At 71.3% G+C, this 230686-nt stretch carries 198 protein-coding genes, 5 tRNA genes, 2 pseudogenes and 1 riboswitch (1 of these 206 cut by a window edge); of the genes and pseudogenes, 144 read left to right on the top strand and 61 right to left on the bottom strand.

Annotated features, from left to right (window positions below; genetic code table 11):
* The first annotated feature begins 138 nt into the window (after positions 1-138).
* Positions 139-324 (top strand): hypothetical protein, encoded by a 186-nt coding sequence (locus ACFYY2_RS25185; RefSeq protein ID WP_388746624.1) that lies wholly within the window; start codon positions 139-141, stop codon positions 322-324.
* Positions 325-374: 50 nt separating this feature from the next.
* Positions 375-3428 (top strand): AAA family ATPase, encoded by a 3054-nt coding sequence (locus ACFYY2_RS25190; RefSeq protein WP_388746627.1) that lies wholly within the window; start codon positions 375-377, stop codon positions 3426-3428.
* A 52-nt stretch (positions 3429-3480) separates the two neighbouring features.
* Here ACFYY2_RS25190 and ACFYY2_RS25195 read toward each other — a convergent pair whose 3' ends face one another.
* Together ACFYY2_RS25195 and ACFYY2_RS25200 are read right to left on the bottom strand one after the other, a co-directional pair.
* Positions 3481-4665, bottom strand: a complete 1185-nt coding sequence (locus tag ACFYY2_RS25195; protein ID WP_388746630.1) for a PQQ-dependent sugar dehydrogenase — start codon at positions 4663-4665, stop codon at positions 3481-3483.
* Positions 4666-4784: 119 nt separating this feature from the next.
* Positions 4785-5741, bottom strand: coding sequence for an aldo/keto reductase (locus tag ACFYY2_RS25200; RefSeq protein ID WP_388747097.1), 957 nt, complete (start codon positions 5739-5741; stop codon positions 4785-4787).
* 130 nt (positions 5742-5871) lie between these two features.
* Here ACFYY2_RS25200 and ACFYY2_RS25205 point away from each other — a divergent pair, with 130 nt between their 5' ends.
* The 6 genes from ACFYY2_RS25205 (at position 5872) to serA (ending at position 15557) form a co-directional block, all read left to right on the top strand.
* The gene (locus ACFYY2_RS25205; protein WP_388746633.1) at positions 5872-6822 is read left to right on the top strand and encodes a 2-hydroxyacid dehydrogenase; all 951 of its coding nucleotides are present in this window, start codon (positions 5872-5874) and stop codon (positions 6820-6822) included.
* A gap of 264 nt (positions 6823-7086) precedes the next feature.
* Positions 7087-9918 (top strand): putative bifunctional diguanylate cyclase/phosphodiesterase, encoded by a 2832-nt coding sequence (locus tag ACFYY2_RS25210; protein ID WP_388746636.1) that lies wholly within the window; start codon positions 7087-7089, stop codon positions 9916-9918.
* Positions 9919-10133: 215 nt separating this feature from the next.
* Complete coding sequence (locus tag ACFYY2_RS25215; RefSeq protein ID WP_388746639.1) at positions 10134-12005, top strand: acetolactate synthase large subunit; 1872 nt, start codon at positions 10134-10136, stop codon at positions 12003-12005.
* A 22-nt stretch (positions 12006-12027) separates the two neighbouring features.
* Positions 12028-12555, top strand: a complete 528-nt coding sequence (gene ilvN / locus ACFYY2_RS25220) for an acetolactate synthase small subunit (protein ID WP_388746642.1) — start codon at positions 12028-12030, stop codon at positions 12553-12555.
* 105 nt (positions 12556-12660) lie between these two features.
* Positions 12661-13662, top strand: coding sequence for a ketol-acid reductoisomerase (gene ilvC / locus ACFYY2_RS25225; protein ID WP_388746645.1), 1002 nt, complete (start codon positions 12661-12663; stop codon positions 13660-13662).
* 302 nt (positions 13663-13964) lie between these two features.
* Entirely contained in the window at positions 13965-15557 is a 1593-nt protein-coding gene (gene serA / locus ACFYY2_RS25230) for a phosphoglycerate dehydrogenase (RefSeq protein WP_388746648.1), read from the top strand.
* Positions 15558-15768: 211 nt separating this feature from the next.
* Here serA and ACFYY2_RS25235 read toward each other — a convergent pair whose 3' ends face one another.
* Complete coding sequence (locus ACFYY2_RS25235) at positions 15769-16908, bottom strand: PucR family transcriptional regulator (protein ID WP_388746651.1); 1140 nt, start codon at positions 16906-16908, stop codon at positions 15769-15771.
* Between the two features lie 177 nt (positions 16909-17085).
* Between ACFYY2_RS25235 and ACFYY2_RS25240 the strand changes: the two genes are divergently transcribed.
* Positions 17086-18012 carry a proline dehydrogenase family protein gene (locus tag ACFYY2_RS25240; RefSeq protein WP_388746654.1) on the top strand — a complete coding sequence of 309 codons (927 nt, stop codon included), beginning with the start codon at positions 17086-17088 and terminating at the stop codon, positions 18010-18012.
* A 91-nt stretch (positions 18013-18103) separates the two neighbouring features.
* The gene (gene pruA, locus ACFYY2_RS25245) at positions 18104-19735 is read left to right on the top strand and encodes an L-glutamate gamma-semialdehyde dehydrogenase (protein ID WP_388746657.1); all 1632 of its coding nucleotides are present in this window, start codon (positions 18104-18106) and stop codon (positions 19733-19735) included.
* A 106-nt stretch (positions 19736-19841) separates the two neighbouring features.
* Here pruA and ACFYY2_RS25250 read toward each other — a convergent pair whose 3' ends face one another.
* Positions 19842-22166 (bottom strand): glycoside hydrolase family 3 N-terminal domain-containing protein, encoded by a 2325-nt coding sequence (locus ACFYY2_RS25250; protein ID WP_388747100.1) that lies wholly within the window; start codon positions 22164-22166, stop codon positions 19842-19844.
* A 135-nt stretch (positions 22167-22301) separates the two neighbouring features.
* Between ACFYY2_RS25250 and ACFYY2_RS25255 the strand changes: the two genes are divergently transcribed.
* From ACFYY2_RS25255 to cimA, 9 genes are all read left to right on the top strand, one after another.
* Positions 22302-22901, top strand: coding sequence for a TetR/AcrR family transcriptional regulator (locus ACFYY2_RS25255; protein ID WP_388746660.1), 600 nt, complete (start codon positions 22302-22304; stop codon positions 22899-22901).
* Between the two features lie 278 nt (positions 22902-23179).
* Entirely contained in the window at positions 23180-23308 is a 129-nt protein-coding gene (locus ACFYY2_RS25260; protein WP_388746663.1) for a hypothetical protein, read from the top strand.
* A 105-nt stretch (positions 23309-23413) separates the two neighbouring features.
* Positions 23414-24457, top strand: a complete 1044-nt coding sequence (locus ACFYY2_RS25265; RefSeq protein ID WP_388746666.1) for a 3-isopropylmalate dehydrogenase — start codon at positions 23414-23416, stop codon at positions 24455-24457.
* Between the two features lie 294 nt (positions 24458-24751).
* A complete protein-coding gene (locus ACFYY2_RS25270; RefSeq protein ID WP_388746669.1) occupies positions 24752-25855 on the top strand; it encodes a branched-chain amino acid aminotransferase in 1104 nt (367 codons plus the stop codon).
* A gap of 136 nt (positions 25856-25991) precedes the next feature.
* Positions 25992-26687 (top strand): urease subunit gamma, encoded by a 696-nt coding sequence (gene ureA / locus ACFYY2_RS25275; protein ID WP_388746671.1) that lies wholly within the window; start codon positions 25992-25994, stop codon positions 26685-26687.
* Positions 26687-28369, top strand: coding sequence for an urease subunit alpha (locus ACFYY2_RS25280; protein ID WP_388746674.1), 1683 nt, complete (start codon positions 26687-26689; stop codon positions 28367-28369). Before ureA ends, ACFYY2_RS25280 begins: the two co-directional genes overlap by 1 nt.
* Positions 28370-28378: 9 nt before the next feature.
* Positions 28379-29395, top strand: coding sequence for an agmatine/peptidylarginine deiminase (locus ACFYY2_RS25285; RefSeq protein WP_388746677.1), 1017 nt, complete (start codon positions 28379-28381; stop codon positions 29393-29395).
* A gap of 3 nt (positions 29396-29398) precedes the next feature.
* Positions 29399-30043 (top strand): TetR/AcrR family transcriptional regulator, encoded by a 645-nt coding sequence (locus tag ACFYY2_RS25290; protein ID WP_388746680.1) that lies wholly within the window; start codon positions 29399-29401, stop codon positions 30041-30043.
* 278 nt (positions 30044-30321) lie between these two features.
* On the top strand, positions 30322-31929 hold the full coding sequence (gene cimA, locus ACFYY2_RS25295; protein ID WP_388746683.1) for a citramalate synthase: 1608 nt from the start codon (positions 30322-30324) through the stop codon (positions 31927-31929).
* Positions 31930-31938: 9 nt separating this feature from the next.
* Here cimA and ACFYY2_RS25300 read toward each other — a convergent pair whose 3' ends face one another.
* A complete protein-coding gene (locus ACFYY2_RS25300) occupies positions 31939-33810 on the bottom strand; it encodes a ricin-type beta-trefoil lectin domain protein (protein ID WP_388746686.1) in 1872 nt (623 codons plus the stop codon).
* Positions 33811-34099: 289 nt separating this feature from the next.
* Here ACFYY2_RS25300 and ACFYY2_RS25305 point away from each other — a divergent pair, with 289 nt between their 5' ends.
* The 9 genes from ACFYY2_RS25305 (at position 34100) to ACFYY2_RS25345 (ending at position 47081) form a co-directional block, all read left to right on the top strand.
* Positions 34100-35074, top strand: a complete 975-nt coding sequence (locus ACFYY2_RS25305) for a LacI family DNA-binding transcriptional regulator (protein WP_388746689.1) — start codon at positions 34100-34102, stop codon at positions 35072-35074.
* 133 nt (positions 35075-35207) lie between these two features.
* Positions 35208-36887 (top strand): ABC transporter substrate-binding protein, encoded by a 1680-nt coding sequence (locus ACFYY2_RS25310; protein ID WP_388746692.1) that lies wholly within the window; start codon positions 35208-35210, stop codon positions 36885-36887.
* 17 nt (positions 36888-36904) lie between these two features.
* The gene (locus ACFYY2_RS25315; protein WP_388746695.1) at positions 36905-37960 is read left to right on the top strand and encodes an ABC transporter ATP-binding protein; all 1056 of its coding nucleotides are present in this window, start codon (positions 36905-36907) and stop codon (positions 37958-37960) included.
* Entirely contained in the window at positions 37957-38937 is a 981-nt protein-coding gene (locus ACFYY2_RS25320) for an ABC transporter permease (protein WP_388746697.1), read from the top strand. The genes ACFYY2_RS25315 and ACFYY2_RS25320 overlap by 4 nt, the downstream gene beginning before the upstream one ends.
* Before the next feature lie 5 nt (positions 38938-38942).
* Positions 38943-40049, top strand: a complete 1107-nt coding sequence (locus tag ACFYY2_RS25325) for an ABC transporter permease (RefSeq protein ID WP_388747103.1) — start codon at positions 38943-38945, stop codon at positions 40047-40049.
* On the top strand, positions 40046-41032 hold the full coding sequence (locus ACFYY2_RS25330; protein WP_388746700.1) for an ABC transporter ATP-binding protein: 987 nt from the start codon (positions 40046-40048) through the stop codon (positions 41030-41032). The genes ACFYY2_RS25325 and ACFYY2_RS25330 overlap by 4 nt, the downstream gene beginning before the upstream one ends.
* Positions 41033-41086: 54 nt before the next feature.
* Positions 41087-42499 (top strand): GH1 family beta-glucosidase, encoded by a 1413-nt coding sequence (locus ACFYY2_RS25335; protein WP_388746703.1) that lies wholly within the window; start codon positions 41087-41089, stop codon positions 42497-42499.
* A 42-nt stretch (positions 42500-42541) separates the two neighbouring features.
* Positions 42542-45628, top strand: a complete 3087-nt coding sequence (locus ACFYY2_RS25340; RefSeq protein ID WP_388746706.1) for a glycoside hydrolase family 3 N-terminal domain-containing protein — start codon at positions 42542-42544, stop codon at positions 45626-45628.
* A gap of 61 nt (positions 45629-45689) precedes the next feature.
* The gene (locus tag ACFYY2_RS25345; RefSeq protein ID WP_388746709.1) at positions 45690-47081 is read left to right on the top strand and encodes a hypothetical protein; all 1392 of its coding nucleotides are present in this window, start codon (positions 45690-45692) and stop codon (positions 47079-47081) included.
* Positions 47082-47142: 61 nt separating this feature from the next.
* On the opposite strand, the gene ACFYY2_RS25350 is transcribed toward ACFYY2_RS25345, so the two are convergent.
* Positions 47143-47742 carry an MSMEG_1061 family FMN-dependent PPOX-type flavoprotein gene (locus ACFYY2_RS25350; protein WP_388746712.1) on the bottom strand — a complete coding sequence of 200 codons (600 nt, stop codon included), beginning with the start codon at positions 47740-47742 and terminating at the stop codon, positions 47143-47145.
* A gap of 187 nt (positions 47743-47929) precedes the next feature.
* Here ACFYY2_RS25350 and ppk2 point away from each other — a divergent pair, with 187 nt between their 5' ends.
* The gene (gene ppk2, locus ACFYY2_RS25355) at positions 47930-48865 is read left to right on the top strand and encodes a polyphosphate kinase 2 (protein WP_388747106.1); all 936 of its coding nucleotides are present in this window, start codon (positions 47930-47932) and stop codon (positions 48863-48865) included.
* A gap of 43 nt (positions 48866-48908) precedes the next feature.
* Here the strand turns inward: ppk2 and ACFYY2_RS25360 are convergent, their stop codons facing one another.
* Positions 48909-49634 carry a TetR/AcrR family transcriptional regulator gene (locus tag ACFYY2_RS25360; protein ID WP_388746715.1) on the bottom strand — a complete coding sequence of 242 codons (726 nt, stop codon included), beginning with the start codon at positions 49632-49634 and terminating at the stop codon, positions 48909-48911.
* Positions 49635-49751: 117 nt separating this feature from the next.
* On the opposite strand from ACFYY2_RS25360, the gene ACFYY2_RS25365 reads away from it, so the two are divergent.
* Positions 49752-50870 carry an FAD-dependent oxidoreductase gene (locus ACFYY2_RS25365; protein ID WP_388746718.1) on the top strand — a complete coding sequence of 373 codons (1119 nt, stop codon included), beginning with the start codon at positions 49752-49754 and terminating at the stop codon, positions 50868-50870.
* A 24-nt stretch (positions 50871-50894) separates the two neighbouring features.
* Here the strand turns inward: ACFYY2_RS25365 and ACFYY2_RS25370 are convergent, their stop codons facing one another.
* Positions 50895-51158, bottom strand: a complete 264-nt coding sequence (locus ACFYY2_RS25370; RefSeq protein ID WP_388746721.1) for a DUF397 domain-containing protein — start codon at positions 51156-51158, stop codon at positions 50895-50897.
* Positions 51155-51976, bottom strand: coding sequence for a helix-turn-helix domain-containing protein (locus tag ACFYY2_RS25375; RefSeq protein ID WP_388746724.1), 822 nt, complete (start codon positions 51974-51976; stop codon positions 51155-51157). The genes ACFYY2_RS25370 and ACFYY2_RS25375 overlap by 4 nt, the downstream gene beginning before the upstream one ends.
* A 112-nt stretch (positions 51977-52088) precedes the next feature.
* Between ACFYY2_RS25375 and ACFYY2_RS25380 the strand changes: the two genes are divergently transcribed.
* Genes ACFYY2_RS25380 through ACFYY2_RS25390 form a run of 3 tightly spaced genes read left to right on the top strand, consistent with a single transcriptional unit; the run spans position 52089 to position 54220 of the window.
* Entirely contained in the window at positions 52089-52535 is a 447-nt protein-coding gene (locus ACFYY2_RS25380) for an ATP-binding protein (protein ID WP_388746726.1), read from the top strand.
* A gap of 15 nt (positions 52536-52550) precedes the next feature.
* A complete protein-coding gene (locus tag ACFYY2_RS25385) occupies positions 52551-53591 on the top strand; it encodes an NAD(P)/FAD-dependent oxidoreductase (protein WP_388746729.1) in 1041 nt (346 codons plus the stop codon).
* The gene (locus ACFYY2_RS25390) at positions 53588-54220 is read left to right on the top strand and encodes an SAM-dependent methyltransferase (RefSeq protein ID WP_388746731.1); all 633 of its coding nucleotides are present in this window, start codon (positions 53588-53590) and stop codon (positions 54218-54220) included. Before ACFYY2_RS25385 ends, ACFYY2_RS25390 begins: the two co-directional genes overlap by 4 nt.
* Positions 54221-54335: 115 nt before the next feature.
* Here ACFYY2_RS25390 and ACFYY2_RS25395 read toward each other — a convergent pair whose 3' ends face one another.
* Complete coding sequence (locus ACFYY2_RS25395) at positions 54336-54950, bottom strand: YceI family protein (RefSeq protein ID WP_388746734.1); 615 nt, start codon at positions 54948-54950, stop codon at positions 54336-54338.
* Between the two features lie 238 nt (positions 54951-55188).
* Between ACFYY2_RS25395 and ACFYY2_RS25400 the strand changes: the two genes are divergently transcribed.
* Entirely contained in the window at positions 55189-55713 is a 525-nt protein-coding gene (locus tag ACFYY2_RS25400) for a hypothetical protein (protein ID WP_388746737.1), read from the top strand.
* A gap of 147 nt (positions 55714-55860) precedes the next feature.
* Here ACFYY2_RS25400 and ACFYY2_RS25405 read toward each other — a convergent pair whose 3' ends face one another.
* Positions 55861-57087, bottom strand: coding sequence for a glycoside hydrolase family 64 protein (locus ACFYY2_RS25405; RefSeq protein ID WP_388746739.1), 1227 nt, complete (start codon positions 57085-57087; stop codon positions 55861-55863).
* 650 nt (positions 57088-57737) lie between these two features.
* Here ACFYY2_RS25405 and ACFYY2_RS25410 point away from each other — a divergent pair.
* The gene (locus tag ACFYY2_RS25410) at positions 57738-59321 is read left to right on the top strand and encodes an acyl-CoA carboxylase subunit beta (RefSeq protein ID WP_388746742.1); all 1584 of its coding nucleotides are present in this window, start codon (positions 57738-57740) and stop codon (positions 59319-59321) included.
* A 65-nt stretch (positions 59322-59386) separates the two neighbouring features.
* On the top strand, positions 59387-59590 hold the full coding sequence (locus ACFYY2_RS25415) for an acyl-CoA carboxylase subunit epsilon (RefSeq protein WP_388746745.1): 204 nt from the start codon (positions 59387-59389) through the stop codon (positions 59588-59590).
* Positions 59591-59691: 101 nt separating this feature from the next.
* Here ACFYY2_RS25415 and ACFYY2_RS25420 read toward each other — a convergent pair whose 3' ends face one another.
* From ACFYY2_RS25420 to ACFYY2_RS25455, 8 genes are all read right to left on the bottom strand, one after another.
* Entirely contained in the window at positions 59692-60273 is a 582-nt protein-coding gene (locus tag ACFYY2_RS25420; RefSeq protein WP_014048542.1) for an ATP/GTP-binding protein, read from the bottom strand.
* Complete coding sequence (locus ACFYY2_RS25425) at positions 60254-60940, bottom strand: DUF742 domain-containing protein (protein ID WP_388746747.1); 687 nt, start codon at positions 60938-60940, stop codon at positions 60254-60256. Before ACFYY2_RS25425 ends, ACFYY2_RS25420 begins: the two co-directional genes overlap by 20 nt.
* An 89-nt stretch (positions 60941-61029) precedes the next feature.
* On the bottom strand, positions 61030-61443 hold the full coding sequence (locus ACFYY2_RS25430; RefSeq protein ID WP_327114137.1) for a roadblock/LC7 domain-containing protein: 414 nt from the start codon (positions 61441-61443) through the stop codon (positions 61030-61032).
* A 10-nt stretch (positions 61444-61453) separates the two neighbouring features.
* Positions 61454-64678 carry a nitrate- and nitrite sensing domain-containing protein gene (locus tag ACFYY2_RS25435; RefSeq protein ID WP_388746750.1) on the bottom strand — a complete coding sequence of 1075 codons (3225 nt, stop codon included), beginning with the start codon at positions 64676-64678 and terminating at the stop codon, positions 61454-61456.
* A 349-nt stretch (positions 64679-65027) separates the two neighbouring features.
* Positions 65028-65609: an ATP/GTP-binding protein gene (locus tag ACFYY2_RS25440; protein ID WP_015611636.1), complete on the bottom strand. Its 582-nt coding sequence runs from the start codon at positions 65607-65609 to the stop codon at positions 65028-65030.
* Complete coding sequence (locus tag ACFYY2_RS25445; RefSeq protein WP_003966010.1) at positions 65590-65997, bottom strand: DUF742 domain-containing protein; 408 nt, start codon at positions 65995-65997, stop codon at positions 65590-65592. Before ACFYY2_RS25445 ends, ACFYY2_RS25440 begins: the two co-directional genes overlap by 20 nt.
* Positions 65998-66131: 134 nt before the next feature.
* Positions 66132-66545 (bottom strand): roadblock/LC7 domain-containing protein, encoded by a 414-nt coding sequence (locus ACFYY2_RS25450; protein ID WP_006127850.1) that lies wholly within the window; start codon positions 66543-66545, stop codon positions 66132-66134.
* A gap of 9 nt (positions 66546-66554) precedes the next feature.
* On the bottom strand, positions 66555-70238 hold the full coding sequence (locus tag ACFYY2_RS25455) for a nitrate- and nitrite sensing domain-containing protein (protein ID WP_388746754.1): 3684 nt from the start codon (positions 70236-70238) through the stop codon (positions 66555-66557).
* A 581-nt stretch (positions 70239-70819) separates the two neighbouring features.
* Here ACFYY2_RS25455 and ACFYY2_RS25460 point away from each other — a divergent pair.
* From ACFYY2_RS25460 to ACFYY2_RS25500, 9 genes are all read left to right on the top strand, one after another.
* Entirely contained in the window at positions 70820-71002 is a 183-nt protein-coding gene (locus tag ACFYY2_RS25460) for a hypothetical protein (RefSeq protein ID WP_388746757.1), read from the top strand.
* Positions 71003-71203: 201 nt separating this feature from the next.
* Positions 71204-71980 carry a fumarylacetoacetate hydrolase family protein gene (locus ACFYY2_RS25465; RefSeq protein ID WP_388746760.1) on the top strand — a complete coding sequence of 259 codons (777 nt, stop codon included), beginning with the start codon at positions 71204-71206 and terminating at the stop codon, positions 71978-71980.
* Complete coding sequence (gene gltX, locus ACFYY2_RS25470) at positions 71973-73484, top strand: glutamate--tRNA ligase (RefSeq protein ID WP_388746763.1); 1512 nt, start codon at positions 71973-71975, stop codon at positions 73482-73484. Before ACFYY2_RS25465 ends, gltX begins: the two co-directional genes overlap by 8 nt.
* Before the next feature lie 140 nt (positions 73485-73624).
* Positions 73625-74335, top strand: coding sequence for an HAD family hydrolase (locus ACFYY2_RS25475; protein ID WP_388746766.1), 711 nt, complete (start codon positions 73625-73627; stop codon positions 74333-74335).
* An 85-nt stretch (positions 74336-74420) separates the two neighbouring features.
* Positions 74421-74492, top strand: a tRNA-Gln gene (locus ACFYY2_RS25480).
* An 18-nt stretch (positions 74493-74510) separates the two neighbouring features.
* Positions 74511-74583 (top strand) — tRNA-Glu (locus tag ACFYY2_RS25485).
* 60 nt (positions 74584-74643) lie between these two features.
* A tRNA-Glu gene (locus ACFYY2_RS25490) sits at positions 74644-74716 on the top strand.
* Positions 74717-74728: 12 nt separating this feature from the next.
* Positions 74729-74800: transfer RNA gene (locus ACFYY2_RS25495), tRNA-Gln, on the top strand.
* A 20-nt stretch (positions 74801-74820) separates the two neighbouring features.
* A tRNA-Glu gene (locus ACFYY2_RS25500) sits at positions 74821-74893 on the top strand.
* A 390-nt stretch (positions 74894-75283) separates the two neighbouring features.
* On the opposite strand, the gene ndgR is transcribed toward ACFYY2_RS25500, so the two are convergent.
* Positions 75284-76000, bottom strand: coding sequence for an IclR family transcriptional regulator NdgR (gene ndgR / locus ACFYY2_RS25505; RefSeq protein WP_003966003.1), 717 nt, complete (start codon positions 75998-76000; stop codon positions 75284-75286).
* A gap of 173 nt (positions 76001-76173) precedes the next feature.
* On the opposite strand from ndgR, the gene leuC reads away from it, so the two are divergent.
* The 4 genes from leuC (at position 76174) to ACFYY2_RS25525 (ending at position 79334) form a co-directional block, all read left to right on the top strand.
* Positions 76174-77598, top strand: coding sequence for a 3-isopropylmalate dehydratase large subunit (gene leuC, locus ACFYY2_RS25510; protein WP_388746770.1), 1425 nt, complete (start codon positions 76174-76176; stop codon positions 77596-77598).
* Positions 77599-77603: 5 nt separating this feature from the next.
* Positions 77604-78197, top strand: a complete 594-nt coding sequence (gene leuD / locus ACFYY2_RS25515) for a 3-isopropylmalate dehydratase small subunit (RefSeq protein WP_327114120.1) — start codon at positions 77604-77606, stop codon at positions 78195-78197.
* Positions 78198-78301: 104 nt separating this feature from the next.
* Positions 78302-78529, top strand: coding sequence for a hypothetical protein (locus ACFYY2_RS25520; RefSeq protein WP_384058622.1), 228 nt, complete (start codon positions 78302-78304; stop codon positions 78527-78529).
* Positions 78530-78671: 142 nt separating this feature from the next.
* The gene (locus ACFYY2_RS25525; protein ID WP_329040873.1) at positions 78672-79334 is read left to right on the top strand and encodes an HU family DNA-binding protein; all 663 of its coding nucleotides are present in this window, start codon (positions 78672-78674) and stop codon (positions 79332-79334) included.
* Positions 79335-79415: 81 nt separating this feature from the next.
* Here ACFYY2_RS25525 and ACFYY2_RS25530 read toward each other — a convergent pair whose 3' ends face one another.
* Positions 79416-79619, bottom strand: coding sequence for a hypothetical protein (locus ACFYY2_RS25530; RefSeq protein ID WP_329040874.1), 204 nt, complete (start codon positions 79617-79619; stop codon positions 79416-79418).
* A gap of 10 nt (positions 79620-79629) precedes the next feature.
* Positions 79630-80319 carry a 2-phospho-L-lactate guanylyltransferase gene (cofC, locus tag ACFYY2_RS25535; protein WP_388746777.1) on the bottom strand — a complete coding sequence of 230 codons (690 nt, stop codon included), beginning with the start codon at positions 80317-80319 and terminating at the stop codon, positions 79630-79632.
* A gap of 141 nt (positions 80320-80460) precedes the next feature.
* On the opposite strand from cofC, the gene ACFYY2_RS25540 reads away from it, so the two are divergent.
* The 3 genes from ACFYY2_RS25540 to ACFYY2_RS25550 are packed head-to-tail and all read left to right on the top strand — an operon-like array spanning position 80461 to position 83439.
* Positions 80461-81213 (top strand): lysophospholipid acyltransferase family protein, encoded by a 753-nt coding sequence (locus ACFYY2_RS25540; protein WP_388746780.1) that lies wholly within the window; start codon positions 80461-80463, stop codon positions 81211-81213.
* On the top strand, positions 81210-82220 hold the full coding sequence (locus tag ACFYY2_RS25545; protein ID WP_388746782.1) for an NAD(P)H-dependent glycerol-3-phosphate dehydrogenase: 1011 nt from the start codon (positions 81210-81212) through the stop codon (positions 82218-82220). Before ACFYY2_RS25540 ends, ACFYY2_RS25545 begins: the two co-directional genes overlap by 4 nt.
* A gap of 34 nt (positions 82221-82254) precedes the next feature.
* On the top strand, positions 82255-83439 hold the full coding sequence (locus ACFYY2_RS25550) for a D-alanine--D-alanine ligase family protein (RefSeq protein ID WP_388746785.1): 1185 nt from the start codon (positions 82255-82257) through the stop codon (positions 83437-83439).
* Positions 83440-83486: 47 nt separating this feature from the next.
* On the opposite strand, the gene ACFYY2_RS25555 is transcribed toward ACFYY2_RS25550, so the two are convergent.
* Positions 83487-83975 (bottom strand): DUF3515 domain-containing protein, encoded by a 489-nt coding sequence (locus ACFYY2_RS25555; RefSeq protein WP_388746788.1) that lies wholly within the window; start codon positions 83973-83975, stop codon positions 83487-83489.
* A gap of 20 nt (positions 83976-83995) precedes the next feature.
* Positions 83996-84229 carry an Lrp/AsnC family transcriptional regulator gene (locus tag ACFYY2_RS25560; RefSeq protein ID WP_056791028.1) on the bottom strand — a complete coding sequence of 78 codons (234 nt, stop codon included), beginning with the start codon at positions 84227-84229 and terminating at the stop codon, positions 83996-83998.
* 320 nt (positions 84230-84549) lie between these two features.
* Here ACFYY2_RS25560 and ACFYY2_RS25565 point away from each other — a divergent pair, with 320 nt between their 5' ends.
* A complete protein-coding gene (locus ACFYY2_RS25565; protein ID WP_362931441.1) occupies positions 84550-85521 on the top strand; it encodes a thiamine-phosphate kinase in 972 nt (323 codons plus the stop codon).
* Between the two features lie 10 nt (positions 85522-85531).
* Positions 85532-86341: a bifunctional hydroxymethylpyrimidine kinase/phosphomethylpyrimidine kinase gene (thiD, locus tag ACFYY2_RS25570; RefSeq protein WP_388746793.1), complete on the top strand. Its 810-nt coding sequence runs from the start codon at positions 85532-85534 to the stop codon at positions 86339-86341.
* A 104-nt stretch (positions 86342-86445) separates the two neighbouring features.
* On the opposite strand, the gene rpmB is transcribed toward thiD, so the two are convergent.
* Complete coding sequence (gene rpmB, locus ACFYY2_RS25575) at positions 86446-86631, bottom strand: 50S ribosomal protein L28 (protein WP_003965989.1); 186 nt, start codon at positions 86629-86631, stop codon at positions 86446-86448.
* A 256-nt stretch (positions 86632-86887) separates the two neighbouring features.
* Between rpmB and ACFYY2_RS25580 the strand changes: the two genes are divergently transcribed.
* The 9 genes from ACFYY2_RS25580 (at position 86888) to mutM (ending at position 95954) form a co-directional block, all read left to right on the top strand.
* The gene (locus ACFYY2_RS25580; RefSeq protein WP_388746796.1) at positions 86888-88510 is read left to right on the top strand and encodes a DAK2 domain-containing protein; all 1623 of its coding nucleotides are present in this window, start codon (positions 86888-86890) and stop codon (positions 88508-88510) included.
* A 51-nt stretch (positions 88511-88561) separates the two neighbouring features.
* Entirely contained in the window at positions 88562-90781 is a 2220-nt protein-coding gene (gene recG / locus ACFYY2_RS25585) for an ATP-dependent DNA helicase RecG (protein WP_388746799.1), read from the top strand.
* Between the two features lie 98 nt (positions 90782-90879).
* Positions 90880-91464, top strand: a complete 585-nt coding sequence (gene rsmD / locus ACFYY2_RS25590) for a 16S rRNA (guanine(966)-N(2))-methyltransferase RsmD (protein ID WP_388746802.1) — start codon at positions 90880-90882, stop codon at positions 91462-91464.
* Positions 91465-91490: 26 nt separating this feature from the next.
* Positions 91491-91970 (top strand): pantetheine-phosphate adenylyltransferase, encoded by a 480-nt coding sequence (gene coaD, locus ACFYY2_RS25595; protein WP_327122219.1) that lies wholly within the window; start codon positions 91491-91493, stop codon positions 91968-91970.
* Positions 91971-92067: 97 nt separating this feature from the next.
* Complete coding sequence (locus ACFYY2_RS25600) at positions 92068-93204, top strand: cell division initiation protein (RefSeq protein WP_388746805.1); 1137 nt, start codon at positions 92068-92070, stop codon at positions 93202-93204.
* 137 nt (positions 93205-93341) lie between these two features.
* Positions 93342-94007, top strand: coding sequence for a YceD family protein (locus tag ACFYY2_RS25605; RefSeq protein WP_388746808.1), 666 nt, complete (start codon positions 93342-93344; stop codon positions 94005-94007).
* Positions 94008-94009: 2 nt separating this feature from the next.
* Complete coding sequence (gene rpmF, locus ACFYY2_RS25610; protein WP_003965982.1) at positions 94010-94183, top strand: 50S ribosomal protein L32; 174 nt, start codon at positions 94010-94012, stop codon at positions 94181-94183.
* A 19-nt stretch (positions 94184-94202) separates the two neighbouring features.
* Positions 94203-95024, top strand: a complete 822-nt coding sequence (rnc, locus tag ACFYY2_RS25615; protein ID WP_388746811.1) for a ribonuclease III — start codon at positions 94203-94205, stop codon at positions 95022-95024.
* 75 nt (positions 95025-95099) lie between these two features.
* Entirely contained in the window at positions 95100-95954 is an 855-nt protein-coding gene (mutM, locus tag ACFYY2_RS25620) for a bifunctional DNA-formamidopyrimidine glycosylase/DNA-(apurinic or apyrimidinic site) lyase (protein ID WP_388746814.1), read from the top strand.
* Positions 95955-95973: 19 nt separating this feature from the next.
* Here the strand turns inward: mutM and ACFYY2_RS25625 are convergent, their stop codons facing one another.
* Together ACFYY2_RS25625 and ACFYY2_RS25630 are read right to left on the bottom strand one after the other, a co-directional pair.
* Positions 95974-96375 carry a winged helix-turn-helix transcriptional regulator gene (locus ACFYY2_RS25625; protein ID WP_388746817.1) on the bottom strand — a complete coding sequence of 134 codons (402 nt, stop codon included), beginning with the start codon at positions 96373-96375 and terminating at the stop codon, positions 95974-95976.
* A gap of 140 nt (positions 96376-96515) precedes the next feature.
* On the bottom strand, positions 96516-97442 hold the full coding sequence (locus ACFYY2_RS25630) for a CAP domain-containing protein (protein ID WP_388746820.1): 927 nt from the start codon (positions 97440-97442) through the stop codon (positions 96516-96518).
* 154 nt (positions 97443-97596) lie between these two features.
* Here ACFYY2_RS25630 and ACFYY2_RS25635 point away from each other — a divergent pair, with 154 nt between their 5' ends.
* From ACFYY2_RS25635 to ACFYY2_RS25650, 4 genes are all read left to right on the top strand, one after another.
* Complete coding sequence (locus ACFYY2_RS25635; protein WP_329040901.1) at positions 97597-97878, top strand: acylphosphatase; 282 nt, start codon at positions 97597-97599, stop codon at positions 97876-97878.
* A 433-nt stretch (positions 97879-98311) separates the two neighbouring features.
* The gene (locus ACFYY2_RS25640) at positions 98312-98524 is read left to right on the top strand and encodes a hypothetical protein (RefSeq protein WP_203182693.1); all 213 of its coding nucleotides are present in this window, start codon (positions 98312-98314) and stop codon (positions 98522-98524) included.
* Between the two features lie 314 nt (positions 98525-98838).
* Entirely contained in the window at positions 98839-102552 is a 3714-nt protein-coding gene (locus ACFYY2_RS25645) for an AAA family ATPase (RefSeq protein WP_388746824.1), read from the top strand.
* A 232-nt stretch (positions 102553-102784) separates the two neighbouring features.
* Entirely contained in the window at positions 102785-104203 is a 1419-nt protein-coding gene (locus ACFYY2_RS25650; RefSeq protein WP_388746827.1) for a sugar porter family MFS transporter, read from the top strand.
* A 99-nt stretch (positions 104204-104302) separates the two neighbouring features.
* Here the strand turns inward: ACFYY2_RS25650 and ACFYY2_RS25655 are convergent, their stop codons facing one another.
* Positions 104303-105694: a purine-cytosine permease family protein gene (locus ACFYY2_RS25655; protein ID WP_388746830.1), complete on the bottom strand. Its 1392-nt coding sequence runs from the start codon at positions 105692-105694 to the stop codon at positions 104303-104305.
* 110 nt (positions 105695-105804) lie between these two features.
* Between ACFYY2_RS25655 and ftsY the strand changes: the two genes are divergently transcribed.
* A complete protein-coding gene (gene ftsY / locus ACFYY2_RS25660; RefSeq protein WP_388746833.1) occupies positions 105805-107010 on the top strand; it encodes a signal recognition particle-docking protein FtsY in 1206 nt (401 codons plus the stop codon).
* A gap of 60 nt (positions 107011-107070) precedes the next feature.
* Here the strand turns inward: ftsY and ACFYY2_RS25665 are convergent, their stop codons facing one another.
* Entirely contained in the window at positions 107071-107721 is a 651-nt protein-coding gene (locus ACFYY2_RS25665; RefSeq protein ID WP_388746836.1) for a bifunctional DNA primase/polymerase, read from the bottom strand.
* Between the two features lie 424 nt (positions 107722-108145).
* Here ACFYY2_RS25665 and ACFYY2_RS25670 point away from each other — a divergent pair, with 424 nt between their 5' ends.
* From ACFYY2_RS25670 to ffh, 5 genes are all read left to right on the top strand, one after another.
* A complete protein-coding gene (locus ACFYY2_RS25670; RefSeq protein ID WP_388746839.1) occupies positions 108146-109621 on the top strand; it encodes a hypothetical protein in 1476 nt (491 codons plus the stop codon).
* Between the two features lie 339 nt (positions 109622-109960).
* Positions 109961-111313 carry an ammonium transporter gene (locus ACFYY2_RS25675; RefSeq protein ID WP_388746842.1) on the top strand — a complete coding sequence of 451 codons (1353 nt, stop codon included), beginning with the start codon at positions 109961-109963 and terminating at the stop codon, positions 111311-111313.
* Positions 111310-111648 (top strand): P-II family nitrogen regulator, encoded by a 339-nt coding sequence (locus ACFYY2_RS25680; RefSeq protein WP_033304048.1) that lies wholly within the window; start codon positions 111310-111312, stop codon positions 111646-111648. The genes ACFYY2_RS25675 and ACFYY2_RS25680 overlap by 4 nt, the downstream gene beginning before the upstream one ends.
* Before the next feature lie 32 nt (positions 111649-111680).
* Positions 111681-114134, top strand: coding sequence for a [protein-PII] uridylyltransferase (locus ACFYY2_RS25685; protein ID WP_388746845.1), 2454 nt, complete (start codon positions 111681-111683; stop codon positions 114132-114134).
* Between the two features lie 121 nt (positions 114135-114255).
* On the top strand, positions 114256-115803 hold the full coding sequence (gene ffh / locus ACFYY2_RS25690) for a signal recognition particle protein (RefSeq protein ID WP_388746848.1): 1548 nt from the start codon (positions 114256-114258) through the stop codon (positions 115801-115803).
* Between the two features lie 57 nt (positions 115804-115860).
* Here ffh and ACFYY2_RS25695 read toward each other — a convergent pair whose 3' ends face one another.
* Positions 115861-116721 carry an SAM-dependent methyltransferase gene (locus ACFYY2_RS25695; RefSeq protein ID WP_388746851.1) on the bottom strand — a complete coding sequence of 287 codons (861 nt, stop codon included), beginning with the start codon at positions 116719-116721 and terminating at the stop codon, positions 115861-115863.
* A 521-nt stretch (positions 116722-117242) separates the two neighbouring features.
* On the opposite strand from ACFYY2_RS25695, the gene ACFYY2_RS25700 reads away from it, so the two are divergent.
* From ACFYY2_RS25700 to ACFYY2_RS25780, 17 genes are all read left to right on the top strand, one after another.
* Positions 117243-117836 (top strand): hypothetical protein, encoded by a 594-nt coding sequence (locus tag ACFYY2_RS25700; RefSeq protein ID WP_003965961.1) that lies wholly within the window; start codon positions 117243-117245, stop codon positions 117834-117836.
* 155 nt (positions 117837-117991) lie between these two features.
* Positions 117992-118432 carry a 30S ribosomal protein S16 gene (gene rpsP / locus ACFYY2_RS25705; RefSeq protein ID WP_277331709.1) on the top strand — a complete coding sequence of 147 codons (441 nt, stop codon included), beginning with the start codon at positions 117992-117994 and terminating at the stop codon, positions 118430-118432.
* Between the two features lie 2 nt (positions 118433-118434).
* Positions 118435-118674 (top strand): RNA-binding protein, encoded by a 240-nt coding sequence (locus ACFYY2_RS25710; RefSeq protein ID WP_014153811.1) that lies wholly within the window; start codon positions 118435-118437, stop codon positions 118672-118674.
* A 105-nt stretch (positions 118675-118779) separates the two neighbouring features.
* The gene (rimM, locus tag ACFYY2_RS25715) at positions 118780-119370 is read left to right on the top strand and encodes a ribosome maturation factor RimM (RefSeq protein WP_388746856.1); all 591 of its coding nucleotides are present in this window, start codon (positions 118780-118782) and stop codon (positions 119368-119370) included.
* On the top strand, positions 119370-120191 hold the full coding sequence (trmD, locus tag ACFYY2_RS25720) for a tRNA (guanosine(37)-N1)-methyltransferase TrmD (RefSeq protein WP_388746859.1): 822 nt from the start codon (positions 119370-119372) through the stop codon (positions 120189-120191). Before rimM ends, trmD begins: the two co-directional genes overlap by 1 nt.
* A 124-nt stretch (positions 120192-120315) precedes the next feature.
* The gene (rplS, locus tag ACFYY2_RS25725; RefSeq protein WP_031100562.1) at positions 120316-120666 is read left to right on the top strand and encodes a 50S ribosomal protein L19; all 351 of its coding nucleotides are present in this window, start codon (positions 120316-120318) and stop codon (positions 120664-120666) included.
* A gap of 45 nt (positions 120667-120711) precedes the next feature.
* Positions 120712-121485: a signal peptidase I gene (gene lepB / locus ACFYY2_RS25730; RefSeq protein ID WP_388746862.1), complete on the top strand. Its 774-nt coding sequence runs from the start codon at positions 120712-120714 to the stop codon at positions 121483-121485.
* The gene (lepB, locus tag ACFYY2_RS25735; RefSeq protein ID WP_388746865.1) at positions 121478-122536 is read left to right on the top strand and encodes a signal peptidase I; all 1059 of its coding nucleotides are present in this window, start codon (positions 121478-121480) and stop codon (positions 122534-122536) included. Before lepB (ACFYY2_RS25730) ends, lepB (ACFYY2_RS25735) begins: the two co-directional genes overlap by 8 nt.
* A 31-nt stretch (positions 122537-122567) precedes the next feature.
* Positions 122568-123335 (top strand): signal peptidase I, encoded by a 768-nt coding sequence (gene lepB / locus ACFYY2_RS25740; RefSeq protein ID WP_388747111.1) that lies wholly within the window; start codon positions 122568-122570, stop codon positions 123333-123335.
* A 50-nt stretch (positions 123336-123385) separates the two neighbouring features.
* On the top strand, positions 123386-124162 hold the full coding sequence (gene lepB, locus ACFYY2_RS25745; RefSeq protein ID WP_388746868.1) for a signal peptidase I: 777 nt from the start codon (positions 123386-123388) through the stop codon (positions 124160-124162).
* Positions 124152-124640 (top strand): NUDIX hydrolase, encoded by a 489-nt coding sequence (locus ACFYY2_RS25750; RefSeq protein WP_388746871.1) that lies wholly within the window; start codon positions 124152-124154, stop codon positions 124638-124640. Before lepB (ACFYY2_RS25745) ends, ACFYY2_RS25750 begins: the two co-directional genes overlap by 11 nt.
* A 63-nt stretch (positions 124641-124703) precedes the next feature.
* Complete coding sequence (locus tag ACFYY2_RS25755) at positions 124704-125012, top strand: DUF2469 domain-containing protein (RefSeq protein WP_003965949.1); 309 nt, start codon at positions 124704-124706, stop codon at positions 125010-125012.
* A 131-nt stretch (positions 125013-125143) separates the two neighbouring features.
* Positions 125144-125503, top strand: a complete 360-nt coding sequence (locus ACFYY2_RS25760; protein WP_388746874.1) for a YraN family protein — start codon at positions 125144-125146, stop codon at positions 125501-125503.
* Positions 125503-127125 carry a YifB family Mg chelatase-like AAA ATPase gene (locus ACFYY2_RS25765; protein WP_388746877.1) on the top strand — a complete coding sequence of 541 codons (1623 nt, stop codon included), beginning with the start codon at positions 125503-125505 and terminating at the stop codon, positions 127123-127125. Before ACFYY2_RS25760 ends, ACFYY2_RS25765 begins: the two co-directional genes overlap by 1 nt.
* Complete coding sequence (gene dprA / locus ACFYY2_RS25770; RefSeq protein WP_388746881.1) at positions 127122-128309, top strand: DNA-processing protein DprA; 1188 nt, start codon at positions 127122-127124, stop codon at positions 128307-128309. The genes ACFYY2_RS25765 and dprA overlap by 4 nt, the downstream gene beginning before the upstream one ends.
* Positions 128310-128960: 651 nt before the next feature.
* A complete protein-coding gene (whiG, locus tag ACFYY2_RS25775; protein ID WP_388746884.1) occupies positions 128961-129797 on the top strand; it encodes an RNA polymerase sigma factor WhiG in 837 nt (278 codons plus the stop codon).
* A gap of 95 nt (positions 129798-129892) precedes the next feature.
* Positions 129893-130450 (top strand): TetR/AcrR family transcriptional regulator, encoded by a 558-nt coding sequence (locus ACFYY2_RS25780; protein ID WP_388747114.1) that lies wholly within the window; start codon positions 129893-129895, stop codon positions 130448-130450.
* A 153-nt stretch (positions 130451-130603) separates the two neighbouring features.
* Here ACFYY2_RS25780 and ACFYY2_RS25785 read toward each other — a convergent pair whose 3' ends face one another.
* Positions 130604-131248, bottom strand: a complete 645-nt coding sequence (locus ACFYY2_RS25785) for a murein hydrolase activator EnvC family protein (protein ID WP_388747117.1) — start codon at positions 131246-131248, stop codon at positions 130604-130606.
* Between the two features lie 364 nt (positions 131249-131612).
* Between ACFYY2_RS25785 and rpsB the strand changes: the two genes are divergently transcribed.
* From rpsB to ACFYY2_RS25810, 5 genes are all read left to right on the top strand, one after another.
* Complete coding sequence (gene rpsB, locus ACFYY2_RS25790) at positions 131613-132533, top strand: 30S ribosomal protein S2 (RefSeq protein WP_014153797.1); 921 nt, start codon at positions 131613-131615, stop codon at positions 132531-132533.
* A gap of 101 nt (positions 132534-132634) precedes the next feature.
* Positions 132635-133471, top strand: coding sequence for a translation elongation factor Ts (tsf, locus tag ACFYY2_RS25795; RefSeq protein ID WP_388746888.1), 837 nt, complete (start codon positions 132635-132637; stop codon positions 133469-133471).
* Between the two features lie 157 nt (positions 133472-133628).
* Complete coding sequence (gene pyrH, locus ACFYY2_RS25800) at positions 133629-134405, top strand: UMP kinase (RefSeq protein WP_327114023.1); 777 nt, start codon at positions 133629-133631, stop codon at positions 134403-134405.
* A gap of 115 nt (positions 134406-134520) precedes the next feature.
* Complete coding sequence (gene frr / locus ACFYY2_RS25805) at positions 134521-135078, top strand: ribosome recycling factor (protein ID WP_031100531.1); 558 nt, start codon at positions 134521-134523, stop codon at positions 135076-135078.
* Entirely contained in the window at positions 135078-136154 is a 1077-nt protein-coding gene (locus tag ACFYY2_RS25810; RefSeq protein WP_388746891.1) for a phosphatidate cytidylyltransferase, read from the top strand. The genes frr and ACFYY2_RS25810 overlap by 1 nt, the downstream gene beginning before the upstream one ends.
* An 86-nt stretch (positions 136155-136240) precedes the next feature.
* Here ACFYY2_RS25810 and ACFYY2_RS25815 read toward each other — a convergent pair whose 3' ends face one another.
* Complete coding sequence (locus ACFYY2_RS25815) at positions 136241-136582, bottom strand: DUF6233 domain-containing protein (RefSeq protein ID WP_388746894.1); 342 nt, start codon at positions 136580-136582, stop codon at positions 136241-136243.
* Between the two features lie 183 nt (positions 136583-136765).
* On the opposite strand from ACFYY2_RS25815, the gene rlmN reads away from it, so the two are divergent.
* From rlmN to ACFYY2_RS25835, 4 genes are all read left to right on the top strand, one after another.
* Positions 136766-137872 (top strand): 23S rRNA (adenine(2503)-C(2))-methyltransferase RlmN, encoded by a 1107-nt coding sequence (gene rlmN, locus ACFYY2_RS25820; protein WP_388746897.1) that lies wholly within the window; start codon positions 136766-136768, stop codon positions 137870-137872.
* A gap of 119 nt (positions 137873-137991) precedes the next feature.
* Positions 137992-138108: riboswitch (TPP riboswitch) on the top strand.
* A 71-nt stretch (positions 138109-138179) separates the two neighbouring features.
* The gene (locus ACFYY2_RS25825; protein WP_388746900.1) at positions 138180-139274 is read left to right on the top strand and encodes a thiamine ABC transporter substrate binding subunit; all 1095 of its coding nucleotides are present in this window, start codon (positions 138180-138182) and stop codon (positions 139272-139274) included.
* Positions 139275-139318: 44 nt separating this feature from the next.
* Entirely contained in the window at positions 139319-140935 is a 1617-nt protein-coding gene (locus ACFYY2_RS25830; RefSeq protein WP_388746903.1) for an ABC transporter permease, read from the top strand.
* 2 nt (positions 140936-140937) lie between these two features.
* Entirely contained in the window at positions 140938-141960 is a 1023-nt protein-coding gene (locus tag ACFYY2_RS25835) for an ABC transporter ATP-binding protein (RefSeq protein WP_388746906.1), read from the top strand.
* A 124-nt stretch (positions 141961-142084) separates the two neighbouring features.
* On the opposite strand, the gene ACFYY2_RS25840 is transcribed toward ACFYY2_RS25835, so the two are convergent.
* The 5 genes from ACFYY2_RS25840 to ACFYY2_RS25860 form a co-directional block, all read right to left on the bottom strand.
* Positions 142085-143218, bottom strand: a complete 1134-nt coding sequence (locus ACFYY2_RS25840) for an LOG family protein (RefSeq protein WP_388746909.1) — start codon at positions 143216-143218, stop codon at positions 142085-142087.
* Positions 143219-143252: 34 nt separating this feature from the next.
* A complete protein-coding gene (locus ACFYY2_RS25845; RefSeq protein WP_388746912.1) occupies positions 143253-144416 on the bottom strand; it encodes a hypothetical protein in 1164 nt (387 codons plus the stop codon).
* Positions 144398-145135, bottom strand: coding sequence for an ABC transporter ATP-binding protein (locus tag ACFYY2_RS25850; RefSeq protein WP_388746915.1), 738 nt, complete (start codon positions 145133-145135; stop codon positions 144398-144400). Before ACFYY2_RS25850 ends, ACFYY2_RS25845 begins: the two co-directional genes overlap by 19 nt.
* A 311-nt stretch (positions 145136-145446) precedes the next feature.
* The gene (locus tag ACFYY2_RS25855; protein ID WP_388746918.1) at positions 145447-146826 is read right to left on the bottom strand and encodes an aspartate aminotransferase family protein; all 1380 of its coding nucleotides are present in this window, start codon (positions 146824-146826) and stop codon (positions 145447-145449) included.
* On the bottom strand, positions 146811-147317 hold the full coding sequence (locus tag ACFYY2_RS25860; protein WP_329040946.1) for an Lrp/AsnC family transcriptional regulator: 507 nt from the start codon (positions 147315-147317) through the stop codon (positions 146811-146813). The genes ACFYY2_RS25855 and ACFYY2_RS25860 overlap by 16 nt, the downstream gene beginning before the upstream one ends.
* Before the next feature lie 162 nt (positions 147318-147479).
* Here ACFYY2_RS25860 and ACFYY2_RS25865 point away from each other — a divergent pair, with 162 nt between their 5' ends.
* Both ACFYY2_RS25865 and ACFYY2_RS25870 read left to right on the top strand, forming a co-directional pair.
* Complete coding sequence (locus ACFYY2_RS25865) at positions 147480-148919, top strand: gamma-aminobutyraldehyde dehydrogenase (protein WP_388746921.1); 1440 nt, start codon at positions 147480-147482, stop codon at positions 148917-148919.
* A gap of 280 nt (positions 148920-149199) precedes the next feature.
* Positions 149200-149703, top strand: coding sequence for a hypothetical protein (locus tag ACFYY2_RS25870; protein WP_388746924.1), 504 nt, complete (start codon positions 149200-149202; stop codon positions 149701-149703).
* Between the two features lies 1 nt (position 149704).
* Here ACFYY2_RS25870 and ACFYY2_RS25875 read toward each other — a convergent pair whose 3' ends face one another.
* The 6 genes and pseudogenes from ACFYY2_RS25875 to ACFYY2_RS25900 all read right to left on the bottom strand — a co-directional run bounded on the left by ACFYY2_RS25875 (position 149705) and on the right by ACFYY2_RS25900 (position 155586).
* Positions 149705-150955, bottom strand: a complete 1251-nt coding sequence (locus tag ACFYY2_RS25875) for a serine hydrolase domain-containing protein (protein ID WP_388747119.1) — start codon at positions 150953-150955, stop codon at positions 149705-149707.
* A 117-nt stretch (positions 150956-151072) separates the two neighbouring features.
* A pseudogene (locus ACFYY2_RS25880) lies at positions 151073-151791 on the bottom strand (response regulator); the annotation flags it as partial.
* Positions 151788-152966 (bottom strand): sensor histidine kinase, encoded by a 1179-nt coding sequence (locus tag ACFYY2_RS25885; RefSeq protein ID WP_388746926.1) that lies wholly within the window; start codon positions 152964-152966, stop codon positions 151788-151790. The gene ACFYY2_RS25885 and the pseudogene ACFYY2_RS25880, both read right to left, overlap by 4 nt.
* Positions 152966-153811, bottom strand: a complete 846-nt coding sequence (locus ACFYY2_RS25890; RefSeq protein ID WP_388746929.1) for an SAM-dependent methyltransferase — start codon at positions 153809-153811, stop codon at positions 152966-152968. The genes ACFYY2_RS25885 and ACFYY2_RS25890 overlap by 1 nt, the downstream gene beginning before the upstream one ends.
* Positions 153812-153824: 13 nt before the next feature.
* Positions 153825-154529: a glycerophosphodiester phosphodiesterase gene (locus ACFYY2_RS25895; RefSeq protein ID WP_388746931.1), complete on the bottom strand. Its 705-nt coding sequence runs from the start codon at positions 154527-154529 to the stop codon at positions 153825-153827.
* Positions 154530-154551: 22 nt separating this feature from the next.
* Positions 154552-155586 (bottom strand): adenosine deaminase, encoded by a 1035-nt coding sequence (locus ACFYY2_RS25900; RefSeq protein ID WP_388746934.1) that lies wholly within the window; start codon positions 155584-155586, stop codon positions 154552-154554.
* Positions 155587-155704: 118 nt separating this feature from the next.
* Between ACFYY2_RS25900 and ACFYY2_RS25905 the strand changes: the two genes are divergently transcribed.
* Positions 155705-156382 (top strand): DUF4190 domain-containing protein, encoded by a 678-nt coding sequence (locus ACFYY2_RS25905; protein ID WP_388746937.1) that lies wholly within the window; start codon positions 155705-155707, stop codon positions 156380-156382.
* Positions 156383-156515: 133 nt separating this feature from the next.
* On the opposite strand, the gene ACFYY2_RS25910 is transcribed toward ACFYY2_RS25905, so the two are convergent.
* A complete protein-coding gene (locus ACFYY2_RS25910) occupies positions 156516-157055 on the bottom strand; it encodes an NADAR family protein (protein WP_388747122.1) in 540 nt (179 codons plus the stop codon).
* Positions 157056-157273: 218 nt separating this feature from the next.
* Between ACFYY2_RS25910 and ACFYY2_RS25915 the strand changes: the two genes are divergently transcribed.
* The 8 genes from ACFYY2_RS25915 (at position 157274) to ACFYY2_RS25950 (ending at position 166956) form a co-directional block, all read left to right on the top strand.
* Positions 157274-158788 carry a gamma-aminobutyraldehyde dehydrogenase gene (locus tag ACFYY2_RS25915; RefSeq protein ID WP_388746940.1) on the top strand — a complete coding sequence of 505 codons (1515 nt, stop codon included), beginning with the start codon at positions 157274-157276 and terminating at the stop codon, positions 158786-158788.
* Between the two features lie 48 nt (positions 158789-158836).
* On the top strand, positions 158837-160084 hold the full coding sequence (locus tag ACFYY2_RS25920) for a spermidine/putrescine ABC transporter substrate-binding protein (RefSeq protein ID WP_388746943.1): 1248 nt from the start codon (positions 158837-158839) through the stop codon (positions 160082-160084).
* Between the two features lie 48 nt (positions 160085-160132).
* Positions 160133-161284 (top strand): ABC transporter ATP-binding protein, encoded by a 1152-nt coding sequence (locus ACFYY2_RS25925; protein ID WP_388746946.1) that lies wholly within the window; start codon positions 160133-160135, stop codon positions 161282-161284.
* On the top strand, positions 161281-162204 hold the full coding sequence (locus ACFYY2_RS25930; RefSeq protein WP_388746949.1) for an ABC transporter permease: 924 nt from the start codon (positions 161281-161283) through the stop codon (positions 162202-162204). Before ACFYY2_RS25925 ends, ACFYY2_RS25930 begins: the two co-directional genes overlap by 4 nt.
* Entirely contained in the window at positions 162204-163010 is an 807-nt protein-coding gene (locus tag ACFYY2_RS25935) for an ABC transporter permease (RefSeq protein ID WP_388746952.1), read from the top strand. The genes ACFYY2_RS25930 and ACFYY2_RS25935 overlap by 1 nt, the downstream gene beginning before the upstream one ends.
* 21 nt (positions 163011-163031) lie before the next feature.
* Positions 163032-164447 carry an NAD(P)/FAD-dependent oxidoreductase gene (locus ACFYY2_RS25940; RefSeq protein WP_388746955.1) on the top strand — a complete coding sequence of 472 codons (1416 nt, stop codon included), beginning with the start codon at positions 163032-163034 and terminating at the stop codon, positions 164445-164447.
* A 126-nt stretch (positions 164448-164573) separates the two neighbouring features.
* The gene (locus ACFYY2_RS25945; RefSeq protein ID WP_388746958.1) at positions 164574-165032 is read left to right on the top strand and encodes a hypothetical protein; all 459 of its coding nucleotides are present in this window, start codon (positions 164574-164576) and stop codon (positions 165030-165032) included.
* Between the two features lie 85 nt (positions 165033-165117).
* Positions 165118-166956: a chitinase gene (locus tag ACFYY2_RS25950; RefSeq protein ID WP_388746961.1), complete on the top strand. Its 1839-nt coding sequence runs from the start codon at positions 165118-165120 to the stop codon at positions 166954-166956.
* Here the strand turns inward: ACFYY2_RS25950 and ACFYY2_RS25955 are convergent.
* Entirely contained in the window at positions 166941-167738 is a 798-nt protein-coding gene (locus ACFYY2_RS25955) for a phosphatase PAP2 family protein (protein WP_388746964.1), read from the bottom strand. The two genes, ACFYY2_RS25950 and ACFYY2_RS25955, sit on opposite strands and share 16 nt — an antisense overlap.
* 149 nt (positions 167739-167887) lie before the next feature.
* Entirely contained in the window at positions 167888-169228 is a 1341-nt protein-coding gene (gene gabT, locus ACFYY2_RS25960) for a 4-aminobutyrate--2-oxoglutarate transaminase (RefSeq protein ID WP_388746967.1), read from the bottom strand.
* A gap of 245 nt (positions 169229-169473) precedes the next feature.
* On the opposite strand from gabT, the gene ACFYY2_RS25965 reads away from it, so the two are divergent.
* The 13 genes and pseudogenes from ACFYY2_RS25965 to ACFYY2_RS26025 all read left to right on the top strand — a co-directional run bounded on the left by ACFYY2_RS25965 (position 169474) and on the right by ACFYY2_RS26025 (position 186386).
* The gene (locus ACFYY2_RS25965) at positions 169474-171840 is read left to right on the top strand and encodes an ATP/GTP-binding protein (protein ID WP_388746970.1); all 2367 of its coding nucleotides are present in this window, start codon (positions 169474-169476) and stop codon (positions 171838-171840) included.
* Between the two features lie 146 nt (positions 171841-171986).
* Complete coding sequence (locus ACFYY2_RS25970; RefSeq protein WP_388746973.1) at positions 171987-173564, top strand: PucR family transcriptional regulator; 1578 nt, start codon at positions 171987-171989, stop codon at positions 173562-173564.
* 209 nt (positions 173565-173773) lie between these two features.
* The gene (locus tag ACFYY2_RS25975; RefSeq protein WP_388746976.1) at positions 173774-175219 is read left to right on the top strand and encodes an aldehyde dehydrogenase family protein; all 1446 of its coding nucleotides are present in this window, start codon (positions 173774-173776) and stop codon (positions 175217-175219) included.
* Positions 175220-175403: 184 nt separating this feature from the next.
* Positions 175404-177350 (top strand): acyl-CoA dehydrogenase family protein, encoded by a 1947-nt coding sequence (locus ACFYY2_RS25980; protein ID WP_388746979.1) that lies wholly within the window; start codon positions 175404-175406, stop codon positions 177348-177350.
* Between the two features lie 76 nt (positions 177351-177426).
* Positions 177427-177663, top strand: a pseudogene (locus ACFYY2_RS25985) (3-phosphoshikimate 1-carboxyvinyltransferase); the annotation flags it as partial.
* Positions 177664-177701: 38 nt separating this feature from the next.
* Entirely contained in the window at positions 177702-178196 is a 495-nt protein-coding gene (locus ACFYY2_RS25990; protein WP_388747125.1) for a nucleotidyltransferase domain-containing protein, read from the top strand.
* Between the two features lie 152 nt (positions 178197-178348).
* Positions 178349-179050, top strand: a complete 702-nt coding sequence (locus ACFYY2_RS25995) for a hypothetical protein (RefSeq protein ID WP_388746982.1) — start codon at positions 178349-178351, stop codon at positions 179048-179050.
* Between the two features lie 61 nt (positions 179051-179111).
* A complete protein-coding gene (dxr, locus tag ACFYY2_RS26000) occupies positions 179112-180365 on the top strand; it encodes a 1-deoxy-D-xylulose-5-phosphate reductoisomerase (protein WP_388746985.1) in 1254 nt (417 codons plus the stop codon).
* The gene (locus ACFYY2_RS26005) at positions 180362-181672 is read left to right on the top strand and encodes a M50 family metallopeptidase (protein ID WP_388746988.1); all 1311 of its coding nucleotides are present in this window, start codon (positions 180362-180364) and stop codon (positions 181670-181672) included. The genes dxr and ACFYY2_RS26005 overlap by 4 nt, the downstream gene beginning before the upstream one ends.
* Positions 181673-181853: 181 nt before the next feature.
* The gene (gene ispG, locus ACFYY2_RS26010; RefSeq protein ID WP_129265737.1) at positions 181854-183011 is read left to right on the top strand and encodes a flavodoxin-dependent (E)-4-hydroxy-3-methylbut-2-enyl-diphosphate synthase; all 1158 of its coding nucleotides are present in this window, start codon (positions 181854-181856) and stop codon (positions 183009-183011) included.
* Between the two features lie 148 nt (positions 183012-183159).
* Positions 183160-184005: a GNAT family N-acetyltransferase gene (locus ACFYY2_RS26015; RefSeq protein ID WP_388746992.1), complete on the top strand. Its 846-nt coding sequence runs from the start codon at positions 183160-183162 to the stop codon at positions 184003-184005.
* A gap of 29 nt (positions 184006-184034) precedes the next feature.
* Positions 184035-184610: a GNAT family N-acetyltransferase gene (locus ACFYY2_RS26020; protein WP_388746995.1), complete on the top strand. Its 576-nt coding sequence runs from the start codon at positions 184035-184037 to the stop codon at positions 184608-184610.
* A 72-nt stretch (positions 184611-184682) separates the two neighbouring features.
* Positions 184683-186386: a proline--tRNA ligase gene (locus ACFYY2_RS26025; protein WP_388746998.1), complete on the top strand. Its 1704-nt coding sequence runs from the start codon at positions 184683-184685 to the stop codon at positions 186384-186386.
* Positions 186387-186447: 61 nt separating this feature from the next.
* Here ACFYY2_RS26025 and ACFYY2_RS26030 read toward each other — a convergent pair whose 3' ends face one another.
* The 3 genes from ACFYY2_RS26030 to ACFYY2_RS26040 are packed head-to-tail and all read right to left on the bottom strand — an operon-like array spanning position 186448 to position 188403.
* Positions 186448-187368, bottom strand: coding sequence for an aminoglycoside phosphotransferase family protein (locus ACFYY2_RS26030; protein ID WP_388747001.1), 921 nt, complete (start codon positions 187366-187368; stop codon positions 186448-186450).
* A 28-nt stretch (positions 187369-187396) separates the two neighbouring features.
* Positions 187397-187891 carry a ferritin-like domain-containing protein gene (locus ACFYY2_RS26035; protein WP_388747004.1) on the bottom strand — a complete coding sequence of 165 codons (495 nt, stop codon included), beginning with the start codon at positions 187889-187891 and terminating at the stop codon, positions 187397-187399.
* Entirely contained in the window at positions 187888-188403 is a 516-nt protein-coding gene (locus ACFYY2_RS26040) for a hypothetical protein (protein WP_388747007.1), read from the bottom strand. Before ACFYY2_RS26040 ends, ACFYY2_RS26035 begins: the two co-directional genes overlap by 4 nt.
* Positions 188404-188574: 171 nt before the next feature.
* Here ACFYY2_RS26040 and rimP point away from each other — a divergent pair, with 171 nt between their 5' ends.
* The 9 genes from rimP (at position 188575) to ACFYY2_RS26085 (ending at position 200506) form a co-directional block, all read left to right on the top strand.
* Positions 188575-189072: a ribosome maturation factor RimP gene (gene rimP / locus ACFYY2_RS26045; RefSeq protein WP_388747009.1), complete on the top strand. Its 498-nt coding sequence runs from the start codon at positions 188575-188577 to the stop codon at positions 189070-189072.
* Positions 189073-189074: 2 nt separating this feature from the next.
* On the top strand, positions 189075-190115 hold the full coding sequence (nusA, locus tag ACFYY2_RS26050) for a transcription termination factor NusA (protein WP_388747012.1): 1041 nt from the start codon (positions 189075-189077) through the stop codon (positions 190113-190115).
* 148 nt (positions 190116-190263) lie between these two features.
* Complete coding sequence (locus ACFYY2_RS26055; protein WP_388747015.1) at positions 190264-190542, top strand: YlxR family protein; 279 nt, start codon at positions 190264-190266, stop codon at positions 190540-190542.
* Between the two features lie 148 nt (positions 190543-190690).
* Complete coding sequence (infB, locus tag ACFYY2_RS26060; RefSeq protein WP_388747018.1) at positions 190691-193819, top strand: translation initiation factor IF-2; 3129 nt, start codon at positions 190691-190693, stop codon at positions 193817-193819.
* A gap of 168 nt (positions 193820-193987) precedes the next feature.
* On the top strand, positions 193988-194284 hold the full coding sequence (locus ACFYY2_RS26065) for a DUF503 domain-containing protein (protein WP_053929043.1): 297 nt from the start codon (positions 193988-193990) through the stop codon (positions 194282-194284).
* Positions 194285-194310: 26 nt separating this feature from the next.
* A complete protein-coding gene (gene rbfA / locus ACFYY2_RS26070; protein WP_388747023.1) occupies positions 194311-194772 on the top strand; it encodes a 30S ribosome-binding factor RbfA in 462 nt (153 codons plus the stop codon).
* Positions 194769-195674, top strand: a complete 906-nt coding sequence (gene truB / locus ACFYY2_RS26075; protein ID WP_388747026.1) for a tRNA pseudouridine(55) synthase TruB — start codon at positions 194769-194771, stop codon at positions 195672-195674. Before rbfA ends, truB begins: the two co-directional genes overlap by 4 nt.
* A gap of 260 nt (positions 195675-195934) precedes the next feature.
* A complete protein-coding gene (locus ACFYY2_RS26080) occupies positions 195935-199510 on the top strand; it encodes a trypsin-like peptidase domain-containing protein (protein WP_388747029.1) in 3576 nt (1191 codons plus the stop codon).
* A gap of 42 nt (positions 199511-199552) precedes the next feature.
* Positions 199553-200506: a bifunctional riboflavin kinase/FAD synthetase gene (locus tag ACFYY2_RS26085; protein WP_388747032.1), complete on the top strand. Its 954-nt coding sequence runs from the start codon at positions 199553-199555 to the stop codon at positions 200504-200506.
* A gap of 113 nt (positions 200507-200619) precedes the next feature.
* On the opposite strand, the gene ACFYY2_RS26090 is transcribed toward ACFYY2_RS26085, so the two are convergent.
* The 8 genes from ACFYY2_RS26090 to eccE all read right to left on the bottom strand — a co-directional run bounded on the left by ACFYY2_RS26090 (position 200620) and on the right by eccE (position 212264).
* The gene (locus ACFYY2_RS26090) at positions 200620-201630 is read right to left on the bottom strand and encodes an oligopeptide/dipeptide ABC transporter ATP-binding protein (protein WP_388747035.1); all 1011 of its coding nucleotides are present in this window, start codon (positions 201628-201630) and stop codon (positions 200620-200622) included.
* Entirely contained in the window at positions 201627-202688 is a 1062-nt protein-coding gene (locus ACFYY2_RS26095; protein WP_388747038.1) for an ABC transporter ATP-binding protein, read from the bottom strand. The genes ACFYY2_RS26090 and ACFYY2_RS26095 overlap by 4 nt, the downstream gene beginning before the upstream one ends.
* Positions 202685-203605, bottom strand: coding sequence for an ABC transporter permease (locus tag ACFYY2_RS26100; RefSeq protein WP_388747041.1), 921 nt, complete (start codon positions 203603-203605; stop codon positions 202685-202687). Before ACFYY2_RS26100 ends, ACFYY2_RS26095 begins: the two co-directional genes overlap by 4 nt.
* Positions 203602-204693 carry an ABC transporter permease gene (locus ACFYY2_RS26105; RefSeq protein ID WP_388747044.1) on the bottom strand — a complete coding sequence of 364 codons (1092 nt, stop codon included), beginning with the start codon at positions 204691-204693 and terminating at the stop codon, positions 203602-203604. The genes ACFYY2_RS26100 and ACFYY2_RS26105 overlap by 4 nt, the downstream gene beginning before the upstream one ends.
* A 3-nt stretch (positions 204694-204696) precedes the next feature.
* On the bottom strand, positions 204697-206571 hold the full coding sequence (locus ACFYY2_RS26110; RefSeq protein WP_388747047.1) for an ABC transporter substrate-binding protein: 1875 nt from the start codon (positions 206569-206571) through the stop codon (positions 204697-204699).
* Between the two features lie 198 nt (positions 206572-206769).
* Positions 206770-209850: an SCO5717 family growth-regulating ATPase gene (locus ACFYY2_RS26115; protein ID WP_388747050.1), complete on the bottom strand. Its 3081-nt coding sequence runs from the start codon at positions 209848-209850 to the stop codon at positions 206770-206772.
* 342 nt (positions 209851-210192) lie between these two features.
* A complete protein-coding gene (locus ACFYY2_RS26120; RefSeq protein WP_388747053.1) occupies positions 210193-210915 on the bottom strand; it encodes a hypothetical protein in 723 nt (240 codons plus the stop codon).
* The gene (gene eccE / locus ACFYY2_RS26125) at positions 210915-212264 is read right to left on the bottom strand and encodes a type VII secretion protein EccE (RefSeq protein WP_388747128.1); all 1350 of its coding nucleotides are present in this window, start codon (positions 212262-212264) and stop codon (positions 210915-210917) included. Before eccE ends, ACFYY2_RS26120 begins: the two co-directional genes overlap by 1 nt.
* A 227-nt stretch (positions 212265-212491) precedes the next feature.
* Here eccE and eccB point away from each other — a divergent pair, with 227 nt between their 5' ends.
* From eccB to ACFYY2_RS26145, 4 genes are all read left to right on the top strand, one after another.
* Positions 212492-214033 carry a type VII secretion protein EccB gene (eccB, locus tag ACFYY2_RS26130; RefSeq protein WP_388747056.1) on the top strand — a complete coding sequence of 514 codons (1542 nt, stop codon included), beginning with the start codon at positions 212492-212494 and terminating at the stop codon, positions 214031-214033.
* Positions 214034-214074: 41 nt separating this feature from the next.
* Positions 214075-215328, top strand: coding sequence for a type VII secretion-associated serine protease mycosin (mycP, locus tag ACFYY2_RS26135; protein WP_388747059.1), 1254 nt, complete (start codon positions 214075-214077; stop codon positions 215326-215328).
* A gap of 211 nt (positions 215329-215539) precedes the next feature.
* The gene (locus tag ACFYY2_RS26140; RefSeq protein ID WP_327113892.1) at positions 215540-215893 is read left to right on the top strand and encodes a hypothetical protein; all 354 of its coding nucleotides are present in this window, start codon (positions 215540-215542) and stop codon (positions 215891-215893) included.
* 57 nt (positions 215894-215950) lie between these two features.
* Entirely contained in the window at positions 215951-216256 is a 306-nt protein-coding gene (locus ACFYY2_RS26145) for a WXG100 family type VII secretion target (RefSeq protein ID WP_329041035.1), read from the top strand.
* An 86-nt stretch (positions 216257-216342) separates the two neighbouring features.
* Here ACFYY2_RS26145 and ACFYY2_RS26150 read toward each other — a convergent pair whose 3' ends face one another.
* Together ACFYY2_RS26150 and eccCa are read right to left on the bottom strand one after the other, a co-directional pair.
* Positions 216343-216576, bottom strand: coding sequence for a DUF397 domain-containing protein (locus ACFYY2_RS26150; protein WP_014048676.1), 234 nt, complete (start codon positions 216574-216576; stop codon positions 216343-216345).
* A 250-nt stretch (positions 216577-216826) separates the two neighbouring features.
* Positions 216827-220783, bottom strand: coding sequence for a type VII secretion protein EccCa (eccCa, locus tag ACFYY2_RS26155; protein WP_388747064.1), 3957 nt, complete (start codon positions 220781-220783; stop codon positions 216827-216829).
* A 184-nt stretch (positions 220784-220967) separates the two neighbouring features.
* Between eccCa and eccD the strand changes: the two genes are divergently transcribed.
* The 6 genes from eccD (at position 220968) to ACFYY2_RS26185 (ending at position 228020) form a co-directional block, all read left to right on the top strand.
* Complete coding sequence (gene eccD / locus ACFYY2_RS26160) at positions 220968-222449, top strand: type VII secretion integral membrane protein EccD (RefSeq protein WP_388747067.1); 1482 nt, start codon at positions 220968-220970, stop codon at positions 222447-222449.
* A 176-nt stretch (positions 222450-222625) separates the two neighbouring features.
* Entirely contained in the window at positions 222626-222916 is a 291-nt protein-coding gene (gene rpsO / locus ACFYY2_RS26165; RefSeq protein ID WP_003965855.1) for a 30S ribosomal protein S15, read from the top strand.
* A gap of 272 nt (positions 222917-223188) precedes the next feature.
* On the top strand, positions 223189-225402 hold the full coding sequence (locus tag ACFYY2_RS26170) for a polyribonucleotide nucleotidyltransferase (protein WP_388747070.1): 2214 nt from the start codon (positions 223189-223191) through the stop codon (positions 225400-225402).
* Positions 225399-226778: a M16 family metallopeptidase gene (locus ACFYY2_RS26175; protein WP_388747073.1), complete on the top strand. Its 1380-nt coding sequence runs from the start codon at positions 225399-225401 to the stop codon at positions 226776-226778. The genes ACFYY2_RS26170 and ACFYY2_RS26175 overlap by 4 nt, the downstream gene beginning before the upstream one ends.
* A gap of 22 nt (positions 226779-226800) precedes the next feature.
* Positions 226801-227553, top strand: a complete 753-nt coding sequence (dapB, locus tag ACFYY2_RS26180; protein ID WP_388747076.1) for a 4-hydroxy-tetrahydrodipicolinate reductase — start codon at positions 226801-226803, stop codon at positions 227551-227553.
* A gap of 14 nt (positions 227554-227567) precedes the next feature.
* Entirely contained in the window at positions 227568-228020 is a 453-nt protein-coding gene (locus ACFYY2_RS26185; RefSeq protein ID WP_388747079.1) for a hypothetical protein, read from the top strand.
* A 41-nt stretch (positions 228021-228061) separates the two neighbouring features.
* On the opposite strand, the gene ACFYY2_RS26190 is transcribed toward ACFYY2_RS26185, so the two are convergent.
* Together ACFYY2_RS26190 and ACFYY2_RS26195 are read right to left on the bottom strand one after the other, a co-directional pair.
* Positions 228062-228613 (bottom strand): hypothetical protein, encoded by a 552-nt coding sequence (locus tag ACFYY2_RS26190; RefSeq protein WP_388747082.1) that lies wholly within the window; start codon positions 228611-228613, stop codon positions 228062-228064.
* Between the two features lie 93 nt (positions 228614-228706).
* The gene (locus ACFYY2_RS26195; protein ID WP_388747085.1) at positions 228707-228946 is read right to left on the bottom strand and encodes a hypothetical protein; all 240 of its coding nucleotides are present in this window, start codon (positions 228944-228946) and stop codon (positions 228707-228709) included.
* A 175-nt stretch (positions 228947-229121) separates the two neighbouring features.
* Between ACFYY2_RS26195 and thyX the strand changes: the two genes are divergently transcribed.
* Positions 229122-229859 (top strand): FAD-dependent thymidylate synthase, encoded by a 738-nt coding sequence (thyX, locus tag ACFYY2_RS26200; protein ID WP_388747088.1) that lies wholly within the window; start codon positions 229122-229124, stop codon positions 229857-229859.
* Positions 229860-230011: 152 nt separating this feature from the next.
* A protein-coding gene (dapA, locus tag ACFYY2_RS26205) for a 4-hydroxy-tetrahydrodipicolinate synthase (RefSeq protein ID WP_388747091.1) crosses the window boundary here: on the top strand, positions 230012-230686 show its 5' portion. It continues 225 nt past the right edge of the window; 675 of the gene's 900 nt are visible here — the first part of the coding sequence; its start codon is at positions 230012-230014; its stop codon lies off the right edge, out of view.

Genomic DNA, 230686 nt, shown 5'->3' on the forward strand with positions numbered 1-230686 from the left:
CGCCCCGCGCCCCCCCCCCCCCCCCCCGGCCCCCACTCCCCCCCCGCCCCCCCCGCCCCCCCCCCCCCCGCCGGGGGGGGGGCCGGCCCCCCCCCCCCCCCCCCCCCACCACTCTCGTTCCACGTCAGGGAGACGATCATGTACCACTACGAACTCCACCAGCTCGCCGTCGGGGAACTGCTCCACCGGGCCGAGGAGCAGCGCACCGTCCGCCAGGCCGTCCTCGCCCGCCGCGCCGCCCGGCGCTCGGCCCGTCGCACAGGACGGGACGAAGCCGAAGGGCGGGTGGGAGACGAACGGGGCCGGTTCGGCCGCGCCGCGTAGCGGTGTATGCCCAGCGGAAAACTCCTCTCGCGAAGTCACACGCGTATGCGATGCTCGGCGACGTGGAGACCAACACCGTCAGCCCCGTCTTCGTCGGCCGGACCGGTGAACTCGCCGCGCTCACCAGCACGTTGACCCGAGCCGCCGCCGGTGAGCCGCAGGCGCTCCTCGTCGGCGGCGAGGCCGGGGTCGGCAAGACCCGGCTGGTCGAGGAGTTCCTCGCGGCGGCCCGCCGCCGCGAGGCCGTCGTGGCGGTCGGCGGATGTGTGGAGATCGGTGCCGACGGTCTGCCGTACGCACCGGTCTCCACGGCCCTGCGCGCCCTGCGCCGGGCGTTGCCCGACGAGCTGACCGAGGCACTGGCGGGACAGGAGGGTGAACTCGCCCGGCTGCTGCCCGAACTGGGCGAGGCCGACCGGGCGCCCGACGACGAGCACGGCACCGCCCGGCTCTTCGAACTCGCGGCCCGGCTGCTGGAGCGTCTCTCCGCGGAGTGCACGGTCGTGCTCGTCCTGGAGGACCTGCACTGGGCGGACGCCTCCACACGCCATCTGCTCGCCTATCTCTTCCGCACCCTGCGCAGCGGCAGGCTGGTCGTGGTCGGGACCTACCGTGCCGACGACGTCCACCGGCGCCACCCCCTCCGGCCGCTGCTCGCCGAACTCGACAGGCTCCGCACGGTCCGGCGCATCGAACTCGACCGGTTCAGCCGTGCCGAGGTGAGGCGGCAGCTCACCGGGATCCTCGCGACCGTGCCGGACGCCGAACTCGTCGACGACATCTTCGAACGCTCCGACGGCAACGCCTTCTTCGTCGAGGAGCTCGCCCGCAGCATCGAATGCTGCGGTGACAGCTCCGGGCTCTCCGACTCGCTCCGGGACCTTCTCCTCGTGCGCGTGGAGGCGCTGCCCGAGAACGCGCAGCGGATCGCCCGGATCGTCGCCGAAGGCGGCTCCACGGTGGAACACCCCCTCCTCGCCGCCGTCGCACAGCTCACCGAGGACGACTTGGACGAGGCCCTGCGGTCCGCCGTGGGCGCCAATCTCCTGCTGCCCGCACCCGACAGCGACGGCTACCGCTTCCGGCACTCCCTCGTGCGCGAGGCCGTCAGCGACGACCTGCTGCCCGGCGAACGCACCCGCCTCAACCGCCGCTACGCCGAAGCACTGGAGGCGGACCCGTCGCTCGTGCGGGCCGAGGAGCGCGCCGCCCGCCTCGCCAGCTACTGGCACGCCGCTCACGACGCGGTCAAGGCCCTGCCCGCCGTGCTGCGGGCGGCCGTCGCGGCCAGACGACGCTTCGCCTACTCCGAACAACTGCGCCTGCTGGAACGGGCCATGGAGCTGTGGGACGACGTCCCGGACACGGTGCGGGCGACCCTGCGGCCCCTGGACTACGCCGAGGTCTACCCCGGCTGCGGCTGCGAGCCGGGGACGAACCCGCTGCGCTACCTCGACCTGATGGCGGAGGCCACCGTCGCCGCCCGCATCAGCGGCGACCGCGAACGCTCCCTGGCCATCGCGAAGAAGGCGCTGCGCGTCCTGGACGGCGAGAACGATCCCCTGCGGGCCGCGTGGTTCTGGGTGCAGCGCTCCCTGCTGATGCAGACGCTCTCCAGGGGCGACGGATGGCAGGAACTCGCCACCGCCCAGGACCTGGTGCGAGGGCTGCAGCCGTCCGCCGTGCACGCGGACGTCCTGGCCGCCGTCGCCAGCTGGGGCGCCCTGCACCGGCCCGGTGCCGAGACGCTGGTGGCCGCGGACCGTGCCGTGGAGTACGCCCGACTGGTGGGCGAGGAGTACATCGAACTCCACGCCCGGCTCACCCGCGGCTGGCTCACCATCGACGCGGGTGCCGTCGAGGAGGGCATCGCCGAGATGTACGCCGTCCGGGCACGGGCCGAGGAACTGCGCCTGGTGGGCGTGATGAGCCGCACCAGCATCAACCTGCCCTCCTCCCTCGAATCCACCGGCCGCTCCCTCGAATCCGTGGAGGCGGCCGAGCACGGCATCGACATCTGTCATCGGCACGGGCTCCCCGAGTCCGAGGCCTGGGCGAGGGCGAACCAGGCACAGTCGTACTTCTCGCTGGGGCGCTGGGAGGAATGCCGCAGGGCCCTCGACGCGGCGGCCCCGCTCGCCCGGTCCCGCAAGTCCAACGGCCTGGTCGCGTCGCACCGCACCGATCTGGCCCTGGCCCGCGGCGACTTCGAGGAGGCCGCGGAGCACCTGGCGGCCAACCGGCGGCACATCGGGCTGCACGACCCCCAGCCGCAACACCTGATCGGCCCGGTCCGGCAGGCCATGACCCTCGCGGCACAGCGGGGCCGGCTCCCCGAGGCGCGCGCCGCCTTCGAGGCGCAGTCGGAGGCCGGGCTCCCCCCGGGCACCCAGCGCTACTCCCTCCCGCTGCTGTACGCCGCCGCGACCATGGAGGCGGACGCACGGGGGCTGCCGGCCACCGACTCGGGACGGCCGGCCGTCCTGGCGCGGATCCGTGGCCATCTGAAGCAGCTCCCCATGCTCGTCCCCGTGTGGGCGGGCTACGGCGTGCTGATCGAAGCGGAACTGGCCAGAGCGGAGGGGGCGGACACCCCGGACCACTGGTGCCGGGCCGCCACGGCTTTCGCCCCGCTCCAGCGCCCCTACGAGACCGCCCAGATCCGTCACCGCTGGGCGGAGGCGATTCTCACCGCATCCGGCGACAGGGAACCGGCGGCCCGCCTCCTGCGCGAGGCCCACGCGGTGGCCGTGGCCCTCGACGCGCGACCGCTCGTGGAGAACGTCGAACTGCTGGCCGGCCGGGCCCGGATCGCGCTCGCCGCGCCGCCCGGAGCCGACGAGCCGCGAGCAGTGGACGTACGCGCGGAGGAAGCGGCTCCGGCGGTCGACGCGGTCGAGTCGTTCGGGCTCACCTCGCGGGAGCGGGAGGTGCACCGGCTGGTCGCGGCCGGCTACACCAACCGCAGGATCGCGGAGGAGCTGTACATCTCGCCGAAGACCGCGAGCGTGCACGTCTCCAACATCCTGGCCAAGCTGAGCGTCTCAAGCCGCGGGGAAGCGGCCGCGCTGGCCCACCGCTTCCGGCTGTACACGGTCGGCTGACCACCGGCAGTCGCCCGGCGACAACGCCTGGCGACACCGCCCGGCCGGGCGGCTACCGCACCTTGAGGAGCAGGATCCGGTCGTCACCGGGCTTCGGTGTCCCGCGGCCGTCCGTGTTGCTCGTGACCAGCCAGAGGGTGTCACCCCCCGCCGCGAGGACCGTGCGCAGCCGGCCGTACTTCCCGTCGAGGAACGCCTGGGGTGCCGCCAGAGGCTCTTCGCCGGGCTTGCCGGAGAGGGGGATCCGCCAGAGCCGCTCGCCGCGCAGCCCCGCCATCCAGATGGACCCCTCGGCATACGCGATGCCACTGGGGGAGGCCTCGGACGTCTTCCACTGGGCCACCGGGTCCACGAACCCCGCCTCGCCCTTCTTGCCCTCCACCTCCGGCCATCCGTAGTTCCGGCCCGGCTCGATCCGGTTCAGCTCGTCCCAGGTGTTCTGGCCGAACTCCGCCGCCCAGAGCTGCTTTCGGCCGTCCCAGGCGAGCCCCTGCACATTGCGGTGGCCGTAGGAGTACACCAGCGAATCGCCCTCCGGGTTGCCGTGCACCGGCTCGCCGTCCGGGGTCATCCGCAGGATCTTCCCGGCGAGCGAGGACTTGTCCTGGGCGAGACCCGTGTCGCCCGTCTCGCCGGTGCCCGCGTACAGCATGCGGTCCGGGCCGAACGCGATCCGCCCGCCGTTGTGGATGGAGCCCTTCGGGATGCCCCGCACGATGGTGTCCGGCGCCCCCAGCTGTTGGCCGGGGGGCTTCTTCTCGTCGTACTGCATGCGGGCGATGCGGTTGTCCGACTCGGTGGTGAAGTAGGCGTAGATCAGGTGGTCCGCGCCGAAGGTGGGGGCGACGGCGAGGCCCAGGAGGCCGCCCTCACCCGACGGGGCGACCCCGGGCACCGAACCCAGCAGGGTCTTCCGCCCGCTGTCCCCGTCGATCCGCGTGATGGTCGCGTCGTCGCGCGACGCCACCAGCAGGTCTCCGCCCGGCAGGGTGGCCAGGCCCCAGGGGGACGCGAGGCCGGTGGTGAACGTCTTCACCACCTCGACCGAGCCCTTGGCGGGCGGCAGATCGGGTGAAGGACTGTCCGAGGCGGAGGGAGCGGTCGCGGTGCCCGTCGCGGACGCGGTGGGAGCACCCTCACCGGCCGCCGGGCCGCCGGAGGACGAGCAGGCGGACAGCAACAGGGAGGCCGAGGCGAGCAGGGCCACCACCCCTTTGCGCAGCACGGGACTCAGCACAGCACCGATCCTTTCGACGGTCGCACGACTACTGTTCTTACACCGCTCCGTCCGCGGAGGTTCCCGATCTCCGCCGATTGTCCCGCCGGCGGACCGGACCCACGAGCGGGACCCACGACTCAGTCCCACGACCCGCGGGCCCGCGGCAGCCCGGCGATCTCCTGGAGGTCGCGGTCCGTGAGCGCGAGTCCGGCCGCCGCGGCGTTCTCCACCACCCACTCCTCACGCTTCGCTCCCGGCACGGGCACCACGTGGCGGCCCTGCCGCAGGACCCAGGCCAGCGCCACCTGCGCGGGAGTGGCGCCGTGCCGTTCCGCGACCCGGCGCAGCCCCGCCACGACCGGCTGGTTGGCCGCCATCATCTCCGAGGTGAACCGGGGGTGTCTGGCCCGCGGGTCGTCCGGTTCGAACCCCTGGCCCGGCTTGAGCGTTCCCGTCAGATAGCCGCTGCCCAGCGGCATCGCGGCCAGCACGCCCACGCCCCGCGCCGCACACCACGGCAGCAGGTCGTCCAGCGCCTGGGGCGACCAGACGGAGACCTCGGCCTGGACGGCGCTGACGGGAAAGACCTGCTGCACCCGCTCCAGCTGCCGGATCGTTCCGTCGTGCGTCCGCGCACCGGGCCTCCGGCCGGCCCGGGCACCCACCGCGCAGAGCCCGAGCGCCCGCACCTTGCCCGCGGTGACCAGATCCGCCATCGCGCCCCAGGTCTCCTCCACCGGGACCTCGGGATCCGCCCTGTGCAGCTGGTAGAGGTCGATCACATCGGTCTGCAGCCTCCTGAGGGAGGCGTCACAGGCCCGGCGCACGTATCCCGGGCGGCCGTTGGCCACGACGTGCTGGTCCCCCACGAGCAGCCCGCACTTGGTCGAGAGGAACGCCTCGGACCTGCGGCCCTTGAGCGCCCTCCCGAGCAGCAGTTCATTGGTGAACGGGCCGTACATGTCGGCGGTGTCGAGCAGTTGGACGCCCGCGTCCAGTGCGGCGAGCACCGTCCGCACCGAGCGGTCGCCACGCTGCTGCGACGTGCTGTAGGCCCAGCTCATCGGCATACAGCCCAGCCCGACCGCACCCACGGACAAGGCCGCCGCACCGATAGTCCTGCGCTCCAACTCCCCGAACCCTCCCTAGGCTGCGCGATCATGGGACCACCAGCACCCCAAAGTAACCTCTGCCGCCGCGACGTCTTCGCATAGCCTCCTGACCATGACCTCCGCAACCGCCAATGACATATGGCTGCCCTTCGCCGCCCATGAGATCGACGGACTCCCCGAGGGCCTCGACTACCGCTTCTGGGACGGTGGTCCGGACTATCCGGCGGACCCCGCCGACTGTGCCTTCTACGTCGTCCCCTACATGAAGGGACCGGAGGTCGCGATCCGCCCGCTCGGGGCGATGGACCGGGTCAGGGTCGTCCAGACCCTCTCGGCGGGCATCGACCACGTCGAGCCCGGGCTCGGGCTGCTGCGCTCGGGGGTGCGGCTGTGCAACGCCAGGGGGGTGCACGAGGCTTCGACCGCCGAGCTGGCACTGGCGCTGGTCCTCGCCTCGCTCCGCGGGTTCCCCGGCTTCGTGCGCGGCCAGGACGCGGAGGAGTGGCGGTCGGGCTTCTACCCGGCGCTCGCCGACAAGTCCGTCCTCGTGGTGGGGTACGGATCGATCGGCGCCGCCATCGAGGACCGGCTCGAACCCTTCGAGTGTGCGCGGGTGGTGCGCGTCGCGCGCTCGGCACGGACCACCGGGCGCGGTCCCGTACACGCGATCGAGGACCTTCCCGCGCTGCTGCCCGAGGCCGACGTCGTCATTCTGTCCACCCCGCTGAACCCTTCCACGCGAGGGCTGGTGGGACCCGAGTTCCTCGCCTCGATGCGTGACGGCGCGCTGCTCGTGAACGTCGCCAGGGGAGGTGTCGTCGACACCGCAGCCCTGCTGTCCGAACTCGAGTCCGGACGCCTGCGTGCCGCGCTCGACGTCACCGACCCCGAACCCCTGCCCGCCGGCCATCCCCTCTGGCATGCTCCCCACACGTTGCTCACTCCCCATGTGGGCGGCAGCACCTCGGCGTTCCTGCCCCGTGCCAAGCGGCTGCTGGCCGGACAGCTCACCCGGTACGCGGCGGGGGAGCCGCTCGCCAACCTGGTGCTCACGACCGGCTGACCACGCGACGGGAGGGGCTCGACCGCACCGAGTTGCCACAACACCCCTGGTGGTCACGGAGAGTAGAGAAGGTATGTCCCTGAGTGACGACTCTGGTGTATCGTCCACAACAGGGCTGCGTCGTGGAAGGGACGGCGCCGGGGGTGAGCCGAACGCGAGGGGGCGACGGGCGATGTGCGGCCAGTGGAGAGACGATCCGACGCTGAGGGGCCGACGGGAGCGGCCGGTACCGAGGGTGCCCGGGCCCGCCCGCGGAGTTCCCCGGTGAGCGCCCTCGGCGCCCTGCTCTCCCGGCAGCCCGCCGCCGACCGCACCGCGGGACTGCGCGCCCAGCTCGCCCTCGCCGCCCTCTGCGCCGGTTACGGGGTGGGGGCCGCCGTCGGCTGGGGATCGCCCCGGCTCGCACTGTTCATGGGCGACTTCGGACTGAGCGCGGCGGCCCTGGTCGCCGCCGTCTCCTGCTTCCTCTACGCCCGCGCCGCCGACATCCGGTTCCGGCCGGCCTGGCTCCTCTTCTCCCTCTCCTCCGCGATGGCGGCGGGCGGCAACGCGGTCTGGGGGTGGTACGAGGTGGTGCTGGGGCGCACGGTGCCCTCGCCCTCGCTCGCCGACCTCTTCTTCCTCTGTTTCGCGCCGCCCGCGATCGTCGGACTGCTCGTCCTCGCCAAGCGGCCGGTCACCAGGGCGGGCTGGGTCTGCCTGGTGCTGGACGCCTGGCTGATCGGCGGGTCCCTGCTGACGCTCTCCTGGAGCCTCGCGCTCGCCCACACGGCACACGTCGTGAACGCGGCGGGTGAGAGCGTCGCGAGGGCGGCACTCTCCCTCGCCTATCCCCTGCTCGACATCGTGCTGGTCTCCATGGTCCTCGCACTGCACTTCCGGCGGGTCAACGTGAACCGCTCCGCGGTGAACACGGCCATCGCGGGCCTCGCCCTGACCGTGGTGTGCGACGCGCTGTTCACCGCCCCGCTGCTGCGCTCGGCGTACCACTCCGGACAGCTCCTGGACGCCGGGTGGTTCGCCGGCTCCCTGCTCCTCGCCTACGCGCCCTGGGGGGCCCGTCGCCACGGGGAGGACAACGCTGTCGGCCCCGCCCCGGAACCGCGGGCCGTGAGCCGTCCCATCGCGGGTTCGCTGGCGGCGCTGACTCCGTACCTCGCCGCGGCGGTGTGCACCCTCGGCATCCTGTACAACGTGGTCGAGGGCCGCCGGGTCGACCGTGTCGTGGTCCTCACCGGCTGCACCGTGGTGCTGGCCCTGGTGCTGCGGCAGGCCATCATGCTCCTCGACAACATCGCCCTCACCCACGAACTGGCCCAGAAGGAGAACTACTTCCGTTCCCTGGTCCAGGGCTCCAGCGACGTCATCATGATCGCCGAGCCGAGCGGGGTGCTGCGCTACGTCAGCCCCGCGGCGGCCGGGGTGTACGGACGTGATGCCGAGGACCTCGTCGGCGCGGAGCTGGCGTCGATCATCCACCCCGACGACCTCGGGGGAGTGGTCCACGAGCTGCGGCGCTTCCTCGCCGCCCCGTCGCGCGACGCGCGCACCACCCGCATCGAGTGCCGCTTCCGTTCGGGTGCGGGGGACTGGCTGCACGTCGAGTCGACGGTCAACCGGCACGAGGGCGGCCTGCTCCTCAACAGCCGGGACGTCACCGAGCGGGTCAGGCTCCAGGCGCAGTTGCAGCACAACGCCGAGCACGACCCTCTCACCGACCTGCCCAACCGGTCCCTCTTCACCGCCCGGGTCGGCCGGGCGCTCGGCGGCCGGAGAACCGGCGATCCCGGCACGGCGGTGCTCTTCATCGACCTGGACGGCTTCAAGGCCGTCAACGACTCCATCGGGCACCAGGCGGGCGACGAGCTGCTGATCCAGGCGGCCCGCAGGCTCCAGGAGTCCGTGCGCACCTCCGACACGGCGGCGCGCCTGGGCGGCGACGAGTTCGCCGCCCTCATCGTCGGTGACGGCACCCGCGACCAGGCCGCGAGGGAATGCCAGGTCCACGAGATCGCCGAGCGGCTGCGCCTGAGGCTCTCCCAGCCGTACCGGATCGGCACCGGGGACGTCAGGGTCGCCGCCTCCATCGGCGTCGCCTTCGCCGAGCCCTCCATCACGCCCAAGGACCTCATGCGCAACGCCGACCTCGCCATGTACCGGGCGAAGGCGGGCGGCAAGGACCGGGTCGAGCTGTACGCCCCCCAGATGCAGGCCGACGTGGTGCGCCGGTCGGAGCTGGCCGCGAGGACCCGCACCGCCCTGCGCGACGGCGAGTTCGCCCTGCTGCACCAGCCCGTCGTCCACCTGGCCACCGGGACGGTCGCGGCCGTCGCCGCCCAGGCGCGGTGGCGGTCCTCCCAGGGCATCCTCTTCACCCCCGCGGAGTTCCTCAGGGCGCCCGAGGACGGCGAGCGCGCCGCCGAGCTGAGCGCCTGGCTCCTGGAGGAGGCCGTCGAGCAGGCCGCCGACCGGGCCGGTGCCGGGCACGCCGTCTCCGTCTGCGTGCGGGTCCCGGCCGCCAGGCTGCTGGACCGGACCCTCCCCCCGGGATCGGTCGAGGCGCTCCTGACGCGGTACGGGCTCCCCTCCGGCGCCCTGATGATCGAGGTGGCCGACAGCGACCCCCGGATCTCCTTCGACGAGCTGGAGCAGCGGCTGGTGTCCCTGCGCCGCCTCGGCGTGCGGATCGCGCTCGACGGCTTCGGCAGCGGGTACGCCGCCGTCAACGCCCTGCGCCGCCTCCCCGTCGACGTGCTGAAGCTGGACCGCTGCCTGGTGGAGGGCGTGGTCGAGTCGGCGAGACTCCACAAGATCACCAGCGGGCTGCTGCGGATCGCCGGCGACCTCGGCATGCAGTCCGTGGCCGACGGGGTGGACGTGCCCGAGCAGGTGCGGGCCCTGCGCGCCATGGGGTGCACACACGGCCAGGGCATGGCCTTCGCCGGACCACTGGACGAATACCGCCTGCGGCGGACGCTGGTCCGCGGGAAGTACCCCGTCCCGGGCCTCGGCCAGGCCGCTCGGCCGGTGCTCGCGGGCGGCGCGATTCCGCTCCAGACCCGCTCACATAATGAGACGGCCGTCCCACCCACTTGACACCGCACGCGTGCCGGAGAGAGGGTCAATGCCATGCGCACCCGAATTCTCGTACTTGGAAAGCGCGTCGGCTGAAGCGGGTCACTCATGGAAACCCTGCAGACCGCACCGGCGCGCTCCCCTCGCTTGCCTCACGGCACGAGGGGTTTTTTGTTGCACCGGGACCTCTCAAAACCCCACAAACACACCGCATAAACCCTCAGCTTCGAGAAGAGATGCCGATGACCGAGCAGGCCACCGGGGCCCAGCACCCGCAGCCGCGGGCCCGTAACGGCGGACCGTCCTCCGCCTCCGTTGAGCACCTCACGGGCGCGCAGTCCCTCATCCGTTCTCTCGAGGAGGTCGGGGCCGACACCGTGTTCGGGCTCCCCGGCGGCTGCATCCTCCCGGCGTACGACCCGCTGATGGACTCCACCCGCGTCCGGCACATCCTGGTCCGCCACGAGCAGGGTGCGGGCCACGCGGCCACCGGCTACGCGCAGGCCACCGGCAAGGTCGGGGTCTGCATGGTCACCTCGGGTCCCGGCGCCACGAACCTGGTCACCCCGATCGCCGACGCCGCGATGGACTCGGTGCCGATGGTCGCGATCACCGGCCAGGTGGCCTCCGCCGCCATCGGTACGGACGCCTTCCAGGAAGCCGACATCTGCGGCATCACCATGCCGATCACGAAGCACAACTTCCTGGTCACCCGCGCCGAGGACATCGCGCACACCATCGCCGAGGCCTTCCACATCGCCTCGACCGGCCGCCCGGGCCCCGTCCTCGTCGACATCGCCAAGGACGCCCTGCAGGCGAAGACGACCTTCAGCTGGCCGCCCACGATGGACCTGCCCGGCTACCGTCCGGTCACCAAGCCGCACGCCAAGCAGATCCGCGAGGCCGCCAGGCTGATCACACAGGCCCAGCGCCCGGTGCTGTACGTCGGCGGCGGCGTCCTCAAGGCCGGCGCCACCGCCGAGCTGAAGGTCCTGGCGGAGCTCACCGGAGCCCCCGTCACCACCACCCTGATGGCGCTCGGCGCCTTCCCCGACAGCCACCCGCTGCACGTGGGAATGCCCGGCATGCACGGTTCGGTCACCGCCGTCACCGCCCTGCAGAAGGCCGACCTGATCGTCGCGCTTGGCGCCAGGTTCGACGACCGGGTCACCGGCAAGCTCGACAGCTTCGCGCCGTACGCCAAGATCGTCCACGCCGACATCGACCCCGCCGAGATCGGCAAGAACCGCGCCGCCGACGTCCCGATCGTCGGGGACGCCCGGGAGGTCATCGCCGACCTCGTCCAGGCGGTCCAGGCGGAGCACACCACCGGCACACCCGGCATCTCCGCCCAGGAGCGGTACGCGGCCTGGTGGAAGGATCTCGACCGCTGGCGCGAGACCTATCCCGTCGGCTACGACCTGCCCGAGGACGGCAGCCTCTCGCCGCAGCAGGTCATCCAGCGCATCGGTGAACTCGCCCCCGACGGCACGATCTTCGCCGCGGGCGTCGGCCAGCACCAGATGTGGGCCTCGCACTTCATCCAGTACGAGCAGCCGGCGACCTGGCTCAACTCCGGCGGCGCCGGGACCATGGGCTACGCCGTCCCGGCGGCGATGGGCGCCAAGGCCGGCATGCCGGAGCGCGCCGTCTGGGCGATCGACGGCGACGGCTGCTTCCAGATGACCAACCAGGAACTCACCACCTGCGCCCTCAACAACATCCCGATCAAGGTCGCCATCATCAACAACGGCGCGCTCGGGATGGTCCGCCAGTGGCAGACCCTCTTCTACAACCAGCGCTACTCCAACACCGTGCTGCACACCGGCGCGGACCCGGACGGCGTCCCCGCCAAGGGCACCCGCGTCCCGGACTTCGTCAAGCTGTCCGAGGCCATGGGCTGCCACGCGATCCGCTGCGAGGACCCGGCCGACCTGGACAAGGTCATCGCCGAGGCCAACGCGATCAACGACCGTCCGGTCGTCATCGACTTCATCGTCCACGAGGACGCGATGGTGTGGCCGATGGTCGCCGCCGGAACCTCCAACGACGAGGTCATGGCGGCGCGCGGTGTCCGTCCCGACTTCGGCGACAACGAAGACGACTGAGAGACAGAGAGAGACCGACTCCATGTCCACCAAGCACACGCTCTCCGTCCTGGTCGAGAACAAGCCGGGTGTCCTCGCCCGGATCACGGCCCTGTTCTCCCGGCGCGGCTTCAACATCGACTCGCTCGCGGTCGGTACCACCGAACACCCCGACATCTCACGCATCACCATCGTCGTGAACGTCGAGGGCCTGCCCCTGGAGCAGGTGACCAAGCAGCTCAACAAGCTGGTCAACGTGCTGAAGATCGTCGAACTCGAGCCCGCCGCGGCGATCCAGCGCGAGCTCGTCCTGGTGAAGGTCCGCGCCGACAACGAGACCCGCTCCCAGATCGTCGAGATCGTCCAGCTGTTCCGCGCCAAGACCGTCGACGTCTCGCCCGAGGCCGTCACGATCGAGGCGACCGGGGGCGCCGACAAGCTGGAGGCGATGCTCAAGATGCTGGAGCAGTTCGGCATCAAGGAGCTCGTCCAGTCCGGCACCATCGCCATAGGGCGCGGCGCGCGCTCGATCACCGACCGTTCTCTGCGCGCACTCGACCGCACGGCGTAACCCTTCACGGGTCGGCTCGCCGCTCGCATGGCGAGACCCCGCAACGTATCCACGCACCCCGCCGTACGGTGGGACGCAACACCTGCACACCAAGGAGAAGACCCAGTGGCCGAGCTGTTCTACGACGACGATGCCGACCTGTCCATCATCCAGGGCCGCAAGGTCGCGGTCCTCGGCTACGGCAGCCAGGGCCACGCCCACGCGCTGTCGCTGCGTGACTCGGGTGTCGACGTCCGTGTCGGTCTGCACGAGGGTTCGAAGTCCAAGGCCAAGGCCGAGGAGCAGGGCCTGCGCGTGGTCACCCCGGCCGAGGCCGCGGCCGAGGCCGACGTCATCATGATCCTCGTCCCGGACCCGATCCAGGCCCAGGTCTACGAGGAGTCCGTCAAGGACAACCTCAAGGACGGCGACGCGCTGTTCTTCGGCCACGGTCTGAACATCCGCTTCGACTTCATCAAGCCGCCGGCCAACGTCGACGTCTGCATGGTCGCCCCGAAGGGCCCTGGCCACCTGGTCCGCCGTCAGTACGAGGAAGGCCGCGGCGTCCCGTGCATCGTGGCCGTCGAGCAGGACGCCTCGGGCAAGGGCCTGGAGCTCGCCCTGTCCTACGCGAAGGGGATCGGCGGCACCCGCGCCGGCGTCATCAAGACGACCTTCACCGAGGAGACCGAGACCGACCTGTTCGGTGAGCAGGCCGTTCTCTGCGGTGGCACCGCCGCTCTGGTCAAGGCCGGGTTCGAGACCCTGACCGAGGCCGGTTACCAGCCGGAGATCGCCTACTTCGAGTGCCTGCACGAGCTGAAGCTCATCGTGGACCTCATGTACGAGGGCGGCCTGGAGAAGATGCGCTGGTCCATCTCCGAGACCGCCGAGTGGGGCGACTACGTCACCGGCCCCCGCATCATCACGGACGCCACCAAGGCCGAGATGAAGAAGGTCCTCGCCGAGATCCAGGACGGCACCTTCGCCAAGGCGTGGATGGCCGAATACCACAACGGTCTGCCCAAGTACAACGAGTACAAGAAGGCCGACAGCGACCACCTGCTGGAGACCACCGGCAGGGAGCTCCGCAAGCTCATGAGCTGGGTCGACAACGAGGAAGCCTGAGTTCCCGGCCGGGGGCGGGCCCGCGAGGGTCCGCCCCCGGCCGCGCACGGCCCTTCTCACCCCGTGTCACCGCGGGGGAGGGACGGGTGGCGGGAACGCGCCGTACGTCTGTGCAGACCGTCCAACCCCGTGCGGGTGACCTTTCCATCAGGGCGCTGCCGACGCCCGGCCGCATGACTACACTTCCCCTCAACACATACACGCGTCAGGGCCCACAGCGTCGTGCGTCTTCCACGCGGCTAGCCCCTCCACCGCCTGCGGCCGTCGGGACGGCCGTCCGCACTGGACTTGTGAGGACACACGTGAGCTCGAAACCTGTCGTACTCATCGCCGAAGAGCTGTCGCCCGCCACGGTCGACGCACTGGGTCCGGATTTCGAGATCCGGCACTGCAACGGCGCGGACCGCGCCGAGCTCCTCCCCGCCATCGCCGACGTCGACGCGATTCTGGTGCGCTCCGCCACCAAGGTCGACGCCGAGGCCATCGCCGCCGCGAAGCAGCTCAAGGTCGTCGCCCGCGCGGGTGTCGGTCTGGACAACGTCGACGTCTCCTCGGCCACCAAGGCCGGCGTGATGGTCGTCAACGCCCCGACCTCCAACATCGTCACCGCCGCCGAGCTGGCCTGCGGCCTGCTCGTGGCGACCGCGCGGAACATCCCGCAGGCCAACACCGCGCTGAAGAACGGCGAGTGGAAGCGGTCCAAGTACACGGGCGTGGAGCTCAGCGAGAAGACGCTCGGCGTCGTCGGCCTCGGCCGCATCGGCGTGCTGGTCGCCCAACGGATGTCCGCCTTCGGTATGAAGATCGTCGCCTACGACCCCTACGTGCAGCCCGCGCGCGCCGCGCAGATGGGCGTCAAGCTCCTCACGCTGGACGAGCTGCTCGAGGTCTCCGACTTCATCACCGTGCACCTGCCGAAGACCCCCGAGACGCTCGGTCTCATCGGCGACGAGGCGCTGCACAAGGTGAAGCCCTCGGTGCGCATCGTCAACGCCGCCCGCGGCGGGATCGTCGACGAGGAGGCGCTCGCCTCCGCACTCAAGGAGGGCCGCGTCGCCGGCGCCGGTCTGGACGTGTACACCAAGGAGCCCTGCACGGACTCCCCGCTGTTCCAGTTCGACCAGGTCGTCTGCACGCCGCACCTCGGCGCCTCGACCGACGAGGCGCAGGAGAAGGCCGGCATCGCCGTCGCGAAGTCCGTCCGTCTGGCGCTCGCCGGTGAACTCGTCCCCGACGCGGTCAACGTCCAGGGCGGCGTCATCGCCGAGGACGTGCGTCCCGGACTGCCGCTCGCCGAGAAGCTCGGCCGGATCTTCACCGCGCTCGCGGGCGAGGTCGCGGCCCGTCTCGACGTCGAGGTCTACGGCGAGATCACCCAGCACGACGTGAAGGTGCTCGAACTCTCCGCGCTCAAGGGCGTCTTCGAGGACGTCGTCGACGAGACCGTCAGCTACGTCAACGCCCCGCTGTTCGCGCAGGAGCGCGGTGTCGAGGTCCGCCTCACCACCAGCTCCGAGTCGCCGGACCACCGCAACGTGGTCACCGTCCGCGGCACGCTGTCGAGCGGCGAGGAGGTCGCGGTCTCCGGCACGCTGGCCGGCCCCAAGCACCTCCAGAAGATCGTGGCGATCGGTGAGCACGACGTCGACCTGGCGCTCGCCGACCACATGGTCGTCCTGCGCTACGAGGACCGTCCCGGCGTCGTCGGCGCGGTCGGCAAGATCCTCGGCGAGGCCGGGCTCAACATCGCGGGCATGCAGGTCTCGCGCAAGGACGCGGGCGGCGAGGCGCTGGTCGTCCTCACCGTCGACGACACCATCCCGCCGGCGGTCCTGACCGAGATCGCCGACGAGATCGGCGCGGCCTCGGCCCGCTCGGTGAACCTCACCGACTGACCGGCCCCCGCACGACGACCCCGCACGACGACCGCGCCCGGCGGACAGACCTCGCTCTGTCCGCCGGGCGCGGTCGTACGTTCCGGTGGCTCGGCCGCGACGCCGGACGGCATTGCCCACGGGGCCGGTCGACCGCCCGGAGCCAGTCCGCCGCCAGGGCCGTCGTGCTCAGCCGCCGCCGGGACGTACTCGACGGCCTGAGCCGGCGTGCTCACAGCCGGGCCTGTTTCAGCGCCATGTGCAGCAGCAGCCGGTCCTCCCCGTCGTTGAGGTCCAGGCCGGTGAGCTGCTGGACCCGGGCGAGGCGGTAGTAGAGCGTCTGGCGGTGGACGCCCAGTGCGGTGGCGGTCCGGCTCGCCTGGCCTGCGAGGTCGAGGAACGCCTCTGCGGTGCGGGCCAGTTCGGCGTGCGGCGGGGTCAGCAGGGTGCGGACGGTGGGGTCGGGCCCGGTGTCCCCGGTGCGGGGGAGGGAGGCCAGGAGGCGGTACGGGCCGATGGCCGACCAGTCGGCGACCGGACCGTAGCGGGACTCGGCGGCGGCGGCCCGGGCCGCGGACAGTGCCTCGCGCCAGGAGTCGGCCAGTTCCGCGAGCCCGCGGCGCGGGGCCGCGAGGCCGCCGGTCGCGGCCTGGCCCGCGGCGGCGCGCAGCCGGTCCGCCGCCTTCGCCGCCGGATCGAGGGCGTCGGGGGAGCGCAGCCGCACCAGGGCCGCGAGGGCCTGGGTGCCGGCGCCGGGCACCGAGGCGAGGGCCGCGGCCGACGGCACCGTACGGACGGAGGGCGTCTCGCCGGTCCACGGTGTCACGCACACCACCGTGTGCAGACCGTCCGCGTCCGTCCCCAGCGCGTCGCGCAGCGCCGCGACCGCCATGTCGCGCTGCCAGCCGTGTCCCGCGACGAGCACCGCGCCGAGCTCCCGCGACAGGTCCGCTCCCGCCCGCTCCTCGTCGGCGAGCAGGGCGCCGATCCGCGCCGCCACGTCCATCGCCGCCGCGAGCCGCCCGTCGGACGGCCCCGGATCGGCGTCGAGCAGCCAGACGTAGCCGAGGACGACACCCCGATGGCGTACCGGCAGGCAGATCCGGTCCCGGAAGACCCCGGCCTCGGGGGCGGCCGGAATGCGCACCGGGCCCGTCGCCCGGGTGATGCCGAAGCCCTCGAACCAGGCGCGCACCGCCGGGGTGGACCGGCGCGTCAGGATCGAGCGCGTACGGACGGGGTCCATGGCCGTGTCGTCGTCGCTGTCGTGGGCGCCGAAGGCGACCAGGCCGAAGTCGCGGTTCTCCAGGGTCGCCGGTGCCCCGAGCAGTGCGGAGATCTCGTCGACCAGTTCCTGGTAATCGCCCTTCACCCGGCCATTCTCGCACCTCTTCAGACATATGTCTGAGATCCAGTACACGGATGCGTGACAGGTGTCGATGGCAGGGGCCCGTGGCGGTCCCTAGATTTCACCTTGGTTCTCCGTGCCGTCCCGGTCCGTACACATCGTCGCCGGTTCGGCCTCTTTCGTACTCCGTGGAGGTGCCCCGTGCTGGGTCCCGTGATTCTCGCCGCGTCCCGCAGCGGCAAGATGCGCCGTTTCATCTCAGCCGCACCCGGCACCAAGCAGGTCGTCGACCGGTTCATCGCGGGCGAGACCGTCGACCAGGTCATCGCGGTCGTCCGGGACGCCGCCGGCAAGGGCCTGGAGGTCACGCTCGACGTCGTGGGTGAGGACATCACCACCCCGGAGCAGGCCGCCGCCGCGCGTGACGCCTACCTGGAGCTGATCGGCCGCCTGGAGGAGCTCGGGCTCGGCGTCCGGGCCGAGATGTCCGTCAAGCTGTCGATGTTCGGCCAGTCGCTGGAGGGCGGCCACGAGCTCGCCCTCGCGAACGTCCGCCCCGTCGTCGAGGCCGCCGCCGCGATCGGCACCACGGTCACGCTGGACGCCGAGGACCACACCACGCTCGACTCGATGTTCGCCATTCACACCGAACTGCGCAAGGACTTCCCGCAGACCGGCTGTGTCATCCAGTCGTACCTGTTCCGCACCGAGGCCGACGCCCGCCGTCTGGCGGCCGAGGGCAGCCGGGTCCGACTGGTGAAGGGCGCCTACAAGGAGCCCGCCTCCGTCGCGTACCAGAACAAGCCGGAGATCGACAAGGCGTACGTCCGCATCCTGAGGACACTGATGCTGGGCGACGGCTACCCGATGATCGGCTCGCACGATCCCCGTCTCATCGCCATCGGCCAGGAGCTCGCACGCCAGGCCGGGCGCAAACTGGACGAGTACGAGTTCCAGATGCTGTACGGCATCCGCAGCGACGAGCACGTCCGGCTCGCGGCCGAGGGCCACCGGATGCGCGTCTACACGGCGTACGGCACCGACTGGTACGGATATTTCATGCGCCGCCTCGCGGAGAAGCCGGCCAACCTGCTCTTCTTCGGCCGCTCCGTCCTCACCAAGGGCTGAGCCGGCGACCGGAGCCTGCGGGCCGGACCAACCGAAACCCGGGCTGACCGCCCGGCCGGCCACCCACCTCAACCAAGGAGACAAGGCACTCATGGACGCTGTCACCCAGGTCCCCGCGCCGGTCAACGAGCCGGTCCACTCCTACGCCCCGGGCACCCCGGAGCGCGCCCGTCTGGAGGCGAAGCTCAAGGAGCTCAGCGAGAACCCCATCGACCTGCCGATGACCATCGGCGGTGAGAGGCGCATGGGCGGCGGCGAGCGCGTGGACGTCGTGCAGCCGCACAACCACAAGGCCGTCATCGGCACCTTCGCCGGCGCCACCGAGCAGGACGCCCAGGACGCCGTCGACGCGGCCCTCGCCGCCGCTCCGGCCTGGCGCGCGATGTCCTTCGACGACCGCGCGGCGATCATCCTGCGCGCCGCCGAGCTGCTCTCCGGCCCCTGGCGCGAGACGCTGGCCGCCTCCACGATGCTCGGCCAGGGCAAGACCGCGCAGCAGGCCGAGATCGACTGCCCCTGCGAGCTCGTCGACTTCTGGCGCTTCAACGTGCACTACGCGCGCCAGATCCTCGCCGAGCAGCCCCCGGCGAACTCCCCGGGCGTGTGGAACCGCATGGACCACCGCCCGCTGGAGGGCTTCGTCTACGCGATCACGCCCTTCAACTTCTCGGCCATCGCCGGCAACCTGCCCACCGCCCCCGCGCTCATGGGCAACGTGGTGGTCTGGAAGCCGTCCCCGACGCAGACCCACGCCGCCGTGCTGCTGATGCAGCTCCTGGAGGAGGCCGGGCTGCCCAAGGGCGTCATCAACCTGGTCACGGGCGACGGCATCGCCGTCTCCGACGTGGTGCTGAACCACCGCGACCTGGCGGGCATCCACTTCACCGGCTCGACGCCCACCTTCCAGCACCTGTGGAAGACGGTCGGCAACAACATCGCGAACTACCGCACCTACCCGCGGCTCGTCGGCGAGACCGGCGGCAAGGACTTCGTCGTCGCGCACCCGAGCGCCGACCACGCCGTCCTGAAGACCGCGCTGACCCGTGGCTCGTTCGAGTACCAGGGCCAGAAGTGCTCGGCGTCCTCCCGCGCGTACGTCCCGGCCTCCATCTGGAACTCCGGTTTCAAGGAGGCGTTCACGGCCGAGGTCGACGGCATCACGATGGGTGACGTCACCGACCTGTCGAACTTCATGGGCGCCGTCATCGACGAGCGTGCCTTCGCGAAGAACAAGGCCGCGATCGACCGCGCCGCGGCCGACCCGTCCTGCACGATCGTCGCGGGCGGCACCTACGACGACAGCGTCGGCTACTTCGTGCGGCCGACCGTCATCGTGTGCGACGACCCGGCCAACGAGGTCTTCACCACCGAGTACTTCGGCCCGATCCTCGCCGTGCACGTCTACGAGGACGAGAAGTACGACGCCATGCTGGAGCAGATGGAGTCGGTCTCGGACTACGCGCTGACCGGCGCGGTCATTTCCAACGACCGTGCGGCGGCCGCGTACACGATGGACAAGCTCCGCTACGCGGCGGGCAACTTCTACATCAACGACAAGTCGACCGGTGCCGTCGTCGGCCAGCAGCCCTTCGGCGGCGGCCGGGTCTCGGGCACCAACGACAAGGCGGGCGCCCCGCAGAACCTGCAGCGCTGGACGCTGACCCGCGCCATCAAGGAGACGCTGGTCCCGCCGACCGACTACACCTACCCGCACCAGGGCTGACGGCCCCGGGGGCGCCCACGCGGGCGCCCTCGCACAGAACTCCGCCCCCCGACCGGTTCCCCCGCCGGCCGGGGGGCGGTTTCCATGTCAGGACCCCCGCCGGGCCTCAGCCCTTCACGGTGAAACCGGCCCGCAGGAGGCGCTCGTCGGCAGAGGACGGGCCGACCAGCAGCTCGAAGGCGCCGGGCTCGACGACCCGCCGGCCCGCCGCGTCCACGAGGGTGCACTCGGAGACCGGCAGTTCGAGCACCACCTCGCGGGACTCGCCGGGCGCGAGAGTCACCTGCCGGTAGGTCTTGAGCTCCTTCTCCGCCCAGGTCACGGACGTCACGGTGTCGCTGACGTACACCTGCACCGTCTCCAGGGCCGGTCGCCCGCCGGTGTTGCGGACGGTGACGCGCGCCCGCAGGGTGTCGTTCTCCCCGACACTCGTGGTGAGCATCTCCAGGCCGGAGTACTCCACGTCCGTGTAGCTCAGGCCCTCGCCGAAGACGAACGCCGGACGCTGGGTCAGGTCGGCGTAGCGGGAGCCGTGCTGGCCCCGGATCTGGTTGTAGTACGTCGGCTGCTGGCCCGCGTGCCGGGCGAAGGACAGGGGCAGGCGGCCCGTCGGCTCGACGAGGCCCAGCAGGACCTCGGCCACCGCCCGGCCGCCCTGCATGCCCGGGTTGAAGGCGTGCAGGACCGCGGCCGCACCGAGGGCGGACGGCGGGAGCACCAGCGGCTTGGAGCTGATGACCACGACCACGAGCGGCTTGCCGGTCGCGGCGAGTGCGTCGAGCAGCGCGACCTGGTCGCCGACGAGCTCCAGGGTGGCGGTGGACTTGCCCTCGCCGATCAGCTCGATGCGGTCGCCGACCACGGCGACGACGTAGTCGGCGGCCTCGGCGGCCGCGACCGCCTCACCGATCAGTGCGGCGTCGGGTGCGGCGGGAAGGACGACGTCCGGGCGCGGCTGTCCGTCGGGGAAGAACTGCCCCTCGGGGTCCGCGCCGACATGCAGGATCCTGGCGCCCCGCGCGTACGAGACCGTCCAGTCCGCGGGCACGTGCTCGCGGAAGCCGTCGAGGACGGTACGGATCATGGCGCGCGGCTGGCCGTCGGGAAGCCAGTCCACCTGGCCCGACGAGCCCGCCCAGTCGCCCAGCTGGGTCTGCGCGTCGTCCGCGTTCGGACCGATCACCGCGACCGTGCGGGGGCCGTGGGCCCCGGCGGCGGCCCGTCCGTCGTCACCGGCGGTGAGACCGCCGGCCAGCGGCAGCGTGCCGTCGTTGGTCAGCAGCACCAGCGAGCGCCGGGCCGCCTCCAGATTCAGCGCGGCGTGCGCGGCGCTGCCGATGACCCCGGCCTGGCGGGCGGCGTCGGGGCGGCGCGGGTTCTCGAACAGGCCGAGCTCGAACTTGAGCGTCAGGATGCGGCGTACCGCCGCGTCGATCTCGGCCTCTCCCAGCGTGCCGTTCCCGACCGCCTCCAGGGCGCCCTCGAAGAACCCCTCGGTCGCCATCACCATGTCGTTGCCGGCCCGGACCGCCGCCGCGGCGGCCTGCGCGTAGTCGGCGTACACCTTCTGCTCCCACACCATGCGGCCGACGTTGTCCCAGTCGGTCACCAGCGTCCCGGTGTAGCCCCACTCCTCGCGCAGCACGTCGTTGAGCAGCCAGTCGTTCACCGTGATCGGGACGCCGTCCATGGACTGGTAGCCGAGCATGAACGTCCGGCAGCCCTCCTTGGCGACCCGCTCGAACGGCGGCAGGAACCAGGACCGCAGCTTGCGCCGCGAGATGTCCGCCTCGCTGGCGTCCCGGCCGCCCTGCGTCTCGGAATACCCCGCGAAGTGCTTCGCCGAGGCCAGGACCGCGGTCGGGTCGGCCAGCCCGTCACCCTGGTACCCGCGCACCATCGCCGACGCCAGCTCCCCGATCAGATGGGGGTCCTCGCCGAAGGTCTCGCTGACCCGGCCCCAGCGCAGGTCCCGGGTGATGCAGAGGACCGGTGAGAACGTCCAGTGCACGCCGGTCGCCGCGACCTCCACCGCCGTGGCCCGGGCGATCCGCTCCACCAGCTCCGCGTCCCAGGTGGCCGCCATGCCGAGCTGGACGGGGTAGATCGTGGCGCCCTCCCAGAAGGAGTGCCCGTGGATGCAGTCCTCCGCGACCAGCAGCGGGATGCGCAGCCGGGACCGGTCGGTCAGTTCGGCCGCCTCCAGCACCCGCTCGGGCGAGGTGTGCAGGATCGACCCCACGTGCAGGTCCTCGACGAAGTGCCGCACCCCTTCCTTGGCGTTCAGCTGGAGCATCTGGCCGACCTTCTCGGGCAGCGTCATGCGCCCCAGGAGGTCGGCGACCCGCTCCGCCACGGGGAGTGCGGGATCGAGGTAGGGCAGGGAGGGGGACACGGGGGGTCCTTTCGCGACACGGTTCGCCTTCACCATAGAGTCAATACCGACCACCTGGTAAGTATCTCCGGGAATCGAATCTCCCGGGACCGAATCCCCCGGGGGGTTGAATGGGTATCCGATGCACGCAGTGCCGGGCTGACCGATGCCGGCGGACCGGGAGAGTGGCGAGTGACCGCCGAGACGAGGCGCGGCTACGCGAAGGGCCGTGCGAAGCGGCGCGAGATCCTCGACCAGGCCATGTCCCTGTTCGGGGAGGCCGGTTACCGAGGCGCCTCGCTGCGGGTGATCGCCGCCCGGTGCGGCATCTCGCACACCGGACTGCTGCACCACTTCCCGACCAAGGAGGCACTGCTGCTCGCGGTGCTCGAACGCCGGGACGACGTGGACGACGAGTGGCTCTCGGTCGGCGGCACCACGGGGGTGGACCGGCTGCGCCGGTTCGCCGAGCTGGCCGCGCTGAACGCCAAGCGGCGCGGGATCGTCGAGCTGTTCACGGTGGTCTCGGCCGAGGCGACGGCCGCCGACCATCCCGCGCACACCTACTTCGTGCGCCGCTACGAGAACTCGGTCGCGGGCGCCCGGCTCGCCTACGAACAGGCGGGCCGGGACGGGGCGCTGCGGGAGGGGATCGCCCCCGCCGACGCGGGCCGGCAGCTGATCGCCCTGATGGACGGCCTCCAGGTCCAGTGGCTGCTCAGCGACTTGGGCACGGACATGGCCGGCGTCCTGCGCGCGCACATCCAGGCGCAGCTCACCGTGGATCTCTGAGGGCCCGGGGCGGCTCGCGTAGCACGTCCGGCTCGTGTCGCCGTCTCAGATAGTAGGAAGTCCGAGTATCTGTAGAGACAGACGGCCCCGGGTGTCCTAGCGTTGTGGAAGCCGAACGAATCGCTGATCCAGCGAGGGCGGTCGTGAGCGTGCCCCGAAGCAGGCAACCCCTGCGGCATCCGCTCCCCGCCCCTTCCGGCGCCTCGAAATCCAGATCTCGATATCCCCTCTGAAGTCCTGATCTCGAAATCCACGCGATCTCAAGGAGTCGATCCCCCATGGCCGAGACCACCGCCCGCCGCGTCCGCCACACCCCCCGTCCCGCCGACTCGGACCGCAAGAACGCCGCCGCGGCCCTGCAGCGGGCCCTCGACCGCCGTGACAACGGCGGGTCGACCGGTCACTGAGCACGGCGCGGTCCCGCCCCGTGGTGTCCGCCGCGCGCGGAGTTCCACTGTCCGCATCGTGGACAGCGGATGTCATGGGGTGGGACGGACGGTTATGGTGCCACCATGTCTCGCAGCATCGATCTCGCAGTGATCCCCGGCGACGGTATCGGCCAGGAGGTCGTCACCCAGGGCCTCAAGGTCCTCAACGCCGTTCTCCCGCAGGACGTGAAGCTGGAGACCAAGGAGTACGACCTCGGCGCACAGCGCTGGCACCGCACCGGTGAGACCCTCCCGGACGCGGAGCTGGAGTCCCTCAAGGGCCACGACGCCATCCTGCTCGGCGCCATCGGGGACCCGTCCGTGCCGTCGGGCGTGCTGGAGCGCGGGCTGCTGCTGAAGCTGCGCTTCGCCTTCGACCACTTCATCAACCTGAGGCCGTCGAAGCTCTTCCCGAACACCGCCACGCCGCTGGCCGGCCGGCCGGAGATCGACTTCATCGTCGTCCGTGAGGGCACCGAGGGCCCGTACACGGGCAACGGCGGTTCGCTGCGGACCGGCACGGAGCACGAGATCGCCACCGAGGTCAGCGTCAACACGGCCCACGGCGTCGAGCGTGTCGTGCGGGACGCCTTCGCGCGCGCCGCCGCCCGCCCGCGCAGGAAGCTGACGCTCGTCCACAAGAACAACGTCCTCGTGTACGCCGGCCACCTGTGGAAGAACACCTTCGACAAGGTCGCGGCCGAGTATCCCGAGGTCACCACCGACTACCTGCACGTCGACGCGGCGACGATCTTCTTCGTCACCCAGCCGGAGCGCTTCGACGTCATCGTCACCGACAACCTCTTCGGTGACATCCTCACCGACCTGGCCGCGGCCGTGACCGGCGGCATCGGCCTGGCCGCGTCCGGCAACATCAACCCGACGGGTGCCTTCCCGTCCATGTTCGAGCCGGTCCACGGCACCGCGCCGGACATCGCGGGCCAGGGCAAGGCCGACCCCACCGCCACGGTCCTCTCCGTCGCCCTCCTGCTGCGCCACCTCGGTTACGAGGCCGAGGCCGTGCGCATCGAGGAGGCCGTCTCCGCCGACCTCGCGGAGCGTGACGGACGGAGCGCCCGCACCACCGACGAGATCGGTGACGCGCTCGCGGTACGAGTAGCGAGCTGACCCGACGACTCCACTTCGAAGCCGCCGGGTCGCAACCGCACCCGGCGGCTTCACCTCGCGGTCTCCGGGTGCCACCATCGACCCCTGGACCGCGTTTTCCGCGTGCCCGCACACGCCGTACCGAGCCCCGTACCGAACGCGTCATTTCGTGCAGAGCCGCCCCCGGGAGATAATCGAACGCGGGACCGCGGCTCGCGGTGGAGCTCGGACGTCCTGTGAACCTCCCGGCAGTGGCCGGGAGGGCGGGCGTGGGCGCGGTCCATCACACACAAGACCGGTGAAGGACACGCACTCATGACGACGCCCACGATCGAGCTCAAGCCCTCCTCGAATCCGCTGTCCGACGCGGAGCGCGAGGCGATCCTGGTCAGCCCCGGTTTCGGCCGCTACTTCACCGATCACATGGTGACGATCAGCTGGACCGAGGGCCGCGGCTGGCACGACGCCCAGCTCGTGCCGTACGGACCGCTCTCGATCGACCCGGCCAACATGACCCTGCACTACGCGCAGGAGATCTTCGAGGGGCTCAAGGCCTACCGGCAGCCCGACGGCTCGGTCGCCACCTTCCGCCCGGAGTCCAACGCCGCGCGCTTCCAGCGCTCCGCAGCCCGGCTGGCGATGCCCGAGCTGCCCGTCGAGACGTTCATCGAGGCCTGCGACGCCCTGGTGAAGCAGGACGAGGCGTGGGTGCCCGGGCACGGCGGTGAGGAGTCCCTCTACCTGCGCCCGTTCATGATCGCCTCCGAGGTCGGCCTGGGCGTGCGGCCCGCCAACCAGTACCTCTTCCTCGTCATCGCCTCTCCCGCCGGCGCGTACTTCCCCGGTGGTGTGAAGCCGGTCTCCATCTGGCTCTCCCAGGACCGGGTGCGCGCCGTCCCCGGCGGCATGGGCGACGCCAAGACCGGCGGCAACTACGCCGCCTCCCTCCTCGCGCAGGCCGAGGCCGCGGCGCAGGGCTGCGACCAGGTCGCCTACCTCGACGCCGTCGAGCACAAGTGGGTGGAGGAGCTGGGCGGCATGAACCTCTACTTCGTGTACGAGCAGGCGGACGGCGGCAAGCGGATCGTCACCCCCTCCCTGACCGGCTCGCTGCTCGCGGGCGTCACCCGTGACTCCCTCCTCACCGTCGCCGAGGACCTCGGCTACACCTCCGAGGAGGGCCGCGTGTCCATCGACCAGTGGCGCGACGACACCGCCGACGGCACCCTCACCGAGGTCTTCGCCTGCGGCACCGCCGCCGTCATCACCCCCGTCGGCACCGTGAAGTCGGCCGACGGCGAGTGGACGCAGGGCGACGGCACGCCCGGCGAGGTCACCGTCAAGCTGCGTGAGCGCCTGCTGGACATCCAGCGCGGCATCGCCGAGGACACCCACGGCTGGATGCACCGCCTCGGCTGATCCCCGAGTCCCGCCGCACGAAGGCCGCGCCCCACCGGGGCGCGGCCTTCGCCGTATCCGTGCTCGGAACGGCGCGAGTTTTGAGTGCCGCTCAAAACCTGGTTAGAGTGGCGCTCCAACCAGGAGGTGCGGTGACGTGCGACTGAACCCGACCGAACGCGACCGGCTGCTGCTCTTCGGCGCCGCCGAGCTTGCCCGGGCCCGGCGTGCCCGCGGCCTCAGGCTCAACGTCCCCGAGGCGACCGCCCTGATCGCCGACACCGTCTGCGAGGCGGCCCGGGACGGGCGCAGGCTGGCCGAGGCCGTGGAGGCGGGCCGGACCGTGCTGGGGCCCGGTGACGTGCTGCCCGGCGTGGCCGAGATCGTCACCGAGGTCCAGGTGGAGGCCGTATTCGACGACGGCTCCCGGCTCGCCGTCGTCAGCCTGCCGCTCGGTGACGGCACGCTCGGTGCCGACGCCCCCGGAGCGCTCGTCCCCGGCCCCGCGGCGCCCGAGCGCGAGCCGGCCGTGCGGCTGGCCGTCCGCAACACCGCGACCGTGCCGGTCAGCGTGACGTCGCACTTCCACTTCTTCGAGGTCAACCCCCGGCTGCGCTTCGACCGGGCCGCGGCGTACGGGATGCGGCTGTGCGTGCCGGCCGGCTCCTCCGTCCGCTTCGGTCCGGGGCAGTCCGTGCGGGTGGGCCTCGTGCCCATCGGCGGGGACCGGGTCGCCATCGGGTTCGCCGGTCTCGTGGACGGACCGCTGGACGCGCCGGGCGCGAAGGAGGAGGCGCTGCGCAGGGCGGCGGCCTGCGGGTACCTCGGGGCGGGGGAGGGGGAGGGGGAGTGATGGATCCGTACGAGTACGCCTCCGTGCACGGGCCGCGCGCCGGGGACCGGGTCGCGCTCGGCGACTCGGGCCTGACCGTCCGCGTCGGGTCCGACTCCCAGAAACCGGGGGACGAGTTCCTCGCAGGTTTCGGGAAGACCGCCCGTGACGGCCTGCACCTCAGGGCCGCGGCCGTGCGGGACACCTGCGACGTCGTCATCAGCAACGTCCTTGTCATCGACGCGGTCCTCGGCATCAGGAAGGTGTCCGTCGGCATCCGGGAGGGCCGCGTCTCCGCGGTCGGACGGGCCGGGAACCCGGACACCCTCGACGGTGTCGACGTGGTCGTCGGCACGGGCACCACCATCGTGTCCGGCGAGGGCCTCATCGCGACGGCGGGCGCCGTGGACCCGCACGTCCACCTGCTCTCCCCGCGCATCATGGAGGCCTCGCTCGCCTCCGGGGTCACCACGATCATCGGCCAGGAGTTCGGCCCGGTCTGGGGCGTCGGCGTCAACTCCCCCTGGGCGCTGCGCCACGCCTTCAACGCCTTCGACGCCTGGCCGGTCAACATAGGCTTCCTCGCCCGCGGTTCCTCGTCCCACGAGGCGCCGCTGACCGAGGCGCTGGCCGAGGGCGGTGCCTGCGGGTTCAAGGTCCACGAGGACATGGGCGCCCACACCCGGGCCCTGGACACCGCGCTGCGGGTCGCCGAGGACCACGACGTCCAGGTCGCGCTGCACAGCGACGGGCTGAACGAATGCCTGTCCGTGGAGGACACCCTCGCCGTGCTGGAGGGCCGCACGATCCACGCCTTCCACATCGAGGGCTGCGGCGGCGGCCACGTGCCCAACGTCCTGAAGATGGCCGGCGTCCCCCACGTCATCGGATCGTCCACCAACCCGACGCTCCCCTTCGGCCGCGACGCGGTCGCCGAGCACTACGGGATGATCGTCTCCGTCCACGACCTCAAGACCGACCTCCCCGGGGACGCCGCCATGGCCCGCGACCGCATCCGGGCCGGGACGATGGGCGCCGAGGACGTGCTGCACGACCTGGGGGCCATCGGGATCACCTCCTCCGACGCGCAGGGCATGGGACGGGCCGGTGAGACGGTGCGCCGCACCTTCGCCATGGCCGCGAAGATGAAGGCCGAGCTCGGCCCGATGGAGGGCGACGGGCCCGGCGACGACAACGCGCGGGTGCTGCGCTACATCGCCAAGCTCACGATCAACCCCGCCATCGCGCACGGCATCGCGCACGAGGTCGGCTCCATCGAGCCGGGCAAGCTCGCCGACATCGTCCTGTGGCGCCCGGAGTTCTTCGGCGCGAAGCCGCAGCTGGTCCTGAAGTCCGGCTTCCCCGCGTACGGGGTCACCGGCGACCCCAACGCGGCCACCGACACCTGCGAACCCCTGGTCCTGGGGCCGCAGTTCGGGGCGTACGGGGCGACGGCCGCCGATCTCTCCGTCGCCTTCGTCGCCGGGGCCGCCACCCAGCTCGGTGCCGACCGGATGCCCACCCGGCGCCGCAGGGTCGCTGTGCGGGGCACGCGCGGCATCGGGCCCGCGGACCTGCTCCTCAACTCCCGTACCGGCACCGTCGACGTGGACGGCGACAGCGGACTCGTCACCCTCGACGGGGACCCGCTGCACTCGCCCGCCGCCGAGTCGGTCCCCCTCAACCGCCTCTACTTCCTCTGAGGACCCGCCATGACCTACCGCATGCCGCCCGAGTGGGCCCCGCACGAGCGCACCTGGATGGCCTGGCCCGGCCCCAACCCGACCTTCGCCACCGGTGCCGAACTCGGCCGGGCGCGCGCCGCATGGGCCGCCGTCGCCCGCACCGTACGCCGCTTCGAGCCCGTCACCGTCGTCGTCGGACCCGGACAGGAGGAGGGCGCGCGCGAACTCCTCGGCCCGGACGTCGAGATCACCGTCCGGCCCCTCGACGACGCCTGGATGCGGGACATCGGGCCGACCTTCGTCACCGACGGCAGCCGGCTGGCCGCGGTGGACTGGACGTTCAACGGCTGGGGCGCCCAGGGCTGGGCCAGATGGGAGCACGACCGGCACATCGCGCGCGGCGTCGCGGAACTGGCCGGCGTGCCCGTGCACGACTCGCCGCTCGTCAACGAGGGCGGCGCGATCCACGTCGACGGCGAGGGCACGGTGCTGCTCACGGAAACCGTCCAGCTGGGGAAGGAGCGCAACCCCGGCTGGTCCCGGCAGGCCGTCGAGGACGAGGTCCACGCCCGCCTCGGCACCGAGAAGGCCATCTGGCTGCCGCGCGGTCTGACCGGCGACTACGGCACCTACGGCACGCTCGGCCACGTCGACATCGTCGCCGCCTTCGCCCGCCCCGGCGTCGTCGTCGCCCACGTCCAGCCCGATCCCTCCCACCCGGACCACGAGGTCACCCGGGAGACGACCGCGATCCTGCGTGCCGCCACCGACGCGCGCGGCCGCTCCCTCGACGTGGTCGAGATCGCCGCGCCCACGGCGTTGCGCGACGAGGACGGCGGGTGGGCCGACTACTCCTACATCAACCACTACCTCTGCAACGGGGCGGTGATCCTCTGCTCCTTCGACGACCCGAGGGACGAGGCGGCGGCCGCCGCTTTCCGCGACCTGTTCCCGGACCGTGCGGTGACACCCGTCGACGCCCGTACGATCTTCGCGAGCGGTGGAGGCATCCACTGCATCACCCAGCAACAGCCCAGGATCTGACACGTGACCCCTGCATCCCGCCGCCGCAACATCGCCCCGCCGAGGGAGGACGTGCTCGCCGCCGTCATGGCCACCGTCGCCCAGCGGGGGCTCGACGGGCTCACGATGGCCGGGCTCGGCCGCGAGGTCGGGATGAGCAGCGGCCACCTCCTCTACTACTTCCGCACCAAGGACGAGCTGCTGCTCCGCACCCTGGAGTGGAGCGAGGCCCGGCTCGGCGCCGAACGCCGGACCCTGCTCGCCGGCCCGGGCACCGCCCGCGAGCGGCTCGACGCCTACATCGCGCTGTACGTCCCCGACGGGCACCGCGACCCGCACTGGGCGCTGTGGCTGGAGGTCTGGAACCGCTCGCAGGACGCCGACGACGACGCCCGCGCCCGGCAGGCCGCCATCGAGGACGCCTGGCACCGCGATCTGGTGGAGCTGCTGGCCGAGGGCATCGGCCGCGGCGAGTTCCGGGCCGTGGACACCGGCGGCGCCGCGACGCGCCTGAGGGCCCTGATGGACGGTTTCAGCGTCCATGTCACGGTCGGCATCCCCGGCACGGGGCGGGAGCAGGTGCTGAGCCAGATGCGCGGCTATGTGGACGAGACCCTTCTGCTCCGGGGCGGGACCCCGCCCGCGACGGACGTCACGCCCGCATCCTGAGACGGCCCGGGACCGCGGGGCCGCGCTGTGCCAGACTGCGTGCGTGTCCTCGTTCGCCATGATTATCGGCAGCAGGCGCGCCGGTCCGCAGTGACCGTCCCGTACCACCACGTACGGAACGGACATCGTGCCCCAGACCCGCGCGCAGACCTCTCGCACCCGCGAGGGGTTTTTTCGTTTTCCGGCCCACACCACGGCCGGAACGAGGCACGCGAGAGGATGGGGGCAAGTGGAGCCGATTCGTCCGGATCCGCCCACCCGACAGGAGTCAGACCAGCATGACCACCAAGGCAACGGCCCCCGATGACACGTTCCACGTCTTCGACACCACGCTGCGCGACGGTGCGCAGCGTGAAGGCATCAACCTGACGGTCGCCGACAAGCTGACCATCGCGCGGCACCTGGACGACTTCGGTGTGGGCTTCATCGAGGGCGGCTGGCCCGGCGCCAACCCGCGGGACACGGAGTTCTTCGCCCGCGCCCGGCAGGAGATCGACTTCAAGAACGCCGAGCTCGTCGCGTTCGGCGCCACCCGCAGGGCGGGGGGAAACGCGGCCGAGGACCCGCAGGTCCGGGCGCTCCTGGAATCGGGCGCCCCGGTGATCACGCTCGTCGCCAAGTCGCACGACCGGCATGTGGAACTGGCCCTGCGCACCACGCTCGACGAGAACCTGGAGATGGTCCGCGACACCGTCGCCCACCTGCGCGAGCAGGGCCGCCGCGTCTTCGTCGACTGCGAGCACTTCTTCGACGGCTACCGTGCGAACCCCGAGTACGCCAAGGCGGTCGTGCGCACCGCCTCGGAGGCGGGCGCCGACGTGGTCATCCTCTGCGACACCAACGGCGGCATGCTCCCCGCCCAGGTCCAGGCCGTCGTCTCCACCGTCCTCGCGGACACCGGCGCCCGGATCGGCATCCACGCCCAGGACGACACCGGCTGCGCCGTCGCCAACACGCTGGCCGCCGTGGACGCGGGCGCCACCCACGTGCAGTGCACCGCGAACGGATACGGCGAGCGCGTCGGCAACGCGAACCTCTTCCCCGTCGTCGCCGCGCTGGAGCTCAAGTACGGCAAGACCGTCCTGCCCGAGGGCGCGCTCGCCGACATGACCCGCGTCTCCCACGCCATCGCCGAGGTCGTGAACCTGACGCCGTCCACCCACCAGCCGTACGTGGGAGTCTCCGCCTTCGCCCACAAGGCCGGACTCCACGCCTCCGCGATCAAGGTCGACCCGGACCTCTACCAGCACATCGACCCCGAGCGCGTCGGCAACACCATGCGCATGCTGGTCTCCGACATGGCGGGCCGCGCCTCCGTCGAGCTCAAGGGCAAGGAACTCGGCATCGACCTGGGGGACGACCGCGAGCTCGTCGGCCGCGTCGTCGCCCGGGTCAAGGAGCGCGAGCTGAAGGGCTACACCTACGAGGCGGCCGACGCCTCCTTCGAACTCCTGCTGCGCGCCGAGGTGGACGGCAGGCCCCGCCGCTACTTCCGCGTCGAGTCCTGGCGGGCGATCGTCGAGGACCGCCCCGACGGCACCCACGCCAACGAGGCGACCGTGAAGCTCTGGGCCAAGGGCGAGCGGATCGTCGCCACCGCCGAGGGCAACGGTCCGGTCAACGCCCTGGACCGGGCACTGCGCGTCGGCCTGGAGCGGATCTACCCGCAGCTGGCCAAGCTGGAGCTCGTCGACTACAAGGTCCGCATCCTGGAAGGCCGCACAGGCACCGAATCCACCACCCGGGTGCTGATCACCACGGGTGACGGAACCGGTGACTGGGCGACGGTCGGCGTGGCCGAGAACGTCATCGCCGCGTCGTGGCAGGCCCTGGAGGACGCGTACACCTACGGCCTGCTGCGCGCCGGCATCGAGCCCACCGACTGACGGGTCCTCCTACTGGAGCCGCCACTTCTGGTTGGCGGCTCCGGTGCAGGTCCAGATCTGGACGCGCGCGCCGTTCGCCGACGACCGGTCCACGACGTCCAGGCACTTGCCCGAGGCCGTGTTGACCACGTCCCCGGTCGAGGCGTCGTACGCCCACTGCTGCGCACCCGAGCCGTTGCACGTGTACAGCTGGACCTTCGCCCCGTCGGCCGTGGAGCCCGAGGTGACGTCCAGGCAGGCGCCGAGCACCTTCACGGAGCGGTCGCCGGAGACCGTCCACCGCTGGTTGGCGGCGCCGGTGCAGTCCCAGATCTGGACCGGGGTGCCGTCCGCGCCGCTGTTGCCGGTGGCGTCGAGGCACTTGCCGGCGATGCCCGTGAGCGCACCGCCCCCGCCGCCCGGGGTGCCCGACTGGGTGCCCGACCAGGTGAAGGTCGCCGACGTGCGGCCCGGCAGCGCGTAGGTGAACTTCTGCCCACCCCAGTTGACGGTGACCTGCTGCGCCGACGCCGAGCCGTTGTACGCGATCAGGGCCTTGGAACCGTCCGGGTTGCGCCACGCCACGTTGGGCACCGCCGAACTGCCCGTCGACGCGATCCGGGCGGCGCCGGGCCGTACGTACTTCGTCAGGTGCCCCATCGTGTAGTACTCGATCGTGTAATCCACCTGGCCGTGCCTGCCGTCGCCGTTGTGCACGGTGACCAGCCCGTCGCAGGTGCCGCAGCCGCCGTTGTGCGGGCCGCGGTTCTGGTCGACGGCGAGCGACCACTTGGTGACCGACTTCGCCCAGTTCCGGGTGTAGTCGATGATGTTGAGCATGTCCTCGCGCTGCTGGTCGGCGATCCACGTGCCGCCCGAGTGCTCGGTCTGGAAGGCGTCCAGCTGCGGGTACTGGTTGTGGACGGCCGTCTGCTTGGCGATGTCGCCGCCGTAGCCGTGCCAGGCCACCCCGCCGAAGTTCGGGTGGTCGCGCACGGCCGCGTCGTCGACGGTGGGGGCGGCGTACGCGTCGTAGCTGTCCCAGTTCCAGTCGTGCGCCAGCACCTTGGTGGCCAGACCCGCCGACCGGAGCTTCGGCAGCAGCTCGTTCTTGGTGAAGTAGGCGAGACCCGAGCCGTTCCAGCTCATCGACGGGTAGCCGGAGCAGCAGGTCGGCTCGTTCTGCGCGGTGACGTAGTCGACCGGGACGCCCTGGTCCTTCCACGCCTGGAGGTACTTCACGAAGTAGTCCGCGTAGGTGCCGTAGTTCTCGGACTTCAGCCAGCCGCCGTTGAGCTGCCCGTTGTCCTTCATCCAGGCGGGGGCCGTCCACGGCGAGGCGACTGTCGTGAGAGCCGGGTTCAGCTGCTCGGCCTGCTTTGTGAGCGGCAGGACGTCCTGCAGATCGTGTGCGATCGAGAACCTGGTGAGACCGGGGTCGGTCTGCCCGGCCGGCACGTCGTCGTAGGTGTAACCGAAACGCGCGAGGTCCGATCCGCCCATCGGGTTGCGTACGAAGGACAGTCCGATGCCCTCCGTCGGCGAGAAGAGCTTCTTCATCGTCGCGTCGCGGGTCGCCTGGCTCAGCGCCCCGCTGCCCTTCATCAGCCAGGCCGCGGTGTCCGTGAACGAGGCGCCGCCGCCGGTGAACGTCTGATAGCGGGTGTTCTCGTCGACGGTGATGTTCGTGCCCTGGCCGCCGTTGCCGTCGCCGAACGTCACCGGGGTCTGCTGCTGGAGGCCGCGCGTGACGTGGCGGCCGCCGGAGTCGTCCGTCGTGGTCAGCACGATGTTCACGGTCTCGCCTGCGGCCTGGGCGGTGCCGGAGGAGAGCCCGGTGAGGCCCGCGGTCGCGAGCGCCGTCGCGACGAGGACTCTCGCCGCTCTGCTTGTCCGAATCATGGCTGCTGCCTTTCTCGGCAGGGGCGTGGGGGAAATGCCGTCGAACGAGCCGTGAGTGAACTGCTCTTGCGTGTCCGCGTCAAGAGGTTCGTTCGTTCAACAAGTGAACAAGTGCTCTGCCGGAACTGCTTCGATCATCGGTACGGACCAATCTCGGTGTGAAGTATTGACGCCTCTGTTTGGGCGGGGTTAACTCCAGCCGCAACGCCGGTACCGGTTCCGGGACCGGTTGCGGAACCGGTACCGAAATCCGCCCGCCCCCTGTCCTGCCTTGTCCCTGGAGGCTCCGTTGCGCGTCACCATCGCCGATGTCGCCCGCGAGGCCGGCGTCAGCAAGACGACCGTGTCGCGGGTCATCAACTTCAAGGGCGAAGTGGACGGTTCGACGGCCGCCCGTGTTCGTGAAGTGATCGCGGACCTCGGCTACGTACCCAGCTCCGGCGCCGTCGGGCTGGCGCGCGGCCGCAGCCGCACGGTCGGGCTCCTGGTTCCCTCGTTCACCTGGCCGTGGATGGGTGAGGTGCTCCAGGGGATCGTCGACACGGTCGAGGCCGCCGACTACGGGCTGCTGCTCTTCACGTGCACCCGGGGAGCGGAGTCCGTCAAGCGCTTCACCACCCAGGTGTCGGCGCGCGCCTTCGACGGACTCGTCGTCGTCGAACCGGAGAACACGCTCGACCAGCTCACCGAACTCCACCGCTCCGGCCTGCCGATCGTCCTGATCGACGACCGGGGCCACCACCCCGAATTCCCCTCCGTCGTGACCACCAACCACGAGGGGGGCGCGTCCGCCGCCCGTCATCTGCGGGCCGCCGGCCGCACCAGACCCCTGGTGGTCACCGGCCCTAGGCACTTCGGCTGCGTGAACGACCGGCTCGCGGGCTTCCGTTCGGTCCTGCCCGCCGAACTGGTCGTCGACGGCGACTTCACCGAGCGGCGCGGCCGTCTCGCGGTGGAGGAACTCCTCGCCTCCGGTGCGGACTTCGACTCGGTCTTCGCCCTGAACGACATCAGCGCGGCGGGCGTCCTGCGGGCTCTGCGCGCCGCCGGCCGCCGCGTGCCCGAGGACGTCGCGGTGGTCGGCTTCGACGACATCCCGATGGCCGAGCACACCGAACCGCCGCTGACCACCGTGCGCCAGCCCACCCGGCGGATGGGCGAGGCCGCGGCCCGTCTGCTGCTCTCCCACCTCGGCGGCACCGCCGTACCGGACGGACCGGTCGTGCTGCCCACCGAACTGGTCGTGCGCCACTCGGCGCCGTAGAGGTCCCGGCGCCGCCGGTCACCCGCCCGCATCCCCGATCCCGCCGCACCGGCACCCGCACCACCCGCATCCGGCGCGTCGCGCGCTGACCACCTCGCAGGGCCCCCGGTCCCGCAGTCCCTCTGGAGTAGCCATGTCCGTACGCCGTCGTCACACTCTGAGAGCGCTCTCAGTCGCCACCGCCGTGGTCGCGCTCGCCGCGGGCTGCTCGTCCGCCAACTCGGGCGCCGACAAGGGGGGCGGCGCCGGCGCCTCCGGCGTGCTGAACATCGGGAAGCCCGACGGGCCGCAGACGAACAACAGCAACCCGTTCCTCGCCACCTCCGCGAGCGCCACGCTCGGCTACCGGTACATGATCTACGAGCCGCTGGCGATGACCAACATGATCCGCCCCACCGACAAGGCGGACCCCTGGCTCGCGACCGCGTGGGACTGGGAGTCGAACTTCACCAAGCTCACCTTCACGCTCGACAAGCGCGCGAAGTGGGCCGACGGCAAGCCGCTCACCGCGGCCGACGTCGCCTTCACCTTCGAACTGCTCAAGAAGCACCCGGCGCTCAACGGCAACGGCATCCCCTACGACGGTGTCGCGGTCGAGGGCGAGAAGGTCGTCCTGACCTTCAAGGACTCGCAGTTCGTCAACCAGAACAAGATCATATCGACCTATGTCGTGCCCAAGCACATCTGGGAGAAGGTCGAGAACCCGGAGACCTGGCCCAACCGCACCCCGGTCGGCTCCGGCCCGTACAAGCTGAAGACCTTCACCCCGCAGACCACCACCCTGACCGCCACGCCCGCCTACTGGAAGGGCACGACCAAGGTCAGGGAGTTGCGCTACAGCACCTACAACGACAACAGCGCCGCCACCACGGCCCTGGCCAACGGCAAGCTCGAGTGGTCGTTCGTCTTCATGCCGAACTACAAGCAGCTCTACGTCGCCAAGGACCAGAAGAACCACAAGCTCTGGTTCCCCTCGGGACTCGGCATCCACGGCCTGTGGTTCAACACCGCCCGCAAGCCCTTCGACAACCCGGCGCTGCGCAAGGCGATGGCCATGGTCGTCGACCGCAACGCGATCCACGTGCAGGCGCAGGCGACCCTCTACCCGGAGATCACCAACCCGACCGGCATCCCCCTGCCCGCCGGGGACCCGTTCCTCGCACCGGAGTACAAGAACGCCACCACGAAGCCCGACGTGGACGGCGCCAAGGCGCTGCTCATGGACGCGGGCTTCAAGCTCAGCGGCGGCGTCCTGAAGGACCCGAGCGGCAAGCCCGTGAAGCTGACCTTCACCGACCCGGCCGGCTGGAACGACTACATCACCGGGCTCTCCATCATCAAGGACAGCATCAAGCAGCTGGGCATCGAGGCCAAGGTCAAGACCCAGACCGCCGAGGCCTGGACGAACGACGTCGCCGTCGGCAACTTCGACGCCACCCTGCACTGGACCAACAGCGGCGCCACCCCGTACGACATGTACCAGAACATCATGGACGGGGCGATCCTCCAGCCCATCGGCAAGGCCTCCCAGCTCGGCAACTTCGGCCGCTTCAAGAGCCCCGAGGGCACCGCCGCGCTGAAGGAGTACGCCAACGCCACGGACGACGCCACGCGCACCAAGGCCATGAACTCCCTCCAGAAGATCATGGTCGAGCAGGCGCCCGTCATCCCGACGGCCGCGGCCCCCATCGGTGCCGAGTACTCCACGAAGAACTGGACGGGCTGGCCGGCCGAGGAGAACCCCTACGCAGCCCCGCAGCACACCCAGCAGGACGCGCTGGAAGTCGTGCTGAACCTGAAGCCCGCCAAGTAACACGGGAAGAACCGGCCATGACCACCGAACAGTCCGAACACGTGCGCACCGCGGCCGACGTGGTGCTCGAAGCACGCGGAGTCACCAAGCACTTCCCCGTACGGCGCACCGGCAAGGACCTCCTCGCCCGCAGCCGCCGTACCGTCCACGCCGTCGACGACGTCTCGCTGAAGCTCCGGCGCGGCACCGTCACGGCTCTGGTGGGGGAGTCCGGCTCGGGCAAATCCACCGTTGCGCGGCTGCTCGCCCAGCTGTACCCGCTCACCGCGGGCGAGATCGAGCTGGGCGGCACGGCGGTGAAGGCCGGACGTGGCCGGTCCTTCCGCAGATACGTCAAGCAGGTCCAGCTGATCTTCCAGGACCCCTTCGCCTCGCTCAACCCGGTGCACACCGTGCGCTACCACCTGACCCGCGCCCTGAGGATCCACGGCCGGGCGGGGGAGGGGGAGGCGGAACTGGAGACCGGCCTGGCGGCTCTGCTGGAACGCGTCCAGCTGACTCCTCCTCATCAGTACCTGGACAAGTTCCCGCACGAGCTGTCGGGAGGGCAGCGCCAGCGCGTCGCGATCGCGCGCGCGCTCGGCGCCGACCCCCAGGTCCTTCTCGCGGACGAGCCGGTGTCGATGCTGGACGTGTCGATCCGGCTCGGGGTCCTCAACCTGCTCCGCGACCTCAAGGAGCGCCTGCACCTGGCGATCCTCTACATCACCCACGACATCGCGTCCGCCCGCTACTTCGCGGACACGACCCTCGTGATGTACGCCGGCCGGATCGTCGAGGGCGGTGACAGCGAGACCGTCACCCAGCACCCCGCACACCCCTACACCCAGCTGCTCATCGCCTCCGCGCCGGACCCCGACCGGGTGGCGGACGCCGAGGCGCAGGAAGAGGCCGGGAGCGGCGAGCCGCCCTCCCTGATCGCCCCGCCGGCCGGCTGCCGATTCCACCCCCGGTGCCCGAAGGCCATGGAGCGCTGCCGCACCGAGCTGCCGCCGCGCTTCGACCTGGCGGACGGCCAGTGGGCCGCCTGCTGGCTGTACGACGACACCACCGCCGAGGGAGCGGCCAAGTGAAATACGTACTCCAGCGGTTCGCCTTCTACGCGGTCACGGCCTGGGCCGCGATCACCATCAACTTCCTGATCCCGCGCATGATGCCGGGCGGCCCCGTCGACGCCCTGATGAGCCGCTACCAGGGGCAGCTCGACACCAGCGCCATCGCCTCGCTGAAGGCGCTGTTCGGACTCGACGAGAACCAGTCCCTCTGGTCGCAGTACACCGACTACTGGTCACACCTCCTCGACGGCGACCTCGGGCTCTCCTTCACCTTCTTCCCGACCCCGGTCGGCGAGGTGATCTCCCAGTCGCTGCCCTGGACGCTCGCCCTGGTGGGCATCACCACCCTGATCAGCTTCCTGCTCGGCACCGGCATCGGCGTCTACAGCGGCTGGCGGCGCGGCTCCTGGCTGGACGGGCTGCTGCCCGTGACCACCTTCATCTCGGCCATCCCGTACTTCTGGCTCGGTCTCATCGCCATCGCGGTGTTCGCGGTGAAGTGGCAGATCTTCCCGGCCGCCGGCGGGTACGACAACTCCCTGGTTCCGGCCTTCGACTGGCCGTTCGTCTCCAGCGCGCTCTACCACGGGGTGCTTCCCGGCGTGACGATCGTCCTGAGCGCCGTCGCCGGGTGGATCCTCGGCATGCGCAACATGATGGTGACGGTCTCCTCGGAGGACTACGTCATGGTCGCGCAGGCCAAGGGGCTCTCCGAGCGGCGGGTGATGTTCTCCTACGCCGCGCGCAACGCCGTACTGCCCAACATCTCGGGCTTCGCCCTCTCGCTGGGCTTCATCGTCGGCGGCACCCTGCTGGTCGAGATGGTCTTCTCCTACCCCGGCATCGGCTACCAGCTCTTCCAGGCCGTCGGGGCCAAGGACTACCCGCTCATGCAGGGCGTCTTCCTGATCATCACGCTCTCGGTGCTCGCCGCGAACCTGCTGGCCGACATGGCCTACGCCCTCCTCGATCCCCGCACTCGTAAGGAGGCATGACGACCGTGTCCGTCACCGCCACCGACGTCGCCGTACTGGACGACCCGCCCGCCCCCGCCGCCGCGGGCCGGGTGAGGTTCCGCTTCCTGCGCGGCGGGAAGACCCGCACCGGCCTGCTGATCCTCGCGTTCTTCGTGGTCCTCGCCGTGGCGGGCCCCTGGCTCGCCCCGTACGACCCGGACGCGATGAGCGACCAGCTGCTGCGACCGCCGTCCGCCGACCACTGGTTCGGGACGACCCAGACCGGACAGGACGTCCTCTCCCAGATCCTGGTCGGCACCCGCGGCGTGCTGCTCGTCGGATTCCTCGCCGGCATCCTGGCGACCGTGCTGTCCGTGCTCATCGGGGTCAGCGCGGGTTTCCTCGGCGGAGCCGCCGACGAGATCCTCTCGATGCTCTCCAACATCTTCCTCGTCATCCCGGGCCTGCCGCTGATCATCATCATCGCGAGCTTCGTCGAGGACACCGGGGACCTGCTGATAGCCGCCGTCATCGCCCTCACCTCATGGGCCTGGGGGGCGCGGGTGCTGCGCGCCCAGACCCTGTCGCTCCGGCGCCGCGACTACGTGGAGGCGGCCCGCGCCACCGGTGAGTCGACCTGGCGGATCATCCTGTTCGAGGTCATGCCGAACCTCACCGCCGTCATCGCGTCCGGCTTCGTCGGCACCGTCATCTTCGCGGTCCTCTCGGAGATCACCCTCGCCTTCATCGGCGTGGCCGACATCTCCCACTGGAACTGGGGGACGGTGCTCTTCTGGGCGCAGTCCAACCAGGCCCTGGCCCAGGGCGCGTGGTGGTGGTTCGTCCCGGCCGGCCTGTGCATCGCCCTGCTGGGCACCGCGCTCTCCCTCATCAACTTCGGCATCGACGAGTTCGTCAACCCGCGCCTGCGCACCGCGACCGCCTCCTCCCGGAAGGTCCGTATGCGGGTCGGCTTCACCCCCGTGGTCCGCACCGCCGGGCCCCGGCCGCCCGGTGCGTCCGAGCCGCCCGAGTTCACCCCGGTGCTCCGCGACGGCGTGACGCCCTCGCCCGCGCCGGCACCGCCCGGCGCCGCGGCGTCCGACGCCCCCGATTCGCCGGGCACGCCCAGCAAGGAGCACAGCGCATGACCGCCGAGCCGATCCTCACCATCAGCGGCCTGAACGTCGACTACGGCACCGGCGCGACCGGCGTCCACGCGCTGCGGGACATCGACCTCACCCTGCACCGCGGGGAGGTCCTCGGCCTGGCGGGCGAGTCGGGCTCGGGCAAGTCCACGCTGGCGTACGCCGTCACCCGGCTGCTCTCCCCTCCCGGGGTGATCACCGGGGGCGACGTGCACTACCACCGGCCGGGCGGCGACGCCGTCGACATCCTCGCCCTGAGCCCGGACGAGCTGCGGGCCTTCCGCTGGCAGGAGCTGTCGATCGTGTTCCAGGGGGCGATGAACTCGCTGAACCCGGTGCACACCGTCCACAGCCAGCTCACCGACGTGCTCACCGCGCACCGCCCCGGCATGCGGGCCGCCGAGCGGACCGCGCGGGCGCAGGAGCTGCTGCACCTCGTCGGTATCTCCGCCGACCGGCTCGCCGCCTACCCGCACCAGCTCTCCGGCGGCATGCGCCAGCGCGTCATGATCGCGATGGCGCTCGCCCTGGAACCCGAGATCGTCATCATGGACGAGCCCACCACCGCACTCGACGTCGTCATGCAGCGGCAGATCCTGCGCAAGCTGGTGGAGCTGCGCGAACGCCTCTCGTTCTCCGTCGTGTTCATCACCCACGACATCTCGCTGCTCATCGAGTTCTCCGACCGGATCGCCATCATGTACGGCGGCCGGATCGTGGAGCAGGCGGGAGCCGCCGAGATCTACCGGGACCCCCACCACCCCTACAGCGACGGCCTGCTGCACTCCTTCCCCGCACTGCACGGCCCCCGCCGCGAACTCACGGGCATCCCCGGCTCGCCCCCGCACCTGTCCGCGATGCCCGCCGGCTGCGCCTTCCACCCCCGCTGCGGCAAGGCCTTCGAGCCGTGTGCCGAGCGGGTGCCGGTCCTGGCCCCGCCGGACGCGGCCCGGGACCGCGAGGTCGCCTGCTGGCTGCACCACTGACCCGACCCGCCCCTCATCCACCGCCCCTGCGGCACACCGGAGTTACGGAGACCCATGAACCTCGCCACGCCCCGCAGCAGCCTGCAGCCCGTCGCCGTCCAGGGACTCCCCGCCGGCTTCCGCTGGGGCGTCGCCACCTCCGCGTACCAGATCGAGGGCGCCGCCTCCGGGGACGGCCGGACCCCGTCGATCTGGGACACCTTCTGCCGGGTGCCCGGTGCCGTGCACCACGCGGAGCACGGCGACGTGGCGTGCGACCACTACCACCGGATGCCCGAGGACGTGGAGCTGATCGCCGGCCTCGGCGTCGACACCTACCGCTTCTCGCTCGCCTGGCCGCGCATCCAGCCGGGCGGCCGGGGCCCCGCCAACGCCAAGGGCCTGGACTTCTACAAGCGGCTCGCCGACGAACTCCGGGGCCGCGGCATCACCCCCTGGGTCACGCTCTACCACTGGGACCTGCCGCAGGAACTGGAGGACGCGGGCGGCTGGCCGGCCCGCGACACCGCCCTGCGCTTCGCCGAGTACGCCATGCTCGCCCACGAGGCGCTGGGGGACCGCGTCGAGCACTGGACGACCCTCAACGAGCCGTGGTGCTCGGCGATGCTCGGATACGCCTACGGGGTGCACGCCCCCGGCCGGAGCGACATGGGCGACGCCATGTCGGCCGTGCACCACCTGCTCCTGGGCCACGGCCTCGCCGCCCGGCAGATGCGCGAGGCCGCGGGGAGCCGCCCGCTGGAGCTCGGCATCACGCTCAACCTCGGCACCGCCACCCCGGAGACCGGCAGCGAGGCCGACCGGGAGGCCTGCCGCCGGGCCGACGGCATGGGCACCCGCCTCTACCTCGACCCGATCGTCCACGGCCGCTACCCCGCGGACGTCGTGGACGACCTCGCGGCCCAGGGCGTCGAACTGCCCGTGAGGGACGGCGACCTGGAGGCCATCGCCACCCCGCTCGACGTCCTCGGCGTCAACTTCTACCGCGGCGCCCTGTTCTCCGGAGTGACCGAGGACGGATCGCCGACGGACACCGACGGCCTCCCCGTCGTGCGCGGCGTGGAACGCGACCTGCCCCGCACCGCCATGGACTGGGAGATCACCCCCACCGAGCTCACCGACCTGCTGCTGCGGCTCCAGCGCGACTACGCGCTGCCGACCGTCATCACCGAGAACGGGGCCGCCTTCGACGACACCGTCGCCGCCGACGGCTCCGTCCCCGACGCCGACCGCACCGCCTATCTCGCCGACCACATCGCGGCGGTGTCCGAAGCCCGTGCGCAGGGCGCCGACGTCCGGGGCTACTTCGCCTGGTCGCTGATGGACAACTTCGAGTGGGCCTACGGCTACGACAAGCGGTTCGGCATCGTCCGCGTCGACTACGACACGCAGCTGCGGACCCTCAAGGACAGCGCCAAGTGGTACCGCGACACGATCCGGCTCACCCGGAACGCCCGCACCGCCTGACGTCCCCGTCCGACCTGTCACCGGAGCAGAGAAGAGCCGCACATGCCCAGCACGCCGCACCGCCGCCCACGTCACCGCGCGAGACCGGTCACGGCCGCGCTCGCCGCCGCCACCGTGCTCGCCTCACTGCTCGCCGGGGCCGTCCCCAGCGCGGCGGCCGACGCCGACGAGCCCGCACCGGTCCTCGTCGACCGCTTCGAGGGCGAGGTCCCCCTCGGCAACCCGCCCGCCGACTCCCTGTTCACCTGGGGCGGCGACGCGGACGACCACCCCGCCCTGACGTTCGAGGAGCGCGCCGACGCCCCCGAGGGCGACAAGGTCCTCCAGGGCACCTACGACATCAGCGCCTGGGGCGGACTCAGCCACGAGTTCGCTGTCGACGAGCCCCCGAAGGACTGGACCGCGCACAAGGGCATCCGCTTCTGGTGGTACGGGCAGAACACCGCGCCCCTGCCGCCCGGTTCGGGCAAGCGGATCAACTTCGAGATCAAGGACGGCGGGGCCAACGGCGGCGCCTCGGAGCTGTGGACCACGTCCTTCACCGACGACTGGGAGGGCTGGCACCAGGTCGAGATCCCCTTCGCGGACTTCGTCTACCGGGCCGACTACCAGCCCGTCGGCGGCATCGACCAGGTCCTCGGCCTGAACGAGATGTGGGGTTACGCCGTCACCCTCCCGACCGGCGCCCCCGGCTCCTTCGCCATGGACGCGGTCGAGCTCTACGGCAAGGCCGACCCGGCCCTGAAGTCGAGCGTCGTGGTCGACTCCGCCGTCCACCCCGTCACGGAGGGCGGCAGGGCGGACATCAGGATCTCCGTCGCCACCACCGGTTCTCTGCCCACCGAGGAGCCCGTCACCGTCGCCTGGACCACCGGGGGCGGCAGCGCGGAACCCGGCAAGGACTACACGCCGGTCACCGGCACGCACACCTTCCCCGCGGGCACCGCCTCCGGCACCGCGCACACCGTCTCCGTGGCCACCGCCAAGGACCGGGGGGCCGAGCCGGCGGAGACGATCCCGCTGGAGCTCACCGTCACCGGCGCCAAGGCGCCGAAGGAGAACCCGCAGGTCGTCATCGACGCCCACGGGCTGCCGTACCAGGACGCGAAGCTCTCCGTGAAGAAGCGCGTGGCGGACCTGCTGTCCCGCATGTCCCCGGCCGAGAAGGCCGGCCAGATGACCCAGGCCGAGCGCAACGCGCTCCGTTCGCCGGGCGACATCGCCACGTACGACCTCGGCTCGCTGCTCTCGGGCGGAGGCTCCGTGCCGACCCCGAACACCGCCGCTGCCTGGGCGAAGATGGTCGACGCCTACCAGCTGCGCGCGCAGGCGACCCGCTTCCAGATCCCGCTGATCTACGGCGTGGACGCGGTGCACGGCCACAACAACGTGATCGGCTCGACGATCATGCCGCACAACATCGGCATCGGCGCGGGCCGCGACCCGGAGCTCGCGGGCAGGACCGGAGCCGTCACCGCCAACGAGGTGCGCGCGACCGGCATCCCGTGGGACTTCGCCCCCTGCGTCTGCGTCACCCGCGACGAGCGCTGGGGCCGTTCCTACGAGGCGTACGGCGAGGACCCCGCCCTGGTCGAGGCCATGGAGACGGTCATCACCGGCATGCAGGGCAGCCCGTCGGGCCGGGACCTCGCCCGCAACGACAAGGTCCTGGCCAGTGCCAAGCACTTCGTCGGCGACGGCGGCACGGAGTTCGGCTCGTCCACCACCGGCTCGTACACCATCGACCAGGGGGTCACCGAGGTCACCCGTCAGGAACTCGAAGCCGTGCACCTCGCGCCCTTCGCCGAGTCCGTGAAGCGGGGCGTCGGCACGGTCATGCCGTCCTACTCCTCGCTGGACGTCATCGGCGACGACGCCGGCCCGGTGAAGATGCACGCCAACGCCGAGATGATCAACGGCGTGCTCAAGGACCGGATGGGATTCGAGGGCTTCGTCATCAGCGACTGGCAGGCCATCGACCAGATCCCCGGTGACTATGCGAGCGACGTCCGCACCTCCGTGAACGCCGGCCTCGACATGATCATGGTCCCGACCGCCTACCAGGACTTCACGAAGACCCTCCAGGACGAGGTCACCGCCGGCCGGATCGGCCGGGCCCGGATCGACGACGCGGTCTCCCGGATCCTCACCCAGAAGTTCCGTCTCGGCCTCTTCGAGAAGCCGTACGCCGACACGTCGAACCTGGACGACGTCGGCTCCGCCGCGCACCGCGCCGTCGCCCGGGAGGCGGCGGCCAAGTCCCAGGTGCTCCTGAAGAACGACGGCGCGGTGCTCCCGCTCAAGGCCTCGCAGAAGGTGTACGTCGCCGGCTCGAACGCCGACGACCTCGGCAACCAGGCGGGCGGCTGGACCATCAGCTGGCAGGGCGCCTCCGGTGCCACCACCACGGGCACGACGATCCTGAAGGGCATCGAGAAGAACACCTCCTCGGCCACCTTCTCGAAGGACGCCTCCGCCCCGACCGAGGGGTATGACGCCGGGGTCGTCGTCGTCGGCGAGAAGCCCTACGCCGAGGGCATCGGTGACGTCGGCAACGGTCACGACCTGGAGCTCACGGACGCCGACAAGAAGGCCGTCGACACGGTCTGCGCCGCGATGAAGTGCGCCGTCCTCGTCGTCTCCGGTCGCCCCCAGCTCATCGGGGACCGGCTCGGCGGCATCGACGCCCTGGTGGCGTCCTGGCTGCCCGGCACCGAGGGCGACGGCGTCGCCGACGTCCTCTACGGCAAGCGCGCCTTCACCGGGCAGCTGCCCGTGACCTGGCCGAAGTCCGAGTCGCAGCTGCCGGTCAACGTCGGCGACGCGACGTACGACCCGCAGTTCCCCTACGGCTGGGGACTGACCACCCTGAAGAAGGTTCCGTCCGGCGGCGAGGCCACGCTCACCGCACTCGCCGTGGCCGCGCAGCTCGCCGAGCGGGCGGGCCTCGGGAGGACCGCGGCGGGCAAGGCGATCGTGGACCGGGCGAGGCTGCTGGTCCAGCAGAGGACCGGCGGAAAGCTGACAGCGGCGGTGTCCAAGCCGTTCGCCGAGGCCGACCACCTGCTGCTCACCGGTGACCTGACCGGTGCCGTGGCGAAGCTCCGCACGGCCTACCGCGCTGCGTAACAGCACGCGGGTGACCCGGGCGGGTGACGCATTCGTCGCCCGTTCGGGTTACTTTCGGAGTATGCGGAAGAGGCTGTTCGCCCCCTTGTGGGCCGTCCTGCTGCTGATGCTCTCAGCGGCCGTGCTGGCCCTGTCCCCGGCCGCCCAGGCCGCCACCTCCACCATCGACGACGCCGGCCGCGCACTGCGCCAGGGCCCGGTCTACGTGGACCCGGCCGCCCGCGGGAACCTCTCCGTCTCGCAGGAGGCGGCCCTGGAGAAGAAGATCAAGGACGCCGACAAGCCGGTCTTCGTGGCCGTGCTGCCCGCGACGTCCCAGTACCCGCCCGAGAACCTCCTGCGGAACCTGCGCAGCGACACCGGGATCACCGGCGTCTACGCGGTCCGCCTCGGCGACGGGTTCAGCGCGGGCGCGGATCCCCAGGTGATGCCGACCCGGGCCGTGGAGAACCTCACCACGGCGGTGAAGGCCCCCGGTACGGACACCGACGCCGCGACCCAGCTCAACGCCTTCGTCGACAGTGCGATCGACCAGGCGCGGGGCAACGCCCCGGCCTCCTGGTCCGGCGGCACCGGGGACGGCTCGGCGAGCGGCGCGCCTGCGGCCGGTCTGATCGTCCTCGGCGGTGTCGTCGTGGCCGGCGGCGCGATCGCGTTCACGGTCGTCCGGCGCAACAGGAAGCGCAAGGAGGAAGAGGAGCGGGTCGCTCTCGAAAGGCTCCGGGTGGTCGTGGACGAGGACATCACCGCGTACGGCGAGACGCTCGACCGGCTGGACTTCAAGCCGGGGGAGCCCGGCGCCGACGACGCGATGCGCGCCGACTACGAACGCGCGCTGGACTCCTACGAGGACGCCAAGTCCCGCATGGGCAACGCCCGCCACCCCTCCGACGTGCGCGGGGTCACCAAGGCCCTGGAGGACGGGCGGTTCTCCCTCGCCGTCCTGGACGCCCGGCGCAAGCACCGTCAACTGCCGGCCCGCCGGCCGCCCTGCTTCTTCGACCCGCGTCACGGCCCCTCGGTCGCCGACGTCATGTGGACACCGGCGGGCGGAGCGGCCCGCGAGGTGCCGGTCTGCGGCGCGGACCAGATGCGGCTGCGGGACGGCGAGGACCCCATGAGCCGCACGGTCGACGTCGGCGACGGCCGCCGCCGTCCGTACTGGGAGGCCGGTCCGGCCTACGGCCCCTGGGCCGGCGGCTACTTCGGCGGCGGCCTGCTGCCCGGCCTCCTGATCGGCACGGTGCTGGGCTCGGCACTCTCCACCCCGGCCTACGCGGCCGAATACGGCGGAGGCGACTTCGGCGGCGGCGACTGGAGCGGCGGTGACGTGTCCGGGTCCGACTTCGACTCCTCCGGCTTCGGCGGGTTCGGTGACGGCGGCGGCTTCGGTGACGGCGGAGGTTTCGGCGGAGGCGGAGGCGGCGGCTTCGACGGGGGCGGCGGGTTCTGAGGGCCTGCCCCGCGCCCGGGCCGCCCCTGGTAACGCCCCGCCTCGGCGCCAGGAGCTCAGCTCACTGGGCGGGACGGCCCTTCCCCGCGGGCCGCTCCTCCCACGTCTCCGGCGCCCACACGCCCGAACGCTTCAGCGACGCCGGGCAGTGCAGGTATATCTCGTCGATGTCCACGACCAGGGCGAGGTCGGGCCGGCGGCCCTTGACCCTCATCTCGTCGAATACCGGAGCGTCCGTGAGGATCCGGGCCCGGCCGTTGATCCGCAGCACCGTCATGGCGCCCGGTATCAGGTACAGCAGGCCCACGTGCGGGTTGGCCAGGATGTTGTGGAAGCTGTCCCCGCGCCGGTTGCCCGGCAGGTCGGGCATCACGAGCGTCCGGGAGTCCAGGACCCGGGTGAAGCCCGCCTCGCCTCCGCGCGGGGACGTGTCGCAGTTCCCGTCGGCGTCCGAGGTGGACACGGCGCAGAACGGCGAGCGGGCCAGCAGGTCGACATCCGCTTCGGTCAGCTCGTCGTGGACCTTCTCGATCACGATGGGCCACGGTTCGCCCATGATCTCGCGCAGCTGCTCGGCCGATTCGAGGGGCACGGCTCCGGCCAAGGGGTTCGCGGTGTCGACGGGAGCGGCCGGGGCCACCGCGGGCGCGGCGTTCGACAAGGGGTTCTCCGAACCTCGTGGGGGCGGGCAGCAGGGCGCTGACCTGGCGCTGTTAGGTTTACCTTACTTGCGTGGCCGGGTGTATCCGGTCCCGAGGGCCATGCGCGCGCCCGTCACGGCCCCCCACGTCATCTGGTGGCGCGGCGGGCGAACGGGTGACAGGCTTGGTCCGGTGGAACCTGACCAGGTGGAGAAGCAGCTGCTGGACGGCCTGACCGTCGACACCAGCAGGCCGGAACAGCCCGTCCTGCTCGACGACGCGGGCAGGCCCATAAAGACCTGGCGCGAGAACTACCCGTACGACCGCAGGATCCGTCGCAAGGAGTACGAGCGGACCAAGCGCATCCTGCAGATCGAGCTGCTGAAACTCCAGCGGTGGACCAAGGACACCGGCGCTCGCGTCGTGGTGGTGTGCGAGGGGCGCGACGCGGCGGGCAAGGGCGGCACCATCCAGCGGTTCACCGAGCGCCTCAACCCGCGTGGCGCGCGCATCGTGGCCCTGGACAAGCCCACGGACCGCGAGCGGGGGCAGTGGTACTTCCAGCGCTACGTGGCCCACCTGCCCGGGCCCGGCGAGCTCGTGTTCTTCGACCGCTCCTGGTACAACCGGGCGGGCGTCGAACGCGTCATGGGATTCTGCACCCCGCCCGAGTACGAACTCTTCCTGAAGCAGTGCCCGGCGTTCGAGAAGATGCTCGTCGACGACGGCGTCATCATGGTCAAGTTCTGGTTCTCCGTCTCCCGTGCCGAGCAGCGCACGCGCTTCGCCATCCGGCAGGTCGACCCGGTGCGTCAGTGGAAGCTGTCGCCCACGGACATCGACTCGCTCGACCGGTGGGACGACTACACGACGGCGAAGATCGACATGTTCCGCGCGACCGACACCGCGCACGCCCCGTGGACCGTCGTCAAGAGCAACGACAAGCGCCGGGCCCGCCTCGAAGCCATGCGGAGCCTCCTCGCCCGTGTCGACTACGCGGCGAAGGACCCTGATGCGGTCGGCAAGCCGGACCCCCTCGTCGTGGGCGCCGCCGCCACCCTGCTGGAGCCGGGCGAGGAGGACACCGCTCTCTCGCCCACCCGCCTCGCCCCCCACACCGACGGCCCGGGGCAGCACCCGTAGGAGGGCCCGGCGGGCACGGCGTCGTGGAACGGCCCGGTGACCGCTATCCGGTGGTGAGGCCCGCGAGGACGAGGTCGATGCCGGACAGGAACTGCTCGTGGTCGTCGTGGTCGCGCAGCCGGCCCGCGACGGCCCGGGTGAACGGGTAGTCCTCGGGGTCGAGTTCCTCCCACGCCCTCGCCACGCTGTCGAGGAACTCGGGCCGGTCCACGCCCGGCGCGAGGGCGCGGCCGCTCTCGGCGTTCGCCGCGTTCTGGCCGGCGGCGCCGAGGATGTAGTGCACCAGCACCGAAGTCGCCGTGAACCACCTCTCTTCGGGTACGCCCAGCGCGCGAACGTGCCGGCCGATGCTCTCGAAGATCCGCGGCGCCACCGACCCCCAGGGGCTCCGGGAGAGCTGGGTGGCGAGCTGGGTGGCGAGCCACGGGTGCTTCTCGATCGCGTCGAACAGGCCGAGCCCGACGGCGCGGATCCCGTCCTGCGGCGACTCCGCGGACGCGCGGGAGCCGGAGGAGGCGGCAGCCGTCTCGGAGGAGGCGAGGGTCAGGGCGGCGGCGAGGACCCCCTCGGTCGCGGCGGCCAGGAGTTCCTCCTTGTTCGCCACGTGCCAGTAGATCGCCCCGGGTCCGGTGGCCAGGCGCTCGGTCAGTGCCCTGAAGGTGAGCCCGCCCTCGCCGACCGTGTCCAGGAGTTCGACGGCGGCGTCGACGATCCGCTCCCGGGAGAGGGCCTCCGTGCGCCGTGCTGACCGGCGGGTGCTCGTTGCCATGCGGCCATTTTGACATATCTGGAGCGCCGTTCCAACATGGGTGGAACGGCATTCCAGATCGAGCCCGGTTCAGTCCGGGCCGGCCCACCGGGCGGTCTCCGCCACGAAGGAGCGACCATGCGCACTTCCGTCACGATCGTCGGAGCCGGACTCGGCGGCCTCACGCTCGCCCGCGTCCTGCACGTCCACGGCATCCCCGCGACGGTCTACGAGGCCGAGCCCTCGGCAGAGGCCCGCACGCAGGGCGGCCAGCTCGACATCCACGAGAACAACGGGCAGATCGCGCTCGAAGCGGCCGGTCTCACCGAGGCGTTCCGCGCGATCATCCACGAGGGCGGCGAAGCCCTTCGCGTGCTCGACCGGGACGGCGCCGTCCTGTTCGAGGAGCCCGACGACGGCGCCGGCGGGCGCCCGGAGGTACTTCGCGGGGACCTGCGCCGCGTCCTGCTCGACTCACTCCCGGACGGCACCGTCCGGTGGGGCCACAAGGTCACCGGCGTCCGGTCCCTCGGCGACGGCCGCCACGAGGTCTCCTTCGCCGACAGGCCTTCCGTGACCACCGGTCTGCTCGTCGGTGCCGACGGTGCGTGGTCGAGGGTCAGGCGGCTGCTCTCCGGCGCCCGGCCCGTGTACGCCGGCACTTCCTATGTCGAGACCTACCTGTTCGACGGCGACACCCGGCACCCGGCCAGTGCGAAGGCGGTGGGCAGCGGGTCCCTGTTCGCGCTCACGCGGGGAAAGGGGATCCAGGCGCACCGCGAGAACGGCGGGACCCTCCACACCTACGTCGCGCTCTCCAAGCCGCAGGACTGGTTCGCGGACATCGACTTCACCGACTCCGCCGCCGCCACCGCACGCATCGCCGAGGAGTTCGCCGGCTGGGCGCCGGAGCTCGTCGCGCTGATCACGGACGGCGAGACCGCGCCGGTGCTGCGTCAGCTCCACACCCTGCCGGACGACCACCGGTGGGACCGGGTGCCGGGGGTGACCCTGCTGGGCGACGCCGCCCACCTCATGATCCCGTCCGGCGAGGGCGCCAACCTGGCCATGTACGACGGCGCGGAACTGGGCCGGGCCATCGCGGCGCGCCCCGACGACGTCGAGGCCGCGCTCACGGCCTACGAGGAGGCCATGTTCCGTCGCAGCTCCGAGGAGGCCGGCGAGGCCGTCCTCCTGCACGAGCGCATGTTCGGCGCCGACGCACCCCACGGCCTGATCGGCATGTTCACCGGGTGAGCGGGAGGGGTGCGGGGGTGCCGGTTACGCCGGGAAGCGGCCGGCGATGCTCAGGAACGCGGCCCAGGCGGCCGGAGGCACGGTGAGCTCGGGGCCGTCGGAAACCTTGGAGTCGCGGATGTGCACGGCGGCGGGGTGGGCGGAGACCTCGACGCAGTCGCCGCCTTCACTGCCGCTGTAGCTGGACTTGTGCCAGTCGTAGGCGACTTCGAGGCAGTTGCCGCCCTGGTCGCTGCTGTGGCTGGACTTGAACCACGAGAGATGTGTGCCGTGTGCCACGCGAGTCATGACGCTCCAAGCAGGTCGTCCAGTAGGCGCGCACTGTTCTCGACGGAAAGCGCCTGCGAACGCAGCATCCCATATTTCTGGTGGAGGACACTTACGGTGTCCGGATCGTCATGGAGGACGCTGGTCAACTGCGCTTCCACATAGGCCAGATGATCGTGATCCGGTGTCTCCAGCAGGACCACCGGCCCGGCCAGACCGGCGTGTTTGGGGAGCTTCATGGGCATGATCTGCAGTCCCAGGAAGGGCAGTTCCATGCTCTCGCGCAGGCGTCGGATCTGGTCCTGCCGCATGGCGGGGGGTCCGATCTCGCTGCGCAGGACGCTCTCCTCCAGGATGAAGTGGAGCATGGGGCGCGGCCTGCGTTCGAGGAGTCGCTGCCGGTCGATCCGGGCGACGACCCACTCCTCGCGCTGTTCCTCTTCGAGTGGCGGATAGAGGCAGGAGAACAAGAAGCGCGCGTACTCCTCCGTCTGCAGCTGCCCCGGAACCACTTGATTCTCGTACGACAGCAGCGTCACCGCCTCCTGCTCGTACTCCACGAAGTCCTGCACGAACGCCGGGAACCGCTCCTTCTGCGGCACCTTCGACACGGCGACCCGCAACACGCCCTTGGTGTCCAGCAGTTCGTCCAGCTGCGCCGCGAAGTCCGCCTGGAGCGCCCGTCGCCCCTGCTCGATCGAGGCGATCGTGTCCTCGCCGACACAGAACCGGTCGGCCAGCGACGTCTGCGTGTGCCCGGCCGCCCGGCGGAAGGCGGCGAGCTGCGCGCCGATGAGGTGCCAGGACGTGACCCGCTTGTTCTTCTTCGCCGAGTGCATGAAGTGCCTCTCCCCGTACGCGAACCCCGCCGGACCCGTCAGCGCCCGTACAGAAGCGGTGTACGACCTGACGCGGTGACCCACAGTAGTGACGTTCTGTGACAGTCGTCCCGTGAATCAATCAACGCAACCCGTCCCCTTCCGCGAGGCGTTCTACCGCCGTGAGCGCAGGTCCGTCCCCCTCGCGCGCCAGTTCGTCCGTGAAGCCCTGGCCGACTGGGCGTGCGGGGTGGATGCCGACGACGTGCTGCTCTGCGTGAGCGAACTCGCCACCAACGCGCTGGTCCACGGTGTCCCGCCCGGGAGGGGGTTCCGCGTGCAGCTGACCTGGAAGGACGCGCTCCGGATCGAGGTCCACGACAGCGGGGGCGGCGAGGTCCGCGAGGAGCCCGGCCCCGGCCCCTACGCGGAGTACGGACGTGGCCTGCTGCTCGTCGGAGCGCTCGCCGACGCCTGGGGGGTGGGGGAGCGGAGTCCGGGCAAGACGGTCTGGTGCGAGTTTGCCGGATCGGCAAGCAAGTTTGTCGTATCGGAACACCGGGCGCACCATCTCCCGTAACAGGAGGTGATTCGCATGAGCGAGACGAAACAGCGGTACGACGTCGTGGTCGTCGGCGGCGGGGCCGCCGGGCTGAGTGGGGCCCTGGCCCTGGCCCGGGCCCGGCGCTCCGTGCTCGTGATCGACTCGGGCAGCCCGCGCAACGCGCCCGCGTCCCACGTGCACAACTACCTTGGCCGGGAGGGCACCCCGCCCTCGGAGCTGCTGGCCATCGGCCGGGCCGAGGCGGCGGAGTACGGCGCCGGGATCGTCCGGGGCGAGGTCGTCTCGGCCGAGAGGCTGCCGGGCGGCGGATTCCGTGTCGTGCGGGCGGACGGGGAAGCCGTCGAGGCCCGTCGTCTGCTGGTGACCACGGGGATCGTCGACGAGCTGCCGCCGGTGGAGGGCCTCGCCGAGCGCTGGGGCGACGAGGTGCTGCACTGCCCGTACTGCCACGGCTGGGAGGTGCGGGACCGGCCGGTCGGCGTGCTGGCGCTCAGCCCCATGGCCGTCCACCAGGCCCTGCTCTGGCGGCAGTGGACCGACGACGTGGTGCTGTTCCGCCACGAGCGGCCCGACTTCACCGACGAGGAGTACGAGCAGCTCGCCGCCCGGGGTGTTGCGGTGGTGGAGGGCGCGGTGGCCGGTCTTGAGGTGACCGACGGCCGGCTCACCGGTGTGCGGCTGGCCGGAGGCGCGGTGATCCCCCGGGAGGCGGTCGTCGTCCAGCCCCGGTTCACCGCGCGGTCGGCGGTCCTGGAGAGCCTCGGGCTGGTGCCCACCGACATGCTGATGGGCGACCACGTCGTCGGCAGCTACATCGCGGCCGACCCCTCCGGAGCCACCGATGTGCCCGGGGTATGGGTGGCCGGTAACGTCGCCAACCTCATGGAACAGGTCGTCGGCGCGGCCGCCGCCGGGCTCAAGGCCGCATCGATGATCAACATGGACCTCGTCACCGACGACACCGCCCGCGCGGTCGAGGCACGCCGCACCCCCTTCTCGGCCGAGGCCGAGCGCCAGGTCACCGAGCGTGTGCTCGGGGACCGCCGTCACGGACTGCAGGAGACGCGATGACCACCGACAGCACCAGGACCGACGCCGAGATGTGGGACGACCGGTACCGCGAGAGCGACCGGATCTGGAGCGGGAAGCCCAACACCGTCCTGGTCCGTGAGGTCGAGGACCTGAAGCCGGGACGCGCCCTCGACCTCGGCTGCGGTGAGGGGGCCGACGCGGTCTGGCTCGCGCGGGGCGGCTGGCAGGTCACCGCGACCGACATCTCACGCGTCGCGCTGGAGCGGGCGGCGGTGCACGCGGCCGACGCCGGCGTCGCGGACCGGGTGGACTGGCAGTGGCACGACCTGGGGGCCACGTTCCCGGCGGGGGAGTACGACCTGGTCTCCGCACAGTTCCTGCACTCCATGGGCGACCTGCCGCGCGAACGGATCCTGCGGCGGGCCGCCGAGGCCGTCGCGCCCGGTGGTGTGCTCCTGATCGTCGGACACGCGGGCTTCCCCTCCTGGGACCACGGCCACGCGGACATGGAGCTGCCGACGACGGACGAGGTGCTCGCCTCCCTCGAACTCCCGGACGGGCAGTGGGAGGTGCTGCTCAGCGGGGAGCACGAGCGGGTCCAGAACGACCCCGACGGGAACCCCACCACCCGCACGGACAACGCGCTGAAGGTCCGCCGCGCGGCGTGAGCCGCCCGTCACCGGCGAGGGCGCCCGATCCGGCCGTCGCTCCGTGAACGCCGAGCGCCCGCCGTCCTCCCCCGGAGGGGAGGGCCGGCGGGCGGGCGCACTCGCTCGGGGCGGGTCAGGCCTGCGGGGCGGCCTTGATGGCGGAGATGTCGAAGGTCAGCTTGACCTTGTCGCTGACCATGACGCCGCCGGTCTCCAGTGCGGCGTTCCAGGTCAGGCCCCAGTCGGACCGCAGGATGTCGGCACTGCCCTCGAAGCCGACGCGCTCGTTGCCGTAGGGGTCGGTCGCGGAGCCGTTGAACTCCAGGTCGATGGAGAGCGGACGGGTGACGTCCTTGATCGTCAGGTCGCCGGTCACGCGGTAGGAGTCGCCGCCGAGCTGTTCCGCGTGCGTGGAGCGGAAGGTCATCAGGGGGAACTTCTCGGCGTCGAAGAAGTCGCCGCTGACGAGGTGGCCGTCGCGGTCGGCGATGCCGGTGTCCACGCTGGAGATCTGGACGTCGATGGAGGCGGAGGAGGCGGCCGGGTTGGCACCGTCCAGGGTGAGCGTGCCCTCGTGCTCACCGAAGGAGCCGCGAACGTTCGTGACCATGGCGTGACGCACGGTGAAACCGATGCTGCTGTGGCTGGGGTCGATCGTGTAGGTGCCGGTCAGCGCAGCCAGCGCCGGGTCCACGGCGAGGGTGGCGGTCGTGGACGGGGCGGCGTTCTTGCGATTGAACAGAGCCATGGCTTCTCCTCGGGCGGTGTCCGGCGTGATCTGTACGACAAGCCGTCGACGTTTTGGTTTAACCTTCAACGAGATTGACTGTAGCGGGTTTTTGTTCAACGTTCAACATCAAGGGTCCAGGCCGGTCCGAAAATCGCGGTCGGCGCCGCGGGGCCGCTGCTGCCCCCTGGCGGACGCGCGTAGAGCTCGGGCACTATCTCCCTGCCCCGAAAATTGTCATGAGCAGGAGGATTTCCCCATGCTGACCCGTATCGGACTCCGCTCGGCCCTGACCGCTCTGGCCCTCGTCCTCGGCGCGCTCTTCGCGCCCGGCGTCGGCGTGCTCGGCGGCGGTGCGACCGAGGCGCACGCGGCCACCAAGCTCACCCACTCCCAGGCGACGTCCCGCTTCAGCTCCTCCGGCATCACCTGGTCGTCGTCGGGCGGCTGCTCCAACCGCAACGTCTCCACCTGTACGTCCTTCGACCAGCTCAACCTCGCCACCGCCCAGGGCGCCCAGACGCTGAAGAGCGCCACGGGCTGCGCGCTCAACATCACCGGGGGCACCGAGACCGGCCACGCCAGTGGCACGTACTCGCACTGGAACGGCTACAAGCTCGACTTCGGCAAGACCACCTGCCTGACGAACTACGTGAAGGGCGTGTTCAGCTACATCGGCCTGCGCGGCGACGGGGCACCCCAGTACAAGTCCGGATCGGGCAACATCTACGCGGACGAGGGCAACCACTGGGACGTGACCTACTACAACTGCGGCGGCTGCTGACGCACCGGACCCCGCGCGAGGTGCCCCCGGTCCGGTCGGAGCCGGGGGCACCGTCGCGCCCGCACCCCGTCGCACGGGTGCCGGACACGACGCCGGGCCGGACACCGTGGATCAGCAGCGGCGTCCGGCCCGGCGTCGTGCGGTCGGTCAGGAGCCGACGCTCACCGTGAAGCGGCGGGGGTTCCCGTCGTGCGCGGCGCCCGAGACGTCCGGTTCGCCGTCGGGGCGCACGTCGTCGTAGGGGAACGCGTATCCGATGGGGGAGTTCGCGTGGACGACGCGTGACCAGTGGTTCGTCACGGCCCCCTTGTAGTAGTCCGCGACCGTGGTCCCGTTGGGCTGCTGCGGATGACTGAGCATGATCGACCGGTTGAAGCCCGCCGCGATCCTGGCGAGCAGCGCCTTCTTGTCGTCGGAGTCACCCGGGTTGTTCGTGAAGGGCCCGTGGTTGCAGGTGAAGATGTCCTTCGACGTCGGTTTCACGAAGGTGTGCCCGCCCTCGAAGGTCAGCGTGTCACCGCTGACCCGGCCCGCCAGGGTGCCCCGGCCGCCCTGCAGGTCGATCCGCAGGTCTGTGGAGCGGTACTTCTCCCACACCTGGTCGATCTGGGCGGTGAACAGGTCGCGGAACGGCATCTGGTCGGGCCGGTCGAAGAAGGGCGCCATCAGGTTCTGCGGCGAGACGACCCGCAGCACCTTTCCGTCCTGGCCCCGGGTGACCAGCTTGTCCCAGGGCTGCCCGTCGGCCGCCGCCTGGGCCGTCAGGTCGTCCGCGATGCGCTGGACCGCGCCGTCCGGAAGAGGCGCCACGGTGTGCGTCGCGTCGCCCTCCAGGGTCAGGCCGATCGGCAGCGCCGTCACGAGGTCGACGTAGCTGATGTTGGCGTAGAGCTGCTGGGGATTGAAGGTGAACTCGCAGAACGACCAGGTGCGGCCGTAGTTGGGGTCCGTCGCCGTCGCGAAGGCGGGCTCGACCAGGGACGGACCCGGGTTCAGATAGAAGTCCAGCTTGTCGTCGCGCACGAAGTAGACCCGCGCTCCGTACATCTGCGGCAGCGTCAGGACGACCGGGCCGGCGCCCGCGGCCTTGAGCGGGATGGCGCAGTCCACCGGCAGGGGTGTCTGCGGGGCGCCGGGGGAGTCGGGGCGGTAGACGCCGCCGTCCGGGCGGAGCAGGACCCAGCGGTCGGTGCCCTGTTCGTGGCCGGTGACGTATGCGCGCACGGTGCCGGGCAACGAGCGGTTCTCCAGAGCCAGTTCACAGGTCGCCGGGGCGGCCGACGTGCGCGGGCTGAGGGCGCTGCCCCAGACCGGGTAGGTGAGCGCGGTCGCGGAGGCGGCGGCGCCCGTCAGGAACGTTCTGCGCGAAATCACGAGGGAACTCCCGGGGTGTGGGGGGTCGCAGGCAGGGGTGTGGGGGGTGGAGCGGGGAGGGGCGGCCGTGAGGCCGTCTGCGATGCGCACTACTCTCGCCACGCCTCCCGCGACCGTCAAGAGTTATGACTGAGAGCGCTCTCAAGAACGTCTCTTTCTTTACAACTCGACGCCTCCGGGCGGGATTTCACGACAGCGGGGCCGGGTTCGGACGCGTATCGTGAACAGGCTCTGAAGGTGCCGGCGGATCGGTGTGCGCGGACGGGTGTCGCGGACGGTCGGGCGACGTGCGCGACCGACGTGTGCCGGTCGCGCGCGGTGCGGCGCCGCCCGGGGCCGGAGCGGTGCGATGCGCGGTGCGGGCGTCACCCGTTCGAGCGGTGGCGCGCCGGGGCCGGCTCCGGGCCCGGCCTCTGCCATTGTGGTGTCACCGGTCGGCCGCCCCGGTGGATCCGCGGCGTGGCGCGCGGGCCCCGATGTGTCCGGGGCCACAACGGAGCGTTTGTCGGAGCTCTACAAAGCGCAAGCCCGCCGGGCTGGCGGATGGGCTGCATGGTGCGTGGCTTCTGTCAGGTGTTACCAGGAAACCGGGCACGAGACTGTGTGGAGTGGACGGCGGTTTTGTGCTGCCGGCTTCGTAGGGTCGATGCATGACCGTTGTGGACGAAATCCCGGGCGAGCCCAGCGACACCCGTGGCCGCGTGGCCGAACTGCTGGCGCTGCGCGAGCAGGCCCGTCGTGGACCGAGCGAGCGGGCGACCGAGGCGCAGCACGCCAAGGGCAAGCTGACGGCCCGGGAGCGCATCGCGCTGCTGCTGGACGAGGGATCGTTCAAGGAGGTCGAGCAGCTGCGCCGGCACCGGGCGACCGGATTCGGCCTGGAGACCAAGAAGCCCTACACCGACGGTGTCATCACCGGCTGGGGCACGGTCGACGGCCGCACGGTGTTCGTCTACGCCCATGACTTCCGCATCTTCGGCGGCGCGCTGGGCGAGGCCCACGCCACGAAGATCCACAAGATCATGGACATGGCCATCTCGGCCGGTGCCCCCCTGGTCTCGCTGAACGACGGCGCGGGCGCCCGTATCCAGGAGGGCGTGTCCGCGCTCGCCGGATACGGCGGGATCTTCCAGCGCAACACCCGGGCCTCCGGTGTCATCCCGCAGATCTCGGTGATGCTCGGCCCGTGCGCGGGCGGCGCCGCCTACAGCCCCGCGCTCACCGACTTCGTCTTCATGGTCCGTGAGACCTCGCAGATGTTCATCACCGGTCCGGACGTCGTCAAGGCGGTCACCGGCGAGGAGATCACCCAGAACGGCCTCGGCGGCGCCGACGTGCACGCCGAGACCTCGGGCGTCGCGCACTTCGCGTACGACGACGAGGAGACCTGCATCGCCGAGGTCCGCTACCTCATCGGGATGCTGCCCTCCAACAACCGGGAGAACCCGCCGGTCCACCCGAGCGACGACCCGGCCGACCGGCGCGGTGACGTCCTGCTGGACCTGGTCCCGGCCGACGGCAACCGCCCGTACGACATGCACAAGGTCATCGAGGAGCTCGTCGACGACGGCGACTTCCTGGAGGTCCACGAGCGCTGGGCCCGCAACATCGTCTGCGCCCTGGCGCGGCTCGACGGCCAGGTCGTCGGCATCGTGGCCAACCAGCCGCAGGCCCTCGCGGGTGTGCTGGACATCGAGGCGTCCGAGAAGGCCGCGCGTTTCGTCCAGATGTGCGACGCGTTCAACATCCCGATCGTCACTCTGCTGGACGTACCCGGCTTCCTGCCCGGCGTCGATCAGGAGCACGGTGGGATCATCCGCCACGGTGCGAAGCTCCTGTACGCGTACTGCAACGCGACCGTGCCGAGGATCTCGCTGATCCTGCGCAAGGCCTACGGAGGCGCGTACATCGTCATGGACAGCCAGTCCATCGGTGCGGACCTCACCTACGCGTGGCCGACCAACGAGATCGCGGTGATGGGCGCGGAAGGTGCCGCCAACGTCATCTTCCGCCGCCAGATCGCGGACGCCGAGGACCCCGAAGCCATGCGTGCCCGCATGGTCAAGGAGTACAAGGCCGAACTGATGCACCCCTACTACGCGGCCGAGCGCGGCCTGGTCGACGACGTCATCGACCCCGCCGAGACGCGCGAGGTGCTGATCGCCTCGCTCGCGATGCTCCGCAACAAGCACGCCGACCTGCCGTCCCGCAAGCACGGCAACCCGCCGCAGTAGTCGCAGCCGCAGCGGTCATCCCGCCCACGCCCGCGACCACCTGCCCAGAAGACGGAGACACCACCATGAGCGCCACCCCCGCCGATTCGGTCCTGCGCGTCGAGAAGGGCGAGGCCGGCCCCGAGGAACTCGCCGCCATCACCGCGGTCCTGCTCGCCCGGGCGGCCGGCCGCACCGAGGCACCCGTCCGCCGCGGCCGTGACACGGCCGGATGGCGCCGGCTGGAGCGCACCCCCGGTTTCCGTGCTCCGCACAGCTGGCAGGGCTGAGAACGGCCGCTGAGGCCGTTCCAGGGCCCTGACGGCCCACCGGACGCACGAAGGCCCCGTACTCCTCAAGGAGTACGGGGCCTTCGCCGTGCGGCGAGGGATCAGCGCAGGCGCGCCATGAGGGCGTGCTCGACCAGGGTGATCAGAGCGCTCTTGGCGTCCGCGCGGTGGCGGGCGTCCGTCGTCAGGATGGGAGTGTCCGGGCCGATCTGGAGTGCTTCGCGTACCTCGTCGGGGGTGTAGGGCTGGTGTCCGTCGAAGCCGTTGAGGGCGATGACGAAGGGGAGGCCGCTGTTCTCGAAGTAGTCGACTGCGGGGAAGCAGTCGGCGAGGCGGCGGGTGTCGACGAGGACGACGGCGCCGATGGCGCCGCGGACCAGGTCGTCCCACATGAACCAGAAGCGGTCCTGTCCGGGGGTGCCGAACAGGTAGAGGATGAGGTCCTGGTCCAGGGTGATGCGTCCGAAGTCCATGGCCACCGTGGTGGTGGTCTTGTCTCCGGTGTGGGTCAGGTCGTCGATGCCCGCTGATGCGGACGTCATCACGGCTTCGGTGCGCAGCGGGTTGATCTCCGAGACGGCACCGACAAACGTGGTCTTACCCACGCCGAAGCCCCCTGCCACCACGATCTTCGCCGAGGTAGTGGAGCGGGCTGCTCCGCCGCTAGAGCTTGCGAAGTCCACTGAGCACCCTTTCGAGCAGTGTCACGGCTGGTTGGCCGCCGGCGGCCTCGTCGCCGCCGGGCTGATGAATAGCGACGAGTCCGGCCTCTGCCAGGTCGGCGACGAGGATCCGGGCTACGCCGAGGGGGATCGAGAGCAGGGCCGAGATCTCGGCCACCGACTTGATCTCGATGCAGAGCCGGCAGATCCGCTGGTGCTCGGGCAACTGCCCTTGCAGCCTGGCCGGATCGGCCGTGGTGCTGACCAGCGCCTCGATGGCGAGCTGGTAACGCGGCCGGGTCCGGCCGCCGGTCATGGCGTACGGACGGACCAGCGGGTTGTGCGCGGCGGGCTTCGCAGGCTCGGGCGCCTGCCGCTGGACGGGCTGGATGCGGGACGGCGGTGCCTCGAACCGCTGCGGCGGCCCCTGTTCGTGCTGCGGCTGCTGCTGGTACGGAGGCTGCTGCTGCGACCACCCGGGGTCGGGCTGCTGCTGCCAGTCGCCGCCCTGCTGGGCCTGCTGCCAGTCGCCGTCCTGCTGGGCCTGCTGGTAGGGCTGATACGGCTGGTAAGGGTCTTGCGGACCCTGTCTGCCGGGCATGGAGGGGGCGCTGAAACGGTTGTCACCCTGCTCACCCGGGACCCGCTGACCGCCCTCGTACGGGTGTCCGCCTGTGGGTGTTGCCACGTTTCCTCCTCCGACTGCCGGTCGCCATCCCAGTGGTGCCGCGCCACCGCACCTTATGGCGCGGTGACGAGAAACGCACTGTCTGTCTATTAGTTAAGAAGACTTCCCTGCAGCTCGGCGCGGAGATCGGGCGTGAGGACACTTCCTGCACGGTCTACGAGAAGTGCCATTTCGTATCCAACCAGGCCGATATCGGCATCCGGGTGGGCGAGGACGGCGAGTGAGGATCCGTCGGAGATGGACATGAGGAAGAGAAATCCTCGCTCCATCTCCACAACGGTCTGATTTACGGCACCGCCTTCGAAGATCCTGGAAGCACCCGCCGTCAGCGACGTCAGGCCGGAGGCGACGGCCGCCAGCTGATCGGCGCGGTCACGAGGGAAACCTTCGGACATCGCCAGCAGGAGTCCGTCGGCGGAGACCACCACCGTGTGGGACACCCCGGGGGTGCTGTCCACGAAGTTGGTGATCAACCAGTTGAGATTCTGCGCCGCCTGGCTCATCGGGCTCACACTAACGCTCCTGGTTGTAGGTATTACTTGTGTCCGACCCCGCGGTACGTCCCCGCTGGACCCCGCGGCGCAGGTTGCTCAACCTGCCCCGCACGTCCTCCGGAGCGCGGGAGACCTGTGGGCCGCCCTGCTGGGTCTGCTCCGCAGTGCCCTCGACCAAGTTGGCCTTGGGCACGCGCCGGGGGAGTCCGGACGGGGTGATCCCGCCGGCCTTCGGATCCCGGAGCTTCTCGGCCCGTTCCCAGCGCTCGTCGTTCGCCGAACGCCAGTCGTCGCCGTCGGCGGCCTCCGCCTGCTGCTGCGGGGCGGTCGGCCGCGGCCGCTGTTCCGGCACCGCGGGCTGATCGTTTCCGCGCCCGGTCGGCTGCCAGTGCTGCTGGCCCGCGCCACGGCGCGGGAGGCCCGCCTCGGTCAGATCGTGACCGGGGCTGGGGGTGGGTCCCGGGCGGTCGAAGCCTACGCGCTCCGCCTCCTCGGCGGGAGCGCTCGGCGCAGATTCCGTTTCGGACTGCGCCTGAGGCTCGAAGGAACCCTGGTAGGAACCCTGAGCTGCCCAATCACCTTGCTGGGACTGATCGCCCAGCGGTGCGAACTGCTCGGAGTACTGCTCCTGCGAACCATCCGGGGCCGGGTACGCGGATTCCGCATAGCCGTTCTGCTGCGGCTCCTGGTAGCCGTTCCCCGCGGCGTACGGCTCGTAGCCGGTCTCGTAGCCGGGCTGCTGGGCGTACTCCTGCTGCCCCTGGGCGTACTGCTCGGGTGCGTACTGCTGCTCCTGGGCGTACTGGCCCTGGCCGTACTGCTCCTGCGGGAAGCCCTGCTGCGACGCGTCCTGCGGGAAGCCCTGCTGCGGCGCGGCCCCGTTGCCCTGGAAGTCCTGGCGTTCGCCGCCGGTCTGCGCCTCCAGAGCGGCACGCCGCTCCTCACGCATCAGCGAGCGGTTGACCGGGTCCAGCTGCGGGGAGTCCGCCGCGGGGGTGTCGTAGCGCGAGTCGTCGAAGCCGAGCTCCGCCGCCGTACGCATCGGGACCGGTTGCGGCATCGGGTCGAACGCGGTCGCCTGCTGCTGCTCGGGAATGATCGAGGAGACGGTGAAGTCCCCCTCGGACGAGGACTCGCCACCGCCACCGTGGGTGATGGGGTCCGGCAGCATGACCAGCGAGGTGGTGCCCGCCTGCTCGCCCGAGGGGCGCAGCTGGACACGGATGCCGTGCCGGTCGGCGAGCCGGCCGACCACGAACAGACCCATGCGCTGGGACACCGAGGCGTCCACGGTCGGCGGGTTGGCCAGCTTGTGGTTGATGTCCGCGAAGTCCTCGGCGGTGAGGCCGATTCCCTTGTCGTGGATCTCGACCATGACCCGGCCGTCGGGCAGCCGGGTCGCGGTGACGCGGACCTTGGTCTGCGGGGAGGAGAAGGTGGTCGCGTTCTCCAGCAGCTCGGCCAGCAGGTGCACGAGGTCGGTCACGGCCTGGCCGTGGATCTCGCTCTCCGGCACACCCGTGAGCTCGATGCGCTCGTAGGACTCGACCTCGGACGAGGCCGCACGCAGCACGTCGACCAGCGGAACCGGCTGGTTCCAGCGGCGGCCGGGCTCCTCACCCGCGAGGACGAGCAGGTTCTCGCCGTTGCGGCGCATACGGGTGGCCAGGTGGTCCAGCTTGAAGAGGCTCTCCAGCTGGTCCGGGTCCGCCTCGTTGTTCTCCAGGTCGGTGATGAGGGTCAACTGGCCCTCGATCAGCGACTGGTTGCGGCGCGAGAGGTTGGTGAAGATCGCGTTGACGTTGCCCCGGAGCATGGCCTGCTCGGCCGCGAGCCGGACCGCCTCGCGGTGGACCTGGTCGAAGGCGCGGGCGACCTCGCCGATCTCGTCCTGGCTGTTGATCGGAATGGGCTGCACCCGGGTGTCCACCCGGCCGGGCTCGGTCCGGGACAGCTGGTCGACGAGCATCGGGAGCCGCTGCTCGGCGATGCCGAAGGCGGCCGTACGCAGCTGGCGCATCGAGCGGCTCATCTGGCGGGCCATGAGCCCGGCGATGATGAAGGCGGCCAGCAGCGCGATGATCACGATCGCACCGTTGAGGATGGCGTCGTTCCTGGCGTCGGTGGAGATCTCCGCCGCCTCGGTCACCGCCTTGTCCACGAACTCGTTCTCGACCGTGGTGTAGCCGTCGAACTTCGCTGTGGCCGCGGCCATCCAGGTCTCGGGCGTGATGCCCTTGGCCTTCAGCTCGTCGGGCTGCTTGCCCTGGCCGATCTGCTGCGCCATTCCGTCGAACACCGAACCGTCGATGCTCGGGGGCGTGACGAAGGGCTTCCCGGCGGCCTTCGCCTGGGCCTTGGCGGCCTTCAGCTGCTCGGCCCCCTCGGCGGCCTTGCCGGACATGACCTCCTTGAGGCGGGCCGCGTCCGCCGCGGTACCGCCGGAGAGGAACTCACCGAGTGCGATCTGTTCCAGGTAGTTGTACGAGCTGAACGCCGTGACCTGGCCGTTGAAGTTGCGCTCCTCCTGGCTCGGCCGCACCAGCAGGTGCATGCCGATCGAGCGCTGAAGCGATTCTGCGGCCTTGGCCAGCTCGAGCGCGTACACGGTCCGGCCGTAGCTGGTGATGTTGCCGGTGCCCAGGCCGAGCTCGTTGGAGAACTCCATGAGCGAGTGCTGGACCTTGGTGTAGCCCTCTTCCGTCTTCACCGGGTCCATGGCCTCGGCGTAGGCGGCCTTGCGCAGCTCCGGAAGAAGCGGTTCCTCCACCTTGAACAGCTTCAGGCGGCGGTCGAGCCCTTCCTTGTCCGGCATGCCCTGCACGGCTTCGTCGAACTTCGCGGCGGCGGCGTCGGTGGTGGCACGCACCTCCTCGACCTCGGAAGCGGTGCGCTTGTTGGAAAGCAGAGGCTGGGCGCTGAGGTCACGCTCGTTCAGCAGTGCCTGTCCGTAGGCCGCCGCCGCGCGGACCACGAGAGCCGTCTTCTCCGCGTCCTGGGCCTCGTTCCAGGTGTCGACCGACCCCTTCACCTGGAAGCCGCCCATGACCAGGCCGACCAGCGCGGGTATGAGCAGAATCGCGTTCAGCCGGGTGGGCACCCGCCAGTTGCGCGGTGACAGCCGGCTGGTGCTGCCACCCGCCGGCTCCGCCTCGGACGTGTCCGAAGGCGACACCGCGGCGCGCGGTGGGGTGAAGTTGCCCCGCTCCGGCTGCGCTGCGGAGCCCTCGTTGCTTCGCCTCACTCGACCAACAACCTCTCGGCGTCGGCACCTACGTTGTGCCGGATTATCGTTCACGGGCCGTACTGCTCGGTAGTTCGAGGCATTGCAGCACGCGGACGGGTCGCGTTCCAAACAGTCGGAATATGTAATTCCGAGTGACGCCCGTCAAAGATAAAACGGGCATAAAGAGCGAGCCCCGTCAAAAGGCGAGGCTCGTGTGCGCGCAGCGGCACCGGACGTACGCGCCGGGTGGCGATGGCGGGGCAATTCACTGTCGAAATGTTATGAACACGGGGGCGGATCGTGTCAAAGGACACAGCCCGCCCCCGTGCGACTACAGCAACTTCCGTAGATCGATACGGACTTGCGCCTACTTCAGCCGAGCCATGAGGGCGTGCTCGACCAGGGTGATCAGGCCGCTCTTGGCGTCCGCGCGGTGGCGGGCGTCCGTCGTGATGATCGGAGCGTCGGGGCCGATCTGGAGTGCTTCGCGTACCTCGTCGGGGGTGTAGGGCTGGTGTCCGTCGAAGCCGTTGAGGGCGATGACGAAGGGGAGGCCGCTGTTCTCGAAGTAGTCGACTGCGGGGAAGCAGTCGGCGAGGCGGCGGGTGTCGACGAGGACGACGGCGCCGATGGCGCCGCGGACCAGGTCGTCCCACATGAACCAGAAGCGGTCCTGTCCGGGGGTGCCGAACAGGTAGAGGATGAGGTCCTGGTCCAGGGTGATGCGTCCGAAGTCCATGGCCACCGTGGTGGTGGTCTTGTCTCCGGTGTGGGTCAGGTCGTCGATGCCCGCTGATGCGGACGTCATCACGGCTTCGGTGCGCAGCGGGTTGATCTCCGAGACGGCACCGACAAACGTGGTCTTACCCACGCCGAAGCCCCCTGCCACCACGATCTTCGCCGAGGTGGTGGCGCGGGCCGTACCGCCGCTAGAGCTTGCGAAGTCCACTGAGCACCCTTTCGAGCAGTGTCACATCCGGCGCGCCGCCGGCCTCTCCATTGCCCGGCTGGTGGATGGCCACCATGCCGGCTTCCGCCAGGTCCGCCACGAGGATCCGCGCCACGCCCAGGGGCATGGACAGCAGGGCCGAGACCTCGGCCACCGACTTGACCTCACGGCAGAGGTGGCAGATCCGCTGGTGCTCGGGGAGCAGCGTCCCGAGGTGAGCGGGGTCTGCCGTGGTGCTGACCAGCGCCTCTATGGCGAGCTGGTAACGCGGCCGGGTCCGGCCGCCGGTCATTGCGTACGGACGGACCAGCGGCTGGTCGCCTTCACCGTCGTACGACGCGTGGTGCAGTGCGCCGTACGGATCCGGTGAGGCGGGTGGCGGGGTCATAAATCCTCCGGGCGTGACAGCAGGGGGTCGGCCTGCGGTCTGAAGGTGGCCGGTGGGGGGCTCGTGCGGCCGGATGGGTGAGGGTTTTGAGTAGTACCTGGGGGGATCGTGTCAGGCGTCTGCCGCATGGCCGGCTAGTGGAGCAGACTTCCTTGTAGCTCGGCGCGGAGATCCGGGGTGAGGACGGTCCCCGCGCGGTCGACGAGAAGGGCCATCTCGTACCCGACCAGACCGATGTCCGCGTCCGGGTGGGCGAGGACGGCGAGTGACGATCCGTCGGAGATGGACATGAGGAAGAGGAAACCCCTCTCCATCTCCACGACCGTCTGGCTCACGGCGCCGCCTTCGAAGATCCTGGAGGCCCCCGCCGTCAGCGACGTCAGACCGGACGCGACGGCCGCCAGCTGATCGGCGCGGTCGCGCGGGAAACCTTCGGACATCGCCAGCAGCAGGCCATCCGCGGAGACCACCACCGTGTGGGACACCCCTGGGGTGTTGTCCACGAAGTTGGTGATCAGCCAGTTCAGATTCTGCGCGGCCTGACTCATGGGGCTCAACTAACGCTCCTGCTGGTGAGTGGGGCCGAGATGGAAACTGCCGGTAGACGAGCCGTTGTTGGCCTGTCGTCCCTGCTGGATGCCCCGGCGGAGATTGGTCAGACGGCCGCGTACGTCATCGGGCGCACGCGAAACCTGGGGTCCGGACTGATGATTCTGCTGCTGAGCGGTGCCCGGTACCAAATTGGCACGTGGGACCCTGCGGGGCAGCCCGGACGTGGTGATCCCGCCCGCGGCGGGCTTCTTGACCCGCTCCGCCTGCCGCACGAGCTCGTCGTTGGGCGAAGCGCGCCAGGAACTCGTGACGGCCGCGTCAGCCGCACCACGCCGGGGCATGGGCGGAGCCGGGTTGTCGAAGGGCTGGGGAGCGACCGGTGCCTGCGGCTGCTCGACGGCGGGCGGCTGCTGGCTGCCCTGCTGCGGGCCGTGGAACCAGTTCGTCTCCAGCGTGTCGAACAGCGGCGTACGTCCGTCACCCGGGCCGGCGGGCGGCAGCACCTCGTGCTGCTGGAGCACCGGACGCTGCGGCAGCTCGCCGGCGGGAGGCGACGGGTGCCGCGGTGCGCCGTAGCCGTTGTCCTGCTGGTGCGGCGCGGGCATCTGCGGACGCTGCGGAGCCTGGGCGCCGTAGCCCTGGTCCTGCGGCATCGGGGCGTCGAAGTCCGGGCGGGCGAACTGTGCGGTGCTCGCCACGTCCGGGACCTGCGGCGCCTGCGGCGCGGAGAAGTCCGGGCGGGCGAACTCCGACGTGGCGCCGTATCCCTGGGGGTCGTTCACCGGCGGGCGCTGGTTCTGCGGGCTGAACTGCTGGTTCGGGGCGGAACTGCCCGGCCGCGCGAAGCGTCCGGCGTCCGTCTCCTCGTGACCGCGCGGGACGTCCGGCTGCGGCCGCCGCGGGGCGCCCTGCTCCTCGGCACCCCAGTTCGGGGCCTGCGGGTGCTGCTGCTGGTTGCCGCCGGGCAGCTCGGCCCGCGGTCCGCCGGACGGCGGCAGCTGGCGGCCGGGGCCGCCGGGCTGCTGCGGCGCGCCCTGACCGAACTGGGCCTGCTGCGGCTGCGGAGCCTGCCGGGCGGGCGGGCCGCTCTGCTGGCCCGCCTGCGGTCCGGAGTGACCGAAGAGGTTCGGCCGGTTCGGGTCCGTGCCCGCCGGTCCCTCCTGCTGTCCGCGTGCGCCCATCCGGGCGCCGCCGAATGCTCCGGAGAGTCCGCCGCCCTGACGCGGCGCCTCCGGGCGGCCCTGGCTGGGCAGGCCGGGGGGCTGCTGGTTGCCGAACTGCTGGCCGTTGCCCTGCTGCTGGCGCGGTCCGCCGTCGCGCGAGGGCAGCGCGGCCCGCGGCGCGGAACCCGCGCCGACCTGGCCGGCCGGGGCGGACGAGCCCAGGCTCTTGGCCGGAGCCCCCGCGGGGCCCGCGAGGCCGGGACGCTGCCCGCCGCCGGGAGCGCCGCCGGCGAGGAGCCCGCCGGGTGCGCCGCCCTGCTGGCCGTTGTTCTGCTTCGGCGGCTGCTTGCCGCCGTGCGCGACCTCCATGGGCAGCATGACGAGCGCGGTCGTACCACCGGAGTCGGAGGGGCGCAGCTGGATCCGGATGCCGTGACGCAGGGACAGCCGGCCGACCACGAACAGACCCATGCGGCGTGACACCGAGACGTCCACGGTCGGCGGCGATGCCAGCCGCTCGTTGATCGCGGCCAGGTCCTCGGGGGAGAGACCGATACCGGTGTCGTGGATCTCGACGAGCACACGGCCGTCGGGCAGCGCGTGACCGGTGACCCGCACCTTCGTCTGGGGCGAGGAGAACGACGTGGCGTTCTCCAGCAGCTCGGCGAGCAGGTGCACGAGGTCGTTGACGACACGGCCGGCCACCTCGGTGGCGGGCACCGCGGCCAGTTCGATGCGCTCGTACTGCTCCACCTCGGAGGCGGCGGCACGGAGCACGTCGACCAGAGGCACGGGACGCGTCCACCGGCGGCCCGGCTCCTCGCCCGCGAGGACGAGGAGGTTCTCACCGTTCCGGCGCATACGGGTCGCGAGGTGGTCGAGCTTGAAGAGCGAGGACAGCTGGTCCGGGTCGGCCTCGCGGGACTCCAGTTCGGAGATGAGCGAGAGCTGACGCTGGATGAGGCCCTGGCTGCGGCGCGAGAGGTTGGTGAACATCGCGTTGACGTTGCCTCGCAGCAGCGCCTGCTCGGCGGCCAGTCGGACCGCCTCGCGGTGCACGTCGTCGAAGGCCGCGGCCACCTTGCCGATCTCGTCGCGGGAGTGGACACCGACCGACTCGACGGTGGTGTCGACGTCCTGCGGGTCCGTCTCGGAGAGCTGCTTGACGAGCTCGGGCAGACGGTCCTGGGCGACGCGGGTCGCGGTGTCCTGCAGGCGGCGCAGCGAGCGGATCATGGACCGCGCCACGACGAAGGCGCCGACCAGCGACACGCCGAGGACGATGAGGATGATCGCACCGTTGAGGATCGCGTCGCGCTGCGACTCCTCACGGAGCTCGCGGGCCTTGCTCTCCATGTCACCGAGGAGGGTCTCCTCGATGGTCTTCATGGCCTGGATCTTGTTGGAGCTCTGGTCGTACCAGTCCATGTACGTGCGCGTCTTGTTGCCCGCCATGCCCAGCGGGCTGTCGAGCACCCGCTTCGCGTACATGTCGGCGGCCTTGATCTCGGGGTTGCCGTTGTCCAGCGGCGCGAGGAGATCGGTGGAGCTCTTGCCGGTCGACTCGTAGGTCGACTCGAAGGTCTGGAGGGTCGTGTCCGCCTTGTGGAGCGCGTTACGGCCGAACGCCTGGTCGTTCTGGCCCAGGTCGGTCTTGTCGCTGTCGCCGCCCGGCAGGGCCGCGGCGATGATCGCACGTTCGACCGACGCGTACTCCTTGGAGGAGGAGAAGGCGGCCAGGGCCCGGGTGCGCTTGATCATCTCCGGGTTGCTGGTGGCCTGCGCCATGTCCTGGGAGAGGCTCAGCAGGGAGGTGATCAGCTGGCTGTACTGGTCGACCGTGTTGAGGCTCGGCGAGCCCTTCGCGTAGGCGTCCTTGCGGATGCTGGTGATGTTGCCGAGCTGGTTGCTGATCTGGCTGACGCTCGCGTGGATGCTGTCCAGCGCCGCGTCGCCCGGCGTGTTGCCGATCTCGTCCGTGGCCTCGAGGAAGGCCTGCTCGGCACGGTCGGTGCGCTTGCGGGGCTCGGTGACCTTGAAGTCGGTGGCCTTGACGCCGTTCTTCAGCGGGCCGGCCGACTTGTCGCGCTCCTCCTGGAGCGCGTTGGCGAGGGCGGTCGCCTGCTTCGTCATCTTGGTGAGCAGCTGCATGTGCTCCAGCTGATCGATGTCGTTCATCGACTCGTTGATGCGCAGCCCGCCCAGGGTGGTCGCGGCGACCACGGGGAGAGCGAGCAGGGAGACCAGACGCGTGCTGATGCGCCAGTTGCGCAGGGCTATGCGCGAGCCCGTGTTGCTGGGGCCGGACGGCTTGACGGGCGCCGTGACGTCCGCGCTCGCGCCGCTCTGGGTGCCCGGTCGCTGCGCCCGGTCGCCGCCGTCACCCGCCGCGCCGGGATTCTGGGCGTGCTGGGGTGAGGCGCCGCGGTCGTTCCCGCCGCGCGGCTCCTGATCCGCCGGAGTTTCCCCTCGGCCCTGGCGGGGCTGGGGCGACCCCGAGCCATCCCTCTTGAAACGTCCCTGCACTAGCGTCGCAACCTCTGGACCAGGCGTCCCTCCGCGCGTGGCGCGGCAGGACGGTGTCGGCGTCGTGGGGCGCTGGACGCGCCCCATGGTGGTCGTGAGTGACCGGCGTACTTCCCCCTCCCGCCGCCACTCGGCGCTGCGTTGCGCCCCTGCGCGCTGGGCCTGAAACCCGCGGCGGTGCGTGGAATTTCAGCACAGTGGAGGATCTCCAACAAGGCCCGTGTACCGGGCTGTGACCTGTATGACACGGTGTGATGGGTGGGTCACCAGGCGTGGATCGTGTTCAGGGTCAAATGGGGTGAATAGGGGTGTCGTCATCGGGGGTGCGGGGTGTCCCAGACGACATGATCGGGAGCGGAATGCCAGATTCAGTGCCGGATTGTCTGCTTTGCCTCACGCGATCAGCTGTCCGTGATGACTGCTTTGTCACTCACTTCGTGAGCAAACTCACATCATGATCGGCGTCTCTTCCCGGTCCGGGCGGGGAATCGGATGTTTAGCCTGGCGCTTTACAGGGATAGCGAATCCGACAACCGGCGCCCCTCCCGGCGGCGCCCCGGCGGCAAGGGCCCACACGGCAGATGAAGACGACGATGACGTTCCGCAACATTGCCAACCCCCGGCGCACCACGCTGGCGCACCTCGACGGCGCCGGGACGCTGCACACACCGCAGCAGCCGGAGCACGCCGTCGACCTGCCGACCCAGACGGCCAACCCCCGCCGCACCATTCTCATGGAGGCCCCGGTCACGGCCGCCGGCTGACAGCCGCCGCGACGCCGGCGCCGCCCGCCCCGCGGCGCCCGCTCCATCGGACACGAGCCCCCGCAGCCCGGCTGCGGGGGCTCGCGCGTGCCCGCGTCGGCGCGCCCCGGACGCCGCCTGTCACAGGGGCGGAGCCCGCCGGGCGAGGCGATAGCCTGGAGCGTCAGTCTTCAGCCAGCAAGTGAGGGGCTACAGCTTCCCGTGCGCATCGCCAGGTTCTCCATCGACGGCAATGTCGCCTTCGGCGCGGTCGAGGGCGACAGCCCCGACAGCCTCGTCCTCGACATCATCAAGGGCATCCCGTACGCCGACTTCGAACTCTCCGGGACCAAGGTCCCGCTGAGCAAGGTCCGGCTGCTCCCGCCCGTGCTTCCGAACAAGGTCGTGGCCATCGGCCGTAACTACGCGGAACACGCCGCCGAGATGGGCAACGAGGTCCCGGACGTCCCCGTGGCCTTCTTCAAGCCCACCACCTCGGTGATCGGCTCGGGCGACGCCATCGAGTACCCCTCGTTCTCCGAGGAGCTGCACTACGAGGCGGAGCTCGCCGTCGTGATCGGGCGCATGTGCCGCGAGGTCCCGCGCGAGCGTGTCAAGGACGTCATCCTCGGCTACACCTGCGCCAACGACGTCACCGCCCGCGACGTCCAGCGGCGCGAGAGCCAGTGGGCCCGCGCCAAGGGCTTCGACACCTCCTGCCCCCTCGGGCCCTGGGTGGAGACCGACGTCGACCCCGGCGACCTGGCCATCCAGGCCACGGTCAACGGCGAGCAGCGACAGCTCGGCCGGACAAGCGACATGATCCGCTCCGTCGAGGACCTGGTCGTCCACATCACGGAGGCCATGACGCTGCTCCCGGGCGACGTGATCCTGACGGGGACCCCCGCGGGCGTCGGACCCCTGCACGTCGGCGACGAGGTCGCCGTCACCATCGAAGGCATCGGCACTCTCACCAACAAGGTGATCAAGCGTGGTTAACGGACCTGCCCCCAAGCTCTCAGCTCCGTCCGAGCAGGGGGTAACCCCTCGCGTACGTTTCTGCCCCTCCCCGACCGGCAACCCCCACGTGGGCCTGGTCCGGACGGCTCTCTTCAACTGGGCCTTCGCCAGGCACCACCAGGGCACCATGGTGTTCCGCATCGAGGACACCGACGCGGCCCGCGACTCCGAGGAGTCGTACACGCAGCTGCTCGACTCGATGCGCTGGCTCGGCCTCGACTGGGACGAGGGCCCGGAGACCGGCGGCCCGCACGCGCCCTACCGCCAGTCGCAGCGGATGGACCTCTACAAGGACGTCGCCGAGAAGCTCCTGGCCGCCGGGTACGCGTACCCCTGCTACTGCACCACCGAGGAGCTCGACGCGCGCCGCGACGCCGCCCGCGCCGCCGGGAAGCCCTCGGGCTACGACGGCCACTGCCGCGACCTGAGCGACGAGCGGAAGTCCGCGTACGAGGCCGAGGGCCGCACCTCGATCGTCCGTTTCCGGATGCCCGACGAGGCGATCACCTTCACCGACCTGGTCCGCGGCGACATCACCGTCCAGCCGGAGAACGTCCCGGACTACGGCATCGTCCGCGCCAACGGCGCACCCCTCTACACGCTCGTCAACCCGGTCGACGACGCGCTGATGGAGATCACCCACGTCCTGCGCGGCGAGGACCTGCTCTCCTCCACCCCGCGCCAGATCGCCCTCTACCGGGCGCTCATCGAGCTGGGCATCGCCAAGGACACCCCGGCCTTCGGCCACCTGCCGTACGTCATGGGCGAGGGCAACAAGAAGCTCTCCAAGCGCGACCCGCAGGCCTCGCTCAACCTCTACCGCGAGCGCGGGTTCCTCCCCGAGGGCCTCATCAACTACCTCTCGCTGCTGGGCTGGTCCATCGCCGAGGACCGTGACATCTTCGGGCGCGACGAGCTGGTGGCGGCGTTCGACATCGCGGACGTCAACGCCAACCCGGCGCGTTTCGACCTGAAGAAGGCCGAGCACATCAACGCCGAGCACCTGCGGATGCTCGACGTGAAGGCATTCACCGAGGCGTGCGGCCCCTGGCTGAAGGCCCCCTACGCGCCGTGGGCCCCCGAGGCCTTCGACGCGGAGCAGTTCGCCGAGATCGCCCCGCACGCGCAGACGCGCGTCACGGTCCTCTCGGACATCACGGCCAACGTGGACTTCCTCTTCCTGGACGAGCCCGTCCACGACGAGGCGTCCTGGGCCAAGGCGATGAAGGAGGGCTCCGACGCCCTGCTCGTCACGGCCCGGGCCGAGCTGACCGCTGCCGAGTGGAACGCCGAGGCGCTCAAGACGGCCGTCCTCACCGCCGGTGAGAAGCACGGTCTCAAGCTCGGCAAGGCGCAGGCCCCGGTCCGCGTCGCCGTCACCGGCCGCACCGTGGGTCTGCCGCTCTTCGAGTCCCTGGAGATCCTGGGCCGCGAGAAGACGATCGCCCGGATCGACGCGGCGCTGGCGAAGCTGGCGGCGTAGCGGAGTTCACGCTGCCGGTGGGCGGTCACGGGTCTCCCGTGGCCGCCCACCGGCGTACGGGGGACCGCCGGTCTCCGCGGCCCGCTCCGTGTCGTCCGGTCGGCCCGCGCCGGGCGCACGTCGCGGGTAGGTTCGCCGGTATGGCCATCCGCGCGGTTCTCTGGGACGTCGACGACACGATCTTCGACTACGCGGGCTCGGACCGCACCGGTCTCCTCACCCACCTGCGGGCGGAGGGTCTGCCCGACGACGGCGAGGACCACCACGCCCGGTGGATGAGCATCGCCTCGGTCCACTGGGCGCGGGTCGCCGCCGGCGAGTCCGACTGGCACGCGCACTGCCGGGACCGGGTCAGGGACTTCCTCGGCCGGGAGCTGAGCGACCAGGAGGCCGACGCCTGGTTCACCCGGTACACCGGGCACTACGAGCGCTCCTGGGTCCTCTTCCCCGACACGCTGCCCGTGCTGGACGCCCTGGCGGACACGCACCGGCACGCCGTGCTCTCGAACTCCTCGGCCGACCACCAGGAGCGCAAGCTGCGGGCGCTCGGTGTGCGCGACCGCTTCGAGGTCCTGTTGTGCGCGCGGGAACTGGGCGTCTACAAGCCGGACGCCAGGGCCTTCCTCGCGGCGTGCGAGGCGATGGAGCTCGATCCCCACGAGGTGGTCTACGTGGGGGACGAGCCCGACATCGACGCCGCGGGAGCCGTGGCCGCCGGACTGACCGGTGTCTGGCTGGACCGACGGGGCAGAGGCGGGCGGCCCGAACTCGTCCGGATCACGGGCCTCGGCGAACTCCCCGCGCTGCTGGCGGGCGATACCCGTTTTGGAGCGCCGGACACCTTCGGGTAATGTTCTTCCTGCGCCGCCCGAGCGGGCCGAAAGATCCGGCCGGGAAGCGCAGACAGAAACACCACCCTCAGGGGTTGCGTTTCAGTGGGCTATGGTGTAATTGGCAACACTACGGTTTCTGGTACCGTCATTCTAGGTTCGAGTCCTGGTAGCCCAGCGCAAGATCAAGTAGCAAGCCCCCGTTGTGTAGCGGCCTAGCACGCTGCCCTCTCACGGCAGTAGCGCCGGTTCGAATCCGGTCGGGGGTACAGATCCTTCCCGCGAGAACATCTGGGTCGCACCCACGTTCTTGATGCAGGATCGCTAGGGCCCCCGTTGTGTAGCGGCCTAGCACGCTGCCCTCTCACGGCAGTAGCGCCGGTTCGAATCCGGTCGGGGGTACTTGTCACACCATGGGCTATGGTGTAATTGGCAACACTACGGTTTCTGGTACCGTCATTCTAGGTTCGAGTCCTGGTAGCCCAGCGCACATCAGCAGTAACCACGCCCCCGTTGTGTAGCGGCCTAGCACGCTGCCCTCTCACGGCAGTAGCGCCGGTTCGAATCCGGTCGGGGGTACAACACAGCAGTACGGGAAGGCCCTTCACTTCGGTGGAGGGCCTTTTCGCTGTCCACCCGCCGTGGCCCCGCCGTCCGGCGCGGCGCTCCGCCGCGCCCGGCTTCCGCGCGGTCATCTCCCGTACGGGACGGGTCTGTTGGGTGAGGAGTCCGGCCGCGTACGGATGTCCGGGGTGAATGGGCATCACCGCGGGGGCCGCCAACGGGCGTCGCGTGGGGGAGGGTTCGCCGGGCTCCCGTGCCGCTTCCTGTGCGGAGCGCAGGAGGGGAAGGGGGAGGGGCGGGTGCCGCGAGGTCCGGGACGGGACACCGGAGAGGAGGGGGCCGCCACGGCGCTGGGGCGGCCTGAGGGAGGGGTGAGAGGGCCGGCGGGAGGGCCAGGGGTGTCTCTCAGCCCGTGCGGCGCAGGGCCTCGCTCAGCCGGGCGGCCGAGTCGATGACCGCCTGGGCGTGCATCCGCCCCGGATGACGGGTGAGGCGCTCGATCGGCCCGGAGACGGACACCGCGGCGACCACCCGGTTCGACGGCCCGCGCACCGGAGCCGACACGGAGGCCACGCCCGGCTCGCGCTCGCCGATGGACTGCGCCCAGCCGCGCCTGCGCACCCCCGAGAGGGCGGTGGCGGTGAAGCGGGCGCCCTGCAGGCCCCGGTGCAGGCGCTCCGGCTCCTCCCAGGCCATCAGGATCTGTGCGGACGAGCCGGCCTTCATGGTGAGCGTGGAGCCGACCGGCACGGTGTCCCGCAGGCCGGACAGCCGCTCCGCGGCCGCCACGCAGATCCGCATGTCGCCCTGCCGGCGATAGAGCTGCGCGCTCTCGCCGGTGATGTCGCGCAGATGTGTGAGTACGGGGCCGGCCGTCGCCAGGAGGCGGTCCTCGCCGGCCGCGGCCGCGAGCTCCGACAACCGGGGGCCGAGAATGAAACGGCCCTGCATGTCCCTCGCCACCATGCGGTGGTGTTCGAGTGCCACGGCGAGTCTGTGTGCCGTGGGCCGTGCGAGCCCTGTCGCCGCGACCAGCCCGGCGAGGGTGGCCGGACCGGACTCCAGGGCGCTCAATACCAGAGCTGCCTTGTCGAGAACGCCGACGCCGCTAGAGTTGTCCATACGACGATACTCCCGTCTCACTCTGTGAAACGCAAGTTCAATTTTCCCCGGAAGTTGCGAACCTGTACGAGCGGCCTTACCTGGGCTCGCAGCCACCGCCCCGCTCGGGGGTCCGGACGGCGGCACCCGAATCTCTAGTTGGGCCGGCGAAGATGCCGGCCGGAGGGAAAGCGATGGGTAGGACACTCGCGGAGAAGGTCTGGGACGACCACGTCGTCCGGCGCGCCGATGGCGAGCCCGACCTCCTCTTCATCGATCTGCACCTGCTGCACGAGGTGACCAGCCCGCAGGCGTTCGACGGTCTGCGTCAGGCCGGCCGCCCGGTCCGGCGTCTCGACCTCACCATCGCCACCGAGGACCACAACACCCCGACCCTCGACATCGACAAGCCGATCGCCGACCCCGTCTCCCGCGCCCAGCTGGAGACCCTGCGCAAGAACTGCGCGGACTTCGGAGTCCGGCTGCACCCGCTGGGCGACGTCGAGCAGGGCGTCGTGCACGTGGTCGGCCCCCAGCTGGGCCTGACCCAGCCCGGCACCACGGTGGTCTGCGGCGACTCGCACACCTCCACCCACGGAGCCTTCGGCGCGCTGGCCTTCGGCATCGGCACCAGCCAGGTCGAGCACGTCCTGGCCACCCAGACGCTGCCCCTGGCCCGCCCCCGGACGATGGCGATCACCGTCGAGGGCGAACTCCCCGACAGCGTCACCGCCAAGGACCTGATCCTGGCCATCATCGCCAGGATCGGTACCGGCGGCGGCCAGGGCTACATCCTCGAATACCGCGGTTCCGCCATCGAGAAGCTGTCGATGGAGGCCCGGATGACGATCTGCAACATGTCGATCGAGGCCGGAGCCCGCGCGGGGATGATCGCCCCGGACGAGACCACCTTCGACTACCTGCGGGGCCGCGACCACGCGCCCAGCGGCGAGGAGTGGGACGCCGCGGTGGAGTACTGGAAGACCCTGCGCACCGACGACGACGCCGTCTTCGACGCCGAGGTCGTCATCGACGGCCCGTCGCTCGCACCGTTCGTCACCTGGGGCACCAACCCGGGGCAGGGCGCGCCCCTGTCGGCCGCCGTCCCCGACCCCGCTTCGTACGAGGACGCCTCGGAGCGCCACGCCGCCGAAAAGGCGCTGGAGTACATGGGGTTGACCGCGGGCCAGCCGCTGCGCGAGATCAGCGTGGACACCGTGTTCGTAGGTTCGTGCACCAACGGGCGTATCGAGGACCTGCGCAACGCGGCCTCGGTCATGGACGGCCGCAAAGTCGCCGACGGGGTACGGATGCTGGTCGTCCCGGGCTCGGTCCGGGTCGCGCTGCAGGCCGTCGAGGAGGGCCTGGACAAGGTCTTCACCGCCGCCGGCGCCGAATGGCGGCACGCGGGCTGTTCGATGTGCCTCGGCATGAACCCCGACCAGCTGGCCCCCGGCGAGCGCTCCGCCTCCACCTCGAACAGGAACTTCGAGGGCAGGCAGGGCAAGGGCGGCCGCACCCACCTGGTCTCCCCGCAGGTCGCCGCCGCGACCGCCGTGCTGGGCCACCTGGCCTCGCCCGCCGATCTGTCCGACGTCCGCACGCCCGCCGGAGTCTGAGAGCCATGGAAGCATTCACCGCACACACCGGCCGGGTCGTCCCGCTGCGGCGCAGCAACGTCGACACCGACCAGATCATCCCGGCCCACTGGCTGAAGAAGGTCACCCGCGACGGCTTCGAGGACGGACTCTTCGAGGCCTGGCGCAAGGACGGGGACTTCGTCCTCAACCGCCCGGAGCGCAAGGGCGCCTCGGTCCTGGTCGCGGGTCCCGACTTCGGCACGGGCTCCTCCCGCGAGCACGCGGTCTGGGCCCTGCAGAACTACGGTTTCAAGGCCGTCATCTCCTCCCGGTTCGCCGACATCTTCCGCGGCAACTCCCTGAAGAACGGTCTCCTGACCGTCGTCCTCGACCAGGCGGTCGTGGACAGCATCTGGGAGCTGGCCGAGGCCGATCCGACGGCCGAGGTGACCGTCGACCTGGAGAAGCGCCAGGTGCTCGCCGAGGGCATCACGGCCGACTTCGAGCTCGACGAGAACGCCCGCTGGCGGCTGCTGAACGGGCTGGACGACATCAGCCTCACCCTTCAGAACGAAGCGGACATTGCGACTTACGAGGCGGCCCGGCCGTCCCACAAGCCGCGCACGATTGACGTCTGAGCAGCGCTTTTCCCGAACTGCGCCCCCTGTCCCCGGACAGGGGGCGCAGTCGCTTGTTGAGACCCCCTCGGGCGACAACTCGCCCCAGATGGCACAATCGGTGCATGGAACGCGACAGCCAACTCGAGCTCTATGGCCAAGTCGCCGACCGATTGAAGGAAGCGCACGCAAAGGTGCGCGCACTGCAAGTCCCGGAGGGCGTAAGGATGGCGCTGTCCCGGAAGCTGATGGTCGTCACGGCCGCGGCTAAGCACGATCTCCCAGGCGCGGCACGGCGTCTGGACCGGTTGATGAAGGACCTCGATGAGGGCCGATTCCCCGAAGGTGACTGACTCTGCGGACAGCGCAGCGGTCGACTTCGTTGCGGCACTAGGGTGATTAGCCCGTTTCGTGTTTGATTTGCGGTATATATCTGCCTAACGTGCGAAAAAGCCTGAACAGTTTCGTTCGGGCAATGTCTCCGAAGGGGAAGACGTGAACAAGGCGCAGCTCGTAGAAGCGATTGCCGACAAGGTCGGCGGCCGTCAGCAGGCCGCGGACGCGGTCGACGTGGTACTCGACGCGATCGTCCGTGCCGTCGTCGGCGGCGACCGTGTCTCGGTCACCGGATTCGGCTCGTTCGAGAAGGTCGACCGCCCCGCCCGCTACGCCCGTAACCCGCAGACGGGTGAGCGCGTCCGGGTCAAGAAGACCTCGGTGCCCCGCTTCCGTGCGGGACAGGGCTTCAAGGACCTGGTGAGCGGCTCCAAGAAGCTCCCCAAGGGCGGCGAGGTCTCCGTCAAGAAGGCTCCCAAGGGCAGCCTCTCGGGCGGTTCTTCCACCCGCACGACGGCGAAGGCCGCTGCGAAGAAGGCCACCGCCAAGAAGGCCACGGCCCGCAAGACCACGGCGGCCGCCAAGAAGACCACGGCGGCGGCGAAGAAGGCCACGCCGGCGAAGAAGACCACCACGGCGGCCGCGAAGAAGACCACGGCGGCGGCGAAGAAGGCGACGCCGGCGAAGAAGGCGACCGCCACGAAGAAGGCCGTAGCGGCCAAGACCGCGCCCGCCAAGAAGACCACGGCGAAGAAGGCGCCCGCGAAGAAGACCACGGCACGCAAGACCACAGCCAAGAAGGTCACCGCACGCAAGAAGTGAGACCGGGCACCGCTCGTTCCTCACACGCGCCGGGCCGGGCTCCCCTCGGGGAGCCCGGCCCGCGGGCTGTCCGGACGCCGTTCAGAGCGTCTGCAGCGTCACCAGGGTGATGCGCAGCGACGCGCCCTCGCCCTCGGTCTCGATCCGCACCCGCTGCCCCGGACGGAGCAGCCGCAGCCCGCCGGCGTCGAACGCCGGGGCGTCGAAGTCCACCGGTGTGCCGTCGTCGAGGAGCACGCTGCCGCTGCGGGTCCCGGGGTCGTACGTGAACGAAGTCGCCTGCATGAGCGGCAGCCTATCGGTCCGCGGCAGGCGCCACAGGGGCCGCCAGAAGCGCGGTGAAGCGCCCGACGCCCAGCGCGAGGGCCGCCCGCAGATCTCCGCCCGTGTCCACGTCCCGGCGGACCGAATCGAGGCCGGACGGCGTGATCTCCACCGCGCCGGAAGCGAGATGTCGCGCCCTGGACGAACCGCCGAACAGGGGGCGCAATTCCACTCCCGGCGCCGCGGAAAGAAATGTGGTTCCGATTCCCTGGGCGTCGGCGACAAATGCGCGGGGAAATGCCGTCGCGAAATCGAGCACGCGAGCCAATTCGTGCGGACGCAGTGCCGGGAGATCCGCATTCAGCGCCGCCACCGCCGCACCGCGTCCCCGCCCGCGCGCCCACCGGGCACCGTGTTCCAGCGCCGCGTTGAGACCCGCGGCAGGGGAGTCGGCCACCGTGCGGGCGCCGAGGGCCGCCAGCGCGGCGCCGGCCTCCGGATCGTCCGTGACGACGACCACATCACGCACCGAGGGGCAGGCCAGCGCCGCCGTGACGGTGTCCTGCGCGAACGCCAGGGCCAGACGGGGACGCAGCTCGCCGCCCACCGCACGTCCCAGCCTGCTCTTGGCCCTGGCCAGCGGTTTCAACGGGACGACCAGGGACCAGGGGCCGGTCGGGTCGGTGTTCGTGGCGATCTCCCCCTCTTGACGCGTCAGCATTTATTCTCGCCTGCCGGTAAGACAACCCGGCGGTCCGCCCCCAGACGTGAGGCGTACCGTGTTCCCCACACAGCAGGGGCCCGGGGCATGGAGCATCGCCGCGAGCCGCGCAGCAGCTCAGTCCTAGAGGAAGGCATCCGAGTGTCCCGCCGCAGAATCGGCTTCTGGTACCGCCTGGCTGCGGTGATCGCGAAACCGCCCCTGGTGGTTCTGTTCAAGCGGGACTGGCGGGGAATGGAACACATTCCGGCCGAGGGCGGATTCCTCACCGCGGTCAACCACAACTCGTATCTGGACCCGCTGTCGTACGCGCACTACCAGTACAACACCGGACGCGTGCCGCGGCTGCTCGCCAAGGCGGGGCTGTTCAGGACCCCGTTCGTCGGCATGATGCTGCGCGGCACCGGGCAGATCCCCGTCTACCGCGAGACGACCAACGCCCTCGACGCCTTCCGGGCCGCCGTCGAGGCCGTCGAACGCGGCGAGTGCGTCGCCTTCTACCCGGAGGGCACGCTCACCCGCGACCCCGACATGTGGCCGATGGCCGGCAAGACCGGCGCCGCCCGCGTCGCGCTGATGACCAAGGCCCCCGTGATCCCCGTCGCCCAGTGGGGCGCCAACCTCGCGATGCCGCCCTACGCGAAGGAGAACAAGCTCCGGCTGTTCCCCCGCAAGACCCTCCGGGTGCAGGCGGGGCCGCCCGTCGACCTGTCGAGCTACTACGGCCTCGAACCGACGCCCGAGGTGCTGCGCCGGGCGACCGAGACCATCATGGCCGCGATCACCGCCCAGCTGGAGGACGTGCGCGGCGAGAAGGCGCCCACCGAGCTCTACGATCACCGCAAGGCCCGTGCTGAACAGCGGCGCAAGGCAGAGGGAAAGGGATCCACGTGACGCACCCCGCCAAGGCGGCCGTCTTCGGAACCGGCTCATGGGGTACGGCCTTCGCCATGATCCTCGCCGACGCGGGCTGCGAGGTCACCCTCTGGGGGCGCCGGGCGGAGGTCGCCGAGGCGGTCAACACCACCCGCACCAACCCCGGGTACCTGCCGGGAATCGAGCTCCCCGCCTCGATCCGGGCCACCACGGACGCCGCTCAGGCGCTGCGCGGCGCCGACTTCGCCGTCCTGGTGGTGCCCTCCCAGACGCTGCGCGCCAACCTCGCGGACTGGGCCCCCCACCTCGAAAAGGACACGGTCCTCGTCTCCCTCATGAAGGGCGTCGAACTCGGCACCGCCAAGCGGATGAGCGAGGTCATCGAGGACGTCACGAAGGTGACCGCCGACCGCATCGCCGTCGTCACCGGCCCCAACCTCGCCAAGGAGATCGCCGAGCGCCGCCCCGCCGCGGCCGTCGTCGCCTCCGCGGACGAGGGGGTGGCCCAGCGCCTCCAGGCCGCGTGCCACACCCCGTACTTCCGGCCGTACACCAACACCGACGTGGTGGGCTGCGAACTGGGCGGCGCCGTCAAGAACGTCATCGGCCTCGCCGTGGGCATCGCCGACGGCATGGGCCTCGGCGACAACACCAAGGGCTCGCTCATCACCCGCGGCCTCGCCGAGACGACCCGCCTGGGCATCGCCATGGGCGCCGACCCGCTGACCTTCTCGGGGCTGGCCGGACTCGGCGACCTGGTGGCGACCTGCTCGTCCCCGCTGTCGCGCAACCACACGTTCGGCACCAACCTCGGCCGCGGGATGACGCTCCAGGAGACCGTCGCCGTCACCAGGCAGACCGCCGAAGGCGTCAAGTCCTGCGAGTCGGTGCTCGATCTGGCGCGCAGGCACGGTGTCGACATGCCGATCACCGAGACGGTCGTCGGTATCGTCCACGAGGGCAAGCCGCCGGTGGTCGCGCTGAAGGAGCTCATGTCGCGCAGCGCCAAGCCCGAGCGACGCTGACTCGGGCTCTACCAGCAGGTACGCTCATCGCGATATGAGCAGCCAGAACCTCCCCCAGAGCACCGAGAGCCCCCTCGGCTCCGAGCAGAGCTCCGAGCAGGGCCGCAAGCCGCGTGTGGCCGTCGTGTTCGGCGGCCGGAGCTCCGAACACGGCATCTCGGTCGTCACGGCGGGCGCCATCATGAGCGCCATCGACCGGACGAAGTACGACGTCCTGCCGATCGGCATCACCAGGGACGGGCGTTGGGCCCTCACGTCCGACGACCCGGCCCGGATGGCCATCACCGACCGGCAGGTCCCCGACGTGGACCAGCTGGCCGAGTCCGCCCGCGGAGTGGTGACGCTCTCCGTCGATCCCGGCAACCGTGACGTCGTCGTCGGTGAACCCGGCGCCGTTCCCACGGCGCTGGGCGAGGTCGACGTGGTCTTCCCCATGCTGCACGGCCCGTACGGCGAGGACGGCACGCTCCAGGGCCTTCTGGAGCTCTCCGGGGTGCCGTACGTCGGCGCGGGCGTCCTGGCCTCGGCCGTCGGCCAGGACAAGGAGTACATGAAGCGGGTGTTCACCTCCTTCGGGCTGCCGGTCGGCCCGTACGAGGTCGTCCGCCCCCGTGAGTGGGAGTCCGACCGCCCCGCCGCCCGCAAGCGCATCATGGAGTTCGCCGCCGAACACGGCTGGCCGCTCTTCGTGAAGCCCGCCCGCGGTGGCTCCTCCATGGGCATCACCAAGGTCGACGACCCCTCCGGACTCGACGAGGCGATCGAGGAGGCCCGCCGGCACGACCCCAAGTTCCTGGTGGAGTCCCTGCTGCGCGGCCGCGAGATCGAATGCGGCGTCCTGGAGTTCGAGGACGGACCGCGCGCGAGCGTGCCCGCCGAGATCCCGCCGGTCACCGCGCACGACTTCTACGACTTCGAGGCCAAGTACATCGACTCCGCGGCCGGACTGGTGCCCGCGCCGCTCACCGAGGAGCAGACCGCCGAGGTCCGGCGGCTCGCCGTGGACGCCTTCGAGGCCGCGTCCTGCGAGGGCCTGGTGCGCGCCGACTTCTTCCTCACGGAGGACGGCACGTTCGTCATCAACGAGATCAACACCATGCCGGGCTTCACCCCGATCTCCATGTACCCGCGCATGTGGCAGGAGAGCGGTGTGAGCTACGGGGAGCTGGTCGACCGGCTGATCCAGGCCGCGCTGAACCGCTCCACCGGCCTGCGCTGAGCCGCACGGTGGCCCCGTCCCCCCGCCGGGGGCGGGCCACCGGGCCCTCAGAGGCTGTCGGGCACCGTCTTCGCGACCGGTGCCGCGAACGCCGACAGCGGGGTGACGTCGTGCGCGTACTCCGGGCCGAGCGTCACCTCGACGTACGCCTTGCGATAGGTGGTCGTGAACCGGGGGCCGTCGGCGCCGCGCTGCTCCAGCAGCCAGTTGACGCCGTCCGCCTCCACCGCCTTGGACTGGGAATCGTCCATCCTCGCGGGCCGCGGGACACCGCAGCGCAGTACGATCGCCCCGTCCCCCCAGCCGGCGGTCAGATCCGACTCCGGTGAGGGGTCGCTCCGTTCCAGACCGGCGACCGTCTCCGGCAGTTCCCCGTGCAGTGCCCCGCAGTACCCGGCTGCCTCCGGCGACGGAGCGGGTACCGGCACGGACGGCTGGGAACCGCCGGCGGAACAGCCCGCCGCGGCCAGGACGAACAGGGCGGCGGACGCGGAGAGAACACGGGGTCCGGGAAGCGGGCGGCGGGTGCGGGTCACCGGGCCAGCGTAGACAGGGGTCAGAGGTGGACGACCGGGCAGGTCAGGGTTCTGGTGATGCCGTCCACCTGCTGGACCTTGGCGACCACCATGCGGCCGAGCGCGTCGACCGTGTCGGCCTGCGCGCGCACGATCACGTCGTAGGGGCCTGTGACGTCCTCTGCCTGGATCACTCCCGGGAGCTTTGCGATGGTCTCGGCGACGATCGACGCCTTGCCCACCTCGGTCTGGATGAGGATGTACGCCTGTACCACGGAACCTCCAGGGCGGCCACGAGGATCATGTGGGGGAAAGGGACGCCACGTTATCGCGTCGCCGCGGGCCACGGGGAGACCTACGGGCCGGTTGACGCCCACAGCGTGGCGTACGCACCACAGAAGTTGACGTATCTCTTGACGGTACCGACAGCAGTTGGGGCTCGCGACCGCAAGCCCACCGGGGCGGAAGGGGGACGGTGATGCCCGCACGACCCGGGGCCACCGGTGCCCCCGGGCCGTTCGTCCACGGCCCGGACCCCCGGCCGCTGAACCAGCCCGGACACGTGTCCGGTGCGATACATGAGAGGTGAGACTCGGTGAAGGGAACCGTGGGCGAGTTGGGGGAGTTCGGGCTCATCAGAGAGCTCACTTCCCGGCTCACCACCACTCCGGCGGTACGGCTGGGACCCGGCGACGACGCCGCGGTCGTGGCCGCTCCCGACCGCAGGGTCGTGGCCAGTACGGACATCCTGCTGGAAGGGCGGCACTTCCGCCGCGACTGGTCCACCGCGTACGACGTCGGCCGCAAGGCGGCCGCCCAGAACCTCGCCGACATCGCGGCCATGGGCGCCGTGCCCACCGCGCTGCTGCTCGGCCTCGTCGTGCCCGCCGACCTCCCGGTCACCTGGGCCGCCGAGCTGATGGACGGGCTGCGCGACGAGTGCCAGGTCGCCGGTGCGGCCGTGGTCGGGGGTGACGTCGTCGGCGGTGACACCATCACCGTCGCCATCACCGCGCTCGGTGACCTGCGCAACCACGAGCCCGTCACCCGTGCCGGAGCCCGTCCCGGCGACGTCGTCGCCGTCACCGGCTGGCTCGGCTGGTCCGCCGCCGGATTCGCCGTGCTCTCCCGCGGGTTCCGCTCGCCCCGCGCCTTCGTCGAGGCGCACCGGCGCCCCGAACCGCCGTACCACGCGGGACCGGCGGCGGCCGGGCTGGGCGCCACGGCCATGACGGACGTGAGCGACGGCCTCGTCGCGGACCTCGGGCACATCGCCGAGGCCAGCAAGGTCCGCATCGACCTGCGCTCGGGGCTGATCGACATCCCCTCCCAGATGTCCGACATCGGGCAGGCCGTCGGGGTCGACCCCCTGCAGTGGGTGCTCACCGGGGGAGAGGACCACGCGATCGTGGCGACGTTCCCCGCCGACGTGAAGCTCCCCGCCCGCTGGAAGGTGATCGGCGAGGTCCTCAACCCGTCGGCGCTGCCTCAGGTCACGGTCGACGGAGCCCCCTGGACCAGCAAGGGCGGCTGGGACCATTTCGGGTCCATCGAGGACGCCCAGTAGATTCCGGGGCATGACAGCACCCGCCGCCGTACCGCCCCGTGTCCTCACCGTCGCCGGATCCGACTCCGGCGGCGGTGCGGGCATCCAGGCCGATCTGAAGACGATGCTCGCCCTCGGCACCCACGGGATGAGCGTGCTCACCGCCGTGACCGCCCAGAACTCGCTGGGCGTGCAGGGCGCCTGGGAACTCCCGGTGGACGCCGTGCGCGCCCAGTACCGGAGCGTCGTCGACGACATCGGCGTCCAGGCCGTGAAGACGGGCATGCTGGCGTCCGCCGCACTCGTCGAGACCGTCGCGGAACTCGTCGCCGGCACCCGGGCCCCCGTCGTCGTCGACCCCGTCGGGGTCTCCAAGCACGGTGACGCCCTGCTCGCCACCGAGGCCCTCGCGTCCGTGCGCACCAGACTGCTGCCCGTCGCCACCGTCGCCACCCCCAACCTCGACGAGGTGGCCCAGCTCACCGGCATCACGGTCACCGACGAGGCCGGGATGCTGCGGGCCGCGGCGGAGCTCCTGTCCTACGGGCCGCGCTGGGTCGTCATCAAGGGCGGCCATCTGCCCGGCGAGGCCGTCGACCTGCTGACCGACGGCACGGACGAGCACTGGCTGCGCGCACCGAGGCACGACAACCGGCACACCCACGGCACCGGCTGCACCCTCGCCTCCGCCATCGCGTGCGGGCTCGCCCGCGGCCAGGACGTGCCGACGGCAGTGAGGGGCGCGAAGGAGTACGTCACCGGCGCGATACGGGCCGGCTTCGCGCTGGGCGGCGGCATCGGCCCCGTCGATCACGGCTGGGCGCTGCGCCGCGCGCGCTGAGGGGCGGGGCGCGACGGCCCGCACGGTGAAGGACAGCAAAAAGCCGGTCCACCGAGATGGACCGGCTTTTTGGGCAACCGGAAGGCTGCGCTACGACGGGGACGTCAGCGCGCGACCTTGCCGGCCTTGATGCACGAGGTGCAGACGTTGAGCCGCTTCGGCGTCCGACCGACCACGGCACGCACGCGCTGGATGTTGGGATTCCAGCGACGGGACGTACGGCGGTGCGAGTGCGAAATGCTGTTGCCGAAGCTCGGCCCCTTGCCGCAAACGTCGCAGTTGGCAGCCACGGGTCACTCCAAAGACTTCAGATGCACTTACAGTGAATTCCGGCGCGCCGGAATCATTTTACTGAAGTGGCGGTACCGGAGGAATGTCCCGACTTTCGTCGGGCAACCGAAGCAGCATACAACGGCTGCGTCGGAGATACGAAACTACCACGGGTTCCCCGGCCCTCCTCCCCGCACCTGTGCCCGCCGGACCTGCGGGCGAGGACTACTCTGCGGTTCAGCCAGCCCCCCACGGCCGCCCCAAGGAGGACCAACGGTGCCGCAGTCCCACGACGTTCTGGACGCCGTCGCGGTGCGCACCTGGTGCTCGCTGGCGCTGGAGGCCCTGGGCCGGGAGCGGTCGGCGATCGACGCCATCAACGTCTACCCGGTCGCCGACGGGGACACGGGCACCAACCTGTACCTCACCGTGGAATCGGCGGCTGCGGCGGTCGAGGCGGTGTTCGCCGCCCACGAGACGGGTTCCACCCTCCCCGCCCCCGCCGACGTCGTCCGGGCCATGGCGCACGGGGCGCTGATCGGCGCCCGGGGAAACTCCGGCACCATCCTGGCGCAGTTGCTGCGCGGCATGGCCGGAGTGCTGGCCGAGGCGGGTGACGCACCTCACCTGCGGACCGCCCTCGCGGAGGCCGCCGCCGCGGCGCGCAAGGCCGTCGCCCATCCCGTCGAGGGCACGGTGCTGACCGTCGCCACCGCCGCCGCGGGGGCGGCCGCGGCGGCGCCTGCCGGTGCGGGCCTGACGGACGTGCTCGACGCGGCGTACGGAGGCGCCCTCGCCGCCCTGGCCGCCACCCCCGGACAGCTGGCCGCCCTCGGACGCGCCGGTGTCGTGGACGCGGGCGGACAGGGCTTGGTCGCCGTGCTCGGAGCCCTGCTGGAAGCGGCCGGCGGCCGCCCCGCGGAGCGCACCGCACCTCCCGGTCCCGTGTCGCTGCCGCAGACGGGGGACTGCGGCGACGCGGACCCGGACGGCGGCCCCGCCTTCGAGGTCATCTACCTGCTGGAGGCCACCGACGAGGCCGTGACCGTGCTGCGGAGCCGGCTGGACGCCCTCGGGGACTCACTCGTCGTCGTCGGCGGCGACGGCCTGTGGAACGTCCACGTCCACGTCGACGACGCCGGGGCGGCCGTCGAGGCCGGTGTCGAGGCGGGGCGGCCCTACCGCATCCGGATCACGCACTTCGCCGCCGACCGGATCCGTGCCCACCGCGAACCGGTCCAGCGCGCGGTCGTCCTGGTCGTCCCCGGCGACGGACTCTCCGGCCTGTGCGCCGACGCCGGTGCGACCACCGTCCTGGCCCGCCCCGGCGAGCCGCCCGCCAGCGGCGAACTGGTCGACGCGATCCGCCGGGCCCACGCGCGCGAGGTCGTCCTGCTGCCCAACGACGCGCAACTGCGGCACACGGCGGCGGCGGCCGCCGAACAGGCCAGGACCGAAGGCATCCGCGTCGCCGTGGTCCCCACGCGCGCGGCCGTCCAGGGGATCGCCGCCCTCGCCGTCCACGAACCGGGGCGCGGCTTCGACGAGGACGTCGTCGCCATGACCGCGGCGGCCGGTGCCACCCGGTACGCCGAACTGGCCGTCGCCGAGCGCCAGTCGTGGACGATGGCGGGGATCTGCCAGGCCGGCGACATCCTCGGGCTGATCGACGGGGACGTCGCCGTCATCGGCGAGGACGTGCCCGCGACCGCCCGCACCGTCCTCGACCGGATGCTGTCGGCCGGCGGCGAACTCGTCACCCTGGTCCTGGGGGAGGACGTCCCCGACAGCCTCGCCGACGCCCTGAGCGCGTACGTGCGCGAGGGCTACCTGGCCGTCGACACCGTCGTCTACCGGGGCGGCCACCAGACCGCGCCCCTGCTCATCGGCGTCGAGTGACACCGTGCCCCGCGCCGTGCCCGGCGACATCTGTCGGTGCCGTGGTGTGCAATGGACCGCGTGTCCGCTTTCGATGAACCCCTGAAGAAGCTGCTCGGCGGAGCCACCGCGAAGGTGATGGCCGAACACCTCGGCCTGCACACGGTCGGTGACCTCCTCCACCACTACCCGCGACGGTACGAGGAGCGCGGCCGGCTCACGGCGCTCACGGACCTCCCGCTGGACGAGCACGTCACGGTCGTCGCCCAGGTCGCCGACGCGCGGATCATGATGTTCAACAACGGCCGGGGCAAGCGGCTCGAAGTGACCCTCACCGACGGCAGCGGCAGGCTCCAGCTGGTCTTCTTCGGGCACGGCGTCCACAAGCCCCACAAGGAGCTGCTGCCCGGGCGGCGCGCCATGTTCGCGGGCAAGGCCTCCGTCTTCAACCGGAAGATGCAGCTCGCCCACCCCACGTACCAGCTCCTCGACGCGCAGGACGGCGACGAGGAGGACGTGACCGAGGCCGTCGACGCCTTCGCCGGCCGGCTGCTGCCGATCTACCCCGCCTGCAAGCAGCTCGACTCCTGGCGGATCGCCAAAGCCGTCGACACCGTCCTGCCCAGCGCGCGGGAGGCCGTCGACCCGCTGCCCCTCCCGCTGCGCGAGGGACGGGGCTTCGTCCCGCTCCCCGAGGCGCTGCTCAGGATCCACCGGCCGCAGACCAAGGCGGACATCGCCGCCGCGCGTGACCGGCTGCGCTGGGACGAGGCCTTCGTCCTCCAGGTCGCCCTCGCCCGCCGCAGGTACGCCGACACCCAGCTTCCGGCGGTGGCCAGGAAGCCCGTGTCCGCGGGGGTCCTCGACGCCTTCGACGCCACGCTCCCCTTCACCCTCACCGAGGGCCAGCAGAAGGTCACCGAGGAGATCTTCGACGACCTGGCGACGGAACACCCGATGCACCGGCTGCTCCAGGGCGAGGTCGGCTCGGGCAAGACACTGGTCGCGCTGCGCGCCATGCTCCGGGTCGTCGACGCGGGCGGCCAGGCCGCGATGCTCGCCCCCACCGAAGTGCTCGCCCAGCAGCACCACCGGTCGATCACCGAGATGATGGGCGAGCTGGCCGAAGGAGGCATGCTGGGCGGCTCCGACCTCGGCACCAAGGTCGTCCTGCTGACCGGATCCATGGGCACGGCCGCCCGCCGTCAGGCACTCCTCGACCTGGTCACGGGCGAGGCGGGACTGGTCATCGGCACCCACGCGCTGATCGAGGACAAGGTCAAGTTCCACGACCTCGGCCTGGTCGTCGTGGACGAGCAGCACCGGTTCGGGGTGGAGCAGCGCGACGCCCTGCGCTCCAAGGGCAAGCAGCCCCCGCACCTGCTCGTCATGACCGCCACCCCCATTCCGCGCACGGTCGCGATGACGGTCTTCGGCGACCTGGAGACCTCCGTGCTCGACCAGTTGCCGGCCGGACGCTCCCCGATCGCCAGCCACGTCGTGCCCGCCAAGGACAAGCCCCACTTCCTCGACCGCGCCTGGGAACGGGTCCGCGAGGAGGTCGCGAACGGCCACCAGGCCTACGTCGTCTGCCCCCGCATCGGCGACGACGCGGACGAGGCGGCGGAGAAGAAGGGCAAGGCCGCCGGGAAGCCCCCCGCCGACGACCCGGAGAAGCGTCCGCCGCTCGCCGTGCTGGACATCGCCGCACAGCTCGCCAGGGGCCCGCTGAGCGGCCTGCGCGTCGAGATCCTCCACGGCAGGATGCAGCCCGACGACAAGGACGACGTCATGCGTCGCTTCGCCGCCGGCCAGGCCGACGTCCTCGTCGCCACCACGGTCATCGAGGTCGGGGTGAACGTCCCCAACGCCACCGCGATGGTGATCATGGACGCCGACCGCTTCGGGGTGTCCCAGCTGCACCAGCTCAGGGGCCGCGTCGGCCGCGGCAGCGCCCCCGGCCTCTGCCTGCTGGTCAGCGAGGCCCACGAGGCGAGCCCCGCCCGGGCCAGACTCTCCGCGGTCGCCGCGACCCTCGACGGCTTCGAGCTGTCCCGCATCGACCTCGAACAGCGCCGGGAGGGCGACGTCCTCGGCCAGGCCCAGTCCGGCGTCCGGTCCTCCCTGCGGGTGCTCAGCGTCATCGACGACGAGGAGGTCATCGCGGCGGCCCGTGAGGAGGCCGTGCGGGTCGTCGCGGACGACCCGGACCTCGACCGGCTCCCCGAGCTGCGCATCGCGCTGGACGCGCTGCTGGACAAGGACAGGGAGGAGTACCTCGACAAGGGGTGACGGGGGTGACCGGGCGGAAACCCCGGGACGCCATATCGTGGGGAGCACGGCGCACGTCCCGTCCTGTGCGCCGCCCGCGACCCGAGGACCAGACACCCATGACCCGCGTGATCGCCGGCACGGCCGGCGGACGCCGCCTGGCCGTCCCGCCCGGCACCGGCACCCGCCCCACATCCGACCGTGCGCGCGAGGGCCTGTTCTCCACCTGGGCGGCGCTCCTCGGCACCCTCGACGGCATCCGGCTGGCCGACCTGTACGCCGGCTCCGGTGCGGTGGGCCTGGAAGCCCTCTCCCGCGGCGCCGTCCACGCGCTGCTCGTGGAGGCGGACGCCAAGGCCGCGCGCACCGTCCGCGACAACATCCGGACCCTCGGTCTGCCCGGTGCGGAGTTCCGTGCGGGGCGGGCGGAACAGGTCGTCGCGGGGCCCGCGCCCTCGGAGCCGTACGACGTGGTGTTCCTCGACCCGCCGTACGCCGTCACCGACGACGATCTTCGGGAGATCCTGCTCACACTCCGTGCCCAGGGCTGGCTCACGGGCGACGCCCTCGTCACGGTGGAACGGAGCACGAGAGGCGGCGAATTCGGCTGGCCCGACGGTTTCGAGCCGCTACGGTCCCGCCGCTACGGCGAGGCCACGCTTTGGTACGGTCGCGCCGCCTCTACGTGCGAAGACGCACGATGACCGCACCGGAGAGCGAGGGAACCACGTTGCGCCGCGCCGTCTGTCCGGGGTCGTTCGACCCCATCACCAACGGACATCTCGACATCATCGGTCGAGCCTCGAAGCTGTACGACGTCGTGCACGTCGCCGTGATGATCAACCAGTCCAAGAAGGGCCTGTTCACGGTCGACGAGCGCATCGAGATGATCCGCGAGGTTACGGCCGACTTCGGCAACGTCGAGGTCGAGTCCTTCCACGGGCTGCTCGTCGACTTCTGCAAGCAGCGCGACATCCCCGCCATCGTGAAGGGGCTGCGGGCGGTCAGCGACTTCGACTACGAGCTGCAGATGGCCCAGATGAACAACGGCCTCTCCGGCGTCGAGACGCTGTTCGTGCCGACCAACCCGACCTACAGCTTCCTGTCGTCCTCCCTGGTCAAGGAGGTCGCCACCTGGGGCGGCGACGTGGCGCACCTGCTGCCGCCCACCGTCCACCGCGCTCTCACGGAGCGTCTCGGCGAGAAGTGATGCGCTGACCGTCCGTCACCAGGTGTCGGACGGGAGGCGACTGGCCGTACAGTCGTCCCGTCCGTCTCCAACAGCGGCAGAGAGTGGCGAGCACACGGTGGACGTGCAGAAGAAGCTCGACGAGATCGTCGAAACGGTCGGCAGCGCCCGGTCCATGCCCATGTCGGCGTCCTGCGTGGTCAACCGGGCCGAGCTGCTCGCGCTGCTGGAGGAGGTGCGCGAGGCGCTGCCCGGCTCGCTCGCGCACGCCCAGGAGCTCATCGGCGGCCGCGAGCAGCTGGTGGAACAGGCCCGGCAGGAGGCCGACCGGATCATCGAGTCCGCCCACGCCGAGCGCGGCTCGCTGATCTCGGGTACGGAGGTGGCCCAGCGTTCCCAGGCGGAGGCCGACCGGATCCTGTCCGAGGCCCGCAGGGAGGCCGACGAGGTCCGCGCGGAGGCCGACGAGTACGTCGACAGCAAGCTCGCCAACTTCGAGGTCGTCCTCACCAAGACCATCGGCTCCGTGGACCGGGGCCGGGAGAAGCTCCTCGGACGCGGCGAGGGTCTCGACGAGCAGGGCTACCAGGACCCCGACTTCGCCGAGGCCCCCGAGCGCAGCGCGGACCCCGAGACGCTCAGGCGGCGCGCGGACGACTACGTGGACACCAAGCTCGGTGCCTTCGAGGCCGTGCTCGCCAAGACGCTGGAAGCCGTCGGCCGGGGCCGGCAGAAGCTGCACGGCCGGGTCGCCACGGACGACCTCGGCGCGCACATGGCCGCCCAGGACGCCGCGGGCGGCCGGCAGCACACCAGCGACGAGGACCACTGGGCGGGCCTCGCGGAACTCGCCACCCCCGAGCCGCGGCAGATCCCCCAGCAGCCGGACTACGCCGAGCCCGTCCACCAGCCCTACGCGGAACCCGTCCAGCCGGACTACGCGCCGGTGGCGGGCTACCAGGACCCCGCACAGGCGGGCTTCCCCGCCCAGCCCGGAGCCGAGCCGCAGTACGCGCAGTACGGCTTCCAGGACCAGCAGCAGCCTCAGGACGGCTACGGCTATCCGCAGCAGCAGGCCGACCCGTACGCCTACCAGCAGCAGGCGTACGACCCGCACCAGCAGCAGGACTACGGCTGGTCCCAGCAGGGCCAGGCGCCCGGGCAGCAGGGCGAGAGCGCGCTCGACGAGACCAGCCTGTTCGACACGAGCATGATCGACCTGGACCAGCTGCGCCGCTACGAGCAGGGCCGCTGACCGGAGCGGGCCGTACCGGATTGGGAGCTGGGCGGTACGTCCAGTATCCTGGCTGTTCGGTCGCGCCTATGTCCGCGATCCCGGCTGCCCTCTTTCCGTCCGGACAGGGGTGGCCCACCCGAAGCCGCACCACGCACATGATCTCGAAAGCAGGAAAAGCCCTGAACGGCCACCTCGACCACCGCAGCCCTCTCGTGTTCGATACGCGCGAGCTGGGCCGGCGTCCTGGTGCCATGAAGCGGCTGACCCGCACGGCGGAAGCACCGAAGGACCTCGGCATCGACGGGGTCATCGGGGTTCCGGAGAACGCGCCCCTGGCGCTGGACGTCCGCCTCGAATCGGTCATGGAAGGGGTGCTCGTCACGGGCACCGCCCGTGCGACGGCCGAAGGGGAGTGCGTAAGGTGTCTGGAGCCGCTGACCCTCGAGGTCGAAGCGGACTTCCAGGAGATGTTCTCGTACCCTGACGCCGATGACCGGAACCGCAGCAGGAACGCGGACCCGGTCGACGACGCCGAGGACGACGAGGACAGGTTTTTCCTCGAGGACGACTCGTTCGACCTCGAGCCTGTGCTGCGTGACGCGGTGGTGCTCGCACTGCCGCTGCAGCCGGTGTGCAAGGAGACCTGTGCCGGTCTGTGTTCCGAATGCGGGATCAGGCTGGACGAGAATCCGGACCATCACCACGACGTCGCCGACATCCGTTGGGCGGCACTGCAAGGACTCGCCGAGACCGTTCAGGACGGCGAGAAGGACAACATGGGCGGCGCCGAACCTGGCGTCGACGAGAAGCAGGAGAAGTAGCCGTGGCTGTTCCGAAGCGGAAGATGTCGCGCAGCAACACGCGCCACCGCCGGTCGCAGTGGAAGGCTGCGGTCCCCACTCTGGTTTCGTGCGAGCGTTGCCAGGAGCCGAAGCTCCAGCACATTGCGTGCCCGAGCTGCGGCACCTACAACAAGCGCCAGGTCCTCGAGGTCTGAGCGGCTGGTGAGAGGCCCGATGTCTGAGTTGTCCAGCGCCAAGAAGCAGGCAGACAACATCAACTCAGCCTCGTCCCACACGCTTCTGGAAGGGCGGCTCGGGTATCACCTCGAGTCCGCCCTTCTGGTGCGTGCGCTGACCCATCGTTCGTACGCATACGAGAACGGCGGTCTGCCCACCAACGAGCGGCTGGAATTCCTCGGGGATTCCGTGCTCGGCCTGGTGGTCACGGACACGCTGTACCGGACCCACCCCGACCTGCCCGAAGGCCAGCTGGCCAAGTTGCGGGCCGCGGTGGTCAACTCGCGTGCACTTGCGGAAGTGGGCCGCGGCCTCGAACTCGGCTCCTTCATCCGGCTCGGCCGCGGTGAAGAGGGCACGGGGGGCCGGGACAAGGCTTCCATCCTCGCCGACACCCTTGAAGCGGTGATCGGCGCCGTCTATCTCGACCAGGGCCTCGGCGCGGCCTCGGAGCTGGTGCACCGGCTCTTCGACCCGCTGATCGACAGGTCTTCGAGCCTCGGAGCCGGCCTGGACTGGAAGACCAGTCTCCAGGAACTCACCGCGAGCGAGAGCCTCGGAGTCCCCGAGTACCTCGTCACGGAGACCGGACCCGATCACGAGAAGACCTTCACTGCTGCTGCTCGCGTCGGTGGTGTCTCGTACGGCACCGGCACCGGCCGTAGCAAGAAGGAAGCGGAGCAGCAGGCGGCCGAGTCCGCCTGGCGCGAGATCAGCGCCGCCGCGGAAGCGCGGGAGGCAGCGGCGAAGGCCGCTGCCGACGGAGGGGTCGCCGACACCCCTGCCGACCCGCCCCGTTCGGACGCCGCTCCGGCCTGAGTCCGTCCGTAAGCCCCTCGGTGCCACGTGCACCGGGGGGTTTTCGCCGTCCCGTCCCCCGAAGGAGTGCCCGCCGTGCCCGAACTGCCCGAGGTCGAAGTCGTACGGCGCGGTCTGGAACGCTGGGTCTCCGGCCGCACCGTGAGCGAGGTCGAGGTCCTGCACCCGCGTGCGGTCCGCCGGCACCTCGCGGGCGGGGCGGACTTCGCCGCGCGGCTCGGGGGCCTGCGCTTCGGCACGGCGATGCGGCGCGGGAAGTACCTCTGGGTCCCTCTCGACGGAGCGGACTCGTCCATGCTCGGCCACCTCGGCATGAGCGGCCAGCTCCTCGTGCAGCCCACCGGCGCTGCGGACGAGAAGCACCTGCGGATCCGGATCGGCTTCGACGACGACCTCGGCACCGAGCTGCGCTTCGTGGACCAGCGGACCTTCGGCGGGCTTTCGGTGCACGAGAACACCCCCGACGGGCTGCCCGACGTGATCGCGCACATCGCCCGCGACCCCCTCGACCCGGCCTTCGACGACACGGCCTTCCACGTGGCGCTGCGTCTTCGGCGTACGACGGTCAAGCGTGCCCTGCTCGACCAGTCCCTGATCAGCGGGGTCGGCAACATCTACGCCGACGAGGCGCTCTGGCGCAGCCGGCTCCACTACGAGCGCCCGACGGCCACCCTGACCCGGCCCAGGACGGCGGAGCTGCTCACCCACATCCGTGAGGTGATGCGGGAGGCACTGGACCAGGGCGGGACCAGCTTCGACAGTCTCTACGTCAACGTGAACGGACAGTCCGGCTACTTCGACCGGTCACTGGACGCGTACGGGCGCGAGGACGAACCCTGCCACCGGTGCGGCACGCCGATCCGCCGCCGCCCCTGGATGAACCGGTCCAGCTACTTCTGTCCCCGCTGCCAGCGCCCGCCGCGGATCTGAGAGCCGGGCCGGCGGAGCCTCAGGCGCCGCGCGCCGCGTCGTAGCGGTCCCGGGCCTCGATGACCTCGGGCATCCGGCCCTCGACGAGCTCGATGAGGTCCAGCAGCCGGTTCGCGACCTCACGACCCAGGGCCGTCAGTTCGTAGTCGACGCGAGGCGGATTGGTGAGCTGGGCCTCCCGGTGCACCAGACCGTCGCGTTCCAGCGCCTGGAGCGTCAGGGAGAGCATTTTCTCGCTGACCCCGTCGATCCGGCGGCGCAGCTCGTTGAAGCGGGCCCCGCTCTCGTACAGCGCGCCCAGGGTCAGCCCGCCCCAGCGGCCCGTGACGTGCTCCAGCGTCCCGCGCGAGGGGCACTGCCGTGAGAAGACGTCGAACGGCGACGCCTCGCCGGGCATGTGTTCCGTCTCTGCCAGAGCCATGCCCGAGAGCTTACGCCTGTGCAGCGCTCACCCCTGGTGAGCGCTGCACAGGCGCAAGCCGCTGCCACCACGACGAGCGCGCCCGCCCCCGTGCGTCGGGGGCGGGCGCGCTCACGGTCCCGCGGGTGCGCAGGCGTCGGTCAGAAGCCGAAGTCCTGCGTCCACCAGGGGCCGCCGGGGCCGAAGTGCACGCCGACGCCGAGCGTCGTGTAGTCGCAGTTGAGAATGTTCGCGCGGTGGCCTTCGCTGTCCATCCAGGCGTCCATCACGGCCTGCGCGTCGGCCTGGCCGCGGGCGATGTTCTCGCCGCCGAGCCCCTCGACACCGGCGGCCGCGGCGCGGTCCCACGGGGTCGCCCCGTCCGGGTCCGTGTGGGCGAAGAAGTCCCGGGCCGCCATGTCCTCGCTGAAGTCCTGGGCGAGCGCGGTCAGCGACGCACTCCTGGTGACCGGGCTGCAGCCGACCTTCGCACGCTCCTCGTTGACCAGCGCGAGCACCGCCGCCTGCGCGGAGACGGTGGCGGAGCCGGCCGGTGCGGTGGCCGTACGCGTCGGTGCGGCCGACGGGGTCTTCGTGGGGGTGGGGGTCTTGGTGGCGGGCCCGGACGAGGCGCTCTTCCTCGGCGCGGGGGCCTTCGTCCGCGCCGGCGTCTTCGCCGCCCGCTTCGAGGCGCTCGCCGAGGGCTTCTCGCTCGGCGTCGCGGAGGGGGACTTCGAGGGCGCGCCGGAGCGGTCCGCACTGCTGCCGGCCTCGGCGGACGCCGGCGCGGACGTCCCGGCCGTCGGCTTCGCGGACGCGTCGCCCTGGGTCAGCAGGTCAGGTCCGCCGCCCGAGCGGACCTGGTCCGCGGCCGGTCCGCCGCTGACGCTGTAGGTGCCGCCGCCGGGCACGAGGCCGGAGGCGACGGCGACGGCGCCGACGGCCACGGCCGCCGAGACTCCGAGGAGCCCGGCGCGTACGGGCCGTCGTACTCGCTTCTTACGGCGTGCACTCCGGGTCCCGCCCGCCGCTCCGGCCGCGTACTGCTCAGCGGCGGGGGCTGCGCCTGCGCGTCGATGGCGTCCCATGCGCTGTGCCTTCCTCGTGCTCCGGGCGTCGTCGCGACGTCACCGTATTCTTGATCAAACTCACCCGTTCGGGTGAGCTATTGCGAGGGGACCTTACGCCATGGCGGATTGGGGCGCCGTGCTCCTTGTGCAATTGGCCGGTTAGCGTTCGGGCATGAACACAGATGCGCGCCTCGTCGTATGGGTACGCGGCCGAGTACAGCAAGTAGGGTTTCGCTGGTTCACCAGGGCAAATGCCTTGGAGATCGGCGGACTCACCGGCTTCGCCCTCAATCTCGACGACGGCCGGGTGCAGGTGGTGGCGGAAGGACCGCGTGAGAATTGCCACCGTCTGCTCGACTGGCTCGGCTCCGACGACACACCCGGCCGAGTCGACGGAGTCACTGAGATCTGGGACACGCCCCGCGGTGGATACGAGGGATTCGCGATCCGCTGACGGCCGCCCGGGGAAAAGGCGCGGATCCGCTCCGTGTCCGACGGGGCGCCGGACGTGACCGGGAGTGCGGGAAGGCCTCCGCACCCGAAATGACCTGCGAAAGTGCCTGGCGGCTGCGCATGGTTGCCAAGAAGCGGTTGTCGTGCAAGGCTGCGCCCTCGACGAAGATCTCCCAGCCCGTCGGGTGCCCGCAGGAGAGTCGCGCCGCATGATCGAAAGGCCGCGCGCCCCCGGGACTCCCGGCCGTCGGCGTGTGATCGTGTTGACCGTCAAACTTTTTGGTGAGACGCTGAAAACCCCGCGCACCTCAGCTGTTCGGCAGAGCTGGTGACAGCAGGACAGCAGTGGACACAGCACTGCCGAACACCGCGGGTGCGATTCCCACGACCCACACCGCATTCGGTCGGTCACTCAGTGTGGAGGACCATCCATCATGGCAAAGGCGCTTCTCGGTTACGTCGGCGGTTCCGACCCGCGACTCCTCGCCGAGATGCGACGGCTTCAGAAGCGTGTCCAGGACCTGGAATCCGAGCTCGTGCGGATCCAGGACGAGAACGACGCGCTCAACGCCGCCGCCCACCACCAGGAGTCGCTGCTCGACAGCATCGACATCGACGTACCCCAGGCGGAGCCCGCGCTGACCTGACCGTCAAGGCCCCGCCGGATCCGGCCGGGCCGAACGTGCCAGTTGCTCGGGACCAACCATGAAATGTCTTCGTCACGGACCGCTGTCCTGTGTCACCGGGGATCACCCGGGAGCAGGTCCGTCCGCGGTCCGTCACGCAAGGCTGTGTGTGTACGCCGCATGAGCGGTGTCGCGCGCGATGTACAAGGGACGCTTCGGCGTCCCTTTTCTCTTTCCCCCCGGCCCGCCCCCGGTCCCGTCGCTCTTCGCTTAACGTCTGATGTGCCCTGCACCTTCATCAGCGAAACCGAGAGTGAAAGGTAGAGTCCGGCGGCGTGCACCTCAAGGCCCTGACCCTGCGTGGTTTCAAATCATTCGCCTCCGCCACGACCCTTCGGTTCGAACCGGGGATCACCTGCGTCGTCGGCCCCAATGGGTCGGGGAAATCCAATGTGGTGGACGCGCTCTCCTGGGTCATGGGTGAGCAGGGTGCCAAATCACTGCGCGGCGGCAAGATGGAAGACGTGATCTTCGCCGGCACCACCGGCAGGCCACCGCTCGGCCGCGCCGAAGTGTCGCTGACCATCGACAATTCCGACGGCGCGCTTCCCATCGAGTACGCCGAAGTGACGATCACGCGGATCATGTTCCGCAACGGCGGCAGTGAATACCAGATCAATGGCGACACCTGCCGGCTGCTCGATATCCAGGAACTCCTCTCCGACTCCGGTATCGGCCGTGAGATGCACGTCATTGTCGGCCAGGGCCGGCTGGACTCCGTCCTGCACGCCGACCCGACCGGACGCCGCGCCTTCATCGAGGAGGCCGCGGGTGTGCTCAAGCACCGCAGGCGCAAGGAGAAGGCGGCCCGGAAGCTGGAGGCGATGGGGGCCAACCTCGCCCGTGTCCAGGACCTCAACGACGAACTGCGCCGCCAGCTCAAGCCGCTCGGACGGCAGGCGGCCGTCGCCCGCAGGGCCGCCGTCATCCAGGCGGACCTCCGCGACGCCAGGCTGCGTCTCCTCGCCGACGACCTGGTGGGACTGCGGGAGGCACTGCGTAGCGAGATCGCCGACGAGGCCGCGCTCAAGCAGCGCAAGGAGACCGCCGAGGCCGGACTCAAGGCGGCGCTCGCCCGCGAGGCGGACCTGGAGGACGAGGTCCGGCGGCTCGTGCCGCGGCTGCAGCGGGCCCAGCAGACCTGGTACGAACTCTCCCAGCTGGCCGAGCGGGTACGGGGCACGATCTCGCTCGCCGACGCCCGGGTGAAGAGCGCCACCGGCGCGCCGGACGAGGAACGGCGCGGGCGCGATCCCGAGGACATGGAGCGCGAGGCCGCGCGGATCCGAGAGCAGGAGGCGGAGCTGGAGGCGGCCCTCGAAGCGGCGGAGCACGCGCTGGAGGACACCACCGCGCACCGGTCGGAGCTGGAGCGGCGGCTCGCCGCCGAGGAGCGCGCGCTGCGGGACGCGGCCCGTGCCATCGCCGACCGGCGCGAAGGCCTCGCACGGCTCACCGGGCAGGTCAACGCCGCCCGCAGCCGGGCGGGTTCGGCGCAGGCCGAGATCGACCGGCTGGCGGCCTCGCGCGACGAGGCGCAGGAGCGGGCGGTAGCCGCGCAGGAGGAGTACGAGCAGCTCAAGGCCGAGGTCGAGGGCATGGACGCGGGTGACGCCGAGCTGGCCGAGCGGCACACCGAGGCCAAGCGGGAGCTCGCGACGGCGGAGACGGCCCTGAGCGCGGCGCGCGAGGCGGTCACCGCCGCGGAGCGCAGCCGCGCGGCCGTCTCCGCCCGGCACGACGCCCTGTCCCTGGGGCTCCGCCGCAAGGACGGCACCGGGGCGCTGCTGGGCGCGGGCGACCGGCTGCCGGGGCTGCTCGGCCCGCTGGCCGAGCTGGTCACCGTGTCCCCGGGACATGAGGTCGCGGTGGCGGCGGCGCTGGGCGCGGCGGCCGACGCGATCGCGGTGGCGGACCCCGCCACGGCCGCCGAGGCGATCCGGCTGCTGCGCAAGCAGGACGCGGGCCGTGCGGCGCTGGTGCCGGGCGGCGCCGGCCCGGGTCTGGTGCCCGCGCAGGGGGCGGAGCCGCCGCAAGGGTTGCCGGCAGGCGCCGCCACGGGCCAGGTCCCCGGGCAGGCCTCGGGGACGGAGCACGGCGCCGCGGCGCCCGTCGGACAGGCCGTGCCCTCCCCCTCCGGCGTCGCCGTCGCCACCGGTGACAGTCCCGCGCCCCCGGTGGCGGGGCTGCTGCACGGGCCCGCCGAACTGCTCGGCCGCGTACGGCGCCTGGTGCGCGACATGGTCGTGGTCGGGACCCTGGAGGACGCCGAGGAACTGGTCGCGGCGCACCCCGGCCTGACCGCCGTCACCGCCGACGGCGATGTCCTGGGCGCCCACTTCGCGCACGGCGGGTCCGCCGGGGCTCCCAGCCTGCTGGAGGTGCAGGCCTCCGTCGACGAGGCTGCGGCCGAGCTGGCGGAGCTGGAGGTGCGGTGCGGGGAACTCGCCACGGCCCAGCGTGCCGCGGGGGCGCGGCGGGGTGACGCCGCAGCCCTGGTGGAGGAGCTGGGGGAGCGGCGCAGGGCCGCCGACCGCGAGAAGTCGGGGGTCGCGCAGCAACTGGGCAGGCTGGCCGGGCAGGCCCGCGGTGCCGTGGGGGAGGCGGAGCGCACGACGGCCGCCGCGCTCCGGGCGCAGGAGGCACTGGAGCGGGCCACCGAGGAGGCCGGGGAACTGGCGGAGCGTCTGCTGGTCGCGCAGGAGACGCCCGTCGAGGAGGAGCCTGACACGTCCGTACGGGACCGGCTCGCCGCCGACGGTGCCAACGCGCGTCAGACCGAGATGGAGGCACGCCTCCAGGCCCGCACCCACGAGGAGCGGGTCAAGGCGCTGGCCGGGCGGGCGGACGCCCTGGACCGGGGGGCCCGCGCCGAGCGTGAGGCCCGCGCCCGGGCCGAGCGGCGCCGCGCGCGGCTGCGCCACGAGGCCGCCGTCGCCGGGGCGGTGGCGTCGGGAGCCCGGCAGCTGCTCGCCCATGTCGAGGTCTCGGTCGTACGGGCGGACGAGGAGCGGACCCGGGCCGAGGCGGCGAAGGCGGAGCGTGAGCGGGAGCTCGCCGCGGAACGCGGCCGGGGGCGTGACCTCAAGGGCGAGCTCGACCGGCTCACCGACTCGGTGCACCGCGGTGAGGTGCACGGGGCCGAGAAGCGGCTGCGCATGGAACAGGTCGAGGCGAAGGCACTGGAGGACTTCGGTGTCGAGCCCGCGGCCCTGGCGGCCGAGTACGGGCCGGAACAGCCGGTGCCGCCGTCGCCCGCCGCCGAGGGCGAGGAGCTGCCGGCCGATCCCGGGCACCCGCGCAACCTTCCGAAGCCCTTCGTCAGGGCCGAGCAGGAGAAGAGGATGAAGACGGCCGAACGGGCGTATCAGCAACTCGGGAAGGTGAATCCGCTCGCCCTGGAGGAGTTCTCGGCACTGGAAGAACGGCACAAGTTCCTCTCCGAGCAGCTCGAAGACCTGAAGAAGACCAGGGCCGACCTGATGCAGGTCATCAAGGAGGTCGACGAGCGGGTCGAGCAGGTGTTCACCGAGGCGTTCCGCGACACCGCCCGTGAATTCGAGGGCGTCTTCTCGCGGCTCTTCCCGGGGGGCGAGGGACGGCTGGTCCTCACCGATCCGGACAACATGCTGACGACCGGCCTGGATGTGGAGGCCCGGCCGCCGGGCAAGAAGGTCAAGCGTCTCTCGCTGCTGTCGGGAGGCGAGCGATCCCTTACGGCCGTTGCCCTGTTGGTCTCCATCTTCAAGGCGCGGCCCAGCCCGTTCTACGTGATGGACGAGGTCGAGGCGGCCCTGGACGACACCAATCTGCAGCGTCTGATCCGCATCATGGAGGAGCTCCAGGAGAGCTCCCAGCTCATCGTGATCACGCATCAGAAGCGGACGATGGAGGTCGCCGACGCGCTGTACGGGGTCTCGATGCAGGGTGACGGGGTGTCGAAGGTGATCAGCCAGCGGATTCGCCGGGAAGCGCGCCGCCCGGCCTGACCGCATGCCGGACCCTCTGTGCTCGATCTTCAACACTTCACAGTGTGATGCGGCAATTCCTGGGCAGACGTGAGCCACGCCTTCGCCGGAGGCGCATCTTCACTTCAAGATTTGAATGCACAACTCCAGCACCACCACTTTTAGCTTCAAGTGGTGGTCGGCGAGGTGTTGTGCGCCACTAAGAGGGCTCACCCCCCACACCTGACGTTGCGGCCAGGTACCAGGAGTTCATGTGACCAGCACACCGCGCGGACCGGAGTCCGGAGCCCGGGATGCCCACCCGGAGCATCTCGGCCATGTCATCTTCATCACGGCGGCCGCGGCGATGGGCGGCTTCCTCTTCGGCTACGACAGTTCCGTCATCAACGGTGCGGTCGAAGCCATCCGTGACCGTTACGACATCGGGTCGGGCACGCTCGCGCAGGTCATCGCCATCGCCCTGATCGGCTGTGCGATCGGCGCGGCCACCGCGGGACGCATCGCCGACCGCATCGGCCGTATCCGCTGCATGCAGATCTCCTCGGTGCTGTTCACCATCAGCGCCATCGGGTCGGCGCTGCCGTTCGCCCTCTGGGACCTCGCCATGTGGCGGATCATCGGCGGCTTCGCGATCGGCATGGCCTCGGTCATCGGCCCGGCCTACATCGCAGAGGTCTCGCCGCCCGCCTACCGCGGCCGCCTCGGCTCCTTCCAGCAGGCAGCCATCGTCATCGGCATCGCCATCTCGCAGCTGGTCAACTACGGCATCCTGCAGATGGCCGACGGCGACCAGCGGGGCGATCTCGCCGGCTTCGAGGCCTGGCAGTGGATGCTCGGTGTGATGGTCCTCCCCGCGATCCTCTACGGGCTGCTGTCCTTCGCCATCCCCGAATCACCGCGCTTCCTGATCTCCGTCGGCAAGAGGGACCGGGCGCGGAAGATCCTCGAAGAGGTCGAGGGCAAGAACGTCGACCTCGACGCACGCGTGAACGAGATCGAGACGGCCATGCGCCGCGAACACAAGTCCAAGTTCAGCGACCTGCTCGGAAGCCGCTTCGGCTTCCTCCCGATCGTGTGGGTCGGTATCGGCCTCTCGGTCTTCCAGCAGCTCGTCGGCATCAACGTCGCCTTCTACTACTCGGCGACCCTGTGGCAGTCCGTCGGCATCGACCCGACCGACTCCTTCTTCTATTCGTTCACGACGTCGATCGTCAACATCATCGGCACCGTGATCGCCATGGTCCTGGTGGACCGTGTCGGCCGCAGGCCGCTCGCGCTCGTCGGCTCGGTCGGTATGGCCGTCGCCCTGGCGTTCGAGGCGTGGGCGTTCTCCGCGGATCTGGTGGACGGCAAGCTGCCGAACACCGAGGGCACCGTCGCCCTGATCGCCGCCCACGTGTTCGTGCTCTTCTTCGCCCTCTCGTGGGGCGTCGTGGTCTGGGTGTTCCTCGGGGAGATGTTCCCGAACCGGCTCCGTGCCGCCGCGCTCGGTGTCGCCGCGTCGGCGCAGTGGATCGCCAACTGGGCGATCACGGCGAGCTTCCCGAGCCTGGCCGACTGGAACCTTTCGGGCACCTACATCATCTACACCTGCTTCGCCGTGCTCTCGATCCCCTTCGTGCTCCTGTTCGTGAAGGAGACCAAGGGCAAGGCGCTGGAGGAGATGGGCTGACCCCCTGCCGGCCCGCTCCTCGTCCCGCTGCCCCGGTCCGGCCCGTGCCGCCCCGGGGCAGCGTCGTGCGGTGGACGCGGTCCGGCACCGGGGGCGGTGTCAGAAGACGGCGGGCCGGACGCCCGCGGCGTCGACGGGACGCGGCAGCAGTGCGTAGACACCCGCCGATACGAGGGCCGTGGCCGCCCAGCCCAGGCCGCTCCGCCCCACCCAGGTGGAGGCGAGCGGCCCGCTGAACCACTCGACGTCCGTGAAGAGCAGCCCCGTCACGAGGGCGACGGCCCACGCGCCCACGGCCGGGCGGCTGAACCCCCCGGCGTACCAGTAACCGCTGCCCGGCGCGGTGTCCAGGAGCGCCACCGGGTCGTACGTGCGGCCGCGGAGCGCGTCCACGCCGAAGACCCCGATCCAGGCGGAGAACGTCACGCCGAGCAGGGTCAGGAACGACAGGAACGCGTCGAGGAAGTTCGTCGCCACGAGCATCAGGAGCCCGCCGAGCAGCAGGCTGATCCCGGCGTTCACGCCCACGGCCCAGGCCCGGGGAATCGTGAAGCCGAGCGTCTGCGCGGTGAAGCCGGCGGAGTACATGGACATCGCGTTGATCAGCACCATGCCGAGCACGGCGGCCAGGAGGTAGGGCACGGAGATCCACCTGGGCAGCAGGTCGCCGATGAAGGAGACCGGGTCCGTCGTGACCGCCAGCCCGGGAGAGCTCACGGCCATCACCGAACCCATCGCCACCATCGGCAGCACGGTGACGAGTGCTCCGCCCACGGCCGCGCAGACCAGCCCGGGGCCGGATGCGGAGCGCGGCAGGTAGCGGGCGAAGTCGGGGGCGGACGGGACCCAGCTGATCCCTCCGGCCGCCAGCGTCCCGATCCCCGCGACCAGCAGCGCCGCAGGGCCCGGCGGCCGGTCGAGGACGGACCGCCAGGGGGCCGAGACGGCGAGGTGGCCCAGCACGAGCAGGCTCGCGCCGCCGAACAGCCAGGCGGAGGCCCGGGAGCACAGCCGCAGGGCCCGGAAACCGAGGCCCGAGACCAGGAAGCCCGCGCCCACGAAGGCCGTCAGGGTCAGCAGGATCAGCGTGTGGCTCCTGCGCAGACCGAACAGCAGGTCGAGCACGGCCAGCAGCGCGTAGGAACCCGTGACCGCGTTGACGGTCTCCCACCCCCAGCGGGCCACCCACAGGACGGACCCCGGCAGGAGGTTGCCGCGCTGCCCGAACACCGCACGGGACAGCGCCATGCCGGGAGCGCCGCCGCGCTTGCCCGTGATCGACACGAGGCCGACGAGCCCGAACGAGAGCAGGGGTGCGGCGAATCCCACCACCAGCACCTGCCACAGGTTCAGCCCGTTGAAGACGGTGAGCCCGGCGCCCACGATCAGCAGCAGCACCGTCAGGTTCGCCGTCACCCAGGTGGGGAACAGGGCGCGGACCCGGCCGCTGCGCTCGGCGTCGGGGACGGGATCCAGGCCGCGGCTCTCCACGGGCAGAAGCGTACCTTTACCCCCAAAAGTGGCATACCGCCCCGACGGTCTCCCCTGCCGCCGTCCGGAACCACGCCCGTGCCGCGGCCGTGGCCGATACTGGACACGTTATGGACATCGTCATCCTTGCTGTAGTCATCGCCCTGGTCGCCGTCGGCCTGATCAGCGGGCTCGTGGTCAGCAGCCGCAAGAAGAAGCAGCTGCCGCCCTCGGCACCGTCGAGCACGCCGACCATCACTCCTCCCGCCGAGCCCCGTGTCGGTGAGGAAGCCGAGACGTCGCGCGACGAAGCGCGGCGCACCGTCGAGGAGGTCGGTCTCCCCGGAACCGGGACTCCCGTCGAGGACACCCCGGTCGTCCTCGAACCGGAGATCCCCCAACTCGAAGTACCCGAGCCCACCGCGGGCCGCCTGGTCCGGCTGCGCACCCGGCTCGCCCGTTCGCAGAACTCCCTGGGCAAGGGACTGCTCACGCTCCTGTCCCGCGACAACCTCGACGAGGACACCTGGGAGGAGATCGAGGACACCCTCCTCACCGCCGACGTCGGCGTGGCTCCCACCCAGGAGCTCGTGGAGCGCCTGCGTGAGCGGGTCCGTGTCCTCGGTACCCGTACGCCCGACGAGCTGCGCGCCCTCCTGCGGGAGGAGCTCATCACCCTGCTCGGTCCCGGTCTCGACCGCGAGGTGAAGACGGAGGGCGGCGCGGAGACCCCCGGCGTCGTCATGGTCGTCGGCGTCAACGGCACCGGCAAGACGACCACGACGGGCAAGCTCGCCCGCGTGCTCGTCGCCGACGGCCGCAGCGTGGTCCTCGGCGCCGCGGACACCTTCCGCGCGGCCGCCGCCGACCAGCTCCAGACCTGGGGCGAGCGCGTCGGCGCACGCACGGTGCGCGGTCCCGAGGGCGGCGACCCGGCGTCGATCGCCTTCGACGCGGTGAAGGAGGGCATCGCCGAGGGCGCCGACGTGGTGCTCATCGACACGGCGGGCCGGCTCCACACCAAGACCGGTCTGATGGACGAGCTCGGCAAGGTCAAGCGCGTCGTGGAGAAGCACGGCCCGCTCGACGAGATCCTGCTCGTCCTGGACGCCACCACCGGGCAGAACGGCCTGGTGCAGGCGCGGGTGTTCGCCGAGGTGGTCGACATCTCCGGCATCGTCCTCACCAAGCTGGACGGCACCGCCAAGGGCGGCATCGTCATCGCCGTGCAGCGCGAGCTGGGGGTGCCGGTGAAGCTCATCGGCCTCGGCGAGGGTCCGGACGACCTGGCCCCGTTCGAGCCGGGCGCCTTCGTGGACGCGCTGATCGGCGACTGACCGGGGCGCGGAGCGCATGCGAAGGGCGGTGGACCCGAGGGGGTCACCGCCCTTCGGCGCTCACCACCGGTGACATATGTAGGCGAGGGTGCCGAGCAGCAGCCTGGCCTGCGGGGGAGCGGCGGCCGTCCCTGGCGCCGGGGGCCGGAGCCAGCGGACGGGGCCGAGGCCGCCGAGGTCCGAGGGCGGAGCCGTGATGTACGTGCCCGCGCCGAGCGCCCGCAGATCCAGGTCCGCGTCGTCCCAGCCCATCCGGTAGAGCAGTCCGGGCAGCCCCGCGGCGGCCCCCGGGGCGACGAAGAACTGCGCGCGCCCCGTCGGGGTCACCGCCACCGGCCCCAGGGGGAGCCCCATGCGCTCCATCCGGACCAGGGCGCGGCGGCCGGCGGTCTCGGGCGCGTCGAGCACGTCGAAGCTCCGGCCGACGGGGAGGAGCACCGACGCGCCCGGCACCTCGGCCCAGGCGTCCGCGGCCATGCCGAGGGTGGCGCCGGGCGGGACTTCCGGCGCGAAGCCCAGCGGGTGGGCGCCGGGGGCCGCGCACTCCGGATCGCCGCAGGAGCAGACGCCCGCCGCCGCCCGCGCGCCGGGCGTCACGGCCCAGCCCCACAGTCCCGTGTACTCGGCCACCGCCGTCGCCCCGCCCGCACGGCCGCGCCGCCGCGCGCCGCCCGGGCGCATCTCCCGGATGCCGCCGATCGTGAAGCCCATGCCCCCTCCAACGGGTCCGAGTCACCGGTGGTTACGACCCGGAGTCCCCGAAGGCATCCGCGGCCGCCCGGAACCGGCGGCGCGCGGGGTGGCGTTCAAGGGGTGCGTGATGCGGCTCCCGCGCCCCAGAACGCTTCACTCCGCCTGCTGCTGATCGCGGTCTGTCAAGTCAATCGCGGACTGCCCGGCGCGGGTTCATCCGAAGGGGTGGCGAATGGTGGCGTTTCAGCAATCACCCTCGCGGTGGCGGTGATCGTAGGATTACCGTCGGTACTCGAACCTGCAATTGCATGTGCGCCTGGGTATGCCCCAGGCAATCCGATGATCTGTTCGATGGTGCGCAACGCGCGTACAGACGGCACCGAGGCACGGCATTCTGATAGAGGTTCGCGCGACGAGGTTTCAGCGGGATGGGGGCGTTCCAGTGAGTGGCAGCGGCGCGGTCGAGGCGAATGCCGGGAAGCGCTCCAACGGGCAGTTGGGGTCGTGGTTCGTGCGCAGCGGCTGGTCCAAGGGGGAACTCGCACGGCAGGTGAACCGCCGGGCACGCCAGATGGGCGCCCACCACATCAGCACCGACACCTCCCGGGTACGCCGCTGGCTCGACGGCGAGCAGCCCCGCGAGCCGATCCCGCGCATCCTCTCGGAGCTCTTCTCCGAGCGCTTCGGCACGGTGGTCGCCATCGAGGACCTCGGACTGCGCGCCGCCCACCAGGCACCCTCGGTGGCGGGCGTGGACCTGCCCTGGGCCGGCCCCCAGACCGTGGCCCTCCTCAGCGAGTTCTCCCGCAGCGACCTCATGCTCGCCCGGCGCGGATTCCTCGGCAGCTCCCTCGCCCTGGCCGCGGGGCCCACCCTCATCGAACCCATGCAGCGCTGGCTGGTGCCCGTGGCTCCGACGGCGCAGGGCGAACCCGAGCGCCAGTCCGCCGCCAGCCGCCCCTCCCGCCTCTCCGGGCCGGAGCTCGACCTGCTGGAGTCCACCACCGCGATGTTCCGCCAGTGGGACGCCCAGTGCGGCGGCGGACTGCGCCGCAAGGCCGTCGTCGGCCAGCTGCACGAGGTCACCGACCTGCTGCAGGAGCCCCAGCCCGAGGCCACCTCGAAGCGGCTGTTCCGCTGTGCCGCCGAGCTGGCCGAGCTGGCGGGCTGGATGAGCTACGACGTGGGCCTCCAGCCCACCGCGCAGAAGTACTTCGTCCTCGCCCTGCACGCCTCCAAGGAGGCGGGGGACAAGCCGCTCGGCTCGTACATCCTCTCCAGCATGAGCCGGCAGATGATCCACCTCGGCCGGCCCGACGACGCACTGGAGCTCATCCACCTCGCCCAGTACGGGAGCCGGGAGTGCGCCACCGCCAGGACCCAGGCCATGCTGTATGCGATGGAGGCGCGCGCCTACGCCAACATGGGCCAGCCGAGCAGGTGCAAGCGAGCCGTCCGGATGGCCGAGGACACCTTCGCCGACGCCGTGCTCGACGACGAGCCCGAGCCCGACTGGATCCGCTTCTTCTCCGACGCGGAGCTGCACGGCGAGAACGCCCACTCCTACCGTGACCTCGCCTATGTGGCAGGCCGCAGCCCCACCTACGCCTCACTCGCGGAGCCCGTCATGGCCCGCGCCGTGGACCTCTTCGGGGACGACGACGAGCACCAGAGGTCCTACGCCCTGAATCTGATCGGCATGGCCACGGTGCATCTCCTCAAGCGCGAGCCGGAGGAGTCGACCGTGCTGGCCACCCGGGCCCTGAAGATCGCCAGGAAGGTGAGATCGGAGCGCGTCAACACCAGGCTCCGCAAGACCGTCGACACCGCTGCCAGGGACTTCGGTGACATCCCCGAGGTCGCCCGGCTCACCGACCTGCTCACCGAGCAGCTCCCGGAGACCGCCGAAGCGGTCTGACCGGCATCCCGGACCACCGGCCACGACAGCCGCCCCGTACCACCCGACTCGGCTCCCCCATCGCCAGGTCAGCGGGTCGCTGCCGTGGCCGGTTCACGTCCCGGGGCGTCCCGCCCGCACCGTATGCGGCGCTGCGGGCATGGTAGGCAGCGCACCGGGTCCGGCACCGGTGGTTCATCGGTACGTAACACGTGGGCTCCCTTCGTCACTGCGGCGAAACATCGTGCGGCATTCGTGGAAACCGCGTTGCGCGAATGTCATGGCGCATAACCGGCCCGCACCTTTTCACCGTGGTCCCGCACCCCCGCACGAGGCCGCACCGACGACGAGGAGACGCCGATGCCCCCAGGCATCACGACGCTTGCCGCAGACGCCCCCGAGCTGTCTGCCGCCAACACAGGGTTCATGCTCATCTGCACCGCTCTGGTGATGCTCATGACCCCGGGTCTCGCCTTCTTCTACGGAGGCATGGTCCGCGTCAAGAGCACCCTGAACATGCTGATGATGAGCTTCATCAGCCTCGGGATCGTCACGGTCCTGTGGGTGCTCTACGGATTCAGTCTCGCGTTCGGCACCGACGTCGGCTCCGTCATCGGATGGAGCTCGGACTACGTCGGCCTCAGCGGGATCGGGGTCACCGAACTGTGGGGCGGCTACACCATCCCGGTGTACGTCTTCGCGGTCTTCCAGCTGATGTTCGCCGTCCTGACGCCCGCCCTCATCAGCGGCGCCCTCGCGGACCGGGTCAAGTTCACGTCCTGGGCCCTGTTCATCACCCTCTGGGTCACGGTGGTCTACTTCCCGGTCGCCCACTGGGTCTGGGGTGCCGGCGGCTGGCTCTTCGAGCTCGGTGTCATCGACTTCGCCGGTGGTACGGCCGTCCACATCAACGCGGGTGCCGCCGCCCTCGGCGTGATCCTCGTCATCGGCAAGCGGGTCGGCTTCAAGAAGGACCCGATGCGGCCGCACAGCCTGCCGCTCGTCATGCTCGGCGCGGCTCTCCTGTGGTTCGGCTGGTTCGGCTTCAACGCCGGCTCGTGGCTCGGCAACGACGACGGTGTCGGTGCCGTCATGTTCGTCAACACCCAGGTCGCCACCGGTGCGGCGGTGCTCGGCTGGCTCGCCTACGAGAAGGTCCGCCACGGCTCGTTCACCACCCTCGGTGCCGCCTCCGGCGCCGTCGCGGGCCTCGTCGCCATCACCCCGGCGGGCGGTGCGGTCAGCCCGCTCGGCGCCATCGCGATCGGTGTCATCGCCGGTGTCCTGTGCGCCATGGCGGTCGGCCTGAAGTACAGGTTCGGCTACGACGACTCGCTCGACGTCGTCGGCGTCCACCTCGTCGGCGGTGTCCTCGGCTCCCTGCTCATCGGCTTCTTCGCCACCGGCGGCGTGCAGTCCGACGTCAAGGGCCTCTTCTACGGCGGCGGACTCGACCAGCTCGGCAAGCAGGCCGTCGGTGTCTTCGCGGTCCTCGCATACTCTCTGGTCGTCTCCGCGGTCCTCGCCCTCGTCCTCGACAAGACCATCGGGATGCGCGTCAGCGAGGACGACGAGATCTCCGGCATCGACCAGGTCGAGCACGCCGAGACCGCCTACGACTTCAGCGGTGCGGGCGGCGGCTCCGCCCCGCGCACCACGGCATCGGCGCCCGGTAACGGGGCAGCCCCGACGAACAAGAAGGTGGACGCATGAAGCTCATCACCGCAGTCGTGAAGCCGCACCGGCTGGACGAGATCAAGGAGGCCCTCCAGGCCTTCGGCGTCCAGGGCCTCACGGTCACGGAGGCCAGCGGCTACGGGCGCCAGCGCGGCCACACCGAGGTCTACCGGGGCGCCGAGTACACCGTCGACCTCGTCCCCAAGATCCGCATCGAGGTGCTGGTCGAGGACGAGGACGCCGAACAGCTCATCGACGTGGTCGTCAAGGCCGCCAGGACGGGCAAGATCGGTGACGGAAAGGTCTGGAGCGTCCCGGTCGACACCGCCATCCGCGTACGGACGGGCGAACGCGGCCCGGACGCACTCTGACCGACGGTCCCTGTGAACGGAAAGGCAGCCGGGTGACGAGCACCGAAGTGACCACCGAATCCGAGGACTCGGGACCCAGCGGCTATGCGGCGGCCCGGCTGCGCCTCCTCCAGGAGGAGGCGCGGTCCGGGCCGCCGCGCCGTGCGGCCCTCGCCCGGCTCACCGACGACTGGCTGACCGGACTCTTCACCACGGCCGCCCGCCGGGCGGGCGTACGGGGAGCGGCCCTCGTCGCCGTCGGCGGATACGGCCGCGGTGAACTCTCCCCCCGCAGCGACCTCGACCTCCTGCTCCTGCACGACGGTACCGCCGACGCCTCGGCTGTCGCCGCCCTCGCCGACGCCGTCTGGTACCCGGTCTGGGACCTCGGCCTCGCCCTCGACCACTCCGTACGCACCCCGGGCGAGGCACGCGGCACCGCGGCGGAGGACCTGAAGGTGCAGCTCGGGCTGCTCGACGCGCGCCCCGTCGCCGGTGACATCGGCCTCGTCGCCGGACTGCGCACCGCGGTCCTCGCCGACTGGCGGAACCAGGCCCCCAAGCGCCTGCCGGCCCTCGACGAGCTCTGCCGCGAGCGCGCCGAACGCATGGGCGAGCTGCAGTTCCTCCTCGAACCCGATCTCAAGGAGGCCCGCGGAGGCCTCCGCGACGCGACCGCCCTGCGCGCGGTCGCGGCGTCCTGGGTCGCCGACGCCCCCCGCGAAGGGCTCGCCGAGGCCCGGCGCACCCTGCTCGACGCCCGCGACGCGCTCCACCTCACGACCGGACGCGCCACCGACCGCCTCGCCCTGCAGGAACAGGACCAGGTGGCCGCGGCCCTCGGCCTCCTCGATGCCGACGCCCTGCTGCGCCAGGTGTACGAAGCCGCGCGGACCGTCTCGTACGCCACCGACGTCACCTGGCGCGAGGTCAACCGCGTCCTGCGCTCCCGCTCGGCACGCCCCCGGCTGCGGGCCCTCCTCGGCGGGGGCGCCAAGGCCGCTCCCGAACGCACCCCGCTCGCCGACGGGGTCGTCGAGGCGGACGGCGAGGTCGTCCTCGCCCGCACCGCACGCCCGGAACGCGATCCCGTGCTCACCCTCCGCGCCGCGGCCGCGGCGGCCGAGGCCGGACTGCCGCTCTCCCGCCACCTCGTGCGCCACCTGAGCACCGCCGCCCAGCCGCTGCCCGTGCCGTGGCCTCCCCAGGCCCGCGAGGAGCTCGTCACCCTGCTCGGTGCCGGGGAGGCGACCGTGGGGGTCTGGGAGGCCCTGGAGTCGGAAGGCATCATCACCCGCCTGCTGCCCGACTGGGAGAGGGTCCACTGCCGGCCGCAGCGCAACCCCGTCCACACCTGGACCGTCGACCGCCACCTCGTCGAGACGGCCGTCCGCGCGTCCCATCTCACCCGCCGGGTCGGCCGCCCCGACCTCCTCCTCGTCGCGGCCCTGCTGCACGACATCGGAAAGGGATGGCCCGGGGACCACTCCGTGGCGGGCGAGGTCATCGCCCGCGACATGGCGACCCGCATCGGCTTCGACAAGCAGGACGCCGGCGTCCTGGCCGCACTCGTACGCCATCACCTGCTGCTCGTCGACACGGCCACCCGGCGCGACCTCGACGACCCGGCGACCGTGCGCAACGTCGCCACCGCCGTCGGCAGCGCCTCGACCCTGGAGCTCCTGCACGCGCTCACCGAGGCCGACGCGCTGGCCACCGGCCCCGCCGCCTGGAGTGCCTGGCGCGCCTCGCTCGTCGCCGACCTCGTCGGGCGCGTCGCCGCGCTCCTCGCCGGGGAGGAACCGCCGGTGCCGGAACCGCTCGCCCCCAGCGCCGAGCAGGAGCGTCTGGCCGTCGAGGCCCTGCGCACCGGAGAACCCGTACTGTCGCTGCACACCCGGCCGGAAGCGCCCTCCGAGGACGGCGGACCCGAGCCCGTCGGCGTCGAACTCCTCATCGCCCTGCCCGACCGCCCCGGAGTGCTGCCCGCCGCCGCCGGGGTGCTGGCCCTGCACCGCCTCACCGTCCGCGCCGCCGACCTGCGGGCCGTCGAACTCCCCACCGAACTGGGGGACACGGCCGATCTGCTGGTCCTCAGCTGGCGCGTGGCGGCCGAGTACGGTTCGCTCCCGCAGGCCGCCAGGCTCCGCGCCGACCTCGTACGCGCCCTGGACGGCTCCCTCGACATCCGGGCCAGGCTCGCCGAACGCGAGGCCGCCTATCCCCGGCGGCGCGGGGTGAAGGCCCCGCCGCCCAGGGTGACCGTCGCCGCGGCCGGATCGCGGCTGGCCACGGTCATCGAGGTCCGCGCCCAGGACGCCCCGGGGCTGCTGCACCGGATCGGCCGGGCGCTGGAGCGGAGTGCGGTGCGGGTGCGCAGCGCCCATGTCTCCACGCTCGGGGCGAACGCCGTGGACGCCTTCTACGTCACGGACGCCGAAGGCGCGCCGCTGCACCCGGAACGGGCCGTCGAGGTGGCCGGGGAGGTCGAGAAGGAGCTGGGCTGAGCCCCGGCCCCGGGCCCGTTCGTCACGAGAAACGGGCGAGGGCTTTGCGTTCTCCGGGGTCCGGATACCCTGGAGGGCGATTGACCTGCCCCGCCCCCGACCCTGAGGACCGACGAGCGCCGTGTTCGATACTCTCTCCGACCGCCTTAGCGCGACTTTCAAAAACCTCAGGGGCAAGGGCCGCTTGTCCGAGGCGGACATCGACGCCACGGCTCGCGAGATCCGTATCGCCCTGCTCGAGGCCGATGTCGCCCTCCCCGTCGTCCGTGCGTTCATCGCCAGCGTCAAGGAGCGCGCGCGCGGCGCCGAGGTCTCCCAGTCGCTGAACCCCGCCCAGCAGGTCGTCAAGATCGTCAACGAGGAGCTCGTCGGCATCCTCGGCGGCGAGACCCGGCGGCTGAGGTTCGCGAAGAACCCGCCCACCGTGATCATGCTCGCGGGTCTCCAGGGTGCCGGTAAGACCACCCTCGCCGGAAAGCTCGGCCTCTGGCTCAAGGCCCAGGGACACTCCCCGCTGCTCGTCGCGTGCGACCTCCAGCGCCCCAACGCCGTCAACCAGCTGAGCGTCGTCGCCGACCGCGCCGGTGTCGCGGTGTACGCGCCGGAGCCGGGCAACGGCGTGGGCGACCCGGTCAAGGTGGCCAAGGACTCCGTCGAGTTCGCCAAGGCCAAGGTCCACGACATCGTCATCGTCGACACCGCCGGCCGGCTCGGCATCGACGAGGAACTGATGCGGCAGGCCGCCGACATCCGTGACGCCGTCAGCCCCGACGAGATCCTCTTCGTCGTCGACGCGATGATCGGCCAGGACGCGGTCAACACCGCCGAGGCGTTCCGTGACGGCGTCGGCTTCGACGGTGTGGTGCTCTCCAAGCTCGACGGTGACGCCCGCGGCGGTGCGGCCCTGTCGATCGCCCACGTCACGGGCAAGCAGATCATGTTCGCGTCGAACGGTGAGAAGCTCGAGGACTTCGACGCCTTCCACCCCGACCGCATGGCGTCCCGCATTCTCGACATGGGCGACCTGCTCACCCTGATCGAGCAGGCGGAGAAGACCTTCAGCCAGGAAGAGGCCGCCAAAATGGCCTCCAAGCTGGCGTCCAGCAAGGGCAAGGACTTCACGCTCGACGACTTCCTGGCGCAGATGGAGCAGGTCAGGAAGATGGGCTCCATCTCCAAGCTGCTCGGGATGCTGCCCGGAATGGGGCAGATCAAGGACCAGATCAACAACATCGACGAACGCGACGTGGACCGCACGGCCGCGATCATCAAGTCGATGACCCCGAAGGAGCGCGCCGAGCCCACGCTCATCAACGGCTCGCGCCGGGCCCGTATCGCCAAGGGCTCGGGTGTCGAGGTCTCCGCGGTGAAGAACCTCGTGGAGCGCTTCTTCGAGGCGCGCAAGATGATGTCGAAGATGGCCCAGGGCGGCGGCATGCCGGGAATGCCCGGCATGCCGGGGATGGGTGGCGGTCCCGGCCGTCAGAAGAAGCAGGTCAAGCAGGCCAAGGGCAAGCGCAAGAGCGGTAACCCGATGAAGCGCAAGGCCGAGGAGCAGGCCGAGGCGGCCCGCCGGGAGCAGGCTGCGCAGGGCGGCGCGTTCAACCTGCCCGCGCAGGAGGAGAAGAACTTCGAACTCCCCGACGAGTTCAAGAAGTTCATGGGCTGACCGGCCCGTCGCACACGGACGAGGGGCGCCCCGGCGGGGCGCCCCTTCGTGTTCCCGTCAGGTCACGCACACCAGGTAGCGGAAGACGTTCGGCATCCACACCGTGCCGTCGGCCCGCAGGTGCGGATGCAGGGCCTCCGCGACCTCCTTCTCGACCTGGGCGCGGTCCGTGGCGCGTACGGCGGCGTCGAACAGGCCGGTCGACAGCAGCCCGCGTACGGCGCTGTCCACGTCCGCGTAGCCGAACGGGCAGGACACCCGTCCCGAGCCGTCCGGCTTCAGTCCCGCCCTGGCCGCCACGTCCTCCAGGTCGTCGCGCAGCGCCGGCCGCCAGCCGGCCTGGGGACGCGGGGCGCGCGCCGACTCCGTGAGCCGGGCCGCGACCCGGAGCACCGGAGCCGTGGCACACCGCTCCGGCGGGCCCCAGCCGGCCAGCACCACCGTGGTCCCGCGCACGGCCAGCGGCACCGCCGAGGCCAGCGCGGGCGCGAGCCCCTCGGAGTCACCGTCCGCGCAGCCGATCGGCTGGAACGCGGTCAGCAGGTTGTACGGCGCCGGGCGGTCCGCGGCCGCCGCCGCGACGCTGTCCACGAGCCTGGCCCGCGGAGCCCCGCTCCCGGCCTCCTGCCCCGTGCCGCCCAGGAGGCGCTCCCGGGCCAGGGCGAGCCGTTCCGGATCGCTGTCGACGCCGGTGACGCGTGCCCCGCGTGACGCCGCGATCAGCAGCGCGAGCCCGGAACCGCAGTCGAGGGAGAGCATCCGCGTGCCGGAGCCGACCTCGAGGCGCTCGTACACCGCCTCGTAGAGGGGCGCGAGCATGCGCTCCTGGATCTCGGCCCAGTCACGGGCGCGGGTACCGGCGTCCACCGGGGCGGACGAGTCCGCGTACCTGTGGTGCCGGACGAGCGTTGGTGTCATGGAATGCGCCCCAATCCGCCGTGAGGTCGGTCGTGCCCGAGTGAGGTCCCCCATGTCTGTGTGCTGTGTATGTGTGCCCACAGCCCCCGTATGTCAGGGAACTCCGCATCGGCGGTCCCGTCCAGGGGTCGGACGGGGTGGGATCACATTGACCGCGTGCTCCGGTCGTGCGCCCCCGGCGTCGCGCGGTGCGCGTGGACGCCGGGGTGCGATGCGCCGGCCGCTCGCTTCCTCACAGTCTTACCCGACACACGGGGCGCAGCACGTCGAGCGCTCCGCGCCCGCGCCGCCGCGGGTGTGCCGCCCGCGCTCCGCGCCGGGTAATGTCCCCTGAGGGTGCCGGGTCCACGCCGGTGCGTACGCGCCGCTACGTCCCGGCTTGGTGCGAGCTGTGACACTTCTCCGCTGATCTGCGCACCCGCCCTCGTCGCGGGGCATCAAGGGCAACTGACTGGTACGTGCAAATTATTTGGGATGCCCCGGAATAGGAACACCGGGGCACTCAGGCTCGTTGTCACGACGTGAGCACGACACCACCTGTACTTGCCGCAGAGCTGGCACAGGCGTGGGCCGACATTCAGCGGTACCACCCCGAGCTGCCCGATCTTGCCGCGCCAGAGTCCCTGATCGGAGAGTCCTCGTCCGCCTGTGGCGCCGAGCTCTCCTTCGAACGGCTGCTCCATGAGGCAGTCCACGGCATCGCCGCGGCCAGAGGTGTCCGGGACACCTCCCGCGCGGGCCGCTACCACAACCGACGCTTCCTCGCGATCGCCGAGGAGCTGGGCCTCGACCACGCCGAGGAGCCCCACCCCAGCAGCGGATTCTCGCTGGTGACGCTGAATCCCGAGGCCAAACGCAGATACCGTCCCACGACGGAGCGGCTGCAGCGTGCGCTCAAGGCGCACACCGTCGCCACCGCCGCGGACACCAAGCGCTCGTTCCGCGGTCCCGCCGCCCGGCACGGCTCGTCCGGGGGAGGGGTGCGGGTCAAGGCCGTCTGCGACTGCGGCCGCAACGTCCGCGTCGTCCCGTCCGTCCTCGCCCAGGCGCCGATCGTCTGCGGCGGATGCGGCAAGCCCTTCCGCATCCCGGAAGCGGCGGTCGCGGTGGGGTGACCCCATGCGGTGTGGCACAATGGTCAGCTGTACTCGACAGTCGCACAGGACCCCTCTCTCCTCCGGCTGACGCGTCCATCGGGCACCCGAGTACCGCAACCCCACGTGGCATCTTTTGTGCCCAACCACGTCACAGACCAGGAGAGACCACTTCCGTGGCAGTCAAGATCAAGCTGAAGCGTCTGGGCAAGATCCGTTCGCCTCACTACCGCATCGTCGTCGCCGACTCCCGTACCCGCCGTGACGGCCGGGCCATCGAGGAGATCGGTCTGTACCACCCGGTGCAGAACCCTTCCCGTATCGAGGTCAACGCGGAGCGCGCGCAGTACTGGCTGTCCGTCGGCGCCCAGCCGACCGAGCCCGTCCTCGCGATCCTGAAGCTCACCGGTGACTGGCAGGCCCACAAGGGTCTCCCGGCCCCCGCGCCGCTCCTGCAGCCGGAGCCCAAGGCTGACAAGCGCGCCCTGTTCGAGGCTCTGACCACGGACGGCGACGAGGCCAAGGGTGAGGCCATCACCCAGAAGGCCAAGAAGTCGGACAAGAAGGCGGACGAGGCGGCCGACGCTGCCGCGTCCACCGAGTCGACCGAGGCCTGAGCATGCTCGAGGAGGCTCTTGAGCACCTCGTGAAGGGCATCGTCGACAACCCCGACGATGTGCAGGTCGCCTCGCGCGATCTGCGCCGTGGACGCGTGCTGGAGGTCCGGGTTCACCCCGACGACCTCGGCAAGGTGATCGGCCGCAACGGCCGCACCGCGCGCGCCCTGCGTACCGTCGTGGGTGCCATCGGTGGACGTGGAATCCGGGTCGACCTCGTCGACGTGGACCAGGTTCGCTGAAGAGTTGAACACCGGCAGGGGCCGGGGAGGGCTTTCGAGCCGTCCCCGGCCTTTGTCGTCCGTACATCACCACCTCCTCAGCAAGAGAACACCGGGAGAAACAGCGTGCAGTTGGTAGTTGCGCGGATCGGCCGCGCCCATGGCATCAAGGGCGAGGTCACCGTCGAGGTGCGCACCGACGAGCCCGAGCTCCGGCTCGGGCCCGGCGCCGTGCTGGCCACCGAGCCCGCCCACGTGGGGCCGCTGGCCATCGAGACCGGCCGGGTGCACAGCGGAAGGCTGCTGCTGCGGTTCGAGGGTGTCCGCGACCGCACGGCCGCCGAGGCGCTGCGCAACACCCTGCTGATCGCCGAGGTCGACCCCGCGGAACTGCCCGAGGATCCCGAGGAGTTCTACGACCACCAGCTGATGGACCTCGACGTCGTCCTGGCCGACGGCACCGAGATCGGCCGGATCACGGAGATCACGCACCTGCCCTCGCAGGACCTCTTCATCGTCGAGCGGCCGGACGGCAGCGAGGTGATGATCCCGTTCGTGGAGGAGATCGTCACCGAGATCGACCTGGAGGAGCAGCGTGCCGTCATCACGCCCCCGCCCGGTCTGATCGACGAGAGCGAGGCCGTCGTCGCGTCCGCGCGGGACGAGGACGAGGCCGGCGACGACGCCGCGGACGACGGGACGAAGGGCGGCGTGTGATGCGGCTCGACGTCGTCACGATCTTCCCCGAGTACCTCGAACCCCTGAACGTCTCCCTCGTCGGCAAGGCGCGCGCCCGGGGCAGCCTGGACGTACACGTCCACGACCTGCGTCACTGGACCCACGACCGGCACAACACCGTCGACGACACCCCGTACGGCGGCGGCCCCGGCATGGTCATGAAGACCGGCCCGTGGGGCGAGGCCCTGGACGACTTGCTGGCCGACGGATACGAGGCCGGGGCGCACTCCCCGGTGCTGGTGGTGCCCACGCCCAGTGGCCGGCCCTTCACCCAGGAACTGGCCGTGGAGCTGTCGGAGCGGCCGTGGCTGGTCTTCGCCCCCGCCCGCTACGAGGGCATCGACCGCCGGGTGACGGACGAGTACGCGACCCGGATGCCCGTCGTCGAGGTCTCCATCGGGGACTACGTCCTGGCCGGCGGGGAGGCCGCCGTCCTGGTCGTCACGGAGGCCGTGGCCCGGTTGCTGCCCGGAGTGCTCGGCAACGCCGAGTCCCACCGGGACGACTCCTTCGCGCCCGGAGCCATGGCCGACCTCCTGGAGGGCCCGGTCTACACGAAGCCCCCCGAGTGGCGTGGCCGCGGCATCCCGGACGTGCTGCTGAGCGGGCACCACGGGCGCATCGCGCGCTGGCGGCGGGACGAGGCGTTCCGCCGCACCGCGCTCAACCGGCCGGATCTCATCGAGCGTTGCGAGGCGGCCGGCTTCGACAAGAAGGACCGCGAGATCCTCTCCATCCTGGGCTGGTCACCGGAGCCCGGCGGCCGATTTTGGCGCAGGCCGGGGGCCGTGGAAGAATAGGTCCGCTGTACGTCCGGCGTGCGCCCCTGCCACAGGGGGATAGACGCCCGTCCGATGTGATCAGCGTCCGAACTTCACTCTCTCCCGTCGATGACCTGTGGCATCGGCGAAGAAAGCAGACAACATGACCTCCCTGCTCGATGGCGTCAACGCCGCCTCGCTCCGTACCGACCTCCCGGCGTTCCGCCCGGGTGACACCGTCAACGTCCACGTGCGCGTGATCGAGGGCAACCGCTCCCGTATCCAGCAGTTCAAGGGCGTTGTCATCCGTCGCCAGGGCTCGGGCGTCAGCGAGACCTTCACGGTCCGCAAGGTCTCCTTCAGCGTCGGCGTCGAGCGCACCTTCCCGGTGCACAGCCCGATCTTCGAGAAGATCGAGCTCGTCACCCGCGGTGACGTCCGTCGCGCCAAGCTGTACTTCCTCCGTGAGCTCCGCGGCAAGGCCGCGAAGATCAAGGAGAAGCGCGACCGCTGATTCAACTCCGGCGTCCACAGCGCGGCCGGATAGAATCCGGCCCCGATGGACACGGAAGCACAGCACACGGAGCGCGATCGTTCCTCAGGACCCGCGGACGGGCCGGAGGAGGGGTCGCGCTCCGCGCATGTCCGGGACCGGATGCCCGGGCCCGTGTCCTGGGGACGCACGGCCTTCCTGGGGATGGTCTGCACCGCCGCACTGCTGTTGTTCAGCGCGTTCGTGCTCCAGCCCTTCCTCATCCCCAGCGGCTCGATGGAACCCACGTTGAGGATCGGGGACCGGGTGCTCGTCAACAAACTGGCGTACCGTTTCGGCTCCGAACCCCGGCGCGGTGACGTGGTGGTCTTCGACGGCACCGGATCCTTCGTGCGCGAGGAGGACACCGCCGGCGACCCCGTGGGTGAACTGCTGCGCGCGGCGGCCGCGTCCCTGGGACTGGCCGAGCCCGCCGGGACGGATTTCGTGAAGCGGGTGGTGGGCGTGGGCGGCGACCGGGTGGTCTGCTGCGACAGGCGGGGGAGGCTCGAGGTGAACGGCACCGCGGTGAGCGAGGGCTACATCCACCCCGGGGACAGGCCGTCCGAGGCCGCCTTCGACATCGTCGTGCCCGGCGGCACCCTGTGGGTGATGGGCGACCATCGCAGCCGGTCCCGCGACTCCCGCGACCACCTGGGGGAGCCGGGCGGGGGCATGGTGCCCGTCGAGCGTGTGATCGGGCGGGTCGACTGGCTCGGCTGGCCGCTCGGCAGGATCGGCTCCCTGGAGGGCACAGGCGCCTTCGCGGGCATACGGCCGACAGGCGCGGACCATGGGTAACCGGGGGCGTGGCCGCGCCGGCACGGACGCGGACACTCCGCTGCCCACCGGATCACGGCCGACGACGCCGCGCTCCCTGCCCACGCGCGCGGAGCGTCGCAGACTCGCCCGCAAGGTGAAACGTCGCAGACGCAGGTCCGCCATCAAGGAGATCCCGCTCCTCGTCCTGGTGGCCCTGCTGATCGCGCTGGTGCTGAAGACCTTTCTCGTCCAGGCCTTCGTGATCCCCTCCGGGTCGATGGAACAGACGATCAGGATCGGGGACCGGGTGCTGGTGGACAAGCTGACCCCGTGGTTCGGCTCCGGGCCCGAGCGCGGCGACGTCGTCGTCTTCAAGGACCCCGGCGGCTGGCTGCAGCAGGAGGCCCCCGCAGCCGAGGACCCGCCGGCGGGCATCAAGCAGATGAAGGAACTGCTGACCTTCATCGGGCTGCTCCCCTCCGAGGATGAGCAGGATCTGATCAAGCGCGTGGTGGCCGTCGGGGGCGACACCGTGAAGTGCTGCGGCACCGACGGCAGGATCACGGTCAACGGTGTGGCACTCGACGAGCCCTACCTGAACCCCGGCGACGTGCCGTCCACTCTCAAATTCGAGGTAAAGGTTCCCCGGGGCCGGATCTTCGTGATGGGCGACCACCGTTCCAATTCCGCGGACTCGCGCTTCCACCTCGACAAGCCCGGAAACGGCACGGTCTCGGAGGACGAGGTCGTGGGCAGGGCCGTCGTGATCGCCTGGCCCTTCGGCCACTGGCGCAAGCTGGAGGAGCCCGGGACGTACGCCTCGGTCCCCGAAGGGCGCGCCGGGACGACTGCCGGACCGGGGCCGTCGAATAGTCTGTCCTCCCAGGATCGCAACGGAATGGTCCTGCTCCCGACCCCTGCGGAACTCCCGCTCGTTATGGGAGTGGTGGGCCTGCGCCGGATCGGACGCGGGCGGTGGCACGGAGTGAGGAGTGGATGTGGGGGATTTGGCGGTCGGCGCACGATCCGGACACGACGAACCCGAGGACCGGCCCTCGAACGAGGGAGTTCCGGTGGGTGCGGACAGTGACGGCGACGCCGCGGGCGGTAGCAGCAGGGCGGTGAAGAAGCCGCGGTCCTTCTGGAAGGAACTGCCGCTCCTCATCGGTATCGCGCTCATTCTCGCGCTGCTGATCAAGACCTTCCTGGTGCAGGCGTTCTCGATCCCCTCGGACTCGATGCAGAACACCCTTCAGCGGGGTGACCGGGTACTGGTCGACAAGCTGACCCCGTGGTTCGGCGCGGAGCCGGAGCGTGGCGAGGTCGTGGTCTTCCACGACCCGGGCGGCTGGCTGGAGGACACCGCGACGCCCGAGCCCAACGCGGTGCAGAAGTTCCTGAGCTTCATCGGGCTGATGCCGTCGGCCGAGGAGAAGGACCTGATCAAGCGGGTCATCGCGGTGGGCGGTGACACGGTCGAGTGCAAGAAGAACGGACCGGTCACGGTCAACGGCAAGGCGCTCGACGACAAGTCGTTCATCTTCAAGGGCAACAGCGCGTGCGACGACGAGCCCTTCGGTCCGGTCCACGTGCCCAAGGGCAGGATCTGGGTGATGGGCGACCACCGGCAGAACTCGTGGGACTCCCGTTACCACCAGGAGCTTCCCGGCGGCGGCACGGTCCCCAACGACGAGGTCGTCGGCCGGGCCATCGTGATCGCCTGGCCCATCAACCGCTGGGCGACCCTGCCCGTGCCGAAGACGTTCGACCAGCCCGGGCTGAACGCGGCGGCCTCCGCCGCCGTGCCGGGAGCACTCGGTGTAGCCGGTGCGCTGCCCCTCGTGTTCTGGCGTCGCCGCAGGCTGACCCGCGGGCGTACCGCCGGGTAGGGTGCCGACTCGGATCAGCGATTGTCGATCTCCGATGGGGGAGCGCTGGGATGAGTGGAACAGGACGTACGGATGACGGCCGCGGCCGGCTCGGCACTGTGGTGTCGAACCTCGCCGTGGCCGTCGGCTGTGTGCTCTTCCTCGGCGGATTCGCCTGGGGAGCGGTGGTGTACGCGCCGTACACGGTGCCGACCGACTCGATGACACCGACGGTGAACGCAGGGGACCGGGTGCTCGCCGAGCGGGTGGACGGCGGTGACGTGAGGCGCGGCGACGTGGTCGTCTTCACCGACTCCGACTGGGGCGACGTGCCGATGGTCAAGCGCGTCGTCGGGGTGGGCGGCGACACGATCGCGTGCTGCGGCGACGACGGCCGCCTCACCGTCAACGGCAAGCCCATCGACGAACCGTATCTGCGCGCGGACGGCGCCTCGTCGCTCGTCGGCGCGGACGGCAAGGCCCCCGCATCCGCCCAGAAGTTCACGGCCGACGTCCCGGAGGGGCAGCTCTTCCTCCTCGGGGACGAGCGCAACACCTCGATGGACTCCCGCGTCCACCTGGAGGACCCCGGGCACGGTTCCGTACCGCGCAGTGCCGTCCAGGCCCGTGTGGACGCCGTGGCGTGGCCCCTGGGCGGCATGATCGGCCGGCCGCAGGCCTTCGCCGCCCTGCCCGGAGGGGTGTCGTCCAGCGGGCCCCTGCCGCTGCAGGTCGGCGCCCTGGTGGTGGGAGTGGTCCTCATCCTGGGCGGAGCGGCCTACGGCCCCCTGGCCGCCCGGTCCGCCCGTGGCCCGAAGCGGCCGAAGGCGACCGCCGGTGCCCGCTGAGGTGCGCAAGGTTGCCAGGGTGATCCTCCTGGACCCGGACGACCGGATCCTGCTGCTGCACGGCTTCGAACCCGACGACCCGGCCGACACCTGGTGGTTCACCCCGGGAGGCGGGCTGGAGGGAGAGGAGACCCGCGAGCAGGCGGCCCTCCGTGAGCTCGCGGAGGAGTCCGGGATCACGGACGTCACGCTGGGGCCGCTGCTGTGGACGCGCGTCTGCTCCTTCCCGTTCGACGGGCGGCGCTGGGACCAGGACGAGTGGTACTTCCTGGCCCGTACCTCGCAGACCTCGACCGACCGCAAGGGGCACACGGAGCTGGAGCTGCGCAGCGTCGCCGGTCTGAGGTGGTGGACTTCCGCCGAACTTCTGGCCACGCGTGAGACGGTGTACCCGACCAGGCTCGCCGGGCTGCTGCGCACGCTGCTCGACGAGGGTCCCCCGAGTGTTCCGCTGGTCCTCGCCCCCGAAATCGCCTAATCGGCCAGGGGCGCGCGGCGCTGACGCACAATAGGGGGACGCACGGCTGAAGGGGAACATGCCATGAGTGCCGAGGACCTCGAGAAGTACGAGACCGAGATGGAGCTGAAGCTCTACCGGGAGTACCGCGATGTCGTCGGTCTGTTCAAATATGTGATCGAGACCGAACGGCGCTTCTACCTCACCAACGACTACGAGATGCAGGTGCACTCGGTCCAGGGCGAGGTCTTTTTCGAGGTTTCCATGGCGGATGCGTGGGTCTGGGACATGTACAGGCCTGCCCGGTTCGTCAAGCAGGTCCGCGTCCTGACGTTCAAGGATGTGAATATCGAGGAGCTCAACAAGAGCGACCTCGAGCTTCCCGGAGGCTGATGCCGACGGTGCTCCCCGGTCTCCCGGTTCACTCGTACGAGTGGCCGGGATTTCCACATCGAGAGGGTTATCCACCAAGATCCAATGGATTGCGCGTGAGGCGTCATCGTCGGTGCCGGAGGTGGTGCCGGATGAACGCACGGGGGGCACTCGGGCGGTACGGCGAGGACCTGGCGGCGCGGCTGCTGGCGGACGCCGGAATGACCGTCCTGGAGCGCAACTGGCGATGCCGGGCGGGAGAGCTCGACATCGTCGCGATGGACGGCGACGCGGTGGTCGTCTGTGAGGTGAAGACCCGCAGGGCGGGCTCCTTCGAGCATCCGATGGAGGCGGTCACGCCGGCCAAGGCCGACCGGCTCCGCAGGCTCGCGGAGATCTGGCTCGACCGGCACGGCGGACCGCCGCCCGGCGGGGCCCGGATCGATCTGGTCGGGATCCTCGTGCCCAGGCGGGGCGCTCCGGTCGTCCAGCACGTGCGGGGCGTGGCCTGATGGGGTTCGCGCGGGCGTGCTCGGTGGCGCTGGTGGGCGTCGAAGGTGTGGTGGTGGAGGTCCAGGCCGACCTGGAACCGGGCGTGGCGGCGTTCACCCTGGTCGGTCTGCCGGACAAGAGTCTGGTGGAGAGCAGGGACCGGGTCAGGGCTGCGGTCGTCAATTCCGGGGCGGAGTGGCCGCAGAAGAAGCTCACGGTGGGCCTTTCGCCCGCCTCTGTACCGAAAAGTGGTTCGGGATTCGATCTCGCTGTGGCGTGCGCGGTGCTCGGCGCGGCGGAGCGGATCGACCCGGCGGCCATCGCCGACGTGGTGATGATCGGAGAGCTGGGCCTGGACGGCCGGGTGCGGCCCGTGCGCGGGGTGCTGCCCGCAGTGCTCGCGGCGGCTGAGGCCGGGTACCGCCAGGTCGTCGTACCGGAGCAGACGGCGGGGGAGGCCGCCCTGGTGCCGGGCATCGCGGTCCTCGGCGTCCGGAGCCTGCGCCAGCTGATCGCCGTCCTGGGCGACGAACCGGTACCGGACGAGCCGGAGGCGGGCATCGGCCGCCCCGACGCGATGCTCGCCGGCCTGATGGTCCCGGGTGCGGGTCTCGGCTCGGGGCTGGTGCCGCCCTCCGCCGACGGCACGGGGCACCGGCCGGACCTGGCCGACGTCGCAGGGCAGACGCGGGCGCGCACGGCCCTGGAAGTGGCGGCCGCGGGCGGACACCACCTGCTGCTCTCGGGACCGCCCGGCGCGGGGAAGACCATGCTGGCCGAGCGGCTCACGGCGATCCTGCCGCCGCTGACCCGGCGGGAGTCCCTGGAGGTGACGGCGGTGCACTCGGTCGCGGGCATCCTTCCGCCGGGGGAACCGCTGATCGGCAGGGCGCCGTACTGCGCTCCGCACCACTCGGCGACGATGCAGTCGCTCGTCGGCGGGGGCAACGGCCTGCCCAGACCCGGAGCGGTGTCGCTCGCCCACCGGGGCGTCCTGTTCCTGGACGAGGCACCGGAGTTCTCGGGCCGGGCGCTCGACGCGCTGCGCCAGCCGCTCGAGTCCGGGCACGTCGTGGTCGCGCGCGCGGCCGGGGTCGTGCGGCTGCCCGCGCGCTTCCTGATGGTCCTCGCGGCGAACCCGTGCCCGTGCGGCAGGCACACGCTGGCGGGGTCGGGGTGTGAATGCGCGCCGTCCGCGGTGCGCCGCTACCAGGCGCGGCTGTCCGGTCCGCTGCTGGACCGGGTGGATCTGAGGGTCGAGGTCGAGCCGGTGAGCAGAGCCGACCTGCTGGGCGGCGGGGGCCGCGGCGAGTCCTCGGCCGAGGTGGCCGCCCGGGTGCGGCAGGCCAGGGTCAGGGCCGCCGAGCGGCTCGCCGGCACTCCGTGGACGACCAACAGCGAGGTGCCCGGCCACGAGCTGCGTACCCGACTGGTCGCGGCGCCGGGTGCGCTGGCGGCCGCCGAGCGCGACATGGAGCGCGGAGCCCTCACGGCCCGCGGGCTGGACAGGGTTCTGCGCGTGGCCTGGACGGTGGCCGACCTGAGAGCCGCCGACCGGCCCGACGCCTCGGACGTCGCCGTCGCGCTGGAGCTCCGGACGGGCGTACAGCGCGGCGTTCCGATGCGGGCGGGTGCCTCGTGAACGGGCCGGCGGCGCACGGGCAGGACCCGCCGACCGACGGGCACCGGGAGCGGCTGGCGCGTGCCGCACTGACCCGGGTGTTCGAACCCGGGGACGAGCGCGGCGGACGCTGGCTCCGGGAGCTGGGCCCCGTCGAGCTGATGCGGCGCCTGACCGGGGGTGACGGACCGGTGCGAGTGCTCGAAGGGGCCGGCGCCACGCGCCTCGCGGGCTGCCGCCTGCGGGCGTCGGGCGTCGACCCCGGACGGGACCTGGCGGACGTGTCGGCGATCGGCGGGCGGTTCGTCTGCCCCGGAGACCGGGAGTGGCCGACCCAGCTCGACGACCTGGGCGACGCACGGCCGATCGGGCTGTGGGTCAGGGGCGGCCCCGACCTCCGGCTGTGGGCCCTGCGCTCGGTCGCGGTCGTCGGGGCCCGGGCGTGCACCCCGTACGGCGCCCACATGGCGGCGTCCCTCGGCGCGGGGCTGGCGGAGCGCGGCTGGGTGGTGGTGTCCGGTGCCGCCTTCGGGGTGGATGCGGCGGCCCATCGCGGTGCGCTCGCCGCCGGAGGGGCGACCGTCGCGGTGCTGGCCTGCGGAGTGGACGTCGCCTACCCCAGGGGGCACACCGAGCTGCTCGGCCGGATCGCGGAACAGGGCTTGATCGTGGGTGAGTTGGCTCCCTCCTCGCATCCGACCCGCAGCAGGTTCGTGATGCGGAACCGCGTCATCGCCGCGCTGACACGGGGGACGGTGGTGGTGGAGGCCGAATACCGCAGCGGCTCGTTGGTCACGGCCCGCAACGCACAGCGGCTGGGCCGCCATGCGATGGGTGTCCCGGGCCCCGCCACCAGCGGACTGTCGTCGGGAGTCCATGAACTCCTGCGAGGCGAGGGCACCCTGGTCACCGACGCCTCGGAGGTGGCCGAACTCGTGGGCGATATCGGCGACCTGGCCCCCGCCCGGCGCGGCCCGGTACTGCCCAGGGACCGTCTGGACGCGGTTACCGCACGTGTCCTGGACGCCCTTCCCCGCAGCGGGGTCGTGCGCGTGCCCGATGTGGCCCGTGGGGCAGGGGTGGGCGTCGACGAGGCGCGCGGCCGACTGTACGAACTGCACTCCACGGGATTCGTCGAACGCCACGGAGCGGGCTGGAGGCTGGCGGCGGCACCGCCCCCGGCGCCCGACGACGGGCCCCCGTGACTGGCTGCGCCTCGCCGTCTTGCCGCCGTGCGGCCTCGCCACCGTGTCCCCGGGGGCTGGGTGCTTTACGCCGGGCGTCGGTACCAGGCCCCTCCCGCCCTCGGCGTCGCGCGTGGGCGACATGGCGCGCACGTCCACCGCGGCGGCCGGTTCACCCATGACGGTGAGATCCAGGCACGGGTGGCCATGATCCGCCCGCCGGGGGCGTCCGCAGTGACCCTGCGGACGTGTCACACCCCTGTGGGCACCTCATTGCCCCGCCGGCGCGGGCAACGGAGCACAGTCGTCGGCCTGTTGTGCGAACCACACTGACTGGGGTTCGTCGAACGCGAGGGCGACCGATGGTGGTTGACACCGGTACCCACTCGCAATGGGGGCCTGCGGCGAGGCGGTACTTGACCCGGAGCATTCGGGTGAAATGGTGTTGCCGATGACACCGGCAGCACCCGGTCAGGCCTATGGAAGCAGGTGCGCGCGGCGGCGTCCCCCGCCTCCGGCCGCGTCCGGCGACGGGGGAAATGAAACGCATTCGCACCGCACGGTTGCCTTGTCCTGAGCGCACCGCAACACCTCAGTCACGCTACGCTCACAAGGAATCCGCCCCAGAGACACGTCCCAGCACGCCCACAGCAGAATGGCTCAAGGCATCACATGCCCCAGCACACCTCCGGGTCTGACCGCGCGGCAGTCCCACCGGCCGCGCGTGGCACTGTGCGCCCCGCCGCTCCTTCCTCGCTCGACGAGTTGTGGCGTTCGTACAAGACCACCGGCGACGGGCGGCTGCGCGAGCAGCTGATCCTGCACTACTCGCCCCTGGTGAAGTACGTGGCCGGGCGGGTCAGCGTCGGGCTGCCGTCCAACGTGGAGCAGGCGGACTTCGTCTCCTCGGGCGTCTTCGGGCTGATCGACGCCATCGAGAAGTTCGACATCGAGCGCGCGATCAAGTTCGAGACGTACGCCATCACCAGGATCCGCGGCGCGATGATCGACGAACTACGCGCGCTGGACTGGATTCCCCGGTCCGTCCGGCAGAAGGCGCGCAACGTCGAGCGCGCCTACGCCACCCTGGAGGCGCAGCTGCGGCGTACCCCCTCGGAGGCCGAGGTCGCCGCGGAGATGGGTGTCGCTCTGGAGGAACTGCACGCTGTTTTCAGCCAGTTGTCACTTGCCAATGTGGTGGCCCTGGAGGAGCTGCTCCACGTCGGAGGCGAGGGTGGCGGCCGGCTGAGCCTGATGGACACCCTGGAGGACACCGCCGCCGACGACCCCGTCGAGGTCGCCGAGGACCGTGAGCTCAGACGACTGCTCGCCCGCGCGATCAACACGCTCCCGGACCGGGAGAAGACCGTGGTGACCCTCTACTACTACGAGGGCCTGACCCTTGCCGAGATCGGCAACGTCCTCGGGGTCACCGAGAGCAGGGTCAGCCAGATCCACACCAAGTCCGTCCTGCAGCTCCGCGCGAAGCTGGCCGACGCCGGACGCTGACGTGAGGCACCCCGGCCACCCGGCCGCGGATGCCCACGCCCTTCCGGCGGGCGCCGCCGTAGAGTGGACGGGTGCCCAGGATTCGAGCGGCCTCCGTGGCCGAGCACCGGACCATGCAGCGCGGCGCCCTCCTGGACGCCGCTCGCTCCCTGCTGTCCGAGGGCGGTACGGAGGCGCTGACCTTCCCCGCCCTCGCCGAGCGCACCGGCCTCGCCAGGTCCTCCGTCTACGAGTACTTCCGCTCCCGCGCGGCCGTCGTCGAGGAGCTCTGCGCCGTCGATTTCCCCGTCTGGGCCGCCGAGGTCGAGAACGCGATGGAACGCGCCGATGCGCCGGAGGCGAAGATCGAGGCCTACGTGCGCAGGCAGCTCGACCTGGTCGGGGACCGCCGGCACCGCGCGGTCGTGGCCATCTCCGCGAGCGAACTCGACGCGGGTGCCAGGGAGAAGATCCGCGCCGCGCACGGCGGGCTGATCGCCATGATCGTCGAGGCGCTCGCGGACCTCGGCCACACCGAGCCGAGACTGGCGGCCATGCTGCTCCAGGGCTCCGTGGACGCGGCCGTCCGCAGGATCGAGCTGGGTGCGGCGGAGGAGCCCGGCGTCGTCGCCGACACCGCCGTGGCCATGATCCTGCGCGGAGTACGGGGCTGACCTGACGCAGGGCGCTCACGCGAAGCGCGGCGCTGACCCACGTGCGTAGGGCTGGTCTGGCGTACGGCGCTGACCACAAGCACGGCGCTGACCACAAGCGTGGCTGACCACATGGGCGGGGCGGTCTGACGCACTGCGCTGACCGATGCCGCGTCACACACCGGCCGGGCCCGTGCGCGACGCGGCGCCGGGCAGCGGAACGCCGAGCACGGGCAGCAGCCGGGAAGGGCCGCGCCGCAGCAGCGAGGGCGGCAGCAGCGTCAGGGGATCCAGGTAGACCTCGCCGCGTCTGAGGCCCCAGTGGAGGCACCCGGCGGCGCAGTGCGAGGGCTCGGGCCCGACGACTCCGACCACCTGCCCCGCGGACACCTCGTCGCCCGCGGCCACCTCGGCGCGTACCGGTTCGTAGGTGAAGCGGAGCGGGGGCTCTCCGCTGCCGGCCACATCGACGGAGACCACCCCGCGCCCCGCCACCGGACCCGCGAAGACGACCCGGCCCGGCGCGGCGGCACGCACCGGTGTGCCCGGCGGGGCGCCGAGGTCGACGCCGCGGTGTCCCGGTGCGTACGGGCCCGCGGGCTGCTCCCAGCCCCGTAGGACGACAGGACGGCCCGCCAGTGGCCAGGCCCGGCCCCCGTCCGCTCCCGTCGGCGCCCCCGTGGCCGCGGGCCCTGTGGCCGCCGATGCGGCGGCCGACGCCGACGTCACCGTCGAAGCCCTCGGTGCCGGTACCCACGGCGCGGAGGCTCCCGGCAGGGCGGCGAGCAGTGCGGCGGCCGCTGACAGGACGAGGGACACCGCGACGAACGCGGTGGGCGGGCGGGCCTGCGGAGGACGGACGGACGGGAGCCGGACTACGTTGTCCACTGGTGGTGTGCGGCGCATGAGCGAACCATCTCCCGGCGGCCCGTTCCGCGGGGATCATGGACCTTGCCTGTGGACGGCCGAGCCCCTGTGGACATCGCCGTCACCCGGCACTCGACGGGTCCCGTACACTTCTTCTGGCGATCCGGGTCACCGGGTCGACTTCGCACGCCCCTCCATCTCCCTCTCTGCGGACGGTGGCCGCGCCTCTCGGTCCTTTGTGGCACGGCGCGTCGGGGCGTCAGGCGCGACAGCAATCCTGCGGTCGCGACAACCGAGTACCTCAAGGAGTACGGCCATGGCCGTCGTCACGATGCGGGAGCTGCTGGAAAGCGGCGTCCACTTCGGTCACCAGACCCGTCGCTGGAACCCGAAGATGAAGCGCTTCATCTTCACCGAGCGCAACGGCATCTACATCATCGACCTGCTCCAGTCGCTGTCGTACATCGACCGCGCCTACGAGTTCGTCAAGGAGACCGTCGCCCACGGCGGCTCCATCATGTTCGTGGGTACGAAGAAGCAGGCCCAGGAGGCCATCGCCGAGCAGGCGACGCGCGTCGGCATGCCGTACGTCAACCAGCGTTGGCTCGGCGGCATGCTCACCAACTTCTCCACCGTCTACAAGCGCCTTCAGCGTCTGAAGGAGCTCGAGCTCATCGACTTCGAGGACGTGGCCGCCTCCGGCCTCACCAAGAAGGAGCTCCTGGTCCTCTCCCGCGAGAAGGCCAAGCTGGAGAAGACCCTCGGTGGTATCCGCGAGATGCAGAAGGTGCCCAGCGCCGTCTGGATCGTCGACACCAAGAAGGAGCACATCGCCGTCGGTGAGGCGCGCAAGCTCCACATCCCGGTCGTCGCGATCCTCGACACCAACTGCGACCCCGACGAGGTCGACTACAAGATTCCGGGCAACGACGACGCGATCCGCTCCGTCACCCTGCTCACCCGCGTGATCGCCGACGCCGTCGCCGAGGGTCTCATCGCCCGCTCCGGTGCCGCGACCGGTGACTCGAAGCCGGGCGAGAAGGCCGCCGGCGAGCCCCTCGCCGAGTGGGAGCGCGACCTGCTCGCGGGCGACAAGAAGGCCGACGCCGAGGGCACGGACGAGGTCCAGTCCTCCGCCGAGACCGAGAAGGCCGCCGACGCTGAGCCGGCCGCCGCCGCTGCCGAGCAGGACGAGGCCGCCGCCGAGGCTCCGGCCGCGGACGCCGAGCAGGCCTGACACCCGTCAGTCACGGCTGAATGACGGCGGGGGCCGGTGCACTGGCACCGCCCCCGCCGTTCACCCGTAGATCTTTCAGACTTCGAGAGAGAAACAGACTCATGGCGAACTACACCGCCGCTGACGTCAAGAAGCTCCGCGAGCTCACCGGCGCCGGCATGATGGACTGCAAGAAGGCGCTCGACGAGGCCGACGGCAACGTCGACGGCGCTGTCGAGGCGCTCCGCATCAAGGGTCAGAAGGGCGTCGCCAAGCGCGAGGGCCGTTCTGCCGAGAACGGTGCCGTCGTCTCCCTCGTCTCCGAGGACAAGACGTCCGGCGTCCTGCTCGAGCTGAAGTGCGAGACGGACTTCGTCGCCAAGGGCGACAAGTTCCAGGCCGTCGCCAACACGCTCGCCGCCCACGTCGCCGCGACCTCTCCGGCCGACATCGAGGCGCTCCTCGCCTCGGAGATCGAGTCCGGCAAGACCGTCCAGGCCTACGTGGACGAGGCGAACGCCAACCTCGGCGAGAAGATCGTCCTGGACCGCTTCGCGCAGTTCGACGGTGCGTTCATCTCCGTGTACATGCACCGCACCATGCCCGACCTGCCGCCGCAGATCGGTGTGATGGTCGAGCTGGACAAGGCCGACGCCGACCTGGCCAAGGGCCTCGCCCAGCACATCGCCGCCTTCGCGCCGAAGTACCTCTCCCGCGAGGACGTCCCCGCCGAGGTCGTCGAGGCCGAGCGCCGCGTCGCCGAGGAGACCACGCGCGCCGAGGGCAAGCCCGAGGCCGCGCTCCCGAAGATCGTCGAGGGTCGCGTCAACGGCTTCTTCAAGGAGGCCACCCTCCTCGGCCAGCCCTACGCGCTGGACAACAAGAAGTCGGTCCAGAAGGTCCTGGACGAGGCCGGTGTGACCCTGAAGCGCTTCACGCGTATCAAGGTCGGCATCTGAGTCCGTCCGCGAACAACGGTGGACCCGATAGGGTCTGGTGCAGTCGTCGGCCGCACTCAGCCGTACGACCGCAGATCTGACGAGGAGGCCATTGCCGCTGAGGGACGAGAGACCCACCGGCAATGGCCTTCTTCGTATGTGCACGAGGAGAATCTCCATGAACAAGGGCGCGGACGCCACACAGGGTGACCACAAGCGCGACGACGGCACGATTTCCGGACGCTTCATGCTGAAGCTCTCCGGTGAGGCCTTCGCCGGTGGCGGAGGCCTCGGCGTCGACCCCGACGTCGTGCACACCATCGCCCGCGAGATCGCCGCGGTCGTCCGGGACGGTGCGGAGATCGCTGTCGTCATCGGCGGCGGCAACTTCTTCCGTGGCGCGGAGCTCCAGCAGCGCGGCATGGACCGGGCGCGTTCCGACTACATGGGCATGCTCGGCACCGTGATGAACTGCCTGGCGCTGCAGGACTTCCTGGAGAAGGAGGGCATCGACTCGCGCGTCCAGACCGCTATCACCATGGGCCAGGTCGCCGAGCCGTACATCCCGCTCCGTGCCGTGCGGCACCTGGAGAAGGGGCGCGTCGTGATCTTCGGCGCCGGCATGGGCATGCCGTACTTCTCCACCGACACGACCGCTGCCCAGCGTGCCCTGGAGATCGACGCCGAGGCGCTGCTCATGGGGAAGAACGGCGTGGACGGGGTGTACGACTCCGACCCGAAGGCCAATCCCGACGCGGTCAAGTTCGACGCCCTGGAGTACGGCGAGGTGATCGCCCGTGACCTCAAGGTCGCCGACGCCACCGCGATCACGCTGTGCCGTGACAACCAGCTTCCGATCCTCGTCTTCGAGCTGACCGCGGAGGGCAATATCGCCCGCGCGGTCAAGGGTGAGAAGATCGGCACGCTGGTGAGCGACCGGAGCACCCGGGCCTGACGGCCCCGAAGATGGACAACGGCCTGCCGGTCGGACACCGTGCAGGTGAGGACGCGACGCAGGATCCGCAGGCCCCGGCTGTGCCGGGTCCGCTCAAGACACGCAGGAGCACGTGGTGATCGAAGAAATCCTCCTCGAGGCCGAGGAGAAGATGGAGAAGGCCGTCGTGGTCGCGAAGGAGGACTTCGCCGCCATCCGTACCGGCCGCGCGCACCCGGCGATGTTCAACAAGATCGTCGCCGACTACTACGGCGCTCTGACCCCGATCAACCAGCTCGCCTCGTTCTCGGTTCCCGAGCCGCGGATGGCCGTGGTGACCCCGTTCGACAAGACGGCGCTGCGCAACATCGAGCAGGCGATCCGTGACTCCGACCTCGGCGTCAACCCGAGCAACGACGGCAACATCATCCGCGTGACGTTCCCCGAGCTCACGCAGGACCGCCGCAAGGAGTACATCAAGGTCGCCAAGACCAAGGCCGAGGACTCCAAGATCTCGATCCGCTCCATCCGCCGCAAGGCCAAGGAGTCGCTCGACAAGCTCGTCAAGGACAAGGAGTCCGGCGAGGACGAGGTCCGCCGCGCCGAGAAGGAGCTCGACGACACCACCGCGAAGTACGTCGCGCAGGTGGACGAGCTGCTCAAGCACAAGGAAGCCGAGCTGCTCGAAGTCTGATGAACGACTCCTCCTGGGGCGCCCAGCAGGGAGCCGGCTACTGGGGCACGCCCGAGATGGGGGCGGCCCCGGCGGGTCCCGCGAACGATGTGCACGCCGCCCAGCAGACTCGGCCCATGCCCATCGTGCCGGACGTTCCCGACGAAGGTAGAGACGCCGACGACCGGAACAGGGACGCCGCGCGCGTCAGCGGCCCCCTGTTCCGTGACGAGAGCCCGCAGGAGCCCATGTCCACCACGCTGCCCCCACAGCCGCACAAGAAGCGTGCGGGGCGTGATCTGCGTGCCGCCATAGGGGTCGGCGTGGGCCTCGGCGCCCTCGTCGTCGGCTCGCTCTTCATCGTGAAGGCCGTCTTCGTCGGCGTGATCGCGCTGGCGGTGGTGGTCGGGCTGTGGGAGCTCACCTCCCGGCTGAAGGAACGCAAGGGCATCAACGCGCCGCTCGTTCCGCTGGCCGTCGGCGGCGCCGCGATGGTCGTCGCCGGCTATGTGCGGGGGTCCGAGGGCGCCTGGGTCGCCATGGCGCTCACGGCGCTCGCGGTGCTCGTGTGGAGGATGACGGAGCCGCCCGAGGGCTACCTCAAGGACGTCACGGCCGGCGTGTTCGCCGTCTTCTACGTTCCGTTCCTCGCCACGTTCGTCGCGATGATGCTGACGGCGGACGACGGTCCGTGGCGCGTGCTCACCTTCCTCCTGCTCACCGTGGTCAGCGACACCGGTGCGTACGCCGTCGGCTGGCGCTTCGGTACGCACAAGCTGGCGCCGCGCATCAGCCCCGGCAAGACGCGTGAGGGCCTGTTCGGCGCGGTGGCCTTCGCGATGGTCGCCGGCGCGCTGTGCCTGCAGTTCCTGATCGACGACGGGACCTGGTGGCAGGGGCTCCTGATGGGCCTCGCCGTCGCCGCCAGCGCCACGCTCGGGGACCTCGGCGAGTCGATGATCAAGCGGGACCTGGGGATCAAGGACATGGGTACGCTGCTGCCCGGCCACGGCGGCATCATGGACCGGCTCGACTCGCTGCTGCCGAGCGCTCCGGTCGTCTGGCTGCTGCTGGTGCTCTTCGTCGGATCCGGCTGACACGGCAGCAGCCAGCCGTTCCGCACAGGGTCGAACGGGGCCCGCCGTCCACAGGACGGCGGGCCCCGTTTCCGTGCGCGCGGGGTTCACAGCACCCCGAGTTCCCTGTCCGGCCGGCAGTACGGGCAGGCTGTGACCCCGTCCTGGGTGAGTGCGCGCAGAGCCTGCTCCCGGGTCATGGCCTGTGTCCGCTTTCCGGCCATGCCGCAGTCGCCCGTGTGGACGGCGTCCGGCCGGTTCCCGTCGCCCGAGCGCAGCACGGACAGCTTCCATCCGGGCACCGTAGGCGGCAGCACACGCGCCGCCCGGACGGCGGAAGCCTCGCGTTCCTCCAGCTCGGCGATGGTCCGGTCGGTCCGGCCGAGCTGATAGGCCTGCCACTCGCGCACGATGCGGAGGCGGTCCAGACGGGAAAGGTTTTCGGACACGCATTCGATTCTAGGCCCCGGTGTTCCTCCGTGCGCACCTCGTGGCCGCCGTGCGATCGGTCACTGTCCTGCGGTCGGGCCGTGCCGCCATGGCCTGTCAGAGCCCCGCAGGCGCCCGCTGTGCGGCCCCGGGCCCGCCGGCGGCCGCTAGTACCACGGCGTGTCTGCGACACTGGATGAACCATGCCTAAGCCCGGAGAACTCACGTTTGTCGCGCCCCGCGGAGCCAAGCTGCCGCCGCGGCACCTCGCCGACCTCACACCCGACGAGCGCAAGGAAGCAGTCGCCGCGACCGGCGAGAAGGGCTTCCGTGCCAAGCAGCTGTCGCAGCACTACTTCACGCGGTACACGCACGATCCGGCGGAGTGGACCAACATCCCGGCCGGTTCGCGGGACAAGCTCGCCGAGGCGATGTTCCCCGACCTCATGTCGGTGATCCGCCACATCAGCACCGACGACGACACCACCCGCAAGACGCTCTGGAAGCTGCACGACGGGACGCTCGTCGAGTCCGTCCTCATGCGCTACCCGGACCGGGTGACCATGTGTATCTCTTCGCAGGCCGGGTGCGGCATGAACTGCCCGTTCTGCGCGACCGGGCAGGCCGGCCTCGACCGGAACCTGTCGACCGCCGAGATCGTGCACCAGATCGTGGACGGCATGCGCGCGCTGCGCGACGGCGAGGTCCCGGGCGGCCCGGCGCGACTGTCCAACATCGTGTTCATGGGCATGGGCGAGCCGCTGGCCAACTACAAGCGCGTGGTCGGGGCGATCCGGCGGCTGACGGACCCGGAGCCCGACGGCCTCGGGCTCTCGCAGCGCGGGATCACGGTGTCCACGGTCGGCCTGGTCCCCGCCATGCTGCGCTTCGCCGACGAGGGCTTCAAGTGCCGCCTCGCGGTCTCCCTGCACGCCCCGGACGACGAGCTGCGCGACACCCTCGTCCCCGTGAACACCCGCTGGAAGGTGCGCGAGGTCCTGGACGCCGCGTGGGAGTACGCGGAGAAGTCCGGCCGCCGCATCTCCATCGAGTACGCCCTGATCCGAGACATCAACGACCAGGCGTGGCGCGGCGACCGGCTGGGACGGCTGCTCAAGGGCAAGCGGGTCCACGTCAACCTCATCCCGCTGAACCCGACCCCCGGCTCCAAGTGGACCGCCTCGCGGCCCGAGGACGAGAAGGCGTTCGTGGAGGCCATCGCGGCCCACGGCGTACCGGTCACCGTCCGGGACACCCGCGGCCAGGAGATCGACGGGGCCTGCGGACAGCTGGCGGCCACCGAGCGCTGAGGAGGCCTCGGCCGGGTCCGGCGGTGCCGGCCCGGTGCTCCGGTGATCCCGCCAGTGACGCGGGATCCCGCCAGTGCCGGGTGATCCCGCCGGTGTAGCCTGGGCCGGAAGCCAACTTCATATTCCGACAGGGGAGCGCCACAGCGCTGAGAGTGCGGCACCGAGGACAGGTCGGCCGCAGACCCTCTGAACCTCGCCCGGGTCATTCCGGGTAGGAAGTTCGGACCTTACTCAAGCTGTTGCGCCCTGCCCGCTCGCCGAGCGGGTGGGGCCGCGTCTCTTCCTGGTCATCTCCAGGAGGAATCACATGAACACCACCACGAAGTACGCGGCCGCGGCACTCGCCGCCGCGCTCGGCGTGTCCGTGCTCGCGGGCTGCGGAGGCGCGGACGACAAGGGCGACGGCGGGGGAGGCACGGCCTCCAAGACCGTCACCCTCGTCAGCCACGACTCCTTCAACGCCTCGGACGCCGTCCTGAAGGCGTTCACGAAGGAGACCGGCTACACGGTCAAGGTGCTCAAGAGCGGTGACGCCGGAGCGGCGCTCAACCAGGAGATCCTGACCAAGGGGTCCCCGCGCGGCGACGTGTTCTTCGGCGCCGACAACACGCTGCTCTCCCGCGCCCTCGACAACGGTCTGTTCACGCCCTACAAGGCGAAGGGCCTCGAACGTGTCGCGGCCGGCACGCAGCTCGACGCCGGCAAGCACCGGATCACGCCCGTCGACACCGGCGACATCTGCGTCAACTACGACAAGAAGTACTTCGCCGACAAGCAGCTCGACCCGCCGCAGTCCTTCGACGACCTGCTGAAGCCCGCGTACAAGAACCTCCTCGTCACCGAGAACGCCGCCACATCCTCGCCCGGTCTCGGCTTCCTCCTCGGTACCGTCGCCGCCCACGGTGAGGACGGCTACCGGGACTACTGGAAGAAGCTGAAGAGCAACGGCGTCAAGGTCGTCGACGGCTGGGAGCAGGCGTACAACGAGGAGTTCTCCGGCTCCGCGGGCGGCAGGAAGGCCAAGGCCGACCGCCCGCTCGTCGTCTCCTACGCCTCCAGCCCGCCCGTCGAGGTGCTGTACGCCGATCCGCAGCCCACCGAGGCCCCCACCGGTGTGGCCACCGGCACCTGCTTCCGCCAGATCGAGTTCGCCGGCCTGCTGGACGGTGCGAAGAACGAGGCGGGCGGCAAAGCGCTGCTGGACTTCCTCATCAGTAAGCCGTTCCAGGAGGACATGCCGCTGAACATGTTCGTGAACCCGGTGGCGAAGGACGCGAAGCTGCCGGAGCTCTTCACGAAGTTCGGCGCCACCGTCGACGAGCCGGCGACCGTGGCCCCGGAGAAGATCGCCGAGAACCGTGAGCAGTGGGTCCAGTCGTGGTCCTCGCTCGTCGTGAAGTAGCCGCGCCTCCCGCGTGGCGGGGGAACGCGACGCGTTTCGGGCTGATGGCCCTGCCCGTCGCGTTCTTCGCGGTGTTCTTCGCCTACCCGGTCGCCGCGATCGTCGGCCGGGGGCTGAGGACGGACGGGGTCTGGCAGTTCGGCCGGATCGGGGCGGTGCTCGGCCGGTCCGACATCCTGGACGTCCTGTGGTTCACCACCTGGCAGGCCCTCGCCTCGACGGCGCTGACCCTGCTGGTCGCGCTCCCCGGCGCCTACGTCTTCGCCCGCTTCGACTTCCCGGGCAAGCAACTGCTGCGCGCCGTGGTGACGGTGCCGTTCGTGCTGCCGACCGTCGTGGTCGGCACCGCGTTCCTGGCGCTGCTGGGACGCGGAGGGCTCCTCGACGAACTCTGGGGCGTACGGCTCGACACCACGGTGTGGGCGATCCTGCTGGCCCACGTGTTCTTCAACTACGCCGTCGTCGTGCGGACGGTGGGCGGACTCTGGTCCCAGCTCGACCCTCGCCAGGAGGAGGCCGCCCGGGTGCTCGGCGCCGGACGTCTTGCCGCCTGGCGGCGGGTGACCCTGCCCGCGCTGGCGCCCGCCGTGGCCGCCGCCGCACTCATGGTGTTCCTCTTCACCTTCACCTCCTTCGGCGTCGTCCAGATCCTCGGCGGACCGGCGTACTCCACGCTGGAGGTGGAGATATACCGGCAGACCGCGCAACTGCTCGACCTCCCGACGGCCGCCGTGCTCACCCTGGTGCAGTTCGCCGCGGTCGGTGGAATCCTCGCCGTCCACGCCTGGACCGTGCGCCGCAGGGAGACGGCGCTGAAGCTGGTCGACCCCGCGCAGACCTCCCGGCCTCCCCGCGGCGCGGGCCAGCGGGTGCTGCTCGGCGGTGTGCTGCTCAGCGTGCTGCTGATCGTCCTGCTGCCGCTCGGCGTACTCGTGGAACGCTCCCTGGACACCTCCGCTGGTTACGGGTTCGCCTTCTACCGCGCGCTGCAGTCGGCCGACGCCAACGGCTCGACCTTCCTGGTGCCGCCGCTCGACGCCATCGGCAACTCCCTGCGGTACGCGCTGGTCGCGACCCTCATCGCCCTCGTGATCGGCGGCCTCGCCGCCGCCGCGCTGACCAGGCGGCGCGCGGGACGGCTGGTGCGGGGCTTCGACGCACTGCTGATGCTGCCCCTCGGGGTGTCGGCCGTCACCGTCGGCTTCGGTTTCCTGATCACGCTCGACGAGCCGCCGCTCGACCTGCGCACCTCCTGGATCCTGGTGCCTCTCGCCCAGGCGCTGGTGGGAGTCCCCTTCGTCGTACGGACGATGCTTCCCGTCCTGCGCGCGGTGGACGACCGGCTGCGCGAGGCCGCCGCCGTGCTCGGTGCCTCGCCGCTGCGCGCGTGGCGGGAGGTCGACCTGCCCCTGGTCCGCAGGGCGGTGCTCGTGGCCTCGGGCTTCGCGTTCGCCGTGTCGCTGGGGGAGTTCGGCGCCACCGTGTTCATCGCCCGCCCAGACAACCCCACGCTGCCGGTCGCCGTGGCCAGGCTGCTGGGACGCTCGGGCGAGCTCAACTACGGCCAGGCGATGGCCCTCAGCACGATCCTGATGCTCGTCTGCGCGGTGTCCCTGCTCGTGCTCGAACGCATCCGCACCGACCGATCCGGGGAGTTCTGAGAATGCTGGAAGTGGATGCGGTCACGGTCCGGTTCGGTGGGCGTACCGCCCTCGACGGCGTGGACCTGGAGGTCGCCGACCACGAGATCGTCTGCGTGCTGGGGCCGAGCGGCAGCGGCAAGTCGACGCTGCTGCGGGCCGTTGCCGGGCTGCAGCCCCTGGACGGGGGCCGCGTCCTGCTGGACGGCGCCGACCAGGCCCCGCTGCCGGTGCACCGGCGCGGACTCGGGCTGATGTTCCAGGACCACCAGCTGTTCCCGCACCGGGACGTCGGCGCGAACGTCGAGTTCGGGCTGCGGATGCACGGCGTCCCCCGCGCCGAACGCGAGCAGAGGGCCGCGGAGCTCCTGGACCTGGTCGGCCTGCCCGGCGCGGGCCGCCGGGCCGTCGCCTCCCTGTCCGGCGGCGAGCAGCAGCGGGTGGCCCTGGCGCGGGCGCTCGCCCCTCGCCCCGGACTCCTGATGCTCGACGAGCCGCTGGGCCAGCTGGACCGCGGCCTGCGCGAACGCCTCGTCGTCGAACTGCGCACCCTCTTCGGCCGGCTGGGCACCACCGTGCTCGCCGTCACCCACGACCAGGGCGAGGCCTTCGCCCTCGCGGACCGGGTCGTGGTCATGCGCGACGGCACGATCGCCCAGGAGGGCACGCCGCTGGAGGTCTGGCAGCGTCCCGCGTCCCCCTTCGTGGCCCGTTTCCTGGGCTTCGACAACCTGGTGGACGCGACGGTCACCGGCACGGCCGCCGACACCGTCTGGGGAAAGGTCCCGGTACCGGAGGGATCCCCTCAGGGCCCGTGCGAGCTGTTGGTCCGGCCCGGCGGTGTCCGGCTCGGCGCCCCACGGGACGGCCTGCGCTGCACGGCGGGCGCACGCACCTTCCGGGGGCACCACGTCAGTGTCGTCCTGCACCCCGACGAGGGGCCCGACCTGGAGGCGGAGTGCGCCCTCGGGGACACTCCGGAAGAGGGGGCCGTGGTGGGCGTGACCTTCGACCCCGCCGAGACGGTGGTCCTGCCCCGGACGTGACGGCCCGGCGGGTCCCGGCTCTCGCCGTCAGCGGCCGGGGACGCGGTGCGACCGGCCGGCGGGGCTGACGCCGTTCCGGCAGGCCGCGTCCGGCGGCCGATCCGGCCTGAGACCCGGGCCGGGATCAGCTCCCGGCGGTCGACTCCGTCAGCCGGGCCAGCGCTCCGGCGGCCTCCTCGACGGAGTCGACGAGCGCGATGCGCGACTCCATCGACCGGCCCGCCGCCAGCGCGCGCAGCAGCGGCCAGGCGGGCAGCTTCTCCGTCCAGTGCGCGCGGTTCACCAGCACCATGGGGGTGGGCGCGGACCGCGACTCGTAGTAGTTCGGCGTCGCGTTGTCGAAGATCTCCTGGACCGTTCCGGCGGCGCCCGGCAGGAAGATCACACCGGCGGTCGAACGGGCCAGCAGCCCGTCCTCGCGCACGGCGTTCGCGAAGTACTTGGCGATGTGGTCCGCGAAGGCGTTCGGCGGCTCGTGGCCGTAGAACCAGGTGGGTACCGCGACCGAGGAACCGCCGTCGGGCCAGCGCTCGCGCACCGTGAACGCCGCCGAGGCCCAGTCGGTGACCGAAGGACTGAACGAGGGTGCCGCGGCGAGGACTTCGCACGCCTTGAGCAGCATCGCGTCGGAGTGCGGGGCGGCGTAGGCGCCCAGATTCGCCGCCTCCATGGCGCCGGGTCCACCGCCCGTCGCCACTGTCAGGCCGGCGCGGGCCAGGTCCCGGCCGAGCACGGCGGCGCCCTGGTACTCGGCGGAGCCGCGCGCCATCGCGTGGCCGCCCATCACGCCCACCACCCGGGCGCCGGCCAGGTGTTCGTCCAGCGCGTCGGACACCGCGTCGTCGTGGAGGGCCCGCAGCATCGAGGCGAAGACATCGCCGTTCGACTTGGTCAGCTGGAACCAGCTGTACGCCCGCGCGTCCGGCGTCGAGGCGTATCCGCCCTCGGCCAGACCCTCGTAGAGCGCCTCCGGGGTGTAGAGCAGGCCCCGGTAGGGGTCGAAGGGCAGACCGGGTACCGGAGGGAAGACGAACGCGCCGTCCGCCCGTATCTTCGCCTCCGCGCGCGGTGCGATGCGGCAGCCGAGGAAGACCGCGCCACGCGTGTCGGTCCTGAGCAGCGCGTCGCCCCGGTCCGTCAGGTCGACGGACTGGACACGGTGCCCGGCCAGGGTTCCGGCCGCGACCGCGCGGTCGAATGCGGTGAGCGTCTCGATCTCGACGCCGGGTGCGTACGTACTCTCGTCCGGATTCTCCACGTGGCCATGCTACGTACCGCCGCGGCGGAGGAGGTCACTCCGTCAGAGGCAGGGCCGCCAGCACCGCGATCGCCCAGGTCAGCGGGACGAAGACGGCCAGCAGCACCAGCGCGCGCAGCGCGGCCGCGCTGCGGAGCGCGGAGGCGGGCGCGCCGAGGCGCAGCAGGGTACCGGCCGTACGGGCGCGGGCCTGCCTGGCTTCGAGAGCCGAGGTCAGGAGCGTCGCGGTGGTGCAGCCGATGACGAGGACCGCACCGAGCGCGGTGAGCGGGCCGAAGGGCCGGGGCCCGCCGGTGTACAGCACGGAGGCCGCGACGACCCCTGACACCACCGCGCAGAGGATGCCCAGCGGGCGGCCGATCCGCGTGGCCTCGTCCATGAGGACACGGCCCGCCAACAGGCGTACGGCCCCGGGGCGCACGGCCTGGAGCAGCCGCCCGCACAGATGGGTGAGGCCGGGGCCCGCCATGGCCAGGCCGATCGCCGTGAGGACCCACCCCGCAAGGACGGCCGCCGGAGTGGAGTCGAGCCGGCCGGGCAGCGGGAAGGGGCTGCCCGCCGAGCCTCGGCTGGCGTAGGCCTCGACCGCGAGACCGGCCGCCGTGAGCGCCACGCCCCAGGGCAGGCCCGTCGGTGTGGTGGCGGGGGCGAGTTCCTGCTCGGCCTCCTGGGCCTCGGAGGGCGCGACCGGCCGGGCACGCACCGCGAGTCCGCTCGCCGCGGACGCTGCCAAGGGCACCAGGGCCAGCAGCATGACGACCGCGGCGAGGGGCAGAGAGGTGCCCGCGCCCAGGAACTCCGCGGCGCCTCCGTCGAACGGCAGACCGGTGAGGTCCCCGCGCAGATGCAGGAAGAAGAGCAGGGCCACCATCGACCCCAGCGTCGTGGACACGGCGGTGGAGACCGCGGCGAGCGCCGCCAGCCGGACCGGGCCCAGGCCCGCGGCGAAGAGACCGGGGCGCGGGCGGGTGCTCGGATCGGTACGGGCCACGGCGACGGCGAACTGCACGGTCGCGGCCAGCGGTACGGCGCACCAGAGCAGCCGCAGGACGGAGCTCGTCGCGTCCGCCGGGTGCCCGGAGGCGTATCCGAGGGTGCACAGCAGCAGGAATCCGACCCCGGCCGACGCGGCGGCGAGGACCAGGCGCCGCATCAGGACCAGGGGGTGCGATCCACGGGTCAGACGGAGAGCGAGCACGCCGAGCGGCCTTCCGGGTCGGACGCGGCGGGCAGGGTGGTGGTGTTGACGCGGCGGCCGTCCAGCAGACCGATCACGCGGTCGGCCAGCGCGGCGACCTCCGCGTCATGGGTGGCGAGCACGACCGTGATGCCGTGCGACCGGGCAGCCGTGGTGAGGGTGCGCAGAAGCTGTGCGCGTTCGGCGTGGTGCAGGGACGCCGTCGGCTCGTCGGCGAAGATCACGGAAGGGGACGCCGTCAGCGCGCGCGCCACCGAGATCCGCTGGCGCTGCGCCTGCAGCAACGCGTGCGGACGCTTCTTGGCGAGGGGGCCGATGTCCAGCCGCTCCAGCCACTCGGTGGCGGCCTTCTTCGCGGCGCGGTGCGACACGCCCCGCAACAGCAGCGGCAGGGCCGCGTTCTCCCAGGTGGTCAACTCCGGGACGAGCTGCGGTTCGGCGCCGATCCAGCCGAACCGCTCGCGGCGCAGCTGCTCGCGCATCCTGGGGCCCATGGTGTGCACGGGAACGCTGTTGAACCACACCTCGCCCTGCTCGGGCACCAACTGGCCGGACAGGCAGTGCAGCAGGGTGGTCTTCCCGCTCCCGCGCGGGCCGGTGACGGCGAGGATCTCGCCGTCCCGCACTCCGATGGACACACCGGACAACCCCGGGGATCCGTTGTGGGAGTGGTGCAGGGAACGTCCCCAGATCACGTCGTTGTCGGGCGGGGCCACCATGGCGTACACCTCGGTTCGGTCAGATTTCCCGTTCCCCCGTACGGGGGAACGAATACAACGAGAACGCAGCCGTTCGGTCACTCGGCACGCTAGGCAGCCGGACCGGGGTGTCGGGACAGCACACGGCCCGGATGCTCCCCTTCTCACTCGAAAGGGTGCATCCGGGCCGTGTAAAGCGTATGAAGTGACTACCGGAGCGGTTCTCCGGTGGCCGGCCGCCGGTCAGCCGGGGGTCAGCTGCCGGTCGGCCGCCGGTCAGCTGTGAGCCGGACCGCCGGTCGGCCGTGCGTGAGCCGGGGTCCGGCTGTCGGTCAGAGCTTCGTCCAGGCCTCCGTCAGGACGGTCCGGAGGATGCCCTCGATCTCGTCGAACGTCGACTGGTCGGAGATCAGCGGCGGCGCGAGCTGGACGACCGGGTCGCCCCGGTCGTCGGCCCGGCAGTAGAGGCCGTTCTCGTACAGCGCCTTGGAGAGGAAGCCGTACAGGACGCGCTCGGTCTCCTCTTCGGTGAACGTCTCCTTGGTGGCCTTGTCCTTCACCAGCTCGATGCCGTAGAAGAAGCCGTTGCCCCGGACGTCGCCGACGATGGGCAGGTCGTGCAGCTTCTGCAGGGTCGTCAGGAACGCGTTCTCGTTGTCCAGGACGTGCTGGTTCAGGCCCTCGCGCTCGAAGATGTCGAGGTTGGCGAGGCCGACGGCGGCGGAGACCGGGTGGCCGCCGAACGTGTAGCCGTGCAGGAAGGTGTTGCCGCCGCGGTAGAACGGCTCGGCCAGCCGGTCGGAGATGATGCAGGCGCCGATGGGGGAGTAGCCCGAGGTCATGCCCTTGGCGCAGGTGATCATGTCCGGGACGTAGCCGAACTTGTCGCAGGCGAACATCGTGCCGAGGCGTCCGAAGGCGCAGATGACCTCGTCGGAGACGAGCAGCACGTCGTACTGGTCGCAGATCTCCCGCACCCGCTGGAAGTAGCCGGGCGGCGGCGGGAAGCAGCCGCCCGCGTTCTGCACCGGCTCCAGGAAGACCGCGGCGACGGTGTCCGGGCCCTCGAAGAGGATCTGCTGCTCGATCTGGTCGGCGGCCCAGCGGCCGAAGGCCTCCGGGTCGTCACCGAACAGGGGCGCCCGGTAGATGTTGGTGTTCGGCACCTTGTGCGCGCCGGGTACCAGCGGCTCGAAGGGGGCCTTGAGGGCGGGGAGCCCGGTGATCGACAGGGCGCCCTGCGGGGTGCCGTGGTAGGCGACCGCGCGCGAGATGACCTTGTACTTGGTCGGCTTGCCCTGGAGCTTGAAGTACTGCTTGGCGAGCTTCCAGGCGGTCTCCACCGCCTCACCGCCGCCGGTGGTGAAGAAGACCTTGTTGAGGTCGCCCGGGGCGTGGTGGGCGAGTCGCTCGGCGAGCTCGACGGCCTTGGGGTGGGCGTAGGACCACACCGGGAAGAAGGCCAGCTCCTGGCCCTGCTTGTACGCCGTCTCGGCGAGCTCGTGGCGGCCGTGTCCGGCGTTGACCACGAAGAGACCGGAGAGGCCGTCGAGGTAGCGCTTGCCCTTGTCGTCGTAGATGTAGGTGCCCTCGCCCCGCACGATCGTGGGAACGGGCGCGTTCTCGTAGTCCGACATGCGGGTGAAGTGCATCCACAGGTGGTCGTACGCGGTACGGCTGAGGTCCTTGCTCACGGCTATCGGGTTCCCCACATATAGGTCTGCTTCTTGAGCTTGAGGTAGACGAAGCTCTCGGTGGAGCGCACCCCGGGTATGGCCCGGATGCGTTTGTTGATCGTCTCCAGCAGGTGGTCGTCGTCCTCGCAGACGATCTCCACCATCAGGTCGAAGGAGCCCGCGGTCATCACCACGTACTCGCACTCGGCCATGGCCGACAGGGCTTCGGCCACGGGGTCGAGGTCACCCTCGACGTTGATGCCCACCATCGCCTGCCGCCGCAGGCCCACGGTGAGAGGGTCCGTGACGGCGACGATCTGCATCACGCCCTGGTCGAGCAGCTTCTGGACGCGCTGTCGTACGGCGGCCTCGGAGAGGCCCACGGCCTTGCCGATCGCGGCGTAGGGACGGCGTCCGTCCTCCTGGAGCTGCTCGATGATTGCGAGGGAGACGGCATCGACCGCTGGTGACGATCCGCTCCCGTTCCTGGAGTCTGCGCTACGGCTGGCCACGTCCCCACTGTGCACCGCTACTCGTCCGTCTGGCAAGCCTGAATCGATGAAATTCGTTGTTTGAGTGCTCGAATCTCACTGAATCCGAAGTTCACGGTGGTTGGGTATGTCGAAAGCGTCGCCCCACGGTTTAGGGTGGAAGTCTCACCCATCGGACAGTCGACAGGAGGGGTGGTTGTGACCACCGAGGTGCGCCGTCTGCGCAACTACATCAACGGAGAGTTCCGGGACGCCGCGGACGGGCGGACCATCGACGTGGTCAGCCCGGTGACGGAAGAGGTCTACGCGACCTCCCCCCTCTCGGGGCAGGCCGACGTCGATGCCGCCATGGACGCCGCCGCGGCCGCGTTCCCCGCGTGGCGTGACGTCACGCCCGCCGAGCGCCAGAAGGCACTGCTGAAGATCGCGGACGCCTTCGAGGAGCGCGCGGAGGACCTCATCGCGGCCGAGTCGGAGAACACCGGCAAGCCGCTGGAGCTCACCCGCACCGAAGAGATCCCGCCGATGGTGGACCAGATCCGCTTCTTCGCCGGTGCCGCAAGGCTGCTCGAAGGCCGCTCGGCCGGCGAGTACATGGAGGGCCTCACCTCCATCGTCCGCCGCGAGCCCGTGGGCGTGTGCGCCCAGGTCGCGCCGTGGAACTACCCCATGATGATGGCCGTGTGGAAGTTCGCCCCGGCGCTCGCCGCGGGCAACACCGTCGTGATCAAGCCGTCCGACACCACCCCGGCGTCGACCGTGCTGATCGCCGAGATCATCGGGCAGATCCTGCCCAAGGGCGTCTTCAACGTCATCTGCGGCGACCGTGAGACGGGCCGTGCGATGGTCGAGCACCCGACGCCGGCGATGGCCTCCATCACCGGCTCGGTGCGGGCCGGCATGCAGGTCGCGGAGTCCGCGGCCAAGGACGTCAAGCGCGTTCACCTGGAACTCGGCGGCAAGGCCCCAGTAGTCGTCTTCGAGGACGCCGACATCGCCAAGGCCGTCGAAGGCATCTCCGTCGCGGGCTACTTCAACGCCGGTCAGGACTGTACGGCCGCGACCCGCGTCCTGGTCCACGAGTCCGTCCACGACGAGTTCGTCACCGCCCTCGCCAAGGCGGCGGCCGACACGAAGACCGGCATGCCGGACGACGAGGACGTGCTCTACGGCCCGCTCAACAACGCCAACCAGCTCGCGCAGGTCAGCGGCTTCATCGAGCGGCTCCCGGCGCACGCCAGGGTCGAGGCGGGCGGCCACCGGGTCGGCGAGAAGGGCTACTTCTACGCCCCGACCGTCGTGTCCGGGCTCAAGCAGGACGACGAGATCATCCAGCACGAGGTCTTCGGCCCCGTCATCACCGTGCAGTCCTTCACCGACGAGACGCAGGCGGTCGAGTACGCCAACGGCGTCGAGTACGCACTTGCCTCCTCGGTGTGGACCAAGGACCACTCCCGCGCGATGCGGATGTCCAAGCAGCTCGACTTCGGCTGCGTGTGGATCAACACCCACATCCCGCTGGTGGCCGAGATGCCGCACGGCGGATTCAAGAAGTCCGGCTACGGCAAGGACCTGTCGGCGTACGGCTTCGAGGACTACACCCGCATCAAGCACGTCATGACCTCGCTCGACGGCTGAGCGCGACGCCGCGAGCAGGAGCGCCCCGCGCGGCTGCGCTCCCAGCCGTTCCGAGCAGCGGTGCCTCACCGACGGCCCCGGACCTCCCGGTCCGGGGCCGTTCGCGTGCCCGCGGGCGGGCGGCGGGATTCGCGGGCGGGCGACGGGATTCGCGGGCGCCTCGCGTGAAGCGCGGTCACCCCGGGTGCCGTGGGGTGCATGACCGGACCCCTGTTTTTGAACGCGTTCATGATGGGCGTAGCCTTCCTGCCATGAGCGAGCGCTGTCGCGGCGCATACGCGTGTGGCTGATCGTCTTCATCGTCTGCCTGGTGCTGAGCGGGCTGACCGCCTTCTCCCTGGTGCACGAACTCCGCTGGGCCGAGGACCTTCTGACGTCCCGGGCCTCTCCCTTCCCCGAACACCTTCCGGCCCTCACCGAGTGGATCACCAGGGTCCGGACCGGCCTCGACGAGGCCGACGCCGATTACCCCTTCGTGCTGTACGGCACCGACTGGCTGGCCTTCGCCCACCTGGTCATCGCCGTCGCCTTCTACGGTCCCTACCGCGATCCGGTGCGCAACGTGTGGGTGATCGAGTTCGGGATGATCGCCTGCGCGGGGATCATCCCGCTGGCCCTGATCTGCGGACCGATCCGGGGCATCCCCCTGTGGTGGTCGGTCATCGACATGTCCTTCGGAGTCTTCGGCGTCATCCCCCTGTTCGTCGTCCGGCGCATGATCAAGCGGCTGGAGGCGATGACGGTCCCGCCCGCCGTCGCCCCGCCCGCCCCGTCGCCGGCCTGACTCACGCGGCCGGCGGTGCCCCGAAGGCCGCCACGACGATGCCCATCGCCGTGCGGTTCGCGTCCTGCCCCTTCGCGTCCGTCGAGTTGACGCTGTAGACGAGGGTCCGGGACAGATCGCGGGTGGCCGCCAGCACCGAGTTGTAGCCGTAGCGGCCGCCCGTCTTCCCCCATACCCGGCGCCCGCCCAGAGTCATCGCGCTGAGACCGGCGCTGAACTGGGCGGGTGTCCCCGTCCCGTACGTCCGTACCGAGGGGTCCGGCAGGGTGAACATCTCCTCCAGCAGCGGACCGCGCACCACCTGCCCCCGGAACAGGGCCGTTGTGAAGCGCTCCAGGTCCGCGGTCGTCGAGATGATGTCCCCCGCCGCCCAGCAGTCGGTGGCGCCCCACACCGACACGTCCCGCAGCTCCGTGCCCCCCGACGGTGCGGGGAACGCCTGGTAGCCGTGGTTGTGCGGTCCGCGGATCCGGGCGTCGGTGCCCGGGAACGAGGTGGAGCGCAAGCCCAGCGGACGCAGGATGCGCAGACCCACCTGGTCGGCGTACGCATCGCCGGTCACCCTCTCGATGATCAGCCCCAGCACCGTGTAGTTGATGTTCAGGTAGTGCTGGCTCGTCCCGGGCGCGAACTCCGGCCGCTGCGCTGTGGCGGAGGCGACCATGTCACGCGGCGCGTGGAGGTCGAAGCGACGGGCGTACCTCTCCTCCAGGGTGTCGCCCGGCATCAGGGCCCCCGGTATCCCACTCGTGTGGTTGAGCAACTGCCGGACGGTCACCCGGCCGTACGCCGCCGGGATCAGCTCCGGGAGGTAGTGCCGCGCCGTGCGGTCCAGGTCCACCTCGCCCTCGGAGGCGAGTTGCAGGGCGGTGGCGGCGGTGAACACCTTGGTCACCGATCCGGCGCGGAAGCGTCCCCGCGGGTCCGCGGAGCGGTTCGAGACGAGGTCGTGCACGCCCGAACTGCCGTGCCAGCTGCCGTCGGTGCCGCCTACCCGCACCAGCGCCGCGGTGGCGTCCTTGCCCGGAAGTCCGGAGACCGCCGCTCTCAGGGCCGCGGCGTCCGCCGCCGGGACTCCGCGCGCGAGGACGACGGCCGACGGCGCCCGGTGCGCCGCGGCGGGTACCGCCACCGCCGGCACGGCCGGACCGGACGCGATGCCGAGGACCAGGGCGGTCGCCAGGATGCCGCGGGTGCGGGTGCGGGTGCGGGTGCGGGTGCGGGCGTGGGCGTGGGCGTGGGAGGGGATCATCGGGTGCCTCCAGGAAGGTGAAGCCGGTAACCGGCCGATGACTCCATCCTGTTGATCCGGTACCCCCGGCGGATCACCCGAGCGAGGGGTCCTGCGGGGGAGATCCGCTCCCCCGGCCGGGGGAGGCCCCCGGCGGCGCCTCCCTCCTGCGGGGGAGCCGCCGGACCCGCTCAGTCCGGGAGAGGTGCGACCAGCCCCGTCTCGTAGGCGCAGATGACCGCCTGGACCCGGTCCCGGAGGCCCAGCTTGGACAGCACGTTGCCCACATGCGTCTTGACCGTGTGCTCACTGACCACGAGCGCCGCCGCTATCTCGGCGTTGGAGAGTCCTCGTGCCAGGTGCAGCAGGGTCTCCCTCTCCCGGGCCGTGAGCGAGTCGAGCCGGTCCGTCCGGCGGGCCTGCCTGCCGACGGGCGGCCGGGAGGTGTACGCCGCGATCAGCCGGCGGGCCACGGACGGGGCGACCAGCGAGTCCCCGGCGGCCACCACCCGTACCGCGTGCACCAGATCGTCCCGGCGGACGTCCTTCAGCAGAAAGCCGCTCGCGCCCGCGTGCAGGGCCTCGTAGACATACTCGTCGGAGTCGAAGGTGGTCAGCATGATCGCGCGGCAACCGTCCTCGCCGGTGATCGCCCGGCAGGCCTCGATGCCGTCCAGCACGGGCATCCTGACGTCCAGCAGGACGACGTCCGGCCGTAGCGCGCGCACCGCTTCGACGGCCTGCGCACCGTCACCCGCCTCGGCGAGCACGTCGATGTCCGGCTGCGCGCCGAGGATCATCGCGAAGCCGCTGCGCACCAGCTCCTGGTCGTCGGCCACCACCACGCGGATGGTCAAATCCCCTCCCCCTGGACGGAGGTGGCGAGCGGGAGGACGACGTGGACCTGGTAGCCGCGGCCGTCCGGCCCGGCCCCGGACCGGGCACGTCCGCCGTGGGCGGCGGCCCGTTCCCGGATGCCGATCAGCCCCAGGCCGGTCGTGGTACCGGGCCCCCGGCCGTCGTCCGTCACGGTGACGGCCAGCTCGCCGGCGGTGTGGTGGAGCCGCACCGTCACCGTCCTCGCGCGGGCGTGCTTCACGACGTTCGTCAGCGCCTCCTGCACGATCCGGTGGACCGTGGTCCCCGTGTCGTCGGGAATCCGCCCCGGCTCCCCGGTCGACGTGAACTCCACGTGGAGGCCGCCGGATCGGACGCGTTCCAGCAGGGCCGGCAGGCCCGTGAGTCCGGGCTGCGGGGACCTCGGGGACGCCTCGGTCTCCGTACCGCCGTCCCGCAGCACACCCAGCATCCGGCGCAGCTGCACCATGGCGTCCCTCCCCGTCTCCGAAATGGCGTCGAAGGCGGCTTCCGCGCGCTCCGGAGCCGTACGCACCGCCACCGGGCCCGCCTCCGCCTGCACGATCATGAGGCTCACCGCGTGCGAGAGGATGTCGTGCATCTCCCTGGCGATCCGGGCGCGTTCGCGCGCGGCCGTCCGCTCGGCCTCGATCCGGTGCGTCACCTCCCGCTGCAGCGCACGGTCCTCCATCGCGCGGATGTACGCCTTGCGGGTGTGGATGTGGCGGCCGAAGGCGTAGGCCGCGGCGAACACGAACAGCGAGAACAGCAGCTCCCTGGCCTCGCCGGTGTTCAGCGCCACCGAGGGGAACACCACCGTGAGCACGAGCAGCCCGACCGCCAGCCGTCGTGCCGGTGAGGAGAGCTCCGCCACCGTGCAGAAGGCCACCAGTCCCGTGTAGGGCAGGGGCTGGCCGGGGCCGTCCACGGCGAAGCGGTACAGCGCGCCCGCCGTCAGGACCAGCACCAGCACGGTGACGGGCGCGCGCCTGCGCGCCACCAGCGGCAGCACGGTCAGCGTCGTCAGGCCGTACGCCGCCCAGGTGGCGGCGGGCATGCCGGCGGGGCGCGGCACCACGAACGGCATGGTCACCGCCGCCTGCACGACCAGCGCGATTCCGGTGTCGGTGGCCCACGCGCCCCGCGGGAGCCACCGCGCCCGGGGTCTCGGCATCAGGGTTTCCGGCCGACCGCGCCGAACTGCGCGACCTCGGGATTGCGCGCGGTGGAGCCGGACCGCCAGCGGGAGCAGGACACGATGCCCGGTTCCAGGACGTCCAGGCCGTCCAGGAGGGAGGCGAACTCGGAGCGGCTGCGCGCGGTGATCGGCGGTGTGGCGTTCTCGTTCCAGAAGCGCATCGCGGCCTCGTTGCCGCCGCCGCCCAGTTCCAGCGTCGGGTGGGTGAGCACCAGATGGCTGCCGGAGGGCAGCGCGTCCATGAGCGTGCCCACGATGCGCCGGGCCTCGTCCGTGTCCAGGACGAAGTTGAGGATGCCCAGCATCATCACCGCGACGGGCCGGCCGAGGTCCAGGGTGCGTCCGGCGAGCCGCAGGATCAGCTCCGGGTCCCGGGCGTCGGCCTCGACGTACTCGGTGGCGCCCTCGGGCGAACTGGTGAGCAGGGAGCGGGCGTGGGCCAGCACGATCGGGTCGTTGTCGAGGTAGACGACACGGGCTTCGGGCGCCGTGTGCTGGGCGACCTCGTGGGTGTTGTCCGCCGTCGGCAGGCCGGTGCCTATGTCCAGGAACTGGCCGATGCCCGCGTCCCCGGCCAGATGACGCACCACCCGGCCCAGGAAGGCCCGGTCCGCGCGCGCCACTTCGCCGATGCTCGGATACATTCCCGTCACCTGCTCGCCGACGACGCGGTCCACGGGGAAGTAGTCCGTGCCGCCCAGCCAGTAGTTCCACACACGGGCGTTGTGGGCGATGTCGGAACGGACACGGGCTGGGACCGTGCGAGGGCTGGACTCGGGCACGACTGCTCCTGGGATCACGGACGGTACGGCACCGACCATGATGCCGGACCGATCAAGTGCGTCCGCCTGCGCGTGAGTTGGCGAGCTCGGAGCGCAGTGCGCCGATGCGGTTCGTCGTGATCGAGTCGGCGCCGCACGCGATCAGGCGCCGCATCGTGCGCCGGGTGTCCGCCGTCCAGGCGGAGACCAGCAGACCGTCGCCGTGGACCCGGTCGGTGATCTCGCGGCTGAGCAGACCGAACCGGTAGTTCAGCCAGCGCGGCCGCACCGCGTCGAGCAGCACGGGACGCGGCGGTGCGAGCGTCGTCCAGGTCAGCGCGATCTCCGCCGACGGATCGGCTGCCCGTACGCGCAGCATGGCGTGCGTGTCCGCGCAGTAGTACACCTTCTCCCGCGCCCCGCAGTCGCGGACCGCGCCCACGGTCCGCCGCACGGAACCGTCGGTCGAGCCGGGAAGATCGACCATGACCCGGCAGGCACCGGCGGCGGACAGCGCCTCCTCCAGGGTGGGCACGCCGCCGCCGGTCCGCTCCTCCAACTCCTGGTGGTCCAGACGGTCGACGCGGACGTCGTGGCCCCACAGCCGCTCCAGAGTGGCGTCGTGGAGCAGGACCGGCACGCCGTCCCGGGTGACGCGGACGTCGATCTCGACCGCGTCCGCGCCCCGTTCCACGGCGGACCGGATCGAGGGCAGGGTGTTCTCGCGGGCACGGTAGGGATCGCCGCGGTGGGCCACGGCGGTGACGGTGGTGGTCATGGGGCCATTGTGACCGCGAGGTTCACCGGCCGGGAGCCCCCAGCCAGTTCGTCGTGTACGTGTCGATCTCGGCGGCGAGCGTCCGCTTGCCCGCCGGGTCCAGGTACGACGCCTCGACGGCGTTCTTCGCCAACGCCGCCACCCCGCGCTCGTCCAGGGACAGGAGCCTGGCCGCGACCGCGTACTCGTTGTTGAGATCGGTGCCGAACATGGGCGGGTCGTCGCTGTTGACCGTGACGAGCACGCCGGCCTGGACCATCTCCCTGATCGGGTGCTGTTCGATGTCGGCCACCGCGCGCGTGGCGATGTTCGACGTCGGGCAGACCTCCAGGGCGATCCGGTGCTCGGCGAGGTGGGCCAGCAGCTTCGGATCCTGCGTGGAGCTCGTGCCGTGGCCGATGCGCTCCGCGCGCAGCGCGGTCAGCGCGTCCCAGACGGTCTGCGGGCCCGTGGTCTCCCCGGCGTGCGGCACGGAGTGCAGGCCCTCGGCGATCGCGCGGTCGAAGTACGGCTTGAACTGCGGGCGGTCCACACCGATCTCCGGCCCGCCCAGACCGAAGGAGACGAGCCCCTCCGGCCGCAGGTCCACGGCCAGCCGGGCCGTCTCCTCGGCCGCCTCCAGCCCGGCCTCACCCGGAATGTCGAAGCACCAGCGCAGGACGACGCCGAGCTCGGCCTCGGCGGCCTTCCGCGCGTCCTCGATGGCCTCCATGAAGCCGACCTCGGGAATGCCCCGGCGGGTCGAGCTGAACGGCGTGACGGTCAGTTCGGCGTACCGGATGTTCTGCCGCGCCATGTCACGGGCCACCTCGAAGGTCAGCAGCCGGACGTCCTCCGGGGTGCGGATCAGGTCCACCACCGAGAGGTACACGTCGATGAAGTGCCCGAAGTCGGTGAAGGTGAAGAAGTCCGACAGCGCCTCCGGGTCCGTGGGTACCTTGGAGTCGGGGTGGTGGGCCGCCAGTTCGGCCACGATGCGGGGCGAGGCGGACCCGACGTGGTGGACGTGGAGCTCTGCCTTGGGCAGCCCCGCGATGAAGGGGCGCAGGTCGTTCATCGGAATCTCCCGGATCTCGTGTTCCCGCCGGGCACACCGGCTGCACCGATCATCGTAGGCGGGGCCGTGCGGCCCGGTGCCGGGTCGTAGCATGGCGGCATCACGATGGGGGAGGCCCATGTCAGACAACACACAGCAGCCCGGTGGCGGGGGCGCGCCGCGCGATCCGTGGGCTCCGCCGGACAGCAGGGTCGATCTGGGGAAGTCCGCGGAGCCACGCCCGCCGGCGGTGCACGACCAGCCCACGGTCACGGCCATGCCGGGCGCGGACGCGGGCACCGGGCCGATACCGGCTCCGCCGGCCGGCGCCTTCGGCCCTCAGCAGCCCGGCGTGCCCGCGCCGCCGATCGCACCGACCGGGCCGGGGCAGCCCGCCCAGTACGGCTACCCGGCGGCCCCCGCCGCGCCCACGGCGTCCTACGGCTACCCGGGATACCCCGGTTACGGAGGACAGCCGCAGGGCTGGGGGGCTCCGGCCCCCGCGAACGGGCTGGGTATCGCCGCGATGGTGCTCGGCATCATCGCGGTGGCCGGCTTCTGCATGTGGGGACTCGGCATCATCCTCGGCATCCTCGCCCTGATCTTCGGCATCATCGGCCGGGGCCGGGCCAAGCGCGGGGAGGCGACCAATGGCGGCATGGCTCTGGCCGGGATCATCCTCGGGTCGATCTCGATCGTCATCAGCGCCGTCTTCCTCGGCTTCCTGATCTGGGCCATCGCCAACGACGAGTCGGGCGGCGAGTTCGACTACGACGACCCGTACGCCACCTCACTGGTCGTCGGCGCCACCCGCTGACCCTGCGGGAGGCGCGCCCTGCCGGCGGACCGCGTGCCGTCCGCCCCGGGGACGACAGGCTGTCCGCCGGCGGGCGGCATCCGGACACCGCGCCGGCCCGGGCGGGGAGGACCGTCTCCCCGCCCGGGCCGCGTCACCCCGCGCGCAGCCGCGAGCGCGCCTCCATGAGCGCGAAGCCCAGCAGATTGAGCCCCTGCCAGGATGCCGGGTCGGAGACGCGCGGGTCGTCCTTGGCGAGTCCGATGCCCCATATCCGGTCCAGCGGACTCGCCTCGACGAGCACACACTCCCCGGTGCCCAGCAGGTACGCCCGCAACGCGTGGTCCTGGCCGAACTTGTGGACGCTGCCCGCCACCACCAGGGCGAACCGCTCCTGGTCCCACACCTCGCCGTCGAAGTCCCGGACGAGCCGGCCCACCTTCTTGGCCGCCGCCGGGCTGCTCGCCGCCAGGGCCTGTCGCTCCGCCTCCGCATCACCGAAGAGCCGCGCCTTGCCGGCCATCATCCAGTGCTCGGCCGAGGCATAGGACACGCCCTCGACCGTGAACGGCGAAGGCCACCACTGGCTGAGGCAGCTCGCCCCGAGAGTGCCGTCCGCGCGGGGCCGGTGCCCCCAGAAGGGCAGGTACTTCACGTGTTCACCGCGTGCCGTGCGTGCCAGGAGGTCGTCCATGTGTTCCTGTCCCATGGCAGCCGAGTCTGACATCCGCCACTGACAGTCGGTATGGGGATTTCCGTGTTCACGCGACACATCGTCGACAGATTCCGTCGCGTAACCAAAAGGAAACAACGGAATCACTTGTTGGTAGAGGTCCCCTCTGTCAGGATCGGCACTCAATTCGAGAAGAAGCTACGCCGCCCCTGGTCAGGGGGGTGGCGGAGGAGAGCGTCATGGGCAACGGCTTCCAGGTGCAGGACCGCTTCGCCGAGGGTGCGCAGTACATCGGCGGACGGCTGCGAGCAGGCACGTCGGGGCGCCACCAGGAGGTGGTGAACCCGGCCACGGGCGAGACGGTGTACCGGTACGAACTGGCGGGCACCGACGACGTGGACGCCGCGGTCGCCGCCGCCCGCGCGGCCTTCCCCGGCTGGTCGGGAACCACCCCCGCCGAACGCTCGGACGCCCTGCACCGATTCGCCGCCGTACTCGCCGCCCGGGCCGACGACTTCGCGTTCGCCGAATCCCTGCAGTGCGGCAAGCCCGCCAAGCTGTCGACCGAGTTCGACGTGCCCGGCACGGTGGACAACACCGCGTTCTTCGCGGGCGCCGCCCGCCACCTGGAGGGGAGGTCCGCGGCCGAGTACAGCGGTGACCACACCTCGTACGTGCGCAGGGAGGCCATCGGGGTGATCGGCTCCATCGCCCCGTGGAACTACCCGCTCCAGATGGCCGCCTGGAAGATCCTCCCGGCCGTCGCGGCCGGCAACACGATCGTGCTCAAGCCCGCCGAGATCACCCCGCTGACCTCCCTGATGTTCGCGCAGGCGGCGACGGAGGCGGGCATCCCCGACGGCGTGATCAACATCGTGTCCGGCGCCGGACGTGACGCGGGGGAGCACCTCGTCGGGCACCCCGACGTCGTGATGACCTCCTTCACCGGCTCCACCGCGGTCGGCAGGCGGGTGGCCGAGATCGCCACGGCCACCGTCAAGCGCCTGCACCTTGAGCTCGGCGGCAAGGCGCCCTTCGTCGTGTTCGACGACGCCGACCTCGACGCCGCGGTGAACGGCGCGGTCGCCGCCTCGCTCATCAACACCGGCCAGGACTGCACGGCCGCCACCCGCGCCTACGTCCAGCGTCCGCTGTACGACGCGTTCGTGGCAGGCGTCGCGGCGCTGATGGAGACCGTGCGGCTCGGCGACCCCTTCGACCCGTCGACCGACCTCGGCCCGCTCATCAGCCGTCAGCAGCGCGACCGCGTGGCGGGTTTCGTCGAGCGCGCCCGTGCCTACGCCACCGTCGTCACCGGCGGAGAGGCCCCGGGCGGCGATCTCGCCGCGGGCGCCTACTACCGGCCCACCCTGATCACCGGCGCGGCCCAGGACAGCGAGGTCGTCCGCTCGGAGATCTTCGGCCCGGTCCTCGTGGTGCTGCCCTTCGACGCCGACGACGAGGGAATCCGTCTCGCCAACGACACCCCGTACGGCCTCGCCGCGTCCGCCTGGAGCCGCGACCTGTACCGGGCCAACCGCGCGACCCGTGAGATCGCGGCGGGCTGCGTGTGGATCAACGACCACATCCCGATCATCAGCGAGATGCCGCACGGCGGCTACAAGGCCAGCGGCTTCGGCAAGGACATGTCGTCGTACTCCTTCGAGGAGTACACGCAGGTCAAGCACGTCATGTACGACAACACCGCGGTGGCCAGGAAGGACTGGCACCGCACCGTCTTCGGGGACCGATAGCAAGCGGCCGCCGGCAGGCGGCCCCACCCACCCGGAAGGGCAACGCGTATGGAGCAGTACGAGCCCGAGCGCCTCTCCGCGCCCCAGCTTGCCGCCATGAGGCGCAGCCTCCGAAACGGCAGGGGAGCCCTCACCCGCCGTTCGCTCCTGCGGGCGTCCGGCGTGGGCGCCCTCGCGCTCGGCGGCCTCGGCACGCTGAGCGCGTGCGGCATCCCGCCGGCGGAACGGCAGGGCGACGCCCCGGCGTCGGACGACCACTCGGCGGCGGAGAAGCGGATCAACTTCTCCAACTGGACCGAGTACATGGACGTCAGCGAGGACGAGAAGAGCCGCCCGACCCTCGACGCGTTCACCAAACGCACCGGGATCGAGGTCAAGTACACCGAGGACATCAACGACAACGTCGAGTTCTTCGGGAAGATCAAGCCGCAGCTCGCGGCCGGCCAGGACACGGGCCGCGACCTCGTCATCGTCACGGACTGGCTCGCCGCCCGCATCATCCGCCTCGGCTGGGCGCAGAAGCTCGACCCCTCGAACCTCCCGCACGCGTTCGCGAACCTCTCGCCCCAGTTCCGCACCCCCGACTGGGACCCCGGACGGGCCTACTCCTACCCCTGGACCGGCATCCCGACGGTCATCGCCTACAACCAGAAGGCCACCGGCGGCCGCAAGGTCGACTCCGTCACCCAGCTGCTCGACGATCCCGCGCTCAAGGGGAAGGTCTCCTTCCTGTCGGAGATGCGCGACTCGGTCGGCATGACGCTCCTCGACATGGGCAAGGACCCCGGCTCCTTCAGCGACGCCGACTACGACGCCGCCATCGGCCGCATGCAGAAGGGCGTCGACAGGAAGCAGATACGCCGCTTCACCGGCAACGACTACACCGCCGACCTCAGCAAGGGCGACATCGCGGCCTGTGTGGCCTGGGCCGGCGACATCATCCAGCTCCAGGCCGACAACCCGGACATCAAGTTCGCGATACCGGGGGCCGGTTACATCACGTCGAGCGACAACATGCTGGTCCCGGCCAGGGCGCGGCACAAGACCAACGCCGAGAAGCTCATGGACTACTACTACGAACCCCCGGTGGCCGCCCGGCTCGCCGCGTACATCAACTACGTCTGCCCGGTCGACGGCGTCGCTGCGGAGCTCGCGAAGATCGACGAGGCGATGGCCTCCAACACGCTGATCCTGCCCGACAAGGCGATGGCCGCGAAGTCGCGGGCCTTCCGCTCCCTCAGCTCGGAAGAAGAGACGGCGTACGAGGAGAAGTTCGCCAAGCTCATCGGCGCCTGACAGGCCCGCCCCTCCCGATCTCCCCCGACACCACTGGGACCGCGACCCATGACACAGCAGCAGACGGCGGGCGGCGACGTCCGCCTCACCGGGATCAGCAAGACGTACGGCTCCTTCACCGCCGTGCATCCCCTCGACCTGACCGTCCCGCAAGGCTCCTTCTTCGCGCTGCTCGGCGCGTCCGGCTGCGGCAAGACCACCACCCTGCGGATGATCGCGGGGCTGGAGGAGGCCACGACCGGCACCGTGACCCTTGGCGGCCGCGACATCACGGACCTGCCCCCGTACAAGAGGCCCGTCAACACCGTCTTCCAGAGCTACGCGCTCTTCCCGCACCTCGACGTCAGCGAGAACGTGGCCTTCGGCCTGCGCCGGCGCGGGATCAGGTCGGTGAAGAAGCAGGTCGGCGAGATGCTCGACCTCGTGCAGCTCGGCGACTTCGCCCACCGGCGCCCGCACCAGCTCTCCGGCGGCCAGCAGCAGCGCGTCGCCGTGGCCCGTGCCCTCATCAACCACCCGCAGGTGCTCCTCCTCGACGAGCCGCTCGGCGCCCTCGACCTCAAGCTGCGCCGCCAGATGCAGCTCGAACTCAAGCGGATCCAGACCGAGGTGGGCATCACCTTCGTCCACGTCACACACGACCAGGAGGAGGCCATGACGATGGCCGACACCGTCGCGGTGATGAACGGCGGCCGGGTCGAACAGCTCGGTGCCCCCGCCGATCTGTACGAGAACCCCGGCACCACCTTCGTGGCGAACTTCCTCGGGACCTCCAACCTCATCGAGGGCGAGATCGTCTCCACCGGTACGGAGATCGTCGTCTCGGCCGGCGGCGGCAAGCTCCGCCTGCCCGGCACGCGATGTCGGGCCACCGCCACGACCGGCGGCAGGCTGCTGGTCGGCATCCGCCCCGAGAAGATCTCCCTGGCACGCGCCGAGGACGGCGCGGCGATAGCCGGGGGCCGCAACCGCGTCCCGGGGCGCATAGTCGACTCCAGCTTCATCGGGGTCAGCACCCAGTACGTCGTCGAGAGCCCGGCGGGCGAGGCGCTGCACGTCTACGAGCAGAACGTCGAGCACCGCGCCGGCCTCGCCCCGGGCGCCGAGGTCGTCCTGCACTGGAACCCCGAGCACACCTTCGGTCTGGACTCTGCCCAGGACATCGCCGCCGGAGTGGAGAGCGTGGAGGACGCGGCGTGAGCGTCACCGAGGCGCCGCCGGCGCGGACCACCGAGCCGAAGATCCGCAAACCGTCGGCCCGCAGGCGGCTCGTCCCCTACTGGCTGCTGCTCCCGGGCATCCTGTGGCTGCTCGTGTTCTTCGCCCTGCCGATGGTCTACCAGGCGTCGACCTCCGTGCAGACCGGCTCCCTGGAGAAGGGCTTCCAGGTCACGTGGCACTTCCGCACGTACTGGGACGCCCTCACCGACTACTACCCGCAGTTCATCAGGTCCCTGCTGTACGCCGGCACGGCCACACTCCTGTGCCTGCTGCTCGGCTACCCGCTCGCGTATCTGATCGCCTTCAAGGCGGGGCGCTGGCGCAACCTCGTCCTCGTGCTGGTCATCGCGCCCTTCTTCACCAGCTTCCTGATCCGCACGCTCGCCTGGAAGACGATCCTGGCCGACGGCGGCACGGTCGTGGACGTCCTCGGCACGCTGCACGTCCTCGACGTCACCAGCTGGCTCGGCTGGACGGAGGACAACCGCGTCCTCGCCACCCCGATGGCCGTCGTCTGCGGCCTGACCTACAACTTCCTGCCGTTCATGATCCTGCCGCTGTACACCTCGCTGGACCGGATCGACGGCCGGCTCCACGAGGCCGCGGGCGACCTCTACGCCACTCCCGCCACCACCTTCCGCAAGGTGACGCTCCCGCTGTCGATGCCCGGGGTCGTCTCCGGCACCCTGCTGACCTTCATCCCGGCCAGCGGCGACTACGTCAACGCGGAACTCCTCGGCTCCACCGACACCAAGATGGTCGGCAGCGTCATCCAGAGCCAGTTCCTCCGGGTCCTGGACTATCCGACGGCGGCCGCCCTCTCCTTCATCCTCATGGCGGTCGTCCTCCTGGTGGTCACCGTCTACATCCGCCGCTCCGGTACGGAGGACCTGGTCTGATGCCCGTACTCCGATGGATCCGCCGGAACCTGGTCGTGCTCGCCGGTCTGCTGACCCTCGCGTACATGATCCTGCCGAACGCCGTCGTCATGGTCTTCTCCTTCAACAAGCCGAACGGACGCTTCAACTACGCCTGGCAGAGGTTCTCCCTGGACGCCTGGAAGGACCCCTGCGGCGTCGCCGACCTCTGCGGTTCCCTGTCGCTCTCGCTGCGGATCGCCGTGTGGGCCACGGCCGGCGCGACCGTGCTCGGCACGATGATCGCCTTCGCCCTGGTCCGCTACCGCTTCCGCGCCCGCGGCGCGGTCAACTCGCTGATCTTCCTGCCGATGGCCATGCCCGAAGTCGTCATGGCCGCCTCACTCCTCACGCTCTTCCTCAACCTGGGGGCGAGGCTCGGCTTCTGGACGGTGCTGATCGCCCACATCATGTTCTGCCTCAGCTTCGTCGTCACGGCGGTCAAGGCGCGTGTGATGTCGATGGACCCGAGGCTGGAGGAGGCCGCCCGCGATCTCTACGCCGGTCCCGTCCAGACCTTCGTCCGGGTCACCCTGCCGATCGCCGCACCCGGGATCGCGGCGGGAGCACTGCTGGCCTTCGCGCTCTCCTTCGACGACTTCATCATCACCAACTTCAACGCCGGCTCCACGGTGACCTTCCCCATGTTCGTGTGGGGATCGGCCCAGCGTGGGACACCTGTGCAGATCAACGTCATCGGTACGGCCATGTTCGTCATCGCCGTGGCGGTGGTCCTCGCCGGGCAGCTCGTATCGAACCGGCGGAAGAGCAACGCGGGAAAACAGTAGAACCCGAAGGAGTTGGAAACCATGGCCCCGGATGCCATGCGTACCGCCGCACGGTCACTCTCCGACGCGCGCCCCCTGTCCTACTGGCTCGACGACCCGGGGCGGCCCCGGGCACTGGCCGCCCTCACGGGTGACGAGCACTGCGACCTCCTCGTCGTGGGCGGCGGCTACAGCGGTCTGTGGACCGCCCTGCTCGCCAAGGAGCGGGACCCCGGCCGCGATGTCGTCCTGATCGAGGGCGACGAGGTGGGCTGGGCCGCTTCGGGCCGCAACGGCGGGTTCTGTGCGGCGTCCCTGACCCACGGCCTCGCCAACGGACTGGAGCGCTGGCCGGACGAGATCCGGAAGCTGGAGGAACTGGGCGCGCGGAACCTCGACGCCATCGAGGCGGCCGTCGCCCGCTACTCCATCGACTGCGACTTCGAGCGCACCGGTGAGATCGACGTGGCCACCCAGCCGCATCAGCTCGAAGAACTGCGCGCATGGCACCGCAGCACACGGGAGCTCGGATTCACCGGGCTGGAACTCCTCGACCGCGACCAGGTGCGCGCCGAAGTCGATTCACCGACATTCCTGGGCGGACTGCTGGACCGGCGCGGCGTCGCCATGCTGCATCCGGCGAAGCTCGCCTGGGGGCTCAAGGAGGCCTGCCTCGGTCTCGGCGTACGGATCTTCGAGCACACCCGGGGTCTCGACCTCGCGGCGTCCGGGCCCGGTGCCGCGGTGCGCACCCCGTACGGCCGGGTGTTCGCCCGCCGGGTCGCCCTCGCCACGAACATCTTCCCGTCGCTGGTCAAGCGGGTGCGCGCGTACACGGTGCCGGTGTACGACTACGCGCTGATGACGGAGCCGCTCGACGCGGACCGGCTCGCCTCGATCGGCTGGGGAAACCGCCAGGGCCTCGGCGACAGCGCGAACCAGTTCCACTACTTCCGGCTCTCGGCCGACAACCGCGTCCTGTGGGGCGGGTACGACGCGATCTATCCCTACGGCGGCCGGCTGGACTCCTCCCTGGACCAGCGGCCCGAGACGTTCCTGAAGCTCGCCGGGCAGTTCTTCGAGTGCTTCCCCCAGCTCGCCGGAGTGCGCTTCAGTCACGCCTGGGGCGGCGCGATCGACACCTGCTCGCGCTTCTCCGCCTTCTTCGGCACGGCCCACGGCGGGCGCGTCGCCTATGCCGCCGGATACACCGGGCTGGGGGTCGGGGCGACCCGCTTCGGGGCCGACGTGATGCTCGACCTGCTCGCGGGCGAGGAGACCGAGCGCACGACGCTCGCCATGGTCCGTTCCAAGCCGATGCCCTTCCCGCCCGAGCCCTTCGCCTGGGCCGGGATCGAACTCACCAAGAGGTCCCTCGCCCGCGCCGACAGCCATGGGGGCCACCGCAATCTCTGGCTGCGGACCATGGACCGGATGGGGCTCGGCTTCGACAGCTGACCGAGGGTGAGCCAGGTCACCGCCGACGGGTGGCCGAACCCGCGTCATGATCCGGTCCGACCGCTCTCTCCTCCGTGAACGCACCGTCGGAACGCCGCCGGTGCCCACGGGAGAGGGAGGCAGTCCATGACCGGCACGGGGGCGAAAGCCGCGGTCGTATGGCTCGCATCGGTGGCACCGGACCCGGAGGCCTGCCGGGAGGAGTGGGAGCGCAATCCGCGGGGGATCGCGCTCCTGCCCGCCGGGAAGCGCTGGGACGTGCTGATCGTCCCCGGCGAACTGGGCTATCCGACGCTGGACGTGATCACCCGCCTCGTCGACAGGCCGGGGCCGGTGCTGGCGGACTTCGGCGACTCCCGGATGGGCTTCTTCGTGCCCCCGGGGACGGCTGCCCGGTGGGTCGGGACGGGTATCCGCGGGGTCGGGCGGGGTGCCTGGATCGTCGTGCCGCGTCCGGGCAGCACGGTCGGGGGCGTGCGATGGCTCATCCCGCCCGACGGCTCGGGGGTGCTCACCGACGCCGCCCTGCTCGAACTCGCCCTGCACGAGGCAGCCGCCGCCCGCGGCGGCCGTGACGGGGGATGACGCGGCGCCAGAGGTCTTGACAACTTGATTGGTCTGGACCATGTTGTGCGCGAACGGCTCAATTCCTGCGCGCACGGAGGCTGTTGTGGAACGCACCGGATCCCGTACCGGACCATCCGTCAGACCGTCCGGGCTGCTCGCCGGCCTCTCGGCGGTGCTGCTCGCCGCCGGTGCCCTGGTCGCCACGGCACCGGCCGCCGGCGCCGCGGACGCCGATCTGGCGCGCAACGGGGGCTTCGAGGCGGGCCTGGACGGCTGGTCCTGCTCGGCCGGCAGCGGAGCGGTCGTCAGCACCCCGGTGCACGGCGGCACATCGGCGCTGAAGGCGACGCCCGCCGGCAGTGACAACGCCCGGTGCTCCCAGACGGTGACGGTGAAGCCCGACTCCGCCTACACGCTGGGCGCGTGGGTGCGGGGTGACTACGTCTACCTCGGGGCGTCCGGCACCGGCACCACCGACGTGTCCACCTGGACCCAGTCCGCCGGTGCCTACAAGCAGCTCACCACGACCTTCAGGACCGGCCCCGCGACGACCTCGGTGACCGTCTACACCCACGGCTGGTACGGCACCCCCGCCTACTACGCCGACGACCTCACCCTGATCGGCCCCGGCGGCGCCCCCGTCACCGTCCCCTCGGCCCCCGCCGGACTGAAGGCCGGGACGGCCACCGCCTCCTCCGTGCCGCTGTCCTGGACGGCGTCCGCCGGAGCCACCGGCTACCGCGTCTACCGCGGCGGCACCAAGGTCCTCGACACCACCGCGACCTCGGCGACCGTCACGGGCCTCACGGCCTCCACCGCGTACGCCTTCCAGGTCAGCGCCGTCAACTCCGCCGGCGAGTCCGCGAAGTCCGCCGCCGTGAACGTCACCACGGGCACGGGCGGCGGCGGGGGCGACAGCGGCGGGCTCCCGGCCCACGCCCTCGTCGGCTACCTCCACTCCAGCTTCGCCAACGGCTCCGGCTACACGCGCATGGCCGACGTGCCGGACTCGTGGGACGTCATCAACCTCGCGTTCGGCGAGCCGACGTCCGTCACCTCGGGCGACATCCGCTTCTCGCTCTGCCCCGCCACGGAGTGCCCGAACGTGGAGAGCGAAGCCGAGTTCAAGGCCGCCATCAAGGCCAAGCAGGCAGCCGGCAAGAAGGTGCTGATCTCGATCGGCGGCCAGAACGGCCAGGTGCAACTCGCCTCGACCGCGGCCCGCGACGCCTTCGTCACCTCCGTCGGCAGGATCATCGACACCTACGGACTCGACGGCCTGGACATCGACTTCGAGGGCCACTCGCTGTCGCTCGCCACGGGCGACACCGACTTCCGCAGCCCGACGACCCCCGTCATCGTCAACCTCATCTCCGCGGTGAAGTCCCTCAAGGCGAAGTACGGCGAGAAGTTCGTCCTCACCATGGCCCCCGAGACCTTCTTCGTGCAGCTCGGCTACCAGTACTACGGCTCCGGCCCCTGGGGCGGCCAGGACCCGCGCGCCGGTGCCTACCTGCCGGTCATCCACGCCCTGCGCGACGACCTCACCCTGCTCCACGTCCAGGACTACAACTCGGGCCCGATCATGGGACTGGACAACCAGTACCACTCGATGGGCGGCGCCGACTTCCACATCGCGATGACCGACATGCTGCTCACCGGCTTCCCCGTCGCGGGCGACCAGTCCAGGGTCTTCCCCGCACTGCGCCCCGAGCAGGTGGCCTTCGGCCTCCCGGCGTCCACCCAGGCGGGCAACGGCCACACCTCGCCCGCCGAGGTCACCAAGGCGCTGAACTGCCTGACGAGGAAGACCGACTGCGGCTCGTACCAGACGCACGGCACCTGGCCGGGGCTGCGCGGGCTGATGACCTGGTCCATCAACTGGGACCGGTTCAACAACTGGGAGTTCAGCAGGAACTTCGACGCCTACTTCGGCGGCTGACCACTCCTCGTGAGGGCCCGCAGCGTGAGCAGCAGCACCGCGCTCAGGCACCAGCCGGCCACCACATCCAGCGGCCAGTGGTAGCCGCGCAGCACCAGACCGACGCTCGTCGCCGCCGTCAGCAGGACGGCGGCGACGAGCGTCATCCACGACCGCCTCACATACGGGGCGAGCAGCAGGGCCGCGGCGCCGTACGCCACCGCCGCCGTGGTCGTGTGACCCGAGGGGTAGTAGCCCGTGGCCTCCGTCAGCGGCCCCTGACGGTCCGTCCACATCTTCAGCGGGACGACCAGGGCCGGTACGGCCGCCAAGGCCAGGACGGCGAACAGGGCCGCACGCCGGGCCCGGCGGAACCAGGCCACCAGGACCGCGCACACCAGCACGGACCCGGCGACCTGAGGGTTGCCGAGGTCGGAGAAGAGATCCGCGAGGCGGGCCGGACCGCGTCCCGCCAGCTCCAGGCCGAGCCTCTCGTCGGGCCCGAGCAGGGGACCGCCGGTCAGTACCTGCCAGGTGATCAGCGCGAAGAGGACCGCCGACACCGCGGCCGTGGAGACGAGAAGGACCGGCCACCGGGGAACAGGGGGGATTGTTCCGGGGTGGCCGGTCGGATCGGGTTGCCGCGCGCCCCGGGGGGTGTGGGGCGAGCGGCCATCCGATCGGTGAGGAGTCCCGGAGCCCGAAGCTCCGGTGGTGTGCGCGAAGGCACGGCCGGAACGGAGCTGGGGGAGCCCCGGCCCGGCTTCGCCCGCAGTCCCCTGCGGGCGGGGTGTTTCTCTCATCTGGGAAAACCGTACGTCAGAGGGGGTGGGCACCGGAAGCGACAACGGTATCCCGCCATCGCCCCCGCACACCTTCTTCACACGCCCTCACCCCGGCCCGGGCCGATGCCGTCGAAAACGGCCCCCGGCGGCCGGACGGGTCGCACGGATCAGAGCCGCGCGAACGCCTGCTCGAGGATGTCCAGGCCCTCGTTCAGCAGGTCCTCGCCGATGACGAGCGGCGGCAGGAAGCGGAGCACGTTGCCGTAGGTGCCGCAGGTCAGCACCACGACCCCTTCGGCGTGGCACGCCTTGGCCAGGGAGGCGGCGGCCGCGGCGTCGGGGTCCTTCGTGCCGGACTTCACCAGCTCGATCGCGATCATGGCGCCGCGGCCGCGGATGTCACCGATGACGTCGCCGTTGGGCAGCTTGGCCCGCATCTCGGCGAGCCGGCCCTTCATGACCTCCTCGATGCGCCTGGCCTTCCCGTTCAGGTCCAGCTCGCGCATCGTCTCGATGGCGCCGAGCGCACCCGCGCAGGCCACCGGGTTCCCGCCGTAGGTGCCGCCGAGGCCGCCCGCGTGGGCGGCGTCCATGATCTCGGCGCGGCCGGTCACCGCGGACAGCGGCAGACCGCCGGCGATGCCCTTCGCCGTGGTGATGAGGTCGGGCACGATGCCCTCGTCCTCGCAGGCGAACCACTGGCCGGTGCGGCAGAAACCGGACTGGATCTCGTCCGCGACGAAGACGATGCCGTTGTCCTTCGCGAACCGGGCGATCGCCGGGAGGAAGCCCTTGGCCGGCTCGATGAAGCCGCCCTCGCCGAGCACCGGCTCGATGATGATCGCGGCGACGTTGTCGGCGCCGATCTGCTTGGTGATCTCGTCGATGGCCTGGGCGGACGCCTCGGCGCCGGCGTTCTCGGCCCCCGTCGGCCAGCGGTAGCCGTAGGCCACGGGCACGCGGTAGACCTCGGGCGCGAACGGACCGAAGCCCTGCTTGTACGGCATGTTCTTCGCCGTCAGGGCCATCGTGAGGTTGGTACGGCCGTGGTAGCCGTGGTCGAAGACGACGACCGCGGTGCGCTTGGTGTAGGCGCGGGCGATCTTCACGGCGTTCTCGACGGCCTCGGCGCCCGAGTTGAACAGTGCGGACTTCTTGGCGTGGTCGCCCGGCGTCAGCTCGGCGAGCTGCTCGCAGACCTCGACGTACCCCTCGTAGGGCGTGACCATGAAACAGGTGTGGGTGAAGTCGGCGAGCTGCGCGGACGCCCGGCGCACCACGGCCTCGGCGGAGGCGCCGACGGACGTCACGGCGATGCCGGAACCGAAGTCGATCAGCCGGTTGCCGTCGACGTCCTCGATGATCCCGCCGCCGGCCCGGGCGGTGAAGACCGGCAGTGTGGAACCCACACCCGCGGCGACGGCCGCCACACGGCGAGCCTGCAGCTCGACCGACTTCGGGCCGGGGATGGCAGTGACGACGCGGCGCTCCTGCGGGATGTCGGACATGCGGGGCTCCTGGGGGTGTTTCGGACGCTTCTGTTTCAGCAGGCTAGGGGCGGGCGCGGGCAGCGGTCATGCTCCGATCGGGAGTGGTGCCGGCGTGTCCTTGTCCGCGACGGACAGATGACCGGACGCCGCGGCTGCGGGACGCCTCGCCGGGTCATCCGCCCGCATGGCTGAACTCCCGGTGCCCGGGCACTAGATTGGCCGGTGCAGAAGGCGGGACCTGGCTGGTCAGGGGGCAGCGGTTCATGGACACCGAAGGCATGTACGACGCACGGGGCACGGGCGCGGACCGGGTACCCCGTCCGGCGGGGCCACCGCCCGCCGCGCCGCCGCCGCCCGCGTACGCACCGCACCCGGGGCCTTCGCCGGCCGTCGGAGGCCTCGACGCCTGGCTGTGCACACCCCGCCCCGAGGCCGGCCCAGGCGTCTGGCGCTTCGGCCACGCCCCGCGCCCGCCGGAGAAGCCCGAAGGCGTGTCGGACCGCTCGCTGATGGTGGGGCTGCTCATCTCCGCGCTCTCCGGGCTGCTCCTGTGGTCCCTGTGGCGCAACGGCTACGTCCCCTACCGCCTGGTCCCGCTGAAGCTGTTCACCCCCGGCGACTGGTGGTACGCCGGGACGTTCGGCGGGCCGAGGACGGTCGAGGGCGCCGACGCCCTCACGGTCTACGAGGCCGTCCTCTTCGGGCTCCTGGTCTACGGCTGCGGGAGGCTCGGCAACTGGTCCGAGATCTTCCGGCGCCACGTCGCCGGACGCGGGCAGCCCTTCCTCGCACTGGCCACGGCCGCCGGAGGCGCCGTCGCCGAGGTCCTCGTGTGGAAGGACGCGGTCCCGCTCGTCAGGCCGCTGCTGATTCTGGTCGCCGCCGTCGCCGGCGGTGAGATCTACCGGAGCCAGACCGTGGTCGACGTGATCTACGCCGTGATCGGCCTCGGGGTGCTCTGGCCCTTCGCCCGCCTCGGCCGCTGGCGCGAGCTGATCGCCGCCCGCACGGGGAAGGGAGGCGGCCAGGCACCCACCGCGCCCTCCGCGCCCCCGGACGCGCCTCCCCACGGGCAGTGGCCCGAGCTGCGTGCCGCAGGGCTGACGGACGCCGCCGAGATCCTCACCGCCGAGGTGCGCAGCGGCCGGATGAACGACGTCGACGTCGCGAGGCTGCGCCACGCCTGGACCGTCGGCAGGGCGCACCCGGAGCGGCTCGCCGCGCTCACCGAGGCCGTCCTGCGCACCGCAGGCGCCGCAGCGCTGCACCCCTCGGGCGCCCGCGACCTGCCGCGCCGCGCCGCCCGGCACGACCTGCTCACCGGACAGGTGCGGATCGGCACCTTCGCCGACGACCCGCACAACCCCTACGCCCGGCGCGGCTCCGGCACCGCCCTGGAACCCGGGCTGCTGGGCACCTCCCTGCTCGCGGTCGGGCCGCCCGGGGCGGGCAAGTCCGCCCGGCTGGTGCGCCCCGTCGTGGAGTCGCTCGCCCTGCAGGCGCTCGCCGGCCGGGCCGCCGTGCTCGCCGTCGGCGGTGGCGCGGGCGAACTCGGCCCCGACGAGGCGTTCGACGTCGTGGTCCGCATCGGCGACCCCGCCTCCGTCCACGACTTCGACCTGTACGGCGGCACGACGGATCCCGACGAGGCCGCGAGCGTGCTCGCGGAGGGTCTGGTCGGCGACGTGCCCCAGTTGGACAGCCGGCGTGCCGCGACCGTGCTCGCCCAGCTGCTGGGCCCCTACCGCGCGGCCCACGGGCACTTCCCCGGGTTGCCCGAACTCCGGCAGTTGCTGGACGGTGACCACGCGCCGACCGACGCACTGCGGGAGGCACTGGCGGCCGGCGGCCATCAGTCGATGCTGCGCGAGCTGGACGCCCGCACCCGCCAGCAGGGCGGAGCCGGGGACCCCGCGCCCGTCCTCGCCGACCGGATCGCCCTCCTCGACCGCCCCGCGTTCGCGCCGTTCTTCGCCACCGGCGAGCAGGCACGGCCCTTCTCGCTGCGTTCCCTGGAGCACCTGCCGCTGCGGGTCAGGATCGACCTTCCGGAGCGGGCGCACGCGGAGGCCTCACGCCTGCTGGCCCGGCTCGTGCTCGCCCAGTTCACGGCCGTCACCGCTGCCCGGACCGACCGGTCGCTGTTCGTCTGCCTCGTGCTCGACGACGCGACGCACACCATCACCGCCGGGACGGTCCGCGGTGTACGGCGGCTGCGCTCGGTCAACGCGGGCGCCGTTCTCACCCTGCGTACCGTCGACGACGTGCCCGAGCAGCTGCACACCGCGCTGCTGGGCGCGGTCGGCTGCCGCATGGCGTTCAGCGGCGTCACGACCTGGGACGGCAAGCGTTTCTCGGAGGCCTGGGGCAAGGAGTGGATCGACACCCGCGAGGTCGCCGAGCACGCCGTCTTCGCCGACCAGCCCTTCACCCGCGCGCTCCACGCCCTGCGCAAGCTCGTCACGGGCAAGGCCGTGACCAGGGAAGCCGTCACCGTCCGCCGGGTCGAACGGGAGCGCTGGTCGGCCTCGGAACTGGCGTACTCCCTGCCCGCCGGGCACGCCGTCCTGTCACTGACCACCGTGGACGGCGAGCACGCGCCCCCGCTCCTCGTCGAACTGAATGGCTGAACGGGCGGTGACGGGGACCCTGCCGCCCTGGCAGAATTGACGGCGACCGTCTGTACGAGGCGGCGTAATCGAGCTGCCCGTCCCGGGCGGCGCAACCGGCCCGCCCCCAGGGCGGTCCCATCGACTCCCAGAGGTCCGCCGGTCCCATGCCTCTCACTCTCGCCTCCCTCGTCCAGCACTCGGCGCTCCGGCTGACCGTCCGGGCGGGGGCCGACCGGCTCGGCACCCCGGTCCGCTGGGCACACGCCAGCGAGCTGGCCGACCCCGTGCCGTACATGGAGGGCGGTGAGCTGCTCCTCGTCACGGCGACCAACCTCGACGCCCGGGACCCCGGGACCATGCGCCGGTACGTACAGCGGCTGGCCTGCGCCGGAGTCGCGGGCGTGGGCTTCGGTGTCGGCGTCACGTACGACGACATCCCGGCGGCTCTCGTCGACGCCGCCGAGGAAGCGGGACTGCCGCTCGTCGAAGTGCCCAGACGCACGCCGTTCCTGGCCATCAGCAAGGCCGTGTCGGCGGCCATCGCGGCCGACCAGTACCGCTCGGTCACGGCCGGGTTCGAGGCCCAGCGCGAGCTGACCAGGGCGGCCGTCGCAGGCGACGGCCCGGCGGCGCTCCTCACCCGGCTCGCCGCGCACATCGACGGCTGGGCGGCGCTGTACGACTCCTCGGGGGCCGTTCTCGCCGCCGCACCGGACTGGGCGGCCCGGCGCGCCGCCCGGCTCACGCCGGAGGTCGAGCGCCTGCGCGACCGCCCCGCCCCCGCCAGCGCCGTCGTGGGCGACACCGAGGGCGACGACCGGGTCGAGCTCCAGTCCCTGGGCACCGGCCGCCGGGCCCGCGGCGCACTGGCCGTCGGCACGGGCGCGGCCCTCGGCACGGCCGAGAGGTACGCCGTGAACTCGGCGGTCGCGCTGCTGACACTGACCACGGCACGCTCCCGCGCGCTCCAGGGTGCGGAACAGCGCCTCGGGGCGGCGGTCCTGAGGATGCTGCTCGCAGGCCAGTCGGACCACGCCCGGGCCGTCGCGGGGGACCTGTACGGCGGTCTCCTCGACGCGCCCTTCCGGCTCCTCATCGCGGAGGCGCCGGCCCCCGCCGGGACCGAACCGCTCGCCGAGGCGCTGGAGGCGGCGGCCGGCCGGTCCGGCGAGACCCTGCTGACGGTGCCCGAGGGGGAGCGCCTCGTGGTCCTGGCCGTGGACGGCGGAGCCGTGGTCGCGGCCTGCGCCGAGTACGCGCGGGCCGAGGAGGAGCGGCCGCCGCGCGAGTCCGGGGCCGACGAACCCGACGTGGTCGTCGGCCTCTCGGCGCCCTCCGGGCCGATCGCGGTCTCCGCCGCGTACAAGCAGGCCGAACAGGCCCTCTCGGTCGCCCGCCGCCGCGGCAGGGTGCTCGTCGAGCACGAGGAGCTCGCCGCCGGCTCCGTCCTGCCGCTCCTCGCCGACGACGCCGTGCGCGCCTTCGCCGACGGGATGCTGCGGCCGTTGCGGGAGCACGACGCCAAGGGCCGCGGGGACCTCGTCGCCTCGCTGCGCGCCTGGCTCTCCCGGCACGGCCAGTGGGACGCGGCGGCGGCCGACCTCGGCGTCCACCGCCACACCCTGCGCTACCGGATGCGCCGCGTCGAGGAGATCCTCGGCCGCTCGCTGGACGATCCGGACGTCCGCATGGAGCTGTGGCTGGCCCTGAAGGCGACGGCGGCCTCGTCGGGGACGCCGTAGCGGCGTGCCGGAGCGGCTGTTCCGGGGCTCCGCCGCCGCAGGTCAGGGGCCTGTCGTGGCCGCCTCCGACAAAGCGGCGCACCGTCCGGCCGCTCCACTCCACGGTGGACAAGCCTCATCCGCCGCGCCTCGCCCTACGGTGGGGCCGACGGGTGCCCCGCGGCGCCCGGTGATCCTCGTTCACCACCCCCTGAAGGGCCGGAACCGCCATGACTTCCACCCACGCCTTCTGGCTGGCCGGCCGCCGGGCCACCGGCGAGGACAGCTTCGACGTCACCAACTCCTGGGACGGCCGCCACGTCGGCACCGTCTCCGTGCCCACCGACGCCCAGGTCGAGGAAGCCGTCGCGGCGGCATGGGCCGTGCGCGAGGAGTTCGCGGCGACCCCCGCGCACGTACGCGCCGCCGCGCTCGACCACGTCGTACGCCGCCTCACGGAGCGCACCGAGGAGATCGCGCAGCTGATCTCCGCCGAGAACGGCAAGCCCGTCAAGTGGGCCCGCGGAGAGGTCGGCCGGGCCGTCTCCGTGTTCCGCTTCGCCGCGGAGGAGGCGCGCCGCTTCAACGGCGGCGACGCCCAGCGCCTCGACACCGACGCCGGCGGCACGGGACGCCTCGCGCTGACCCGCCGCTTCCCGCGCGGCCCCGTGCTCGGCATCTCGCCGTTCAACTTCCCGCTCAACCTCAGTGCCCACAAGGTCGCCCCGGCCATCGCCGTCGGCGCGCCGATCATCCTCAAGCCGGCCCCGGCCACCCCGATCTCCTCGCTGATCCTGGGCGAACTGCTGGCCGAGACCGACCTGCCCGCCGGGTCCTGGTCGGTGCTGACCGTGCCCAACGACAGGATGCCCGCCCTGGTCCAGGACGAGCGGCTGCCGGTGATCTCCTTCACCGGGTCCGGCCCGGTCGGCTACTCGATCATGGAGTCGGTGCCCCGCAAGCACTGCACGCTCGAACTCGGCGGCAACGGCGCCGCCGTCGTGCTCGGCGACTGGTCCTCCGAGGAGGACCTGGACCGCGCGGCGGACCGCATCGCGACCTTCTCCAACTACCTGGGCGGCCAGTCCTGCATCGCGGTGCAGCGGGTCATCGCCGACGCCGCCGTGTACGACCGGCTCGTCCCGAAGATCGTCGCCGCCGTCGAGGCCCTCGTGACCGGTGACCCCTCCGACGCGGCCACCGACGTCGGCCCGCTGGTCAGCGAGGACGCGGCCCGCCGGGTCGAGTCCTGGGTCGACGAGGCCGTCACCGCCGGCGCCACGCTGCTCACCGGCGGCAAGCGCGACGGGGCCACCTACGCCCCGACCGTCCTCACCGACCTCCCGGACACCACGACGATCGCGGGCGAGGAGGTCTTCGGGCCGGTCCTGTACGTCCGGAAGACGCACGGCGAGGCCGAGGCGTTCGCCGCCGTCAACGACTCCAAGTACGGCCTCCAGGCGGGCGTCTTCACCCACGACCTGCAGACCGCCTTCCGCGCCCACCGCGCCCTGGAGGTCGGCGGCGTGATCATCGGCGACGTGCCCTCCTACCGGGCGGACCAGATGCCGTACGGCGGCGCCAAGCAGTCCGGAGTGGGCCGCGAGGGCGTGCGCTACGCCATGGACGACTACACCTACGAGCGGGTCCTGGTCCTCACTGGCCTGGCCCTGTAGCCGGAGCGCCGACGGAACCGGCCGGAGCCCGCTGTTCGGGGGCTCCGGCCGGTTCCGCGTGCCGTGGGGAGCCCGCCGCAGGGGTGGTGGGGGTGACGCAGATCGGGTAGATACGGACGAGTGGTACCGATCGGCACGCGTACGGCCCGACCCATATCCCGACCCGTGGCGAGGTGAGCTCCTCATGTCCGCCCCATCCGACATCCCCCAGGCCCCCAAGGTCACCGAGCGCGAAGCACGGCAGGTGGCCGAGGCCGCCCGTGAACAGGACTGGCGCAAGCCCAGCTTCGCCAAGGAACTCTTCCTCGGACGCTTCCGGCTCGACCTGATCCACCCCCACCCCCAGCCCGCCCCGGACGACGTGCGGCGCGGCGAGGCCTTCCTCGCCCGGATGCGCGAGTTCTGCGAGAACCGGGTCGACGGCGCCCTCATCGAGCGCGAGGCGAAGATCCCCGACGAGGTGATCAACGGGCTCAGGGAGCTCGGCGCCCTCGGCATGAAGATCGAGACGAAGTACGGCGGCCTGGGCCTGACCCAGGTCTACTACAACAAGGCGCTCGCGCTCGCCGGTTCGGCGAGCCCCGCCATCGGCGCGCTGCTCTCCGCGCACCAGTCCATCGGCGTACCCCAGCCGCTGAAGATGTTCGGCACCCAGGAGCAGAAGGACACCTTCCTGCCCCGCCTGGCGCGCACCGACATCTCCGCCTTCCTCCTCACGGAACCCGACGTCGGCTCCGACCCGGCCCGGCTCGCGACGACCGCGGTGCCCGACGGCGACGACTACGTCCTGGACGGCGTGAAGCTCTGGACGACCAACGGCGTGGTCGCCGACCTGCTCGTGGTGATGGCCCGCGTGCCGGAGTCCGACGGCCACAAGGGAGGCATCACCGCCTTCGTCGTCGAGGCGGACTCCCCGGGCATCACCGTGGAGCACCGCAACGCCTTCATGGGCCTGCGCGGCATCGAGAACGGCCTGACCCGCTTCCACGGCGTGCGGGTCCCCGCGGCCAACCGGATCGGGCCCGAGGGCGCCGGTCTCAAGATCGCCCTCACCACGCTCAACACCGGCCGCCTGTCGCTCCCCGCCATGTGCGTCGGCGTCGGCAAGTGGTCCCTGAAGATCGCCCGCGAATGGTCGGCGGTCCGCGAGCAGTGGGGCAGGCCGGTCGCCCGCCACGAGGCGGTCGGCGCCAAGATCTCCTTCATCGCGGCCACCACCTTCGCCCTCGAAGCGGTCGTGGACCTCTCCTCGCAGATGGCCGACGAGAGCCGCAACGACATCCGCATCGAGGCCGCGCTCGCCAAGCTGTACGGCTCCGAGATGGGCTGGCTGATCTCCGACGAACTGGTCCAGATCCGCGGCGGCCGCGGCTTCGAGACCGCCGACTCGCTCGCCGCCCGAGGCGAACGCGCCGTCCCCGCCGAGCAGATGCTCCGCGACATGCGGATCAACCGGATCTTCGAGGGCTCCACGGAGATCATGCACCTGCTGATCGCCCGCGAGGCCGTCGACGCCCACCTCAAGGTCGCCGGTGACATCATCGACCCCGACAAGCCGTTCTCCGACAAGGCGCGGGCGGGCGCCAACGCGGCGCAGTTCTACGCGCGCTGGCTCCCCAAGCTGGTCAGCGGCCCCGGCCGGCTCCCCAGCTCCTACGGCGAGTTCCGTGTCCCCGGACACCCCGACCTCTCCACCCACCTGCGGTACGTCGAGCGCGCGGCACGCAAGCTGGCCCGGTCGACGTTCTACGCCATGTCCCGCTGGCAGGGCCGGATGGAGACCAAGCAGGGCTTCCTCGGCCGGATCGTCGACATCGGCGCCGAACTCTTCGCGATGAGCGCGGCCTGTGTCCGTGCCGAGCACCTGCGCGCCGACAACGACCACGGACGCGAGGCCTACCAGCTCGCCGACGCCTTCTGCCGGCAGTCCCGGCTCCGCGTCGAGGAGCTCTTCGGCCGGCTGTGGTCCAACACCGACGACCTCGACCGCCGCGTGGTCGACGGAGTCCTCGCCGGGACCTACACCTGGCTGGAGGAGGGCGTCATCGACCCGAGCGGCGAAGGCGCCTGGATCGCCGACGCCACCCCCGGGCCCGCCACCGGGGACAACGTCCACCGTCCCGTCCGCTGACCGCCGCGGCCGCGGGGCGCGTCCACTGCCTGGACGCGCCCCGCGGCCATGCCCCGGCCAGGGCACCATGGGCGCCCGGAACATGGGCATCACCGTGCACACCGGACCCGACTGGATCGAGATCCACCCCGGCACCCCGCGACCCACGGAGATCGTCACCCACGGCGACCACCGGATCGTCATGTCATTCGCCGTCACAGCGCTCCGCACGCCCGGGACCGGCTTCGACGACCCCGGATGCGTACGGAAGACGTTCCCCGGCTTCCACGAGGAGTTCGCGGACTTCGTGGCGAGGAGCGCCGACGGGAAATGACCGTGCGCCCCCGCACGGGGCGCGCTAAGGTCGCCCGCATGATGGCGCGGAACGATGTCCTGGCCGTTCTCGGCCTGCTGGGCGCGGCCGGCACCGACGTGGTGCTCGCCGGAGGCTGGGGCATCGACGCCCTGCTGGGGGAGGAGACGCGCGAACACCGCGATCTCGACCTGCTGCACGACCGGGGACAGGAGCCCGCGGTCGTGGCGGCGCTGGAGTCCGCCGGATACGCCGAGACACTGGACCAGCGTCCCGTCCGCTTCGTCCTCACCCATCCCTCCGGGCGCGAGATCGACCTGCATCCACTGGAGTTCGCGGCCGACGGCTCGGCCGTGCAGGCGTCCCCGGACCCCACGGCGCCCTTCCACTACCCGGCGGCCTGCTTCGTCACCGGCACCATCGGGACGACCACCGTGCGCTGCATCTCCGCCGAGCGGCAGGCGGACTTCCACCGGGGTTACGAACCCGCCGCCCGGGACGTGCGGGACATGGCGCACCTGCGGAGGAAGTTCGGCATCGAGACCGCCTTCTGATCACCGCATGCCGCACAATCGAGCCTCGGCCGCGACCGGACACGGTCCCGGCCCGTCAACAGGAGACAGGGGCAGGCATGTTCGGGGTGCGCGGAGCGGATGTCCGGCGACGGGGCGGCGGCCGGCGGAGCGCCGCAGCGGCGGGATGCGCGGTGATCGCCCTCGCGGGTGTCACCGGATGCGGCGGCGACGGAGAGGACGGCAAGCCGGAGGCCGGGAGGAGCTCCGCGCCCTCCCGCCCGGCAGCCACCGCCCGCGGTCTCACCGAGGCACAGCTCACCGCCCTCGCCCTCGCGGACGGGGAGAAGGCCGGCGGCCTCACCGTGTCCGAGTACGCCCTGGGCGGGCCGCTCGGCGACGCCTACACGGCCTCACCCGCCGTGTGCCAGCCGCTGGTCAGCCTGGCCGGGGACGTCTCCGGCCGCACCCCCACCGCCCAGGTCCAGCGGAAGGCCGACGAACCCGGCGAGATACTCGGCGTCACCGTCGACGTGACGCTGCGCTCGTACGCCGGCGGGGACGCCGCCCGGGTCATGCGGTCTCTCGGCCGGGCGGGCCGGGAGTGCGCCGGGGGCCTCACGGAGGAACGGGCGGTCGCCCGTGCCACGTACGAGAAGGTCGAACCCGCCGTGCTGCCCTCCTTCGCGGGCGAGGCCGACGAGGCGAAGGCCTTCCGCTTCACGGTCCTCGACGTGAGGGGGAAGCTGAAGCTGTACGAGTACCTCACCGTCCTGCGGTCAGGTTCCACCACGCTGGCCTTCCGCGGTGAGATCCTCGGCACGAAGGACATCGGCCGGATTCCCGAGGACGTCATGGCCGCCCAGTGGAGGAAATTCCGTGCCGGGCGGGCCTGAGGCACACGCCGACGGGGATGCCCTGTCGGTGCGCCCGGCGGATGCGGCAACAATGGGGGCCATGAGCGACAGCCCCGCACCCCTCGCCGATCCGCATCTCGTCTTCGACGCCGCGGACGGCCGCCGGGATCTGGTGATCCTCGGCTCCACCGGGTCCATCGGCACCCAGGCCATCGACCTGGTGCTCAGGAACCCCGGCCGATTCCGTGTCACCGCTCTCTCCGCCGCGGGCGGCAGGGTCCGGCTCCTCGCCGAGCAGGCCGCGCAGCTGCGGGTGCGTACCGTCGCGGTCGCCGACGAGGACAAGGTGCCGGCCCTCCGGGAGGCACTTCGCGAGGCGTACGGGGCGGGGGAGCCGCTGCCCGAGATCCTCGCCGGACCCGACGCCGCCACGGGCCTCGCCGCGAGCGCCTGCCACACCGTGCTGAACGGGATCACCGGCTCGATCGGTCTCGCGCCCACCCTCGCCGCCCTGAAAGCCGGCCGCACCCTCGCCCTGGCCAACAAGGAGTCGCTGATCGTCGGCGGTCCCCTGGTGAAGGCGCTCGCGGCCCCGGGCCAGATCATCCCGGTCGACTCCGAGCACGCCGCCCTCTTCCAGGCGCTCGCCGCCGGCAAGCGGGCCGACGTACGCAAGCTCGTCGTGACCGCCTCGGGCGGGCCGTTCCGGGGCCGTACGCGTGCCGAGCTGGCCGACGTCACCCGGGAGCAGGCGCTGGCCCACCCGACCTGGGCCATGGGGCCGGTCATCACGGTCAACTCCGCGACCCTGGTCAACAAGGGCCTGGAGGTCATCGAGGCGCACCTCCTCTACGACATCCCGTTCGACCGGATCGAGGTCGTGGTCCACCCCCAGTCCTACGTGCACTCGATGGTGGAGTTCACCGACGGCTCCACCCTCGCCCAGGCGACCCCGCCCGACATGCGGGGGCCCATCGCCATCGGCCTCGGCTGGCCCGAGCGGGTCCCGGACGCCGCCCCCGCCTTCGACTGGACGAAGGCCTCCAGCTGGGAGTTCTTCCCGCTGGACACCGAGGCGTTCCCGTCCGTCGGGCTCGCCCGGCACGTCGGCACCCTCGGCGGTACCGCCCCCGCCGTGTTCAACGCGGCCAACGAGGAGTGCGTGGACGCGTTCCTGGCGGGACGGCTGCCGTTCAACGGCATCATGGACACGGTCACGGCGGTGGTGTCCGAACACGGCACACCCGCGACGGGAACTTCGCTGACGGTCGCGGACGTCCTCGAAGCGGAGACCTGGGCCCGTGCCCGGGCCCGTGAACTCTCGGCGGCAGCGACAGCGGAGGCGCACGTATGAGTACGACGACGATCCTGATGACGGTCCTGGGGATCGCCATCTTCGCCGTGGGTCTGCTGTTCTCGATCGCCTGGCACGAACTCGGCCACCTCTCGACGGCCAAGCTCTTCGGCATCAGGGTCCCGCAGTACATGGTCGGGTTCGGCCCGACGGTCTGGTCCCGGAAGAAGGGCGACACCGAGTACGGCATCAAGGCGATCCCCGCCGGCGGCTACATCCGCATGATCGGCATGTTCCCGCCGGGCGCCGACGGACGGCTGGAAGCACGCTCCACCTCCCCGTGGCGCGGAATGATCGAGGACGCCAGGTCCGCCGCCTTCGAGGAGCTCCAGCCGGGCGACGAGTCGCGCCTCTTCTACACGCGCAAGCCGTGGAAGCGCGTGATCGTGATGTTCGCCGGGCCCTTCATGAACCTGGTCCTGGCCGTCGCGATCTTCATGGGCGTCGCGATGACCTTCGGCTTCCAGACCCAGACCACCGAAGTCGCCGGTGTCCAGCAGTGCGTGATCGCGCAGAGCGAGAACCGCGACACCTGCAAGGCCTCCGACCCCATCTCGCCGGCCAAGGCCGCGGGCCTGAAGGAGGGCGACAAGATCGTCGCCTTCGACGGGCAGAGGATCGACGACTGGGCCACGCTCTCGGACAGGATCCGCGAGACCACCGGCCCCGCCACCATCACCGTGCGGCGTGACGGCCGGGAGCAGACCCTGAACGCGGTACTGCGGAAGAACGCGGTGGCGAAGAAGGACGCCGACGGCGAGGTCATCCCCGACCAGTACGTCACCGCCGGCTATCTCGGCTTCGCCGCGAACACGGAGATCCTGCCCCTCTCCTTCGGCGACTCGGTCGTCCGCATGGGAGACATGATCGAGAACGGCGTCGACTCGATCATCGCGCTGCCCACGAAGATCCCCGACCTGTGGAACGCGGCCTTCAGCGACGGCGAGCGCGCCGACGACTCACCGGTCGGCGTGGTGGGCGCGGCCAGGATCGGCGGCGAGGTGATGAACCTCGACGTCCCGGCGCAGAACCAGATCGCGATGATGCTGTTCCTGCTGGCCGGCTTCAACCTCTCGCTGTTCCTGTTCAACATGCTGCCCCTGCTGCCGCTGGACGGCGGACACATCGCGGGCGCGCTCTGGGAGGCGCTGCGCCGCAACGTGGCCAAGGTCTTCAAGCGCCCCGACCCGGGCCCGTTCGACGTGGCGAAGCTCATGCCGGTCGCCTACGTCGTCGCGGGCATCTTCATCTGCTTCACGCTGCTGGTGCTGGTCGCCGACATCGTGAACCCGGTGAAGATCACCTGACGCCTCACACGTCCCACAGGTGGCGGCCGGTCGCACAGGTGGTGTCCGGCCGCACACCGATGGGCGGGCTTGACGACGGGATGCATCCCGTCGTCCTCCGGTGCCGTAACCTCGAAGGCCGGAGCCCGCTGTTCTCGGGACCTCGATCCACACCGATCCACACCTTGGGGATGCTCAGCGCATGACTGCGATTTCTCTCGGAATGCCGGCCGTTCCGACCAAGCTCGCCGACCGACGGGTCAGCCGACAGATCCAGGTCGGGTCGGTGGCGGTCGGTGGGGACGCACCCGTGTCGGTGCAGTCGATGACGACGACGCGGACGTCGGACATCGGTGCGACGTTGCAGCAGATCGCGGAGCTGACGGCGTCGGGTTGTCAGATCGTGCGGGTGGCGTGTCCGACGCAGGATGACGCGGACGCGTTGGCGACGATCGCGCGGAAGTCGCAGATTCCGGTGATCGCGGACATTCATTTTCAGCCGAAGTACGTGTTCGCGGCGATTGACGCGGGGTGTGCGGCGGTGCGGGTGAACCCGGGGAACATCAAGCAGTTCGACGACAAGGTCAAGGAGATCGCGAAGGCCGCGGGCGACGCGGGCACCCCGATCCGGATCGGTGTGAACGCCGGCTCGCTGGACGCGCGACTCCTGAAGAAGTACGGGAAGGCGACGCCCGAGGCGCTCGTGGAGTCGGCCCTCTGGGAGGCGTCGCTCTTCGAGGAGCACGGCTTCCGGGACATCAAGATCTCGGTGAAGCACAACGACCCGGTCGTGATGGTGAACGCCTACCGTCAGCTGGCCGCGCAGTCGGACTACCCCCTCCACCTGGGTGTGACCGAGGCGGGTCCCGCGTTCCAGGGGACGATCAAGTCGGCGGTGGCGTTCGGTGCGTTGCTGTCGGAGGGGATCGGGGACACGATCCGGGTGTCGTTGTCGGCTCCTCCGGCGGAGGAGGTCAAGGTCGGGTTGCAGATCCTGGAGGCCTTGAATCTGAAGCAGCGCCGTCTGGAGATCGTGTCGTGTCCGTCGTGCGGGCGTGCGCAGGTGGATGTGTACAAGCTGGCGGACCAGGTGAGTGCGGGCCTTGAGGGCATGGAGGTCCCGCTGCGGGTCGCGGTGATGGGCTGTGTGGTGAACGGTCCGGGTGAGGCGCGTGAGGCGGATCTGGGTGTGGCCTCGGGTAACGGCAAGGGTCAGATCTTCGTGAAGGGCGAGGTCATCAAGACCGTCCCGGAGTCGAAGATCGTGGAGACCCTCATCGAGGAGGCCATGAAGATCGCCGAGCAGATGGAGAAGGACGGCATCGCCTCGGGCGAGCCCCAGGTCTCCATCGCCGGCTGACCCCCCGACCCCATCCGCCGTGCCCCGCAGGCCGTGTCCTGCGGGGCACGGCCGTGTCCGTGTGCTAGCGGTCGCGCACCTGCGGGGGGCACCGCACAGCCTTCTTGGGTACAGTGCGGACATCAGTAGACCGTTTGGTGAGGCCCCAGTGTTGACGCAGACCACTACCCGGGTCCTCGGCCCCGGCGAGCTTCCCGCCGCGCTCGCCATCCTCGAGAGCGAGCCCGTGGACAACGCGTTCGTGGCCGCCCGCGTCCAGGTCGCCGGCCTCGACCCCTGGCGGCTCGGCGGCGAGATGTGGGGCTACTACACCGACGGACGGCTCCGCTCACTCTGCTACTCCGGCGCGAACCTCGTGCCCATCTGCGCCACCCCCGAGGCCGTCAGGGCCTTCGCGGACCGCGCCCGCCGGGCCGGCCGCCGCTGCTCCTCCATCGTCGGCCCCGCGGGCCCCACCACCCAGCTGTGGCGACTGCTCGAACCGAGCTGGGGCCCCGCCCGGGAGGTCCGGCCCCACCAGCCGCTCATGGTCACCGAGAGCCCGTCCGCGGAGATCGCCCCCGACCCCCACGTGCGCAGGGTCCGCAGGGACGAGATCGACATCCTCATGCCGGCCTGCGTGGCCATGTTCACCGAGGAGGTCGGTGTCTCGCCGCTCGCCGGTGACGGCGGACTCCTCTACCAGGCCCGCGTGGCGGAGCTGATCACCACCGGCCGGTCCTTCGCCCGCATAGAGGACGGCAAGGTCCTCTTCAAGGCGGAGATCGGCGCCGCGACCTCCCGCGCGTGCCAGATCCAGGGCGTCTGGGTCGCCCCCGAGGCCCGGGGCCGGGGGCTCTCCGAGACGGGCATGGCCGCCGTCCTGCGCCACGCGCTCAGGGACGTGGCACCGATCGTGAGCCTGTACGTGAACGACTACAACACCCCCGCCCGCAGGGCCTACAGCCGCGTCGGCTTCCGCGAGACGGGCGCGTTCATGAGCGTGCTGTTCTGACCCGGCCACCCGGACAGTAGGGTTCCCGCATGGCAGCAGCAACGCCCGTGTCCCCCCGGGGCTCCGGGACCCCCGACATCGTGGTCGGACCCCTCGACCTCGCCGCCCGCGTCGACGAGGCGCTCGCCGTGCAGGCGCTCGCCTTCGGCCTCGGCCAGGACGAGATCGACGTACGCCGCCATATCGTGCTCCGGCACCTCGACCACCCGCAGGCCCGCGCTCTCGGTGCCACCACCGCGGACGGAAGGCTCGTCGGGTTCGTCTACGGGCTGCCGAACCACCGCACGCACTGGTGGTCCACCGTCGTCGAGCCGTACCTGCGCGCCACCGGCTCCGACGACTGGCTCGACGACTCGTTCGTGATCACCGAACTGCACGTCCACCCGGAGTTCCAGCAGCGCGGCATCGGACGGGCGCTGATCACCACCATCACCGACGCCGTCGGCCTGCCCCGGTCCATCCTCTCGGCGATCGACACCGAGAGCCCCGCCCGCGGCCTCTACCGCTCCCTGGGCTACCAGGACCTGGCCCGTCAGGTGCTCTTCCCGAGCGCGCCCAAGCCCTACGCGGTGATGGGCGCGCCCCTGCCGCTGCGCCGCGGCTGACGAATCGATTTCCGCCCGCGCGGGCCGCCCGGCTAACCTCGGGCTCACCACCCTTGCGAGCAGGAGTTCATCATGGCCCAGGTCCAGCGCATGTCCCGATTGATGATCAAGACACTGCGCGACGACCCGGCGGACGCCGAGACGCTCAACCACAAGCTCCTCGTCCGCGCCGGATATGTGCGCCGCACCGCGGCCGGCATCTGGTCCTGGCTGCCGCTCGGCAAGAAGGTCCTGGAGAACATCACCCGCGTCGTGCGCGAGGAGATGGACGCCATCGGCGGCCAGGAGGTGCTGCTCCCCGCGCTGCTCCCCAAGGAGGCGTACGAGGCGAGCGGCCGGTACGACGAGTACGGCGACCTGCTGTTCAGGCTCCAGGACCGCAAGGGCGCCGACTACCTCCTCGGGCCCACCCACGAGGAGATCTTCACCCAGATCGTCAAGGACATGTGCTCGTCCTACAAGGACCTGCCCGTGATCCTCTACCAGATCCAGACCAAGTACCGCGACGAGGCCCGCCCCCGCGCCGGCGTGCTGCGCGGCCGTGAGTTCCAGATGAAGGACTCGTACTCCTTCGACACCACCGACGAGGGCCTGGCCGAGGCGTATCAGCTGCACCGCGCCGCGTACATCCGGATCTTCGAGCGCCTCGGCCTCGACCACCGCATCGTGTCCGCCGTCTCCGGCGCCATGGGCGGCTCCGCGTCCGAGGAGTTCCTGGCGCCCGCGCCCGCCGGCGAGGACACCTTCGTCGACTGCCCCCACTGCGACTACGCGGCCAACACCGAGGCCGTGACGTACAAGGTCACGGCCGTCGCCGACGCCTCGGCGACGGGCGCCGTCGAGGAGCTGGACACCCCCGACACCCCGACCATCGAGACCCTCGCCGCCCACCTCGGGGTACCGGCCTCCGCCACGCTGAAGAACCTGCTGGTCAAGGTCGACGGCGAGATCGTGGCCGTGGGCGTGCCCGGCGACCGCGAGGTCGACCTGGGCAAGCTCGGCGAGCACCTCGCCCCCGCGGTCGTCGAGCTCGTCACCGCCGAGGACTTCGTGGGCCGCCCCGACCTCGTGCGCGGCTACGTCGGCCCGCAGGGCCTGGAGAAGGTCCGCTACATCGCCGACCCCCGTGTCGCCGCCGGCACCGCCTGGATCACCGGCGCCAACAAGGAGGGCGTCCACGCGAAGAACGTCGTCGCGGGCCGCGACTTCGAGGTCGACGACTACCTCGACGTCGTCGTCGTCGAGGCGGGCGACCCCTGCCCCAAGTGCGGCACCGGCCTCCAGGTGGACCGCGCCATCGAGATCGGCCACATCTTCCAGCTCGGCCGCAAGTACGCCGACATCTTCTCCCTCGACGTGCTCGGCCAGCAGGGCAAGCCGGTCCGCGTCACGATGGGCTCGTACGGCATCGGGGTCTCCCGCGCCGTGGCCGCCCTCGCCGAGCAGACCGCCGACGACAAGGGCCTGTGCTGGCCCCGCGAGGTCGCCCCGGCCGACGTGCACGTCGTCGCCGCGGGCAAGGCGCTCCAGACCGAGCTGGCCCTGGAGGTCTCCGAGAAGCTGAACGCCGCGGGCCTGCGGGTCCTGGTCGACGACCGCGCGGGTGTCTCGCCCGGCGTGAAGTTCACCGACTCCGAGCTGATCGGTGTCCCGAAGATCCTCGTCGCGGGCCGCCGTTCGGCGGAGGGCGTCCTGGAGCTGAAGGACCGCCGCACCGGTGAGCGCGAGGAGCTCACCGTCGACGAGGCGATCGCCCGGCTGACCGACCAGGGCTGAACCGGCCCGGCAGGACCGCACAGAAGGGCCCCGCGCACCGCGCGGGGCCCTTCTCGCACGCCTACAGCCAGCCCGCGAACTCCAGCGCCAGTTCGCCGTCCTGCCGCCGGCCCACCGTCAGCGACCGGGTGCCGGACTCGACCGCCCGGAACAGCGTCCAGCCCCGCAGCCGGTCCTGGTCCACCTCCAGCGAGTCGGCGAGCCTCTTGACCCGGCGGCGGGCCGTGACGGCGCCCCCCGGGGATGCGATCAGGTCCTCGACCCGGTCGCGTGCCAGCCGCGCCAGGTCGTAGGCCCGCTCGCCGGTCAGCGGTTCCGGGCCGACGGCCAGCCACGGCGCACGCTCGGCGGACAGGACCTTGCTCTGCCGGAAGTTGCCGTGCAGCAGGAGGAGTTCGGGGGGATCCGCGACCAGTTCCTCGCGCGCCGCGAGCGCGGCCGAGACGAGCGGCCCGAGCTCCGGGTCCCGCTCGGCGGCGGCCCGCATCGGCTCCGCCTGCCGGGCGGTGCGCACGGTGACCGTCTCGAAGGCGTGACCGGCCGGGGGCTCGACCCAGAGCCGCCGCACCGTGCCCGCCGCCTCCAGCAGGGCCTTCGCCTCGGGGAGAGAACGCAGGGACACCTCGTGGCGCAGCCGTTCCAGCAGCAGGGCGTCGTCCGGCACCTCGGCGTCCGCGCCGGTCAGGAGCTCGACGGCGCCCCAGCCGTTCCAGTGCGCGAGAGCGGCCCGTTCGAGCGCGGGCGCGGCGCCCGCGGGCGCCACCTTCAGCACGGCGGGCGTTCCGTCCTGCCGGTTCACCAGGAGGACGAGACTGCTGCGTCCCCCGGGTGCGACGACCCGTTCGAGGGTGACCCGGTGCCCCGCTGCGGACATCGCTTCGCCGGTGAGTGCGGGGAGCCGGCCGAGCCACTCGGCTGCGGCCGCGTCCCCGTACGTCTCGCCGAGCGCTCGCACCAGACGCTGCGGCGGTTCGAAACCCATACGTGCCTTGTTCCCTTTCAGAGCTTCCTCAGTGCGTGACACCCGTGGAGCCCGCCTCCGCCGTGGTGTCCGCGGAGCCGGCCCTCTCCGCGAGCCCAGGAAAGGCTACGCCGGACCCGCGCCACCGCACCGCGCGCACCGCGGCCTCCCGGAGCGCGCCCGCGGCGTCCTGCCGCAGCGGCCCCCGAGCGGCCCGTACGAGATCGGAGTACACGCCCGCCACCCGCTCCTCCAGCACGGCCGCCAGCCGCATCGCGGAGGCGGGGTCCGGGACGGCGAAGGGCAGGGCGTACGCGGCGTCCGCGGCCACCGGTGTGCCGCCGAGGTCGCGCACGGTCCGGGTGAGCGCGTCACGCCGGGCGCGGTGGGCGTCGACGGCCGCCGCCGCGTCGTCGCGGCGGGAGCCGTCCAGCCTTCCGCCCAGGGCCCCGTACCCGTAGACCGCCGCGTGCTCGGCGGCGAGCGCCGCCTGCGCGGCGGTCAGCGGCTCCGCGCCGCCGGGGCTGTCGGCCTCCAGTGTCATGCCGGGGTCTCCTTGGCCAGCTCGGTCAGCAGATAGGCGTTGGCCGCACCGGCCGCGGCCATGGAGGCCAGCAGCCTGGCCAGCTCGGAATCGGCCTCCAGGAGGGCCGCGGCGCGTTCGTCGGCCACCCGCCGCTCATGGGCCGCCAGCTCTCTCAGCGCCGCCTTGGCGCCGCCGGGAGGAGCCGGCGGGGCGGGAGCGGGCGAGCCGCCCTTCGGAGGCCCGCCGAGCGCGGCCAGGTGGGCCCCCACGGTGGCCCGCAGGGGTGCGAGTCCGGCCTCCGTCAGGGGGTGCGTGGCGGCGGTCCGGTCATAGCGGGCGAGCAGGGAGACCCCGGCGCGGGCGGCTGCGGTCCTGAGCGTGCTCCGCGCCCGGAGCGAGGCCGCCTCGGCCCGTGCGCGGGGGTTCCGCGGCTCGTCCTGCCCGCTCCCGCACCCTGTCAGCACCGCGCCCAGGGCGAAGGCCCCCGTAGCGGTGAGTGCCCCCCTGCGCGTCGTCCCCGTCCGGTGCACTTGTCTCCTTCGGCCTGGTTTCTGACAGTTTCTGACCTGAAGTGATCACCGGGGGTGAGCGTACCCGCGCGAGGGCGGGAGGCGGACGGCAACACCCCTGCGGACCGGATACCCTTTGATCCGACACGCGACGATCCACACAACAGCACACGCGGCCGAGGAGTCACCCGGATGAGCACCACCCAGAGCGACAGGCTGCGCGAACTGCTGGAGCCCCTCGTCGAGGCGCAGGAGCTGGACCTCGAGGAGATCGAGCTGTCCCGGGCGGGCCGCCGCCAGGTGCTGCGGGTGATCGTGGACTCCGAGGACGGCGTGGAGCTCGACACCTGTGCCGAGCTCAGCCGCGCCGTCTCCACGAAGCTGGACGAGACCGACGTGATGGGAGAGGGCGAGTACGTCCTCGAGGTGAGCTCTCCGGGCGCCGACCGCCCGTTGACCGAGCACCGCCACTACGTCCGCGCCACCGGCCGGCTCGCGAGACTCACCCTGGGCGACGGCGGCGAGCTGGTGGCCCGCATCCTCGGCGTGGACGACGAGGGCCTCGATCTCGAAGTGCCGGGAGTCAAGGGCCGCAAGCCCACGGCGCGCCGCGTCGCCTTCGACGAGATCGCGAAGGCGCGCGTGGAGATCGAATTCAACCGCAAGGACAAGAAGGAAGAGGAGGCGTAGCCGTGGACATCGATGTGAAGCTTCTGAAGGGCTTGGCGCAGGACAAGGAGATCCCCTTCGACGTGCTCGTCGGGGCGATCGAGTCGGCCCTCCTCATCGCGTACCACCGCACCGAGGGCAGCCACCGCCGTGCGCGCGTCGAACTGGACGCCAACGGCCACGTCACGGTGTGGGCGAAGGACGACCCGGCCGAGCTCGAAGAGGGCCAGGAGCCCAAGGAGTTCGACGACACCCCGTCCGGCTTCGGCCGCATCGCCGCGACGACGGCCAAGCAGGTCATCCTGCAGCGGCTGCGCGACGCCGAGGACGACCGCACGTTCGGCGAGTACGCCGGTCACGAGGGCGACGTCGTGACGGGTCTGGTCCAGCAGGGCAAGGACCCGAAGAACGTCCTGGTCGACATCGGCAAGCTGGAAGCCATCCTGCCGGTGCAGGAGCAGGTGCCCGGCGAGGAGTACAAGCACGGCCTGCGGCTGCGCACGTACGTCGTCCGGGTGGCCAAGGGCGTGCGCGGTCCTTCCGTCACGCTCTCGCGCACCCACCCGAACCTCGTGAAGAAGCTCTTCGCGCTGGAGGTCCCGGAGATCGCGGACGGCTCCGTCGTCATCGAGGCCATCGCCCGCGAGGCGGGTCACCGCACCAAGATCGCGGTCCGCTCGACCCGGGCCGGCCTCAACCCCAAGGGCGCCTGCATCGGCCCGATGGGCAGCCGCGTGCGCAACGTCATGGCCGAGCTGCACGGCGAGAAGATCGACATCGTCGACTGGTCGGACGACCCCGCCGAGATGGTCGCCAACGCGCTGTCACCCGCGCGGGTGAGCATGGTCGAGGTCGTGGACCTCGGCGCACGCTCCGCCCGGGTGACCGTGCCGGACTACCAGCTGTCGCTCGCGATCGGCAAGGAGGGCCAGAACGCCCGCCTGGCCGCCCGGCTCACCGGCTGGCGCATCGACATCCGCCCGGACACCGAGACGGACGCCGAGCGCGACGTCGCCGACCGTGAGCGGGCCGAGCGGGCCCGGGAACGGTCCGAGCGGGGCTGATCACCGGGCGCCCGCGAGCCGCCCAGGTGGCGGCCCGGGGACGCGTCCGAAGGAACAGATCGAGGCGGTGCGCCGCCGAGATCACGACAACATCCGTTCGATTCTTGCCCCAAAGGGGTGAGGTCGGTGCGGGGAGGTAGACTTAGCCGTGTCTGGCCGGACGCACGCCCGCGCTTGCCCCGAGCGAACCTGTGTGGGATGCCGGGAGCGAGCGGCCAAGAGCGAGCTGCTGCGCATCGTGGTGGGCGAGGGAGAAGTGGTCCCTGATCCACGCGGTACGCTGCCCGGCCGGGGTGCGTACGTACACCCCGTCCCTGTCTGTCTCGACCTGGCGGTCCGCCGCCGGGCATTCCCCCGGGCCTTCAAGGCCGAGGGGCCGTTCGACACCGCCGCACTGCGGCGGTACGTCGAGCGGGTGACACCGTAGGAAAGTGAACGGCACGGGTCCCCGTGCGGTCAGGTACCTCGCGAGTTGGAAGTAGGTCGAGATTGCGATGAGCACTCGATGAGTACGCGATGAGTACGCCCATGAAGTAGCGACGGTCCGGCGGTAACCCGGACCTAAAAGGAGCGAAGTGGCTAAGGTCCGGGTATACGAACTCGCCAAGGAGTTCGGCGTGGAGAGCAAGGTCGTCATGGCCAAGCTCCAAGAACTCGGTGAATTCGTCCGTTCGGCGTCCTCGACGATCGAGGCGCCGGTTGTACGCAAATTGACTGACGCACTGCAGGGGCCCGGCGGCAACGCCGGCAAGTCCGCTGCCAAGCCTGGCGCGCCTCGTAAGGCCGCCCCCGCAAAGCCCGCGGCGCCGTCTCCGGCCGCCGCGGCACGTCCTGCCGCCCCGAAGCCCGGCGTCCCGGCCCCCAAGCCGGCCGCAGCCGAGGCTCCGGCGGAGAGCAGCACCCCCTCGGCGCCCTCCGCGCCGTCGGCGGGTCCCCGTCCGGGCCCCAGGCCCGCGCCGAAGCCCGCCCCGGTCACCCCGGTGCCCGCGGCCGAGTTCTCGGCTCCGGCACCGGCTCAGCCGAGCACCCCCCAGCAGGCCCCGCGTCCCGCGGGTGCCACCCCGGGACCCCGTCCTGCCGGTGGCCCTGCCCGTCCGGCTCCGGCCGGCGGTCAGCGTGACGGCGGCCGCGGCGGCGAGCGTGACGGCGGCCGTGGCGGCGAGCGTGGCGGAGACCGCCCCGCACGTCCCGCGGGCCAGGGCGCACCGCGCCCGGGCGGCTCCCGTCCGGCCGGTCCCCGTCCGGGCAACAACCCCTTCACCTCCGGCGGCTCCACCGGCATGGCGCGCCCCCAGGCGCCCCGTCCCGGCGGTGCCCCGCGCCCCGGCGGCGGTCAGGAGCGCCCCGGCGCCCCGCGCCCGCAGGGTGGTCCCGGCGGCGCCCCGCGCCCCCAGGGACAGGGTGGCGCACGTCCGTCCCCGGGCGGCATGCCCCGTCCGCAGGCTCCCCGTCCGGGCGGTGCCCCCTCGGGTAACCGTCCGAACCCCGGCATGATGCCGCAGCGTCCCGCCGCGGGCCCCCGTCCCGGCGGTGGCCCCGGTGGCGGTGGCCGCGGTCCCGGTGCCGGCGGCGGTCGCCCCGGTGGCGGCGGCGGTCGTCCCGGTGGCGGCGGCTTCGCCGGCCGTCCGGCCGGTCCCGGCGGCGGTGGCGGCGGTTTCGCCGGCCGTCCCGGTGGTCCCGGTGGCGGTGGCGGCGCGGGCCGTCCCGGCGGTGGCGGCGGCTTCGGCGGCCGTCCCGGCTTCGGTGGACGCCCCGGCGGCCCCGGTGCCCGTGGTGGCACACAGGGTGCCTTCGGCCGTCCCGGTGGTCCCGCGCGTCGTGGCCGCAAGTCGAAGCGTCAGAGGCGCCAGGAGTACGAGGCCATGCAGGCCCCGTCGGTGGGCGGCGTCATGCTGCCTCGCGGCAACGGACAGGCCGTCCGGCTGTCGCGCGGCGCGTCCCTGACCGACTTCGCGGAGAAGATCAACGCCAACCCGGCGTCGCTCGTCGCCGTGATGATGAACCTCGGCGAGATGGTCACCGCCACGCAGTCCGTCTCCGACGAGACGCTGAAGCTCCTCGCGGACGAGATGAACTACGTCCTCGAGATCGTCAGCCCGGAGGAGGAGGACCGCGAGCTGCTCGAGTCCTTCGACATCGAGTTCGGTGAGGACGAGGGCGGCGAAGAGGCTCTGGTCTCCCGCCCGCCGGTCGTGACCGTCATGGGTCACGTCGACCACGGTAAGACCCGACTGCTGGACGCGATCCGCAAGACGAACGTCGTCGCGGGCGAGGCCGGCGGCATCACGCAGCACATCGGTGCGTACCAGGTCTCCTCCGAGGTCAACGGCGAGGACCGCCGCATCACCTTCATCGACACCCCGGGTCACGAGGCGTTCACCGCCATGCGTGCCCGTGGTGCGAAGTCCACCGACATCGCGATCCTCGTGGTGGCGGCGAACGACGGTGTGATGCCCCAGACGATCGAGGCGCTGAACCACGCCAAGGCGGCCGACGTGCCGATCGTGGTCGCGGTCAACAAGATCGACGTCGAGGGTGCCGACCCGACCAAGGTGCGCGGTCAGCTCACCGAGTTCGGTCTGGTGGCCGAGGAGTACGGCGGCGACACGATGTTCGTCGACATCTCCGCCAAGCAGGGCCTCAACATCGAGGCGCTGCTGGAGGCCGTCGTCCTCACCGCCGACGCCTCGCTCGACCTGCGGGCCAACCCCGACCAGGACGCGCAGGGTATTGCGATCGAGTCCCACCTCGACCGCGGCCGCGGTGCGGTCTCGACCGTCCTCGTCCAGCGCGGAACGCTGCGCATCGGCGACACGATGGTCGTCGGCGACGCGTACGGCCGCGTCCGGGCGATGCTCGACGACAACGGCAACAACGTCCAGGAAGCGGGTCCCTCGACCCCCGTCCTGGTGCTGGGTCTCACCAACGTCCCGGGTGCCGGGGACAACTTCCTGGTGGTCGACGAGGACCGTACGGCCCGTCAGATCGCCGAGAAGCGTGCCGCCCGTGAGCGCAACGCCAACTTCGCCCGCAAGGGTGTCCGGTTCTCCCTGGAGAACCTGGACGAGGCGCTCAAGGCCGGTCTGGTCCAGGAACTCAACCTCATCATCAAGGGCGACGCGTCCGGTTCGGTGGAGGCTCTCGAGTCCTCGCTGCTCCAGCTCGACGTCGGCGAAGAGGTCGACATCCGGGTCCTGCACCGCGGTGTGGGTGCGGTCACCGAGTCGGACATCAACCTGGCGACCGGCTCCGACGCCATCGTGATCGGCTTCAACGTGCGCGCCGCAGGGCGTGCCGAGCAGATGGCCGAGCGCGAGGGCGTGGACGTCCGGTACTACTCGGTCATCTACCAGGCGATCGAGGAGATCGAAGCGGCCCTCAAGGGCATGCTCAAGCCGGAGTACGAAGAGGTCGAGCTCGGCACGGCGGAGATCCGCGAGATCTTCCGCTCGTCCAAGCTGGGCAACATCGCCGGTGTGCTGGTCCGCTCCGGCGAGGTCAAGCGCAACACCAAGGCGCGCCTGCTGCGCGATGGCAAGGTCATCGCGGAGAACCTCAACATCTCCGGTCTGCGCCGCTTCAAGGACGACGTCACCGAGATCCGCGAAGGCTACGAGGGTGGTATCAACCTCGGAAACTTCAACGACATCAAGATCGACGACGTCATCGCGACGTACGAGATGCGCGAGAAGCCGCGAGGCTGATCGACGGGGATTCCCGGGGGGTGACCCCCGGGTTCTCCTCCACGGTCGGGGCCGGTCGACGGGTCGTATTTCCGTCGATCGGCCCCGGCCGTTCCGTGTACGGTTCTGGTGTCCCCGCCAAGTGATGGCGGGGCGCCGACCCCGAACCGGCGGGACATCCGGACACACATGTATGTGGGGACTCTGTCCTTCGATCTGCTCCTCGGCGACGTACGGTCGTTGAAGGAGAAACGCTCGGTCGTCCGCCCGATAGTCGCCGAGCTCCACCGCAGGTTCGCGGTGAGTGTCGCGGAGACGGGCGACCAGGACCTCTACCGCAGGGCCGAGATCGGTCTTGCCGTGGTCTCCGGGGACACCGGACACCTCACAGACGTACTCGACCGGTGCGAACGCATGATCGCGGGCCGGCCGGAAGTGGAGCTGCTGTCCGTACGGCGGCGGCTGCACAGCGACGAAGACGATTGAGCAAGGCTTAAGAAGGAGACGGACCAGTGGCCGACAACGCGCGGGCAAAGAAGCTGGCGGACCTCATCCAGGTGGTGGTCGCCGAGAAACTGCAGCGCGGTATCAAGGACCCGCGTCTGGGCACGCACGTGACCATCACGGACACCCGTGTCACCGGCGACCTGCGGGAGGCCACGGTCTTCTACACGGTCTACGGCGACGACGAGGAGCGGGCCAGCGCGGCAGCGGGCCTGGAGAGCGCCAAGGGCATCCTGCGCTCGGCGGTGGGCGCGGCGGCGGGGACGAAGTTCACCCCGACCCTGGCCTTCGTGGCCGACGCCCTGCCGGACAACGCCAAGGCGATCGAGGACCTGCTCGACCGGGCACGCGCCTCGGACGCCAAGGTCCGCGAGGCGTCCTCCGGTGCCACCTACGCCGGTGACGCCGACCCCTACCGCAAGCCGGAGGACGAGTCCGCCGGTGACGACGAGGACTCGCCTTCCGCATGACGCAGAACAAGCAGGAAAAGACGCCGGACGGACTTGTCATCGTCGACAAGCCGTCCGGCTTCACTTCGCACGACGTCGTGGCCAAGATGCGGGGCATCGCCCGCACCCGGCGGGTCGGCCACGCCGGCACGCTGGACCCGATGGCGACCGGTGTCCTCGTGCTCGGTGTCGAGCGCGCGACCAAGCTCCTCGGTCACCTCGCGCTGACCGAGAAGGAGTACCTCGGGACGATCCGCCTCGGCCAGGACACCGTCACCGACGACGCGGAGGGCGAGATCACCTCGTCCACCGACGCCTCGGGAGTGACCCGCGAGGGCATCGACGCCGGAGTCGCCGCGCTGACCGGCGCGATCATGCAGGTGCCGTCCAAGGTCAGCGCCATCAAGATCGACGGCAAGCGGTCCTACGCGCGGGTGCGCGGCGGCGAGGAGTTCGAGATCCCGGCCCGTCCGGTGACCATCTCGTCCTTCCGCGTCTACGACGTCCGGCCGGAGGTCGCGGAGGACGGCACCCCGGTCGTCGACCTGGTGGTCTCGGTGGTCTGCTCCTCTGGTACGTACATCAGGGCCCTGGCCCGCGACCTCGGCGCCGGGCTCGGCGTCGGCGGCCACCTGACCGCGCTGCGGCGCACGCGCGTCGGGCCGTACGGCCTGGACGCGGCCCGGACGCTCGACCAGCACCAGGAGAAGCTGACCGTGATGCCGGTGGCCGAGGCGGCCGCATCCGCCTTCCACCGCTGGGACGTGGACGAGAAGCGCGCCCGGCTGCTGCTCAACGGCGTGCGGCTCGACATGCCGTCCTACCCGCCGGGGCCGGTCGGGGTCTACGGGCCCGACGGGACGTTCCTGGTGCTCGTCGAGGAGGAGAAGGGCAAGGCCAAGAGCCTCGCCGTCTTCGCCTGAGCGAATCGGCCGCCCGAGCGAATCGGCCACCGGGCCGCGCGGCCGCCGAGGCGGCCGGCCGGCCCACGGGCCGTCGTGGGGCGGGCAGGTCCCCCGGATGCTGCCCGCCCCACGTTTCCCTCCCCCGGACCATCCCTGTCCAGGCGAACCCGTGGATTCACCCCGACGGACGGGCGCTCGGAGCGTCAGGGGGGTGTGAGGGGGGCGCTTTCGCCCCTCGCGTTTCTCGTGCGGATCACTCGGCCTCTACCGTCTGACCCATGGGCAGCGGGGACCGGTCGAAACTTGTGAGAATCTGCGATCAGGCCGGCCGGCCGCGGGGGACCGGGTTCGTCGCGGACGACCGGGGGACCGTCGTCACCAGTCACCAGGCCGTCGCACGGTCGGCCCCGCTGACGCTCCACGCCCCGGACGGCCGCAGCCGCACGGTCGGCTCCGACGACATCACCGCCCTGCCCGGCCTCGGCCTCGCCCTGCTCCGCACCGGCGGACCCGGGGCACTGGGTGTGGAACCGCTTCCCATCGCCGTACGCGAACGGATCGCCACCGGCACCTACGTACGGATCGCCGCCCACGGGTGGCGCGAGGCGCGGGTGCTCGGGACGGTCCCGGCGACGTACACCGAGGGCGGACGCGAGCACCCCGTGGGCGAGGCGCTCGAACTGGCCCTCGGCACGGACGGGCGCGACGCGCTGCGGTCCGGCGGCGCCGCGGTCGGCGGACCCGTGACCGACCCTGCCACGGGCGCCGTGCTGGGCGTGCTCTCGACCGCGCTGAGCGCGGGGCGGGAGACGGCCGGGCTCGCGGTGCCGCTGCCCGGCGGGGGGCCGCTGGACGAGGTGCTGCGGCGCAACGCGAGCGGGGTCCCGGGTTACGGCTGCGACCTCAACCTCGCCGGGGCGCTCCAGCTGACCGCCACCTCGCTCGGGCAGGCCGACAACCGCCCCGGCGGCGTCGAGGCAGTGGAACGCCCGAGGATCAGCGCGGAGTTCGCCGCCTTCGAGGCCGGGACGGGCCCCGTCCTCGGACTGGTCGGCGCACCGGGGACCGGCCGCACCACCGAGCTGGCCGCACTGGCCGGCCGCAGGGCCCGCGGTCCCGTCCCCGCCCTCACCCTCTGGCTGCGCGGAGCCGATCTGCTGGCCGACGACACCTCGGTCACCGATGCCGTGACCCGGGCCCTGCAGCGCTCCGGGAGGATCATCACCGCGGCCGGGGCCCGGGGCGACATGACGGACGCCACGCCGGAGCGCGTGGCCCGCCTCGCGGCCGACTCGGGAAACCCGCTGCTCGTCGTCGTGGACGGCCCCGAGGAGATGCCGCCGCTGCTGGCCCACCGGCTCGGCGGATGGACCACGGCCACGGCGGAATGGCTCCTGCTCCACGGCGTCCGGATGGTGGTCGCCTGCCGTCCCGAGCACTGGGAGACCGCCGGCGCGCTGTACCCCCGGGAGGCCCTGCACCGGCCCGAGCGGCCCGCCGGAGGGCTGCCGCCCGCCGTCCGGCTCGGCGACCTCACGACCGGCCAGGCCGAGCTGGCGCGGGAGCGCTACGGCATCCCGCCCGGCACCATCGCACCCGGCCACGACCGGCACCCCCTCACCCTGCGCCTGCTCGCCGAGGTGCGGAAGGCCCTGCCCCCGGACGTGCCCGGCACCCCGGGCACCGAGGAGGTCTTCGCCGCCCACCTCGACCTCTCCTGCGTGCGCGTCGCCGTCCGGATCGGTGCCCAGTCCGAGCCAAGGCTCCGGGGCGCGGCGGTCCGCAGACTGGCCGCGAAGGTGGCCGGGCAGGTCCACGAGGCGGCCAGGCGCTGCCTCGGACCGGGACAGGGAGAGCTGGACAGGGCCGCCTTCGAGGAGCTCTTCCCCTGGCGCACGGGATGGGCCTCGGCGGTGCTCACCGAGGGCCTGCTGGTCCCCGCCGGCCCCGGATACCGCTTCGCCCACGAGGAACTCGGCGACTGGGTGCAGGGCGCCCACCTCGACCTGGACGCCGCCCTGCACTCCCTCGTGCACCGCTGGCACGCCGAGGGGCCGCCGGGGGACGGTAGCCGGCCCCCGGCGGCCCCGGCCGTCCCGCTGGCCGTGACCGGCGCTCCGGACGAGCCCCGCAACCTCCCCGTGCCGCGCCACCGCACCGGTCCCGTGATCCAGGCCATGCTCCTGCTGGAGCGACGACAGGGCCCGGCGGCGCTGGCCCACCGGATGGCGGACCTGATCGAGGCCATGGACCGCCTCGGCGCAGAGCCCGGCACGGGCCCCCGGCACCCCGACGCCGCCTGGTGGGCCGCCCATCTCCTGCGGGAGAGCCTGCTCAGGGTGCCCGACGCGCGCCCCTACCTGGGGGTGCTGCGGGTCCTCACCGGGCGGATCACCCGGCGTTCCCTGTCCGGGGGCGGTCCGGCGGCCCTCGGGCCCTACGCCGAGTTCGGGCCGTGGTTCTGGTGCCGGACGCGGCTGCCCGAGTACGACCGGATCGACCTCCTGCGCAGGCTGCTGCCCGCCGACGGCGCACCGCGCGCGGACGGCGGCCGGCGCTATCTGGACGCGGTGGGCCAGCGCCTGGCCGCCGATCCGAAGACGGTGCAGGCACTGCTCTGCCGCTGGTTCAGCGACGAGAGCCCGCTGCCCGCCGAGGGGGACGCGCCCGTACGCCTCACTGTGGCCGCCGCCGCGCAGGCGCTGCTGTACGCCCGCAGGGACCTGGCCGTCGACGACCTGACCGAGGCGCTGGTCGACACCTCCCACCCCCGCGCCGCCGAGCTGCTCTCCGCGCTCGCCGAGGACGAGCCCTCCGCCCTGTGCAGGGCGGTCAGCCGCTGGGCGCGCGACGAGGAGCGGCCCGGACGGCGCGCCGCGGCGGCCGTCCACGGCACGCTCGCCGCCGCACGCACCCTCACCGGCGCCGACCGCGCCCTGCTGCGCGGTGCGGCGCTCACCCTGCTGGCCAGGCCCGACGACACCGCCCTGCACGCGCGGGCCCTCACCGTCCTCGTCCGCGACCCGGGGACCGGCGGCCGCTACCTGCCGCAGGCCCTGCGGATCTTCGCGACCGGCGACCCGCGGCTGCCGGTGTCCCTGCTGACGGAGGTCTTCCCCCGGCACCCCGAACCCGTGCTCGAGGCGCTGCGCGCCCGGCTGTCGCTGCCGGGTGAGGCAGCCGACGCCGTGCTGACGGAGCTGGCGGGCCTGGACACCCCCGCCCTGGCACTGCACGCGCCGGGGCTCGTGCGCCGCTACATCGACAGCCGTACCGGCGGCGAGGGCGGGGCCCAGGCCGCCGCGTACGTGGAGCTCAGACTGGAGCACAGCCCGGCCGCCCGAGCGCTCCTGCTGCCCCTGGTGACCGGCCTGCTGCGGGACCGCCCCGCACCGCCGTCGGTACGGGCCGCCCTGGCACGTGTGCTCGCCGCACCCGGGAGCGCCGCGTCCAGGCCGCTGCGCGCCGAGCTGCTGGAGGTCCTGCTGGAGTTCGAGCAGAACACCGGGAGGGACCCCGAGGTCCTGGAGGCGCTGCTGCGGGCCGCCGCGGCCGGTTCCGGGCGCCGTCCCGAGGCCCGGACCCGGGCCCTCGTGCACCGCACGGGCCTGCTCCTCGTCCGGACGCCGGAAGGAGCGGCCCGCTTCGACCGCGGGATCGTCGAACTCGCCCGGGAGGTTCCCGGATTCGCGGCCCTCGTCAGCGGATGGCTGGCCGACGCGCCGCAGGAATGGGCCCCCGTGGTGGGCCCCTCCGCCCGCCGGACGACCCAGGCGCCGGACGCTCCGAGGCCCGGGATCACGATGCCGATGCAGGCTGCGGGGTGTGAGCATGGCAGTCTTAGACCTGCGTAATGACATACACACGTACACAGGTTCGGGCGAGGAGCGGTCACAGTGCAGTGCTGGCGTGGCTTGGAGGACATCCCCGAGGGCTGGGGACGCAGCGTCGTCACCATCGGCTCCTACGACGGGGTGCACCGTGGGCACCAGCTGATCATCGGCCGTGCCGTGGAGCGGGCGCGGGAGCTCGGCGTACCCTCCGTCGTCGTCACCTTCGATCCGCATCCGAGTGAGGTCGTCCGGCCCGGCGCCCACCCGCCGCTGCTGGCCCCGCACACGCGGCGTGCCGAGCTGATGACGGAGCTGGGGGTGGACGCGGTGCTGATCCTGCCGTTCACCGCGGAGTTCTCGAAGCTCGCGCCCACCGAGTTCATCACAAAGGTGCTCGTCGACAAGCTGCACGCGCGGCTGGTCATCGAGGGGCCGAACTTCCGGTTCGGCCACAAGGCGGCGGGCAACGTCACGCTCCTGGCCGAGCTGGGGCCGACGTACGACTACGGCGTCGAGGTCGTCGACCTCTTCGTCAGCGGTGAGGCGGGCGGCGGCGAGCCGTTCTCCTCCACGCTGACCCGTCGCCTCGTCGCCGAGGGTGACGTCGCGGGCGCGGCGGAGATCCTCGGCCGTCCGCACCGGGTGGAGGGCATCGTGGTGCGCGGCGCGCAGCGGGGCCGTGACCTCGGCTATCCCACGGCGAACGTGGAGACGCTGCCGCACACCGCGATCCCGGCCGACGGCGTCTACGCGGGCTGGCTGACCGCGAACGGCGAGGTGATGCCCGCCGCGATCTCCGTGGGCACGAACCCGCAGTTCGACGGCACGGAGCGGACCGTCGAGGCGTACGCGATCGACCGCGTCGGCCTCGACCTCTACGGGCTGCACGTGGCGGTGGACTTCCTCGCCTATGTGCGCGGCATGCTGAAGTTCGACTCGATCGACGACCTGCTGGTCGCGATGGCCGCCGACGTGAAGCGGTGCGGCGAGCTGATCGCGGCGTCCGAGCGGGCCTGACGCCCGCGGGCGAACAGCGGTGACGGGCGGCCGGGGCACTCCGGCGGACCGTGCGGCACGGCTCCGGGCCCGGCACATGGCGTGCCGGGCCCGGAGCCGTGTCAGGACGGTGTTCAGGTCGCCGCGGGTGCCTCGGCGGCCCGGGCCGCCGCCCAGTGGCAGGCCACGCCGGTCCGGCCGTCGCCCTCCAGCACCGGCAGGTCCTTCGTGCGGCACGCGTCCGCGACCCCGGCCCGCTCCGCCTCGCCCGAGGCGAGGACGTGGCAGCGGGCGTGGAAGCGGCAGCCGGACGGGACCTTCGAGGGGTCCGGCGGTTCGCCCGTCAGGATGACCGGCTCGCCGTCCGCCTCCGGGAGCACGGACAGCAGCGCCTGGGTGTACGGATGCCGGGGGGCCGTGAGGATCTGCTCCACCTCGCCCGTCTCCACGATCCGGCCGAGATACATCACCGCGACCCGGTCCGCGATGTTCCAGGCCAGTCCCAGGTCGTGCGTCACCACCAGCGCCGAAAGACCCAGCTCGTCCCGCAGCCGCAGCAGCAGCGCCAGGATCTCGCCCCGCACGGAGGCGTCCAGCGAGGCGACCGGCTCGTCCGCGACGATGAGCTCGGGCTCCAGGACCAGGGCGCCCGCGATCACGACACGCTGCCGCTGACCGCCCGACAGCTCGTGCGGGAAGCGGAGGAAGAACCGCTCCGGGGGCCGCAGCCCGGCCCGTGACAGCGCATCCGCCACCGCGGCCCGCTCGTCGCCCGCGTGACCGTGGATGCGCAGGCCCTCCGCCACCGCGTCGTAGACCGTGTGGCGCGGGTTGAGCGAGCCGCTCGGGTCCTGGAGCACCAGCTGCACGCGCTTGCGGTACGCCTTGAGCGCCCGGCCCCGGTAGTCGAGGGGTTCGCCGCCGAAGGTGACCCGGCCGGAGGTGGGCGGGACGAGGCCCAGGAGGGAACGGGCCAGCGTCGTCTTGCCGCAGCCCGACTCGCCTACCAGCGCGACGATCTCGCCGGGCCGGATGTCGAGGTCGACGCCGTCCACCGCACGCGCGGTCGCCGCCCCGCGCCGGCCGGGGAACGCCACCTTCAGCGACTCGGCGCTGAGCAGCGGGGCCGGGGGAGTGGTGGTCATGAGGTACTCCTTGCTTCCTCGGTGCCGGCGTTCGGAGCCGGCGCCGGGGTGACGTCCGTCTCCACCAGCACGCACGCGGCCCGGCGCGCGGGCCCGGCGGGCCGCAGTTCCTGGTCCTGGGTGGCACACGAGTCCAGCGCCGCCGTGCAGCGCGGATGGAACGTGCAGCCCGGGGGCAGGGCCGCGGGGTCCGGCGGGTCACCCGGCAGACCACGGGGCGCGTGCCGGGACGCGAGGTCGCCGATGCGCGGGAAGGCGGCCGACAGGGCGCTTCCGTAGGGGTGCCTGGCACCCTCGTAGACCTGCTTGGCGGGGCCCTCCTCGACCACCCGGCCGGCGTACATCACCGAGAGCCGGTCGCAGGTGTCGGAGAGCACCGCCAGGTCGTGACTGATCATGATCAGCCCCAGGTCCTGCTCGCTGACGAGCTGCTCGATCAGTCGCAGGATCTGGGCCTGGATCATCACGTCGAGGGCGGTGGTGGGCTCGTCCGCGATGACCAGCCGCGGATCGCAGGCGAGTGCCATCGCGATCATGACGCGCTGGCGCTGGCCCCCGGACAGCTCGTGCGGATACGCGTCCGCGCGGGCGGCCGGCAGGCCCACCTGTTCCAGCAGCTCACCGGCGCGCCGGCGCGCGGCGGCGGGCGTCGCCCTGCGGTGCAGCAGGATGGGTTCGGCGATCTGGTCCCCGATGCGGTGCACGGCGTTCAGCGAGTGCATCGCGCCCTGGAAGACGATCGACGCCCCCGCCCAGCGCACGGCGCGCAGCCGCCCCCACTTCATGGTCAGGACGTCCTCGCCGTCGAGCAGGATCTCCCCGCTCAGGGTCGCCGAGGGGGGAAGCAGCCGGAGCAGCGCCAGCGCCAGGGTCGACTTCCCGCAGCCGGACTCCCCGGCGATGCCGAGTTTCTGGCCCGCCTCCACCCGCAGGTCGACGCCACGGACGGCGGGGACCGCGGAGGCCCCGGAACCGTATGTGACGTGCAGGTTCCGGACGTCGAGCAACGGCTGCCCGGTCTCCGGCCTCTCCACGCTCTCTGTCTTCACGGCGGTCAACGGGAACCCCCCAGCTTGGGGTTGAGCACGGACTCGATGGTGCGGCCGCACAGCGTGAACGCGAGGGCGACGACCGCGATGGCGAGTCCGGGCGGAGCGAGGTACCACCAGTTCCCGGAGCTGACCGCCCCGGCCTCGCGGGCGTCCTGGAGCAGCCCGCCCCAGGAGACGATCGTCGGATCGCCGAGCCCGAGGAAGGCGAGGGTCGCCTCGGTGAGGATGGCGGTGGAGATCACGAGCGTGGTCTGCGCGAGCACCAGGGGCATCACGTTCGGCAGCACGTGGCGGGACATGATGTGCCCGTGCCCGCCGCCGAGCGCCTTGGACCGTTCGATGTACGGACGGGACTCCACGGACAGCGTCTGCGCCCGCACGAGCCGTGCCGTCGTCGGCCAGGTCGTGACGCCGATCGCGAGGATCGTCGTCCAGAGCGAGCGGGAGAGCACGGTCGCCAGCGCGATGGCGAGCACCAGGGTCGGCATCACCAGGAACCAGTCGGTGATCCGCATGACGACGTTGCCGTACCACCCCTTGAAGTGGCCCGCCGTGATGCCCACCAGTGTCCCGATGGCCACCGACAGGAAGGCGGCGAGCAGACCCACCGTCAGGGAGACCCGCGTCCCCCACACGAGCAGGGCGAGCAGGCTGCGCCCGAACTGGTCGGTGCCGAGGGGGAACTCGGCGCTCGGCGACTCCAGGGGGCCGCCGGGGGCGTCGGTGACGCTCTGCGAGTCCGCCCCGGCCAGCAGCGGGGCGGCCAGCGCGACCAGGGCGATCAGGCCGAGCACGGTCAGGCCCGCCAGTCCGGCCCGGTGGGTGCGGTACTGCTGCCAGAAGCGGGCCGCCGCCTGCCGCCTGCGGGCCCAGGTGAGGGCGCGCGGGCCGATGGCCGGTGCGGCGTCGGTCGTGGTCGTCATCGGCCCACCCGGGGATCGAGGAGCGGATAGAGCACATCGGCGAGCGTGTTCATCAGGATCACCGCAGCGGCGAAGACGAAGAACAGCGCCTGCACGAGTGGCAGGTCGGGCACGCTGAGCGCCTGGTAGAAGAGGCCGCCGAGGCCCGGCCAGGAGAACACCGTCTCCACCAGGATGGCGCCCGCCACCGTGTTGCCCAGGTTGACGAAGAGCAGGGTCACCGTCGGCAGCATGGCGTTCGGTACGGCGTGCCGGCGGCGCACGAGGTCGTCGCGCAGCCCCTTCGCCCGTGCCGTCGTCAGGTAGTCGCTGCCCATCTCGTCGAGCAGTGAGGAGCGCATCACCAGGAGGGTGCGCGCGTACTCGACGGCGACGAGGGTGACGACGGGCAGCACCAGGTGGTGGGCCACGTCGACGGCGTACGCGAAGCCGGTCTCGCTGCCGGACTCCATGCCCCCGGTCGGGAACATGCCGGGGATCGGCCCGATGCCCACCGACAGGGTGATGATCAGGAGAAGACCGAGCCAGAACGAGGGCACCGAGTACAGCGTCAGAGCGAAGGCGGTGTGGAAGCGGTCGCCCGCCGAGCCGTTGCGCCAGGCGGACCTGGCACCCAGCCAGATGCCGATCGCGGTGTAGATCACGAAGGCGGTGCCGGTGAGCAGCAGCGTCGCGGGCAACGCCTCGCTGATCTTGTCCATGACCGGGGCGTGGAACTGGTACGACGTGCCGAAGTCCCCGGTCAGGGCCTTGCCGCAGTACTCGGTGAACTGCTGCCAGAGCGGCAGGTCCAGGCCGAATTCCTTGCGCATCGCGGCGATCTGCTCGGTCGACACCTGCCGGCCGCCGGTCATCTGCTTGACCGGGTCGCCGGGGATCAGACGGAACAGGAAGAAGCTGGTGACGAGCACGGCGAACAGCGAGACGGCCGCACCGGCCAGCTTGCCCGCCGCATAGCGGAGATAGGCGGTCGTGCTGCGGGCGCGGGGACTGCGGGCCGACGGCCCGGCCGGAGCCGGACCGTCGGTCTGTGCAGCGTCCACGCCCGCCGCGCTCTTCAGGAGCGCGGGAGTGCTTTCTGTGCTCATGGACTATTCACGGTCTTCCGCGGTGGAACGACGACGCATGGCGAACAGCAGCCCGCCACCGGCGAGGACGACTACGGCGACACCGACACCGATGAGGACTCCGGTGGAGCTGCCACCGCCGCCGGACGAGTCGCCCGACGCGCCGGAGGCCGGGACCGCCGACCACCAGCTCCAGTAGCCGTCCTGACCGAAGATGTTGCCCGCGTCCGACGGCATGGTCGTGATGGACTTGATCTGGTCGGTCCGGTAGGCCTCGACGGCATTCGGGTACGCCATGACGTTCATGTACCCCGTGTCGTACAGCCGCGACTCCATCTGCTTGATCAGGTCGGCCCGTTTGGCGGGGTCGTATTCGGCCAGCTGCTTCGCGTAGAGCTCGTCGTACTGCTTGTCGCAGATGAAGTTGTCGGTCGCGGCGGATTCCTTCGCCTTGGCCGGCAGCGCCGCGCAGGTGTGGATCGACATGACGAAGTCGGGGTCCGGGTTGACGGACCAGCCGTCGAAGGCGAGGTCGTACTCACCCGCGTACCAGGGGTCCGAGACGTTGTCGCGGCAGTCGACCTTCAGGCCGACGCCCAGGTCGCCCCACCACTCCTGGAGGTACTTGCCGATCGCCTTGTCGTTCGGGTCCGTGGCGTGGCACAGGATGCGGAAGTCGAGCGGCTTGCCGTCCTTGCCGGCCCGCTTGCCGTCGCTGTTCTTCTTGTAGCCCGCCTCGTCCAGCAGCGCCCCGGCCTTCACCGGGTCGAAGGCGTGCTTCTGACCGGCCGCCGGCTTCCAGAAGTACGAGCCGTAGCGGGGCGGGATGTAGCCCTCGCCCTCTATGGCGTGGCCCTGGAAGACCTTGTCGATGATGGTGGTGCGGTCCACGGCCATGAAGAGCGCCTGCCGGACCTTCTGGTCCAGCAGGGCCGCGTGCCCGTCGCCGAACTTCTTGCCGTCCTTGGTGCGTGCGCCCGGGTTGGTGGCCAGGGCGTAGAAGCGCCGGCCGGGGGCGTCGTTCACCTTGATGTTCTCGGCCGACTTCAGGGACGCGGCCTGGGCCGGCGTCAGGCTCGGGCTGCCGGCGACGAAGGAGACTTCACCCTTTCGGAGGGCGGCTACGGCGGCGTCCTGGTCCTTGTAGTAGCGGAAGACCAGCTCGTCGAACTTCGGCGCGCCGCGCCAGAAGTCCTTGTTGGCCTTGAGCTTCACATAGCTGTCGACCTTGTAGTCCGTCAGGATGAACGGACCGTTCCCCACGATCGGGAACTTCGTGTCGTTGTTGAACTTGGAGAAGTCGCCGACCTTCTCCCAGACGTGCTTGGGCACGATCGGCACGTCGAGCGCCGTCATCGTCGCCTGAGGCTGCTTCAGCTCTATGACCAGCTTGTCCGGGCTGGGAGCCGTCACCTTCCGGAAGTTGGAGACGAAGCTGCCGTTCGAGGTCGCCGCGCCCTCGTCGGTCATCATCTTGTTGAAGGTCCACGCCGCGTCCTCGGCGGTGGCCTTCTCGCCGTCCGACCACTTCGAGTCGGACCGGATCGTGTACGTCCACGTCAGCTTGTCGGCCGACGGCTCCCACGCGGTGGCCAGCCCGGGGATCGTGTGGTTGTCCTTGGCGTCGTAGTTCGTCAGGAAGTCGTACATCAGCCGGTGGATGCTCGTGGAGAGCAACCGCTGTGCGAGGAACGGGCTCAGGGAGTCCACGCTCTGCGCGACGGCGACCGTGAGCGTCGACGTGCCGTCGGCGGCGTGCGCCTCCTGCGGGGCGGGGGCGAGCGGGTTGCCGGGCACGACCGACCCGGCGGCCAGGGCCAGAGCGGCCACGCCGGAGGCGAGAAGGACACGCAGGCGGCCGCGTGGGCGGGACGGGTGTGGAGGGACTCTTGTGACCATAGGACGTGGACCTCGCGTCATGACTCGCATGGTGAAGGCGGGCAGATCTCTGGTTCGCCAGCTGGTGAAGCGAAGGTTTATCAGCGGCGGTCGAGTTGCGTCAACGGTCGTCCAAACAGCGTGTGGGCTGCGGGAATGCGATGAGGGCCCGCACCGGGTGAACGGTGCGGGCCCTCATTGGTTTAGACCTCTACTGCCTTACTGCTGAGGCGCCGAAGGCGGCTGCGGAGGGTACTGCTGCCGGCCCGCCGGCGGAACCGGGCCTCGCAGCTCGGGCTGGCCGGACTGATGTGCCTGGCCATCGGGGTGCGCGGGTGCCGGAGGCGCTCCGGCGGGCGCCGTTCCCGGCTGCCCCTGGGGAGGCGGCGGTTGCTGCTGCCATCCGCCGGGCTGGGCGCCCGGAGCGGGGTGCGGCGGATACGGCTGCTGGGGCACGGCGGCCTGCGGCGGCTGCAGTCCGTACTGCGGCTGTCCCCCGTACGGCTGCTGGGGCGGATACGGCTGACCGGGGTAGGGCTGACCGGGATACGGCTGCTGCTGGCCCGGGTGGGGCTGAGGGGGGTACGGCTGCGCGGGCTGCTGCTGACCGGGGTAGGGGCCACCCGGCGGTCGCTGCGGCGCGTACTGCTGCTGTCCGGCATCCTGCTGACCGGGCGTCTGCTGCCCCGGCATCGGTGGCGCGTACTGCGGCGGCGGGCTGCTGCCGTCGGACGTCCACAGGCCCTGCTGCCGCTGGGCCCGCTGGAAGTCCTCCGCCACGAGCGCCGACAGGTTGAAGTAGGCCTCGCGGGTCTTCGGGCGCATCATGTCGAGGTCGACCTCGGCGCCCGCCGACAGGTGCTCGTCGAACGGCACGACCACGACGCCGCGGCAGCGCGTCTCGAAGTGCTGCACGATGTCGTCGACCTTGATCATCTTTCCGGTCTCGCGCACACCGGAGATGACGGTCAGGGAGCGCTGCACCAGATCCGCGTATCCGTGTGCCGACAGCCAGTCGAGCGTGGTGGACGCGCTCGACGCGCCGTCCACGGACGGCGTCGAGATGATGATCAGCTGGTCGGCGAGGTCCAGGACCCCGCGCATCGCGCTGTAGAGCAGGCCGGTGCCCGAGTCGGTGAGGATGATCGGGTACTGCTTGCCCAGGACGTCGATCGCCCGGCGGTAGTCCTCGTCGTTGAAGGTGGTGGAGACGGCCGGGTCGACGTCGTTGGCGATGATCTCCAGGCCGGACGGCGCCTGCGAGGTGAAACGACGGATGTCCATGTAGGAGTTCAGATACGGGATCGCCTGGACCAGGTCGCGGATCGTCGCCCCGGTCTCGCGGCGCACCCGGCGGCCGAGCGTGCCGGCGTCCGGATTGGCGTCGATGGCGAGGATCTTGTCCTGCCGCTCGGTGGCCAGGGTCGAGCCGAGCGCGGTGGTGGTCGTCGTCTTGCCTACGCCGCCCTTGAGGCTGATGACCGCGATCCGGTAGCAGGACAGGACGGGTGTGCGGATCAGATCAAGTTTGCGCTGCCGCTCGATCTCCTCCTTCTTGCCGCCCAGTCTGAAGCGTGAGGCGCCGGAGGGTGTACGGCTGCTCTTGGCCTTCTGCTTGCCCCGGACGAGCCGGTCGGACGAGAGTTCCACCGCGGCCGTGTAACCCAGCGGGGCGCCCGGGACGGAACGCTCGCGCTGGTCATGGGTGACCGGGGTCGGCCACGCGGAGCCGGTACGGGGGTCGACGGGGGCCTGGGGCTGGTAGGCCTCGGGCTGCTGTGGGTGCTGCGCGGCCGGAGCGGGGAGGTTCGGGGTGCCCTGGGCCGGCTGCTGCGGGATCTGCGGCGGGAGCGGCTGCTGCCCCGCCGCGGGGAACCGGGGCGGCTGCGGCGCAGGGAAGCCGTAGCCACCCTGAAGGGCGGGGAAGCCGTAACCGCCCTGCGCCGGGGGCACGGTGGGCTGCTGGGCGTTCTGCGGGAAGCCGTAGCCGCCGTGCTGCGGTGCGGCCGGAGGCAGCTGGGGTGCGCCCTGGGCCGCGACCGGCTGCGGGGGCGCCTGCGGGAAGCCGTATCCGCCGTGCGGTGCGGGCGCTTCGGGGTGGGCCGGAGGCTGCGGCGGCGACGGAGGCGCGGGGTGGGCCGGAGGGACGGCCGCGACGGGTGGCGGAGGGAAGCCGTAGCCTCCCGGCGTCTCGCCGGGCCGCGCGGGATCGGGCTGCTGTGCCGACCACTGTGCCGCGGGCTGCGGCACGTCCGGCTGCGGGGCGGCGGGCTGGAAGGCGGGCGGCAGCGGCGGCAGAGCGCCCTGCGCGGGCGCCCCGGGGGACCACGGAGCCGGTACGTCCGACGGCACGGCGTCCTGGGGCGCGTCGGCCGCCGGAGGCGTGCCCACGGGTGACGAGGCGTCCCCGTCGGGCGCAGGTGCCGTGTCCTGCGGTGCGGAGTCCGGCACCGCGTCCGCAGGTTCGTCGACTGCCGGTTCGCCGTCCGCCCGTGCGTCATCCGCCGCCGGTGCGCCGTCCGTCGCCCCGGCGGCCACGGCGTCCTTCTCCGCGCCGGGGCCGGAGGCCCCGGAGTCACCGGAGCCTTCGCGGCCACCGGACTCCTCGTCATCCGCCGGCAGCGCAGTGGTGCCGGCATCGCCCGGGTGTGATGCCGCAACGGCCGGTCCGGCCGCGGAGGACGCGGTCTCGGGCACGTCCGTCCCGGGCGAGGAGCCGGCCTCCGGCGTGACGGCCGCGGGCTCGGCGGTGCCCTCCGCGGCACCGGAGCGGGACACGGCCGATGCGGCCTCCGCAGCCGCCTCACGCTCCGCGATCTCCCGCTTCAGCGCGGCGGGAGAGAAGCGCATGGTGGCGCCGCTCTCCACGTCGCCGCCCCCGAACGCACCGGACGGCCCGCTCCCGGCCTGCGGCTCCGTCGGCCCCGCCGAAGCGGAGGCCGGGGGCGTCGGCTCGGCGGAGGGCGCGGAGGGCGCGGAGGGCGCGGAGGCGGGGGACGGCGGCGGCTGCACCGGAGGCACCGACTGGGCCGGAGGTCCCGGCTGCACCGGAGGCCAGCCCGGTTCGAATCCCCCGGAGGCCGGCAGGCCCGGCACGGAGACCGGAGCACCGTTCGGCGGAGGCGGTGCGAGGTGCGAGCCCGCTCCGCCCGAGGTGTCACCCGACGCGTTCTGCGTGTACCAGGCGGGCGGGGTGTAGTCGATGGTGAACTCACCCGTCATCTCTGCGGGCTCCGCGTCGGACGACTCGTCGACGGGCGTGTTCCATTTCCCGCGGATCTCGTCCCGATCGCCGTTCACTTTGCCTCCTGGTGTGGTCGAGCACCCTTGTGCCGTGGTGGGTGGGGGCGACCGTTCCCGTGGTGCGATCCGCCCGGCTCTCCCCCTTGCGACGCGCAGTGCCTGCCCGCAGGTTCCTCTGCCGCGCACCCACCACCCTAATCGCCACAGGGCGCACTACGGCAGGCCGTATCGCAAGGGAAGAACTGTCCAGTAGGTCACGTCACGCCACAAGTGAACCAAGTGTGAAGGAGCAGCTGAGGAGAAGGAGTCGAAAACGCGCATCCGCCCGCGAAATGAGGCCTGTTCCGCGCAGGCCCTTCCGCGCGTACGCACGACGGGAACGGCGCAGCGGGCTGCGGCTCAGTCCATCCGCCGGGCGCCGCCCAGCAGCCCCGACTCGGCGTCGGTGGCCTGGGTCATCACGAACTGCCGGTCCCGGTCCGAACACCACAGGGTGACGCCGTCGGCGAGAGTGGACAGTGCCTGGGTCTCGGCGGCCGACAGATGCAGGATCCGTCCGATCTGCCCGGCCTCGTCCGGGGAGACGCGCTGCACGCCCACGAGCGCCGACTTCTGCATCAGCCGCGGGGCCACCGGGCTCAGATAGGGCAGCAGGGTCACCACGGACTGCCAGGGACCGGCCACCACACGCCCGCGGGGCGGACGCATCCCGCAGTCCCGCACCACGACCACGGGTGAGCCGGCCGACGCGCCCTGCGGGGGCACCCGCCCCACATCGTGCAGCGCGATGCACGGCTGTCCGCCGCCCGCCGCCTGCGCGAGGCCGGTCCACGCCTGCGCGCGCCCGGTCTCCACGGCGATCCGCGCGCCCGTCGCCGCCGACCGCAGGGCCAGCACCTGCGCGGTCCACAGCCCGCCGATGAGCGTGACCTCGTACGGTGTGGGCCGGTTGATGCCCAGCACCGCCGGGCGGCCCTCCGCGTCCACACCGATGACCGTGCCGTCGTCCCCGACGGGCACGGCGAGCGCGGCCAGTTCGTCGTAGGACACCGTGTGCCGGCCCCGCCGGGGGCCGATGAGACCGAAACCCAGCCGGGACCTGGCGCTCGTGCCTGCGGACATCAGCGGGTACCCCCGAGCGGCAGAGTGGCGAGCACGCCGGGCAGCTGTTCGCGGTCCAGCCTGACCAGCGACGCCTTGACGCCGCGCGCGGTGCGTTCGAGTTCATGGCGGGCGGTGAGGAGTTCCTCGTCGCTGCGCCCGGTGATGCGGAGGTGTCCCGTGACCGAGACCGCCGAACGGTCGGCGTGCCCCAGGGTCAGGCTGAACGTGGTGGCGAGCGCGGGGATGGAGGTGAGCAGGGCGACCAGCTGCGGCATCGACGCGCCTCCGCCGCCGAGGTTCGGCCAACGGCTCACCCAGTAGCTGGTGTGCCACCGGTCGTCGCAGCGCCAGGTGCGCGAGGTCTCCTCAGTGCGGCGGCCCGGCGTCTCCGTGCGGCCGGCCTGCGCCATGGCCGACGGGCTCACGCACGCGGACGTCGCGATCGCCGACGTCAGCTCCTGCTCGGTCAGCACGGTGGCCCGGAAACCCGCACCCGTCAGCCGGCTGGCCAGCTGGTCGGCCGCGCGCACCGCGCACTTCTGCGCACCGACGATCCCGCCGCCCCGCGCCTCCACGGCCTCCGGGCAGAGTTCGGGGTCCAGCTTCAGCGCGATCCAGGTGATCCGCAGCGCGGGCGATCCCGTCTGTGCCTGCAGCGGAGCGTAGTTGCGCGCAGCGACCGACTGCGACGGCAGGTGCGGAGCCGGAGCGGGCTGGGTGTGCTGGACGATCTGCGCGGACTCCAGCCGGATCCCGTCGACCTCCAGCACCTCCCGCACGAGGGCCAGGGGCAGCGGCCGTGCCGAGCGGTCGGGCCGCAGCGCGGTGGCGTCCGACTCCACCTGGACCACGGCGGACAGGTACGTGCCGTCGCCGATCATCCCGACCGGGCGCCGGTCGCGGTCGCTGAACGAGTAGGTGCGCAGGGCCGGTTCGGCCTCCACCGCGGGCGCCAGTCCGGGTTCCGTGCCCACCGGGAGCGTCAGTGAGGCCGCACGCCGGTTGCGGGCGCGCAGGGCGACGACGGTGCCCAGCCACTCCGGCAGTGAACGACGGTGGCGGCGGACCACGGCGAGCAGTACGAGGACCGTCGCGAGGACGCCGGCGGGCATGAGCAGCAACGGCTCGATCACCCAGGCCGCCACGAGTAGCGCCGCCGCGATTTCGATCAGTACGAGTTGTTGCAATCGGAACGAACCGATCTGTCCGGCACGTCCGTTCAGCCGCGGAGCCACCGCTCCGCCGGGGCTCTGGCCGGCGTTGGGGGAGGTGCCTCGACCGGTGCCGGAGACCCCCCGGCGGCCCGCTCCGGGCCCTCCGGACGGCCGGGTGTTCCCGGCCGGACGTGTCCGCGTCGTGGAAGCCATCATTCCGGCATTCCCCCGTTCATAAGGCCCCAACTCCACCCGATCGCCCCGCTCCCGCCGGGGCTTCGGCGGCTGGATCACCCTACCCGCCCCATCGGCGCGCGCGGTCAGCAGGCATAGTAGGGGGCCGGTCCGGCAGCAGGGTCCGGCATCCGGGCCCGGCACGGGAGGCGGGAACGCTCACGCTCCCGGGCCGCGCGGGGAGACACGGGGAGACAGACACACTCATGGCATCACGGCGGGACGAGCTCAACGCGTACACCTTTGCGAAGAAGCGTACGGTGGCCGCATTCCTCCAACCCTCGCCCACGGGTTCCGAGGAGGGCGCCCCCCGTCCCCTGCGAGCCGTCGTCCCGAGCCTGATCGCCGGCGCGCTGATCATGGCCGGCTTCGGTGCCTGGGGGATGTTCAAGCCCACCGCGCCCAAGGACTGGGACAAGCCGTACGCCAAGGTGATCGTCGGCAAGAAGTCCACCACCCGCTACGTCGTCCTGGAGACGGGTGAGGGCAAGCAGAAGAAGACGCTGCTGCACCCCGTACTGAACCTCGCCTCCGCCCGGCTCCTCCTCACGCCCCAGCAGTTCGACGTCATCCAGGTCAGCGACGACGTCCTCGACGCGGGCAAGCCCCCGCGCGGTCCGATCCTCGGCATCCCGTACGCCCCCGACCGGCTGCCGGACGAGAAGGACGCGGGCAGAGCCAAGCGGTGGGCGGTCTGCGAGCAGCCCGGCGGCAAGGGCAACACCGTGCAGAAGGCGGCCTTCGTCTTCGCCGAACGGGACAACAAGCTGACCGACGGCGCGAACCGGCTCGACGGCGGCCAGGTGCTCTACGTCCAGGGCCAGGACGGGACCCGCTACCTCGTCGACGCGAGCGGCACGAGGTACCGCATCGACGAGACGGCGGCCGACAACGGCCATCTGACCAGCGCTCTGGTCGGCAGCAGGAAGCCGCAGGCCGTGACCGACGACTGGCTTGCCACCCTCCACGAGGGCAGTCCGGTCGCCTTCCCGCAGATCCCCGGCACGGTCGGCGCGCCCGCGCGCGTCAAGGGCCAGCTGTCCGCGGAGGAGGACAGGGTCGGCATGGTCCTGCGGACCACGACGGGTGAGGGCACCGCCCACTACGTCGTCCTCGACGGCAGGGTGCAGCCGGTCTCCGAGTTCACCGCCTGGCTGCTGACCACCTCGCCGCAGACCGCGTCGCTCAACCTCGCGGGCAGGGCCAGGGACGTCGGCCTGCAGGACTTCGTCCCTGACGCGCGGCCCTTCGCCGGCCAGGCCGCCCACTGGCCCGCCCACCGGGCCAGGCAGATCAACTCGTCGGCCGGCGGCGGCCGCGACACCGTGTGCAGCGTGCTGCGCAAGGTCGACGACAAGGGCCGTACGACCCTGAGCACCTGGGCGGGAACGGCCTACCCGGCCGCCATCAACGCCGGGGGCACCAGCACCTACGTCACGCCGGGCAGCGGCCTGCTCTACACGCAGGTGCGCGGCGAGCAGTCCCGGCCCGACGGTTCGCTCTTCCTGGTGACCGACACCGGACTGCGCTACGCGGTCCAGGCGAACGGCGACAGCGACGCCGAGCGCTCCGACATCGGCACCGGCGGCCAGAAGACCCAGGACGGCAGGCCCGAGGCCAGCCAGGCGCAGGTCAGGCTCGGCTACGAGAAGGTGACCCCCTCGCTCGTGCCGATCGCCTGGTCCGAGTTCCTGTCCAAGGGGCCCAGGCTCGACACCAACAGCGCACGACAGCCCCAGGGCTCCTAGCCGCGAACCGTACGAACGCGGGACTCGGGGGAGAGGAACAGATGTTGTACCGGAAGACGGCAGTGCTGACGGCGGCCATCGCCGCGCTGGCGGCGCCCCATGCCGCGTACGCCACCGGAGGGCCGGACCGCACCGGAGGGCTCGCGGACCGTGTCGGCCCCGCTCTGGACGGCAGCGGTGAATGCACCTTCCCGATGAAGGAACAGTTCGCGGGCCGGCCCTGGTCGCTGCAGCGCGTCCTGCTCGACGAACTGTGGCAGGACACCAAGGGCAAGGGCGTGCGGGTCGCCGTCATCGACACCGGGGTCGACGACGTCAACCCGCAGCTCAAGGGGGCGGTGGACGCCTCGGCGGGGCGCAACCTCCTCAAGGGGGGCAGCAGCGACGGCACCACGGACGAGGTCGGCCACGGCACCAAGGTCGCCGGCATCATCGCCGCCCGCCCCCGCAAGGGGACGGGGTTCGTAGGCCTGGCCCCCGAGGCCACCATCATCCCGATCCGGCAGAACGATGAGAAGAACAGCGGCAAGGACACCACGATGGCCACCGCGATCGACCACGCGATCGCCAAGGGCGCCAAGGTCATCAACATCTCCCAGGACACCACCAAGCCCCTCACCGAGGACTCCGCGCTGGGCAGGGCCGTGGCCAGAGCCCTCGCCCGGAACATCGTGGTCGTCGCCTCGGCGGGCAACGACGGCATGGACGGCGAAATGAAGGAGACCTACCCGGCCGCCTTCCCCGGTGTCCTCGCGGTCGCCTCCTCCGACCGCAACAACGAACGCGCCGCGTTCTCGCAGGCGGGCGAGTTCGTGGGCGTGGCGGCGCCGGGCGTCGACATCGTCTCCACGGTCCCCGGCAACGGCCAGTGCACGGACAACGGAACCAGCTTCTCCGCGCCCTACGTGGCCGGGGTCGCCGCCCTCCTCGTCGCCAAGTACCCCGCGTGGTCGCCCGCCGAGATCGTCGCCCGCATCGAGCAGACCGCGGAACGCTCCGTCACCGGCCACGACGCCTACGTCGGATGGGGTGTGGTGGACCCGGTGCAGGCACTCGCCGGGGACGAGGACGACGTCCCCCTGTCCTCGGCGCACCCGGATCCCGCGCCGCCCGAGGCTCCCGCGCCCCGCGCCGCGCACCTGTCGATGTCCGAGACCTCGCAGGAGCGCAGCGAGCGCTACGCCACCTACGTGCTGGCCCTGGCGGCCGTCCTGGTGTGTGTCGTGGCCGGTACGGCCACGGTCGTCCGTGATGTCCGGCGACGGTGCGGTTCGCGTGGAGAGAGCCGTCCGTGAAGTAGATCTCCAACCGGAAAGCGCAGTTGGGGAGAGATGGCCGAGTGGCTAGGGTGGTAGCAGACTTCACGTGTGTGACGGGGGAACGAGAAGTGGCTGAGTCCGATTCCGGTGTGTGCGAACGCCACCGGGAGCTTCCGGGACCCCGTGCAGCGACAAGCCTGTCCGCGACCTGCGGACGGGTCCGGGAACTGAGAGATAGGACCTCCGGATGAGCAGCCCCACCGGTTCTGGGTTCGGACTTGCCGACGATCCGATCGTCCAGGCCAAGAACAAGATCATCGAGACCGCGCAGGCGGTGTCCAAGCAGTCCCGCGAGCTGGCCGACATCCTCGCGACCGTCAGTGCGGGCTGGACCGGCGTCGGCGCCGGCGGATTCACATCCGCACAGATCGTGATCAACGAGGACCACGACGACATCCGCCGGCTCCTGAACGTGCTCCTCGACGGCGTGGGCCAGACGAAGAACCTCTCCAACGCGAACGACGACGAGGTCCGCGCGGCCTTCAACGCCGTGAAGGAGCCCGCTTCCTCGTCGAACACCTCCGGACTCAACAACCTCTGAGCCCGGCCGCCGCCGCAGAACCACCTTCGCACACGTCGACATCCGAGGAGCAGACAGATGGCCGGAGATCCGAACACCAAGGTCAGGTACGAGAGCGTCCAGGAGATGGCGAACCGCCTCCGCGTCGTCTCGCGCAACATCATCAAGGACCTGGAGGAGATGGACGCCGCCCTCAAGGTCGTCACCGACACCTGGGACGGTGACGCCCACGCCGGGTACGTCGGCCTGCAGAAGCAGTACAAGGGCAAGGCCGACCACATGAAGGACCGGCTGGAGCACGTCGCCAAGATCATCGAGAACGGCAAGGACAGCTACCGCTCGACGGACGTCAAGGCGTCGCGCCTGTTCACCGAGGCGTACTGACCCCGAGCCGCGGCCGGTCACCGGAAGAGGGGCACGCCCGACGGGCCGTGCCCCTCTTCCGTTCCTCCGTGCCCCGGTGACCCCGCCTACTTCAGGTCGAACTCGCCGTCCCGCGCGCCCAGTACGAAGGCGCGCCACTCGGCCTCCGTGTAGCGCAGGACCGTCTCCGGGTCGAGCGAGGACCGCATCGCCACGGCGCCGCCCGGCAGATGCGCGATCTCGACCCGCTCCTCCGCCTCCTCCGTCCCGGGGGCGCTCAGCCACTCGACCCCCGAGATGTCGAGTGCGTACAGCTCGTCCTTCTCCTGCTGGGTGCCCATCAGACGCCTTTCCCTGTTCCGCGACGGAGCGCGTTCCCGCGGGCCGTTCCACGTGCGTGACCCGCGCACCGATTATCCCCGGACGGCGGATCGCCAGGGCAAGGAGGCGAATTCGGATGCGCGGCGGCCCGCCGTCGGCTATGGGCCTTCCCGCACGTGACAAAGGACCCCCGCGCACGCCCGAGGGTCCTCCGTGCTGTGCCCTGCCCTGCCCTGCCCTGCCCTGCCCTGCCGTGCCGTGCCGTCCGGCTCAGTGCTGCTCGGGCAGCCGGCCCGTCTGCACCAGCGGCGTCCCGCGCCGCCGCGACGCGAAGTACCCGCGTCCCTGCGGCATCGTGTGCCCCCGCACCGAACCGATCAGGTCGCCCTCCGACGGATCTCCGGACAGCACCACACCCTGCGCGCCCAGTTCCTTGATGCGCTGCATGAAGCCCTCGTACATCGCCCGCGAGGCGCCCGCGGAGTTGCGCGCGATGATGAACCGGACCCCCGTGTCCCGGGCGAAGGGCAGATACTCCGCCAGCGGCGCCAGCGGATTGCCCGCGTTGGTGGCGACCAGGTCGTAGTCGTCGACGATGATGAAGATCTGCGGCCCGGACCACCAGCTGCGGTCCCTCAGCTGCTGCGGCGTCACGTCGGTCGGCGGCTGACGGCGGGCGAACACCCCGGCGAGGGCCTCCATGTGCATCTGCATGGCGCTCGCCATCGGCGCGTACTCCAGCAGGTGGGCCTCCGGCAGCGCGCCGAGCAGCGCCCGGCGGTAGTCGCCGACCACGATCTTCGCCTCGTCGGGGGAGTAGCGCTCCCCGATCTGCTTGGCGATCAGCCGCAGCAGGTTGGTCTTCCCGGACTCGCTCTCCCCGAAGACCAGGAAGAACGGATCGGTCTCGAAGTCGACGAAGACCGGCTCCAGCGACGTCTCGTCGATACCGATCGCGATGCCCCGCTCGGGGAACTCGAAGCCCTTCGGCAGCTGGTCGGCCGGGAGCTTGCGCGGCAGCAGCCGTACGGACGGGGCCACCGGGCCCGCCCAGTTCGACGCCACCGCGGTGACGAAGGCCGCCGTGCCCTCGGACAGGTCCTCGCCGCTGCTGACCGAGTCGATGCGCGGCAGCGCGCCCATGAAATGGAGCTTCTGCGGGACCTGGCCGCGGCCGGGCACCCCGGCCGGCACGTTCGCCGCGACCTTCCGGTCGAACTCGGAGTCCATGACGTCGCCGAGCCGGAGTTCGAGCCGCCCCAGGATCTGGTCCTTCAGCGCCGCCCGGACCTCCATGTAGCGGGCCGCGGTGATGACCACGTGGACGCCGTAGCCGAGGCCGCGCGCCGCGATCTCGGTGACGACCTGTTCCAGGCCCTCGTACTCGTTGCGGAGACCGCCCCAGCCGTCGATCACCAGGAACACGTCGCCCCAGGCCTCACCGGGCAGCTCGCCCCGGGCGCGCTTGCGCCGGTAGGTGGCGATCGAGTCGATGGAGTGGGCGCGGAAGAACTCCTCGCGCCGGTTGAGCACACCGCCCACCTCCGCGACCGTCCGGCGCACCCGCTCCGGGTCCAGTCGCGACGCCATCCCGCCGACGTGCGGCAGGCCGGCGAGCGAGACGAGACCGCCGCCGCCGAAGTCCAGCCCGTAGAACTGGACCTCGTGCGGCGTGTGCGTGAGGGCGAACGAGGCGATCAGGGCCCGCATCATCGTGGACTTGCCGGACTGCGGGCCGCCCACGACCAGCATGTGCCCGGCCGCTCCGGAGAAGTCCCGGTACAGCACCTCGCGGCGCTGCTCGAAGGGCTTGTCGATCAGGCCGAGCGGCACCGTCAGCCCGCCGGGCCTCGTGTACTCGGTCGCGGTGAACCCGCGCTCCTCCGTCGGCGCCAGCCCCGGCAGCAGCTGGTCCAGCGTCGGCGCCCGGTCCAGCGGCGGCAGCCACACCTGGTGGGCCGGCACGCCCTGCCCCTCCAGCCGGCGCACGATCACGTCGAGCACCGTGTCGGCGAGCGCGTCGTCGTCCGCGGCGGCCCGGGCGGCGAGCTGCGCCGGGTCGGGCGCCGCGTACACGACCGGCACCGGAACAGCGCTGAACACCGTGGGCCGGCGCTCGATCGGCAGCTGTCCCACCGGCAGGTCGGGACCGCCCGTACGGTAGGTCCCCGACACGTAGGCCGCCTTGAAGCGGGTCATCTCGTCCGTACCGAACTTGAGGTAGCCCGAGCCCGGTACCGAGGGCAGGTGGTAGGCGTCCGGCACGCCCAGCGCCGTGCGCGACTCGGCCGCCGAGAAGGTCCGCAGACCGATCCGGTACGAGAGATACGTGTCCAGGCCGCGCAGCTTGCCCTCCTCCAGGCGCTGCGACGCCAGCAGCAGATGCACCCCGAGCGAACGGCCGATGCGGCCGATCTGGATGAACATCTCGATGAAGTCCGGCTTGGCCGTCAGGAGTTCGGAGAACTCGTCGATCACCAGCACCAGGGATGCCAGCGGCTCCAGGGCCGCGCCCGCCGCCCGGGCCTTCTCGTAGTCGTGGATGTTCGCGTAGTTGCCCGCCGACCGCAGCAGCTCCTGCCGGCGCTGCAGCTCGCCGCGGATCGCGTCGCCCATGCGGTCGACCAGGGTCAGGTCGTCCGCCAGGTTGGTGATGACCGCCGCGACGTGCGGCATCTGCGACATCCCGGCGAACGTCGCACCGCCCTTGAAGTCGGCGAGCACGAAGTTCAGAGTCTCCGACGAATGCGTGACCGCGAGACCGAGCACCAGCGTCCGCAGGAGCTCCGACTTGCCGGAACCCGTCGCGCCGACACACAGCCCGTGCGGGCCCATGCCCTCCTGCGCGGCCTCCTTCAGGTCCAGCATCACCGGGCGGCCGTCCTCGCCGACCCCGATCGGCACCCGCAGCCGCTCCGACACCGACCGCGGCCGCCAGGTGCGCGCCACGTCGACCGAGCCCGCGTCACCGAGGTTCAGCAGATCCGTGAAGTCCAGATCCGCGAGCAGCGGTTCGTCGTCGTCGCCCCCGCCCATGCGCAGCGGTGCGAGCTGCCGGGCCAGCGCCTCCGCGGCCTCCGGCGACATGCTGTCCGGCACACCCTCGTACGCCAGCCCGGCACCCGACTCCAGCCGCAGCAGCCCCGGACGCACCACCACCGACAGACCGCCGCGCGGTTCGTCGAGCTCACCCTGCACCACCTCGACGATGGTCACGCCCTGCAGTCCCTCGGCGGCCGCGAACAGGGAGTCGGGCGGCACCATCCCGCCGTCCAGCACCACGACGATGTGGGGCTGGTCCAGCACCGGCCGGCTCTCCCGGCCGAAGCGCGGACGCCCCTCCAGCCTGCCCGCGAGCAGGCTCTCCAGCTCGCCCAGATCATCACCGAACAGCCGCTTCGTACCCGCCCCGTCGACCTGGCCGGGAACCTGCGTGTGCGGCAGCCACTTCGTCCAGTCCCAGCGCCCCACCGCACCCGGCGCCGCCACCACCGCGACCACCAGGTCCTCGGGGGAGTGCAGCGTCACCAGCTGAGCCACCAGGGACCGCGCCGCCGACTGCGCCGACTCCGGGCGCCCCGACACCGTCACGTGGTAGAACGCCCGCATCGAGACCGCCATCGGCAGCCCGTCCAACGACCCGTGCACCGCCAGGAACCGCTGCATCGCACCCGCGCACATCGGCTCCAGCTCATCCACCGGAGCGGTGTCCGGGGCGATCAGCGGGGTCGACAGCTGCTGCGCCCCGAGCCCGACCCGGACCTGGGCGAAGTCCTTGTCCCCGACGCGCCGTTCCCACACCCGGCTGCCCTCGGCCACCACCGACCACAACTGCTCGGGCGCCGGGTGCAGGTAGAGCTGCACATCACGCTGGGCGCGAGCCGTGCGACGCACCGTCCGCCGCGTCTGGGCGAGGTACTTCAGGTAGTCACGACGGACATCGCCCATTTGCCCTTGCGTACCGCGACGATGCCGGACGATCTGGGCGGCGACCATGCCGACCGTCGAGACCAGCATCAGGACACCCATGATCCGCATGAACGGAGGTGCCTGCGGAGAGAAGAAGAAGACCACCGACGAGCCCATGCCGAGCACCGGCAGGACCTGCATCAGCATGCCCTCCTGCTGCCCGCGGGGCAGCTCGGGAGGAGCCTCCAAAGTCAACTCGTCAGAGGGCACTTCCGGCGGCAGAGACCGCGGAGGTCGTTTCACGACGATCTGGCTCACCGGAACATCAATCCCTCAATACGGACGGGCGGAAGGCCGGCCGGTCCGCACCGACGCCCCCGTGGCTGCGACTGCTGCGGACTCGGATCCGCGCGACCGTGATCCTACGTGCAGGTCTCCCGGACCCCTCCCGGTAGGGTGGCGCGCGCACTGTGCGCAACCGCGAATCAGGGGGACCAGACACGTGAGTACGACCGCAGCGACGGGTTTCTGCCGCGTCACCGTCGTGGCACCCGACAGCCGGATCGACGTCGCGCTTCCCGAGGACATCGCCGTCGCCGACGTCTACCCCGAGATACTGCGTCTCACGGGCCAGACCCAGGCGGCCGGCACACCCACCGGCTACCACCTCGTACGCCGCGACGGCAGCGTCCTCGACGGTGCCCGCACCCTCGCCGCGCAGCAGGTCCTCGACGGTGAACTCCTCGGTCTGCGGCCCTTCGCACAGTCGCTGCCGCCCGCCGTCTTCGACGACGTCTCCGACGCCGTCGCCTCCGCCGTCACCCGGGACCGCCACCTGTGGAGCGACGAACTCCTGCGCGGCGCGGGCCTGGTGGGCGGTGTCCTGCTGCTCGTCCTGATGGGCTTCGTGCTCTGGTTCGCCGATCCCGTACGCCACGACACGCACAGCCTGCCGGGCATCATCGCCGGATCCGCCGGCCTGCTGCTCACCGCCTTCGCGGGCGTGCGCGCGCGGGTCTACGCGGACCGGGCCACGGCGGTCGCCCTCGGGCTCGGCGCCCTGCCCCTCGTCCTCATCGGCGGCTCCGGCGTCATCGGTGCCGACGCCGGCCAGAGCCCCGGCCGGCTGCAGTTCCTGCTCGGCTGCGTCGCCGTCCTGCTCGCCTCCGTCGTCCTCGTCGCCCTCACCCCCAGCGGTGACGCCCCGTTCGTGGCGGCGACCTTCCTCGCCACCGTCGGCACCCTCGCCACCTTCGTCGCGATCCTCGCGAAGGCGACCGCCACCGAGACCGCGGCCGTCTGCGCGCCCGTCGCCCTCGGCCTGGTCGCCTTCCTGCCCGGCCTCTCCGCGCGCTTCGCCCGGCTGCCCATCGGCTACGCCTCACCGCGGACCGCCCCCGCCGGCTACGACGAACCCTTCGCCGAGCCGGGCGACGCTCCCGGTACCCAGGGCGAGCCCGTCGACGCCGACCGCATCGCCGCCCAGGCGCGGCGCGGCCACGAGATGCTCCTCGGCCTGGTCGGCGGCTGCTCCGCGGTCGTCATCGGCTCCGCGGCCGTCCTCGGCTTCTCGGACAGCGTCTGGGGCCAGGTGCTCGCTCTCGCCGCAGGACTCGCGATGCTGCTGCGCGCCCGGCTCTTCCGCTACACCTCGCAGGTCGCCTGCGTCCTGGTCGCCGGCATCGGCGCCGTGGCACTGCTGGTCCTCGGCCTCTCGCTCAACCCGCCGGCCGGCCTGCTGTACGACCTGGTGCGCTACGGCGACCGCGGCTCCCTCGACATCCGTACGATCTGGCTGTCGGCGGCCGTCGCCGCCGGCGCCGCCCTGCTCACCGCGATCGGCCTGATCATCCCGCGCAAGGGCCTCTCCCCCTTCTGGGGGCGTCTCCTCGACCTCACGGAGAGCGCCGTGCTCCTCTCCCTGGTCCCGCTCTGCCTCGCCGTGCTCGACGTCTTTGCCCGTGCCAGGGCCATGACCGGCTGACGCCCGTCGGACCCGCTCTCGGCGACTGGTACTCTGACTGGTGGCCGTTTGTGTACGCGCCTCCGGGTCACCCTGGGGGCTGCGCTCATCGGACCTTCGCCTCCGAGTCACGGAAGCTCCCCTGAGATCAAGACCAGGGGCACTCGTGGGCGCATCGAACACCAAGAGGAGTACGCGTGCCGCTCGACGCCGCTACGAAGAAGCAGATCATGTCCGAGTTCGCCCAGAAGGAGGGTGACACCGGATCCCCCGAGGTCCAGGTCGCCATGCTCTCCCGCCGGATCTCGGACCTGACGGAGCACCTCAAGACGCACAAGCACGACCACCACTCCCGTCGTGGTCTGCTGATCCTGGTCGGCCAGCGTCGCCGCCTCCTGCAGTACCTCGCCAAGAAGGACATCCAGCGCTTCCGTGCGCTCGTCGACCGCCTCGGCATCCGCCGCGGTGCGGCCGGCGGCGCCAAGTAAGGACGCTGTGAGAGGGAGCGGTTCCCCCATTCCAGGGGGCCGCTCCCTTTTCTGTACGTGCGGGACCAGGGTCGGGCTCAGTAACCTGGACGCACGACACCATGACGAGGGGAAGCGCCCCGCAGCCGCCGCCGGTCCTCGGTAGTGGCCCCCGGGACAGTGCCCGGGAGCTTCGATCGAAGACCGGCCCGCACACAGGGGAGCGCTTCTCCGCACCGTCCTCCGCCACACGGGCGGCAGGACGAAAGACGACGAGTATGGAGAAATCACTAGTGGAGAACGAGACCCACTACGCCGAAGCCGTGATCGACAACGGCACCTTCGGCACCCGCACCATCCGCTTCGAGACGGGCCGCCTGGCCAAGCAGGCCGCAGGCTCCGCCGTGGCGTACCTGGACGACGACACCATGGTGCTGTCGGCCACCACCGCTTCCAAGCGGCCCAAGGACCAGCTCGACTTCTTCCCCCTCACGGTGGACGTCGAGGAGCGGCAGTACGCGGCCGGCAAGATCCCCGGCTCCTTCTTCCGCCGTGAGGGCCGGCCCTCCGAGGACGCGATCCTCACGTGCCGCCTGATCGACCGCCCGCTGCGCCCCTCCTTCAAGAAGGGCCTGCGCAACGAGATCCAGATCGTCGAGACGATCATGGCGCTCAACCCCGACCACCTGTACGACGTGGTCGCGATCAACGCCGCCTCCGCCTCCACGATCCTGGCGGGCCTGCCCTTCTCCGGCCCGATCGGCGCCACCCGCGTCGCCCTGATCAAGGGCCAGTGGGTCGCCTTCCCGACGCACACCGAGCTCGAGGACGCCGTCTTCGACATGGTCGTCGCGGGTCGCGTCCTCGAGGACGGCGACGTCGCGATCATGATGGTCGAGGCCGAGGCCACCGAGAAGACCATCCAGCTCGTCAAGGACGGCGCCGAGGCGCCGACCGAGGAGGTCGTCGCCGCCGGTCTGGAAGCCGCGAAGCCCTTCATCAAGACGCTCTGCAGGGCCCAGTCCGACCTCGCCGCCAAGGCCGCCAAGCCCACCGGCGAGTTCCCGGTCTTCCTCGACTACCAGGACGACGTCCTGGAGGCGCTGACCAAGGCCGTCCGCACCGAGCTCGCCAAGGCGCTCACCATCGCCGGCAAGCAGGAGCGCGAGGCCGAGCTGGACCGCATCAAGGAGATCGCGGGCGAGAAGCTCCTTCCGGCCTTCGAGGGCCGCGAGAAGGAGATCTCGGGTGCCTACCGCGCGCTGACCAAGAAGCTGGTCCGCGAGCGCGTCATCAAGGACAAGGTCCGCATCGACGGCCGTGGCGTCACGGACATCCGTACGCTCGCCGCCGAGGTCGAGGCCATCCCGCGCGTGCACGGCTCCGCGCTGTTCGAGCGTGGCGAGACCCAGATCCTGGGCGTCACCACCCTCAACATGCTCCGCATGGAGCAGCAGCTGGACACCCTCTCCCCGGTGACCCGCAAGCGCTACATGCACAACTACAACTTCCCGCCGTACTCCGTCGGTGAGACCGGCCGCGTGGGCTCGCCCAAGCGCCGTGAGATCGGCCACGGCGCGCTCGCCGAGCGCGCCATCGTGCCGGTGCTGCCGTCGCGCGAGGAGTTCCCCTACGCGATCCGCCAGGTCTCCGAGGCGCTGGGCTCCAACGGCTCGACGTCCATGGGCTCGGTCTGCGCCTCCACCATGTCCCTGCTGAACGCCGGTGTGCCCCTCAAGGCCGCCGTCGCCGGTATCGCCATGGGCCTGATCTCCCAGGAGATCGACGGCAAGACCCACTACGTCGCCCTCACCGACATCCTCGGTGCGGAGGACGCCTTCGGCGACATGGACTTCAAGGTCGCCGGCACCAAGCAGTTCGTGACCGCGCTCCAGCTCGACACCAAGCTCGACGGCATCCCCGCCTCGGTCCTGGCCGCCGCGCTGAAGCAGGCCCGTGACGCGCGTCTGCACATCCTGGACGTCATGAACGAGGCCATCGACGTCCCGGACGAGATGTCCCCGAACGCCCCGCGGATCATCACCGTCAAGATCCCGGTGGACAAGATCGGTGAGGTCATCGGCCCCAAGGGCAAGATGATCAACCAGATCCAGGAGGACACCGGCGCCGACATCACGATCGAGGACGACGGCACCATCTACATCGGTGCCCAGCAGGGCTCGCAGGCCGAGGCCGCCCGCGCCACGATCAACGCGATCGCCAACCCGACCATGCCGGAGGTCGGCGAGCGCTACCTGGGTACGGTCGTCAAGACCACCACCTTCGGTGCGTTCGTCTCCCTGATGCCCGGCAAGGACGGCCTGCTGCACATCTCGCAGATCCGCAAGCTCGCCGGTGGCAAGCGTGTGGAGAACGTCGAGGACGTGCTCGGCGTCGGCGCCAAGGTCCAGGTCGAGATCGCGGAGATCGACTCCCGCGGCAAGCTCTCCCTGATCCCGGTCGTCGAGGGTGAAGAGGACGAGACGAAGGACGACACCGACAAGTGACGTCCCGTAGTTCCGTGACGACGGCCCGCCCCTCCTCGGAGGGGCGGGCCGTCGCCCGTACCCAAACGCTTCTCAAGGGCAGCAACGGCATCGGCACGGTCCGACGCACCGTCCTCCCCGGCGGCCTCCGGGTCGTCACGGAGACCCTGCCCTCCGTCCGCTCCGCCACCTTCGGGATCTGGGCCAACGTCGGTTCGCGCGACGAGACGCCCACCCTGAACGGCGCGACGCACTACCTCGAACACCTCCTCTTCAAGGGCACGGCCAAGCGCAGCGCCCTCGACATCTCGTCCGCGATCGACGCGGTCGGCGGCGAGATGAACGCCTTCACGGCGAAGGAGTACACCTGCTACTACGCGCGGGTCCTGGACACCGACCTGCCGCTCGCCATCGACGTCGTCTGCGACATGCTGACCGGCTCGCTGATCACCCCCGAGGACGTCGACGCCGAGCGCGGCGTCATCCTCGAGGAGATCGCGATGACGGAGGACGACCCGGGCGACTGCGTGCACGACCTGTTCGCGCACACCATGCTCGGCGACACCCCGCTGGGCCGCCCGGTCCTCGGCACCGTCGACACGATCAACGCGCTGAACCGCGGCCAGATCGCCCGCTTCTACAAGAAGCACTACGACCCCACGCACCTGGTCGTCGCCGCAGCCGGCAACGTGGACCACGCCACCGTCGTACGGCAGGTCCGCAAGGCCTTCGAGCGGGCGGGCGCCCTGAGCCGCACCGACGCCGTCCCCACGGCGCCGCGCGAGGGCTCCCGCACACTGCGCGCGGCCGGCAGGGTCGAGGTGCTCAACCGCAAGACCGAGCAGGCCCACGTCGTCCTCGGCATGCCCGGCCTGGCCAGGACCGACGAGCGCCGCTGGGCGCTCGGCGTCCTGAACACCGCGCTCGGCGGCGGCATGAGCTCGCGGCTCTTCCAGGAGGTGCGCGAGAAGCGCGGCCTGGCCTACAGCGTGTACTCGTACACCTCGGGCTTCGCCGACTGCGGCCTCTTCGGTGTGTACGCGGGCTGCCGGCCCAGCCAGGTCCACGACGTACTCAAGATCTGCCGCGACGAGCTCGACCGCGCGGCGACGGACGGCCTCGGCGACGACGAGATCGCCCGTGCCGTCGGCCAGCTCGCGGGTTCCACGGTCCTGGGCCTGGAGGACACCGGTGCGCTCATGAACCGCATCGGCAAGAGCGAGCTCTGCTGGGGCGAGCAGATGTCCGTCGATGACATGCTGGCAAAGATCGCGGCGGTCACCCCCGACGAGGTCAGGGCCGTCGCGGCCGACGTCCTCGGTCAGCGCCCCTCCCTCTCGGTGATCGGCCCGCTGAAGGACAAGCAGGCAGACCGCCTCCAGGAAGCGGTCTCCTAACCACCCGTAAGGAAATGAACAGATGAGCAAGCTGCGCGTGGCCGTTCTCGGCGCCAAGGGACGCATCGGGTCCGAGGCCGTGCGAGCCGTCGAGGCCGCCGGTGACATGGAGCTGGTGGCCGCCCTCGGCCGCGGCGACAAGCTGGAGACCCTGACGGAGACCGGCGCCCAGGTTGTCGTGGAGCTCACCACACCGGCCTCGGTGATGGAGAACCTCGACTTCTGCGTCCGGCACGGCATCCACGCGGTGGTCGGCACCACCGGCTGGACCGACGAACGGCTCGCGCAGCTGAACACCTGGCTCTCCGGTTCCCCGGAGACCGGTGTGCTCATCGCACCGAACTTCTCGATCGGCGCCGTGCTCACCATGAGGTTCGCGGAGCAGGCCGCCCGCTACTTCGAGTCCGTCGAGGTGATCGAGCTCCACCACCCGAACAAGGCCGACGCGCCCTCCGGCACCGCGACCCGTACCGCCCAGCTCATCGCGGCGGCCCGCGCGAAGGCGGGCGCCGCGCCGCAGCCGGACGCGACGGCCACGGCCCTGGAGGGAGCACGGGGAGCGGACGTCGACGGCGTCCCGGTCCACTCCGTGCGGCTCCGCGGCCTCCTCGCCCACCAGGAGGTCCTGCTGGGCGGCGAGGGCGAGACCCTCACCCTGCGCCACGACTCACTGCACCACAGCAGCTTCATGCCGGGCATCCTGCTCGGCACCCGCCGTGTGGTGACCACTCCCGGCCTCACCTTCGGCCTGGAACACTTCCTCGACCTGAACTGACTGGGCCCACCCCCATGCGCGCAAAGCTCACCTACGCCGTCACCGCCGCCGTCCTGGTCTTCTACTTCGTCCTGGCCGGCAGCCGCGGCGTCCTGCTCATCCGGCACGGCACGCTGCTCACGGTCACCTTCGGTGTGGCTGTGCTGATCCTGCCGGTGATCGGCGTCTGGTTCCTCTGGAAGAACACCCAGTTCGTCCGGCGGGCAAACGCCCTGGCCGCCGAGCTGGACGCCGAGGGCGGTCTGCCCGTCGACGAGCTGGTGCGCACCCCGTCCGGGCGGATCGACCGCGATTCCGCCGACGCCGTGTTCGCCAGGCGCCGCGAGGAGGCCGAGGACAGCCCGGACGACTGGCGCTGCTGGTTCCGTCTGGCGGTGGCGTACCAGGACGCCAGGGACACCCCCCGGGCCCGCAAGGCGATGCAGCGCGCGATCGCCCTGCACGCGAACAAGCCGGTACGCGCCTGATCGGCGCCGTACCGGCTTGTCGTGGTGCGAACCGTCCGGTGTCAGCCGGTGCGGTACTCGTCGCTCCAGGCCTCGACCGTGTCGGTGGCACGCTCGAAGGCCTCGGCACGCGCCAGGAAGTCCGCGTTGTGGTCCGTCAGCAGCGGCAGTGGCGTCTCGCCGCCCCGGCGCACCACGATCAGGGCCTGGCCCTGGACGGTGCGCGGGAAGCCGAGCCACCTCACCGGCTGCTGGACCGTGCGGACGACGGACGCGTCGCTCCACGCGATCGTGGTCGTACGGAGGAAAGCCACCCGCCGTACGCCGTGGCGGCTCACCCACGCGCCCACGCGCAGCAGCCGCAGCGCGCTCACGATGGCCGCGCCGGCGAGCACGAAGCACACGCTCGCGCCGGACAGCGATCCGGTCACCGTGATGATCACACCGGCGAGCAGCACGAAGGACGCGAGCAGCAGGAGGGTGGCCGCCGCCGCGACCCGCCACGGGCCGGGGCGGTAGGGCCGCCGCCAGCTGTCATGGTCGTCGAACGGCAGTGCGATGTCCTCTGCGTCCGCGTCGAATGCGCGGTCGGCTGTCAGGAAGGGCAGGGGCACGACTGATCCTCACTCACAAGCACGCTCGATTGCTGTGCCCGGTGAGGCTACCGAGAGGCCCCCCGGCCTACCACCCCAGGGGGCCCGTACGGGTCAGCGGTGCTGTGAGGCCTCGGACGTCTGGCTGTGCGAAGAGGTGCTGCCGGTGTCCAGTGCGGGCAGCCCGAAGAGCAGCGAGCCGGCGAATCCGGCGATCAGGGTCAGCCCGACGAGCGAACGACTCGCCAGCTGTGAGGCGCTGGCGCGCAGGCGGGGAGGAGGTGTGACGTTACTGCGGAACCGGTCGGCCTCGGCTACGAACGAGAACGGGACGGATTCACGCCGGCGGAACATGAGGAAGATCTCCTTGGACTCTGTGAGGGGTGCTGCTGACGAGTCAGACGTACGGGAGGCCCGATCGGTGCCCCGAATCGCCGAACGCGTGCGGGAATTCCCGCTGACGGAGGCCAGGCCGGCGCCCCGTAGAGTGGATGCCGCCCGAGCGACGCAATGGGAAGGACCCCCGCCGGTGACCGACACCCCCGAGCCCACCAAGGCCCACTTCCGCAGCAATGTCACCGTTGACCTGGTGAAATCCGCCGCAAGCGACTCCGACGTGCTGTTCGCGGCCCGCGTGTCGACGGCCGGTGAGCAGTCCCTGGAAGAGGTCACGAAGGACCCCGAGCGCTCCAAGGGTCTCATCAACTACCTCATGCGGGACCGGCACGGCAGCCCGTTCGAGCACAACTCGATGACCTTCTTCATCAGTGCCCCGATCTTCGTGTTCCGGGAGTTCATGAGGCACCGTGTGGGCTGGTCCTACAACGAGGAATCGGGTCGCTACAGGGAGCTCGAACCGGTCTTCTACGTCCCGGGGGAGTCCCGCAAGCTCATCCAGCAGGGCCGTCCCGGCAAGTACGAGTTCGTCGAGGGGACGCCGGAGCAGCACGCGCTCACGACCCGCGCCATGGAGGACTCCTACCGCCAGGCGTACGACGCCTACCAGGAGATGCTCGCCGCCGGGGTCGCCCGCGAGGTCGCCCGTGCGGTGCTGCCGGTCGGCCTGTTCTCGACGATGTACGCCACCTGCAACGCCCGCTCGCTGATGCACTTCCTCGGACTGCGGACACAGCACGAGCTCGCGAAGGTCCCGTCCTTCCCGCAGCGCGAGATCGAGATGGTCGGCGAACAGATGGAGCAGCACTGGCGGACCCTGATGCCGCTCACTCATGCCGCGTTCAACAAAAACGGACGTGTAGCTCCGTAAGCGGTGTCCGTATTGCGACGTTTCGTGAAGTTCATCTAGGCTGATCAAACGGACCCGGCACTGCTTGAACCCCCGAGCAGGCAGTGCCGGGCTCCTCTTCCCCGTCCCCCCGAGGGGGCGCGGCGCTCCGACCAACGAGTAGCGTGTTACCCATGGCTCCGATCTCCACTCCGCAGACCCCCTTCGGGCGGGTCCTCACCGCTATGGTCACGCCCTTCACGGCGGACGGCGCACTCGACATCGACGGCGCCCAGCGGCTCGCCGCCCATCTGGTGGACGCAGGCAACGACGGCCTGATCATCAACGGCACCACGGGCGAGTCCCCGACCACCAGCGACGCGGAGAAAGACCAGCTCGTCAGGGCTGTGCTCGAAGCCGTCGGAGACCGCGCACACGTCGTCGCGGGCGTGGGCACCAACGACACCCGGCACAGCGTCGAGCTGGCCCAGGCCGCCGAGCGGGCCGGCGCGCACGGCCTCCTCGCGGTCACCCCGTACTACAACAAGCCGCCGCAGGAAGGCCTCCTGCGGCACTTCAACGTCATCGCGGACTCCACCGGGCTCCCGGTGATGCTGTACGACATTCCCGGCCGCAGCGGTGTGCCGATCGACACAGAGACACTCGTCCGGCTCGCCGAGCACCCCCGGATCGTCGCCAACAAGGACGCCAAGGGCGACCTGGGCCGCTCCAGCTGGGCCATCGCCCAGTCCGGCCTCGCCTGGTACTCCGGCGACGACATGCTCAACCTGCCACTGCTCTCGGTCGGCGCCTGCGGATTCGTCTCCGTCGTCGGTCACGTCGCCACCCCGGAGCTGCGCGCGCTCATC

This window comes from Streptomyces sp. NPDC001822 (assembly GCF_042892135.1).
Classification (GTDB): Bacteria; Actinomycetota; Actinomycetes; order Streptomycetales; family Streptomycetaceae; genus Streptomyces.

Excerpts from the sequence above, each read along its gene's own strand:
- ACFYY2_RS25185 (WP_388746624.1), top strand. The coding sequence starts at position 139 with ATGTACCACTACGAACTCCACCAGCTCGCCGTCGGGGAACTGCTCCAC.
- ACFYY2_RS25190 (WP_388746627.1), top strand. The coding sequence starts at position 375 with ATGCTCGGCGACGTGGAGACCAACACCGTCAGCCCCGTCTTCGTCGGC.
- ACFYY2_RS25205 (WP_388746633.1), top strand. The coding sequence starts at position 5,872 with ATGACCTCCGCAACCGCCAATGACATATGGCTGCCCTTCGCCGCCCAT.
- ACFYY2_RS25215 (WP_388746639.1), top strand. The coding sequence starts at position 10,134 with ATGCCGATGACCGAGCAGGCCACCGGGGCCCAGCACCCGCAGCCGCGG.
- ilvN (WP_388746642.1), top strand. The coding sequence starts at position 12,028 with ATGTCCACCAAGCACACGCTCTCCGTCCTGGTCGAGAACAAGCCGGGT.
- pruA (WP_388746657.1), top strand. The coding sequence starts at position 18,104 with ATGGACGCTGTCACCCAGGTCCCCGCGCCGGTCAACGAGCCGGTCCAC.
- ACFYY2_RS25250 (WP_388747100.1), bottom strand. The coding sequence starts at position 22,166 with ATGGTGAAGGCGAACCGTGTCGCGAAAGGACCCCCCGTGTCCCCCTCC.
- ACFYY2_RS25260 (WP_388746663.1), top strand. The coding sequence starts at position 23,180 with ATGGCCGAGACCACCGCCCGCCGCGTCCGCCACACCCCCCGTCCCGCC.
- ACFYY2_RS25265 (WP_388746666.1), top strand. The coding sequence starts at position 23,414 with ATGTCTCGCAGCATCGATCTCGCAGTGATCCCCGGCGACGGTATCGGC.
- ACFYY2_RS25270 (WP_388746669.1), top strand. The coding sequence starts at position 24,752 with ATGACGACGCCCACGATCGAGCTCAAGCCCTCCTCGAATCCGCTGTCC.
- ACFYY2_RS25280 (WP_388746674.1), top strand. The coding sequence starts at position 26,687 with ATGGATCCGTACGAGTACGCCTCCGTGCACGGGCCGCGCGCCGGGGAC.
- ACFYY2_RS25285 (WP_388746677.1), top strand. The coding sequence starts at position 28,379 with ATGACCTACCGCATGCCGCCCGAGTGGGCCCCGCACGAGCGCACCTGG.
- cimA (WP_388746683.1), top strand. The coding sequence starts at position 30,322 with ATGACCACCAAGGCAACGGCCCCCGATGACACGTTCCACGTCTTCGAC.
- ACFYY2_RS25300 (WP_388746686.1), bottom strand. The coding sequence starts at position 33,810 with ATGATTCGGACAAGCAGAGCGGCGAGAGTCCTCGTCGCGACGGCGCTC.
- ACFYY2_RS25310 (WP_388746692.1), top strand. The coding sequence starts at position 35,208 with ATGTCCGTACGCCGTCGTCACACTCTGAGAGCGCTCTCAGTCGCCACC.
- ACFYY2_RS25315 (WP_388746695.1), top strand. The coding sequence starts at position 36,905 with ATGACCACCGAACAGTCCGAACACGTGCGCACCGCGGCCGACGTGGTG.
- ACFYY2_RS25330 (WP_388746700.1), top strand. The coding sequence starts at position 40,046 with ATGACCGCCGAGCCGATCCTCACCATCAGCGGCCTGAACGTCGACTAC.
- ACFYY2_RS25335 (WP_388746703.1), top strand. The coding sequence starts at position 41,087 with ATGAACCTCGCCACGCCCCGCAGCAGCCTGCAGCCCGTCGCCGTCCAG.
- ACFYY2_RS25340 (WP_388746706.1), top strand. The coding sequence starts at position 42,542 with ATGCCCAGCACGCCGCACCGCCGCCCACGTCACCGCGCGAGACCGGTC.
- ACFYY2_RS25345 (WP_388746709.1), top strand. The coding sequence starts at position 45,690 with ATGCGGAAGAGGCTGTTCGCCCCCTTGTGGGCCGTCCTGCTGCTGATG.
- ACFYY2_RS25360 (WP_388746715.1), bottom strand. The coding sequence starts at position 49,634 with ATGGCAACGAGCACCCGCCGGTCAGCACGGCGCACGGAGGCCCTCTCC.
- ACFYY2_RS25365 (WP_388746718.1), top strand. The coding sequence starts at position 49,752 with ATGCGCACTTCCGTCACGATCGTCGGAGCCGGACTCGGCGGCCTCACG.
- ACFYY2_RS25370 (WP_388746721.1), bottom strand. The coding sequence starts at position 51,158 with ATGACTCGCGTGGCACACGGCACACATCTCTCGTGGTTCAAGTCCAGC.
- ACFYY2_RS25375 (WP_388746724.1), bottom strand. The coding sequence starts at position 51,976 with ATGCACTCGGCGAAGAAGAACAAGCGGGTCACGTCCTGGCACCTCATC.
- ACFYY2_RS25385 (WP_388746729.1), top strand. The coding sequence starts at position 52,551 with ATGAGCGAGACGAAACAGCGGTACGACGTCGTGGTCGTCGGCGGCGGG.
- ACFYY2_RS25390 (WP_388746731.1), top strand. The coding sequence starts at position 53,588 with ATGACCACCGACAGCACCAGGACCGACGCCGAGATGTGGGACGACCGG.
- ACFYY2_RS25395 (WP_388746734.1), bottom strand. The coding sequence starts at position 54,950 with ATGGCTCTGTTCAATCGCAAGAACGCCGCCCCGTCCACGACCGCCACC.
- ACFYY2_RS25400 (WP_388746737.1), top strand. The coding sequence starts at position 55,189 with ATGCTGACCCGTATCGGACTCCGCTCGGCCCTGACCGCTCTGGCCCTC.
- ACFYY2_RS25410 (WP_388746742.1), top strand. The coding sequence starts at position 57,738 with ATGACCGTTGTGGACGAAATCCCGGGCGAGCCCAGCGACACCCGTGGC.
- ACFYY2_RS25415 (WP_388746745.1), top strand. The coding sequence starts at position 59,387 with ATGAGCGCCACCCCCGCCGATTCGGTCCTGCGCGTCGAGAAGGGCGAG.
- ACFYY2_RS25430 (WP_327114137.1), bottom strand. The coding sequence starts at position 61,443 with ATGAGCCAGGCGGCGCAGAATCTCAACTGGTTGATCACCAACTTCGTG.
- ACFYY2_RS25445 (WP_003966010.1), bottom strand. The coding sequence starts at position 65,997 with ATGACCCCGCCACCCGCCTCACCGGATCCGTACGGCGCACTGCACCAC.
- ACFYY2_RS25450 (WP_006127850.1), bottom strand. The coding sequence starts at position 66,545 with ATGAGTCAGGCCGCGCAGAATCTGAACTGGCTGATCACCAACTTCGTG.
- ACFYY2_RS25460 (WP_388746757.1), top strand. The coding sequence starts at position 70,820 with ATGAAGACGACGATGACGTTCCGCAACATTGCCAACCCCCGGCGCACC.
- ACFYY2_RS25475 (WP_388746766.1), top strand. The coding sequence starts at position 73,625 with ATGGCCATCCGCGCGGTTCTCTGGGACGTCGACGACACGATCTTCGAC.
- ndgR (WP_003966003.1), bottom strand. The coding sequence starts at position 76,000 with ATGGACAACTCTAGCGGCGTCGGCGTTCTCGACAAGGCAGCTCTGGTA.
- leuC (WP_388746770.1), top strand. The coding sequence starts at position 76,174 with ATGGGTAGGACACTCGCGGAGAAGGTCTGGGACGACCACGTCGTCCGG.
- leuD (WP_327114120.1), top strand. The coding sequence starts at position 77,604 with ATGGAAGCATTCACCGCACACACCGGCCGGGTCGTCCCGCTGCGGCGC.
- ACFYY2_RS25520 (WP_384058622.1), top strand. The coding sequence starts at position 78,302 with ATGGAACGCGACAGCCAACTCGAGCTCTATGGCCAAGTCGCCGACCGA.
- ACFYY2_RS25530 (WP_329040874.1), bottom strand. The coding sequence starts at position 79,619 with ATGCAGGCGACTTCGTTCACGTACGACCCCGGGACCCGCAGCGGCAGC.
- cofC (WP_388746777.1), bottom strand. The coding sequence starts at position 80,319 with ATGCTGACGCGTCAAGAGGGGGAGATCGCCACGAACACCGACCCGACC.
- ACFYY2_RS25550 (WP_388746785.1), top strand. The coding sequence starts at position 82,255 with ATGAGCAGCCAGAACCTCCCCCAGAGCACCGAGAGCCCCCTCGGCTCC.
- thiD (WP_388746793.1), top strand. The coding sequence starts at position 85,532 with ATGACAGCACCCGCCGCCGTACCGCCCCGTGTCCTCACCGTCGCCGGA.
- recG (WP_388746799.1), top strand. The coding sequence starts at position 88,562 with ATGGACCGCGTGTCCGCTTTCGATGAACCCCTGAAGAAGCTGCTCGGC.
- rsmD (WP_388746802.1), top strand. The coding sequence starts at position 90,880 with ATGACCCGCGTGATCGCCGGCACGGCCGGCGGACGCCGCCTGGCCGTC.
- ACFYY2_RS25605 (WP_388746808.1), top strand. The coding sequence starts at position 93,342 with ATGATCTCGAAAGCAGGAAAAGCCCTGAACGGCCACCTCGACCACCGC.
- rnc (WP_388746811.1), top strand. The coding sequence starts at position 94,203 with ATGTCTGAGTTGTCCAGCGCCAAGAAGCAGGCAGACAACATCAACTCA.
- ACFYY2_RS25625 (WP_388746817.1), bottom strand. The coding sequence starts at position 96,375 with ATGGCTCTGGCAGAGACGGAACACATGCCCGGCGAGGCGTCGCCGTTC.
- ACFYY2_RS25630 (WP_388746820.1), bottom strand. The coding sequence starts at position 97,442 with ATGGGACGCCATCGACGCGCAGGCGCAGCCCCCGCCGCTGAGCAGTAC.
- ACFYY2_RS25635 (WP_329040901.1), top strand. The coding sequence starts at position 97,597 with ATGAACACAGATGCGCGCCTCGTCGTATGGGTACGCGGCCGAGTACAG.
- ACFYY2_RS25640 (WP_203182693.1), top strand. The coding sequence starts at position 98,312 with ATGGCAAAGGCGCTTCTCGGTTACGTCGGCGGTTCCGACCCGCGACTC.
- ftsY (WP_388746833.1), top strand. The coding sequence starts at position 105,805 with ATGGACATCGTCATCCTTGCTGTAGTCATCGCCCTGGTCGCCGTCGGC.
- ACFYY2_RS25665 (WP_388746836.1), bottom strand. The coding sequence starts at position 107,721 with ATGGGCTTCACGATCGGCGGCATCCGGGAGATGCGCCCGGGCGGCGCG.
- ACFYY2_RS25675 (WP_388746842.1), top strand. The coding sequence starts at position 109,961 with ATGCCCCCAGGCATCACGACGCTTGCCGCAGACGCCCCCGAGCTGTCT.
- ACFYY2_RS25680 (WP_033304048.1), top strand. The coding sequence starts at position 111,310 with ATGAAGCTCATCACCGCAGTCGTGAAGCCGCACCGGCTGGACGAGATC.
- ACFYY2_RS25695 (WP_388746851.1), bottom strand. The coding sequence starts at position 116,721 with ATGACACCAACGCTCGTCCGGCACCACAGGTACGCGGACTCGTCCGCC.
- ACFYY2_RS25710 (WP_014153811.1), top strand. The coding sequence starts at position 118,435 with ATGCTCGAGGAGGCTCTTGAGCACCTCGTGAAGGGCATCGTCGACAAC.
- trmD (WP_388746859.1), top strand. The coding sequence starts at position 119,370 with ATGCGGCTCGACGTCGTCACGATCTTCCCCGAGTACCTCGAACCCCTG.
- rplS (WP_031100562.1), top strand. The coding sequence starts at position 120,316 with ATGACCTCCCTGCTCGATGGCGTCAACGCCGCCTCGCTCCGTACCGAC.
- lepB (WP_388746862.1), top strand. The coding sequence starts at position 120,712 with ATGGACACGGAAGCACAGCACACGGAGCGCGATCGTTCCTCAGGACCC.
- lepB (WP_388746865.1), top strand. The coding sequence starts at position 121,478 with ATGGGTAACCGGGGGCGTGGCCGCGCCGGCACGGACGCGGACACTCCG.
- lepB (WP_388746868.1), top strand. The coding sequence starts at position 123,386 with ATGAGTGGAACAGGACGTACGGATGACGGCCGCGGCCGGCTCGGCACT.
- ACFYY2_RS25755 (WP_003965949.1), top strand. The coding sequence starts at position 124,704 with ATGAGTGCCGAGGACCTCGAGAAGTACGAGACCGAGATGGAGCTGAAG.
- ACFYY2_RS25760 (WP_388746874.1), top strand. The coding sequence starts at position 125,144 with ATGAACGCACGGGGGGCACTCGGGCGGTACGGCGAGGACCTGGCGGCG.
- ACFYY2_RS25765 (WP_388746877.1), top strand. The coding sequence starts at position 125,503 with ATGGGGTTCGCGCGGGCGTGCTCGGTGGCGCTGGTGGGCGTCGAAGGT.
- whiG (WP_388746884.1), top strand. The coding sequence starts at position 128,961 with ATGCCCCAGCACACCTCCGGGTCTGACCGCGCGGCAGTCCCACCGGCC.
- rpsB (WP_014153797.1), top strand. The coding sequence starts at position 131,613 with ATGGCCGTCGTCACGATGCGGGAGCTGCTGGAAAGCGGCGTCCACTTC.
- tsf (WP_388746888.1), top strand. The coding sequence starts at position 132,635 with ATGGCGAACTACACCGCCGCTGACGTCAAGAAGCTCCGCGAGCTCACC.
- pyrH (WP_327114023.1), top strand. The coding sequence starts at position 133,629 with ATGAACAAGGGCGCGGACGCCACACAGGGTGACCACAAGCGCGACGAC.
- ACFYY2_RS25810 (WP_388746891.1), top strand. The coding sequence starts at position 135,078 with ATGAACGACTCCTCCTGGGGCGCCCAGCAGGGAGCCGGCTACTGGGGC.
- rlmN (WP_388746897.1), top strand. The coding sequence starts at position 136,766 with ATGCCTAAGCCCGGAGAACTCACGTTTGTCGCGCCCCGCGGAGCCAAG.
- ACFYY2_RS25825 (WP_388746900.1), top strand. The coding sequence starts at position 138,180 with ATGAACACCACCACGAAGTACGCGGCCGCGGCACTCGCCGCCGCGCTC.
- ACFYY2_RS25830 (WP_388746903.1), top strand. The coding sequence starts at position 139,319 with ATGGCCCTGCCCGTCGCGTTCTTCGCGGTGTTCTTCGCCTACCCGGTC.
- ACFYY2_RS25835 (WP_388746906.1), top strand. The coding sequence starts at position 140,938 with ATGCTGGAAGTGGATGCGGTCACGGTCCGGTTCGGTGGGCGTACCGCC.
- ACFYY2_RS25850 (WP_388746915.1), bottom strand. The coding sequence starts at position 145,135 with ATGGTGGCCCCGCCCGACAACGACGTGATCTGGGGACGTTCCCTGCAC.
- ACFYY2_RS25875 (WP_388747119.1), bottom strand. The coding sequence starts at position 150,955 with ATGATCCCCTCCCACGCCCACGCCCACGCCCGCACCCGCACCCGCACC.
- ACFYY2_RS25885 (WP_388746926.1), bottom strand. The coding sequence starts at position 152,966 with ATGCCGAGACCCCGGGCGCGGTGGCTCCCGCGGGGCGCGTGGGCCACC.
- ACFYY2_RS25890 (WP_388746929.1), bottom strand. The coding sequence starts at position 153,811 with ATGGTCGGTGCCGTACCGTCCGTGATCCCAGGAGCAGTCGTGCCCGAG.
- ACFYY2_RS25895 (WP_388746931.1), bottom strand. The coding sequence starts at position 154,529 with ATGACCACCACCGTCACCGCCGTGGCCCACCGCGGCGATCCCTACCGT.
- ACFYY2_RS25900 (WP_388746934.1), bottom strand. The coding sequence starts at position 155,586 with ATGAACGACCTGCGCCCCTTCATCGCGGGGCTGCCCAAGGCAGAGCTC.
- ACFYY2_RS25905 (WP_388746937.1), top strand. The coding sequence starts at position 155,705 with ATGTCAGACAACACACAGCAGCCCGGTGGCGGGGGCGCGCCGCGCGAT.
- ACFYY2_RS25910 (WP_388747122.1), bottom strand. The coding sequence starts at position 157,055 with ATGGACGACCTCCTGGCACGCACGGCACGCGGTGAACACGTGAAGTAC.
- ACFYY2_RS25915 (WP_388746940.1), top strand. The coding sequence starts at position 157,274 with ATGGGCAACGGCTTCCAGGTGCAGGACCGCTTCGCCGAGGGTGCGCAG.
- ACFYY2_RS25920 (WP_388746943.1), top strand. The coding sequence starts at position 158,837 with ATGGAGCAGTACGAGCCCGAGCGCCTCTCCGCGCCCCAGCTTGCCGCC.
- ACFYY2_RS25925 (WP_388746946.1), top strand. The coding sequence starts at position 160,133 with ATGACACAGCAGCAGACGGCGGGCGGCGACGTCCGCCTCACCGGGATC.
- ACFYY2_RS25935 (WP_388746952.1), top strand. The coding sequence starts at position 162,204 with ATGCCCGTACTCCGATGGATCCGCCGGAACCTGGTCGTGCTCGCCGGT.
- ACFYY2_RS25940 (WP_388746955.1), top strand. The coding sequence starts at position 163,032 with ATGGCCCCGGATGCCATGCGTACCGCCGCACGGTCACTCTCCGACGCG.
- ACFYY2_RS25945 (WP_388746958.1), top strand. The coding sequence starts at position 164,574 with ATGACCGGCACGGGGGCGAAAGCCGCGGTCGTATGGCTCGCATCGGTG.
- ACFYY2_RS25955 (WP_388746964.1), bottom strand. The coding sequence starts at position 167,738 with ATGAGAGAAACACCCCGCCCGCAGGGGACTGCGGGCGAAGCCGGGCCG.
- gabT (WP_388746967.1), bottom strand. The coding sequence starts at position 169,228 with ATGTCCGACATCCCGCAGGAGCGCCGCGTCGTCACTGCCATCCCCGGC.
- ACFYY2_RS25965 (WP_388746970.1), top strand. The coding sequence starts at position 169,474 with ATGGACACCGAAGGCATGTACGACGCACGGGGCACGGGCGCGGACCGG.
- ACFYY2_RS25970 (WP_388746973.1), top strand. The coding sequence starts at position 171,987 with ATGCCTCTCACTCTCGCCTCCCTCGTCCAGCACTCGGCGCTCCGGCTG.
- ACFYY2_RS25975 (WP_388746976.1), top strand. The coding sequence starts at position 173,774 with ATGACTTCCACCCACGCCTTCTGGCTGGCCGGCCGCCGGGCCACCGGC.
- ACFYY2_RS25980 (WP_388746979.1), top strand. The coding sequence starts at position 175,404 with ATGTCCGCCCCATCCGACATCCCCCAGGCCCCCAAGGTCACCGAGCGC.
- ACFYY2_RS25990 (WP_388747125.1), top strand. The coding sequence starts at position 177,702 with ATGATGGCGCGGAACGATGTCCTGGCCGTTCTCGGCCTGCTGGGCGCG.
- dxr (WP_388746985.1), top strand. The coding sequence starts at position 179,112 with ATGAGCGACAGCCCCGCACCCCTCGCCGATCCGCATCTCGTCTTCGAC.
- ACFYY2_RS26005 (WP_388746988.1), top strand. The coding sequence starts at position 180,362 with ATGAGTACGACGACGATCCTGATGACGGTCCTGGGGATCGCCATCTTC.
- ispG (WP_129265737.1), top strand. The coding sequence starts at position 181,854 with ATGACTGCGATTTCTCTCGGAATGCCGGCCGTTCCGACCAAGCTCGCC.
- ACFYY2_RS26020 (WP_388746995.1), top strand. The coding sequence starts at position 184,035 with ATGGCAGCAGCAACGCCCGTGTCCCCCCGGGGCTCCGGGACCCCCGAC.
- ACFYY2_RS26025 (WP_388746998.1), top strand. The coding sequence starts at position 184,683 with ATGGCCCAGGTCCAGCGCATGTCCCGATTGATGATCAAGACACTGCGC.
- ACFYY2_RS26030 (WP_388747001.1), bottom strand. The coding sequence starts at position 187,368 with ATGGGTTTCGAACCGCCGCAGCGTCTGGTGCGAGCGCTCGGCGAGACG.
- ACFYY2_RS26035 (WP_388747004.1), bottom strand. The coding sequence starts at position 187,891 with ATGACACTGGAGGCCGACAGCCCCGGCGGCGCGGAGCCGCTGACCGCC.
- rimP (WP_388747009.1), top strand. The coding sequence starts at position 188,575 with ATGAGCACCACCCAGAGCGACAGGCTGCGCGAACTGCTGGAGCCCCTC.
- ACFYY2_RS26065 (WP_053929043.1), top strand. The coding sequence starts at position 193,988 with ATGTATGTGGGGACTCTGTCCTTCGATCTGCTCCTCGGCGACGTACGG.
- truB (WP_388747026.1), top strand. The coding sequence starts at position 194,769 with ATGACGCAGAACAAGCAGGAAAAGACGCCGGACGGACTTGTCATCGTC.
- ACFYY2_RS26080 (WP_388747029.1), top strand. The coding sequence starts at position 195,935 with ATGGGCAGCGGGGACCGGTCGAAACTTGTGAGAATCTGCGATCAGGCC.
- ACFYY2_RS26090 (WP_388747035.1), bottom strand. The coding sequence starts at position 201,630 with ATGACCACCACTCCCCCGGCCCCGCTGCTCAGCGCCGAGTCGCTGAAG.
- ACFYY2_RS26100 (WP_388747041.1), bottom strand. The coding sequence starts at position 203,605 with ATGACGACCACGACCGACGCCGCACCGGCCATCGGCCCGCGCGCCCTC.
- ACFYY2_RS26105 (WP_388747044.1), bottom strand. The coding sequence starts at position 204,693 with ATGAGCACAGAAAGCACTCCCGCGCTCCTGAAGAGCGCGGCGGGCGTG.
- ACFYY2_RS26110 (WP_388747047.1), bottom strand. The coding sequence starts at position 206,571 with ATGGTCACAAGAGTCCCTCCACACCCGTCCCGCCCACGCGGCCGCCTG.
- ACFYY2_RS26120 (WP_388747053.1), bottom strand. The coding sequence starts at position 210,915 with ATGTCCGCAGGCACGAGCGCCAGGTCCCGGCTGGGTTTCGGTCTCATC.
- eccE (WP_388747128.1), bottom strand. The coding sequence starts at position 212,264 with ATGGCTTCCACGACGCGGACACGTCCGGCCGGGAACACCCGGCCGTCC.
- eccB (WP_388747056.1), top strand. The coding sequence starts at position 212,492 with ATGGCATCACGGCGGGACGAGCTCAACGCGTACACCTTTGCGAAGAAG.
- mycP (WP_388747059.1), top strand. The coding sequence starts at position 214,075 with ATGTTGTACCGGAAGACGGCAGTGCTGACGGCGGCCATCGCCGCGCTG.
- ACFYY2_RS26140 (WP_327113892.1), top strand. The coding sequence starts at position 215,540 with ATGAGCAGCCCCACCGGTTCTGGGTTCGGACTTGCCGACGATCCGATC.
- ACFYY2_RS26145 (WP_329041035.1), top strand. The coding sequence starts at position 215,951 with ATGGCCGGAGATCCGAACACCAAGGTCAGGTACGAGAGCGTCCAGGAG.
- ACFYY2_RS26150 (WP_014048676.1), bottom strand. The coding sequence starts at position 216,576 with ATGGGCACCCAGCAGGAGAAGGACGAGCTGTACGCACTCGACATCTCG.
- dapB (WP_388747076.1), top strand. The coding sequence starts at position 226,801 with ATGAGCAAGCTGCGCGTGGCCGTTCTCGGCGCCAAGGGACGCATCGGG.
- ACFYY2_RS26185 (WP_388747079.1), top strand. The coding sequence starts at position 227,568 with ATGCGCGCAAAGCTCACCTACGCCGTCACCGCCGCCGTCCTGGTCTTC.
- ACFYY2_RS26195 (WP_388747085.1), bottom strand. The coding sequence starts at position 228,946 with ATGTTCCGCCGGCGTGAATCCGTCCCGTTCTCGTTCGTAGCCGAGGCC.